The organism is Cyclobacterium sp. 1_MG-2023 (assembly GCF_030546805.1).
Taxonomy (GTDB): Bacteria; Bacteroidota; Bacteroidia; order Cytophagales; family Cyclobacteriaceae; genus Cyclobacterium.
Window position 1 is genome coordinate 57,672 of record NZ_JAUOPC010000012.1, and the last position, 184,595, is coordinate 242,266.

Annotated in this window: 149 protein-coding genes and 1 tRNA gene (1 of these 150 only partly in view); 62 read left to right on the forward strand and 88 right to left on the reverse strand. The window is 38.2% G+C overall.

The window, feature by feature from the left end; genetic code table 11:
* The 6 genes in view from Q4534_RS17985 to Q4534_RS18010 are tightly spaced (at most 18 nt apart) and all read left to right on the forward strand, a layout consistent with a single transcriptional unit that may run on beyond the window.
* Nucleotides 1–559 carry the 3' portion of a TolC family protein gene (locus Q4534_RS17985; RefSeq protein WP_303614541.1) on the forward strand. The gene continues 200 nt to the left of window position 1, outside the view, so 559 of the gene's 759 nt are visible here — the last part of the coding sequence; its start codon lies beyond the left edge, outside the window; it ends in the stop codon at nucleotides 557–559.
* Nucleotide 560: 1 nt separating this feature from the next.
* Complete coding sequence (locus tag Q4534_RS17990) at nucleotides 561–2,702, forward strand: Wzz/FepE/Etk N-terminal domain-containing protein (protein ID WP_303614542.1); 2,142 nt, start codon at nucleotides 561–563, stop codon at nucleotides 2,700–2,702.
* An 18-nt stretch (nucleotides 2,703–2,720) separates the two neighbouring features.
* The gene (locus tag Q4534_RS17995; protein ID WP_303614543.1) at nucleotides 2,721–4,148 is read left to right on the forward strand and encodes an O-antigen ligase; all 1,428 of its coding nucleotides are present in this window, start codon (nucleotides 2,721–2,723) and stop codon (nucleotides 4,146–4,148) included.
* Nucleotides 4,141–5,043 (forward strand): glycosyltransferase family 2 protein, encoded by a 903-nt coding sequence (locus tag Q4534_RS18000; RefSeq protein WP_303614544.1) that lies wholly within the window; start codon nucleotides 4,141–4,143, stop codon nucleotides 5,041–5,043. Before Q4534_RS17995 ends, Q4534_RS18000 begins: the two co-directional genes overlap by 8 nt.
* A gap of 18 nt (nucleotides 5,044–5,061) precedes the next feature.
* A complete protein-coding gene (locus tag Q4534_RS18005; RefSeq protein WP_303614545.1) occupies nucleotides 5,062–6,195 on the forward strand; it encodes a glycosyltransferase family 1 protein in 1,134 nt (377 codons plus the stop codon).
* Nucleotides 6,192–7,520: an oligosaccharide flippase family protein gene (locus tag Q4534_RS18010; RefSeq protein ID WP_303614546.1), complete on the forward strand. Its 1,329-nt coding sequence runs from the start codon at nucleotides 6,192–6,194 to the stop codon at nucleotides 7,518–7,520. The genes Q4534_RS18005 and Q4534_RS18010 overlap by 4 nt, the downstream gene beginning before the upstream one ends.
* A 26-nt stretch (nucleotides 7,521–7,546) precedes the next feature.
* Here the strand turns inward: Q4534_RS18010 and Q4534_RS18015 are convergent, their stop codons facing one another.
* Nucleotides 7,547–8,728: a glycosyltransferase gene (locus Q4534_RS18015; protein ID WP_303614547.1), complete on the reverse strand. Its 1,182-nt coding sequence runs from the start codon at nucleotides 8,726–8,728 to the stop codon at nucleotides 7,547–7,549.
* A gap of 134 nt (nucleotides 8,729–8,862) precedes the next feature.
* Here Q4534_RS18015 and Q4534_RS18020 point away from each other — a divergent pair, with 134 nt between their 5' ends.
* Complete coding sequence (locus Q4534_RS18020; RefSeq protein WP_303614548.1) at nucleotides 8,863–10,089, forward strand: glycosyltransferase; 1,227 nt, start codon at nucleotides 8,863–8,865, stop codon at nucleotides 10,087–10,089.
* A gap of 128 nt (nucleotides 10,090–10,217) precedes the next feature.
* Here the strand turns inward: Q4534_RS18020 and Q4534_RS18025 are convergent, their stop codons facing one another.
* From Q4534_RS18025 to Q4534_RS18035, 3 genes are all read right to left on the reverse strand, one after another.
* Nucleotides 10,218–11,423, reverse strand: coding sequence for a sugar transferase (locus tag Q4534_RS18025; RefSeq protein WP_303614549.1), 1,206 nt, complete (start codon nucleotides 11,421–11,423; stop codon nucleotides 10,218–10,220).
* A complete protein-coding gene (locus Q4534_RS18030) occupies nucleotides 11,416–11,823 on the reverse strand; it encodes a response regulator transcription factor (RefSeq protein WP_014023023.1) in 408 nt (135 codons plus the stop codon). Before Q4534_RS18030 ends, Q4534_RS18025 begins: the two co-directional genes overlap by 8 nt.
* A gap of 268 nt (nucleotides 11,824–12,091) precedes the next feature.
* Entirely contained in the window at nucleotides 12,092–13,039 is a 948-nt protein-coding gene (locus Q4534_RS18035) for a UDP-glucuronic acid decarboxylase family protein (protein WP_303614550.1), read from the reverse strand.
* 176 nt (nucleotides 13,040–13,215) lie between these two features.
* On the opposite strand from Q4534_RS18035, the gene Q4534_RS18040 reads away from it, so the two are divergent.
* Nucleotides 13,216–14,007: an NIPSNAP family protein gene (locus tag Q4534_RS18040; protein WP_303614551.1), complete on the forward strand. Its 792-nt coding sequence runs from the start codon at nucleotides 13,216–13,218 to the stop codon at nucleotides 14,005–14,007.
* Between the two features lie 125 nt (nucleotides 14,008–14,132).
* Here Q4534_RS18040 and Q4534_RS18045 read toward each other — a convergent pair whose 3' ends face one another.
* Nucleotides 14,133–14,990, reverse strand: coding sequence for an ABC transporter substrate-binding protein (locus tag Q4534_RS18045; RefSeq protein WP_303614552.1), 858 nt, complete (start codon nucleotides 14,988–14,990; stop codon nucleotides 14,133–14,135).
* Nucleotides 14,991–15,189: 199 nt separating this feature from the next.
* Here Q4534_RS18045 and fbaA point away from each other — a divergent pair, with 199 nt between their 5' ends.
* Nucleotides 15,190–16,251: a class II fructose-bisphosphate aldolase gene (gene fbaA, locus Q4534_RS18050; protein WP_303614553.1), complete on the forward strand. Its 1,062-nt coding sequence runs from the start codon at nucleotides 15,190–15,192 to the stop codon at nucleotides 16,249–16,251.
* 394 nt (nucleotides 16,252–16,645) lie between these two features.
* Here fbaA and Q4534_RS18055 read toward each other — a convergent pair whose 3' ends face one another.
* The 5 genes from Q4534_RS18055 to Q4534_RS18075 form a co-directional block, all read right to left on the reverse strand.
* Nucleotides 16,646–18,742 carry a S9 family peptidase gene (locus Q4534_RS18055; protein ID WP_303614554.1) on the reverse strand — a complete coding sequence of 699 codons (2,097 nt, stop codon included), beginning with the start codon at nucleotides 18,740–18,742 and terminating at the stop codon, nucleotides 16,646–16,648.
* A gap of 196 nt (nucleotides 18,743–18,938) precedes the next feature.
* Complete coding sequence (locus Q4534_RS18060) at nucleotides 18,939–19,826, reverse strand: sugar phosphate isomerase/epimerase (RefSeq protein ID WP_303614555.1); 888 nt, start codon at nucleotides 19,824–19,826, stop codon at nucleotides 18,939–18,941.
* A gap of 10 nt (nucleotides 19,827–19,836) precedes the next feature.
* Complete coding sequence (locus tag Q4534_RS18065; RefSeq protein WP_303614556.1) at nucleotides 19,837–21,015, reverse strand: S9 family peptidase; 1,179 nt, start codon at nucleotides 21,013–21,015, stop codon at nucleotides 19,837–19,839.
* Nucleotides 21,016–21,042: 27 nt separating this feature from the next.
* Nucleotides 21,043–22,311 (reverse strand): alpha/beta hydrolase family protein, encoded by a 1,269-nt coding sequence (locus tag Q4534_RS18070; protein WP_303614557.1) that lies wholly within the window; start codon nucleotides 22,309–22,311, stop codon nucleotides 21,043–21,045.
* Nucleotides 22,312–22,340: 29 nt separating this feature from the next.
* Nucleotides 22,341–23,747 carry a putative oxidoreductase C-terminal domain-containing protein gene (locus Q4534_RS18075; RefSeq protein WP_303614558.1) on the reverse strand — a complete coding sequence of 469 codons (1,407 nt, stop codon included), beginning with the start codon at nucleotides 23,745–23,747 and terminating at the stop codon, nucleotides 22,341–22,343.
* 711 nt (nucleotides 23,748–24,458) lie between these two features.
* On the opposite strand from Q4534_RS18075, the gene Q4534_RS18080 reads away from it, so the two are divergent.
* Nucleotides 24,459–25,874 (forward strand): tagaturonate reductase, encoded by a 1,416-nt coding sequence (locus Q4534_RS18080; protein ID WP_303614559.1) that lies wholly within the window; start codon nucleotides 24,459–24,461, stop codon nucleotides 25,872–25,874.
* Nucleotides 25,875–25,950: 76 nt separating this feature from the next.
* Here the strand turns inward: Q4534_RS18080 and xylA are convergent, their stop codons facing one another.
* The 3 genes from xylA to Q4534_RS18095 are packed head-to-tail and all read right to left on the reverse strand — an operon-like array spanning nucleotide 25,951 to nucleotide 30,458.
* Nucleotides 25,951–27,264 carry a xylose isomerase gene (gene xylA, locus Q4534_RS18085; RefSeq protein ID WP_303614560.1) on the reverse strand — a complete coding sequence of 438 codons (1,314 nt, stop codon included), beginning with the start codon at nucleotides 27,262–27,264 and terminating at the stop codon, nucleotides 25,951–25,953.
* 38 nt (nucleotides 27,265–27,302) lie between these two features.
* Nucleotides 27,303–28,793, reverse strand: coding sequence for a xylulokinase (locus Q4534_RS18090; protein ID WP_303614561.1), 1,491 nt, complete (start codon nucleotides 28,791–28,793; stop codon nucleotides 27,303–27,305).
* A 21-nt stretch (nucleotides 28,794–28,814) separates the two neighbouring features.
* Nucleotides 28,815–30,458: a sodium/sugar symporter gene (locus Q4534_RS18095; RefSeq protein ID WP_303614562.1), complete on the reverse strand. Its 1,644-nt coding sequence runs from the start codon at nucleotides 30,456–30,458 to the stop codon at nucleotides 28,815–28,817.
* A 370-nt stretch (nucleotides 30,459–30,828) separates the two neighbouring features.
* Between Q4534_RS18095 and Q4534_RS18100 the strand changes: the two genes are divergently transcribed.
* Nucleotides 30,829–32,196: a transglutaminase-like domain-containing protein gene (locus tag Q4534_RS18100; protein ID WP_303614563.1), complete on the forward strand. Its 1,368-nt coding sequence runs from the start codon at nucleotides 30,829–30,831 to the stop codon at nucleotides 32,194–32,196.
* Nucleotides 32,197–32,231: 35 nt separating this feature from the next.
* Here the strand turns inward: Q4534_RS18100 and Q4534_RS18105 are convergent, their stop codons facing one another.
* On the reverse strand, nucleotides 32,232–32,432 hold the full coding sequence (locus Q4534_RS18105; protein ID WP_303614564.1) for a hypothetical protein: 201 nt from the start codon (nucleotides 32,430–32,432) through the stop codon (nucleotides 32,232–32,234).
* Between the two features lie 182 nt (nucleotides 32,433–32,614).
* On the opposite strand from Q4534_RS18105, the gene Q4534_RS18110 reads away from it, so the two are divergent.
* Nucleotides 32,615–33,076 (forward strand): hypothetical protein, encoded by a 462-nt coding sequence (locus tag Q4534_RS18110; RefSeq protein WP_303614565.1) that lies wholly within the window; start codon nucleotides 32,615–32,617, stop codon nucleotides 33,074–33,076.
* Nucleotides 33,077–33,259: 183 nt separating this feature from the next.
* Here Q4534_RS18110 and Q4534_RS18115 read toward each other — a convergent pair whose 3' ends face one another.
* The 3 genes from Q4534_RS18115 to Q4534_RS18125 form a co-directional block, all read right to left on the reverse strand.
* Nucleotides 33,260–33,943 (reverse strand): DUF2490 domain-containing protein, encoded by a 684-nt coding sequence (locus tag Q4534_RS18115; RefSeq protein WP_303614566.1) that lies wholly within the window; start codon nucleotides 33,941–33,943, stop codon nucleotides 33,260–33,262.
* Nucleotides 33,943–34,518 carry a hypothetical protein gene (locus tag Q4534_RS18120; RefSeq protein WP_303614567.1) on the reverse strand — a complete coding sequence of 192 codons (576 nt, stop codon included), beginning with the start codon at nucleotides 34,516–34,518 and terminating at the stop codon, nucleotides 33,943–33,945. The genes Q4534_RS18115 and Q4534_RS18120 overlap by 1 nt, the downstream gene beginning before the upstream one ends.
* 344 nt (nucleotides 34,519–34,862) lie before the next feature.
* Nucleotides 34,863–36,452 carry a M81 family metallopeptidase gene (locus Q4534_RS18125; RefSeq protein WP_303614568.1) on the reverse strand — a complete coding sequence of 530 codons (1,590 nt, stop codon included), beginning with the start codon at nucleotides 36,450–36,452 and terminating at the stop codon, nucleotides 34,863–34,865.
* Between the two features lie 317 nt (nucleotides 36,453–36,769).
* Between Q4534_RS18125 and Q4534_RS18130 the strand changes: the two genes are divergently transcribed.
* Complete coding sequence (locus Q4534_RS18130) at nucleotides 36,770–37,840, forward strand: serine hydrolase (protein ID WP_303614569.1); 1,071 nt, start codon at nucleotides 36,770–36,772, stop codon at nucleotides 37,838–37,840.
* Between the two features lie 4 nt (nucleotides 37,841–37,844).
* On the opposite strand, the gene Q4534_RS18135 is transcribed toward Q4534_RS18130, so the two are convergent.
* Together Q4534_RS18135 and Q4534_RS18140 are read right to left on the reverse strand one after the other, a co-directional pair.
* On the reverse strand, nucleotides 37,845–39,167 hold the full coding sequence (locus Q4534_RS18135) for an AarF/ABC1/UbiB kinase family protein (RefSeq protein WP_303614570.1): 1,323 nt from the start codon (nucleotides 39,165–39,167) through the stop codon (nucleotides 37,845–37,847).
* A gap of 2 nt (nucleotides 39,168–39,169) precedes the next feature.
* Nucleotides 39,170–39,826 carry a TetR family transcriptional regulator C-terminal domain-containing protein gene (locus tag Q4534_RS18140; RefSeq protein ID WP_303614571.1) on the reverse strand — a complete coding sequence of 219 codons (657 nt, stop codon included), beginning with the start codon at nucleotides 39,824–39,826 and terminating at the stop codon, nucleotides 39,170–39,172.
* A gap of 166 nt (nucleotides 39,827–39,992) precedes the next feature.
* Between Q4534_RS18140 and Q4534_RS18145 the strand changes: the two genes are divergently transcribed.
* Complete coding sequence (locus Q4534_RS18145) at nucleotides 39,993–41,345, forward strand: S41 family peptidase (RefSeq protein ID WP_303614572.1); 1,353 nt, start codon at nucleotides 39,993–39,995, stop codon at nucleotides 41,343–41,345.
* A 154-nt stretch (nucleotides 41,346–41,499) separates the two neighbouring features.
* Here Q4534_RS18145 and Q4534_RS18150 read toward each other — a convergent pair whose 3' ends face one another.
* From Q4534_RS18150 to Q4534_RS18165, 4 genes are all read right to left on the reverse strand, one after another.
* Nucleotides 41,500–43,014, reverse strand: a complete 1,515-nt coding sequence (locus tag Q4534_RS18150) for a RagB/SusD family nutrient uptake outer membrane protein (protein ID WP_303614573.1) — start codon at nucleotides 43,012–43,014, stop codon at nucleotides 41,500–41,502.
* A 21-nt stretch (nucleotides 43,015–43,035) separates the two neighbouring features.
* Nucleotides 43,036–46,347 carry a TonB-dependent receptor gene (locus Q4534_RS18155; RefSeq protein WP_303614574.1) on the reverse strand — a complete coding sequence of 1,104 codons (3,312 nt, stop codon included), beginning with the start codon at nucleotides 46,345–46,347 and terminating at the stop codon, nucleotides 43,036–43,038.
* Nucleotides 46,348–46,454: 107 nt separating this feature from the next.
* Nucleotides 46,455–47,504 (reverse strand): FecR family protein, encoded by a 1,050-nt coding sequence (locus Q4534_RS18160; protein WP_303614575.1) that lies wholly within the window; start codon nucleotides 47,502–47,504, stop codon nucleotides 46,455–46,457.
* Nucleotides 47,505–47,634: 130 nt separating this feature from the next.
* The gene (locus Q4534_RS18165) at nucleotides 47,635–48,246 is read right to left on the reverse strand and encodes an RNA polymerase sigma factor (RefSeq protein WP_303614576.1); all 612 of its coding nucleotides are present in this window, start codon (nucleotides 48,244–48,246) and stop codon (nucleotides 47,635–47,637) included.
* Between the two features lie 182 nt (nucleotides 48,247–48,428).
* On the opposite strand from Q4534_RS18165, the gene Q4534_RS18170 reads away from it, so the two are divergent.
* Together Q4534_RS18170 and Q4534_RS18175 are read left to right on the forward strand one after the other, a co-directional pair.
* Nucleotides 48,429–49,181, forward strand: coding sequence for an acyl-CoA desaturase (locus tag Q4534_RS18170; protein WP_303614577.1), 753 nt, complete (start codon nucleotides 48,429–48,431; stop codon nucleotides 49,179–49,181).
* A gap of 309 nt (nucleotides 49,182–49,490) precedes the next feature.
* Nucleotides 49,491–49,856 carry a BlaI/MecI/CopY family transcriptional regulator gene (locus Q4534_RS18175; protein ID WP_014023052.1) on the forward strand — a complete coding sequence of 122 codons (366 nt, stop codon included), beginning with the start codon at nucleotides 49,491–49,493 and terminating at the stop codon, nucleotides 49,854–49,856.
* A gap of 327 nt (nucleotides 49,857–50,183) precedes the next feature.
* Here Q4534_RS18175 and Q4534_RS18180 read toward each other — a convergent pair whose 3' ends face one another.
* The 6 genes from Q4534_RS18180 to Q4534_RS18205 all read right to left on the reverse strand — a co-directional run bounded on the left by Q4534_RS18180 (nucleotide 50,184) and on the right by Q4534_RS18205 (nucleotide 58,121).
* Complete coding sequence (locus Q4534_RS18180; RefSeq protein ID WP_303614578.1) at nucleotides 50,184–51,587, reverse strand: UDP-glucose 6-dehydrogenase; 1,404 nt, start codon at nucleotides 51,585–51,587, stop codon at nucleotides 50,184–50,186.
* Between the two features lie 924 nt (nucleotides 51,588–52,511).
* A complete protein-coding gene (cysQ, locus tag Q4534_RS18185; RefSeq protein ID WP_303614579.1) occupies nucleotides 52,512–53,267 on the reverse strand; it encodes a 3'(2'),5'-bisphosphate nucleotidase CysQ in 756 nt (251 codons plus the stop codon).
* Nucleotides 53,268–53,416: 149 nt separating this feature from the next.
* Nucleotides 53,417–54,676 (reverse strand): sulfate adenylyltransferase subunit 1, encoded by a 1,260-nt coding sequence (locus Q4534_RS18190; RefSeq protein ID WP_303614580.1) that lies wholly within the window; start codon nucleotides 54,674–54,676, stop codon nucleotides 53,417–53,419.
* 150 nt (nucleotides 54,677–54,826) lie between these two features.
* Nucleotides 54,827–55,732 carry a sulfate adenylyltransferase subunit CysD gene (cysD, locus tag Q4534_RS18195; protein WP_303614581.1) on the reverse strand — a complete coding sequence of 302 codons (906 nt, stop codon included), beginning with the start codon at nucleotides 55,730–55,732 and terminating at the stop codon, nucleotides 54,827–54,829.
* A 1-nt stretch (nucleotide 55,733) separates the two neighbouring features.
* The gene (gene cysC, locus Q4534_RS18200; RefSeq protein WP_303614582.1) at nucleotides 55,734–56,327 is read right to left on the reverse strand and encodes an adenylyl-sulfate kinase; all 594 of its coding nucleotides are present in this window, start codon (nucleotides 56,325–56,327) and stop codon (nucleotides 55,734–55,736) included.
* Nucleotides 56,328–56,363: 36 nt separating this feature from the next.
* Nucleotides 56,364–58,121 (reverse strand): SLC13 family permease, encoded by a 1,758-nt coding sequence (locus tag Q4534_RS18205; protein ID WP_303614583.1) that lies wholly within the window; start codon nucleotides 58,119–58,121, stop codon nucleotides 56,364–56,366.
* A 482-nt stretch (nucleotides 58,122–58,603) separates the two neighbouring features.
* Between Q4534_RS18205 and Q4534_RS18210 the strand changes: the two genes are divergently transcribed.
* Nucleotides 58,604–59,551, forward strand: a complete 948-nt coding sequence (locus Q4534_RS18210; protein ID WP_303614584.1) for a metallophosphoesterase — start codon at nucleotides 58,604–58,606, stop codon at nucleotides 59,549–59,551.
* A gap of 138 nt (nucleotides 59,552–59,689) precedes the next feature.
* A complete protein-coding gene (locus Q4534_RS18215) occupies nucleotides 59,690–61,591 on the forward strand; it encodes a beta-N-acetylhexosaminidase (RefSeq protein WP_303614585.1) in 1,902 nt (633 codons plus the stop codon).
* 144 nt (nucleotides 61,592–61,735) lie between these two features.
* Here Q4534_RS18215 and Q4534_RS18220 read toward each other — a convergent pair whose 3' ends face one another.
* The 3 genes from Q4534_RS18220 to Q4534_RS18230 all read right to left on the reverse strand — a co-directional run bounded on the left by Q4534_RS18220 (nucleotide 61,736) and on the right by Q4534_RS18230 (nucleotide 64,991).
* Nucleotides 61,736–62,296 carry a CPBP family intramembrane glutamic endopeptidase gene (locus Q4534_RS18220; RefSeq protein WP_303614586.1) on the reverse strand — a complete coding sequence of 187 codons (561 nt, stop codon included), beginning with the start codon at nucleotides 62,294–62,296 and terminating at the stop codon, nucleotides 61,736–61,738.
* A 159-nt stretch (nucleotides 62,297–62,455) separates the two neighbouring features.
* Nucleotides 62,456–62,893 carry an OsmC family protein gene (locus Q4534_RS18225; RefSeq protein ID WP_303614587.1) on the reverse strand — a complete coding sequence of 146 codons (438 nt, stop codon included), beginning with the start codon at nucleotides 62,891–62,893 and terminating at the stop codon, nucleotides 62,456–62,458.
* Between the two features lie 223 nt (nucleotides 62,894–63,116).
* Nucleotides 63,117–64,991 (reverse strand): DUF389 domain-containing protein, encoded by a 1,875-nt coding sequence (locus tag Q4534_RS18230; RefSeq protein WP_303614588.1) that lies wholly within the window; start codon nucleotides 64,989–64,991, stop codon nucleotides 63,117–63,119.
* A gap of 474 nt (nucleotides 64,992–65,465) precedes the next feature.
* On the opposite strand from Q4534_RS18230, the gene dnaA reads away from it, so the two are divergent.
* Nucleotides 65,466–66,890, forward strand: a complete 1,425-nt coding sequence (gene dnaA, locus Q4534_RS18235; RefSeq protein ID WP_303614589.1) for a chromosomal replication initiator protein DnaA — start codon at nucleotides 65,466–65,468, stop codon at nucleotides 66,888–66,890.
* A 42-nt stretch (nucleotides 66,891–66,932) separates the two neighbouring features.
* Here dnaA and Q4534_RS18240 read toward each other — a convergent pair whose 3' ends face one another.
* Entirely contained in the window at nucleotides 66,933–67,343 is a 411-nt protein-coding gene (locus Q4534_RS18240; protein WP_303614590.1) for a hypothetical protein, read from the reverse strand.
* 49 nt (nucleotides 67,344–67,392) lie between these two features.
* Here Q4534_RS18240 and Q4534_RS18245 point away from each other — a divergent pair, with 49 nt between their 5' ends.
* Genes Q4534_RS18245 through Q4534_RS18255 form a run of 3 tightly spaced genes read left to right on the forward strand, consistent with a single transcriptional unit; the run spans nucleotide 67,393 to nucleotide 69,048 of the window.
* Nucleotides 67,393–67,929, forward strand: coding sequence for a CopD family protein (locus tag Q4534_RS18245; protein WP_303614591.1), 537 nt, complete (start codon nucleotides 67,393–67,395; stop codon nucleotides 67,927–67,929).
* A 32-nt stretch (nucleotides 67,930–67,961) separates the two neighbouring features.
* A complete protein-coding gene (locus tag Q4534_RS18250; RefSeq protein WP_303614592.1) occupies nucleotides 67,962–68,627 on the forward strand; it encodes an SCO family protein in 666 nt (221 codons plus the stop codon).
* Nucleotides 68,608–69,048 carry a cytochrome c gene (locus Q4534_RS18255; protein WP_303614593.1) on the forward strand — a complete coding sequence of 147 codons (441 nt, stop codon included), beginning with the start codon at nucleotides 68,608–68,610 and terminating at the stop codon, nucleotides 69,046–69,048. The genes Q4534_RS18250 and Q4534_RS18255 overlap by 20 nt, the downstream gene beginning before the upstream one ends.
* Here the strand turns inward: Q4534_RS18255 and Q4534_RS18260 are convergent, their stop codons facing one another.
* The 7 genes from Q4534_RS18260 to Q4534_RS18290 all read right to left on the reverse strand — a co-directional run bounded on the left by Q4534_RS18260 (nucleotide 69,049) and on the right by Q4534_RS18290 (nucleotide 74,903).
* A complete protein-coding gene (locus Q4534_RS18260; RefSeq protein WP_303614594.1) occupies nucleotides 69,049–69,465 on the reverse strand; it encodes a hypothetical protein in 417 nt (138 codons plus the stop codon). It lies immediately after the preceding gene.
* Nucleotides 69,466–69,615: 150 nt separating this feature from the next.
* A complete protein-coding gene (locus tag Q4534_RS18265) occupies nucleotides 69,616–70,044 on the reverse strand; it encodes a hypothetical protein (RefSeq protein WP_303614595.1) in 429 nt (142 codons plus the stop codon).
* Nucleotides 70,045–70,054: 10 nt separating this feature from the next.
* The gene (locus Q4534_RS18270; RefSeq protein ID WP_303614596.1) at nucleotides 70,055–71,275 is read right to left on the reverse strand and encodes an ABC transporter permease; all 1,221 of its coding nucleotides are present in this window, start codon (nucleotides 71,273–71,275) and stop codon (nucleotides 70,055–70,057) included.
* On the reverse strand, nucleotides 71,272–71,910 hold the full coding sequence (locus tag Q4534_RS18275) for an ABC transporter ATP-binding protein (protein ID WP_303614597.1): 639 nt from the start codon (nucleotides 71,908–71,910) through the stop codon (nucleotides 71,272–71,274). The genes Q4534_RS18270 and Q4534_RS18275 overlap by 4 nt, the downstream gene beginning before the upstream one ends.
* Before the next feature lie 6 nt (nucleotides 71,911–71,916).
* Nucleotides 71,917–73,095: an ATP-binding protein gene (locus tag Q4534_RS18280; RefSeq protein ID WP_303614598.1), complete on the reverse strand. Its 1,179-nt coding sequence runs from the start codon at nucleotides 73,093–73,095 to the stop codon at nucleotides 71,917–71,919.
* Between the two features lie 42 nt (nucleotides 73,096–73,137).
* A complete protein-coding gene (locus tag Q4534_RS18285; protein WP_303614599.1) occupies nucleotides 73,138–74,511 on the reverse strand; it encodes a PAS domain-containing sensor histidine kinase in 1,374 nt (457 codons plus the stop codon).
* A complete protein-coding gene (locus Q4534_RS18290; RefSeq protein WP_303614600.1) occupies nucleotides 74,508–74,903 on the reverse strand; it encodes a hypothetical protein in 396 nt (131 codons plus the stop codon). Before Q4534_RS18290 ends, Q4534_RS18285 begins: the two co-directional genes overlap by 4 nt.
* 131 nt (nucleotides 74,904–75,034) lie before the next feature.
* On the opposite strand from Q4534_RS18290, the gene sucD reads away from it, so the two are divergent.
* From sucD to Q4534_RS18315, 5 genes are all read left to right on the forward strand, one after another.
* Entirely contained in the window at nucleotides 75,035–75,916 is an 882-nt protein-coding gene (gene sucD / locus Q4534_RS18295; protein ID WP_014018097.1) for a succinate--CoA ligase subunit alpha, read from the forward strand.
* 369 nt (nucleotides 75,917–76,285) lie between these two features.
* The gene (locus Q4534_RS18300) at nucleotides 76,286–78,244 is read left to right on the forward strand and encodes a DUF1592 domain-containing protein (protein ID WP_303614601.1); all 1,959 of its coding nucleotides are present in this window, start codon (nucleotides 76,286–76,288) and stop codon (nucleotides 78,242–78,244) included.
* A 166-nt stretch (nucleotides 78,245–78,410) separates the two neighbouring features.
* Nucleotides 78,411–79,796 carry a DUF1552 domain-containing protein gene (locus Q4534_RS18305; protein WP_303614602.1) on the forward strand — a complete coding sequence of 462 codons (1,386 nt, stop codon included), beginning with the start codon at nucleotides 78,411–78,413 and terminating at the stop codon, nucleotides 79,794–79,796.
* Nucleotides 79,797–79,859: 63 nt separating this feature from the next.
* Nucleotides 79,860–81,359: a c-type cytochrome domain-containing protein gene (locus tag Q4534_RS18310; RefSeq protein ID WP_303614603.1), complete on the forward strand. Its 1,500-nt coding sequence runs from the start codon at nucleotides 79,860–79,862 to the stop codon at nucleotides 81,357–81,359.
* 65 nt (nucleotides 81,360–81,424) lie between these two features.
* The gene (locus Q4534_RS18315; protein WP_303614604.1) at nucleotides 81,425–82,885 is read left to right on the forward strand and encodes a PhoPQ-activated protein PqaA family protein; all 1,461 of its coding nucleotides are present in this window, start codon (nucleotides 81,425–81,427) and stop codon (nucleotides 82,883–82,885) included.
* A 4-nt stretch (nucleotides 82,886–82,889) separates the two neighbouring features.
* Here the strand turns inward: Q4534_RS18315 and Q4534_RS18320 are convergent, their stop codons facing one another.
* Entirely contained in the window at nucleotides 82,890–85,022 is a 2,133-nt protein-coding gene (locus tag Q4534_RS18320) for a PQQ-binding-like beta-propeller repeat protein (protein ID WP_303614605.1), read from the reverse strand.
* 185 nt (nucleotides 85,023–85,207) lie between these two features.
* Between Q4534_RS18320 and Q4534_RS18325 the strand changes: the two genes are divergently transcribed.
* Nucleotides 85,208–85,711: a histidine phosphatase family protein gene (locus Q4534_RS18325; RefSeq protein ID WP_303614606.1), complete on the forward strand. Its 504-nt coding sequence runs from the start codon at nucleotides 85,208–85,210 to the stop codon at nucleotides 85,709–85,711.
* Here Q4534_RS18325 and Q4534_RS18330 read toward each other — a convergent pair.
* From Q4534_RS18330 to Q4534_RS18355, 6 genes are all read right to left on the reverse strand, one after another.
* On the reverse strand, nucleotides 85,698–86,420 hold the full coding sequence (locus tag Q4534_RS18330; protein WP_303614607.1) for an SDR family NAD(P)-dependent oxidoreductase: 723 nt from the start codon (nucleotides 86,418–86,420) through the stop codon (nucleotides 85,698–85,700). The two genes, Q4534_RS18325 and Q4534_RS18330, sit on opposite strands and share 14 nt — an antisense overlap.
* Before the next feature lie 169 nt (nucleotides 86,421–86,589).
* Complete coding sequence (locus Q4534_RS18335; protein ID WP_303614608.1) at nucleotides 86,590–87,960, reverse strand: MATE family efflux transporter; 1,371 nt, start codon at nucleotides 87,958–87,960, stop codon at nucleotides 86,590–86,592.
* A 13-nt stretch (nucleotides 87,961–87,973) separates the two neighbouring features.
* Nucleotides 87,974–88,513 carry an NUDIX hydrolase gene (locus Q4534_RS18340; protein ID WP_303614609.1) on the reverse strand — a complete coding sequence of 180 codons (540 nt, stop codon included), beginning with the start codon at nucleotides 88,511–88,513 and terminating at the stop codon, nucleotides 87,974–87,976.
* 55 nt (nucleotides 88,514–88,568) lie between these two features.
* Complete coding sequence (locus Q4534_RS18345) at nucleotides 88,569–89,051, reverse strand: Lrp/AsnC family transcriptional regulator (protein WP_014018107.1); 483 nt, start codon at nucleotides 89,049–89,051, stop codon at nucleotides 88,569–88,571.
* A gap of 210 nt (nucleotides 89,052–89,261) precedes the next feature.
* Entirely contained in the window at nucleotides 89,262–90,464 is a 1,203-nt protein-coding gene (locus Q4534_RS18350; protein ID WP_303614610.1) for a lipopolysaccharide assembly protein LapB, read from the reverse strand.
* A gap of 239 nt (nucleotides 90,465–90,703) precedes the next feature.
* The gene (locus tag Q4534_RS18355; protein ID WP_303614611.1) at nucleotides 90,704–91,894 is read right to left on the reverse strand and encodes an NAD(P)-dependent oxidoreductase; all 1,191 of its coding nucleotides are present in this window, start codon (nucleotides 91,892–91,894) and stop codon (nucleotides 90,704–90,706) included.
* 413 nt (nucleotides 91,895–92,307) lie between these two features.
* Between Q4534_RS18355 and Q4534_RS18360 the strand changes: the two genes are divergently transcribed.
* Complete coding sequence (locus tag Q4534_RS18360; RefSeq protein ID WP_303614612.1) at nucleotides 92,308–95,283, forward strand: DUF2723 domain-containing protein; 2,976 nt, start codon at nucleotides 92,308–92,310, stop codon at nucleotides 95,281–95,283.
* 72 nt (nucleotides 95,284–95,355) lie between these two features.
* Here the strand turns inward: Q4534_RS18360 and Q4534_RS18365 are convergent, their stop codons facing one another.
* Complete coding sequence (locus tag Q4534_RS18365) at nucleotides 95,356–96,132, reverse strand: bifunctional 2-polyprenyl-6-hydroxyphenol methylase/3-demethylubiquinol 3-O-methyltransferase UbiG (protein ID WP_303614613.1); 777 nt, start codon at nucleotides 96,130–96,132, stop codon at nucleotides 95,356–95,358.
* Between the two features lie 75 nt (nucleotides 96,133–96,207).
* On the opposite strand from Q4534_RS18365, the gene Q4534_RS18370 reads away from it, so the two are divergent.
* The 3 genes from Q4534_RS18370 to rmuC are packed head-to-tail and all read left to right on the forward strand — an operon-like array spanning nucleotide 96,208 to nucleotide 99,547.
* On the forward strand, nucleotides 96,208–97,431 hold the full coding sequence (locus tag Q4534_RS18370) for a GWxTD domain-containing protein (RefSeq protein WP_303614614.1): 1,224 nt from the start codon (nucleotides 96,208–96,210) through the stop codon (nucleotides 97,429–97,431).
* Nucleotides 97,404–98,180, forward strand: a complete 777-nt coding sequence (gene rlmB, locus Q4534_RS18375) for a 23S rRNA (guanosine(2251)-2'-O)-methyltransferase RlmB (RefSeq protein WP_014018113.1) — start codon at nucleotides 97,404–97,406, stop codon at nucleotides 98,178–98,180. Before Q4534_RS18370 ends, rlmB begins: the two co-directional genes overlap by 28 nt.
* Before the next feature lie 20 nt (nucleotides 98,181–98,200).
* On the forward strand, nucleotides 98,201–99,547 hold the full coding sequence (gene rmuC / locus Q4534_RS18380) for a DNA recombination protein RmuC (RefSeq protein WP_303614615.1): 1,347 nt from the start codon (nucleotides 98,201–98,203) through the stop codon (nucleotides 99,545–99,547).
* An 84-nt stretch (nucleotides 99,548–99,631) separates the two neighbouring features.
* On the opposite strand, the gene Q4534_RS18385 is transcribed toward rmuC, so the two are convergent.
* From Q4534_RS18385 to Q4534_RS18455, 15 genes are all read right to left on the reverse strand, one after another.
* Nucleotides 99,632–100,285 carry a transcription elongation protein SprT gene (locus Q4534_RS18385; RefSeq protein ID WP_303614616.1) on the reverse strand — a complete coding sequence of 218 codons (654 nt, stop codon included), beginning with the start codon at nucleotides 100,283–100,285 and terminating at the stop codon, nucleotides 99,632–99,634.
* Nucleotides 100,286–100,310: 25 nt separating this feature from the next.
* Nucleotides 100,311–101,675: a hypothetical protein gene (locus Q4534_RS18390; protein ID WP_303614617.1), complete on the reverse strand. Its 1,365-nt coding sequence runs from the start codon at nucleotides 101,673–101,675 to the stop codon at nucleotides 100,311–100,313.
* A 29-nt stretch (nucleotides 101,676–101,704) separates the two neighbouring features.
* Nucleotides 101,705–102,793: a dipeptidase gene (locus tag Q4534_RS18395; protein ID WP_303614618.1), complete on the reverse strand. Its 1,089-nt coding sequence runs from the start codon at nucleotides 102,791–102,793 to the stop codon at nucleotides 101,705–101,707.
* Nucleotides 102,790–103,179: a RidA family protein gene (locus tag Q4534_RS18400; RefSeq protein ID WP_014018118.1), complete on the reverse strand. Its 390-nt coding sequence runs from the start codon at nucleotides 103,177–103,179 to the stop codon at nucleotides 102,790–102,792. The genes Q4534_RS18395 and Q4534_RS18400 overlap by 4 nt, the downstream gene beginning before the upstream one ends.
* 33 nt (nucleotides 103,180–103,212) lie before the next feature.
* Entirely contained in the window at nucleotides 103,213–104,019 is an 807-nt protein-coding gene (locus Q4534_RS18405) for an SDR family oxidoreductase (protein WP_303614619.1), read from the reverse strand.
* A complete protein-coding gene (locus Q4534_RS18410) occupies nucleotides 104,012–104,788 on the reverse strand; it encodes an SDR family oxidoreductase (protein WP_303614620.1) in 777 nt (258 codons plus the stop codon). The genes Q4534_RS18405 and Q4534_RS18410 overlap by 8 nt, the downstream gene beginning before the upstream one ends.
* Nucleotides 104,778–105,710 carry a Gfo/Idh/MocA family protein gene (locus Q4534_RS18415; RefSeq protein WP_303614621.1) on the reverse strand — a complete coding sequence of 311 codons (933 nt, stop codon included), beginning with the start codon at nucleotides 105,708–105,710 and terminating at the stop codon, nucleotides 104,778–104,780. Before Q4534_RS18415 ends, Q4534_RS18410 begins: the two co-directional genes overlap by 11 nt.
* Before the next feature lie 58 nt (nucleotides 105,711–105,768).
* A complete protein-coding gene (locus Q4534_RS18420) occupies nucleotides 105,769–106,716 on the reverse strand; it encodes an aldo/keto reductase (RefSeq protein ID WP_303614622.1) in 948 nt (315 codons plus the stop codon).
* A complete protein-coding gene (locus Q4534_RS18425; RefSeq protein ID WP_303614623.1) occupies nucleotides 106,713–107,522 on the reverse strand; it encodes an HpcH/HpaI aldolase/citrate lyase family protein in 810 nt (269 codons plus the stop codon). Before Q4534_RS18425 ends, Q4534_RS18420 begins: the two co-directional genes overlap by 4 nt.
* A gap of 251 nt (nucleotides 107,523–107,773) precedes the next feature.
* Entirely contained in the window at nucleotides 107,774–108,502 is a 729-nt protein-coding gene (locus Q4534_RS18430) for an SIP domain-containing protein (RefSeq protein ID WP_303614624.1), read from the reverse strand.
* A gap of 96 nt (nucleotides 108,503–108,598) precedes the next feature.
* Nucleotides 108,599–109,462: an SDR family oxidoreductase gene (locus Q4534_RS18435; RefSeq protein WP_303614625.1), complete on the reverse strand. Its 864-nt coding sequence runs from the start codon at nucleotides 109,460–109,462 to the stop codon at nucleotides 108,599–108,601.
* A gap of 208 nt (nucleotides 109,463–109,670) precedes the next feature.
* Entirely contained in the window at nucleotides 109,671–110,867 is a 1,197-nt protein-coding gene (locus tag Q4534_RS18440; protein WP_303614626.1) for a TIGR03862 family flavoprotein, read from the reverse strand.
* A 267-nt stretch (nucleotides 110,868–111,134) separates the two neighbouring features.
* Nucleotides 111,135–112,076: a dihydrodipicolinate synthase family protein gene (locus Q4534_RS18445; RefSeq protein WP_303614627.1), complete on the reverse strand. Its 942-nt coding sequence runs from the start codon at nucleotides 112,074–112,076 to the stop codon at nucleotides 111,135–111,137.
* Nucleotides 112,077–112,078: 2 nt separating this feature from the next.
* Nucleotides 112,079–114,418 carry a hypothetical protein gene (locus tag Q4534_RS18450; protein WP_303614628.1) on the reverse strand — a complete coding sequence of 780 codons (2,340 nt, stop codon included), beginning with the start codon at nucleotides 114,416–114,418 and terminating at the stop codon, nucleotides 112,079–112,081.
* Nucleotides 114,419–114,628: 210 nt separating this feature from the next.
* The gene (locus Q4534_RS18455; RefSeq protein WP_303614629.1) at nucleotides 114,629–115,621 is read right to left on the reverse strand and encodes a beta-galactosidase; all 993 of its coding nucleotides are present in this window, start codon (nucleotides 115,619–115,621) and stop codon (nucleotides 114,629–114,631) included.
* Nucleotides 115,622–116,125: 504 nt separating this feature from the next.
* Here Q4534_RS18455 and Q4534_RS18460 point away from each other — a divergent pair.
* Nucleotides 116,126–116,248: a hypothetical protein gene (locus tag Q4534_RS18460; RefSeq protein WP_303614630.1), complete on the forward strand. Its 123-nt coding sequence runs from the start codon at nucleotides 116,126–116,128 to the stop codon at nucleotides 116,246–116,248.
* A 55-nt stretch (nucleotides 116,249–116,303) separates the two neighbouring features.
* On the opposite strand, the gene Q4534_RS18465 is transcribed toward Q4534_RS18460, so the two are convergent.
* Both Q4534_RS18465 and Q4534_RS18470 read right to left on the reverse strand, forming a co-directional pair.
* A complete protein-coding gene (locus Q4534_RS18465) occupies nucleotides 116,304–117,263 on the reverse strand; it encodes a hypothetical protein (RefSeq protein WP_303614631.1) in 960 nt (319 codons plus the stop codon).
* 13 nt (nucleotides 117,264–117,276) lie between these two features.
* Nucleotides 117,277–118,725: an MBOAT family protein gene (locus Q4534_RS18470; RefSeq protein ID WP_303614632.1), complete on the reverse strand. Its 1,449-nt coding sequence runs from the start codon at nucleotides 118,723–118,725 to the stop codon at nucleotides 117,277–117,279.
* A gap of 517 nt (nucleotides 118,726–119,242) precedes the next feature.
* Here Q4534_RS18470 and Q4534_RS18475 point away from each other — a divergent pair.
* Together Q4534_RS18475 and Q4534_RS18480 are read left to right on the forward strand one after the other, a co-directional pair.
* On the forward strand, nucleotides 119,243–120,418 hold the full coding sequence (locus Q4534_RS18475; protein WP_303614633.1) for a dicarboxylate/amino acid:cation symporter: 1,176 nt from the start codon (nucleotides 119,243–119,245) through the stop codon (nucleotides 120,416–120,418).
* 720 nt (nucleotides 120,419–121,138) lie between these two features.
* The gene (locus Q4534_RS18480; RefSeq protein ID WP_303614634.1) at nucleotides 121,139–122,305 is read left to right on the forward strand and encodes a DUF4221 family protein; all 1,167 of its coding nucleotides are present in this window, start codon (nucleotides 121,139–121,141) and stop codon (nucleotides 122,303–122,305) included.
* Between the two features lie 383 nt (nucleotides 122,306–122,688).
* Here the strand turns inward: Q4534_RS18480 and katG are convergent, their stop codons facing one another.
* The 11 genes from katG to Q4534_RS18535 all read right to left on the reverse strand — a co-directional run bounded on the left by katG (nucleotide 122,689) and on the right by Q4534_RS18535 (nucleotide 139,212).
* Nucleotides 122,689–124,962: a catalase/peroxidase HPI gene (gene katG / locus Q4534_RS18485; protein ID WP_303614635.1), complete on the reverse strand. Its 2,274-nt coding sequence runs from the start codon at nucleotides 124,960–124,962 to the stop codon at nucleotides 122,689–122,691.
* A gap of 420 nt (nucleotides 124,963–125,382) precedes the next feature.
* A complete protein-coding gene (locus tag Q4534_RS18490; protein ID WP_303614636.1) occupies nucleotides 125,383–126,804 on the reverse strand; it encodes a POTRA domain-containing protein in 1,422 nt (473 codons plus the stop codon).
* Nucleotides 126,797–127,171 carry a BlaI/MecI/CopY family transcriptional regulator gene (locus Q4534_RS18495; RefSeq protein ID WP_303614637.1) on the reverse strand — a complete coding sequence of 125 codons (375 nt, stop codon included), beginning with the start codon at nucleotides 127,169–127,171 and terminating at the stop codon, nucleotides 126,797–126,799. The genes Q4534_RS18490 and Q4534_RS18495 overlap by 8 nt, the downstream gene beginning before the upstream one ends.
* A gap of 269 nt (nucleotides 127,172–127,440) precedes the next feature.
* Nucleotides 127,441–129,237, reverse strand: coding sequence for a hypothetical protein (locus Q4534_RS18500; RefSeq protein ID WP_303614638.1), 1,797 nt, complete (start codon nucleotides 129,235–129,237; stop codon nucleotides 127,441–127,443).
* 176 nt (nucleotides 129,238–129,413) lie between these two features.
* Nucleotides 129,414–131,054 carry a hypothetical protein gene (locus Q4534_RS18505; RefSeq protein ID WP_303614639.1) on the reverse strand — a complete coding sequence of 547 codons (1,641 nt, stop codon included), beginning with the start codon at nucleotides 131,052–131,054 and terminating at the stop codon, nucleotides 129,414–129,416.
* A 369-nt stretch (nucleotides 131,055–131,423) separates the two neighbouring features.
* Nucleotides 131,424–131,828, reverse strand: a complete 405-nt coding sequence (locus Q4534_RS18510) for a DUF1761 domain-containing protein (protein WP_303614640.1) — start codon at nucleotides 131,826–131,828, stop codon at nucleotides 131,424–131,426.
* A 69-nt stretch (nucleotides 131,829–131,897) separates the two neighbouring features.
* On the reverse strand, nucleotides 131,898–132,725 hold the full coding sequence (locus Q4534_RS18515; protein WP_303614641.1) for a helix-turn-helix domain-containing protein: 828 nt from the start codon (nucleotides 132,723–132,725) through the stop codon (nucleotides 131,898–131,900).
* 60 nt (nucleotides 132,726–132,785) lie between these two features.
* Complete coding sequence (locus Q4534_RS18520; RefSeq protein ID WP_303614642.1) at nucleotides 132,786–134,354, reverse strand: hypothetical protein; 1,569 nt, start codon at nucleotides 134,352–134,354, stop codon at nucleotides 132,786–132,788.
* A gap of 62 nt (nucleotides 134,355–134,416) precedes the next feature.
* Entirely contained in the window at nucleotides 134,417–135,991 is a 1,575-nt protein-coding gene (locus Q4534_RS18525) for a hypothetical protein (RefSeq protein ID WP_303614643.1), read from the reverse strand.
* Between the two features lie 953 nt (nucleotides 135,992–136,944).
* Nucleotides 136,945–137,625 carry an SAM-dependent methyltransferase gene (locus Q4534_RS18530; RefSeq protein ID WP_303614644.1) on the reverse strand — a complete coding sequence of 227 codons (681 nt, stop codon included), beginning with the start codon at nucleotides 137,623–137,625 and terminating at the stop codon, nucleotides 136,945–136,947.
* Between the two features lie 273 nt (nucleotides 137,626–137,898).
* Nucleotides 137,899–139,212: a hypothetical protein gene (locus Q4534_RS18535; protein WP_303614645.1), complete on the reverse strand. Its 1,314-nt coding sequence runs from the start codon at nucleotides 139,210–139,212 to the stop codon at nucleotides 137,899–137,901.
* Nucleotides 139,213–139,647: 435 nt separating this feature from the next.
* Here Q4534_RS18535 and Q4534_RS18540 point away from each other — a divergent pair, with 435 nt between their 5' ends.
* The 4 genes from Q4534_RS18540 to Q4534_RS18555 all read left to right on the forward strand — a co-directional run bounded on the left by Q4534_RS18540 (nucleotide 139,648) and on the right by Q4534_RS18555 (nucleotide 145,249).
* On the forward strand, nucleotides 139,648–140,916 hold the full coding sequence (locus Q4534_RS18540; protein ID WP_303614646.1) for a hypothetical protein: 1,269 nt from the start codon (nucleotides 139,648–139,650) through the stop codon (nucleotides 140,914–140,916).
* A gap of 107 nt (nucleotides 140,917–141,023) precedes the next feature.
* Complete coding sequence (locus Q4534_RS18545) at nucleotides 141,024–142,340, forward strand: hypothetical protein (RefSeq protein WP_303614647.1); 1,317 nt, start codon at nucleotides 141,024–141,026, stop codon at nucleotides 142,338–142,340.
* Nucleotides 142,341–142,473: 133 nt separating this feature from the next.
* Nucleotides 142,474–144,234: a TIM-barrel domain-containing protein gene (locus Q4534_RS18550; RefSeq protein ID WP_303614648.1), complete on the forward strand. Its 1,761-nt coding sequence runs from the start codon at nucleotides 142,474–142,476 to the stop codon at nucleotides 144,232–144,234.
* 49 nt (nucleotides 144,235–144,283) lie between these two features.
* Entirely contained in the window at nucleotides 144,284–145,249 is a 966-nt protein-coding gene (locus tag Q4534_RS18555; protein ID WP_303614649.1) for an alpha/beta hydrolase, read from the forward strand.
* A 61-nt stretch (nucleotides 145,250–145,310) separates the two neighbouring features.
* Here the strand turns inward: Q4534_RS18555 and Q4534_RS18560 are convergent, their stop codons facing one another.
* The 3 genes from Q4534_RS18560 to Q4534_RS18570 all read right to left on the reverse strand — a co-directional run bounded on the left by Q4534_RS18560 (nucleotide 145,311) and on the right by Q4534_RS18570 (nucleotide 149,959).
* The gene (locus Q4534_RS18560) at nucleotides 145,311–147,419 is read right to left on the reverse strand and encodes a VCBS repeat-containing protein (protein ID WP_303614650.1); all 2,109 of its coding nucleotides are present in this window, start codon (nucleotides 147,417–147,419) and stop codon (nucleotides 145,311–145,313) included.
* A 19-nt stretch (nucleotides 147,420–147,438) separates the two neighbouring features.
* Nucleotides 147,439–148,542, reverse strand: coding sequence for an acyltransferase family protein (locus tag Q4534_RS18565; protein ID WP_303614651.1), 1,104 nt, complete (start codon nucleotides 148,540–148,542; stop codon nucleotides 147,439–147,441).
* A gap of 181 nt (nucleotides 148,543–148,723) precedes the next feature.
* A complete protein-coding gene (locus Q4534_RS18570) occupies nucleotides 148,724–149,959 on the reverse strand; it encodes a sialidase family protein (protein ID WP_303614652.1) in 1,236 nt (411 codons plus the stop codon).
* Nucleotides 149,960–150,242: 283 nt separating this feature from the next.
* Here Q4534_RS18570 and Q4534_RS18575 point away from each other — a divergent pair, with 283 nt between their 5' ends.
* Together Q4534_RS18575 and Q4534_RS18580 are read left to right on the forward strand one after the other, a co-directional pair.
* Nucleotides 150,243–150,836, forward strand: coding sequence for a Crp/Fnr family transcriptional regulator (locus Q4534_RS18575; protein ID WP_303614653.1), 594 nt, complete (start codon nucleotides 150,243–150,245; stop codon nucleotides 150,834–150,836).
* A 69-nt stretch (nucleotides 150,837–150,905) separates the two neighbouring features.
* Nucleotides 150,906–151,784 (forward strand): pirin family protein, encoded by an 879-nt coding sequence (locus Q4534_RS18580; RefSeq protein ID WP_303614654.1) that lies wholly within the window; start codon nucleotides 150,906–150,908, stop codon nucleotides 151,782–151,784.
* 509 nt (nucleotides 151,785–152,293) lie between these two features.
* Here the strand turns inward: Q4534_RS18580 and Q4534_RS18585 are convergent.
* A complete protein-coding gene (locus Q4534_RS18585) occupies nucleotides 152,294–152,602 on the reverse strand; it encodes an endonuclease domain-containing protein (RefSeq protein WP_303614655.1) in 309 nt (102 codons plus the stop codon).
* A 583-nt stretch (nucleotides 152,603–153,185) separates the two neighbouring features.
* On the opposite strand from Q4534_RS18585, the gene Q4534_RS18590 reads away from it, so the two are divergent.
* From Q4534_RS18590 to Q4534_RS18620, 7 genes are all read left to right on the forward strand, one after another.
* On the forward strand, nucleotides 153,186–154,967 hold the full coding sequence (locus Q4534_RS18590; protein WP_303614656.1) for an FAD-dependent oxidoreductase: 1,782 nt from the start codon (nucleotides 153,186–153,188) through the stop codon (nucleotides 154,965–154,967).
* Complete coding sequence (locus Q4534_RS18595; RefSeq protein ID WP_303614657.1) at nucleotides 154,964–156,829, forward strand: 2-oxoacid:acceptor oxidoreductase subunit alpha; 1,866 nt, start codon at nucleotides 154,964–154,966, stop codon at nucleotides 156,827–156,829. The genes Q4534_RS18590 and Q4534_RS18595 overlap by 4 nt, the downstream gene beginning before the upstream one ends.
* Nucleotides 156,804–157,856 carry a 2-oxoacid:ferredoxin oxidoreductase subunit beta gene (locus Q4534_RS18600; protein ID WP_303614658.1) on the forward strand — a complete coding sequence of 351 codons (1,053 nt, stop codon included), beginning with the start codon at nucleotides 156,804–156,806 and terminating at the stop codon, nucleotides 157,854–157,856. The genes Q4534_RS18595 and Q4534_RS18600 overlap by 26 nt, the downstream gene beginning before the upstream one ends.
* Before the next feature lie 1,210 nt (nucleotides 157,857–159,066).
* A complete protein-coding gene (locus Q4534_RS18605; protein WP_303614659.1) occupies nucleotides 159,067–159,792 on the forward strand; it encodes a hypothetical protein in 726 nt (241 codons plus the stop codon).
* The gene (locus Q4534_RS18610) at nucleotides 159,789–160,172 is read left to right on the forward strand and encodes a hypothetical protein (protein ID WP_303614660.1); all 384 of its coding nucleotides are present in this window, start codon (nucleotides 159,789–159,791) and stop codon (nucleotides 160,170–160,172) included. Before Q4534_RS18605 ends, Q4534_RS18610 begins: the two co-directional genes overlap by 4 nt.
* Nucleotides 160,169–161,272, forward strand: coding sequence for a hypothetical protein (locus Q4534_RS18615; protein WP_303614661.1), 1,104 nt, complete (start codon nucleotides 160,169–160,171; stop codon nucleotides 161,270–161,272). Before Q4534_RS18610 ends, Q4534_RS18615 begins: the two co-directional genes overlap by 4 nt.
* Before the next feature lie 83 nt (nucleotides 161,273–161,355).
* Entirely contained in the window at nucleotides 161,356–161,487 is a 132-nt protein-coding gene (locus Q4534_RS18620) for a hypothetical protein (protein WP_303614662.1), read from the forward strand.
* 215 nt (nucleotides 161,488–161,702) lie between these two features.
* On the opposite strand, the gene dinB is transcribed toward Q4534_RS18620, so the two are convergent.
* Nucleotides 161,703–162,893: a DNA polymerase IV gene (gene dinB / locus Q4534_RS18625; RefSeq protein ID WP_303614663.1), complete on the reverse strand. Its 1,191-nt coding sequence runs from the start codon at nucleotides 162,891–162,893 to the stop codon at nucleotides 161,703–161,705.
* A 119-nt stretch (nucleotides 162,894–163,012) separates the two neighbouring features.
* Here dinB and Q4534_RS18630 point away from each other — a divergent pair, with 119 nt between their 5' ends.
* The 7 genes from Q4534_RS18630 (at nucleotide 163,013) to Q4534_RS18660 (ending at nucleotide 169,720) form a co-directional block, all read left to right on the forward strand.
* Nucleotides 163,013–163,708 (forward strand): XRE family transcriptional regulator, encoded by a 696-nt coding sequence (locus Q4534_RS18630; RefSeq protein WP_303614683.1) that lies wholly within the window; start codon nucleotides 163,013–163,015, stop codon nucleotides 163,706–163,708.
* A 414-nt stretch (nucleotides 163,709–164,122) separates the two neighbouring features.
* Nucleotides 164,123–164,608 carry a methylated-DNA--[protein]-cysteine S-methyltransferase gene (locus Q4534_RS18635; protein WP_303614664.1) on the forward strand — a complete coding sequence of 162 codons (486 nt, stop codon included), beginning with the start codon at nucleotides 164,123–164,125 and terminating at the stop codon, nucleotides 164,606–164,608.
* Nucleotides 164,609–164,658: 50 nt separating this feature from the next.
* The gene (locus tag Q4534_RS18640) at nucleotides 164,659–165,120 is read left to right on the forward strand and encodes a GNAT family N-acetyltransferase (RefSeq protein WP_303614665.1); all 462 of its coding nucleotides are present in this window, start codon (nucleotides 164,659–164,661) and stop codon (nucleotides 165,118–165,120) included.
* A gap of 159 nt (nucleotides 165,121–165,279) precedes the next feature.
* Nucleotides 165,280–165,361: transfer RNA gene (locus tag Q4534_RS18645), tRNA-Leu, on the forward strand.
* A 90-nt stretch (nucleotides 165,362–165,451) separates the two neighbouring features.
* A complete protein-coding gene (locus Q4534_RS18650; protein WP_303614666.1) occupies nucleotides 165,452–166,345 on the forward strand; it encodes an aldose 1-epimerase family protein in 894 nt (297 codons plus the stop codon).
* Nucleotides 166,346–166,424: 79 nt separating this feature from the next.
* A complete protein-coding gene (locus Q4534_RS18655; RefSeq protein WP_303614667.1) occupies nucleotides 166,425–168,344 on the forward strand; it encodes an ABC-F family ATP-binding cassette domain-containing protein in 1,920 nt (639 codons plus the stop codon).
* Between the two features lie 101 nt (nucleotides 168,345–168,445).
* Nucleotides 168,446–169,720, forward strand: coding sequence for a DUF5103 domain-containing protein (locus Q4534_RS18660; protein WP_303614668.1), 1,275 nt, complete (start codon nucleotides 168,446–168,448; stop codon nucleotides 169,718–169,720).
* Nucleotides 169,721–170,003: 283 nt separating this feature from the next.
* On the opposite strand, the gene cas6 is transcribed toward Q4534_RS18660, so the two are convergent.
* The 5 genes from cas6 to Q4534_RS18685 all read right to left on the reverse strand — a co-directional run bounded on the left by cas6 (nucleotide 170,004) and on the right by Q4534_RS18685 (nucleotide 174,215).
* Nucleotides 170,004–170,897 carry a CRISPR-associated endoribonuclease Cas6 gene (gene cas6, locus Q4534_RS18665; protein ID WP_303614669.1) on the reverse strand — a complete coding sequence of 298 codons (894 nt, stop codon included), beginning with the start codon at nucleotides 170,895–170,897 and terminating at the stop codon, nucleotides 170,004–170,006.
* A 111-nt stretch (nucleotides 170,898–171,008) separates the two neighbouring features.
* Nucleotides 171,009–172,106 (reverse strand): redox-regulated ATPase YchF, encoded by a 1,098-nt coding sequence (ychF, locus tag Q4534_RS18670; protein WP_303614670.1) that lies wholly within the window; start codon nucleotides 172,104–172,106, stop codon nucleotides 171,009–171,011.
* Between the two features lie 5 nt (nucleotides 172,107–172,111).
* On the reverse strand, nucleotides 172,112–173,203 hold the full coding sequence (locus Q4534_RS18675) for an AI-2E family transporter (RefSeq protein WP_303614671.1): 1,092 nt from the start codon (nucleotides 173,201–173,203) through the stop codon (nucleotides 172,112–172,114).
* A 133-nt stretch (nucleotides 173,204–173,336) separates the two neighbouring features.
* Nucleotides 173,337–173,690, reverse strand: coding sequence for a DUF3276 family protein (locus Q4534_RS18680; protein WP_303614672.1), 354 nt, complete (start codon nucleotides 173,688–173,690; stop codon nucleotides 173,337–173,339).
* A 177-nt stretch (nucleotides 173,691–173,867) separates the two neighbouring features.
* Entirely contained in the window at nucleotides 173,868–174,215 is a 348-nt protein-coding gene (locus Q4534_RS18685; protein WP_014018211.1) for a 4Fe-4S dicluster domain-containing protein, read from the reverse strand.
* A 215-nt stretch (nucleotides 174,216–174,430) separates the two neighbouring features.
* On the opposite strand from Q4534_RS18685, the gene Q4534_RS18690 reads away from it, so the two are divergent.
* On the forward strand, nucleotides 174,431–175,447 hold the full coding sequence (locus tag Q4534_RS18690) for an acyl-CoA reductase (protein WP_303614673.1): 1,017 nt from the start codon (nucleotides 174,431–174,433) through the stop codon (nucleotides 175,445–175,447).
* A 319-nt stretch (nucleotides 175,448–175,766) separates the two neighbouring features.
* On the opposite strand, the gene Q4534_RS18695 is transcribed toward Q4534_RS18690, so the two are convergent.
* Complete coding sequence (locus tag Q4534_RS18695; RefSeq protein ID WP_303614674.1) at nucleotides 175,767–176,711, reverse strand: tetratricopeptide repeat protein; 945 nt, start codon at nucleotides 176,709–176,711, stop codon at nucleotides 175,767–175,769.
* Nucleotides 176,712–177,067: 356 nt separating this feature from the next.
* Between Q4534_RS18695 and Q4534_RS18700 the strand changes: the two genes are divergently transcribed.
* The 6 genes from Q4534_RS18700 (at nucleotide 177,068) to Q4534_RS18725 (ending at nucleotide 184,201) form a co-directional block, all read left to right on the forward strand.
* A complete protein-coding gene (locus tag Q4534_RS18700) occupies nucleotides 177,068–177,256 on the forward strand; it encodes a CsbD family protein (protein ID WP_303614675.1) in 189 nt (62 codons plus the stop codon).
* Between the two features lie 490 nt (nucleotides 177,257–177,746).
* Entirely contained in the window at nucleotides 177,747–178,712 is a 966-nt protein-coding gene (locus Q4534_RS18705; protein WP_303614676.1) for a 3-hydroxyacyl-CoA dehydrogenase family protein, read from the forward strand.
* A 4-nt stretch (nucleotides 178,713–178,716) separates the two neighbouring features.
* On the forward strand, nucleotides 178,717–180,030 hold the full coding sequence (locus Q4534_RS18710; RefSeq protein WP_303614677.1) for an aspartate aminotransferase family protein: 1,314 nt from the start codon (nucleotides 178,717–178,719) through the stop codon (nucleotides 180,028–180,030).
* On the forward strand, nucleotides 180,020–180,937 hold the full coding sequence (locus tag Q4534_RS18715; RefSeq protein WP_303614678.1) for a 3-hydroxyacyl-CoA dehydrogenase family protein: 918 nt from the start codon (nucleotides 180,020–180,022) through the stop codon (nucleotides 180,935–180,937). Before Q4534_RS18710 ends, Q4534_RS18715 begins: the two co-directional genes overlap by 11 nt.
* A gap of 25 nt (nucleotides 180,938–180,962) precedes the next feature.
* Nucleotides 180,963–181,697 (forward strand): phytanoyl-CoA dioxygenase family protein, encoded by a 735-nt coding sequence (locus Q4534_RS18720; protein ID WP_303614679.1) that lies wholly within the window; start codon nucleotides 180,963–180,965, stop codon nucleotides 181,695–181,697.
* The gene (locus Q4534_RS18725) at nucleotides 181,697–184,201 is read left to right on the forward strand and encodes a sodium:solute symporter (protein ID WP_303614680.1); all 2,505 of its coding nucleotides are present in this window, start codon (nucleotides 181,697–181,699) and stop codon (nucleotides 184,199–184,201) included. Before Q4534_RS18720 ends, Q4534_RS18725 begins: the two co-directional genes overlap by 1 nt.
* Nucleotides 184,202–184,392: 191 nt before the next feature.
* On the opposite strand, the gene Q4534_RS18730 is transcribed toward Q4534_RS18725, so the two are convergent.
* Nucleotides 184,393–184,595: hypothetical protein (locus Q4534_RS18730; RefSeq protein ID WP_303614681.1), on the reverse strand; the 203-nt coding region annotated here is incomplete at its 5' end.

A 184,595-nucleotide genomic window follows, 5' to 3' on the forward strand; every position in this document is an offset into this window, starting at 1 on the left:
TGTAAAAGTTAACAAGGCATTAATCGGTTCAGCTGAAGCCAGAATAAAATTGGCGAAAAAATCTTGGTCCAACTTAATCCGTGTATATTCAGATTACTCCTATGGTAATCAAGCTATTTTATACACTTCCGGGACAGACCTGTCCAATGTGGCCAATGGTTACAGGGTAGGTGCCAACCTTAGCATACCCCTTTCTGAGGTCTTTCTGAAAAAAGACAGGGTAAAGCTTCAGAAACAAGAATTAGAGGCTACTTACTTTAAGACAAAAGAAATGGAATTATCGATTTCCAACCAAGTAATTGAAGAATACAATAGTGCACTATTGGGACAAAAACTTATGCTCATCAGGCTAGAAATGCAGGAGAAAGCAAGAACCAATTTACAGCAAATGGAAATGGAATTTAACTTAGGTAACCTCGAAGCAACTTCATTTTTGAGAAACCAAGAAATATATACCATTGCAAGGTCAGAATATGAAAATGCAAGAAAAAACTTTTTTGTAGCCATTCAAAAATTAGAAATTCTATTGGGAGAATCGCTTGCCAACTTTATCAATTAAAATGACAATAAAACAAATTATAAGGCTTCTTTGGAAAAACAAATTTTGGATTTTTTTAACACCAATATTTGTAGCAGTTGGGGTATTCTTCCTAACCACTAACCTTCCACGAGAATACGAAAGTTCTACCTTAATCTTTACAAACCCGACTTCCGACAGGGGAGCCACTGATGGCGGTGTGGTAAGGATGGATTTTTACACCTCTAATAATCTTTTTGATAATTTAACCTTAATAGTTAAATCCAGAACCACTATACAAGAAGCTTCTTTAAAACTATTGGCCAAGCATATGGCTCTCCCGGAACAAGACGATGAAGTGCTGTGTCAGGAGGCCTACCTTGACTTAAAATCACATATCCCACCACCTTTATGGGAGGAACTTTCTGTAGTAAATGATGAAGAAGAAACACTGAAAAATATCCTTGAAAACTTACAGACCGATGAAAACTCTCCAATTGAATATTTACTTAGAGAACATGAGTATTATTCTATCAATAAAATAATAAGTCGGCTATCAGTATCCAGAAAATTTTCCAGTGATATGATGGAGGTAAAATACAGCACCAATGATGCTGGAATATGCTACCACACGCTAAATTTTATCGCTGAATCCTTTATGAACGGCTACTCAAAAATGAAGGAGCTGGAAAACATCAATACGATTGCCTATTTCCAAAACCAACTATCCATCGCACAGGCCAAATTAAGAGATGCGGAAGAGAACCTGAAAGGTTTTATGGCTGATAATCGAATATTAAACTATTATGAACAAGGAAAATACTTGGACATTGCAAAATTGGAGCATGATCAAGATGAAGAACGTTCCAGAAGACTACTTTCCGGTACCGGATTTAATCTAGAACAAATCGAGGAGATGTTTGAAAATTTTGACCAGCGTCAAGTCATCATTGAAAATATTTCTTTGTTGCAGGATGAAATAGTCACCAGAAATTTAAAAATTCAAGGTCTATCCGTATTGGAAAATCAAGAACCACAGATAAAAAACCTTGAAAATGAAATTGAAAGTTTAGAAAAAGAAATAAAATTACTTTCAGATGATTTGTTTAAAAATAGCAATTCTATTCAGGGAGTACAAAGGGAAACTATCTTGGACCAATGGCTGTCTTTAAAAATTTCTTACGAAGAACAAAAGCAGGCCTTGGAGGTAATGAAAACAAGGAAATCATACCTACTAGAAAAAATTGACGAATTTGCACCATTAGGAGCTGAATTAAAAAAACTAGAACGTGAAGTAAGTGTAAATGAAGACCAATATCTTTCTATTTTACACGGCCTCAATATGGCATATCTCCAGAAATATGATCTGGAAATGGCCTCAACACAAAAGTTAATTGATGAACCTTACTACCCCAAAACCGCATTGGCTTCTAAAAGAATGTTAATGGTCATTGGAGGCATGTTGGGTACCGGAGGCTTGGTCCTTACGGTAGTACTTCTTTCTTTTTTCCTAGACTCTTCAATTAAGTCAGGAAAGAATGCCACAAAATTGACCTCTCTCCCTGTAGCGGGAGGATGGTTAAATGAAGAAGCTGTATCCAAAAGCGTTTATTTGGATGAACTGCATAATAATCAGATCAAATTATTTTATAATAACCTGAGCATGCATTTCCCTGAAGATGGTCAAAAAATCATTCTCTTTTATAGCCATCAAAAGGGTGAAGGAAAATCATTTTTAATCGATCATTTGGCCCAAGAGCTTAAAAGGCAAAATAGAACCACCATATTTTGTGGCAATGCAGCAGACGCGAAAAATGTTGCTTGTGAAAGCTTGGTAATAGATAAGGATACCATTTCCAACCCTAAAAAAGAACTGCATTTCTGGGAAGAAACACTTAGCAAACTACCTCACGAATTTATTTTATGGGAGCTACCAAACTTTAAGGAGAAACCTTTCAACTATTCCTTGATAAATAAATCAAATGCGCTAGTCTTGGTGACAGATGCCGGTAGGTCTTGGACCTCATCAGATGCATTTATCAATAATGGGATTACCGAAATGGTAAAAACCTCTCACTTGGTATGGCTAAACAAAATGCGAGGAGATGAACTAGAAGATATTAATGGAGAAATACCAAAGAAAAGATCTCCAATAAGAACAAAATTCAAGCAATTACTGTCTTAATGGACGCTTCTGAATAATATGCAAATCACCAAATCAAATATCTCAAATAAAGTATTTGCCCTGCTCGTTGCCGGGTTATTGAGTTTATTTGTGGTCAAAACAGGGGTAATGGGCATTGGGTTAATGCTTGTACTACCTTTTTTATTGGCAGGTGGGATTTTTATGATGAGTCACCCAAACAAGTCGCTTGCTGCAGGTTTGATTTTTGCTTTTGTATCCATAGGTGCCATCAGGTATGTGCCCAATTTACCTTTGGGACTTACCGTAGATTTTGCATTGGCCATGTTAATTGTTAGCGCCCTGTTTCACAATAAAGTGGAAACTGATTTTTCAAAACTACACAACAGCCTTATTTTAGTAACGTTAATTTGGATGGGATACAATGTCGCAGAAATCTTTAATCCGGAAGCTAGAAGTGTTACGGCCTGGTTTTATGCAGTAAGAGGAACAGCCTTGTACATGTTCCTTACAGTTCCACTTACACTCTTGTATGCCAACAAACCCTCTGATTTAAATCGGCTATTTTTTATTGTCTTTGCTTTGAGCGTTGTAGCCTCCTTTTGGGGTTTGAGACAGTATTATATTGGGCTCGATTATGCAGAAAACAGATGGCTTGATGCAGGGTCTCGCTCTACTCACGTCCTATTTGGAAATCTGAGGGTATTTAGTTTTTTCTCAGATGCCGGACAATTTGGGGCCGGAATAGCCCATTCAGGTGTGATGGCCATGGTATTAGCCCTTGGTCCCTTTACTTTAAAAAAACGAATAATATTTGCTGTGATGGCACTCTTATTCTTTTATTTAATGATCATGAGTGGCACCAGAGGGGCTTTGATGGTTCCTGTTGCAGGCTCTTTAGCTTATTTATTTGCTTCTAAAAATTTTAAACTTATGGCTGCAGGCTTGATTGCCCTCGGTCTAGCTTTTTCGTTTTTAAAATTCACCACCATAGCCAATAACAATTATCAGGTCCGTAGAATGAGGTCTGCATTGGATCCTGATGACCCATCACTAAATGTCAGGTACCTAAACCAACGGAAATTTGCTGAATACTTAAAAACCAGACCATTTGGAGGAGGGATTGGCACTTCTGGCTCTTGGGGCCAAAGATTTAGCCCAGGAACCTTTTTGGCTGAAACGCCCAATGACAGTTGGTTTGTGAAAATTTGGGCAGAAATGGGTATTGTAGGCCTATACCTGCATATAGGTATTTTAGCTTTTATCGCTGGTATGGGGCTGCTAAAAATATGGAAAGTTAAAGACCCTAGGTTACGGCAAAAACTATTGGCTTTATTCGGAGGCTATGTCGGTATTGCTGCTGCCTCCTATGGTAATCCACTCTTGGGACAGATGCCTACAGGTATCATTCTCTATATGTCATGGGCCTATTTTTTCCTAGCTGAAGACATGGACAAAAGTTTAAACAAACCACCTGAAAATGAATAAACCACTAATTTCCGTCATCACCATCAACTACAATGGCTTGGTTCATACCATGGGCTTCTTAGCGTCTTTTCAAAAAATAAGCTATCCAAATGTAGAAATTATAGTGGTAGATAATGCGTCCAAAGAATCTCCGGATAGTATTCTTGAAAAATACCCCGACACTGTCCTAATTAAAAGCCCGGTAAATGAAGGGTTTGCAGGGGGAAATAATAGAGGTATGGAAGTTGCAAAAGGTGATTTTTTCTTTCTAATTAACAATGATACGGAAGTTGCGCCTGATCTACTCGAAAGCCTTTTGGAAAGAACTGAAAAATCTGAAAAGGTAGGTTTAGTTTGTCCGAAAATACTCTACCATGAAGAACCGGACATTATACAATACGCAGGGTTTTCAGCAATTAATCCCATAACCGGGAGAGGAAGAGGCAAAGGTTATCTGGAAAAAGACGAAGGCCAATACCAAGTGGCCGAAATCACTCAATTGGCACATGGTGCAGCCATGTTTATTCCCCGAAAGGTGGTCAAGGAAATAGGACTTATGGCAGAATTGTACTTCCTATATTATGAAGAAATGGATTACTGTGAACGTATCAAGCAAGCAGGGTACGATATATGGTACGAGCCAAAAAGTTATATTCTTCACAAAGAATCTATGAGTGTGGGCAAAAACTCTCTGCTTAAAACCTATTACATGAGCAGAAACCGGTGGTTATACTTAAGAAGAAATGTAGATTACCCTTTATTTTTCTTTACTGCAGGGTATTATATGCTTATTGCACTTCCAAAAAACCTATTGGTTCATGCCATTAAGTTTGAATGGGGTCACTTTAGAAAGTATTTTAAAGGCTTTGTAGATGGGCTTTTTCTGAAAGACATCAAAGAGAACCCCACTTTATAAAACTAAACGAAACAGACAATGAGGATAGGTATAGAAGCACAACGCATTTTTAGAACAAAGAAACATGGCATGGACATGGTTGCCCTTTCCCTAATCAAAAACCTGCAACAGCTAGATACTGAAAATGAATATTTTATTTTTGTCAATGATACGGAGGACCCTTCAGCAATAAACGAAACTAAAAACTTTAAAATTGTTCCCCTCACTCCCGCACCCTACCCAATATGGGAACAGAAACATTTAGCTAAAGCAGTTAAAACATATCAGTTAGATATGCTTCACTGTACCAGTAATACGGCCCCCGTTTCATGCCCTGTCCCGCTTTTAATTACCCTTCACGACATTATCTACTTAGAAAAAATCAATCTTAAAGAAGGAACTTGGTATCAAAGACTTGGAAATATCTACAGAAGATGGAATGTGCCAAAAGTGGTGAAAAAAGCGGCCATGATATTTACAGTCTCTCATTATGAACAAAAAAGGATTGTTCAGCATTTCAATATGAAAGATGATGCCGTTCAAGTGGTTTATAATGGAGTAGCCAATCATTTTAAAGTAGAGGATCCTGAAAAACAGGAAGTGATTCGAAAAAAATACAATTTACCGAAGTCATTCATCCTTTTCTTAGGAAATACAGACCCAAAGAAAAACCTCAAAGGGGTGTTAAAAAGTTTAGCCATTCTTGAAGAAAAAAAGATCGACTATCCTGACATTGTAATGCCTGACTTTGGAAAAGAGGTGTTGATGAATATGTTAAATGAGATGAAAGCCCCACTATTGCTTTCAAAAATTCACCTTACAGGTTATATTCCAAATGAAGACCTGCCTGCCATATACAGCCAAGCAAAAGTATTTTTATACCCTTCACTAAGAGAGAGTTTTGGTCTCCCAATCTTGGAAGGGATGGCATGTGGTTGCCCTGTCCTCACCGCAGATACTTCCTCCATGCCTGAAGTTGCAGGTGATGCCGCCATAATCGTTGATCCTTTTGACCCTTCAGCTATTAGTGCGGGCATAGAGAAAATATTGGCAGATAATGCGTTAAGAGAAGAACTTATCAGCAAAGGCTTTAAAAGGCCTCCATTATTTGATTATAAAAAAGGAGCCTTGGATACACTCACTGCCTACAAAAAAATTCATGCGAAACAATGACAGATAAGAAATATTGGCTGACCGGTGGTTTTTTTACAATGATGCACCGAGGAGTAGATTTTTTACTTGGTTTTATCGGTTTTATGCTACTTGTGAGGGTTTTTAGTCCAGAAGAATTTGGGATCTGGGTTTTACTTATCACCATTGTTTCTATTATCGATATGGCTAGGAATGGATTTATCCAAAATGGGATGATAAAGTTTCTGGTAGGAAAGGAAAAGGCAATTCAAACAAAAATTCAAACCGCTTCACTTTGGTTAAATACTGCCTTGACCTTAATTATGGTCCTCTTACTATGGACTTTCTCTGTACCGTTGGAAAAATTATTGAATGCCAAAGGCTTGGCTGACCTGATTAAAATTCATTCTTTGGTGCTCCCTGTACTGATTTTTCATACCCACAATATGGTTTTAATGCAGGCAAAATACGATTTTAAAGCTTATTTTTTGGCAGGAATCAGTAAAAGCCTCCCCTTCTTTTTGGTGATTTTGTCCGGTTACTTACTGGATATTAAGTTAAGCCTGATTGAATTGGCATGGTACCAAAACCTTGCTTTCTTGTTAGCCACAATTATGTCTGTTTATCAAGTTAAAAATTATTTCAATGTTCGACTAAAGGCACAAAAATATTGGTTGAAAAGAATTTTTAATTTTGGTAAATATGTATTTGGAACCAATCTAGTTTCCATGTTAACCAATAGCTTAGACAAATTTTTATTGGGTGCTTTATTGTCTCCGGTTCAAGTGGCAATGGCCAATACTGCAGGAAGAGTTATGAATATGGTTGAAATCCCTGTTAACTCTATTGCCTCTATTAGTTACCCAAAAGCTGCTGAAGCTCATGATAAAAAGCAAAGTAAATTGGTAGGTGAGATCTATGAAAAAACGTTGGGAATGATGCTAAGTCTTACCACTCCTTTTTGGTTTTTTTGTATGATTTTCGCGCATTATATAGTCTTGCTAATAGCTGGAGATGCCTACTTGGATGCAGTTCCTTTTTTAAGAATTATGGCATTTTTGGCGCTAATCAAGCCTTTTGATAGGCAATCCGGAGTTTTTCTGGATGCCATTGGTAAACCATTTTTTAATATGCTTATGGTTTTTGGCACTTTCCTTTATGGCGCTTTATTCACATATGTTTTCATTCAATGGTTCGGGCTAATGGGAGCTGCCTATGGCTTGGTCCTTGCACTTTTCACCACCTCGATCATTAAATACATAATCTTAAATAAATTCATTGACATAAGTATGGGTCAATGTTGGATAAAAGCTTTTCTAAATTACCCAATTATGATTAAAACCCTGATAGATAAAGTTAAAAAATAATCTTTTTGAAAAATACCATTAACGAATTATTTCCAATCTTCTTCAAGGTGTTTAAATTCATGTTTGCGTTGCTTCCATAAAACATCAATCTCGGTAATTTCATTATGGCTTGTGGCCATAAAATCCTTACTCGCTTTTCTAATATTAAGCATTCCGGAAATTTGTCCCAACACAAATAGGGGGATTTTCGGAATGGCCTGTAATACTTTCTGAGGTGTTTTATTTAAAAGCAATAACAATAAAAACCCTAGTGTAAACAACATCAAACTCCCAGCCAATAGGAAGAAATAAATCCAGTTGATCAACAAGGCAACAATAGCCAAAAGACCACTTAGTCCTACCAATACAACCATTGGAGGCATGGCAGTCATTATCGCAAAATAAACACGGTTCCAATCCATTTTCATTAGCCCTTTACCTATTAATCTTAGGTTCTCAGGAAGTTGCCCAAAATAACTATTGAGCCACCTCCCCCTTTGCCTCCCTATTTGTTCGGCGCCTGTGATTTTTTCATCAAAAATTATGGCAGCACCCGCATAGGCTATAATATGTCCTTGGTCTACCAGTTCAGATTGTAAAGACTTATCCTCTGCCACAACCACTCCCTGTTTTTCCAATATCAATAACTCTTTGGCAATATTTTCACCATACAAGTGCTTTTCGATTGACATACCGGAACCTGCTATTGTGGAAGATGAGCCCAATTGAAAAGGAAGGTTCCTGACAGCAAAGTCATAATAATACTCTCCCAGTGCATCTAGAGCTGCATAGGTACCCTCTATATTTTTAGCAATTCTCTTACCTTGAACGGCCTTAAAACCATTCGCATGAAACTTACTGATTACACGTAAAAAATGGGAAGGCACAAGATTATCAGGATCAAAAACAACGACATGGCTATGTCTCTCTTTCATTTCTTTTAACACTAACCCTAAGGAGGCAACTTTACTATTTAAAAATGGTTTGGGTTGATAAATGGTGAGTTTGTCATGTTCCATCTGATCCATCTTTTCGTCAATTCCATCCGCCACCAAGTAAATATGGTAATTGGGATAATCCTGAGCAAGTAGAGCCCTCACCAATGGCCATGCGATATCCTTTTCTTTGTATACAGTAATGACACAAGCAAAGTCTGCGCTTAACTCCGTTTCCTTTAATTTAAATTTACCCCTTAAAAATGATATAAAAGTACTTAATAAAGGAAACAAAAGATAAAAGCTGCAAATACAGGAAATAATAATAAATAAAATCAAAGCTTCAAAAATTAAGGATTGTTATAAACCTAAATTTAAGCTTTCCAATGCGGAAAACATTGATTATTTTAGAAAAAAAACAGCTTTTTATGGAGGATTTTTCAAATCTTACGCTTGATAAGGTTACCATAGTTATGACCAGCATGTCCAGATGGGATGGGGAGTTTTCATCTGCTTCTTGGTCACTTGCCAAAACTTTTGCTCATAGCCAAAAGGTTATTTATGTTGACTATCCTTTTACGTTATTAGATTACTTTAAAGAAAGAAAAAAACCGTCTGTAGCTGCTAGAAAAACCGCATTGATTTGGGGGAAAGGAAGCCTAAAAACACTGACCCAGTACAGCCCTTTACTTTATGCATTGACACCTCCTTTAATGCTTCCTATAAACTGGTTACCTCCCGGAGCAATGTATGACTTCTTTTCAAATTGGAATGACAAAAGGCTAGCTAATTCAATCAATAGAGCGGTAAAAGAACTGAAAGAAGAAAACTTCATTTTCTTTAATTCTTTTAATCCACTCTATTTAACAAAATTACCGAATGGATTTAAACCCCGTGCATTTGTATACCAATCGCGGGATAATATCCGGGCTTTGGAACCTTACTTAAGGAAACATGGAGCAGGAAAGGAAATAGAAGCTGTAAAAAATGCAGACCTTAGTTTGGTGACTTCCCGTATGCTTCAAAAGGATTTGGAAAGCCTTTCAGGAAAAAATGTTGCCTACTTCCCCAACGCCGCAGACTTTGATTTGTTTAGAACAGCTTATGATAGCCAGGTGGAAATACCTGAAGACATCAAAACTATCCCCAAACCAATCATTGGTTACACTGGAAATATTTGTCATCGCTTGGACTATGATTTGATAGAAAGTATTTGTAAGGCCAACCCAGATAAAAGCATAGTTATGGTGGGGCCTAGAAACCATCAAGGACATACCAGCATTGATTTGGACAAAATCCCCAACTTGTTCTTCACTGGACCTAAAAAAATAGAGGAACTGCCCCATTACCTTGCCCACTTCCAAATATTAATATTACCCTTCCTTTGCAATGAAGTGACCAAAAGTATTTACCCCCTCAAAATTAATGAATACCTCGCTTCAGGAAAACCTATAGTTGCCACCCCTTTTTCAGAAGATATACAATCATTTCATCCACTAATTAGCCTTGAAAAAACGCCAGCGAATTTTAATGAAGCCATAGAAATAGAATTGAATTCTGACTCTGTTCAAAAAGCCAAATCAAGGTATGTCGAAGCTTCAAAAAACACTTGGAAGGGAAGAGTAAAGTTATTTTGGGAATTACTCGTCGGTTAAAAGGTAGCTTCACCAAGAAACATTCAAATCCAAAACCCAATCTTCCCGAAATAACTATTAAGTTAAGTCAAAAGCCTGTAAGAAGAAAAATAAATCAAGGTTTGAATGCTATTATGGTATATAAAATATCAAACGTTTTCGCTTTGGAACAATGCCGGAATAGTTCGCAATAATATTTTTATATCAAACCAAATACTGAAATTTTTAACATAGTCATTATCAAGACTTAACCGCTCTTCTTCAGACATGGCCCCTCTGCCTCTTTTCTCTACCTGCCAAAGGCCAGTGATACCTGCAGGACCAAGAAATCTCAGCGCATACTTATCCGTAGTGATTTTTTCAGCTTCATATAAGGGAAGTGGTCTGTTTCCCACAAGGGACATATCTCCTCTCAATACATTCCACAATTGAGGTAGCTCATCAATACTTGTATTTCTAATAAATTTGCCAATTTTTGTTACGCGTGGATCATCTTTAATTTTAATAAATGCTGCATCCTTATTGCTATCCTTTTTGGCCATAAGAATTTTTTCACATACCATTTTATTGTCATCATACATTGGCTGAAGACATCCCCCTCCTGCTTGTTCACAAAACTCGCAAAGCTCCTTTACCTCATTTACAAGTTCTTTAGGCTTTACTTCCTCTTCTTCAATGACCTCTTCTTCATTGTTATATTGATTCAGGTGCTTTAGCTGTTGCAGTTTTGCATCAGCATCAGGATCCATGGATCTAAATTTATAAAATTTAAAAATATTATACCCTGTACCAACTCTATATGAATAATAAAATACCGGACCTCTTGATTCCAACTTAATTAAAATGGCTACGATCAAAAACAAAGGAAGCAAAGCCAAAATAATTAATCCGGAAACAACAATATCAAAAACTCTTTTGACAAAAGGTGTCTTAGACCCTTTGAGGGTAGTATATTCCTGGGCTTTCTTCTTGAGTGTAGGATGTTTCATCTGGAACTCAAGTCTGGACCTCAATTGTTTTGCCCGGATCGGTTTTAAAATAAAGTCTGTTACCCCTGATGAGATCGCATAAATAATATCCTCAGGAGTAGCCTTATCGACGATCATAAAAAAGGGCAAGTCCCCAAAGCCCAATTTCTCAATTGTATTTTTCAATGTTATCCCATGAACGCCCATTAATGAGGAATCACTAAGTATCATGCAATACCCTTCCGGTGAACTAGAAAGTTGATTGTAAAAAATAATCCCATTAGAAAAAACATTGATGTCAAAAATTTCTCCTACAGCCTTTTTTATCGATTCAATTACTTCTGGATCTTCCGAAATTAAGGCAATTTTGTTGTTTTCTTTATTCATTTATTGAATCGATTGCAAATTTCCCAGTCCTTCTTAATATTGAATTTATTCGGGCTTCAAGCTCTTTTGGGTTAAATGGTTTAACCATAAAATCATCTGCCCCCATATTCAATATGTCTATTTTCTTTTCAGAAGAATCTGTAGCAGAAAGAACGATAAGAGGAATCGAAGAGAAAAAACCACTTGAACGAACCATTTCAACAAATTCAGCCCCACTAATTTCCGGCATGTTCAAGTCACAAATAATTATATCTGGAAGATCTCCCTCTTGCATACTTGCTATGGCATCTGCAGGTTTGTTAAAGACCTTTACATCAAATTTACTTTTAAAATAATGCTGTATGATTAGAAGAACAGAAGGTTCGTCATCTATACCAAAAATTTTATACTTATTTTTCATAGTTGCAAAAATTCGTAATACCAATTTAAATACTAATAAAGGTAAAAACGAACAAGCAAATAAAAAAAGGATTTAATATTTAATTTCCCTATTAAATCAAATGATATTAAATAAATTTAACTTTTAATTTTACAATTATTATAAATTACAAAATATAGTATTCAAATAACTTATTTATGTATTTTAAAAAATTCCTTCAGAAACAAAAAAGCATTGCTCATTTTTAAAGAGCAATGCTTTATGGGATCACTTTGTAGTGCTACAATCCTTATACGTTATCTTCCTTAAGAATAAGGTCAAAATATTTTATGGTTTCTACCAAGCCTTCTTTTAGTTGAACTTTGGGTTCCCAACCCAATTCTTTTCTTGCCAAATCAATAATTGGTTTTCTCTGCATAGGATCATCCTGTGGAAGAGGCAAGAATTTAAGTTTGCTTTTTGAGCCGGTAAGTTCCAATACATTTTCAGCCAATTCAAGCATGGTAAATTCTACCGGATTTCCAATATTAATTGGTCCGATTACATCATCAGAGCTATTCATCAATTTATACATACCTGAGATCAGGTCGCTTACATACCCAAAACTCCTGGTCTGCATTCCATCTCCAAAAATTGTTATGTCCTCCCCTTTTAATGCTTGAACAATAAAATTACTCACCACACGGCCGTCTGATGGATGCATTCTTGGTCCATAGGTATTAAATATACGCATGACCTTGATGTTTAAATCGTGCTGCCTATGGTAATCAAAAAACAAAGTTTCCGCACATCTCTTCCCTTCATCATAGCAGGCCCTTGGTCCGGTCACACTGACACTTCCCTTATAGCTTTCGGGTTGTGGATGTATTTCCGGATCACCATAAACTTCACTCGTGCTGGCCTGTAAAATTTTAATCTTCAGTCTTTTTGCCAGGCCCAACATATTAATGGCACCTATCACACTTGTTTTGGTGGTTTGAACAGGGTCGAATTGATAATGAACCGGACTAGCAGGACAAGCAAGATTATAAATCTCATCTACCTCTACATACAAAGGAAGTGTTACATCATGCCTCAAAAATTCAAAATTCTTATTCTCCAATAAATGGTGAATGTTTCTTCTTCTACCTGTAAAAAGATTATCGGCACAAATCACTTCATTGCCCTCTTCTAAAAGTTTGTCACAAAGGTGACTGCCCAAAAACCCAGCTCCACCTGTTACTAAAATCCTTTTCATCTTATCAAAATAATTAGTTAAAAACCTAAAGTCTAAAATTCCTATTGTCTAAAATTCAAAAATAATAATATATTTCCCATTCAAATAACTTTTTTTTAATGTTATCCATAATTTACTTAATTTTAAGTACCAATACCATAATCTAAACAATAAAACCATCAAAAACCTAAAATAAAATGAAATGTAACCTCCGTATTTTTAAGTTATTGCCATTATTTTTGCTCTCCATAATTTCCTTCGCACAACTAAAAGCACAAGATGGGAAAAAAGATCTGTATGAATTGAGAGTGTATCACCTCGACAATTTAAAACAAATTGAAGTAATTGAAGACTATTTAGAAAATGCCTTTATCCCGGCTGCCCATCGTGCAGGAGTAGAGAATGTTGGTGTTTTTAAGCCACTTCCAACAGAGCCTGATGCAGGAAAAAAAATCTATGTTTTCCTTCCATTTACTAAATCAAAGGATTATTTCAGGTTTCAAAGAAAATTGAAAACTGATGCCAAACATCAGGAAGATGGCAAAGATTATATTCAAGCAGCATTTGACAATCCTTCTTTCAGTAGGGTCGAGACATCTTTAATGCAAGCTTTTGAAACACGAACTAGAATGGCGCTACCTAAATTAAGCTCTCCTAAAAGTGAAAGAGTGTATGAATTGAGAAGTTATGAGTCAGCCACAGAAAGACTTTACCACCAGAAAGTAAAAATGTTTAATGAAGGTGAAATTGATATTTTTGATGAACTGAATTTCAATGGAGTATTTTATGGTGAACCTCTAGCAGGAGCTAATATGCCTAACCTGGTTTATATGACTGCATTTGAAAATATGGAAGACAGAGATGCACATTGGGCCGCATTTAGTGATTACCCTGCTTGGTTGGCCCTAAAAGCCAATAGTGAATATGACAATACAGTGTCAAAAAATGACAAGCGACTATTAAGACCTACCCCTTATTCAGATTTCTAAAAATCTGGCTTGATTAAAAAAACCGATCATAAGAAACTATGATCGGTTTTTTTATGCATAAGCATTAATTGACAGCTTATATAAATTCGGTAATTCGAGTTACCTCGGATAATATAGGATTTTACCTACAATTTCTCATAAATTTCACTTGGTTCAAGCTTTTTATCAATAAGCCCTAAACTTATCAAAGCATCCAAAGTATTGTCAATATCCTGCACCGGCACCTCTGCATTTACTGCCCAATCTGTTTGTTGTATCCATTCTTGAACATCTCTCGGATCAAGCGAGTATGCTTTACTTATTGGTAAAACAAACCTTTGCTTGTCTTCCATAAGCGCCTTATTAATGCGATACAACTCTTTTTTAATATTGATGAGAACGTCCGGCTTATTTTTTAGCATTGGCTCAGAAGCAACGATTACAAAGCAAGGCCAAGGTGTAGGAATTTCTCCCACTCTTCCAAAAAGCCCTTTATCTACCAAGGGTTTTGTTGTATATTTTTCCCACAGAAAGGCTTTGACTTCCTTTTCTTTAAAAGAATTAATGGCACCATCCAAATTATTTATTATCTGAAAATTAAGATCCTGAGGGTCCCACCCTTCTCTTTTTGCAAGAAGATAAGCCATTAAATGTGAGCCTGAACCTTTTCTGCTGATTAGAAAAGGGTTTTTTCTCAATTCATCAAGTTTTTGAACCTGGCAAGCACCGGGTACATGAATTCCCCAAACCAAGGGAGACTTTACGTGGTACCCAATGATTTTCCCAGGATTACCATCCACTTTGTCTTTCAAAAAACTTTCGGTAAGAACAATGGCCAAATCTGTTGCTCCTGTTCTAATGGCGCTATTCATAGCACCGGACCCCTTGGGTTCATTCTCCCAAACAAGTTGAACCTGATCCGCCAAAAAAGGTTGTTCTTTTACCAATTGCTGCCATGGAAAATTGAAATGTTCCGGCACCCCTGTTATCCTTATTGTTTCCATAAAACAAATATATAAAGGAAATTTTATAGTTTACAACCGATTAAATTGGATAAAAAAATTATGAAATATTCCGTAAAAATGAATTTTTCAATCAAAACATAAGGCAATTGTTCTGCACTATTTATATCTTTGAGTTCTTAATCAATTACTTTGGTGGATTGATGCGGATCAAATTTAATACAACCATAAATTATTTAATATGAAATTCAAACCTGGAGTAAAGTACGGCGAAGAGCTTAAAGACCTATTGGCCTATGCCAAAGAAAGTGAATTTGCAATGCCAGCAGTAAACTGTATCAACAGTAATACTGTGAACGCTGTTTTAGAAACCGCAAAAAGGGTCAACTCCCCGGTGATGATTCAGTTTTCAAATGGTGGTGCTCAGTTTTATGCTGGTAAAGGCCTTCCTAATGATAAGCAACAAGCATCTATAGCAGGTGGTGTTTCCGGTGCCCTGCATGTTCATAAAATGGCTGAAATATATGGAGTCCCTGTAGTTTTACACACGGACCATGCAGCTAAGAAACTGCTTCCTTGGATAGACGGTTTACTCGCCGAAGGAAAAGCCTATTTTGAAGCTTATAAAAAACCTCTTTTTAGCTCTCACATGCTAGATTTATCTGAAGAGTCTATAGAGGAAAACATAGAAACATCTGTCAAATATTTCAAAGAGTTTGCCAAAATCAAAATGGCAATAGAAATTGAACTAGGTGTGACTGGTGGAGAAGAAGACGGTGTAGACAATACAGAAATCGATAGCTCCAAACTATATACTCAGCCTGAAGAAGTAGCTTATGCTTATGAGGAGTTGAAAAAAGTAGACGACTTGTTCACTGTTGCTGCCGCATTTGGAAATGTTCATGGGGTTTATAAGCCGGGAAATGTATCATTGAAACCAATAATTTTGAAAAACTCTCAGGATTATATCAATGAGAAATTCGGAACTACCGGTAAACCTGTGAATTTCGTATTCCATGGTGGATCAGGGTCTACTGTAGAAGAAATTAGAGAAGCCAATAGCTATGGATCTGTTAAAATGAATATTGACACAGATCTTCAGTGGGCGTTCTGGGAAGGTGTATTGAAATACTACCACAGCAAAGAAGGATATCTTCAGACTCAATTGGGAAATCCTGAAGGCGCAGACAATCCTAACAAAAAGTCTTATGACCCTAGGGTATGGCTTAGGAAAGGTGAAGAGAACTTCGGCAAAAGATTAGAACTTGCCTTCGATATGCTAAATGCATTGGATAGAAATTAAGTTTAAAAAATGCGATTTAATTGTTAAAGCTGCCCTATTTGGGCAGCTTTTTTTGTTATAGGTTTATTGAAATCCCCTCTAAAGCTGTCCCCCAATGATTTATTAGTTTGACATTTAACACTATTTAAAATGGGACCTCAACTTACATATCTTCTTAATTCGCCCTCCAATAATTTTGGGACCATTTTTTCTGATCCCGATCATAAAACTAAACTGGTACTGTCCCAATTTGCGTGTCTGTTTGGTAGGTTCTCCACAGCTCACTTTAGTATCTATTCGGGTTAAAAGCACTCCCCTATTAAACAAAAAAAGCACCGAGTAAAAACTCGATGCTTTTAATCTGCATTCATGTTTCAGGTCAAATCTGTTCCTGAAATTATAACAATACCTTTGCTCAAGGGTTAAGCCATTTTGTCAAATAGGCTTTTCTATCGTTGCCATTTTTCACAGAAAGGGCTTTGATTTTTTCTTCTCCACCACGTTCAGGTAATAGGGAGTATTCTTTTTTCAATTCGGTATTTTCATGAAGTACCAAGGGATTGGTAATGCTCAAATTCTCCAATAAATCCGGCAGGTCATAATGCTTCAATGCTCCGGCTACTGAGTAATTAATTTCACTAGTATTATACCTGAAGGACTCAACTATTCCTCGATAAGAACTCATTGGATCTATTAATGCTATTGAAGATATCGCAGGGTTGAAATTTGCTGCATGAAGCAGTACAGAAGACATTTCTCCCTTAGCAAGGCCTTTGACCTCTCTCGCACCTTCTTTTTCCTGTAAAACAGCTACCAAACGATTGGCATCGCCTGCATGCAATCCTACAATACTTCTTCCAATAAGGATACTCTCAAACCAGAGGTTGTAAGAATTTCCGTCAAAATTGGCATCACCTCCAAAATCACCATTTCCCATCTCTCCGGTATTTAAAAGGTCCGGAGCAAGAACCATGGCTCCTGCTTTGACTAAAGCCTCCATGTCTCCACCAACACCGGCATCAATAGCTTTACCTGATGGATCTAAATACAGTACCGCTTTATCTGTAGCATGATCAGGTTTCATCAATAGATAAGGCAACCAGTAGTCTCCCTCACCCTTCATCAGGTGTTGTTCTATGGTATACCCGTCACGTTGAAATCTTCCCACCATCATGGTTTCTGACAATGTTTCCGGTTTTTGATAACCTGAAAGTTTCTTTGCCCAGGCTACTTTCTCTCCCAAAGTACCATTCAATTCTTGCAGTCCAGCCTTGTTAAGGTCATAGGTTGTTTTTCCATTATAGCTCGTCACAAGCTGCCCTGTAGGAGAAACCTGCAATACTTCCATAGAGAGGGTATCGATATCTTCATCTTCTACTCCACCCGGTAAACTAAGGTGCTTCCTAAAGAAAGCATACATGCGCTCTCTGTTTTTCTTTGTCGAAGCATGGCCATCATCATCTTCAATTTTTTGAAAATTCTCAGAAACGCCATAGGCATCATATATTCTTTGAACTTGCTTACTGGTTTCTCTAACCCCTTCTATATTGAACATGTCCCGGGTAGTAGAGATAAGCAAGTTGGGTTTAGGAGCTCTGACGATCATTAGATCAGGATGGTCCAATCCCTCTGCAATGGCATGGTAAAAATTTTGCTCTGCATCCTGAGGACCATGGGTAAGCATCAGTCGCTTGAAATTGGTAATGTAATTTTCAGGGGCAGACGCATTAATTCTTTCATCAAAGGCAGCAATATAGGAAGATTGCGTACCGCCTCCTGACCTACCTGTAATTCCGATTCTGTCCGGATCCACTTCTTTTCTGGTCATCAGGTAATCTACCACCCTGATACCATCCCAAATCATATGTCTGGCCTCGGAGGAACCGGCAATAAATGCTTGCGCACCCGGATAAGAATGTTGTTTAGTGGGGCCTCCCACTTGAACTTCATTGGTCTTATGGTCAAAATATTCCAATCTTTCTCCTTGACCCAAGGGATCAAAGCCGAAAACTATAAAGCCCTTCTTGACAAGGTTTAAAATTACATGCTGATAAGTAGGAGCTCTATAAGCAAGGGGTGTATGTCCCGAACAATAAATAATAGCAGGCGTTTTTCCCTTAGCGCCATCAGGTATAAAAAGGGTACCGCTTACATATAAGCCCGGTTGAGATTCAAAGACAATGTTTTCAAATCTATATCCATTTCCTTTATGCTTTGCCGTAACTTTTGGATTCAAAGGAGTTTTCTCAGGAAAAGGCCCAACCACTTTCATCAATTTTTCTTTTGCTTTGGCCTGCCAGTCTTTCCATTCAGCCAATGAAGAGATGGATGCAATGGCTTTTTCTCTCTTCTCCAACAATTGAAGTGCCTGATCGCTCTGATATTTGTAGAGCGCATTGGGACCATCGGTGAAATTTACCCAATGGGACTTGATAACTGTTAGGTCTTCCTGGGCAAAACCAATAGAAGACAAGCAAATTAAAAGAAGTAGTGTCAGTGGTATTTTTTTCATTTAAAGAATATTTGTGATTATAGGCAACACAGGTCATTAAAACCTGCAATTGGTTAATTTTAAAAGTTTTTTATTGAAATCACCTGAGCATGAAATTATTTTTCGGATAATATTCGGAGTCAAAAAGAAAAAAAAATTCTTTAATTCTTCTATTTCAGAAATTTAATATTCCTCGCACTTCTCAGGTCACTTGGGGCTATAGATTTTTGAGATACTTGTCAAAGGTCTTTTTCTGGGCGATCATTGAAGCCAATTTATCTGCAGGGTCACTATGGGATTCTATTAAAATCCAACCATTATATTCAGCTTGATGCAATAATTGAAGCAATGCCTGAAAAGGGTAATCGTTTTCATCGAAAGCCCTTATATGGGTGGTATCCCCTATCCATTTTTTCACCATATTAAAGTTCCCCACCAAACCCGGCTCCATAAGGTCAGTATTGTTGCTATTCCAGCAAATTTTCACATTGGATGAAGTTACTTGATCGAATATTGCTTTCATGATCGGAAGTTGTTGGGTAACTTTCCCATGCACCTCCACACGTACCAATTGACCGTAATCTTTGGCGTATTCTCCAACCTCACTAAAGGATCGGGCTATTTGAGCAATGGTTTTTTCCCTTGGCACTTCTTCCGGAAGTCGATTGGGTTTTACTTTAATTCCGGAAGCCCCAATATCATGGCACAATTTGATATATTCTTTGGTATCTCTAATATTGGCGGCTAATTCTGAAGGGTCAGGACTATGGTATTCATAATTGCTTCCATACCCTACACAGGTCACCGGACTATCTTTAAACCTCTTTCTGACCTCTTTACGTTCTTTTTCGCTAAGGTTGGTTTCCACCCCATGAGCATGCTGTGTGCGAAGTTCTAAACCTTCATAACCGGCATTTTCACAATTGCTAATAAGTTCCGGCAAAGTCCAATCCTTACCCCATAAGTAAGTTACCAGACCAAGCTTCATGGGTGCTGCTCTTGTTATTTGCGGGCTAGCCCAAGCAGTTCCCATGCTGCTCAAGGCAATACTGCTTAAAAGACTTTTTTTAAGGAATTCTCTTCTGTTATTTTGGTCGTTTTTCATTTTTTTGGGTTTACCATTTGATTTTATCTATAGAAGTAATTCCATAAGCTGGAAATGGATTGGCATCAGTGAAAGGATACAAAGCTTTTTGATCTTCCACAACCACTGCTTCTTCCTTCAATCTTCCATCCTCATACATCGCCTTAGATAGATCTAAATCTAAATGCTTTGCTAAAAATGGATAGACCGCCTGCCTTTTTTTATCGTCATAGCCGTGGTTATCTTCAGCAATGTGTCTATTTTCAACCATTTCCGGATGACCTTTCAAACCGTAAATGTATTGAATATGAGGAAATTCAACATTGGGGGTGTTTTTTGTCCAATCCCCTCCTACGGAGGTCAGCAAAAGTGGTTTGGGTGCAATTACAGCTGCGATTTCCACATTGTTGGTTTGATAGTTTTTTGCTTTATGAATAGGCATTCCACTTTCGCAAGTACAGCCACCAAAAAAATGTGCTGACACCATTACAACAGGAGCAGCCACATCTATACGGTCATCCACAGCGGCCAAAAGAAAAGATTGAGTTCCTCCTCCTGAAGCTCCTGTAACAGCCAATTTATCAGGGTCAGCCCCAAGAGAAAGCATAAAATCTACGCTTCTAATACTGTTCCATAGTTGTAATTTAAGCACTTCACCATCTCTATGTCCCCAACCAATCTCTTCCATTTGACCATAGCCAACAGCGTCGTATGCCCATACTATGGCTCCCATTCTGGCCATAGAGGCAAATCTTTTTTGTGCATCAGGTCTGTACCTTCCAACATCTCCCGGCTTTGTCCAATGTCCATGAGGGCTTAAAATCCCCGGTATTTTGCCCGGGTTTTCATTGGGCATATATAAACTTCCGGTAACATATACCCCAGGCAAGCTTTCAAAAGCTACATTTTGAACCACATAACCATCATACTGCCTGATTTCTCCCATTATTGGTTTTAAAGGAGACTTTTTTGGCATTTTATTTAAGCCTGTTCCTTTTAAAATTTGTTTTCTAATAGCTACGGCTCTTTTGTCCCACTCCTTTTCAGTACTGTATTTTTCTTTTTCCATTTGAAGAAAGGTAGCCCCTTCTTCTTCTGTCCAATGATCACCAACACAGAGCATGTCTGTATCTATACTTTGAGCACTCACTACTACTGGGTAGGAGAAAAACAGGGTGAGAACCGCTACTAAATAACAATTTGATTTCATAAGAAAGGCGTTTATTTTAAGAATTAGTTATTTTTTCAACCACTTATCCCACCAGTCAAAAGCCTCTTTTTGCATGGCTTTGTCAAACTTATGAGGTCCTGGGTAATAAGATGCTTTGTATTTATCCTTGGCTCCGGCTTTATCAAAAACTGAAGCTAAAATTTTGTCTGCTTTCTGCATTTCCGGTAGGGTGTACAATTGATCTTCACTATCATTGAGCACCAAAGTTGGCAGCGGTACACGAAGTCCTAAAATTTCAGGAAAATCCAATTCATTGGGTAGTCTTGGTATATAAGCCATCCAAGTATGGGTATAAGCACGGTTTAACAAAAAATCTGTCCAAGTGCTCATGAACCCCACACAAACGGCACATTTCACCCTGTGGTCTAGTCCTCCCATCATAACAGTCCTCAAACCTCCCCCGGACAAACCTCCACAACCTACATTGTCTGAATCAACATCCTTTCTTGCCAGCAAGATTTCCAAAGCTACTTGATCTTCAGCAAAGAATACTGCCGGCCAGCTGGTACCACCACAAAATAAGGATTTAGACATCACGTGCTCATGCTCACCTGCCCATTTATTGTAGGCTACAATATTTTCATTTTGCTCAGGGTTTTTATCAGTTAATCCTCCTCTCCGATTCTCAGGCACTTCTTTTAACAATACCCTTCTACTTGCAAAGGTGAAGGAATCAGGCACCATAACCACATATCCCCTTTTGGCAATTTCATTGGCCCAAGCTTTTCCTTCATAATAATGGTCTTGGTGTTCCTCCATTAATGGGTGCTGTGCTTTGCCTGTTCGCGTAATTTTCCTTAACCCGAAATATTTGTTTCCACCATGGTCATGAAAAGCCAGAATTGCAGGTAGCGTACCCTTAACTCCTTCTGGCTTGATTACCAAAGCTTTTGTTGGATTGCCGTAGGGCAGTTGCCAACTAATCTCTTCAAAAACCAACCCATCGTTTATATAGCTATCATGTACAGTCACTTGAGGGATTGGGCCCAAATCCGGTATCCCCATTCGCTCTTTGACGGTAGTCATGGCCTCTTTTTTCCAAGAATCAAGGTCATTGTACCGATCATTCCTAAATGAAATGGAAGGTAATTTTTTACTGATCAACCCATTGGCCCAAGGGCCGTAAGGACCGATGATGCTCAGGTCACTTTTGGTCATGGCAAGGTCATTAGAAGCAGAAGAAAAAACAAAATCATGAGGAGGCAAAACACCTCCTGCTAAACCAAAGCCTGCCAATCCTGCAGTTTTGATAAAGTCTCTTCTTTGCTTTTTCATCTGCCTGTCTTTTATTTTAATAGATTAACTTATTTGGCCAATTCTAAAGCCTGAGTAGTAACATAGTATTTGGCCAACATATTTGGCACTTCCCACTCAGGTAGTTTACCCTGTTCCAAGTAGTCAATATATGTTTCGGTAACCTCCCTGAAATGATCTTCATGCCCATGACGGTAAGCTTCCGGAATCTTAACCCTCCAAGAGTTTTTTCCCTCTACTTTTATTACATCCAAATCTTTAAAGGTGCCGGCAAGTTCTTTTACGTGCTTGGTTACATTGGCCTCAAATTCAGCCAGATCCTGTCCTTCAACAGGTTCTATGTACAATTCAGGCTTATAATTTTCCTCAGCATCTTGTCTGATAACCAAATTGGCTTTGCTTCCTCTCATGATAGAATAATGCGTATCAGCAGACCCCTCAGGTGCCTTATAATTCCATATCACTGAAACTTTTGCATGAATTCCATTGATTTTATAGTTGATCTCACCGTTACCATATACCTTCAATAGTCCGTCAGAAACTACAGAATGAAGGTAATCAGGAAATTCTTCAATACCGGTAGATAGGGTAAATTCTTCTAATGTAAGGTCGGTGGTCCATCTTTTGGCATTGATCATTTCAATGTCAGTCTTGTAATCAATAATCTTGTCAGGAAAACTCTCCCACTGTACCAAGTCTACCAAGTGTGTGGTAACATCCACGATACCGTTACCCTGTTGATTAACGTCATAGAACCATCCCGGTCTGATCAAGGTTTTTCCTGATACTTGCTTATAAAAATGGTGAATACTTTCCTTTGTTATGGCTGGATTTTCAAGTGTTCCTTTCTCCATCTCTCCAAAAACCTCAGGGATCAATGAAAACTCTCGTTGAAGCATGGTAGTTATTTCAAACCTTTCTGTCATGATATCAAACAATAACACATCGTTTTTCTCAGCAAGCTCAAAGGCCTCTTTTAAGGTTTCAAATCCTTGAGCATCTATGGCCATGGGTTTGTCTGCCAAAACATTAATTCCTGCTTCAATGGTAGCTTTAATATTCGCTGTTTTTTTCTTATTGTTACCTGCTGTAAGCATTACATTTCCCTTCTTCTCACTGAGCATCTTCTGAAGGTAATCATCTCCTTTATACACTTCTAATTCCCAACTTGTAGGGTCTTCTTCTCGGGTATTGTAGCTTTCAATTGAGTTTAAATAGGAAGTTAATTCCGGTCCATCGGGTGCATATACGTAAACTTTCGGATCCACTTCCTCATACATGGATTTTTTCACAAGGTGTGCATGAAAGTGGCCGGGATCAAGCGTAAGTAATTTTATTTCGTTTTTTTCTCCGGTAAAGGTATTCTTCACTTCTTCTTCCACATTTTTTTCATTGGAACATGATAAAAGCAAAATTGAGGCAGCAATAGGTGACCAAAATTTACTATTAAATTTCATAAGATTTGATTTTGGTAATTGGTTTAAATTAAGTAATAATTACTTTGGGATAACCCTGTGGCTTAATGCATGAAAATTAGATCTTTGCTTTAAACTAAAGGAAAGCATCATCTTGCATCAAGGGAATAAATATAAACAATAAAAAAGGAGAATAAAACATATATTAACGTTACCGATTACAATTGATGCATATTTTCAAAAATTACTGTTTCAATGATCATAGGGTCAACGTCTTTATGGCTTCATCTTAGGCAAGGAGTTAAATTTAAATAAAACTCAGTTCATTTTTTACCGTAAAATTAATTCTCTTGCTCTTTTGGTTGGTATGAATTTTGACCTTTACTTAGTATAATCACTCTTTAATTAAAACTTTAGATTTCAGAAAAAAATATAACCCTTTACGACTATTAAACATATCTTAATGAATGTAAAAAAAGGTGAATCAAAACATCTAAAACCAACTCCATTTCATACAAGACCTAACTTTTACACCAAATTATTAAATTCATGAATTCATTTGGTCTGAATAAAAAAATGAAGGGAAAGTTTAGGATTCAATTCCTGCAATTTTTAAAAAAAATAAATACATTAATTCAATATTTAATCAGTAATTAAGACATTGTAAGATCTTAATAAATAATAAGCTCAAAAAGTAAAAAATTCTTTCAATTAGGATAAAGAATACAACCTAAAATTTTAATAAATAAAAACATGAAACTATTAAATAGACAAAATATCCCTTCACCTTCTACTCGCCCTGTCAGCATACTTCAATTTGGGACAGGGAATTTTTTGAGAGGGTTTGCAGATTGGATGATTGATATCTTAAATGAGAAGACATCATTTAATGGAGATATTCAAATGGTTCAAGTGCATAGTAAAAAGCCGGCCCAAGGCATTAATTCTCAAGAAGGTCTATATCATGTACTAACCAAAGGAATTAGTAAAGGTCAAACCATAGAAGAAAGCCGGTTAATTCAATCAGTAAGAGGGGCAATTAACCCATTTCTTGATTATAAGGCTTACTTAGATTTAGCAAAAATACCGGAATTAAGGTTTGTTATTTCAAACACCACAGAGGCAGGCATTTATTTTGATGATGCCGATAAGGATTGGGCGACTACTCCTGAGTCTTTTCCGGGGAAATTAACTGCTTTGCTTTATCAACGTTTCCAACATTTTGATGGGGATTCTGAAAAAGGTTTGGTGATCATCCCTTGTGAATTGGTAGAAGACAATGGTAAAAAGCTTAAAGAAAATATCAAAAGGTACATCGATTTATGGAACCTTTCAGGCGATTTTGAGGACTGGGTGGTTAAGCATAACTTTTTCTGCAACACATTGGTAGACCGAATTGTGCCGGGATATCCATTGGGAAGCGGCAATGAAATTCAAGCCCAATTAGGCTTTAAAGATGAGCAAATGGTAATGACAGAGCCATTTTATTTCTGGGCCATAGATGGGCCGGAATGGCTAAAAAAAGAATTACCTTTAGATAAAGCCGGATTTGATGTGCTTTTTGTAAAAGACATCAGTCCTTACAGAACCAGAAAGGTACGAATCCTTAATGGAGCCCACACTTGTCTGGTACCTGTTGCCTATCTCAAAGGAATCAGATTGGTAAAAGATGCCATGGAAAATGAAGCCACAAGTTCTTATCTCCAAAAAGTAATCTTTGATGAGATAATTCCTGCCATGGATCAACCAGAGGAAAACCTAATTCCCTTTGCAGAAGATGTACTGGATCGGTTTAGAAACCCTTTTATTAAGCACAAACTAAGTGATATCGCATTAAATTCCATTTCAAAATGGAAAGTTAGGGTTTTACCAACATTGTTAGACTATATCAATAAAAAGGATCAAATACCTACCGGAATGGTAGAGGCTTTTGCGGCCATGATTGTGTATTATAGAGGCCATTATAATGGGGAAGCTACTCCCATCAAAGACAAGCCTGAAGTGGTTAAGTATTTTGACCAGATTTGGAAAATTAAAACACCCGAGGCCGTTGTTGAAAGTGTGTTAGCTAAAGTGGACTATTGGGATCAGGACCTTAACTTGATTTATGGTCTGAGTGAAGCCTTAATTAAAGAAGTAAAATCCCTGCTGGCTCAAGAAAAGGGATAATTCTATATATATGTATTAAATTAAAAAGCGGCTTAAATATTTAAGCCGCTTTTTTAATGCTAAATTTTATAGGAATTTAAATAAATTGATTCAGTATATTTTCATACATTTCTTGCTTACCACTTGTCATCTTCGGCTCACCGATTTCCTGCGCATGACTTCTCAAGGCTTCCAAATCAAGTTTTCCGGTTTCAAACTCTTTTCCTTTTCCTCCATCAAACGAGGCATATCGATTCTTTCTCAAAGTTTGGTAATCTGAATGCTCCATGATATCATTGGCAATTACTAAACTCCTTGCAAAAGCGTCCATGCTTCCTACATGAGCATGAAAAAGATCATCCAGGTCTGTAGAGTTTCTTCTTATTTTAGCGTCAAAATTCACTCCGCCTGTGGTAAACCCCGGTCCTTGTAAGAGTACCAGCATGGCCTCCGTTAATTCTTGAAGGTTGATTGCAAATTGGTCTGTATCCCATCCATTTTGATAGTCTCCCCTATTGGCATCAATACTACCTAAAAGACCGGCATCCATGGCAACTTGCAATTCATGCTGGAAAGTATGTCCTGCAAGTGTAGCATGATTTACTTCCAAATTTAGCTTAAAGTCTTTGTCTAAGCCAAAATACCTAAGAAACCCTATAACCGTAGCCGCATCATAATCATATTGATGTTTGGTTGGCTCCATCGGTTTTGGCTCAATAAGGAAAGTACCTTCGAAGCCTTGTTTTCTTCCATAATCTCTAGCCATGGTTAAAAATTGGGCCAAGTGCTCAGTTTCACGTTTCATGTCGGTATTCAACAATGACATATAACCTTCTCTGCCACCCCAAAACACATAATTTTCACCTCCCAGTTCGATGGTTGCATCAATTGCATTTTTCACCTGAGTAGCAGCTCTACTTACTACATCAAAATCCGGGTTGGTGGCTGCTCCATTCATATACCTTGGATGGCTAAAAACATTAGCTGTCCCCCAAAGTAATTTTATACCTGTTTCTTTTTGCTTTTGCTTGGCGTAATCTACTATTGCTCCCATATGTTTTTCATAGGTCGCAATGCTATCCCCCTCATCAATCAAGTCAATGTCATGAAAACAATAATAAGGGGCTCCAATTTTTCCGATAAATTCAAAAGCCGCATCCATTTTGTCTTTTGCTCTTTGAATCGGATCATTGGATTGGTCCCATTTATGAACCATAGTCCCCGGACCGAAGGGATCATTTCCTGTGGCACAGAAAGAATGCCAATAGGCTATTGCAAAACGAAAATGCTCTTTCATCGTCTTCCCGGCAATTACTCGGCTCTCATCATAATATTTGAAAGCCAATGGATTTTTTGAATCCTTTCCTTCAAACTTAATCTTATCAATCTCAGGAAAAAACATATCTGACATAATTCAATTCTATTTAGGTATTAGATAAGTATATTAATTTATTTCACTTGGTTTAAGCAGTTCTCCCACTGCTGATAAACTGCTCCATAGGCTTCAATCTTTTGCGCATCAGGTTCAAAGTCCTGGATTTTCACCAAACCTTGAAAGGCTTCTTCAGGACCTGAATAGATCCCTGCACCAATTCCGGCTCCTCGGGCAGCTCCCTGTGCGCCATCCGTATCATACAATTCGAGGGATACATTATTCATGTTAACAAAAGCTTCCCTGAAAAGGGGACTTAGGAACATGTTTGCTTTTCCTGCTTTCACGGTTTTCAGGTTTAGCCCCATGTTTTTCATGATGTTAAAACCATAAGTCAATGCAGACACAATACCTTCTTGGCCGGCACGAAACACATGCCTCTTGTCATGTTTCAAAAGATTTAATTGGGATAAGTGTGCACCAACATGCTTATTTTCCATAATTCGTTCCACACCATTCCCAAAAGGTAAAAAACTCAAACCGTCAGCACCAATAGGCACTTCAGCAGCCATTTCATTCATCACTTCATAATCCAATGCATGATCTCCAAAAGAGCGCTTCAACCAACTGTTTAGAATCCCTGTTCCATTGATACAAAGCAACACTCCATATCTGGGATTATTTTTACTGTGGTTGACATGGACAAAGGTATTTACCCTAGACAAAGGGTCATAAACAGGTTTGGTGCTAACTCCAAAGACAGTACCTGAAGTACCTGCCGTAGTCGCCAACTCCCCTTCTTCCAATACATTCAATGAAAAAGCATTGTTAGGTTGATCTCCGGCCCGATAAGTTACAGGAATACCGGCATCTAAGCCCAGTTCTTGCGCTACCTGAGGAATCACCCTACCTTGATCACCAAATGAAGCAACAGCTTTAGGAAGTAATTTAGCGTCTATTCCATAGTGGTTCAGCAAATTGTCAGCAATATTATTTTCAAGGAAATCCCAAAATACACCTTCAGACAATCCTGTCTCTGAGGTAAGGATTTCACCCGTAAGCTTCATGGCTATATAATCACCGGGAAGCATGATTTTATGGATCCTCTCATATTTTTCAGGCTCATTTTCTTTTACCCATTTAAGTTTTGAAGCTGTAAAGTTACCCGGGGAATTAAGGAGGTGCCCCAGGCAATATTCGCTACCTAAACCGGCAAAAGCTTGGTTACCGATGGCTACAGCTCTGCTATCGCACCATATGATGGCGGGCCTTATCACTGACATATCCTTGTCAACCATTACCAAGCCATGCATTTGATAGGAAATACCTATTCCTTTAATTTCACCGGGTTTAACCTGACTTTTAGCAATTATTTCTTGGGTTGTTGCTTTGATGTATTTCCACCACAATTCAGGATCTTGTTCTGCCCAATCTTTTTGTGGGGAATCAATGCTCATTTCCACCTCTGGAAGTCCCTTTGCTGCCACAACTTTACCTGAATCTGCATCCAGAAGCGTAGCTTTTACTGAAGAACTACCTATATCATATCCTATTAGGAGCTGTCTCATTTTAAAATCAAAAATTTTATTTTACCAAAATACGATGTATAAGGCTGCGATTATTCCGGAAATCAAAATTGCACCAATTTTAAACTGAGTGCTGGTTTTGAAAAGGTCTTTGCTGATTTCTATCCCTTTAGGATGGTCCTTGCCTTTGCCTTCAAACAAACTTATGGCAATAATTAACCCTGAAATGATCAAAAACACCAACCCCATTCTATCTATAAAAGGTAAGTTTGGAGTCAGGAATTTAAATGCTGCCGATAAAGGTATGGTCAGCGCTGCTGCAGTTAGGGCCGCATTTGAAGTTGTTTTTTTCCAAAAGAAACCAAATACAAAAATAGCAAACACACCAGGTGACACGAAACCGGTATATTCTTGAATGTATTGAAAAGCCTGATCCAATTCCCGCAAAGCAGGCGCAACTATGGCAGCCACAATAAAGGCTACGATTGCTGTAATTCTACCAACTCTTACTTGTTTTTTCTCCGAAGCATTTTCATCAAAAAAGTTCTTATATACATCCAAAGTGAAAATCGTTGAAGTACTGTTTGCCATCGAAGCCAAAGAAGAAACAATGGCGGCTGTTAATGCAGCAAAGGCCAATCCTTTCAAGCCAGAAGGAAGCAATTGTAATAGTGTAGGATAAGCCCTGTCTGACTTAATAATTCCAGTTACCGGATCAGTCATAGAATCAGCAAAGGAAGGATCTATTCCTTGATTTACAATCACATAAGCAGCAATACCAGGGATAACCACAATCAGTGGCATAAGAAGTTTTAGAAAACCTGCGAAAACCATTCCTTTTTGGGCCTCATTCAATGATTTTGCCGCCAAGGCTCTTTGTGTTATATACTGATTAAAGCCCCAATAGCTTAAATTAACCACCCACATACCACCTATCAAGACAGATAGGCCGGGTAAATCCATATAGGCATCTCTTTCTCCTCCAGCACCATCAGGAATCATCATTTCTCCCTTTTCAATAATCATATTGAAATGACTTGACGCTTCTGTCAAAAGGGTGGAGAAGCCAAGGAATACATTACCGGAACCAACAATAGACAAAGCAAGGTAGGTGGTAGCAAGTCCACCTAAAACTAAAAAGAACACTTGGACTACATCTGTCCACGCAACCGCTTTTAACCCACCATAAATGGAATACAACATCGCAAATACAGCTAGTCCGGCAATCCCATACATCATGGGTACGCCCAATATTGTTTCAAGGCTTAATGCTCCTAAATAAAGTACAGAAGTAAGGTTGACAAATACGTAAACCAATAACCAAAACACAGCCATAACTGTCCTAACGCGACTATCATAACGCTTTAGCAAAAATTGAGGCATGGTACTAATGCCTTCTTTTAGGTACACCGGTAAAAAGAAAATGGCCACTATTAATAATGTAGCCGCCGCCATCCACTCGTAAGTAGATATTGCCAGCCCAAGGGCAAAGCCTGAACCTGACATACCGATAAATTGTTCTGCAGAAATATTGGATGCAATCAATGAAGCTCCTACGGCCCACCAAGGTAAGGCTTTGCTTGCCAAGAAGTAATCATTGGAATCTTTAACGTGTCCCTCTTTCTCTCTTGATACAAAGTACCCCATTAAAATGATAAGGATACAATAACCAATAAAAATGGCGAGGTCTAAAGTAGTAAAATTCATGAACTTTGGATTAATGGGTTTGAGGTTTTGTCAATTCTATTGAGTATTTGGTGTCAAAAATTAATGTGCAATATAATCAATTAAGGTTTTGATAAAATAAAATACCTTAGAAAGTCAACCACTCTTTTTAAATGACCGCAAAGGGTTTCAATTCGTTACACTCCAAGAAATTTTACTATATGAGCTGTTCTTAATCCATTCCGTCAGCCAATTTCAACTAAAAAAAAAGCCGTAAGTCATAGAAAACCAGTATGAAATAATCGAAATGGTAAAAGAGTTTAAACTTGCTGCTTAAATAAGAAATACTTACTTTGATAGGCTAATTCTACTTTTTTTATTATTTACCGGAATCTCAACCCAAAGGCTCAATATGAAAAATCTATTATACAATTCTTCACTCATTGGCCTTGGTATTTGTTGGCTGATTTTAGGCAGCTGTCAATCAAAACCCAACGAAGTTTCGACGGCTGAGGCAAAAGCCAATACAGTCCCTAAAGTGGACATTGCAGACATTGAAAAGGGGATTAAAGCCTATATCTCCAATAAAGCAGCTGCAAACGATGGCTTTTTTTTGGTAAGGGATGAGGAGAAATTATTACGACTACAATTGGTAAGGGTACATACTGAATACCTCTCTAATTTAGGGCCAAATAGGCATTTCGCTTGTGTAGACCTTGCTGATACGTCCGGGGATGTTTACGACGTCGATTTTTTTATGGAAGGGGAGCCGGGTGAAATGGAAGTAACCGAAACCAGCGTACACAAATTGAATGGTAAACCTTTTTATTCGTGGAAACAACAGCCGGACAAAACTTGGGCCCGACTTCCTGTAGCTGAATCAAGCAATAAACTTCTAGGGGTTATTGAAGGGGAAGATCAATTCCTATTCAACTACAATATCACTTTGCCGGTGATTACTGATTCTGCCAAAATGTGGATTCCCCTTGCAGTATCTGACGACTACCAGGAAATAGCGCTGGTGAAAAAGGAGGTTCCGGGCAAACATCAAATAATAAAAGATAAAAACAATGAAAATACTGCCATATTCGTAGCCCTTTCTCCGAATGAAAGCGAAAAACCTATTACAATCGTCTATAAGGTAAAAAGAATAGAAAAAGGCCCTTATCAAGACAGCCTTAAAATAGACCCTCGATACCTGCAATCAAGTGCATTGATGCCTGTCGGGAGAAGATTTCGGGAATTGGCACAAGAGGCCATTGGAGAAAAAAAAGGGGAAAGCCAACTAATGCAAGCCAGGGCTATTTATGACTATATTATTGATCAAATGAAATACATGAAGTATGGCGATTATGGAAAAGGGGATGCAATTTATGCCTGTGATACCAAAACGGGAAATTGTACGGAATTTCATTCGCTATTCATCTCTATGGCCAGATCTGTGGGCATTCCCGCTAGGTTTTCAATAGGAGCAGCAATTCCTTCAGACAGGGATGATGGAGGAATCGATGGCTACCACTGTTGGGCAGAGTTTTATGCCGAAGGTAAGTGGTGGCCCGTAGATATTAGTGAAGGCAATAAATACACCGCGCTGTCTACCTATTATTTTGGAAGACACCCTGCCAATCGAATTGAGTTAAGCAGTGGTAGAGACCTAGAATTTAATCCCGGCCCGACATCAGGACCTATCAACTTTATGGCCTATCCGGTTTTAGAAATTAAAGGTAAATCCGCTCTTGCTAAAACAACATTTACATTTATTAGAAGCAATACTCATTAATAAAATATCATAATGAATAACTAATCAGCAAAGTACTATTCCTTTGTTGGGTGCTCATCCTTATCTGATGGGTGCTCATCACCACCTGATGGATGCTCTTCTTCTGCAGCCGGGTGCTCTTCTGTCTGTTCTACTTTGTCGGTTTTTTTATTCCCACAAGAAGAAATGGTGAATGAAAACAGCAAGCCCATCAAAAGCAGCATTGCAAGTGGTTTTATACTTTTTAAAATTTTCATAGTCTTTAATTTTCTACACCTATCAAAGTACCTTTTTTTTTTGTGATTTCAAAATAAACAAAAGATTATACTTTTGACAATCAACTCCATAGGTCAATACATAGGTAGCCAAAAATTAAATCTTGAAATGAAAACTCTGGCAACCTTTTTGCCTCCTTACTTAAAAACATTTTTAAAACATTATGGAAAAATTAAACTTTAAAAAAAGAGTAATGGAAGAAGCCGTCAGGCGCCAAGAAAGCATAGTGTCGGACTTTAGGCAAAGAATAAAGGAGATTAGAGAAGGAGAGCAACAGCCCCAGGATGAACCCGTTGAGTATGATCAACAAGGCCAAGAAGATGAAAGCGCACTCGTGATCAACAAAATTGGTCGGGAGCTTGACTTTGTCATCGATGAATTGGATTTCTTAAAACAAATGAGAACTGCAGATAATATTTTGGAAGAAGCCACGCTCGGAGCAATTGTAAAAACGGACAGCATGACCTTTTTCCCAAGTGTAAGTTTAGAGGAATTTGAAGTGGATGGTCAGAAATTATTTGGGATTTCAAAAAACGCTCCCATTTACAAGGAAATGAAGGGAAAGAAAAAAGGAGATACTTTTGGGTTAAATGGAAAATCCTATAAAATCATAGACTTGTATTGACACCTAATCTGGCTGAATAAAAAATTAAGCATTTTGTTTGCCTTACCAAATAGCTCAACCAAAAAAACTTCAATTCAGTATGAAAAGGAACTACGAATTAACTTTCTGGTTCCTTTTTTTCTAGCTCATTTTGAGACGTTCATCTCAGAGTATCGCCAATAAAAAAATTAATGATTAAGTGATTTAAAAATTCAAGTACCAGCCAAATTTAAACCAAGTTCTGTGTCTCAGGTCAGGATCAAAAAAACGATCGGTTCTGTAGTCTATCCCTGCTTGAAATTTTTGCCTTCCTTTTGAAAGGTGGCCCAATGATGCTACTGCTCGATTTTCAAGTCCGCTTACCCTTGCTTGGTAACTATAAAGGATTTCATCACTAAAAACCAAATAAAACTCTCCCGGATCTAAACTTTTCCCTTCTATTGGAAATTCGAAAGAAACTCTATACCTAACCCGATAATCATTTTTTTCAAAAGGGGAATAAGTCTGGTCGAAACGAATTCTATGCCCAATTTTATAATTTCTAGGCAACTGGAGTATTGAGATTTGCTGTATTGTCCGATGGCTATTGTCACCTCTACTATTCACACGGTATTGATAGCCTCCTGCTATATCAATAAATGGATTAACTTTTGTTCCTAAGAACCCTTGAAAATCAGTGAGATTATGGAAATAGCCGACATCAAGATCCTCTCCCTCGAACTTTTCGGCCAGGCCGTGTTGACTCTCTATTTTACCAATAACTTTTAATTTTTCTGTGGCTTTAAAACCTACCTGAAATTCAGGGAAAAACCCAAATAAGCGAACAGTTCCTTGAGCCATTATTTGAATTGGAAGTAATAAAAATAAAATAAGTAATAGTTTACGCATTAAAAGAATAGATTATTAGAAGGTTCCAGAATGATTTCTCTTTTCATTAGAAGTTCACCCTCCTTATCAAACAATCCTTCCCATAATTTTTTTGTACTAGATGTCTTACCATAAAATTCCACTTCATATTTAACTATAATTTCATTGGATTTTTTAGAAACTATCCAATTTTTAAGGTTTTCGTCTCTCCCGGTATACTGAATTTGAATCTTACGTATTTTAGTTTTCAAAAAGTGTTCCGAAAAATATTTAGATATATTTTGTTTTACCTCAATTGGCAATCTCCTCCAATGTATTAATACTTCAATATCTTCTAAGGTACCATCTTTACTAAACTCTACACTGTACTTTTTTCTCTTTTGGTAAAATTTAGCTTCATAGCTTTGGCTTTCCCCTGAGGTTTCAAAATACCAATTCATTCTTTTTTTCTGATCAAATACTTCCTCCACCCAAGCAACCGCATTGGAAGGAACATCACTACTCATCACCTTGCTTTCTTTTTCAATTTTCACCTGCCCATTGGCAACCAATGAAAACAGACACACCAACCAAACAACACAAATTATTTTAACCATTTTTCCGGGATTTTCTTAATTCAGACTTTTTTATAGTTTTTACTTAAAGTAAAAACCCGACTTTTCTGATAGAGGCCAGTTTCTCAAATCATTAAACTGTTAAATAATTATTAAGCCCTGTTTAATAAAACTTGTATCCTAAATAAGAATATTATGGTATTTCCGGAAAGGCAGCGCAAATATAATGAGTAGAAGAAGACTTAACTTGATTATAACCAAATAAAATGGCCTGATTCTAGTTTTACACAATAGAATCAGGCCATTTATTCCAACACCGAACCAATTCAGAATAAATTTAACAAGATTTTAGCCCAAAAAATTTGATCAAAAACCCTGCAGTGTTATTAAAATTCATGAGACAAGGGGACTAATCTTGCACTTAGATCCGGCATTTCCATATCCTTATCAAATGGAAATATTGGTCGGTTGATGCGTTTAAACTCCAAACGCTCCAGATCCTGATCAACCCCCCCCGGGGTAAGTGCCATGATCCAATCTGCCCTCATGTCGTACAGTTCAGGTACCAGGTAACCAATTTTCACTACTACAATATCCGTTTCTTTTGGATTAAGACCAAGGTTAGTAAAATCCCTTTCCCTATGGTAGGGCTTTCTTTTTTTGGTAACAATTACGTGAACACTGCCAACTTTTACAACCACCTCTACTTCTGCATTTTTATCCCCCTTTTCTATGGCTGTCACCTCACCGGTAAGTAGTAAAGGTGGAGCAAATCGATCATCCACTGCAGCTCCGGCCTTGGCAGACACTTCCCCTCCTACACCTACCTCCAACGCAGCTTTTACCAAATCAGGACCTGGAATAGAAGCATAAATTAGGGAAGGTCCTGAGGCTGATTTAAATTCAGGTCTATCAAGTATTTCTTTGAGTGTCCAAGTTACATCTCCAGCGCCTCCGGCGGTCGGATTGTCTCCCATATCACTGATCATAAATGGCACTTTATCACTGGCAATGGCCATATCCAAACTCTCCTTAAGACTGGCGGTAGGTGCAATAAATTCAAATTTGTTGCGTCTTTCCCAAAAACTTGAGGCAAGTTCTTCTGCCGTTTGCGTGACTTTCTCCTTATCATCCCCGGTAACCATTACCACAGCGTGGTTTCTCGGCTCATCTGCCCAAGCATAGCCTACCCAAATTGCGGCATCTACTATCCCCTCCTGTTGGGTAGCCGGATTTACAGCCGCGTATAAACTTTTTCCCGGTTCAACACGGGTACTGGTTTTTTCTCCTGGAAGTAAAATGGGTACTGGAATCCATGCTTTAAAAGCAGGCTTTCCTTTTCCCGATTCCAAACGATCCAATAAATTATCAACAGCGCGTTTTTTGGATTCCAATGCATCTTCATGAGGAGCCATTCGATAGCAGGTAATTAAGTCAGAATTGCCCGCCAGTCTCCACGAAACATTTCCGTGTAAATCCATAGAAGTAGAAATGATGGTCTCTTTTCCTATAACCTCCCTTATTCTTTCTATAAAGTCTCCTTCAGGGTCATCAAGACCTACCACACTCATGGCCCCGTGAATATCAAAAAACAAGCCGTCATAAGGTAGGTTTTCCTTTAGCCTCTCCAAAGTCTCACCCACTAGCGATTCGTAGGCTTCTCTAGAAACAATTCCTCCGGGAATGGCATGCCCCCTTAAAGTAGGAAACCACTCGGCTCTAGATCTATTGATTGAGTCAGGCTTCATAAATGGGTAATAATTAAATATTTCTTCTCCTCTTCGTGCAAGAAAGGCTTCTTCCTCCGATACTGCCGGTGAAAAAGTACTAGACTCTATAGCCAAACCCGCAATTGCCACCCGAGGAAGGTCAGCATTATGTTCAGCGCTCTCCGATGTTTTGCCCCCGCAATAACTAAACAACAGCAATGTACTGAGTAAGCACAAATAAGAATAGGTAGATTTTTCTTTTAACATAGTAGCAATATTAAATGATAATAAAGACTTAGATTCGATAAAATATCATTGAATAATCTAAAATAAGTTAATTTTTAACACATATTCTACACAAGTAGATAAATTAATTGAATAAAACCCTTCTAAAGAATCAAATTTTCTCCAAACTAATATAAAATTGTGCTCATAAAGTTTTGGGGGCACCCCATAAACGCATTCAAAAAAATAATATCATTGAGCTGTTATTTTACTTTTAATTGTTTGCTAACCTTCACAATCTATTTGCCATTATATGGTTTATTTTAGTATCTTTCCCTTTTAATCCTAAATATCATTTTATGTTTTCTACCGACAGGAAATCCACCATTTTTACTGCCTGGCATAAAGCGTTTGATCAGTTTTCTACCAAGAAAAAGTTAACAGGGCTTGTTCTTAGTATTTTTAAGGAAAACACAGAACCCATTTTATGGTCTGATTCCACTAAGGACATTTCTTTAGATCAACCTTATTTCATCACAGAGCTAGGTAATATTCACCTGTTGGCTATATTTATCAAACTAAAGATAAGAGGATTACTATCTCTTGATCAATCCATTACAGACATTCTTGAAAAAAAAGATTACGAAGGATTAATCAACCTAAGAGGTAAGGATTATACAGAAGAAGTTACCATTTCTCATTTATTGTCACATAGGTCAGGAATTCCCGATTTTCTGAATCATTCTTCAAAAGATGAACAGTCCATAAAGTCCCACATTTATAGCGGAGAGGATTTATCTTGGGAGTTAAAAGATTTTGTGAGCAAATGCAAAGGTCAGAAACCAATTTTTAAACCCGGTAAATCTTCAAAAAGTATTTACTCTGCCACCAATGATCTTTTGCTAGGTAAGATCATTGAAAAGATCACCGGTGATTCATTAGAAAAAGCCCTGAATGATTTTCACTTTTCCAGACTATCTATGAACCAAACTTATGTATATAAAGACCCGAACGATAGAACCCCTGCACTATTTTCTTATAAAAATCAACCTTTGAATTTACCTCATGCGATGAGTTCACTAGGAGGTGCCGGAGGTATTGTAAGTACAGCCAGGGACAGCCTCACCTTCTTGAAGGCATTTTTTCACGGACACCTTTTTCCACTGTCCGAATTGGACAATATCATGAACTGGTTACCGGTAAAACAAGGCCTTAGCCAAGGGATAGGGATTTCTCGCTACCAAAGAACTCGAATTTTACCTTTGGCGTCAAAGGATCCTGAGTTCATTGGGTGTACAGGGCATACCTCCGGAGCTTTCAGTTTATATGCTCCGGAATTTCAAATATTCTTGACAGGGACCACCAATCAATCTGACGATCCATTGCTTCCCTATAAACTAGCTTCTGCTATGTTAAAAGAACTGAATTAAAATTTCAGTTCTTTATCCAGTCCGGCTTTGTTGTTTTAATATTGGCTTGTAATTGGTTAAGTAAATTATACAATCCAAAATAAGTCCTATTGATGTACAAACCATGTCTGGAACCACGGGCTTGTTTCGATTTCCTAAACATCTTGTCATTTGAGATTTTATCTCCCAAAGCAAAGATCATTTGGAAGTAGTTATCATCTGCGAAATCAAAGGTATCCACATGAAACGGCTTACCTAGCAGAGAAATCATCTCTTTAAACGTATTTTTAAAATAATTTTTTTCCTCGGCAGAATCCCTATCAGAAATAAACTCAAGGTCATAGAAAATTTGATCCAATTCATCCTCTTTGATCAATAGGTCTTTCTTTATTAGAGAAAAATAACCGGAATAAAATTCCTCAGGAATCACTTTAACACAACCAAAATCGATAACAGCCAATTCATCCCCCTCTTGTATTATGAAATTCCCGGGATGCGGATCTGCATGAACTTGTTTTAGCTGATGCACTTGATGATCATAAAAATCCCACATGATTTGACCTACCTTGTCTCTAGCCTCTTGACTTGGATTCGTTTGAAGCCATTCCTTAAGGTGTTTGCCTTCCATCCAGTCCATGGTGATCACACGGGCGCTGCTCATTTCTTCATAGTATTTCGGGAAATTCAGGCCTTTAATGTGACTACAAGCTTGCGATATCTCCTTACTCCTTATGACTTCCAGTTTGTAATCGGTCTCTTCGAGTAATTTTTCTTCCACCTCTTCCATATAATTATCCAACTCCCTTTCATTCATGTTCAATAAACGAAGTGCAAATGGTTTAACCAGTTTCAGGTCTGATTTCACACTTGAACCTACACCCGGATACTGAATTTTCACTGCGAACACCTTATCTCCCTTGGTTGCTTTGTGCACCTGACCTATGGAAGCAGCATTCGCTGCGGAAGTGGTGAAGGTATCAAAAAGGTTTTCAGGCCCTTTCTTAAAATATTGATTAAAGGTCTTTACTACCAGTGGATAAGATAAAGGCGGCGCGCTGTACTGTGCCATTGTAAATTTATCTTGATAAGCGCCAGGCAGCATATTTTTATCCATTGCCATCATTTGAGCCACTTTTAAGGCACTCCCTTTCAGTTCACTGAGAGAATCATAAATATCTGTGGCATTGTTTCTATGCAATTCATCTTTGGTCATTGCGGGGTTGACTACTTTTTTAGCGTAGTGCTTCATATAATTCCCACCTACCTTAGCGCCTGTACTAATAAACTTTGCTGCTCTTTGCACTTTGGAGACAGGTATGCTTTGTTGCTCATTTATTTTATTTGTCATGGCTATTTGGATTGAAAAAGGAATTTTGCAAAATCTACGAAACTATCAATGGCAGACCTACCCATCAAGTCAAAGGCTAAATTGACCGACTTTTCTATGGCTGCATCTGTTTTTTCAAAAGCCGGCGAATCATCTTTTAACCAAAATCTAAAAACAAACATTACCTGAAGCCACATGGCCTCTTGGTATTTATCTGTTAAATATGGCCGCTCTGCAATTTCCTCTGATTCTTTCCCTTCATTGACTATACCGCTGGCAAAATCTTTAAACTTTGCTTTAAAGCCTTTTAATTCTGAAGGGTAACTTTGATTTTTTAATGATACATTACCATATACTGCTAACAAGTAGGATCTTTTATTTTTCAACTCTTCAATCCAAGTAAATAAAAAGCCCAAAAGCTTTTCTCGAGATGTGTAAGATTGATAAATTTCCTGACTTTCCAAAGCTTGAATAGTATTGTCAAAAATCAATTCCCAAACCGCTTTTTTTACTGCCCCAAAAGAAGAAAAATACTCATAAAAAACGGCCTCCTTCATTTTCATGTCCTTTGTGAACTTGAAAACAGAAACCGGTTCACTCCCGGTTTCCAAAATATAGGAGATGTATCCATCAATTATTTTATTTTTGTCCGTATGGCTATTTTTTGTTTTCTCTGTCATTTTACCCATTTATTATTCTTAATTGTTTAACTAAATAAAGGGCAATGTGGTTTGTTAATTCTTACTAAATTTTCTGAGAAAAAAATTAAATCCATTTGAGAATGAGTAAATTCACAGCTGACAGAATACTATTTGCACATCTATTTTTTACTTGTTTTCGTTAATTATGATACAGTCTAACGATAATTTAACAATGCTTAACGCCAAGTCCATTCTTTATATCGCCATCTTGACGGCTTCAATTTTCATTTCATCCTGCGATAAAAATATTGACGAAGCACCTCAAGACCCGAATCTTGTGAAAAATGCAATTTTTGAAACGATGCAGGAATGGTATTACTGGAATGATCAATTGCCTTCGGTTGTAAATATTGACAGTTACGGTAGCAATGAGGAGTTACTCTACAACCTTATGTACCTACAATACGACAGATGGTCCTACCTCACCACAAAAGAAGAGTTTGAAAAAGCATTTACAGGCCAAAATGCCGGACATGGTTTTGGATTTGGCTTAAATGCCGCAAACGAAATATTCATTTCCTTTGTCTATGAGGAATCACCAGCAGGGCAAGATGGCTGGCAGAGGGGTTGGCAGCTCTTAGAAATCAATGACAAACCAATTTCAGCTTATGAAACTGATGGCGGTTACAATTTTGATTTAGGCGAAAGTACGCCCGGCATATCCAACACCTTCACCTTCAAACTACCCGATGGAAGTACCACTACAAGGACCAGTGTTAAAGACAATTACCAAGCAAACTCAGTCCTTCATAAAGAAATTATCGAACAAGGCGGTAAAAAAATAGGGTACTGGGTTTACAACAGTTTCAAAGCAACTGCAAACATAAGTCCTACTAAAAGTGTGGAAGTTGAGGAAACTTTACAATACTTTGAAGAAGGGAATATTGATGAATTAATTGTTGACTTAAGGTACAATGGAGGAGGCTCCGTAGATGTGGCAGAACAGATAATGAATGCATTGGTTCCTGCTGCAGCTGATGGCAAATTAATGTATACCAATGATTTTAATCCTGACAAAGCAAGCCTCAACGATTCATATAATTTTGAAAGAACCAATAACCTGTCATTGGATAAATTGGTTGTCATTTCTTCAAGGGGATCTGCCTCTTCCAGTGAATTGTTAATAAATTGTTTGAAACCTTATATGGAGGTTACGCTAGTGGGCGAACAAACCTATGGGAAACCTGTAGGATCATTTCCCTTATCATCATTTAACAGTGTATTGGATCAAAACAATGTGGAGTTAGTGCCTATTACTTTTGCGATTGCGAATGCTGCTGGAGAAGCAGCATATTATGACGGGTTTCCTGCAGACATCTTGGCTGCTGATGATCCTGCCATCAATTGGGGAAACCTAGAGGATGAAAGACTATCCGCAGCTATTTCTTACCTACTGTATGGCAACCTAAGTCCAAGCAGCAGAATGACACCTTTGGAGTCTAATTGGCAAATGATTGATGGTTTCACCGGTTTGCAAAAAGAATTTCCGGTTTATTAACTTTTGTGATTACCCACCAAATTAGTACCCTATCATCAGAAGTAGATCAATTTTTGATTCAGGGGTTGGTAAAAAATAAAAACTGATTGGACTTAGTAAATAAAAAAGGCGGTAGGGAAATCCTACCACCTTTTTTATTGTATATAATTATAAATTAGTAACCTGGGTTTTGAGGGGCCAGGTTTGGATTTACATCCAGCTCAATTCTCGGTAGAGGCATCAAATAATCCTTTGCAGCATCAAAGTTATCGTGAGGTTCCAGGCTATTTACGCCTTTAAATACCTCATCACCCAATTGCCTTCTCTTGATGTCATACCATCTTTTATATTCGAAAGAAAGTTCAATTCTTCTTTCTTCAAGGACTAGGTCAATGAATGCATCTTTATCCATTCCTGACTGTACATCTTCAGGGAAACTATTCATTTGTCCGGCAGCATTTCTCGCCCGCTCTCTAATCTCATTTACTAGAGATACAGCTTCTTCAGTAGGTCCATTATTAACTTCAGCTGCAGCTTCAGCAGCGATCAACAAAACCTCTGCATAACGTATGGCTGAGTAATTATTGTCTGAAAATCTACCATCAGAATTACTGTTACCGGGAAACCTTCTGTATTTGGCAATATGAGGTCTTTGGGTATTTTGAAATTCAGTATATGGAACCATCACTCCTCCAACTAAGGCTTCATCCTCAAAACTTACTGACTTTCGGTAATCTCTATCATCCCAAGTATTGAAAACAGCCATGGAAGGAACACAAACACTCCATCCTAAATTATCTGCTCCTCTAATACCGGTCATGGGAGGCATAATGTCATCATTTGCTCCTCCAGATCCAGCTTGTTGTCCTAAGAAATCAATTGAAAATATATGTTCCTTAAGATTATCAGCCATGTCAGCTCTGAAAAGATTTTGATAATCTGCCTCTAAATCATACCCAAACCTATCTTTATTGTCAATCACCCATTTGGCCTCCTCATAGGCCTTTTGGTAATCCGCTAAGGTTAGGTTAACTGATGCCAAGTAAGCTGCTGCTGTACCTTTGGTAGGTCTTGACCTCACATTATTTGGTTGATTATCCGGCAGGTTTTCTTTGGCAAATGTCAAATCTGCCAAGATTCCTTGGTATACCTCTTCTTCAGAAGTTTTGGAAATATCTTTAACTGCTTCCGGATCGGTTATGAAGTAATCGATATAAGGAATATCTCCAAACACACGCACCAAATGGTAATAACTGAAGGCCCTAACAAATCTTGCTTCAGCTATTAATTGGTTACTTACCGTTTCATCCAGTTCAAGACTTTCTGCTCCTGCGATGGCAGCATTGGCTGCACTTACAACCTGATACCAATATGGCCAATAAGCACTAACCATCCCATTGTTATCATCCATATTAAAGTCGTTGACCTGTTGCCTTTCAGCAGGAGTTCCTCTATCGCCAATATCCACCATATCTCCCCTTAACATAATGGAAGTAACAAATTGCCTTCCATATAGTCTTTCACTTGCTATCCACCCATAAGCACCGAAAATCGCTGTTTCCACATCTTTCTCAGAGTTAAACAAACTCTCAGGTGCCAATAAGCCCACAGGCTTTTCTTCTAAGTCTGCGCAGCCTGCGAACAAGCAGGTAGCGGCCAATACCAAAGATTTATATATATTCGTTTTCATGGTTATTTCTTTTTTGGTTGCTTAAAATCCTACATTTAGACCTATGGTGTAACTCTTTGCATTCGGATAACTTCCGTAATCAAGCCCTAGGTTTCTATTTCCATCTGTAGCTCCTTCAGACCGATAATTAACCTCTGGGTCATATCCTTCATAAGAAGTGAAGGTTAATATATTCTGCGCACTTACATAAAGCCTAAGTTTGGAAAGCCCCAGACGGTCCACAACAGTTGAAGGAAAATTATATCCTAGAGAAAGGTTCTTTAACCTTGTGTAAGTCCCATCAAAAATCCACCTAGTGGACACCCTTCTGGTTCTACCGTTAAATGCCTTAGGCACATCAGTCTGTGTATTCGTAGGCGTCCACCTGTCCAATGCTTCTGTAGTAGCATTGTTAATTCCGGACATTAAATTAAGTTCCATTAAGGTATAACTAAGGATATCATTCCCAACAGAGCCCTGAAAAAACACATTCAGGTCAAAGTTTTTGTATCTGAAATCATGATTCCACCCCCAAAAGAAGTCAGGATGAGGATTACCAATTATTTGTCTGTCATCACTATTAAGTACACCATCGTCATTTAAATCTTTGAATTTCTCTCCTCCGGCTTCTTGCTCAAATCCACCTCCGGAAAGGAACTCATCACCTTCTTGGTAAACCCCATCATATACCCAACCATAAAAGCTACCTACAGAGCTGCCTTCTTGTAATAATTGAGTAGTACCTAAGCCCACCATATGTCCTGGGCCTGATCCGTACTGAATATCAGTTCCTTCGGGTAAAGAAAGTATGGTATTTCGGTTTCTAGAAAAGTTAATGTCCATGTCCCATTGAAAAGCTCCCACAAGGTTTCTAGAGCCTAATGTAAGTTCTACTCCTTTATTTTCAACTTCTCCAATATTTCTCAATTGGGTAGTATACCCTGAATATTGAGGCAACTGAACAGCAAATAGTAGGTCAGAAGTTACCATTCGGTAATACTCAGCTGACAAGGTTACCCTATCGTCCCAAAAACCAATGTCTGTACCAATATTTAATTGGGCAGTAGTTTCCCAAGTCAAGTTATCGTTGGCCACAGTGGTGGGTCTAACAGCATTTACAGGTACCCCATCAATAATAGAAAATACTGGTGAAAATCTAGCCAAAGTTTGGTAAGGTGAGATGGCCTGGTTTCCTGTGATTCCATAACTACCTCTCCATTTCCAAAAACTAATCAAATCAGAAGTTTCAAGGAATTTTTCATTTTTCATGTTCCAAGCAATTGCTCCTGAAGGAAAAAATGCCCATTTATTATTTTTGGAAAATGTGGAAGAACCATCATACCTTGCATTGAATGTAAACAAGTACTTGTCTCCCAAGGAATAATTTAATCGTCCATAATAAGAAGAAATTTGCCAATCAGTCAAAGCTGAATTAGGCGCCTGCCAAACAGCTGATGATCCTAGGTTCCAAAATGAAAAGGCATCAGTAATAAAGGAAGTTCCTCTAGCGCCATAGCTTTCACTCTCTGAAGATTGGAAAGAGTATCCCCCCATCGCTGAAAAAGTATGGTCATTTGCAAAAGTTTTGGAATAGGTAAGGTAATTCTCATTCAAAACCAAAGTATTCCTGTATGCATTGATAGAGGCATCACCACCTACATTTCTACCTTCTGTAACCGTGGTTGGAGCATAGGTTCCTGTTCTTGAAGAATTTGCAGTAGCGCCAAAGGTGGTTTTAAATTTAAGCCCTTCAATTATATCGTATTCAGCAAAGAAATTTCCCTGAAACCGGTCATTAACATTTTCATTTTGCAATTGGGTGGCCACTGCATAAGGATTGTCATGAGGATCATTAAGTCTGGCCACGGTAAAGGATCCATCTTCATTATAAATAGGTTGGTCAGGCTCGAATTTAAAAGCGGAAGCAACAACTCCAGGAGTTAACCCTCCAGAACTTTCTTGGGTTCTAACACCATCACTACTACTTCTCCTAGCGAATAGATTTAATCCGATTTTGAGTTTTTCAGTAGCTTGAATATCTAAATTACTGGTAATACTAAACCTATTAAAGTCAGAATTAATGATTACCCCTTTTTGGTCAAAATAAGACCCTGAAACATAATAATTAACATTGTCTGTTCCTCCGGATATAGAAAGTTGGTAATTTTGAATACCACCGGTTCTAAAAATCTGATCTTGCCAATCGGTGTCTCCACCGGCTGGCTGAATATTAGGTCTTGCATCAGATATATAGTCATTAAATTGAGAAGCGTTCAATAAATCAAGTCGATTAATTTCATTTTGCATACTGTAAGAGGTATTGAAATCAATCTTTGCTGCTCCTGACTTTCCTCTTTTGGTAGTTACCATAATAACACCATTGGCTCCTCTTGAACCATAAATTGCAGTAGCAGATGCATCCTTCAGCACCTCCATAGAGGCTATATCTTCAGGTGGTGGCATTGCTGCTCCAATAAATCCATCCACAACGAAAATAGGATCACTACTCGCGTTAATTGAAGTTCCGCCTCTTACCCTTACTTTCATGCTTGCTCCTGGCGCACCATTATTGGATTGAATCTGCACACCGGCAGCCCTTCCTTGGAGAGCCTGCACAGCATCAATAGCCGGATAAGCAGTCAATTCTTCCGCTTTTACGGAAGAAACTGCTCCCGTAAGGTCACTCCTCTTTTGTGTACCATAGCCCACAACGATTACTTCTTCCAAAGAGGATGCATCCATTTCCATGGTCACATCTATTACAGATTGATTGCCGATGGAAATTGTTTGTGCCTCATATCCTATATATGAAAAGACCAAAACAGCTCCATCCGGTACTGTTAAAGAATAGCTACCATCCAAGTCAGAAATAGTGCCTGTAGTGGTTCCTTGAACAGAAATTGTAGCTCCGGGCAAAGGCTGTCCTTCATCATCTTTTATTACACCTTTAATAGTTCTGTCCACTTCGGCGGTTATAGGCGTCTTCTCAGTTTGTGTAAGTCTAATATCAATTTGATCATTGACTTGGCGAAAACCCAAAGTAGTCTGAGAGGCAACTTCTTTTAATATTGACTCTACACTAGCATTGCCTTTGGAAAGTACCAGAGAGATATTTTCATTTACATCCTTTTTATCGAATGAAAAGGTAAAAGCGGTTTGCTTTTCAACTTTCTGAAGAAAACGGCCCAACGTCATTTCCTTTTCATTTATATTCACCTTTACCTCATCTATTGATTGGTATTGATCCTTTAGGTTAAGGGCCAAAACAAAATTAAAGAGAAAAAGCTGTAAAGTGAATCCATACAAGAAGTAGCGGGACAATAGGTAAATTGTCTTTTGTAATTTAAATTTCATAGTTTTTAGGTTTATTTTTTCAATTATTGACTATTGGACAATAAAAAGAAATTATCCAATTAATAGGTTTTACACCTTTGTATTCATCTTATTTACCATGCATCATATTATTTAAATTTTAAGTATATTTTTTTTCCATTTATCTCGTATTTAAAATACTCTATGAAGGACATTCTGTCCAACACCAAATCGAGGGTTTGATTGAAGTACTTTCCGCTCAAAGCCCAAGACATTCTGGGTTTTCCGATGACCTGTATTTCTACCCCATACCATCTTTCGAGTACAGCAACCACCTCATCAAAAGCTGCATTTTCGAAAACAAGTAACCCTTCTCTCCAGCCAATTGCCTCGGCATCAGAAAACTCAGTAATGTTAAATTGATTAGTGACTTGTTTGTATTGCAGTTGTTCTCCGGGATCTAGTAAATAGGTTTTATTAGCAGAATCAGAATGAATTTCGACCTTCCCCGTTAGCAGGGATACAAAAACTTCATTGGTGTCAAAAAAATTGATATTAAAAGAAGTTCCCAAAGCTGCAGTTTCAATGTTACCTGATACGACTTTAAAAACTCTAGAAGAATCTTTTTTCACCTCAAAATATCCCTCTCCCAATAAAGTAACTTTCCTTTCCAGAGAATCAAATCTCTCAGGGAAGGTCAGTTGACTACCTGAATTCAGCCAAACACTAGATCCATCAGGGAGTTTAAAATTTAACTTCTCTCCAAAGTGCGTTGATTTGGTAAGCATGACAGGTTTTGAAACCTGTGCCTCACTTTTTGTTGGCTCAGCTGTCACAAATTGACTGAGTAAATAGCCCATAAAACTTGTTAAAACTAAAATTACAGCCACTTTATACCATTGCTTAATGGTCAGCCAGGAATGGGAGCTTTGATGAACTTGAAAATCAATTTCGTAGGCCTGCTCATGAGCTAAAATATTTTGAAGAACTCTAGATTTAACATCATCAGAAACCTTATAAGGCTGATCTTTAAGCCCCAACAGGATTTCTCTAGCCTTTTTCACCTCCATCACCTTTTCTGAATGGGCCTGCATCCAATTCATCCAATAGATATCCAACTCCTCATTGGGCTCCTTAACCCACTTTACAAATTCGGGGTTGGTAAGTAAGAGTATTGGTATGTCTTCCTTTCTGTCCATTTTTTGTCCTTCAATCCCATAAGGGCTGAAAAGTCAGAATGACATCAGATTTTTAACAAAAAATTAAAATAAATTTCTCTAAAGGTTAAAATTGGAAATTACCAAAGCTAAAATATTGAAGCGAAAAGAATTACTTCATAGCAGATTTCATGGCTGAAAGGGCCTTATAAACCAAATTACGGGCCGACTTCACATGATCAAAGCCCAACAATTCACTAATCTGAGAATAATTTAAATTCTGAAAATAAAAATAATAAATAGCTTCTCTTTGTTTTCGAGGAAGAATACTTAATGCTTTATTTAATTTTTCTGACTTTTCTTGTTGAATTTGTTGATCAATAAGAATATCTTCATGAGAAAATGTTATCTGAAATCCATCCTGATGGTTAACAGACAAAGGCTTTTTGGAACTTTTGATTTCATCAATAAGTTTTCGTTTCATACATTTCATAAGATAGAAACGAATGCAATCTGTAGGACCCAAAGATTTTCTTTTTTGCCTTAGATATATAAAGACATCCTGAATACAATCCTCAATAAGTTCTTGATTTCTTGAAAGTTGAAAACCATAATTTAGCAAAATATCAAAATTATCATTGTAAATCTTGATAAATGCAGTTTCACTTCCACCTCTAAATTGTTGCCAAAGCTTGGCATCATCAATTTCCGGCAAGTCATTTGGATATGACTGCAAATCCGTTTTTGCGGAATAGCGCTTGTTATTTTGGGTGGGTCTATTCATTGAATCCTTAAATGTATAATAATCTTCTCATTATTTAAAAAGAATACCTTTTGGACCAAAAAAAAGGTGAATTCCAAGCAGAAAATATGAATAAAATCACCTTTTATAAAAAATAAGTCACGGATTGCTTATTTACCAAAGAAAGGATTTAATTTTGTAGAGTATATCAAATTTTATCAAAAGTGATTCTAATTATTTTCTTTCTATTACACTGGTATTTCTCTCTATTTTGCCAAAGCTTTTTCCTTCACAGGTATGCGGCTCATCAAATGTTTGTCATGAACAAATATTGGGAGAAATTTTTTTACATTTTCACCTGGGTTTGTCAAGGCAGTTCTTACCTATCTCCCAGAGCTTATGCTATTCTTCACAGGATGCACCATGCTTATAGTGATACGCCTTTAGATCCTCATAGCCCACACCATACCGAAAACCTTTTTACCATGATGTGGAAAACAAAAAAGATTTACAATGAACATTTCACTTTTAGGGCAAAACCTGAGGAAAGGTTTATAAAAGATGTTCCTGATTGGAATCAATTTGACAAGTTTGCAGATACGATGGGAATACGAATTGGCTGGCTTTTAGTCTATGTATTGATTTATGTGTTAAGCATTAGTGTTTTTGAACTAGCAGGAACACATTGGTGGATGTATTTCCTTTTACCTATTCATTTTATGATGGGACCAGTTCATGGTGCAATAGTCAATTGGAGTGGTCACAAATACGGCTATGCCAATTTTGATAACAATGACAAATCAAAAAATTCGCTGATTTTAGACTTTTTAATGTTAGGTGAGCTATTCCAGAACAACCATCATCGACTTCCTAAAAGGGTAAATTTTGCAGTCAAGTGGTACGAATTTGACCCGACCTATCCAATTGTTAAACTATTGCATGCTACAGGAATTATAAAATTAAAACCTACCAATTGACCCCTTAAAGAAATAGGTGTAAAAAAATATTATCCCTTCAAATTGAATCATTACGGTTTCAGTTTGAAGGGATTTTTTTTGACTAAACAAGCACAATAAGTATAAAAAAATAGGTGAAAAAAAATGTGTTACTCATGAAAAATGTATCAAAATCAGGTCAATTAAATAGTTGAATTTTTGGCTTTAGAATAGGTTTTGACTTTAATTTCTAACCATATAGCATAAAAAATGTTATATTTTTATAAAAAAAATTGCATTTACAAAACTAAATGGTTAAGTTGATCCAAAATCACCTACTTTAAAACAAATATGAGAGAACTAACAAGAGCAGAAGAGCAAATAATGCAGATTCTATGGGACATTGAGAAAGGCTTTGTCAAAGATGTCCTAGAAAAAATGACAGCTCCAAAACCGGCGTATAACACTGTTTCAACAATCATACGTATTTTGGAAAGAAAAGGCTTTGTCAAGCATAAGGCTTATGGCAAGTCTCATGAATATTATCCTATTGTTTCAAAGGATGAATACCGAAGCTTTACAATTAAGAATTTATTGACTGGTTATTTTAGCGGATCATTTGCCAATTTAGCTTCATTTTTTGCCAAAGATGAAAAACTAGACGTTAAAGCTTTGGAAAAAATAATGGATGAAGTAAAAGACGATGTCAAGGATTAATAGACTTTAATGAATATTCAATAGTTGCCCTTGAATCTAGTAAAATTTTCTTAATGGATTTACCACAATATTAAGCTAGGGACATCTTCTGATGCTTCAAGTAGTTCTTAAGTGGCAGTCATCTATAAAGAATTAATCTTTTAGGAGATATGGTAAAGACTTGATAAAGTCAAAAAACTATTGGGTTGAATTGAAAATCAAATGCTATTAAGCAGAAAAAAGGTGAACGAATTAACGTTCACCTTTTTTTATTATTTTAACATGTTTTTCTTTGGTTTTAGACTTACCTATAGAAGGATCAAAAGCTAAAGAAGAACAAGTAATCAATTAATTGTCATCAGCCGTACCAATCGCGTGTACCTTGAAACCTATATCTCTCAAGGCTTTTTTATCCATGATGTTACGTCCATCAAAAACATGAGCAGGCTTCAACATGTTATCATAAATTTTCTGCCAATCATAGGTTTTGAATTCATCCCATTCTGTAAGGACAGCCACAGCATGCGCCCCTTTACAAACTTCGTATGGATCATCAACTACCAATAAGGAATCCTTATTTTCTTCAGGAGCTCTACTACCCAAATAATCCAAGTCAGAATAAATTTGTTGCTCGGTTACTTTAGGATCATAAACCGAAACTTTAGATTGTTCATTTAATAAATGGTCAGCAACATAAATGGCCGCGGATTCACGGGTATCATTTGTATCTTTCTTAAATGCCCAGCCTAAAAATGCTATTTTTTTACCACTTACAGTATTGTATAAGTTTTTAATGATCTTATTTGAAAAGCGTTTTTTCTGATAATCATTCATAATGATCACTTGTTCCCAGTAATCCGCAACTTCATTAAGCCCATAAGATCGTGAAATATAAACAAGGTTTAGTATATCTTTTTGGAAACAAGAACCTCCAAAACCTACAGATGCTTTAAGAAATTTTGGTCCTATTCTGGAATCAGTTCCTATAGCTCTTGAAACCTCATTTACATCCGCTTCAGTATGTTCACAAAGTTCTGAAAGTGAATTGATAGAAGAGACACGTTGCGCCAAAAATGCATTTGCAGTTAATTTTGATAACTCAGAAGACCAAACATTGGTAGTGAGTATACGCTCCTTAGGCACCCACCTGGCATAAACATTTACTAATGCATCAATTGCCTTTAATCCTTCTTCAGTTTGATCCCCACCTATCAATACCCTATCTGGTGCCATTAGATCTTCTACTGCAGTTCCTTCTGCCAAAAACTCAGGGTTAGAAAGGATCTGGAAATTCATTCCATTCCCTGTATTTTCAAGAATATCCTTAAGTGTACTTGCAGTTCTTACAGGAAGTGTAGATTTTTCAACTACAATTTTATCACCTTTTGCAACCCTGGCAATTTGTCTTGCACAAAGTTCTATCCATTTTAAATCTGCAGCCTGTCCTTTTCCTTCTCCATAGGTCTTAGTAGGCGTATTAACAGAAATAAAAATCATTTCAGCTTCGTCAATTGCCTTGTCTACATCAGTTGAGAAAAATAAATTCCTTCCTCTAGCTTCTGCCACCACGTCTGAAAGCCCGGGCTCATAAACAGGGATTTTGGAAACATCCTCGTCATTCCAAGCTGCAATTCGAGCCTCATTGAGATCTACAACGGTAACTTTAATATCAGGACATTTTTTTGCTATTACAGCCATAGTTGGACCACCAACATAACCAGCACCAATACAACAAATACTTTGGATCTTCATTTCTTATAGTTTAAAACATTTTATAAATAAGGGCAATCTCATCCATACCCTAATACTCCAATAATTAAAAATAAAACAAAAATACTAAAATCAAACCATTAAACCCTTAATCTTCACTGTCGCTATTCGCGTTTTTTTGTATAATCCAATTCGACATTTAATGGGAGGATTATAATGCATTTCTCCCCTTATCTATCTTTATTTTCTTTATCCCTTTGGTTTAATTCACTGTTTAATTTAAGTATAAATTTGTAGGCTTTTATGGGTATTCAAAATACAAACTTTTATCGTCAAATATTCAACTATTATTGGCAGATTCTTAAAAATTTAGCAACCTGCTTATAATAAATCGGTTTCGGGCATCAACTCATTAATTGTATGTACCATCAATGAAAAGATCCTTAATTTACCAACATCGGTCTCGATCAATTTCTCCTCCAATTTTAACATCATTGGGATCAACAAACTAACATCGAAGTCGACAAGCGTTCATTTTTCACCAATGCCAAGTACAAATTACTTAATGATTGACAAATATATTATTAATTATAGTAATTTTTCTAATATAAAATAAAAAAATGACAATCACATATTTACATAGAGTAAAAAGTATTTTACATAAACAAAACCGCACTTAACAAATAAGATTTCAAAAGCCACTTTTATCAAAAATGATCAATTTTGATAAATCCCCCTTTAAAGACCATGAATTTACCAACATAATCTTTATTACACCTTAAAATTCAGTCATTTGAAGGACTAAAAAGACCAATAATATTCCAATTATTTAAATTCAGGTTTATGAATAGAAATATTTAAAACTTCAGGTTTATGCTATAGCGATTTTAAGATAGATTTTGACAAAAGATATCTCTTTAAAATCAATATAAATGACCTACCCTAGTCCCAGCTGGATGAAGTCATTTAAGAAGCAATAAACCAAGGGTTCAATAGATTTTCCTTATTATAATCCAGTCGTTCGTCAATATCTACTTTTTTTATTTCGTAACCTAAGGCCTTTAACACCCCGTGTGCAGCAGCTGTATCCCATTCCATTGTAGGAGCAAACCTAGGGTAAAGCTGCGCCTTACCTTCTGCTAAAAGCATAAATTTTAAGGATGACCCCATACTGACCACATCAGCCTCTGGGTACTGATCTATAATTTCTTGGGTTTCAGGACTCAAATGAGATCTTGAGGCTACAATAGTTTTTACAGGACCCTCAATTTTCTTTTGAAGAGCTACCGCTGGATCCGTCCCTTCAATTTTCCATGCACCTTGACTGTTACCCCAAAACAACCAATCCAAAACTGGAGCATAAACAACCCCCATAATAGGTATTCCTTTGTGAATAAGAGCTATATTGACTGTAAACTCACCATTTCTTTTTACAAATTCCTTGGTGCCATCCAAGGGATCTACCATCCAAAAATATTCCCACATTTTTCTCTCACTATAGGCTATACTTTTCCCCTCTTCAGAAAGGATTGGTAAATTAGTCTTGGTTAGAAAATCGCATATTAATTTATGGGCCGCCAAATCAGCTTTGGTAAGTGGTGAATCATCAGCCTTGTATTCAACACCCAAATCTGCGCTATTATATATTTTTAGAATCTCTTGCCCTGCAGCTTTAGCTGCTTCTATAGCAATATCAGTAAACAATTTCTCATCAATTTCCATAATGTCTTTATTATAAGTTAAAAGATTATAAACCTATTGATTAAACTTTAGAATAAGTAGGAAGGCATTCAAAAAGAAATAGTCAAACCTATTTAGCTTGACTATTCTTCTATTATAAGATTATTATATAAACCCATTTCATGAAAGACTCATATCACCATTCCTGCAGCAACGGTCTCATTTGTATTGGGATCAATTAAAATAATTGATCCTGTCTGCCTATTTCTTCTATAAGCATCAAAAAACAAAGGTTTGGCAGACCTAATACTAATTCTTGCTATATCATTCATACCTATTTGTTCCACCCCTTCTTCTCTATGTAGCGTATTGACATTTACTTTGTAAAGGATCTCTCGCACCATTACTTGACATTCTTGGGTTGTATGTTTAAGGATAAGTTTTGTTCTTCCCCTCAAGGAATTTGTACTCATCCAACACACCATAACATCAAGGTCTTGCCCCACATTAGGTACATTGTTTGGTCTTACTAGCATATCCCCTCTACTGATATCTAATTCATCTTCTAGGGTCATGGTTACAGACATTGGTGAAAAGGCTTCTTCAATTGCCTCTCCATCTAACTCTATACTTTTGATTTTTGAGGTAAAGCCTGTAGGTAAAACTTTAACATCATCCCCAGGTTTGAAAATACCACCTTCAATTCTTCCCGCATAGCCTCTAAAATCTTGATGCTCATGAGTATGAGGTCTAATAACCATTTGAACAGGAAACCTGCAATCGATATGATTAAAGTCTGAAGCAATGTGGACATTTTCTAACAAATAAAGTAAAGTCGGTCCTTCATACCATTTCATATTGTTAGACCTATCCACCACATTATCTCCATTGAGTGCAGAAATGGGAACAAAATGAACATCCTTGATTTCCATTTTGCTAGCAAAGTCCTTATAACTTTTTACTATTTTTTGGTAAACTTCTTCATCATAATCTACCAAATCCATTTTATTGACACATACAATTACATGAGGGATTTTCAGCAAAGAAGCTATAAAACTGTGCCTAAAAGTTTGCTCCAACAAACCTTTCCTAGCATCAATAAGAATGATAGCAAGGTTGGCTGTAGATGCACCGGTAACCATATTTCTGGTATACTGAATATGTCCGGGAGTATCTGCAATTATAAACTTCCGCTTTGGGGTAGCGAAATACCTGTACGCCACATCAATAGTAATCCCTTGTTCTCTTTCAGACTTAAGGCCATCTGTAAGCAAAGAAAGGTCTACATAGTCAAACCCTTTCTTTTCACTGGAAGTTTTTACTGCCTCAATCTGATCTTCAAAAATAGATTTTGAATCATATAGCAATCTACCTATCAAGGTACTTTTTCCATCATCAACAGATCCCGCAGTGGTAAATCTTAACAATTGATTGGTTTCCTGTATGCTCATATTGTATGTATACTATTCTCTAGAATTTTTTATAAATCATCTTTTTGCCGCATCCTTTGACACCAGTTCTGCTCAATTATAAATTGATTGGTATAATCATCGAAAGCTTATCCCATCCTCGGCAAGGATACATGTTGAAATTTTTCCGGCCTAAAAGTAACCACTTTTTTTCCTGTCTTCCATGGCCGTCTCTCCCCTTTTATCATCAGCCCTAGTACCTCTTTCAGTAGTTCTGGTGGTGGCCACTTCAGCAATGATTTTATCTAAATCATCGGCATCAGATTCAACCGCTCCGGTGATAGGCATGTCTCCACAGGTTCTGTATCTTACAGTTAAGTTTTTAATTTCTTCATCTGGTTTCAACTGAATGAAATCAGATTTGGCCAAAATAACCCCGTCTCTAACCACACAATCTCTTTGATGTGAAAAATACAGTGAAGGCAAGGCTATATTTTGGTGTTGGATATACTGCCAAACATCCATTTCTGTCCAGTTGGAAATTGGGAAAACCCTGAAATGCTCACCCATATGTTTTTTTCCATTGAACAGGTTCCACAATTCCGGCCTCTGGTTTTTAGGATCCCACTGCCCAAATTCATCCCTATGAGAAAAAAACCGCTCTTTTGCCCGCGCTTTTTCTTCATCTCTTCTGGCACCACCCATGGCAGCATCAATCTTATTTTCCTCCAGCGTATCTAATAAGGTAACCGTTTGCAAAGCGTTCCTGCTTGCATTTGCTCCTGTTTCTTCTCTGACCTTTCCATCATCTATACTTTTCTGAACCGAACCAACGATGAGTTGTACTCCTAGTTCTTTCACAAGTTCGTCCCTAAAAGCAATTGTTTCCGGGAAATTATGCCCCGTATCAATATGAATTAAAGGAAACGGAATTCTGGATGGATAAAAAGCTTTTTTGGATAAATGAGCCAAAACGATGCTATCCTTTCCTCCTGAAAATAACAAGGCTGGTTTTTCAAATTGAGAAACAACTTCCCTAATTACAAAAATTGCCTCTGCCTCTAACTCTTCCAGATGGGATAAATAGTATTGTGCCATATTATATTTTTATTTTTTTATTTATTTTCTCTACCAATCTTGCTACTGCATCTTCCATTTTTTCTTCGGCAGTATGCACCACCTCAAAAGGAGTTAATGGAGGCTCATAAGGAGAGCCAATTCCAGTAAGGTCTTTAATCAAACCTTGTCTGGCTTTTTTATACAATCCTTTGACATCTCGTTCCTCACATATTTCCAAAGGACAATCTAAATAAATTTCCAAGAAATTGTCTTCACCTACCAAATCCCTAATTAATTCCCTATCAGAAATAAAAGGGGAAATGAAGGCAGAAATCACTATTAAACCGGCATCAAGCATTAAATTGGCTACCTCTCCAATCCTTCGAATATTTTCCACCCTATCTTTGTCTGAAAAGGTTAGATCTTTATTCAAACCCGTTCGAACATTGTCTCCATCCAAAAGATACGTGTGGTATCCCATTCCATAAAGTGCATCTTCAGTAGCATTAGCCAAAGTAGATTTGCCCGATCCAGAAAGCCCGGTAAACCAAATTAATCTTGGTCTTTGCCCTAGAGCTTTGACCCGGTGTTCGCTTTTCACTTTAAATACAGATGGATGAATATTCTTAGGCATTTGGAAGTAAAATTAATGTAACACTTTTAATTTCAATTATAGGTAATACCAATTTATAAATAATAATACTACGACAGCATAAATTAAAGTTAATGGAAACCCAATAACAAAATAATCTTTAAACTTATAATTTCCAGGTCCCATCACCATCAAATTGGTTTGATAGCCAATTGGGGTCATAAAGTCCCCTGATGCTGCAAAGGCTATTGCAACGAAAAAGGGGGTTAAAGGCTGCTCTAATTGATTACCTAGCTCCAATGCAATCGGAAACATAATCGAAACCGCTGCCGCATTGGTAATTAAACTAGTTAAGACCAAGGTAATAATAAACAATATTACCAAGCCAACCATAGGAACTGCCCCTTCTGTAAATTGAATCAGGAGATTAACTAATACACCTGCCGCACCTGAATTATTTAATGCCAATCCTAAAGAAAGTGAACAAACCAGAATCAATAAAAGATCCAAATCAACCGCCTTCTTTAAAGTCTGCAAATTTAACACTTTAAATAGATACAAAATAAGGATTCCAGCAAAAGCTGCTATAAAAAGATCTATCCACCCGATAATCCCTATAAACAATACCGACAAAGCCAATAATGAGGGGAGTCTTTTTAAATTCCCTCTGTCTGCACTTATCTCACCTCTGAGGGTAACAATTATTAAATCCTTATAATAATCATTTCTATCGTGGTCTTTACCGGTTAACATTAAGAATAAGTCTCCGGCATGCACCCTTGTTTCCCCTATATTCCCTTTCAATTGGGTGCCATTTCTGTGAATAGAAATGATAGAACCTTGATATTTGTTCCTGAAATCGCTGTCTTTTACCTTAAGGCCGATCAATGATGAGGAGGCTGGAACCACCGCTTCTGTTAGTTGAAAAAAGCCATAATTGGATACATGCCCATCCTCAGGTAAACTTAAACCTTGCTCTCCTTGAATCAGTTTTAAAATGGCTTCTGAATTACCGGCAAAAAACAATTTGTCCCCTTCTTGCAAAACTTCATTGGGACCAACAGGGGAAATTTCTTTTTTTCCCCTTCTAATTTCAGCAAGAAAAATTTCTTTCAGTTGCCTTAACCCTGCTTCTTTGACTGTTTTGTCATGCATGGATGAACCTATAGGTATATAAGTTTCAACCAAATATTCGTTTAGGTGCTCAATAACTTCACTTTTGTTTTCTTCTCTAGAGGGCAATAAGTAATTGGATGCGATACTTAAATATAACATCCCGATGGAAGCAACCAAGACTCCTAAATACAAGAAATCCTCAAACCCCAGTAATGGATAACCGAATTGACTGATTAACCCATTTAAAACCAAGTTAGTAGATGTTCCAACTACCGTAATCATCCCCCCCAAAATGGTGGAATAAGAAAGTGGAATAAGAAATTTTGAAGCTGGGAAATTATTAGTTTTGGTCCATTTCTTTACGTAGGGTATCATAAAGGCAACTACCGGAGTATTGTTCAAAATTGCGGAAAGGCTACTTACCAGCAACATGAGCCTAAGTCTAAATGTACCCGGTTTTAATTTTTGACTGAAAATTTTAAAAAAAAACCCTGTACCAATATTCTGTTGTATTCCTGAAGTCAAACCTATCAATAGAAATATGACTATGATCTGCTTATTTGCCAACCCCATTAAAAAATCCTCCGGAGTAATGATTTGTAAAACCAACAGCAAAAACACTGCCCCCAAAAATGCAAAAGAAGGCCTTAACAGATCCCTGTACAACACAAATACCAGGACAATGACTATGGATATGGTTATCAGGCCTGGAAAAGACATAAGCATGTAAATTTATTGGTCATAATTTTGCCTGTAAGGCTGAGCATAAGGTCATATAAAGTGGTCAAGAGTATACTTTAACAGTGGTGTTTATTATTTCAATTTGGTAGAATACTAAAAGTAAGGTTTTTAACTTGCCAAAGTTAATGAATTTGAGATTTTTAAAACAATAGCTTTAAAATCACCTTATTTTTTCACCCACAATTATGAAAATTCCAAGCAAATATAAAAGTAGTAGGGCAAAATTCTAATTCAAAGTTTTAACCTCATAATTAAGTTTAAAATCACAATACGATACCTTTGAATAGGAAAGTAACCTTTTGACCAAGTAGACTTTTTGATTGAAACACAGTATTCAATCATAATGCTTTAAGATAAACTTTCAACCGGCTAAAGAGGCACTAGCAGTATTTCCATAAATTTAACATAACCTTCAAATACAGAATTATCAAAATATACCATTTAATAATTATCTTTCCACAATGAAAACACACGGCTTTTTCCTCTTTTTATTAATATCCTGTTCATTTTTATACTCCTGTAAAAATGAGAAAAGTGATTCCTTCCGTTTTATGGCTATTGGAGATGTCCCTTATCATCTTCCGGAGGATTTTGGAAGGTTTGAACGCCTGATCAAACAAATAAATGATGCAGATCCTGCTTTCACTTTGCATGTAGGAGACATAAAGTCCGGAAGCGTTCCTTGTTCAGATGAATATTATGGGAAAATAAAAAACTATTTTGACACTTTTGAGGATGCCTTAATTTACACTCCAGGAGATAACGAATGGACGGATTGCGATAGAGAATCTTGCGGAAGTTATTCCCCTGAAGAAAGATTAGACAAATTGAGACAACTGTTTTTTTCAGACAGTATTAGTCAAGGAAAGCGGCCAATTGTACTTACCAGACAAAATAAAACTGTAGGCTTTGAAAAATTTCCTGAAAACTCAACTTGGGAAAAATCCGGTGTAACCTTCGGTACATTACATGTAATTGGATCTAATAATAATTTCGATACCGGAGCTGAAGCCCTTAATGATGAATTTTATGAAAGAGAATTGGCGAATAATTTTTGGCTAATCTCACTATTCGAAGCGGCTAAAGAAAACAATAGCAAAGGTTTGGTGCTTGTATTACACGCAGGATTAAATTACAACAACAAAGACGAAAACAATGGACATGCTAGCTTTGTTACCTTACTAAGGCAACAAGTCAAGGCCTTTGACAAACCGGTTTTATTACTATATGGCGACCACCACCGCTTTTTGGTATCCAAACCACTAAGAGACAATAAAGGAAAAACCATGACTAATTTCACGGCAGTTCAGGTATTTGGAGACCATGACATTCATTCCGTTGAGATCAAAGTGGTTCCTGAAAACCCTAACCTTTTTGAAATAAATCCTTTCTATATTAAAGGCAATTAAAACGACTGGTACGCAACCCATCCCAAGGATAATACAGCCGGTAACGTAATATTTTATAAAATCAAATCGTTGTTAAGTAATTTTTTTGACAAACTTCATTATATTTATCTAAAATAAAAGTTTATCAAAAAAATCATCATGAATAAAGTCCTAACCTTAGCCTGCCTTTTATTCTTTTTGAATGCAGCTAATCTTAAAGCCCAAAACCTTAATATCATCCCATTACCTGAGTCCATTGAAATGGGTGATGGCCACTTGGTGTTAAAAAACGGAAGTGTAATTGCAGCCAAAACAGAAAACAGTCGAAAATCTGCTGCGATTTTTAATGAAATATTAAAAGCCAAAACAGGCTTTATTCTCCCCATACAAATTGCTCCTCAAAAAAGTGATGCATCAATCGTTCTAGAAGAAATAGAAGACGCTCAAAATGAGGAAGGATACTCATTAAATATTGACGAAAATAAAATACATATCAAAGGATCTTCAAAGGGTATTTTCTATGGATTACAATCCTTGTACCAATTGGTTGAAATTAATGGAGGCCAACTTGTAGTTCCTCAATTAAAAATCAAAGACGCTCCAGCCTTTGGATACAGGGGGATTATGCTTGATGTATCACGCCACTTTATAGGTACAGATCAGGTTAAAAAAATACTTGACCTAATGGCCCAATTAAAATTAAACACTTTACACTGGCACTTAACAGATGATCAGGGTTGGCGATTAGAAATAAAAAAATACCCAAAACTTACCCAGGTAAGTGCTTGGAGAGATTCAACTATCATAGGCCAATATTATGATTTCAAGCCATTTGTATATGACGGAAAGCCTCATGGTGGTTATTACACCCAAGAAGAAGCCAAGGATATAGTCAAGTATGCCGCCGATAGGAAAATTACGGTAATTCCGGAAATAGAGCTTCCCGGTCACAGCTCGGCAGTATTAGCAGCCTACCCGGAACTTGGTAGTTTTGATTCTTTTCAAGGAATCGGAACGGGTTCCATTGCTGCTGTAAATGAAAATGGAAAGGAATATGATAACGACATCAGTCAAGAAGTCCCCGGCTATTGGGGAGTACATTATAACATCTATGGTCCAACTCCACAAGCTTTTACCTTCTTAGAGGATGTACTTACAGAAGTCATAGAAATATTCCCAAGTGAGTACATTCATATTGGTGGAGATGAAGTCCCTAAAGATCATTGGAAAACCTCAGAGATTGCACAAAAAGTCATCAAAAAAGAAAAATTAGCAGATGAACATGAATTACAAAGTCATTTTATCCAGCAAATTGAAAAGTTTCTAAACAAAAACAACAGAAAACTTATTGGATGGGATGAGATACTCGAAGGTGGACTAGCGCCAAATGCTACTGTTATGAGTTGGCGAGGAGAAAAAGGAGGAATTCAAGCAGCTAAAATGGGGCATGATGTAATCATGACACCCAATAGTCATATGTACTTTGACCATTACCAAGGAGAAGACAAAACCACAGAACCTTTGGCTATTGGAGGTTTTCTTCCCCTAGAAAAGGTTTACAGTTACTCTCCTATTCCTAGCGAATTAAATGAAGAGGAGTCTCAACATGTATTGGGAGTTCAAGCTAATTTATGGACAGAATATATTCCTACTTATAACAAGCTGGAATATTTCCTATTCCCAAGAGCTTTTGCCTTGGCTGAAGTGGCTTGGAAAAAGAAGGAAGACAAAGATTATCAATCGTTTAGTCTTGAGAGATTACCTGAAAGGTTACGTCAATTGGAAGAAGACAATGTGTTTTTCAGAATTCCAGAGGCCAATGTAGCCTATAGTAAGGATGAAAAAAGTGGAAGATATTTGGTTGAAATTCATCCATTAGTGGCTAATGCTAATGTCTATTATACCTTTGATGGACATAAAGCTGACCAAACAGCTTTACTGTACACAGGTCCGGTATTGGCTCCAATAGTGGATGAAGGGCAAGACCCCATAACAATCCGTTATGTTACTATCAGCCCGGCCGGTAGAAGTAGTAATGAATTCAGCGTGACGCTCGAATAAATCGAATCCGTTGAGTGGGTAAATAGGCGTTCTACAAGCCATTGTTTTTAGAATGAATAAGCGTGTACAATTCCGGTTGTGCACGCTTTTTTTATTGGATACCCAGTAATTAAAAAAAGGGAATCACGCTTCATGAATTTTCGGCTAGGCACTTTTTAACGATTTTTTTTCAATTAACTGAAATAGCAATATAGCATCAAAAACAGTATGCGCCATGATTGCAGCTAGGATCCCCGCTGTTTTGTATAAATAACCTAAGCTTGCAATAAAGCCAATCATTACAATTCCATAGACGCTAATCTTCCAATTCAAGGGATTTAAATAACCATGAATGGCCACAAAGAGTACAGAAGTGATCCACAATCCCAAAAAAGGTTGCAGTCCTGCCCTAAACAACAATTCCTCACCAACACCTGCGCATATGGAAATAAAAACAATCCCTAGCTCGTTCCATGAAAAATTATTAATGATGCTATGGTATTTTTGCCTTTCATCCGTGAAAAACGGGGCATTGATAAAAATTAAGGCGACACCTGCTCCAAGCATACCCGTTAGGGTTCCTGCCAAAAGCTGTTTACCAAGAGGCCATTGTCCTATCACTAGTTCAAGTAGAGTAGTTGGTTGAAAAAAATAAACCAATGAAAGTCCTACGAACCCAAAACCTAAGAGAGTTACCCAGCCCAGAATTAGCATTTTTTTACTCATAATTTAATAGTTCTATTTTTCCCTAAACCAAACAAAAAAGCAAACATTACACCTAAAAGTAAAAAGTACCAAAATGGCCATTTTGGTACTTTTATCAATAAAGGCAAATCGCTCACCTATTTAAACTATTTGCCCAAAAATTTTAATTAAAGTGGAAACCTATTCATTAAAGGTAATATTCAATGTAATAGGAACTGAGCTCAATGCTTTGCTAATTGGGCAGCCTTCCTTTGCCGCATTGGCCAATTCAACAAATTGTTCCTCCTTCATTCCGGGAACTTTCCCCGTCAGATTTAATACTATACCGGTGATGGCAAACCCGGCATCCCCCTTTTCAATACTTACTGTTGCAGTGGTGTCTAGCTCTTCCGCTTCTAAATCTTTCCCGGCGATCTGAAAACTAAGGGCCATATTAAAACATCCTGCATGAGCGGCAGCAATCATTTCTTCAGGGTTGGTGCCTTTGGAGCCATCTTCATTTTCAAATCTGGTTTTAAAACTATAAGGAGACTTATCAAAAAAACCGCTTGGGGAAGACAGGGTTCCACTTCCTTCCATTCCGGTACCTTTCCATATTGCTGTTGCTTTTCTTTTCATTTTCTCAATGTTTTTTATGGTTTAAAGATTGCTAATTGAATACTCAATGTATCAAATATCTGTCATAAATACTAAAATATTTAGCTTTAGAACCCAGCATCAGAAATACACTGACTCTTGGCCCAAATTATAAATAAACTACTTGAGTAGGCCTCCTGCTTTCAAGAAAAACATATTGAAACACTTAATTCTTTTTATCCTTACCTATATAACACCTTCCCAATCAGTAAACTTTCATGGCTACTGTCACTTCAAGCTCTACTTCTTCCCCTATCAGTGTTTCAATTTCTGATTTTATAAATTCAAGTGTCTCTTTATCCGGAGGAGCCTCTCCCACAATTTTCACAGTTAAACTAAGCGGTTTGAAACTTCGGACAGAAATATCCCTTAAAACCATATTATCGACTTCATAACCGTTCAATTTCGCTATTACATTGTTTTCCTTTACCATATCCATAAAACCAAAAAATAATGGAAAACTTACCAGTCCAACAACAACAAGAGAATAAACGATTCCTCTTCTCGCCAATCGAAAAGGACTAAAGCCCAAAAGTAAAAAAGTCATGGCAGCTGCCAGCACCATCCCTGATAAGTTGGTTAGAAATAGGAGAAAAGCACCTTGAAATATATCCCAATTTGCCCAACCAAAACCAATTCCGGACACAGCCAAAGGCGGCACCAATGCAACGGCTATGGCAACACCCGCTAGGGTCTTCGCTATTTCGGATTTAGCACTGGCATAAGCCCCGGCAATTCCTGACCCCACTGCCACGCCTAAATCCAATAAATTAGGCCTTATTCTTGCCAAAATCTCATCATTGGCAATATTTAAGGGAGTAAGCCAAGTAATAATAATAGCACAAAGATAACCTATTAGCACACCCCATCCGATGGTTTTTAAGCTATTGACCATCAGTAAGCGTTCTTGCCTCAACACTCCCATAGAAAGAGATATAATGGGTGCCATAAGCGGAGCTAATATCATGGCACCAATAATTACAGGAGAAGAGTTTCCAAAAAGCCCTAATGTAGCGATGAATGTTGCCAAAAACATCAATACAAGGTAGACACTTGAAGTCATTGCACTTGACCTTAGATTAGAAAACAGATCTTTAAACTCCTCTGTGGTTGCATGATTAATTAAGGGAAGTTTCCTTTGCAACAATTCATTTTTAGCATCTCCTCTGGGCAAAGCTTTAATTTTATAAACATCCTCTCCTCCACCATTGGACTCCAAATTAAGATTTTGTCCAGGGACCATGTTAAATGCCCCTTTGCGAATAGAAACCTGTAAAGTGTCAGAAGAAAGCAACATGCCATCTTGGGAATAATTAATAGGTTTGTCACCTTTTATAGTTAGGGTGGATGTTTTAATATGCGCAGCAAATGGAGGTAAGTTATAGTTTCGTTTGGTCCTGAACAAGCTACTTAAACCAAACCACAACAGCCCGCTAATACTTTTTGGAGCCAATATTAGCGCATGCAACTTCCCATCATTAACGAATGAGTTTTCCAATATTCTTTTACTTAGAATACTGCTCTGCGCATGGTGAACAATGATTAACCCAATGGCTGCGGTATTGATTTCATCTTGATTATCCGCTTTAATGGTAAAGCTATTCAGTCTGGTATTCCAAAAAAGTTTCAAAAAATACCTTAACTTATTCCAAAATCTTTGCCATGCATATTGTGCTACGGAGCCACTCATTAAACTTAGTGACTCTCCAATAATTATCGTATTAAAAACAGGGATTCCATTGGCTTCTAAAACATCCACTTTAATCACCTTTTCTTCCTTAAAAATATGCTCAATATTTTCTTCAAGGTCCGATTTTATCCCATAGCTTTTTTTACCATGAATCATTTCCGGATGAGGCAATAAGGCTAGTTCAAGGTACTGACCGGCGGCTATGTCAAGGAAAGCTATTAATTGCTCATCTGAAAGAAAGGCAATAATTTGAATGCCCTCTTTTAATTCAAGTTTAACATCCTTACTAAAAGGAATATTAGAAGTCAGCCTCTTGTCAATCTTTGGTAGAACCTGTTGTTGTACAAAATCTTCCTGGTTGGGATCATATAGTAGTATCCTCTTTTTCATCTATTCCTACTTTTAAAGTAAAATCATTCAACATCAATCAATTTTGTAAATCATAGATTAAACAAACCCTGACCCCCTTCTAAAACATCTCTATTGGAACTTTCAATGTACTGAATATGATGAATTATTCAACACCATTCCAATTCCAATGTAAAAACATAGTCCAAATTAGAAGAAGTTAAAAGTTAGATATGGACTCTACAAATACTACTCCAATTCGATCCGACTGGCTAAGAGTGGAATGCCCTACTTATCATTTACCTTAGAAAGGAGTTTTAGCTATTATAAAACAAGGAAAAGATTTCAATTTTCAAATAAATAAAAAATCAAAAGATGCCAGATAAGACGTTTTACCCATAAAGTAAAAAAATCAAGTAAAACCCCATTTTTTATTTAAGATATTTTTCCACAATTTTGTTACCCCCTAAAAAAGGAGTATTCACAATTTTTCAACTTTCGGTTAAAATAAATTCAATGAATTCAGAGGCTAATGCTATATGGACTGAATGTTTGCGGGTAGTCGAAAAGCACGTCAATGAACAAAGTTTTTCTACTTGGTTTAAACCAATTATTCCTGCGAGAATCGATGGTTCTGTGCTCACTATACAAGTACCCAGTCAATTTTTCTATGAATGGCTGGAAGACAACTATGTGGAAGTATTGAAATTAGCCATTAAAACCATTTTAGGGGCCAATGGAAAATTAGAATACGCTGTAGTAGTAGACAAGGGCAATTCACAAAACCAGCCTTATATGGTAAGTTACCCCCAAGGGGTGAATAGTCCTGCTGCTGCCAAGAAAAAAGAGAATCTTGCTTCTGCGCACAGTCCTTTTGACTTGTCAAGTTTGGATGAACAAACCACGCTTCAATCCAATCTTAGCGCCAATTATACTTTCACCTCTTTTATTGAAGGGGATTGTAATCGTTTGGCAAGATCAGCAGGGTTTGCTGTGGCCAACAAACCGGGAATTACCTCCTTTAATCCTTTGATGGTGTATGGTGGTGTGGGATTAGGAAAAACCCATTTGGTGCAAGCCATAGGCAATGAAATAAAAAATGGTCCGGAAGACAAATTTGTATTGTACGTTTCCTCTGAGAAATTTGTCAATCAATTTATGGATGGCATTAAGGACGGTAATATAAAGTCCTTCACTAATTTTTACATGCAAGTGGATGTATTAATCATTGATGATATTCAATTTTTGGCCGGTAAAGGGAGAACACAAGAAATGTTTTTCCATATTTTTAATCACCTTCACCAAAATAAAAAACAAATCATCATGACCTCGGATTGTGCACCGAAGGATTTGATGGGTTTGGAAGATCGATTGTTGTCCCGTTTTAAATGGGGGCTGACAGCTGATCTGCAAATGCCGGACTTTGAAACCAGAATTGCAATCATAAAGAAAAAAATGCAATCTGAAGGGATTAACATACCCGACAATGTCATTGAATACCTCGCTTATACGGTTGATACAAATGTAAGGGAATTGGAAGGGGTGATGATTTCTTTGATAGCACATGCCTCCCTAAGCAGAGTAGAAATTAGCCTTGAACTGGCCAAGACGATAATGAAAAATATCGTTAAGGACATTGAAACTGAAGTAAGCATAGAGTTTATCCAACAATCCTGTGCGGAATATTACGGCATAAAAGTGGAAGACTTAAAAGCAAAGACCAGAAAAAAGGAAATTGTTATTGCGAGACAAGTGGCCATGTATTTTAGCAAAGAATTCACCAATCACTCATTAAAATCCATTGGATACCATTTTGGAGGAAGAGATCATAGTACAGTGATTCATGCAGTGCAGGCCATCAATGACCTGATGGAAACGGATCCTTCCTTTAGAAATGCTATCCAAGAGCAAAAGAAGCAGTTTAAGATTAGGTCCTACTAAGAAGCTTAATGCTGCAACCTGTAATAGAAACCAATTTTAACTTTACTTATTACCTTGAAAAGGGTATTCTTTAAAACTGGTTCCACCCATTGCTGATTTTTCATAGACAGCCAAACAAGCTTCATTAAAACGCTCTGGAAAATAAGGTGCCTGAGGAGAAAGTTGCAAGCCTTCAATGGCCTTTTCAAAAAAGAATACTTTTGTATTCCCGTATTTTGTATGGGGCATAAAATCTCCATAAGCTCGCATGTCATCCCATAACTCATCCTTTGTATAAACGGCAAAAATTCGAACTACCGGACCTGTATTGTTTTCATTTCTATATACTGCTATTTCAGTATACTCGCCTTCAAGGTCATTTATCCCCGGTTGGCTCAAGCTCTGGTATACAATCACCATAAGGAGAACACCGACCAAGGTGGCAAGTAAATAAATAATATTTTTTGTTTTCATTTGTCCCAATAACGAGCTGAATCCATTAATTTAGCCAAAAATAGGAAGAATGGCGTTCGAATACATCAAAGCTTTACATATTATTTTCATCGTAACTTGGTTTGCAGGCTTATTTTATATCGTAAGGTTATTTATTTATCAAACAGAGGCTTTGGATCGACCTGAGGCTGAAAAAAATATCTTGAAACCTCAATTGGATTTGATGGCCAGCCGTTTGTGGTACATTATCACTTGGCCGTCTGCTGTGCTAACCCTTATTTTTGGAACTTGGGTATTGCTTCACCGCCCCGCTTATCTATCCATGCCATTTATGCATGCCAAACTTACCTTTGTGGTTTTGTTATACCTCTACCATTTTCGATGCCATTATATTTTTAAATCTCTTCAAAATGGAAAGCGAATTTGGAACAGCTCAAAACTTCGACTGTGGAATGAAATAGCCACAATATTGCTTTTTGCCATTGTCTTTTTAATTGTACTTAAAAGCCTAATTAACATGATCTGGGGTATTGCAGGACTGTTCTTATTGGGGTTAAGTCTGATGCTGGCCACTAAATGGTACAAAAGATTCCGAGAGCGGAACTAATCAATTCTTAACTGTGTCATATAAAATAAAAAATGATTCGATCCAATTATTTGAGTCTTATAATTTTAGGAGTTTTGGCCTTGAATGCTTGCCAGACGAACACTAAAACCAACACCTTACCTATTCTGGGCAATCGACATATAGAAGAAGTAATTGTCGAAGGAAAAACCACCACAGATACTGTTTACCACCAAATCGCAGATTTCAGTTTTACCAATCAAGATGGGAAACAAATTACCAATGAAGATGTAAAAGGAAAAGTGTATGTGGCAGATTTCTTTTTCACCAGCTGTCCAACCATTTGTCCCATTATGAAAAAGCAAATGTTGCGGGTTTACGAAGCTTATAAAGACAATCCCGACTTTATGATATTAAGCCATACAATCGACCCTGAATACGATACAGTAGCCCTCTTGAAAGACTACTCACTTCGGCTAGGTATAGAAGATGCAAGTACATGGAATTTTCTAACCGGGGAACAAGAAAAGATATTTGAAATTGGACAGACGAGCTACCTTACCACGGCCATGGACGATAAAAATGAACCAGGGGGATTTTTACATTCAGGTGCATTTGTCTTGATTGATAGAGAAGGGAGAATCAGAGGTATTTATGATGGCACCAAAGAAACGCAAGTCAATGTACTCATCAAGGATTTACCCAAACTTCTCAACAACAATGAAATCAGCAGTAGGTAGTTTACTATTTTTATTCATGCTTTCTTGCAATGGAGGAGATGACAATAAAAATGAAGGCATAAGTAATATCAAAGATCTCAAGACAAGACAATATGCCATTCAGGGACAACAACTTTATTTGCAATATTGCAGCAACTGTCACCAAGAAGATGGAACCGGATTAAATAGGCTTATCCCCCCCCTTAAAAATGCAGATTATATGCTTGTTGACGTAAATCGAAGCCTATATATCATCAAAAACGGATTGAATGGAAGCATATTGGTTAACAATGTAGAATACAATCAACCCATGCCTGAAAACAGTAAACTCAGCCCAATAGAGATCGCACAAATTGCCACCTATATCTACAATGTTTGGGGAAATGAATATGGATTAATTACTCCCGAAAAAGTAAAAGAAGCACTCAGTACTGCACCATAATTACAATAGTGCTTCACTTTTTTCCAAAGCTTCAAGGATGTCTTTTTTTACTTTATCAACTTTTTCTAATTGCTCTTCAAGGTATGATTTGGCCTGTTCCTCAGACATTTCTTCCAAATCAACATCAAATTGACGCATCCAAACAAACATTTCATCATAGGCATGCTCACAATCTGCTGCTACCGCCTTTAATTCAGCTGCTTTTTCCGTATCCTTTGCATCTTCAGATTGCTCAAGGTTTCCAGCCATTTCATTTAATTTCTTTTGAGAAGCCTTCAATTCTCCAATCTTAGGCATTACCTCATCATGAACCTGAATTACTTTTTCTTTCAATAGTTCATTTTGACTTTCCTTAGGACTACAAGAAAAAACAGAAACACAAAGTAAAATCAACAATGCAAGAGGTGCTTTTATCATGGCTTGGTAGAAATAAAATTAATCAATCAAATAGTAAATGTCTTCAAAGATTATTAAAATAATGATACAATAAAAGTGTGTCTTATAATTTCTGATTAGAACCTTGCTAGTTACAGGAGCCGGATTATTCTTTTATAGCCGAAGAAATTTCTATAAACCAATAACTTTCGCATTTTCCAGAATATACATTAGTTTTTCGGGATCATTGGCATTCAAGACCAACTCCCCTACCACTTTCACTTTATTAGAAGTATACTTCACAGGTTCTTCTAGCATTACTTCCATAACGGTCTCAGGACCTCCGGTTCCACAAAAAAAGCATTCCGCCAAAGGAAGAGCTGACAGGATAATATGTTTTGGTTTAAACATGCCTTCAAATGGGATAATATAACCGTCAGCGGTAATCTCTTTACCTTCTAATTCCTTGGTCTTTTCCCCAAAAACCGGCACAAATAATTCTCCGAATTCATCCTCTTCCACTTCATAACTTACTTTTGACAAGTATTTCCAAACATTTTGTTGTTGCCCAAAAGCAGAAAAGGAAAACAACATACCAATAATTAAAACTAAGTACTTCATTTTGTTAAATTTACTTGCTTAATTGACCTGCAATATCGCCTTTGTAAGCATTCCATGCAGGAATAATTGAAGCCACAATTCCGACAATCAAGGCATATACTATAATCCACCATTCCTTACCGATAAAGGTAACGGCATTTAAGCCTGATACCAGCCCTTGTTCATTTGTTATAACTATAAAAAACAGAAAAAAGTGTCCAAGCATTAATCCTCCAATTGCTCCCAGGAAAGTTAGGATCAAACCTTCCAAAAGAATAAGAAGGAAAAGTTGACTTTTGCCTGCACCTATGGCACGCATAACGGCCAAATCATATTTTCTTTCCTTCAGTGAATTGTACAATGCAATAAATATTCCTAAACCTGCAATAAAAATAATTAGTAGTGCCAATCCTTTGATTACCGTTACTCCGATTCCCAGCAATTCAAAAAGCCGGGTGATTTCAAAAGTAGGAGATGCTGCTTGTAAGGAAGTCCTACTATTAATCATTCTGGGAAGTTGAATAGCAGCCATGGGATTTCTATAAGCGATCAATACGGTTGTCAACTCCCTGTCTTGGTCGGCTTCAGGAAAACCGATCTTATTTACTTCCTGGTCTAATTTTTCCGGACCAATTTCATCATCATGAGCATACCATACAGACTCAACACTTGTAACAATAAGTTGATCCAGCACATTATTGGCAGGAGCTAAAATCCCTACTACCTGAAAAGGCTGCTGGTCATGATGATGGCTGGCGGCCGCTATGCCATGGGCGCCTATAAATGTATCCCCCACCTGAAAACCCTTTGCTTTCGCCACCTTACTGCCCAAAACCACCTCAAAAGGTTTGTCCCAAGCGCTTCCGGCCGATAGCTCTGCTTGGTACAAACTCAGGTAATCGTGGTTTGACCCTACAATTCTATACCCTTCATAATTGTCTCCGAGGGCCATGGGTATGGCATTTTTTATCAGTCTATTTCTGGAAACTTTTTGGGCTTCTTTTAAAGGAATATTTCCGGTTGGAAAATCTACATGGTATACGGAGGACAGCACCAGTTGTAATGGACTACCTTTAGCTCCGATAACCATATCAATTCCGGTGGCATCTCTATTCATTTTGCTTTCAAACTGTTCTTCAACCAATAACAGAACAGTTATTATAGATAACCCTAAGGCTAATAACAATACATTTAAACCTGTATTTAATGGCTTATCTATCAAGTATTTCCAACTTAATTTAAAAATACTCATAGACCGCCGGAATTTAAAGTGATACGGTTAGCAATCCGGTCTTTAATACGGTGATCATGCGTAACAATTATCAGAGCAGCCCCAAGTTTCTTGGCCTGACTTTTAAGCAATTCAACCACCAATCCGGCATTTTCATCATCTAAGCTGGCAGTCGGCTCATCTGCCAAAATGACTTTGGGCCCATTTATTAATGCCCTAGCAATCGAAACCCTTTGGGCCTCCCCCTCACTTAACGTAGTTATGCGTGCATGTTGCTTGTTTTGAATACCAAGTTGACCTAGGTAGTACTGAACCTTATCCGCAGAAAGATTTTTAGAAAAAAAATAAGGTAGGGCAACATTCTCTGCAACTGTCAGAGGCTTTAAGAGGTGAGGTTTCTGAAAAACAATGCCAATATTTCTTCCCCTGTATTTATCTAATTCATTCCCTTTTAAATGGTACAGGGAGGTCCCATCAATGATTACCTCACCTTTTTTTGGAGCCAATAGCCCACCTAAAATACTTAATAATGTTGTCTTCCCTGAGCCGGATTTACCTAAAATCAATAACTCCTCACCCAATTTTAATTGAATGTCAGGAATTTCAATTTCCAGGGAATTTTCATAGGAAAATTGTAGATCTTTGACAACAATCATTAATGACTATTTTTTGGCAGGAATCTCTAAAAAGAACTCAGTCCCTTTATTTACTTTACTCTTAAAATCAATTTTGCCTCCGATAACCTCAATACATTTTTTAACGATGGAAAGACCAAGTCCAGAACCCTCCCTTAAGCCTACATTTTTTGCTCTAAAGAACCGATCAAAAAGTTGAGATTGCTCGGCTTCATTTATTCCTATTCCCTCATCTTTTATTTGTAAGAAAAGGGTATCGTTTTCATGTTTCACCTTGAAATACACATTGCCTCCATCTTTGGAATACTTCACAGCATTTGACAATAGGTTTTCTAAAATCTGATACAGCAAATCCATATCAGAGGTAATCATCTTAGGCAGTTTTTCGAAGGCTAAGTTAATTTTTACATTATTATCTATTCCGGCCTTGACCATATCCACGACTTCATTGAGAAATGCGGAGGTATAAATCCTTACAGGCTTGTAGTTCATCTTGTCTGCATCTGCTTTTCCAAAAAACAGAACACTTGTCAATAAGCTATTTAGATTTCTAACAGAGTTTTCGATTTTATTGGCGTGCTTAACCAACTTTGCTTTGAAAGGATGCTCCTTTTCCGCATAAAGTTTTAGCAATTGGGCTGAACTTAGAATGGATGTCAATGGAGTCTTAAAACCATGGGAAACATTTTGAACAATTCTAGATTTTAATTCACTAAGCTCCCTTTCTTTTTCTAAAGCTTTTTGCAATTCTTTATTAGCTTCATTAAGGTCTGCAGTACGTTTTTTAACCTTTTCTTCTAATTCATTATTTAAACTTTGGAGCTCCTTCTCTTTCTTATCTTTAAAAATGGCCAACTCAATCACCATATTTAACTCTCTTATGTTGAAAGGCTTGATCACATAAGCACTGGGATTGGTAACAGCCACCTTCTGAAGGGTTTCACTGTCAGAACTCGCAGTGAGGTAAACTACAGGGATATTATACTTCTCATTGATAATTTCTGTGGTTTTTATACCATCCAGTTTTCCTGACAGATTGATATCCATCATGACAATGTCTGCATGATGCTTTTCTAGAATTTCCAAGGCTATCTCACCTGAATCAGCCATTCCAATTATTTGGTGGTGATTCTTTTCAAGTGCTTTTTTTAGTAAAAGTGCCGAAACTGTGTCGTCTTCGGTTATTAAAATCTTAAGAGAAAACATACTACAAAATTAATTAAAAATGTGCCCCAATATGGTTAATATTTAAACCGGTATTAAAATTCTTACTAAAGTCCCATTACCTTTTTCACTCTCCACTTCAATGTTTCCATTGAGTTTTTCTACTAAATGCTTTGTAATGGCCAATCCCAACCCTGAACCTTCAAATTTACGGTTTAAACCTTTACTTTCTTGTTCAAATGGGTAAAACAATTTATTCAAATAATCTTTACTAATACCAATGCCTTGATCATGAACTTTGATAACCATGTCATTTTCAACTTTTTCCACAACGACCAGGATTAAGCCTTTTTCTGAATACTTAATGGCATTACCTACAATATTATTAATAATAATTTGAAGGTATTTACGCTCTAAATTGGCATAAAATGGTTTAGTTAGAAATTTTGAAGTGACTAAGATACCTTTTTTTATTCCTATGGATTTATGATTAATCAATATTTTTGAAATAAAATCATTAACATTGGTTTTTTCCATCACCGCACTCAACTCATCCGACTCAAGTGAGGACAAGTCTAAGAAGTTGGTTATGGTATGCAACAATCGGTCACCACTTTCTTTAATGATATTCAAATGCTCTATTAATTCCTTATCATTGGATCTGGTCTGTATAATGTATTCAGTACTGCCAAGTATACCATTCAAGGGAGTTCTGATTTCATGGCTCATATTGGAAATAATATTGCTTTTGAGATGGCTTATTTCCTCGGCCTTTCCCTTAGCTATTTCCAACCCTCTTTCATAGGCCTTTTTTTTGGAGACATCGCGAAAAACATTTAAAAACATCAATCTTCCATCAAATTCCTCTTTCATCTTTGAAATAGAAACTTCAATTTCTTTATCCCCTGCTTTTAATGGCAACACAAATTCCTTTGTAATCTTTTCGCTTACTTTCAGCTCACTTACAATTTCATCTCTCAACTTTTCAAAGGCTTGATTGTCTTTAAATAAATATTGCAAACCATTTTCCTGAAGCTGTGCCTCACTTACTTCAGCAAGCGAACAAAAAGAAGGGTTTGCTGCTAAAACTAACCCTCCCTGAACTGAAAGTAACAGGCCATCCTGAGAATTGTCCCATACAACCTTAAACCGATCTTCCCTTTCTGCAATTTCTAAGTTTTTTTTGTGCAATTTATTTTTTAAAGCCCCTTTATCTTTCGTCTGCTGAACAAAAAAACAAACACCGTAGATGATTGCTATCAAAATAGTAAATACTATAAAAAGGAACCAAAAATTACTATAAAAGGGAATTTCAACAATCAACTGACCATCCTCGAGTAGGGGTTTGTCTGTAGGCAAAGCCATCAACCCCAAACACAAATTACTATTGTAAGGTCTTTTCATTAAAATTTTCCAAGCATACTGAGAGCTTTCTATCGCTTTTGAAGATCGATTCATTTCAAATTCACGAAAGTTTGACGATTAAAAAATATTCCATCAATACCATACAACCTACCATATCTCATTTTAGAGTCCCATCTAGGTAATTCAAAATGAATCCAACCCTTTTCAATTTCATTCAACTTCCCCATGGTTTCCACCAAAGATAAATAGGTCATTCTAATATTTAAACAAAAAATCAGAGGCTTTTTCAGCACATTAACAATTTCAAGCAAGAATGATAAAACCTTTCGGTAATAAACCAACACCAAATAATCTCTTAGATTTTCCCCTGGAAATTGAGACAAATCAATTATCAACAGGCTTAAGACATTATTTTTACCACCGCCTTTCCAAAAATAAAGAGACATTAAAAGTAAAAAGAGGTAATTTGGCAATATTAAATTCATAGGGTCAATTATCTTCCCTAAAAATATAAAAAGTTATCCATAGTTTAAATTAAATTGATATTGTTTGCAATTTCTTTTTGTGATCACCCTTTATCTCCTATTTTTGTAGCAAAATAATTAAAAGTAGACTTATGAGCGTATTGGTAAATAAAAATTCCAAAGTAATTGTACAGGGGTTCACAGGAACTGAAGGTTCTTTTCACGCCCAACAGATGATAGAATATGGTACCAACGTTGTAGGAGGTGTAACTCCTGGAAAAGGTGGCAGTACCCATTTAGGCAAACCGGTATTCAATACGGTGGAAGATGCTGTAAAAACAAAAGGAGCAGATACGACTATAATTTTTGTACCTCCTGCTTTTGCTGCAGATGCAATCATGGAGGCGGCAGATGCTGGAATTAAAGTGATCATCGCCATTACTGAAGGAATTCCTGTTAAGGACATGATGAAAGCCAAGCCGTATGTTAAGAAAAAAGGAGCTATTTTGATAGGCCCTAACTGTCCGGGTGTAATCACTCCGGGTGAGGCAAAAGTAGGGATTATGCCGGGCTTCGTATTCAAACAAGGAAGAGTAGGTGTAGTATCCAAATCAGGAACCCTTACTTATGAAGCAGCTGATCAAATTACAAAAGCCGGATTAGGTGTTTCTACTGCCATTGGTATTGGTGGAGACCCAATAATTGGTACATCTACTAAAGAAGCGGTACAATTGCTAATGGAAGACCCTGAAACTGATGCAATCGTTATGATTGGTGAGATTGGCGGGAATTACGAAGCAGAAGCTGCCCAATGGATCAAAGAAAATGGAAACAAAAAACCTGTAGTAGGCTTTATTGCCGGCCAAACTGCACCTCCAGGTAGAAGAATGGGACATGCCGGAGCCATTATTGGTGGAAAAGACGATACGGCCATTGCTAAAATGAGAATCATGAAAGAAAATGGTATTTTCGTAGCAGAATCACCTGCTGAAATTGGTGAAGTAATGGCAAAAGCATTAGGTGTTGACGCCTAATTTTATATTGATTTTACAATAATATTATATCCTAACAATAAAAAAGGAGATCAATTGATCTCCTTTTTTATTTTCACTTTTATTAAGATTGCTGAGAATGTTCAACCAATAGATAAGGCCAATTTTCAACTAAACTAAAAAAGCCTTAATTTTTATGGTTCAGATACATTGAGAAAAAAGTACTAAGCCAAAATTATAAAAGCAACTGATTTTTAGGCATTTCATTTCTCACTAAGAAATTTACAGGTCTAATTCATTTTTACAGGCCTACGTCCACCATCTATCAAAATTGTATTGGAAATATTCAATTATTTACATTAAATTTAATGCATAACCTTAAAACGAATCCAAATAAAACCTATGCCATTGATGAAATCTTGTATTTTGATGGTTTTTGCTTCACTTTATATTTTTGTGGCTGAAGCACAGGAAACTTTAGATTATAAATCTGATATCATACCGGTATTGGACAAGCACTGCTACTCCTGCCATAATACAGGCAACCCAAAAGGCGGTGTAAATCTAAAGAGATATGAAGAAGAAGGGCGGATAATAAAAGATGGGCAATTTTGGCTTAAAGTGGTTGACCAGATCAAGTCTAAAGAAATGCCCCCATCAAATAAGCCTGAATTAAATGAGAAAGATTATCATGTACTTCTCGACGGTATTAATGGCATCCTAATAAAATCTCTGGAGAAAAGGACGCCAGGAAAAGTCATCATAAGAAGATTAAGTCATCGAGAATACCATTATACCATCTTGGATTTGACCGGGGTGAATTTTGATGCAGTCAATAGGTTCCCTGCAGATGGTTCGGGCGGCGGCGGATTTGACAATCAGGGAGGCTCCTTGTTTTTCACCCCTTTGAAAATGGAACGGTACTACGATGCTGCTGAAGAAATTGTAACTAGGCTTCATGAAGACCCTAATAAGTGGTCTGAACTGGTTCCGGAAACCTATAGGCAAAATATTCTTCAACGTTTTTTAAACTGGCTTTTGCCTAAGTTCATCAGTGATTTTGAACCCATAAACTCAGCAGAAAAAGCAGCTAAAAAGGTACTGTTTCCTTTTGCGAGTAAGGCCTATAGAAGATTAATAAAAACAGAAGAAAAGGAGCTGTTCATCAAGCTTTTTTCATCAGTGTATTATGCAAATTCCGAGGAACCTGATCCGCAAAGATTCAACAGGTCTATTGCTGAAGTTTTTAAAGCCATATTAATTTCCCCTTCCTTTCTTTATAAGATGGAAGAAGAGCCTCTAGGCCCTGAACCTATCGCTTTGGGAGACTTTGAATTGGCCACTAGGCTATCTTATTTTTTATGGTCTAGTATGCCGGATGATGAGCTTTTCAAATTGGCCATAGAGGGTAAATTACAAGCCCCGGGAGAAATAGAAAATCAGGTTAAGAGAATGCTTAATGATCCCAAATCAAAAAGGTTTTCTGAATCTTTTGTAAGCCAATGGCTAGGCATAAACAAATTAAAAGATCCCAATGCACCTTTGGCAGATTTAGTACGATTCCCGGAATTTACCTCTTCCATTAGAGAAGCCATGTTTGAAGAAACCATTTCTTTTTTTCACCATGTGATGACAGAAAGCAAAAACTTCTTGGATTTAATTAATAGTGATTATTCCTTCCTGAATGAGGAATTAGCAAATTACTATGGGATTGAAGGAGTCAAAGGAGATAATTTCAAGAAAGTCGCATTAACAAATAATTCCAGAGGTGGATTTTTAGGTTTGGGCAGTGTACAGGCAGTTACTTCATTGCCCACGCGCACCAGCCCCGTACTAAGAGGAAAATGGGTCTTGGAAGAAATTTTAGGCACTTCGCCCCCGCCCCCTCCACCGGATGTAGCAGAATTGCCCGATGATGAAGCTTTACACGAAGAACTTGGTTTGAAAGCCCTTTTAGAAAGACATAGGGAAGATCCGGCATGCCAGTCCTGCCATGAAAAAATGGACCCTTTGGGTCTTGGTTTGGAGAATTTTGGGGCAGATGGGAAATGGAGAGAAAGTTATGGAAGTACTCCCATTGACCCGAAAGGGGTACTCGCTTCGGGAGAAACCTTTGAAGGACCTGGAGAGCTGAAGCGATTGCTAATGAAAGAAAAGGAAAAGTTTGCCCGTAATCTTTCCAAAAAATCTTTGTCTTTTGCCATTGGGAGAGGTACAACTTTCACTGATGAAACTGCCATCCGGGAATTGTCCGCTGCATTGATAGAAAATGATTTCAATCCGGATGTATTTATTGCAGCTTTGGTTCAAAGCTATCCTTTTAGAATGAAAATTAAAGATTTTCAGAAAAAGGTGAACGAAATTGATTGATGATACTAAAATAAAATTTACTAAAAGTTTTAATCAACTTGCTTAGTTAGGTTATTTTATATATAATATACTGAATAACAATATTTTCACAGTAAGGCCTGCTTTAAATTAGCTCGGTGTTAAATATTATTTTCAAGCATTATTTTGCTATAAATATTACGATGATATGAATAAGAAGTGGCAAATATCTAGAAGGAAATTATTGAAAGGTGTGGGAGCAGCTATAGCCTTACCCTTTATGGAAGCCATGGCTTCTCCTTTGGGTTTAAGGAGTTATAGCAATGATGGTTTTCCGGTACGGTCCACATTTATGTTTATGCCCAATGGGGTACATCCGGGTAGATGGACGCCTGAAGGTTCCGGAAAAGATTATATCCTTTCTCCTACTTTAGCTCCATTGTCCCATTTGAAAGATGATATTTTGGTACTAGGGCAATTGATGAACAAACATTCTATTTTTCAAGGTGCCGATGGACACTATGCCAAAACGGCTAACCTCCTCACTTGCCTCCCCATACAAAAGACTGCCGGAGACAATATCAATAGTGGTGGGATTTCGATCGATCAATTAATAGCCAACCACCATAAAAATGAAACCCTTTTCCCATCTCTGGAATATGGCTTGGATAGAATACAAACAGGAGTAGACATTAATGTAGGCTTTACCAGACTTTATGCAAGTAGCATCTCTTGGAAAAATGCCATGACCCCGCTTTCCAAGGAAATTGATCCAAGAATGGCTTTTGACAGGTTGTTTAGAACTTTTATACCGGGAAATAACAAACATGAAAATCCATATAAAAGCAGTATTCTTGATGCCGTTTTAGCGGATGCCAAATCACTTAAAAATAATTTGGGAAGGTCTGATCAAGATAAATTGGAAGAATATTTGGAATCTATCCGGTCTATAGAAAAGAGAATCAATAACCAAGACAGTTTAAAGGATTTTGCCAGCAATATCACTCCTGATATTAAACGTGAATTAATCAGGGTTAACCAAGATATTGAAGAGTATGCAGAAGTACACAGCGGTGTAAATGTAACCGAGAAAACCAGGCTAATGTTCGATATTATAGCATTGGCCATGTGGAGTGATGCCAGCAGAGTAGCTACTTTTATGTTTGGAAACTCTGTAAGCAATAGAAATTTTTCATTCTTGGAAGGAGTGAATGGAGCCCATCACTCGATCTCCCACCACATGAATCATCCTGGAAAAATGGAACAGTATGACCGCATTACCAAATGGCATCTTGAACAATACGCCTACTTTTTAGACAAATTAAAGTCAATCAAGGAAGGGAATGGTACCCTACTAGATAATTCCCTGGTCATGTTTGCTTCCGGCCTAAGGGATGGCAACAGACATTCCCCTAGAGACCTTCCAATTATTGTTGGAGGACATGGGGGAAATAAAATAAAATCCGGACAAAACCTTATTTATCAGGAAAACACTCCATTAGCTAACCTCTATACCTCATGGATGCAAGCTGTAGGTATGAATGAAACAAAATTTGCAGACAGCACAGGCAACTTAGAAGGCATCTTGGCCTAAACTCTTAACCTATTAAAAACACGCATCATAACAGGCACTAGAAGTCTGCTATACAGGAATCATATGGACAACAAAGAATTGCCCTCATCCACTAAAATGTGGACACAATTAGCTGGTAAACGAATAATAATACCATCAATTTTAATCTTATCTTACCTATTTATGCTGTTGGAACCTTTTAATTTTGACCAGCAAAACGACTGGTTTGTTTTATTAGGTAGGTTTCATCCACTTGTACTCCACTTTCCTATCGTATTGATCCTTGTTACCACAGGCTTTTTATTGATGGGATTCTTTAACCCTAATTTTAATAAGCCAATAATCATTCGTTCCCTGCTATGGACTTCCGTGTTTTTCTCATTTGTTTCCATTCTCGCCGGCTATTTGCTTTATATTTCGGAGTCCTATTCAGGCAATTTAGTGAGCAATCATCTCAATGGAGCTTTGTCCACAGGGATTTCTATCACACTGTGCCTAATCATCTACGAATTGAATTTTCAAAAGAAAATGAAAACAGGTTTTGTTTTTTATTTCTTTTTGATATTTGCAAATTTTTCCTTGGCCTATACGAGTCATATGGGAGGTTCATTGACCCATGGGGAAGATTTTTTAACCGCTCCAATCGATGCCCTTTTGCCTGCAAAAAAGGTTGATAAGGCTCCTGAGGACATGCTCCTATACGAAGACATGGTCGCAACCATTTTCGAAACAAAATGCGTTTCCTGCCATAATGAAAACAAATCAAAGGGAGACCTGCTTCTCAATAGTTATGATGAAGTTTTTGCAAATGGTAAAAGCAAAAAGCAAGCAGTAATCCCCGGGGACACTTCAAACAGTGAATTGATGGTGAGGGTTTTGCTTGCGGAAGACCACGATGAAAGGATGCCACCCGAGGGTAAACCGGGCTTAACTGACAATGAAATCAGCCTACTTTCCTATTGGATAAGCAGTGGGGCCTCAGATACTTTAACCTATGGTGACATTGATAATGAAAAGGTTTTGACAGAAATAGAAGCCTTAATGCCTGATATCCAGCAAGCACAATATAAGATAATAAAGGAAAAAGAGGCATTTGAAGCCGCTCTACAAGAACTTAGACTAATAGGAGATTCAATGGGAGTTGATATTTCAGCGGATGAACGCTCAAATGGAAAGTTTTTCGGGTTAAAAATGAGGTTCCCTCCGGCCCACGTCGGTAATGAAGAAATCAAAGCCTTTTCACCTTACTTCCCCTACTTTTCTCGGATTTCTTTAGCTTCTTCCAATATTGATGATGATGCATTGTTTCTTATAGGGAAAATGCCTCAACTCCGCAGGTTAATCTTACAAAAAACAAACATTAAGGGGGAAGGGCTTCCTTATTTAAAGAACCTTGAAAACCTTGAAGAACTGAATTTATCATTTACCCCTTTGGACGAAGGCAATTTGCTTCACCTTATAGGTTTTAAAAACCTACGAAAAGTTTACCTCTTTGGAACACCGGTAAAACCGGAAGTAATTTCAGCCCTACAAAAGCATAAACCTGAATTAGAAATAATTTTGGAAGAAGGACCATTTTATTAATGGTCTTTTTTTATATAATTAGGTATTATTGTCATTAAATACTTTTAAAATTTAAGTTTCATACAATGAAGATCCACAAAGCATTACACCTGGTATTCTTAATTGGCATTAGCCTTTTTAGTTTCACCCATTGCCAATCCCAAGTAAGCTCTGAAAACCAAGTCGAAGTAGAAGATAAAGTTAAAGGTATAGACCTTTTAAAGGCCTATATCGAGGAAGATTTGGATGTATATAACTATGAGTTGGCTTTTGAGTCCAAAGGAGAAGATTATTCTTATTATGTTCTCAAAGTCATCTCTCAAAATTGGTTAACTGAAAATGAAGTTAATGAAACCAAATGGTGGCATTGGGTTTCATTTGTTGTTCCCAATGAGCTTAAACACAACACCTCTCTATTAATCATTTCAGGAGGCAGCAAAAATACAACCTTACCGGAAAAACCTGATGACATGATTCTCCAAGCAGCGCTAGCAACAGGGTCTACTGCAATAAAAGTTCATAACATTCCTTTTCAGCCTGTAGAATTTGTGGGGGATACCCTCGGGCTAAGGACAGAAGACGCCATCATAGCTTATGGCTGGAGAGAGTTTATGGAACGAGGCGCTAAGGATGAAGATGCCATTTGGTTGGCTAGATTCCCTATGACCAAAGCTGTTGTTTCAGCCATGGATGCAGTGGTGGATTATTCTAAAACCAATTTGGATTTGACCCTAGATAAATATGTGGTAGCCGGGGCCTCAAAAAGAGGCTGGACTACTTGGACTACTGCAGCCGTAGATGATCGGGTAATTGGAATGGTCCCTATTGTAATTGACATGCTCAATTTAACACCTTCTTTCAAGCACCATTGGCAAACCTATGGTTTCTGGGCACCGGCGGTGAATGACTATAAACATGAGAAAATATTTGATTGGATGGACAGTAAAGAATTTGAACGTCTAATTGAAATCGTAGAACCGTACCAGTTTTTGGAAGAATACAAAGACATTCCAAAATTACTTATCAATGGTTCAGGTGATCAATTTTTTCTACCGGACAGCTGGAGGTATTATTGGAATGATCTTCCCGGAGAAAGCCATGTTGCTTATATTCCCAATGCTGGTCATGGACTTAAAAATTCCGATGCTCCACAGATTCTTTTAAGTTTTTATTCGCAAATTATAAATAATGTAAAGCGACCTTCCTATAGCTGGGAGGTAAAAGAAGATGCCATAAAAATCAAAACAGACATCAACAATCCTCCTGTTGCAATAAAATTGTGGACTGCTACAAATGAATCCACCAGAGATTTTAGGATTGATGCGTTAGGCCCAAAATGGAATGCTACGAATATCCCTTTTGAAGCGGATGGTGAATACTCTATTCCAATCGAGGCTCCTTCCAAAGGCTGGACCGGTCATTTTGTTGAACTTACCTATGCAGGTCAGGCTCCTCTAAAATTCACGACAGGGATAAAAGTCCTTCCTGAAACATATGATCACGATTTATATGTACCAAAAGAAAGAAAAGGTACTCCATTAAATTAATTCACTAATTTAGAGCAAAAGCTATGTAGTAATCCCCGGAAGGAGTGCCCATTTTCCCTCCTCCTGCGGCGATTACTACATATTGTTTCCCTGCAACAGAATAAACCGAAGGAGTGGCGTAACCCCCTACCGGCAATTTATATTTCCAGAGTTCTTTCCCAGAATCTTTATCAAATGCCCTAAAGTATTCATCCTTTGAAGCAGCAATAAATACCAAACCACCTGCTGTTACAACCGGACCTCCATAATTCTCCGTTCCTGTTTGCGGAATTCCCCTTTCCGTAAGTTCAATAAACTCTCCCAATGGAACTGACCATTCAATTTCACCTTTATTTAAATTGATAGCATTGAGCGTACCCCAAGGTGGTTTTATTGCCGGGTACCCTTCTTGATCAAAAAACCTATTGTAGCCTGTAGTCGTGTAAGGAAATACATTAACATCTGCTGTTTCCGCGGAATTTTGAAAATCTTCCGGGTGCTCGGTACTGAACAAATAGTCAATTATTTGCTCCCTTACTTCTTGGGATAATTGCTTAAATGCAGGCATTCTTCCTTTTCCATTTTTTATCATTTCCCCAACATCTGCTCTATCCAACCTCTTATCCAGTTCTAAAAGTGAAGGATAAGCCCCGGTTCCATCTCCTTCTTTATCCGGGCCATGACACATTGCACAATTGGTAAGGTAAGCTACATTTCCCAATGAGCGTTTCCCAGCAGCCGTGGGAACCATGGTTAAAATCCAAGGCATCTCGTTGGCATTTACATACAATAAGCCTGATTCTTCATCATAAGCAGCTCCTCCCCATTCTGCACCTCCGTCAAATCCCGGCAGTATTACAGTTCCTTCTATGCTTGGAGGCATAAAGTAGGCCCCATAATTTAAATGCTTAATTTTCTCTTGGACAAAAGTTCTGGCTTCAGGAGAAATATTGGTGATTTCTTCTTCGGTAAATAGTTGTCTGGAAAAGGGCGGCGGAGAGGTAGGTAGAGGCTGACTTGGCCAAGCTTCTTCACCCATTAAGTTTGATGCAGGGGCTTCTATTTCCTCGATAGGGAAAAGTGGAGTACCATCTGATCGATCAAAAACAAAAACCCTTCCTGACTTGGTAATTTGCGCAACTGCAGCAATACTACTGTCTCCCCTTTTGATTTGAACCAGATTGGGAGGAGCAGGCAAATCCCTATCCCAAAGGTCATGTCTGATGGTTTGATAATGCCAAATACGTTTTCCTGTAGATGCATTCAATGCCAGTAAAGAATTTGCAAACAGGTTTTCTCCCAAACGGTGGCCACCCCAAAAATCAAAAGCTGCTGAACCTGTCGGAATGTATACAATTCCCGTATTTTCATCCAAGGTCATTCCTGCCCAGCTATTGGCTCCACCTCTATTTTTGTAGGCATCTTTAGGCCAGGTGTCGTAACCATATTCTCCCGGCTTTGGGATAGTATGAAAAATCCATTCCACTTTACCGGACAACACATTATAGGCGCGAATATAACCAGGGGCAGCACCTGTACTCTCAGAAACTCTGGTGCCTACGATCAACTTGTCCTCATAAATAACTCCGGGGGTAGAAGAACCAACGTAATAGTCCTGTGCCCAGTCCCCCAATCCTTCCTTTAATGAAACCTTACCCTTCTGACCGAATCCATCAACAAGCTTACCCGTTTTGGCATCCAATGCCAAAAGAAAGGAACCTGCAGAATAAAACAATCTTGATTCAGTGTCTGATTCCCAATAAACTAAGCCTCTATTTACACTAACACCAATTTTAAAATCTTTATGAGGGTCATATTCCCATATTTTTTTACCGGTAGCAGCATCTAAGGCGAAGGCTTTTAAATCCGGACCGGTTCCATAGAGCACTCCATCAATAATCAGGGGGTTACATTGGATTTGACTTTTACCTTTATCTGAATGCCCTCCTGTTCGAAATTGCCAAGCAGGAATTAAGCGGTTGACATTGCGTTTATTAATTTGTTCCAAAGAAGAATATTGCGAACTACCCTTACTCCCAAGATAGGCCGGCCAATTTTCATCGACTTCCGGATCAGAAGCTCTTTCAGTGTTACAAGCAAATAAAATGGCTAAAACCATTAAAGAGCAAATATATTTACGCATTCTTACCTTAAGCATCCATTTATAGTTATGATTCTCAACAAATATATCATTTTTGTTGGAAGCAAAAAGATTATATTTGCCATGAGCTCTATGTAAGGGGTTGGCAAGATAATTGACAAGAAAGCTTAAGCAGGCATATAATTATAGCTTACTTACCAATCTCTACCTAATAAATGGTTACAATTTAATAAGTCATCTTTATGAAAAAATTACTGATTTGCAGACATGGAAAATCTTTTTGGGGTGATGCTAGCTTAACGGATCATGAAAGGCCATTGGCTAAAAGGGGCCTACATGATGCCCCAATGATGGCTAAAAGAGCACATTCAAACCATATTATTCCCGAAAAGATTCTGACATCAGACGCATTGAGGGCAAAAATGACAGCTGCATTCTACCTGAAATCTTTTGAAAAATTAGATATTTCCTACGAGATAAGCCCAAATCTTTATATGACCTCTGTAAAAGAGCACCTGAATGAGGTTAAAAAAACAAGTGATAAAATTGATACACTATTTATATTTGGCCATAACCCTACCTTGACACTGCTTATCAATTCATTTGGAGAAAAGCTAGACAACCTTCCTACTGCAGCAGTTTTTGGTTTTAAGTTTGACGTGGACCACTGGAAAGATATCACCCAAGAGAATGCAGCATTCTGGATGTATGATTACCCTAAAAACTTAAGCACTAAAACTTCCTGACATCTTGTAACACCTCTTCAAATTCATTTGGATGAGCTATCAAATAAAGCACTTTTTGGGCAATGACCTCAGATTCCCCATCCTCTTTTAAGGATTTGAATTTAGCCAGGCTGCTGAATTCGTTTGGCCTTGCAGACCTGATGGAAGCTTGCATCGGGGTATCAATCACTCCAGGAGATAAGGCAAATAATTTAAAACCCAAGTGCTTGATCTCAGACTCTTTTTGAGCAATCAGTGTCATTTGGTTCAACGCGGCTTTTGAAGCACTGTAACCTGACCAGCCGTCTACTACCTTTGCTGCCGCACCGGAGGTTATATTGACTATTATTTTAGACCCTTTGTGATGTTTGTATGTCTTCATAAAGGCATTCATTAATAAGGCCGGAGCAATCACGTTCACAGCATGAATGGACACAATAGCTTCGGAAGATAAATTTCCGTTATAGGCAATCTCTCCTATCCAGCCTGCATTGTTAATCAAAACTATTTCTTCATATTCTCCCTTAGGAAAAATTTCAGTGATCTTATTTATTAAGCTTTCAGAATCCTCTAGGTCTAATTGTATGGGGGTAAAATTATTTTCTGCTTGAATTGGACTTCTAGAGACACCTATTACACTCGTGTGAGGCAACTTTATTAAGGTGTTTTTAAGGGCCAAGCCCAAACCCTTGCTAGCCCCTGTTATGATATAAAGCGATTTTTTCTCCATAATAAATATCTTTAAATTGAAGCACAAATTTTTCAATCCTATTGCAAAAACCAAAAAAAATTGGGAAAAAGTATCCTATCAATCTCCGAAGGAAATACTTAATCCATAGAACTAAATCTTTTCCCACAATTGAATCCATTCCAGATTTTACCCTTCCTTGGAGGCGGTGCTAATGTAAACTTACTGTTTCAGGTTTAGAAATTTCCTTCTGTAATTTCAAACTCAAAGAATGAAATCTATAAAACAACATAATGGCAGTAAGGGTAAGCCCTATCAATAAGCCAAACCATATACCCAACTCATTGTATTGAAATTTAAAAGCCAAAAGATAGCCTAGGGGAAGCCCTACCACCCAATAGGCGAGTAAGGTTACCAGCGTAGGCACTTTCACATCAGAAAGCCCCCTTAAGGCTCCCAAGGCAACTACCTGAAGACCATCCGAGAGCTGGAAAACAGCCGCAATTACCAATAGGTTAGCTGCCATCTCCACAACTTGGTAATCTTCAATGTACAACAGTGGTAAATAGTTTTTAAAAATTAAAAACATTACTGCAAAGAAGGACATGAAAATCAATACGTTGCCAAAAATAGAAAAACCGACTTCTCGTAATTTTGGAATATCCCGTCTACCCAATTGGTTGCCAATCCTTACCATGGCAGCCGCTGATAGGCCTGACGCCATCATATAGCTTATGGAAGCAAGGTTGATGGCTATTTGATGGGCAGCCAGTGCATTCACTCCTATCCAACCCATCATGATGGCTGCGGAGCTAAATGCCCCAACTTCAAACACAAACTGCAAACCGGTTGGAATCCCTATGCCCAGCATTTTTTTAATGATGGAAAACCTGATTTGCTTTAATTTTATACTGCGCACGTACTTTTCATAGCGCTTTGATCTGGTCACATAGAGGTATAAAACCCAAGCCATAAGCACCCTGGAAATCAATGTGGCCCATCCGGCTCCATTTAATCCCAATTCAGGAAAGCCCCAATTTCCATAAATCAATAAATAATTCAGTCCGATATTCAATAGGTTAAACAAAACCGTTATAAACATGGCTTGCTTGGTTTGGGACAAACCTTCAATAAACTGTTTATAGGTTTGAAAGAACATGAATGGTATAAGAGAAAAAGTTATGATTAACAAATAGGGAATGGCAAGCACCACAACTTCTTGTGGCTGGTTAATCAATCTTAATCCCGGGGAAATTGCCAAAATCAACAAGAACAAAACAATAGAAGCCACCGAATTGATCACAAAACCATGGTTCAGAAACCTGCCAATTTTACCTTTCTTCCCCTCTCCATCCGCTGCCGCAACCATCGGTGTCACGGCCATAGAAATACCAATTCCAAACATTAATATCATAAAAAAAATACTATTGGCAAGTGAAGCAGCAGCAAGCGGAACTGCTCCTAACCTACCCACCATGATATTGTCTGCCACGCCAACCATCACTTGACCTAGCTGACTTAGCATCACTGGATATGCCAATGTAAATGTCTTATTAAAATTATTTTTGAACCCGGTAAACATCAAAAATTTTGATTTATTTATTTAACAATACGGAAGCCTTGAAAATTGCAGCCATACTAATCGCGTCTGTAATTTGACCATCTAAAACCATTTCATAGGCTTCCTGAAATGGTAAATGCCATACTTTAATATCTTCTGTATCATCAAAGGCTGTTTCTCCTTGAATCAAATCTTTGGCCATGAAGACATAACCTACTTCATCTGTAACGGAATTGGAGGTATGAATTTTTAGAATTTCAGTCCAATCATTCGCTAGTAAACCGGTTTCTTCTTTAAGCTCCCTCTTTGCACTTTCCAAGGCAGTTTGCCCGATGGCACCTCCTCCCATAGGAATTTCCCAAGTATACTCATCTAATGTATACCTGTATTGTCCTACCAACCAAGTATAACCGTTTTCATCCAATGGTAGGATTCCTACTGCCAGGTTTTTAAAACTTACTTTTCCATAAATCCCCTTCTTTTGCGTAGGTGTGATTACTTGGTGTTCTTCAACCTTTATCCAAGGGTTGTCATACACCTCTTTTTTTGAAATTGTTGTCCACGGATTTTTCATAATAAAAAAAGGGTGACTATTAGCCACCCTTCAAATGCTTTAAATAAATGTTAATTTAAGCCGGGATAGGCAATACTTTACTGTCTTTAAAAGTAGAAAGGATAACCATAGATTGCATAGAATCTACCTCCTTAATTTCACTTACTTGCTCCAACATTAATTTCTGATAAGAATTAATGTCCTTAGAAATGATTTTCAAAATGAAATCTCCTGTCCCGGTGATATGGTGACATTCGATTACTTCAGGTATCTGATTGATTTCCTTCATGAAGGCATCAATATTAGATTTATTGTGACCAATCAACCCTACCAAGACAAAAGTACTCACGCCAAGACCGATTTTTTCCGGATCTAATTTGGCATGATAACTTTTAATTATTCCTGACTGCTCCAATTTTTTCACCCTTTCCAAGGTAGGTGCCGGAGATAATCCTATATCTTTTGAAAGCTGTGCATTTGTTATTTTTGCATTGCCTTGTAGAATTTCTAAAATTTTACGGTCGATTTTGTCAAATTTCACTTTTATGCTATTATCCATATTGTAAAGAATTTACCGAATTATATGTGGTACAAAGGTAATCTAATTTATATTTATTTTAAAGTCATTTACGAAAAAAACGCAAGGGCGGACGAAATATTGTTGTTTAATTGCTAAAAAAATTAAAATTATTGCGCTTTCTCTTTTGTAAATTCTGAAAAAACCTGTATTTCAACTCGATTAGACTAATAATGAACAAATTAGTACTCATCAAAGTTTATTCTTTTTAAGAAATTCTCCGGCTTCTTTATTTGCCGGGTGCCGTCTCTTTGAATTCTCTTTTACTAAATCAAAATACCGTTTGGCTTTATTATTATCCCCTTGCCGATAGTAGTTTTTTCCCAATTGCAGCGCTGAAAACAAATAATAACCACTTTCCTGCGCCCCTAATTCGTCCCCAAAAGCAAGGGTCCTTAAGTAATAATGTATGGAGTTTTCATAGTTCCTCATCCGATCATAATTCTGGGCAATAAAAAAAGCGGCATACCTTCCACTGGTGGCCTCATACCCTGTCCAATTTTCATCAATCCGCTTTAATATCTCTAATGAAACTTCCTTTGCCTCTCGACTTCTACCTACAGCATACAATTGCCTTGCAAAATGACGATGAAAATAGGGGTTGTTTGGATATTTACCATGTAAGTACTTTGTGATCTCCAAGGCCTTGAAAGGTTTTTTCTCCTCCGTTGCGTAAAGCCTAAACAAAAAATACTGTGCCTCTATTCTTGCATAAAAGGCGCTTTTGGCCACCTCTTCTAATTGTCTTAGCCCTAACTGTTGATCCCCTTTGGGGAAAAGGAGCATGATAGGCTTTAACAAGGGATAGTTATCCCTGATCCAGACAGAAAAATAATTATACAAGGCATCTCCCAGCAACAATTCCGGACTGAGCTCTTCTTCCCCCCTACTAAGCTCCAGGAATTTCAAGGCATTTCTGCTTGCAAAAGTTGCGCCTGTCCAATTTTTCCTTTCGCTGTATAACCTCCCTTGAAAACCATAAGCACCTGCAAGAAAAAAAGCCGCTTCCTTATTGTCAGGGTCAGCATCTATCAATACTTCCGCTTTCTCAATGGCTTTATCCATATAGCCCAACATAGAGGCATCATGACTTTCATTATCTATGGCAATAACAATTTTCCACCATTGGCTCAACCCCATTAGAAAATAAGGAAGTGGATGTTCAGGGTAAGTATAACGCAAAACTTTAAAACCTCTTTCTGCCTTCTCAAAATCAAAATTATACATGCTATTTATCGCATCTGTAATTCTAAACTGAAGGCCCTTATCAAGCAACAGATACCCTTCTTCCTTCTTATTTATATCCGTCACAGGCTCCATCTGGGCATGCACTTCCATTGAAACAAGTCCACAAAGGAATAGCAATAGGGAAAATACAATTGGTGTATACTTCATTAAGATATTTTTCAATCAAATTGATTTTTGTATACCTTAAACGCTATTTGACAATAATTAATTTCGAAAAACTAAAAAAATATTCGCTTCGATTCAAAAAACAGAGCCCTATGGATTTAAACCAAAAAAATTGAGTAAAATAAATTAAAAAAGGGCATAAAAAAACAGACCCACAAACCAAAATCACTTTAGAAGCGACTTCAATTAATGGATCTGTAAACAGCAATAAGATAAAAAAATTAACAGCTTACCTTTATACCTAAACGATTTTTTGTTACTACCTCAGAAAGCGTACTTTTCCAAGCTTTCAATGCCAAAGAATCAGGTATATCTATATCATCAAATGAAATTATTTCTCCTTCTTCAATATTTCTTTTCAATTGAACCTTGCTCATTAAGCCGATAGGCACATGATTGGGACAGTCAGCGATTTTAATCGCTTCACCTCTCACTTCCATACCACCTATGCCTTTATCAATTACAGAGCCTGATGTCAATTTTTTCTTTGCAATAGTCCCCACACTAATAGAAGGCACATCACCATTATCTAATAAAATCTCATTGTGATTCACTAAGTTTAAAATACTATTGGGTATCTCAAAAAAGCATAAGTGCATCGGCTTATATAGTAAATAGAATGGTCCCTTACCCATTTTATAGGTGGTCAATTCCTCCGCCAGATCCTCTTGATGAGTAGCAGTAATGAATACACCCGGAGGAGATTCTTTGGAGATAATATAATCACTAATGATAGCATTTTCTTTTTGAGCGATTTCTCCCAAAGCAAAAGCTCCGGCTTCAAAATCACTAGTTTCATAGCCGACTAAACCCGGTTTAACGATATCTAAACCTAAGCCATTGGCGATAAAAGCTTGTTCAATTTGAAGTTTTGTTCCATCTGTAAAAGAGGTAACGGAACTTAGGCTATAACCTTGCTTCTGCGCCCAAAATAACATATCTTCTAGACTAGGCTTCTTATTTAAAAACCCTTTGATATTTCCATAAACCAATGGCTTGAAGCCCATTTGCATCACTTCTTTATTAAGTGCTGCTAGGCAGCCGGGTTGGTCACCATTGGCTTCTGTAATCACACCTCTCTTGGACAGCCATGAACCTGTAAGCACTTGAGTATCTGCATCCATGGTTACCACCGGAAGCCCATAAACAAATGCTTTGTCTATTATTTCTGTTGAGTAAATTGGATCTCCGGTACTGACTACTACTAGGTCTGAGCAGTCAAATACTTTTTCGGGTGAACTAGTTAAAAGATGCTGACTCACACCCAAATCACTTATTTCTCCGGCTCTTCTGGTCAGTATTTTGGATATCACCATATCCTCTCGTCTGGCAATAAGTTTTGCCAACCCTCTACCAATCCCTCCGGTTCCTACTATTCCAATTCTTAACTTTTTACCGATCCTGCTTTTCATATTCTTAAAAATTTTATTTGCTGTTTTTTCTGCTGTCTGTCTGCTGTTTAAACTTGACGATGTAAATGTAAGTGAAAAAAATTTAAAAACCATTTTATTGTATTTAAAATACATTAAAAATATTTCAAAACACTTGGGTCAATACTTTAATTGGATTAGGATAAGCATCAAAAAAACATCGTTTTATTACACAAAAATGTTTATTACCAATTTTTATATTATTTTTTTTTGATTATAACAATTGTTTATTTTGAATAAATAAAATTTATTTTTTTTATAATATTTTAAAAATTAATTAAATTTTGACTCCTATTTATAGTTAACAAGCCTGCTTAACAATTTTTAAATGGAGCAATTCAACTGTAATTCATGATATTTTTTTTATTTTCGCCATTCATAAATATTCAGGTAACATGCTAAAATATGCCAGGGTTAACAATCTTGCAGGTTGGACCGCCTTCTTTATTGCATTTATAACATATCTGCTCACCATCGAAGAGACTGCCAGTTTCTGGGATCCGGGAGAATTTATAGCGGTAGCCTATAAATTACAAGTGCCCCATCCTCCGGGAGCACCTTTCTTTCTACTGATTTACCGTATGTTTAGCTTTTTAGCTCTCGGTGATGGGCTTGAAATCGCCTATTGGATGAACGTAGGAAGTGCGCTACTTTCAGCTTTCACTATTTTATTCCTTTTTTGGACCATCACCTTATTAGGAAGAAAGTTATTACTTAAGAATAGTGAAGAGCCCAATCAAGAGCAAATCTATACTTTAATAGGTGCCGGATTTATTGGCGCATTGGCTTATACCTTTACAGATAGTTTTTGGTTTTCTGCTGTTGAAGCTGAAGTTTATGCCATGTCTTCCTTTTTTACTGCCATCGTAATTTGGGCATTCTTAAAATGGGACATCATCAAAGATCCCGAGGAAGAAAATAAATACATGATCTTCATCGCTTACCTGGTAGGGTTGTCAATAGGAGTTCACCTTTTAAACCTTGTAACCCTTCCTGCGCTAGCACTTGTTGTCTATTTTAAAAAATATAAAAATCATAACCTTAAAGGAGGAATCATTGCCTTTTTATTAGGAGGTGTAGCCTTGGTTGTTATCAATAATTTTATTATCCCGGGCTTACCTAGCATTGCCGGTTCCCTTGAAATCTTTTTTGTCAATAGTTTAGGAATGCCTTTTGGCTCAGGCATTATATTCTTCTCTATTGTATTCCTAGGAGGGCTAATTTTTGCTGTGATACATTCTCACAAAAAAGAAAAAGTAATTTTAAATACCATTTTAATTTGCTTTTCTTTCATTCTTATCGGGTACAGTTCATATGCACTGATCGTAATCCGCGCCAATGCTGAGCCTGTAATCAACGAAAATGATCCAAAAGACATTATCAGTTTTGTTAGCTATCTAAAAAGAGAGCAATATGGCTACCGACCTCTGATGCAAGGACAGTATTTTACCGCAGATATTATTGATCAGGTAGAAGGCGACCCTGTATATGCCAAGGGAGAAGACAAGTATGAAGTGGTGGATTATCAATTGGAAAACATTTATGATCCTGAAAAAACAACTTTACTTCCTAGAATATACTCTACTCAAGAAAGGCATAAACAGATTTACAGATCCAAGCTGGGATTAAGGGAAGGCCAAGACCCTACTTTCTTTGACAATATCTATTTTATGTTTGACCACCAACTGGGGCATATGTATTGGAGGTATTTTATGTGGAACTTCAGTGGAAGGGAGAGTGACTTTAGTAATGCTCCATATTTAAGTATATGGAATACCATTACCACAGATTTCCCTAACTATATAAAAGAAAATAAAGGGCATAACAATTATTTTATGCTTCCCTTAATTCTAGGGCTTATAGGCATGTTTTTCCAAGCCAAGCACGATCCTGAATCCTTCTGGCTTACCTTGATGTTATTTCTAATGATGGGAGTAGTACTGGTGCTTTACCTTAATTCACCCCCGGTAGAGCCAAGGGAAAGAGATTATATCTATGTGGGTTCCTTTTATGCCTTTGCCATTTGGATTGGTTTTAGTGTAATGGCCATCAGTCATCAACTTAGAAAATTGAAAAAAGGCATGGTCATGGCAGGGGTATATGCTGCATTGATTGCATTGCCGGTTCCTATTTTAATGGCCTCAGAAAACTGGAATGACCATGACCGATCCGACAGGTACTTCTCTGTGGATTCAGCTAGAAACTTCCTCGCTTCTTGTGCCCCAAATGCCATATTATTCACCGGAGGCGACAATGACACCTTCCCGCTTTGGTATGTGCAGGAAGTGGAAGGCTTTAGAACTGACGTGCGGGTTATTGTATTAAGTTATTTTGACACCGATTGGTATGTCAAGCAAATGGCCAGGCCTGTCAATGAATCTGCTGCTTTGGATTTCACTTTGGATTTTGACAACTTTAAAAAAGGCACCAATGATGTGCTCTACGTAACGGATAGAATTGAAAGCTTACCATTGGTAGACTACCTCAAACTATTAAAAGACAACAGTGATTTACTAAAATTAACCAGTAGCAGGTCAAGCAGCAATATAAACACTGTCCCTTCCAGAATTTTAACCTTGCCTGTAAATACTGAAAATGTTGAGAAATTCGGAATTGTTCCCCCTCAATTTAAGGACCTACAAATTCCAAACATCAACATTAGGATCAAAGGAAATTATGTTACCAAGGGTAACTTGATGTTATTGGATCTGATCGCTACTAACAATTGGGAAAGACCCATTTATTTTAACAATACTTCTTTGGCAACCATAGGCTTTGACATGAGTGACCATGTAGTCATGGAAGGATTGACCTACAGGTTGCTCCCCATCCAAAAGCCGGACAACCAGGATGAGTTAATTAATACCGATCTGGCCTATAAAAATGTCACTGAAAAATTCGCCTTTAGAGGAATGGACAATCCGGACAATTACTTTGATGACGAATTCAGGAGATTCACCTCCAATCATAGAAGTGTACTTAATAGTATTGCCATAGCCTTATTGGATGAACAAGATAAGGAGAGAGCAGAGGACATTTTGAGGTTGAGCCTGGAAAAACTTCCTGGAAAGGCCATACCTTATGACATGGCTAGCGGACAAGCTGTGCCCATTTTATTTGAGTTGGATATGGATGAGGAAGCCTTAGATATTATCGACCAAATATCTAAACGTTCTATAGAGCTCCTTGACTTCTATCAAGAGACCGGTAGATCTATGGACAGGGAGGCTCAAATCTCTATGCAGATGTTGCGCTACTTTGTCCCGCAATTACAGGATGAAGGGTATGAAGAAAAAGCCAATCAAATTCAGCAGGATTACGAGCGAATATTTGGAGCTGCAGCAGGATCCCCACAACTCCAAAGAAGATAAATTAGCAATTGGCTTTTAAAAATAAAACGCTATAATTATTCCAATCGGCTGCTTAAATTGATAAGCAGCCGATTATTTTTTGTGGAGAATATAGTAAAGATCTAAGGCCTCCTCAGGGTTTTCAACCAATAAGTAATCTTCATGATGCAGTTGTTCTACTGCCGCTCCCTGGTGTTTATGCAACTTATTCCTATTGATTCTATTTAGAATCTCATAGGGGATTTTCAGCAATCCGGCAGGTAACCTGTATTGTAGGTTTAAAATATCCCACCGCGTAATTTTATTTACCGAAATCTTATTCGCTTCGTAATAATCCCAAACTTTGGCATTCCCACCAATCCCTTTTGTTTCCACCCTATCAAAAATCGATTCACATAGTTTTTGAAGTTGGGAAGGTGTGTATTCTCTAATATGCCAAGGATTTCTGGACAATGAAAACCTAATATTTGGGGTGGAGATCAAAGCCATTCCTCCCGGTTTTAGTACACGATAAATCTCTTCCAAGTATTGCCTGTCATCCTCAATATGTTCAATTACCTGAAAACTCACGACTGAATCAAAGGAATTGTCCTTAAGGCCGGCCAATGGAGGAATAATTGCTTGCTCGAAGGTAAATTCGGGGTATTTATCCTTTAGTCTGTCCAAGATTTCTCCTATCTTGTCCATGCCGTGGTAATGATTTACCAATGGGCCAAGGGCCTGTACCCCTCTGCCTTCGCCACAGCCAATCTCCAACAAATTGCCGGAAACGAAACCTTTGGCAACAATGTATGCTTTAAATAGACGTTGATGAATAGGATTGTCACTGATCAACTTATCGGAAGTAATTTCCGTTGTATAGGTAGCCATCTAAAATTTTATTATTTTCAACAAAATTAAGGTTAATTTTTAAAACCAACTATGGAAAAAATAAAGTCATTGTATATGAAACGAAATATTGGGGTATTATTTATTTTAACCCTCCTTTCTTTTCCTTCTTTTGCACAAAATAATTTGCAAAGTATTAACCAGAGTTTAAGGTATTCCAGGTATTCAAGAATTTCTTTGAAAGTAATTCCAATTAAAACCGCAGAAAGAACCTTTAAATTACAAATGCTGGTTGAGAAAATCGAAGAGGATCCGAATTTTGACGATTACTTATTCTCTTACACCATTGTCCATAGCTTTGACCAGAGAATTAATGATGATCAGGTCATTGCCTTGGATCAAGACATGCTAAAAATGAATACCACCGGTCATTTTTATTTTGAAGAAACTGTAGAAGTTCCAAGTACCAGAGACCAGGCCTATGTTATTTTTCGAGCCATAGACACCAGACAAGAGGATGAATATGTTTACCATGCTGATTTAATAAGTCCTTTTGTGGTAGACCAACCTTCTTTCTGCGCCTACTTTGGCAATGACATACCCTTCGACCAGAATTTTTTAAATGCAGAGGAATCCTTACTTTTCAAAAGTAACCAAGGAGTAAGCTTATACAGGTACTTTTATCCACAAGATTTCCCTATTCCTCTTCCTCCCATGGAAACCAAGGTTCCTGAAATAGCCAAGGAAACCAAAGTAATCAATGAAGGAGATTTCTTATTGAATGTACCTGTATCCTTTGACAAATCAGGTTATTATTTTATTCAAAAAGACACAACTACCGCTAGTGGCTTACTGATAAAAACAGCCGGCACAGCTTTCCCAAAAGTCTCTACTTGGGAAGAAATGATCCAAATGGTTGCTTATATTTCTACCCGAAAGGAGCATGAGGCCCTGTTGGCTGCAGAAAACAAAAAAATTGCCCTAGATGAATATTGGATCAGGATGACCCGAGATGAAGAGGCTGCAAAAAAATTAATAAAAGAATATTTCCGGCAAGTGGAATTTGCCAATATTTTGTTCACTGATTTTAAAGAAGGTTGGGCAACTGACCGTGGCATGGTCTATATAATAATGGGGCCTCCACAAGAAGTTTACTTTAATTTAGACAAAGAAACTTGGGTTTACTTGTCTGAGGATTCAAATTCAAAAATAACCTTTACCTTTGCACGTGTAAAGAATATTTTAACCCCACAATATTATACATTGAACCGATCCAGAGCCTACCAGCCTGTATGGTTCAAAACTATCACAGCATGGAGAAACGGAAGGATGGTTTTTTAATCAACAAAAGCGAAGACCAAAAGGATTTTATCTTTGGCATCAGGTCCATCATGGAGGCTTTGAATGCAGACAGAGAAATAGACAAAATACTGGTAAACAAAGAACTTAAAGGAGATCTTTTAAAAGAATTACTTGCACTAACCAAGGAGAAAAAGCTACCGGTAACCAAGGTTCCCGAAAGTAAACTCAATCGGATAACCAGAAAAAACCACCAAGGTGTCATCGCTTATATATCATCCATAGCATATGCTTCATGGGAAAATGTAGTGGACAGCACTTATACCAAAGGTGAAGCACCACTTATTTTGATGCTTGATAGGGTCACGGATGTACGTAATTTTGGAGCCATCGCTAGGACAGCAGAAGTTGCGGGTGTTCATGGAATAATAATTCCGGAAAAAGGAAGTGCGCAAATCAATTCGGATGCGGTTAAAACATCTGCCGGAGCATTAAATTTTCTACCGGTAAGTAGGGTAAGAAACCTCTATTATACCCTTAAGGATCTTAAGAAATCAGGTCTAAAAGTGGTGGGTGTGACCGAAAAAACAGACCGAATGATGTACCAGGCAGACCTTACCACCCCTACAGTATTGGTTATGGGATCGGAAGAAGACGGGGTTTCAGATGAACTCATGGGCTTATGTGATGAATTCGTTAAAGTTCCTGTTCATGGCCAAATAGAAAGTTTAAATGTTTCTGTTGCCACAGGAATAGTGATTTACGAAGCTATCCGACAAAGAAAACAATAAACTCCCTAATTTCGGATCAAATGGCAATAGAATTGGTTGTGCTTTTGGTATTGATGTCCGGCATAATAGCTTTGCTGGCTACTTTGCTGATTAAAGCCTACAAAAAACGTGACCAATTGAAAGAAAGTCTGGGAGAACTTAATCTGGAAAAGGAAAGGCTTAGCGAAAAGCACCAATACCTATCAAGCAAATACGGAGCATTTCAAAAAGAAAATGAGCAACTTTCCATGCTTTCTAATTCCTTGGAAAAAGAGAATTACCAACTTGCTTTAGATAAAGGTAAACTGGATAGTGAGCTTCAGTATATGCGTGAGAAATTAATTTTTCAAAAGCAGGAAATAGAAAAAATGCGTGGTCAATTTCAACAAGAATTTGAATTACTGGCCAACAAAATTTTAGAGGAAAAATCCAAGAAATTCACTAGTCAAAATCAGGAAAATATAGAAAACTTTCTCCAGCCCTTAGGGAAAGAATTGAATGCCTTTAAAAAGCAAGTGCAGGAGGCTTATGCCATGGAGTCCAGAGAAAGGTTTTCTTTGGAAAGAAAAGTCAAAGAACTTGCTGAACTAAACCAGCAAATCAGTCAGGAAGCCAAAAACTTAACCAATGCCTTAAAAGGCAATGCCAAGATTCGGGGAAATTGGGGAGAAGCAATTCTGGAAACCATATTACAAAATTCCGGTTTAGAAAAAGACAGGCATTACAGTATTCAGGGCTTTCTGAAAGACGAAAATGGTCAAGCCCTTCTTGGCCCTGATGGTAAAAAAATGCAACCGGATGTAATCATTCATTATCCGGACGACAAAAAGGTGATCATTGACAGTAAGGTCTCGTTAATTGCCTACGAAAAATACAGCAATGCCCTAGGAGATACAGACCAAAAATCTGCGCTGGAACTTCATGTTAAAGCGATAAAAACCCATATTGACCAATTGTCTGCCAAGCAGTACGAGGCCTATGCTAAAGCCTTGGATTTTGTAATCATGTTTATTCCGCTTGAAGCGGCCTATATCGTTGCCCTTCAGGCTGATCCTAAACTATGGGAATATGCCTATAAAAAACGAGTGCTACTGATTAGCAGTAGCAATTTAATTGCTGCGCTAAAAATGATCAAAGACCTATGGATAAGGGATGATCAATCCAAAAATGCCATTGAAATTGCAGACAGAGGGGGCAAAGTTTATGACAAACTGGCCAATTTTCTACACAGCCTGGAAGACATTGGAAAGCATCTGGACAGGTCTCAAGAGAGTTATGCCACCGCTATCAAACAACTCAAAACCGGTAAAGGCAATTTAATTTCACAGGCAGAAAAGCTTAGAGCATTGGGTGTCAATGCTCGAAATAAAATTTCCGGAAACCAATAATTTGGTCAAGCATTGCTGCACCTGACCCTTCTTTGGATTAATAAGTAAATTCGGATTGCCAAATTTAGTTGATAGGTCTGCCTATCAGAAAGGTAGGTCTTCAGGATTGTCTATTTCCTTGACTACGGCATGTCCGGATATGAGGTAATTCCGACCTGTAGCCAATTCTTGGCACAAAACCCTGGTTCTTTGTGTACGCAACTTCTTAAATTGCCTTTCTCTTAATAAAAAGTGAGTATTTATGGCAAGGTCTCCTAATAGCGGTTCTTCTTTGATAATGGTGTTTTTATCGTATTTTCTTAATTCCTTCATCAAAAATAAATCCGCACCGGTGGAAGCTTTAGGGTTATTCATGTACAGCCTTAGGGGAATCAATATATCATTAGGAAACACCCCCTCATGTAACATGGGTGCCATCAACCACTTAAAACTTTGCTTCCATTCAATCCCATGTGGCAATATCCCTTTCCCAATTCTTTCTTTGTATTGGCTAAAAACACGGTGGTGGGCTACTTCATGGATGAAAGTAATCAAAAATTGATATTGATTCAGGTCATTATTAATGGTAATTTTCTGAATACTTTTATCTTTTCTATAGCGAAAATCGCCCAGTTTTGACCTTCTTGATTTGGTAATTTCAAAGATAAAGGGTTCCTCCTCCCATAGGGAAAAGCAATAAGACAAGGCCTTTTCAGGTACCTTGCCTTTTAAATTTTCCAACCACTTTTCTTTTTCCACTTTTGCTTATTAACTGAAATCAAAATTAAGTATTTTTATCCTCGTGAATAAGCTCAAGTAGTTTTTTTCTAAACAATTCCTCAGAACCAGTAGAGAGGTTACTGATCCTACATCTCCAGGTTTCATAGCCCCCTTTCTCTATCTCATGTTCGGGTGGAACATAGCCAACATTGTCATTGGCCAAGCTAATTGTGAAATAGGGAAAATCAAGCCCTTCTTTAATTTTAAGCCCTGTTTCTGCAAAAAACTCTCCGGGTAAAGCACCAATTTTTCCTTCCCCTATATGTAAAACCTGTACCGGACAAGTTGCTTTTTCAGGAAATTCATTGAGCAACATTTGCTCTCTAGCATACAGTTTTTCCCAACCTTCAGTATCAGGCTTCAATTCTTCCAAGCCTCCGGAAGCCAAGATGGTCTTTGATTTTTCCAATTCTTCTGAACTAGGCATCCTTCTCTCAGCCTTTAACAAGCTAAAACTGCTTTTGAGTTGGGGAGATTTATCCCACTTAAGACCTTGAACCCATTCCAAAACCTTATCGGCCAACTCGCCTCCTATTTTTCTACTTTTGGCCAACTCTCCTTCAGGAAATTTAACTCGTCCACTGAAATCCCAGATATTTATATCTCCACTCGTACCATTGCTCATCATTCCCACGAAAGCTTCCCCTGCCCCTAATTTTTCTTTCAATGCATTGGAAAACATACCAAAATAATCCGCTGAAATGGTTCCGTTTTGCCAATCCCCAACATAATGAAGGGAGTAATTGCCCAAAATGGAGATCCATTCCCCGTCTAGGCCTTTGATAGCTAAAAAACTCAATTCTGGATCCGGATTATTGAGTGGTTTTATGATTTGGTCTTCCACTCCAAATGGATTGGTTTTGATTGTATCGGCTTTTCCTGTTACCGGGTTAATCTGGGAATAACTATCTTCCATCCAGTACCTGCGACACATCACATATTCCGGGACATCAATAGAGCCAAAGGCCAACTGAGCAGGTTTTATCTGGCCCAAAGCTTTTCCTACAGCCTTTGTTATCAAACCAGGTAGTCGTTTCCTATAGGCCATGTCTGCTGGCACCATGTGCACATCTTCCACAGCACCGGAAGCATGAGTATGCGTGGCCGAAATCAAAACCTGCCCGGGAGGTATTCCAAATTTTTCCTCAATGATGGCTTTGGTTTCATCCAAAAGCTCCCTTCCCATAACACATATGTCAACAATCACTACTGCCAAGCAGCTGTCGTCATTTTTAAATACCAGTGCTTTGGCATGTAGAGGGTCATGTATCTTTTGGGTATAATGGGTAACAAAATCACCGTTTATAATGGTACCTAAGGAAGGTGTGGTTTCGACACTGGCCGCACCAGCTTGAAAAACATTTGACATGGATAAGAAGAATTTATTATTGAGAAATTTTAACCGGAGGGCAGTGCTTTTCTTAGGAACCGAAGAAAATTACCATGGAAAATATTATCAATATCCTTGTCAGAATACCCCCTCCTATCTAGGATCTCCTCATATTTTTGAAGATCTGCTATAGAATTAAGGTCCCAAGGAGATTGTTCCGTACCAAAGATGCCATCCAAATCACTACCAATTCCAATATGTTCGCTGTCTCCGACCAATTGACAAATATGATCCCAATGATCTACCAAATGTTCCAATTTGATATCCAATTGCCAAGGGTCTGAAATGGTATCGATAAAACGAATATCCATGGCCCAGCAGTCCAACATACCACCAATAATTGCTCCTCGCTTTACCAATTTTTTTATTTGCTCATCAGTTAACTGTCTCTGATTGGGCACAATTTTCCGGACATTATGGTGACTGGACCAAATGGGACCTCCATATAAATCCAAAGCTTGATCAAAACCTTGATCCGTAAGGTGGGTAAAGTCTAAGATCATTTGGTATTGCTCCATTTTCCTGAGCAGCTCCTTACCTAATTCAGTGATGGGGCCTTCTGATTTGGTCCCCGGCGCATATCGTCCCGGACCGAAATGAGACAATCCCAATGCCCGAAGTCCATAATCGTAAGCCCTGTCTAAATAGGAAGGATTTACCAACGAGTCGCCACCTTCAAGGTTTAGAATATAACCAATTGCTTTTTCCTCATCAGGTATATTGCTATCTTCCCAAAGGGCAAGCATCTGATCCAGATCCTCTTTTGTCAAGATCTGGATCATTTCACCTAGGGCTTCCATTTCCCTATACCAAGCCAATTGGGCTTGAGTCATGGCCCAAGCTTGTTGAGGTGAATTCCATCCTGCAAGTGCAGAATCAAGAGGGGAATACCTTGCCAATTGGGTTGCCACCACAATGCCGATTTTTCCTTTCCTTAGCTCGGGCAAACAAACCGTTCCTCTACCTCTGTCAGGCTTGTCCGGCATATGCATTTCAGCCTTTCGAATGTCTGAAAGCGGTTTACTTAAGTCCCTGTTCCATTCAATGGCATTCATGGACAAATCCAAATGCGCATCTAGAATCAGCCTTTTACTCATTTTGAATCAGGTATTTTAGCAGTACAATCGATTTCTACTTTAAGATTTTCAGCCAAAACAGATTGAACGGTAATACGCGCAGGTTTGGTGTTTTTGAAAAAGCTGGCATAAACCTTATTGTACCGGTCAAACTCTGAGATATCGGACAAATGTACTGTACATTTCACCACATTGTCCATGGTTCCTCCGGCAGCTTCAATAATTGCCTTTATATTTTCTAAGGTTCTTTGGGTCTCCTCTTCGATGGTTCCCAGCTTAAATTCAGAAGTTTCAAAATCCACTGATGCCTGTCCGGATACAAACAAAAACCCATCTACCAAAATGGCATCAGAGTAAGCGCCGGTATCAAAACTTAAATCTCTTTTAGGGTGTACTATCTTTTTCATTATCTATATTTTTTAATTGATTAAAATTTAATATTACCATGCAGTCCATCCACCGTCTACCACCAAGTTATGCCCCGTAATATAAGTTGAAGCATTGGAGAGTAAAAACCCTACAGATCCGGCCACTTCATTGGCCACACCTACTCTGCCTAAAAAGGTCTTTTTTTCTAAGCATTTAATAAAATCCGGATGCTCTTTTTGTACTTTACCATTCGGGAATGGGCCCGGTGAAATACTGTTACACCGTATATTCTTGGGCCCAAAATGCATACCTAGGTACCGCGCCATTTGAATAATCCCCGCTTTACCTACCCCGTATTCAATAGGATTGGTCATGAGGGGAGGTTCATATATATTTTGGTCAGGTGAACCCATTCCGTACATGCTTCCAAACAATACTATGCTGCCCGATTCCTTGGTCTCCATTAATTGCCCTACGGCTCTTGCCAAAATAAAAGTGGCGGTAAGCTCACTGTGGATTACTTGGTCAAAATCCTGCGGCTCTATCTTCTCTAAGGACTTCCCACTGGCCGCATAGGCAAGGTTCACCAAACCATCAGGACATCCGTATTTCTCATTATTTTCATCTACAAAGTCGGGAATGGCATTTGTATCCGAAAGATCAAATTGAGATGGAATCAAAAGACTACCCAATTTGGTTTTTTTCGCAAAAACAAAAGACCTGTCCTCACGGTCAATGCACAAAACCTTGGCCCCTTGCTTACAAAGTAATTGTGTTACTGCTTGACCCAAATATCCTGCTCCGCCAACTACCCAAATCGTTTTCCCATCCAGAGAAAACGGAGAAGCAGCAAAATTTGCAGATTTTGAATCAGGCATTAAGTCCTCCATCCATTAAAATATTCTCACCATTGATATAAGCTCCTGCTTCAGAAGCCAAAAGTACTGCCAAACCTTTGATATCATCTGTGTTGGCCATTCTTCCCATAGGGACCTTTTTATTGTAATTGGCTACAAATTGCTCTGGTTGATTATTGAACAATCCGCCGGGAGAAATACAATTGAATCGGATATTTTTACCAGCATTCATTTTAGCCATAAAGCGACTAAGGTTAATCAACCCTGCGTTGTGGAAAAAATAATCGGGAGGCAAATCTCCCATGCTGGTACCTTCATAATTGGAGAGATCCGGACCTTTCATACCCATCATCGAACTAATATTAATCACAGACCCACCTCCACTAGCGATAATCAAGTCTGTCATGGCCTTTAGCAAATCCCACATTCCGGTTGCATTTACACGCATTGATTCATCAAATTCTTCAAGAGGGCGATTGTAACCCTTCATAGGCCTTGACACAGCATTGTTTACAAACACATGAAGTTCGCCAAATTTTTCCTTCAGTTGCTGTTTAAACTTTACTACTGAGGTGCTATCCCCTTGGTCCACTTCCATCGCAAAAACATCCAGCCCTTTGGCTTTAAAAGTAGCAGCTGTTTTTTCCGCTGAAGCAATATCTCTAGAAGTAGTTATCACAGTTCCCCCAGCTTCAGCCAAACCTTCTACCAGGCATTTACCATATTGGCCAGAACCACCGGTGACTACAATGACTTTTCCTTTTAAGCTCAATAATTCCTTAACGTTCATTTTCTGCTATGTTAACTACTACACCCCCATTTTCAAAACTTTCCTTGGCACCAATGACCACTTCCATAATCGCAGCGGTTTTAGAAAACTCTAAATAGGGTTTCTCCCCTTTTAATGCTTCAATAAATACAATTAGATTGTCCCTAAACATAGAGTAAGAATTCTGTATATCAGCCATCTTCCAGCCATTTTCCCCAAAAAAGCTAAGTTGAAATGTCCCACAAATATCCTTGAACAAATGTACCGTTGCTTTGATACCATTCTCGAAGGTAACCATTACGATGTCTTCATCTTCTTCTCCTATATGCTGGACCTTTAGCGGTTTTGGATCACCTAAAGTACTAAAAAGTGCCTCCAGAAGGTGTACCCCATATTTTTTCCAATCCTTTTTACCTACTGCAGTTACCAAACGAATGTCTCCAAGTGATTTTATTCCCGTTTTGACTGTTCTACATTCTTGCGAATAGCGCATGGAAGAACAGGACATAAACACTTTTCCTAATTTATGCTGTTCGGAAAAATAGGTTAGGTCTTTTCTAGAATATACCAAAGGCTTGTCTATAAAAAGAGGCACATTTGCCTCTAAAAAAGGCTTGGCCATCTCCACATGGCTCTCAGGATCATCTCTTCCGAGAATAACGGCATCCACCGCTCCAATCATGTCTTCCAAATTTTCCACTACATGGGAAATCCCCGCATTTTTAGCAATGCTTTTGCTAATCTCAAGATCTTGACTCCACACATGACTTACCCTGGCACCGGGAATGCCAAGGGTATCCTCATTGGCTTGTAAATAATCTGATACTGCAGGGTAACCAATCTCATTGATTATATCGCCATCAAAGGATCCATTAATAATTGAAGACCAGGAATAAGGGTGGGCATTTCCCGGACTCATTCCTATCATTCCTATTTTTAGCATTTTCTTTTGGTTAGTAGTTAAAGCAAATTCATAATCTTATCATCCCTTATACTTGAAATTAAAGCCAACCCATCCTGTCCCAATAGGGAATATTGATAAATTCCGGTTCCGGAAAAGGTATGGCACCGGCGAGTAGCTTTTGATTTAAGGTGGGTAGGTCGGCAGTTTCGAGGGCCTTTTCCAAATAAACAGGTTTATCAATCCCCACCAATACCGATGAAACTTTATCTTGGTCTAATACATAGCGGGTAGCATATTCCGGCAATGTCATGCCCTCTTCCGCTGCCAAGCTTGCATATTGCGAAATATGATGTTCTATTGCAGCCAAAGGTGGTTTAAGGTTTTTACCACGTTCACTTAGCATTCCTCTCATCAAAACAGAACGAACCACCATACCGACGCCTTTTTCAGCTCCCAAATCAAAAATCTCTGCCTGCCTTTGGTCAAGTAAATTGAATGGCAATTGAATGACTTCCCATAAGCCTGAATTAATAGCTGTTTCTGATTCCTCCACAGAATAAGTAGAGGCACCTATGGATTTGGTTAGCCCTTCCTTTTTCAAATCCTCAAAGGTTCGGCAGACTGCCTCATTCTTCAAAATGCTTAAATCCGCTTGGTGTAACATCAGTACATCCACATAATCCATCCTCAAGGCTACTAAACTCTCTTCAAGTGAGCTTCTAATTATTTGAACCAGGGTTTTGTCATCAGGTAAATCTCCGGAAGTATTTTTCAAATGTTGGCATTTTGTACAGATAACAACTTCCTCCCGCCTTTGCCGAAAAGCTTTTCCTATCAATTCCTCACTTTTACCATACATTCTGGCGGTATCGAAAAAGTTGACCCCTTTATCTAAAGCCTGAAGCAAAAGAGCTATTGCCTCATTTTCTTGCAACATGTCCTTCTCAGAATGAACCCCGGGGCCATAAGGCAGACCGATTTCCACACCCCCGAAAGCGATTTGGGAGACTTCTATTCCGGTATTTCCTAATACATTACGCTTCATTTTTTGGCGCCGTAATACCCCTTTTCATTGTCCATCTTCTCAGCTGCATTTCCAAAACCTGCTACTAGGTCAGCACAATACTTCGTGAGAGTCAAAACATCTGCGCCTATGCTTATAAACTGATATCCCATGTCCTGGTATTCAGCTACCTTGGTTATAGGGCCTGTGGTACCGGCAAACTTGCCATATTTCCTTGCCACTTCTACCACCTTTTGTCTGGCTTCTTGAATTTTTGGGTGATCCATATCGCCGGGAGCTCCAATGGCCTGGCTAAAATCTCCGGGACCAAAAAACAACATATCAAAACCATCCAATTTGGCGATTTCCTCCAAATCTTCTAATGGTTCAGGATCTTCTATTTGAAAAATAACGAAACGCTGTTGGTTAGCATCTCTTAGGTAGGCTTTAAAATCTCCGGCGGCGTAGGCACCATCCGCATTTCCTCCATCAATGGCTCGCTTTCCTATGGGATGGAAACGTGTCATCTCTATTACCTTCTTGGCATCTGCCAAACTCATGATATGAGGTACCATGATTCCACTGGCATCGAGTTCCAAGGGTTTTACATAATCACTGTAACTTCCTCTAGGCACTCTTACTAAAGTATCTTTGCCCTGAGATTTGGCCGCCCAAATTTGTGAAGCCAAAATGGACCAATCCTGTCCAATGTGCTCTTGATCCAGCCACAAACAGTCAAACCCTGCCTGTGCGGCAATTTCAACAACGCGGGCATCTGCCAAGTTTACTTTAAAAGAACAGACATTTTCTCCGCCCCTTAATTTCTTAAGCACTAGGCTTTCTCTCATTTTTATAGTCATATCAATATTTGCTTGATCAAATATACCAAAGGACTATTAGAGACACTATTACTTTTATTTTAAATAATGATACTATTTTTCGAAATCATAGACGATACTATTTAAAGGAAAATTTGAAGAATACCGTGTAGGGAAAATTGGCTCATAAAACACCAAGATAAAGGCAGAACCTAAAAACTTCAACAATCCTTCCTTTTTAACATAAAGACAACCCTCACCAAAATCGATAAAAAACCCTTTTACTCAAGTCCTTTTTTCTCAGGGTTCCAAAATGGCTTGGTCTTTACTTGATTACTGTTCCAACCTAACTCTTTTTTAAAAAATTTATTTAACTGAATACAAATCCTACTGTCTCCGGCGATATAAACCATCTTCTTCCCTTGCATCTTTTCCACCTTTCCTTTTACCAAATCCAAAACTTCTTCTTGAGGATTTAAAGGCATTTCATAGAAACCAAATGGATTGGTTTGGTCGGTATCTGAAAACATTTCCCTTTTGTCAGGACTGTAAATGATACCTTCTATTTGCTTCCCCTTTTCAAGGTTTCTCTGAATGACATACAAATGCGACAAGGCAGATAAATCTCCTATCATAAGGTAACTGTCAGCTGATTGGTCAACTAGAAATTTTCCCTTTTTCCATTTAAAATAGACTTGATCACCCGGTTGGCTTTTTTCTACCCACTGGGCTCCTATACCCTTGCTGTGGGTAGCTATGGCCAAATCCAAAAAACCTTCCTGTTTGTTAAGATCCCATACACTATAACTTCTAATTTTGTCTTTCATGGAAAGGTCTTCTTTGCCAATTCCAATCCCCAAACGTAAAAAATACCCAGGAACAAAATCTGCTTTAGTGAAGGTGTCTGATTTCAAGCGAATCTTATAGACTGCTTCCGACAATTTGGTTTTCTCCACTATTAATGCTTCCTGGAGCACCACTTTTTTTATTATATTTTCAATTATACCCATTGTTTCACTATATATCCTAATGCTTTATCATAATATCAACCAATAATTTATCACCCTCTTAACAAAGCAAAAAACAGCAATAAAGATTGGGGAAACCTATTCTCCTTTTGTCATCTCGGCCTTTACTGCTTTCACCATTTCCAATGGTGCTTGGTGGGGCCTACCAGTTGCCTTCTCGAAATCAGAAGGCACATCATTGACTCCTCGCTTTATGCCTTCATAAATACCGGCAATTACAGTTCCTATAAAATCTCCTAGGGCTGCTGTTCTTTCTTTCCGATAATCCTCTACAGACACCTGATGATAGGATAGTTGAGTCCCATACACCTCATTGATAATAGCTGCTAATTCTTGTTGCGTGATGGGTTTTCCTCCAAGATTATAAATATGCCCATTGTGTTCATCCTTCAATAACATTTGGGTATAGGCCATAGCTAATTCATCCCTGCTTGTATAAGTACACTTCCCCTCTCCTGCACAATTTCTGATTTCACCATCTTCAATATAGTGGTCTATGTATTCAATATCCGGTTCAATGTAAATCCCATTTCTTCCGATCGCCCAAAGCAGACCTGAGCCTTGTACATCTTTCTCCGTCTGTCTGTTGCTCTTAACAATAGGACTAAATGCCGTGTTTTCTTCGTCCCCTATGATACTGGTATAAACAATTTTTTTAACTCCATTTTGCTTTGCTGCTTCAATCACATTTCTATGTTGCTGGATTCTCTTTTCAGGATGATCCATACCTGAAACCAATAACAAGGTATCAATTTCTTTCAAGGCTTCATTGAATTGATCTCGGCTATTATAATCTCCTTTCCGGATCTCAACACCTAGGTGACTTGCATTTCCCGGAGTACGCGCAATACCAATGACTTGGTTTTCACCTACTTCTTTTGTCAACTGGTTGATTATGGAAGCTCCTAACTTCCCACTGGCTGAGGTAACTGCTATTTTCATGATATTTTTTTTATTTTCATCCTGAAATGGTGCAAACAAACACCTGTTTTACTTTCTTATTCAAAGATCGCTACAAGCCTAGACACTAAAAAGGTTAATCCTTTGCTATAAATGGTAAATATGGGAATTGGAAACTTAGGACTACCAAATACAGAAAATTAATTCATCCTACCCGGAAAAATGATTCGATTTAGCAATTACATCGGTTTTATTCCTCCACATTCAAGCCATTTAAGAAATTCGCCAGAGCAAAACCCATACTGAAGCAGCCCTGAAGTAAATATCCTCCGGTGGGTGCATACCAGTCCAGCATCTCTCCAATTGCGTATGAATTGGCCATTTTTTTAATTTGAAAATTCGGATCAACCTCATCCAAAGCAATACCGCCCATGGTTGAAATTGCTTCATCCAATGGTCCTGGGGATTTGAGCTTTATGGGCACTGCTTTGACCGTATGAAGAAGTAAATCGGGATTTGAAAATGTGTTTTTGTCACAAAACTGTTTTAACAAACCAATGGAAGTACGATCTAAATTAAGTTCTTTACTTAAAACACTTGTTACTTTAGTTTGTCTGGACCCATTGTATTTCGCTTTCAACTGGGCAATTGTTAAGCCGGGCTTTAAATCCAAATGTACAATAGCCTCCTTTCTTAACAATAAGGTCATTTGAATTTCACGACTTAAGGCATAAATAGCATTGCCCTCCAAACCAAATTTTGAAATACTCAATTCCCCCTTAACCTTTTGATTTCCAAAGGTCAAGGCAATGTTTTTTAGGGGTTTTCCTTCATGTGCCCCAATAAACTCCTCGCCCCAAGCTACTTCAAAGGCACAATTGGCAGCTCTCAGTGGCTGAACATTTATTCCTTTTTCTTCAAATTTTTCTTTCCATGCACCATCAGAACCTGTCACTTTCCAGCTTGCCCCTCCCAATGCGAAAACTACAATATCGGAATCAATTTTTAGGCCCTTATCAAATCGTAAATATCCCTCTTTATCCCAACCCAACCATTGGGTGTTCAACCTGATTTGAACGTCTTTCCCAGCAATATAAGATGTGATTTTATTAAGCACCTCAATGGGTTTTATTCCCCTTTCAGGAAAAACCCTGTTGCTTGACCCTACAAAGGTAGGTACGTCAAGATTTTCCAGCCATCTAATCAGGTCCTTATTGGTAAACTGGCTCACAATAGGCGCCATAAATTCATTTGGGACATAAGGTTTAATGAGGGATGCCAAATTGGTCTCGTAAGTCAAATTCAATCCTCCTTCACCGGCCACCAAAAACTTCCTACCCAAGGTCTTTTTTTGCTCACACAAGGTTACCTTATATTTTGTTGTGTCAATATGCGCAGCAAATAGTAATGCTGCAGCACCTCCACCTACAATGGTTATCTTTTTCATCTACAAAATCCGGGATTAGTAAGTTTGTAAAAGAAAGTTTCAGTTCTAAAGTAAATGGTCCACTTAGGCCTACAAATTTGCATCTTTCGTTTTTCTATGGTGGCACGATTATTTGGCATTAAAGAAGCAGCCAAAAATGTAAAAACAAATTTACCCTGATATTTTTACCTAATAATACCCAAACTCAATTTTTACAGCTTTTAGATAAAAAGAGACGCTCCATCCAAGCCTGCGACATTATAGTTCAAAACTATTACCGATCTCAACCTAGCCTTTCCCATATTTCAATTTTTTCTCAATCCGCATGATATGATCAATTAGGAGGTCTGCCTGCTTTTGTTGTTCTCCATCAAATGGTGCAATTGGAAACCGTACCGTAGGCTGTGTATAGATGCCTTGCCGGTACAATAAGCGCTTGAAAAAATGGATTGAAAGGTCTAAACTTTGATTAGAGAAATTCAATACAGGCAATATTGTTTTGAATAAGGCTTCCGCCTTTTCGATTTCCCCACACGAAAAATTCCGGAATATACCCGTATAAATCCAATGCATTCCGGTAGGCATAAATGCATGAACACCCCGGTGAAGCCCATCCATCATTTGAGATACAGCCCAGCCTCCACTCACATTTAATTTTCCTTGAGTCTGCTTCAGAATACGTGAGTATTTGGGCCCGGCAGGCACCGTTTCTATTTTTAAACAACGAAAAGAAGGCACCACTTCAAATAACTCACAAATCAATTCGTCCGGCAAGCCAGTACCGGTAGCATCCCAATCTTGTAACATAATCATTTCCGGAGATAAATCGGCCAACTCCATAAAGTGCTTTCGAAACTGCTGTTCGTCAACAAAAGGAATCTGGAACAGAACATTTTTACAACCTAAGGCTAAATATGATTTCAGAAGTGTTTTGCTTTTGCTCAAATCCTGTTCTCCTGCCCCGCCAATCACAGGTACCCTATCCTCCACTGTTTCTAACACCAAAGCCAACATCTTTTGTCGCTCAGTGGCTGTTAATTTATATACTTCTGCTGCCATCGCAGGTACCAAAAAGCCGGCGACACCAGCCTTTAGCGCCTCGTTAACATTTCTTTTTAATGATTCAAAATCAATGTTATCATGTTTAGTAAATGGGGTATTGAGCACCGTGACAATCCCTTTTAAAGGATAAAGCTCTTTTTCGGGGTGGAGATGTCCTTCTCTACTCATACTTATTGTTTGATCAGCCAAACATCCGTTACCCTGGATTGCTTCCTCCAGTTTAGGTGCTCTTCATCCGGCTTGTCAAAACTTAATTTTAATGTCCCATCATTGATTAAATCCTTTGGGAGTGGAAACTCTTTAAATTCCTCAAATCCCTTTTCATATTTAGTCGGCACCAAACGTTGACCATTTGCTCTTAACAATGCTTCACCAAATCCGGAAACTCTGATCAGGTAACTGGCATTGGGATCTAAGTCTTGGTACTCCAAGGTTGGGGTAAATTGAAACAACTGAGTAGAAAGGCGCTTTCTGCTTAACCCCTCATTTTCCCATAAGAAGTCTATGGCATCATCGGTTTTGGAAGTGACATGCTCGGCATCAGCACTTGAAATATTGTCATAAAAACTACCCTCTCCCGGAGAGGCATAGGTTCTAATAAAATCCAGTCTTGCCAACTTTTCTTTTTCAGTGCCCAATTCTCTTATTTTTTCAAATTCATCTTCCAACCACCACCTATTGTTCAAAGGGTAATCTATAAAGTCAAGAATCGCTCCTCTTTCAGCGCTTCGCGCCTGGTACTTTTCTACGCTTAGCTGTGCACCTATGGATTGAAAAAGTTTATCGCCATATACAAATACTTTTTCCTTTAGGTCTTGTGAAACCATATCGGTTGTTGCTTTATTTAAATGCTGAAGGGCATCATTCATGGCCTCTTCAGCTCCTATGGTTTTTGCTTGAGCCAGGATTTCATTCGCTTCGGTTTCCAGTCCTTTTTCAAAAGCCAGCCTATCTTGAATATAAGCATCATAATAAGCCCGCATTACCAATTGCTGCCATCTCCAATTTCCGGCCAGTTGCGGGTTGTTCTCTTCCAACCTTTTCCATAATGCCAAGGTTTTTTTAATCGAATCATTGATCATTATTGGACCTTCCCAATTTTTTTCTAAAGCAAATATCCCATCAGTAGCTTCCTCCGCGACTTCCGGCCCAAAGAAAAACCGGCTGTACTCCATGATTATTTCCTTGGAATCCTTTTGTGGATTAACCCCCAGCTGGCTCCAAAGCACTTTATTGACATCATCATGGGTACCATCAGAATAAGTGATAAAACCATCAGTAAATTGGCTATCCCTATGGAACAAGTCAGTATACATTAAAGGCTGGGGATTGCATGGTTCTCTTCCCAATGTCAAGGCAAAAGCCTGGTCCCAATTGTCTACCGGATATTGACACCTTACCGTGTGGGTAATGTCCGGATAAAAACGGTGTAGGTATTTTTTTGGCAATAATTTTCTCTCCAAATCAATTGGAGGGCTACTAGGCCCATAAACCAATCCTTTGAGCCAATCAGGATTATTCTGTTCCAGGTAATCGAAAAAATACTCGACTTTCTCTTTATTGAAGCCCTGTAAAGAAACCCAAATCCCAGCCTCCGGATGATACTCCTTCAAAATAGCTGACAAATCATTTAAATAGGGAATCAATTGAGCAGGGTGATTTTCTCCAGGGTCCCCTCCAGGAACAAAGACACCATCTAACCTTGGACATTTGGCATAAAATGCTTCCTGTTCAACAAGCCCTTCCTGGTGTGCATTTTCGATGGTCAAGTCATGCGGAGCAGGAGTCCAAACCCAATAGTCTGCATCATATTTTTCACATATTTTGCTGATTTCAACCTCCATAAGCTGAGGATTGACCTTAAAGTGCAGACTAGAGTTGACCTTCTGAAATGGTATATTCTCAAAACTATTGGCGCCGAATAGGACCTGCTCCCTAAAATGTTGATCAAATTGCTCCACCGTCCAGGCGTCCCAAGAATTGGCAGTATTTCGATAACCAAACTGATGGCCACGTAGAGGATATTCCGGGGCTTCTGAAAAATCTATGGCAGAATTAATGGTGATTTGACCCTCCTTCATATTCGCCATCCTCAGCAACTTACCTACACCAAATAAGATACCTCTAGTATCAGCCCCTATAATCCAGATGATATTCTGTTTACCTTCCCTCTTATGAAAAATACGGTAACCTTCTTCCTTCAGGTCTTCGGGAACACGCTTACTTTTCGAAGGAAGCTTCTTGCCAAATAACTCATTGTCATTTTCCAAAGCTATGGCAATGGTCGTATTGCCATCCCACTTATCCGCTACCTGCAGGTGAAGTGCAGTACGTTTTTCAATTTCCTCGACCAAGATCTCTTCGGCTGTTCCCTGAATAGGTGATTTGATCTGCGGAGATATTAAGATATTGGCTTGGGCCAAATCCAGCTTTTCCAGTTCTTCGTTGGCACAGGAAAATAAGGCATTGAATGCTATAATTATTGCCCAAAACTTTGTAATTGTCCTCATTTTATACAGCTTTTTACTTTAACGAAAGAAAGGCTCCATTTCATTCTGTATAAATGACGTAAAGATTACCTTTCCAACCTTAACATTAACTACTGCAAATTAGACAAAACCTACCACGATTAGGGGAAGCCAAGATTAGCCAATTGCTCGAAAAAAGTAGTAAAACTGCATCATAAGAAGAGGGAATTAAAGTTTTAGCCCCTGCCATTCTTATTCATAGGTATCATTGGCATAAGCATTAAAGTCAGCAAATTCTTGTGGAAAAGTATTGTTTACAAATTCATATTCCCAAAGTTCAATATACCTTACCCCCATTGTTTTTGCCTGGGCAAACATTGTACTGTAATCATCATCTTTAAACCTTTCGGTTTGGTCAGACCTGCCAATGGCCTGGGCATAAATATCACCCGGGAAAGCGGTTAATGCGTCCAACAAATTGGGTTGGTATGTAGTCTTACCGGAAATCCACCAAATCGCAGCCCCAACTCGTTGGTTCAAAGTACTATCATTCCACAAGTCCGTAATGATTCGGTTTGGAATAGAGGTATCATTTATCACATCATGTACTTCGACTGCAAGGGCTTTATCAGGAAAGGCCATTGCAAAATTTTCAGCTGTTTCTTTAACGGAATTCACCCACCTGTCAGCAGTGAATCCAGCATCAGTAAGCAAGGAAACAGGGACCCCATTAAAATGCCCTTCAATGCCATTCGCTGTCATTTGAGGAACATATACCAAGGCTAAGTCTTCATCATTTCCATACTCCTTTGCCAATGCTTGGGCCAACTGCGCTAATTTTTGATTGACTATAGGATCCCAAATCTTAGGGATTTTCTTTACATTATTGTAGTAATCTATAATTTCAAACGAGTCTACATTAAGCGAATGAAATAACCAATCTGGACTACTACCCCCAGCAATAATCCCCAAACTCCATTTTAGGTTTTTTGATTTAATTGAGACAAGAAATTGCTCTATTTTCGAAAAATCATAATCACCTTCACTTGGTTCCAGATCATTCCAGGTAACACGAATTAAAGTGCCCTGAACCTCCCCATTGTCCAATGCTGAAACATTGCCAAAAGAACTGGAATACAAACCTTTGGGTTTGTAAACATTGCTATTGTTCTCAATTCTATCGTCTTCAATAGTATTACAGGAAAAAAGCACTAATAATAAAATAGAAAATAAAAATTTATCCATAGTTATAAATGATTTAGCTTACTGGATTGTTTGACAATAATTTAATGAAAAGGTTTATTTGGATTTTATAATAATTTTAAAAGAGAAGTAGCAGTATTCACCATTAAAGCCACAATTTTCCTTCCCTAAAAAACTGTCTAAGGGAATCGAAACCAAGTCTATTTTCAATTTAGTGTTATTGGCAATTTAAGCTTAATGATCATCTTTTTCGTACCATTTATCCCTTTATAAAAAACATCAAAATTAAGGGCCAACAGAGTGCTTTAATATGAATTATTAATTACCGGCATTTAATGTGACTTCAATATTAAATGATTTAAAGGAGATCATTCCGCAACATTTATAGATTACTCTGGGAGCTTGTAGTCGGGATAACTTTTAGTCATTTCTGATCAAAATTGCAATTAGTTAAAATTTTGGAGAAATACCTTACCATTTCATTATCCATCATTCTGCGTCATTTTTTTAATTTTCAAGGAAATTCTGGGTGAAAAACGAACACCCATGTACAAAGAATCCCTTGAAGAACCTTTAACAAAAGGTGCTATGGGTATGTCATTGACTACCAATATGCGTACTAATTTCAACGATCCTTTTGAAAGAAAAATAGGTTACTTTTTGTTGTGAAGAAGAATAATTTGCATTCACTCGATTCGTTTACAAAGCGCTTGTTTTACACCCATTACTTACTCAAATTGTTCTCCAATAAATTTTTAATATCTACACTTAGTTCTTTGGTGAACAATTCAGCACCCTTCCTATTTAAATGCTGCGAGTTATAAAAATATTCCGTTGAATAGGATAGAACATTATCGGAATAATTAAGAAAAGGCACTTGGTATTTATCAGCTATATATTTATAATAAGCAACAATCTCATCCTCATTTTTTATATATTTCTTTGACTCCATAAAAGTTGGCGGATAAACAAGAATAACATTAATATTATTGTTTTTACATTCAGCGATATAGTTTTCAAATAATTTAATTGAATGCTCTTCTATCCTTATTAAAACTCCATCAGGGTTGTTATTTTTAAAATCATTAAAGGAATTATCCCATTTCTTATCTTGTGCCAGAAACCCTTTATATTTATTATCTTTCCTTAAATCAATACCAATAGTATTTAATAATCCATTTATAACAATACTTGGATTTCCGGAATACCTGATAAATGGGATATAATAATCATAGGTAGAAAACCCCTTATATTTTTTGGAAACCTTCTTTATTTCTTCATTATCAAAATAAGGAGCAAACTTAATGTACTTATACAATTCTACATTTTTGTATAATGTCCCGTGACTAACAATTTGAACCACTATTTCTGGTTTCTTATTGTATTTTAAATAAAGATCATACTGCATCTTTTGAGGAATAAATCCAGTGCCATCCATTCCTAAATTGTAAGAATTTAAATTTAAAACAGAATCAATTATCTTTGGTGATATTTGAACCAAGGCTTTTGAGCTTCCATTGATTATCAAATCTGCATTCATCTCACTATTAAAAATCTTATTCAAATTATTAAATAGGGAAGAATTTGATTTTCTCAAACCACTTGTTACTGCAAAATCCAAAAAAAACATAATAGACACTACAAGTAATAGTAATATCACAGTATTTTTTATAAAAATCTTCATTTAATCTTTTGATTTAAAATTGGAAATAAATAAAAGTTTGGTTACTTCCTGAAAATATAATTATTGAAAACACAATAATTATATAGATAATCCATCGACCATATTTATATTTAATTTTGTCTAAATAAAACAAGGCATATTGACCTTCTCTACCTATCCATTCAACAATTATAAATATCAATAGAAGAAACAATGAAATAAAAGTTTCTTGAGAGAAGACCTTAGGTGGAAATGAAAAGAAAGGAGCAGTAAATATTCCCATTAAATAACTTATTGCATGCTCAATATTATTTGCTCTAAAAAACACCCATGCTAAAACAGTTAGACTAAAAGTCAACAGCATATAAAAAAATTCCTTGATATTGGGCAGGCTTCTTCCTTGAGCTACAATGTCTAAATTTTTACGATTATTTTTAGTAAGCAAAAGTGGTAAAAAATAAATTGCGTTTAATGCACCCCAAACCACAAAGGTCCAATTTGCTCCATGCCAAAATCCACTGACGATGAAAATGATAAAGGTATTTCGAATTTGCATCCAAATGCCACCTCTACTTCCACCTAACGGAATATAGAGGTAATCCCTAAACCATGTTGAAAGAGATATGTGCCAACGTCTCCAAAACTCAGCTATGTCTCTCGAGAAATAAGGGAAATTAAAGTTTCGCATTAAATCAAAACCAAACAATCGTGAAGTACCAATTGCAATGTCTGAATAGCCAGAAAAGTCCCCGTATATCTGAAATGTAAAAAACACAGCTCCTAAAATCAGGGTACTTCCTGAATATTCTGCTGAATTATTAAAAATCAAATTGGCATATTCCGCACAATTGTCTGCAATTACTATTTTTTTAAACAAGCCCCATAGTATCTGTCGCATACCGTCAACTGCTTTTCTGTAATCAAATTCCCTTTTGATATAGAATTGCGGAAGTAAATGAGTAGCTCTTTCAATTGGTCCAGCTACTAATTGTGGGAAAAAACTTACAAAAGCCGTAAACGCAATAAAGTCTTTCGTCGGTTCAAGCTTTCTCTTATAAACATCTATTGTATAACTCAAGGTTTGGAAGGTGTAAAAGCTAATTCCTACAGGAAGAATGATATTCAATGAGTTGGCTAGAATTTCTGCCCCAAAAAATGAAAAAGCGGTTATAAAGTTGTCAAGAAAAAAGTTGTAATATTTGAAAAACCCAAGGAAACCAAGGTTAATCAAAATACTTGTCCATAGCAAAGCTTTACGCTTGGTTTGATTTTTCTCCGTTCCAAGTCTCCGACCAACAGAATAGTCAACTATTGTACTAAAAAGAATCAATGATAGAAATTTCCAATCCCACCAACCATAAAACAAGTAACTTGCCGCTACCAATAATACATTTTGCAGTTTTAAGTTTTTGTTTGCAACGAACCAATAAAGTAAAAACACTATCGGTAAAAAAATCGCAAAGTCAATTGAATTAAAAAGCATAAAATCTTATCTTTTTTAAACTTATAATTAGCCTGATATTTTTTTTTAGTTGAAGTAGCAGGCCCTGATATTTATCCGCTAAAAGTAGTAATAATAAGTATCAAAAATGATTGTGCTCAACGAATTATTGATGAAATCTCCTTCTTTTAACTATCTGAAATTTTTCTTTGAGTTGCTCTTCGATGAAGATAATCCTAACGTTTATAACAAATTAGCATCATAGATCACTTCGATTTTAGCTTCATTTTTGAAAAAAAATACTGGAAGAATTTCTACCTAAAAATTGTCAAAGATGTTTGGAGGTTCTAGTCTGTAATATTGAATTAATTCATTTAACTGACATGGAATAAAAACACACTTCATTGAAAAATTGGCACTTAATACAATAAGCGATTATACACATTCCATACAAAATAAGGGATCCTTTAAATGCTCCTTCCGGACAATGGCTGTATATTAGCCATCCTAAAGTTTATTTTAAGGCAGACATTTCCTATTGGGATAATTAGCGTAGATCATGAAACAACTATTTTCGAACTTATTGTTTAAAGTTTTCCTAGCCATATTATTGGGCATTCTTTTCGGACAGTATTTACCAGAATCCATCAATCGGATCTTCACCACATTCAATGCTTTTTTTGGACAATTCCTAAATTTCACCATTCCACTGATCATTATGGGCTTAATTATGCCGGCCATTTCTGATTTAGGAAAAGGGGCAGGGAAATTATTGTTAATGACTGCTGCCATTGCATATGGCTCCACCTTGTTCTCAGGTTTTATGACCTATCTTACTACTTCCGGAATATTTCCCATGCTCTTGGAATCGCATGTCAATGGAGCTGCTCCAATTGCCGAAAAAGGTCCTGAATTAACACCTTACTTTAGTATTAGCATCCCTCCTATACTCGACGTTATGTCAGCCCTTGTTTTTGCTTTTGTGGTTGGAATAGGTCTATCCACCCAGGAAGAATCAAATCTAAAATTGATGGTGAGAGACTTTCAAAAAATCATCATGCAATTGATTGAAAATGTAATCATCCCTCTATTGCCGCTTTTCATTTTGGGTATTTTTGCCAAAATGTCCTTTAGCGGACAAGTCTTTTCAATTCTATCCGTATTCATAAGCATTATTGGGGTGATTTTTGCCTTACACGTTTTACTTTTATTGCTTCAGTACACCATTGCAGGTTTGGTTTCAAAGAAAAACCCTTTTAAGTTATTGATCACAATGATGCCTGCCTACTTCACGGCATTAGGAACCCAATCTTCTGCAGCCACCATTCCTGTGACCTTAGAACAAGCGCTGAAAAATGGGGTCTCTGAGAAAATTGCGGGCTTTGTTATTCCTCTATGTGCCACCATTCACCTTTCCGGCAGTATCATGAAAATTACTGCTTGTGCCATGGCCTTAATGATTCTGTACGGAATGCCCTTTGGTTTCACACTCTTTGCCGGATTTATTTTTGTTTTGGGAATTGCGATGATAGCTGCACCCGGGGTTCCTGGGGGAGCCATTATGGCCGCTGTCGGCATTCTTCAATCCATGTTAGGTTTCAACGAAGAGATGATTGGCTTAATGATCGCTTTATACATTGCCATGGATAGTTTTGGAACCGCCTGCAATGTGACCGGTGACGGGGCAATAGCTATTGTTATGGATAAGGTAACGAAAGAAAAGTTGGCCGCTTAAAACTGAACCAGCAAATAAGTGACCGAATCCCTTACTGAAAAATGGGAGAGGAGCTACAAACCCTATCACCTAATTCAACCTATAGCTTAAAATCACTCCCTATAGAGATTTTAACTGTTAAATTCAACGAAACCTAAAAACCCCAATAGGGGTGAAATGATTTTAGCCAAGGGCATCAGCCCCTGGTAAAAACCATGAGCACAACATGATTTTGGCGGTATTGTTGCTTTTTTTTTTCTGCAACAATGCTGACAAAATATCGATCGGGCTTATCTAATCTCATGTACCTCTTTTCTAAAAGTCTTAAGTGATAATTATTCTGAATCAAAGGGTCATGCTAGGTACTCACACTTCAATCTCTTATTTAAGCACTCATTTAAACCATACTCCTCATTGCTTTCTTTAAAACTTCTCAACTCCATAGACAACCGATCACCTATGCACCTGCTAGATTTATTGGGATTATAAACCTACATAAAACACGAAATAAAGTGCTGATTATCAAAAAATAGGAGAAACATTATGAAGACTAATAAACTATTAGTTAATTGTACAAAACAATGGAGTAGAGGCAAGACAATATGCTCAACTTACCCATGATTTTTAATCTCACTTTTATTGCTAATAGTTTCAATCGTCTTACCCTAATCGATAAGTTTATAGGGAAATAAAGATGTTTTGTTTAATGAAAAAGAAAGTCTAAAAATTAAATAAACGGACATGATAATTACACGAAATTGCACACCCTTACTAGCTTCAAATGGACGCCTGAGGTGGGATTGGATATTCTATTTTTTGATTGCCTGTTTATCCATTTCTTGTAATAAGGGCAATATAGATCAGAACAATCAAATCACCGGGTATATCGTAGATACAGTCATCATAAACTCAAAAGAACGGATCTTGGATGTAGCTGGGTATATTAATGCTGCAGACTTGGATGATGACGAAAAATCCTTTTTCCTGTACAATCAACATGATCATTCCATTGATGAAATCGACCTTAATCGGAAAGTATTTGTGAAAACTTTCCCTTTAGATGCCGAAGGTCCCAATGGGGTAGGACAGTATATTTTTGGCCTGCAGGTTTTGGACGACAAGCTATTGTTTGCCAAATCAATACCTTTCTCCACGGTTATCGATAAAAATGGTCAGGTAATTCAAAAAATCAATTGGCTTTCAGCAAAGGATTCCGTAGGAAACCCATTTGGTGCTGTACCACCGAGAATGGAATTGGTAGTGAATACTAAGGATTGGAAGGTGGTTGGAACAAACCTCGATTTTATGAAAAAGTCGGCTTTTTTGGGAATCTTATCAGTCCTGGACAATAGGGTTAAAAATATCGATATAAATCTAATGAATTCCTTTACTGATTATTTTTTTAAAGCTGACGGTATTCCCCGTCCACCATGGGTATATCTCAATGCTGACGAGAATCATATTTATGTAAGCCATGAATATTCCAATGAAATAATCCTCTTTAACCCAAGTGGTGCGTTTGAAAAAGTAGTTAACTACGAGCCAAAACTGACGCCTAAAAGGGCTAAATTACCGGAAATTTTAAATGGAACCCGGGAGCAAATTAGAAAAGAGCAACAAAAGCTTGGGGAACAAGTCAATTTTCAATCCCCGGTATGGGACAAAGTAAATAAGCGCTATTTTCGATTGTCCACACAGTGGATCCACGGAGATGATTCTGATGGAACCGCAGGCAACATCAGGGCTAGGGTGTTTTTGTCAATCCTGGATGCCGAATTTAATCTTATATCTGAGGCAGAACTTGAAGAGGTGCCTAGTGTGTACTACAAATACTTTGCTAAGGACGGAAAGCTTTGGGTATGTCAAAATTTTTCGGATGAACTTGGATTTTTGGTGTTTGATTTCTAAAATACTTTCCTCCACATATCCCTAAACTTAGGCCTACAACAGTACATTCTTTTTGAATTGTTTTTGACAGATACTATCTAACCCTTAAAAGCTAACACATTAATTCTTTTACTAATGTTAACTATGGAGTTCAACGAATCATAAAAAACCCCAACAGGGGTGAAATGATTATAGCCAGGGGCATCAGCCCCTGGTAAAAATCATGAGCACAACATGATTTTGGCGGTATTGTTGCTTTTTTTTCTGCAACAATGCTGACAAAATCCCTACTTTATTTGAACTTTGAAAATCCCATAACTCTTTGCATAGTTTCTTTCAAAAATTAAAAATCGGCTTCGATAGCATATCAAAGCCGATTTTTCTTATAAATTGAAGCTACTTGATTATTTCAAATCAAACCGATCCGCATCCATCACTTTTGTCCAGGCCTTTACAAAATCATTTACAAATTTTTCTTTGCTATCATCTTGGGCGTATACTTCGGCATACGAACGCAAAATTGAATTGGAACCAAACACCAGATCCATGCGGGTAGCGGTCCATTTCACTTCTCCAGTCTTACGGTCGCAAATGTCATACAGTCCTTCACTTTTTGGTTTCCATTCATTGTCCATATCCGTTAGATTAACGAAGAAATCGTTGGTCAAGGTACCTTCATTGTCGGTAAATACACCATGTTTGGTATTGCCATAATTGGTACCCAACATACGCATACCACCAACAAGCACCGTCATTTCCGGTGCAGTTAGCCCCATTAGCTGTGTTCGATCGAGCATCAATTCTTCAGAACTTACGACATAGTCTTTTTTACTGTAATTGCGATACCCATCAGCCAGTGGTTCTAGTGGAGCAAATGAATCTGCGTCTGTCATTTCATCTGTAGCATCTCCTCTACCGGGTGAAAATGGCACCGCAATATCCAAACCAGCCGCTTTGATGGCTTGCTCAATCCCAAGGTTACCTGCAAGTACGATGGTATCAGCTATACTGATCCCAAATTCAGCAGCTATAGGCTCAAGTACAGACAATACATGGGCCAATCGCTCAGGTTCATTGCCCTCCCAATCTTTTTGAGGAGCTAAACGAATTCTGGCTCCATTGGCTCCTCCACGCATATCCGAGCCTCGGAAGGTTCGTGCACTGTCCCATGCGGTTGATACCATCTCTGCAATAGATAAACCGGAATCGGCAATTTTTTCTTTTACAGCGAGCACATCATAATCCGTTTTTCCGGCCGGAACAGGATCTTGCCAAATCAAATCTACATCAGGCACATCCGGACCAAAGTATCTAACTTTTGGCCCCATATCCCTGTGGGTTAATTTGAACCAGGCACGTGCAAAGGTCTCTGAAAAATATTCAGGATCATTCATGAATTTTAAGCAGATCTCTCTATATATAGGGTCCACCTTCATGGCCATATCAGCATCCGTCATCATTGGGTTATGACGGATACTTGGATCTTCAACATCCACCGGTTTGTCTTCTTCTTTAATGCTTACAGGTTCCCACTGCCAAGCTCCTGCAGGACTTTGACGAGGCTCCCATTCATGATTGAACAGCATTTCAAAAAAACCATTGTCCCATTTGGTAGGATGTGTAGTCCATGCACCTTCCAGCCCACTTGTTACTGCATAGCGGCCTTTACCGGACTTGGTAGGATTACTCCAACCCATACCCTGATCCTCTATAGGTGCTTCCTCAGGGGCACCCCCTAAAATACTTGCATCCCCATTACCATGCGTTTTACCTACCGTATGTCCTCCAGCAGTTAAGGCAGCCGTTTCTTCGTCATTCATGGCCATCCTGGCAAAGGTTTCACGTATTTGAGCTCCTGTTTTTAAAGGGTCTTGTTTTCCATTGACACCTTCCGGATTTACATAAATTAGCCCCATTTGCACTGCAGCCAATGGATTTTCCATGGTTTTTGGATCCTCTACATTGTCATATCGTTCATCACTTGGTGCCAACCATTCTTTTTCAGCTCCCCAATAGGTATCTTTTTCGGGATGCCAAATATCTTTCCGACCAAATGCAAAACCAAAGGTCTTTAACCCCATACTTTCGTAGGCAATTGTACCTGCCAATATGATTAAATCTGCCCAACTGACTTTATTGCCATATTTTTTCTTAATGGGCCACAACAACCTTCTGGCCTTGTCTAAACTTACATTGTCCGGCCAAGAATTTAATGGTGCAAAGCGTTGATTTCCTGAACCTCCACCACCACGACCATCAGAAATCCTATAGGATCCAGCGGAATGCCAAGCCATTCGAATGAATAAACCACCGTAATGGCCCCAATCTGCCGGCCACCACTCTTGACTATCAGTCATGAGCGCATGCATATCTTTTTTTAATGCCTCAATATCTAGTTTTTTAAGTTCCTCCTCATAATCAAAATCCTGACCCAAAGGGTTTGTTTTACTGTCATGTTGATGTAAAATATCTAGATTAAGTGCATTGGGCCACCAACTCATTACAGATGCATTGGTAGAAGTATTTCCGCCATGCATCACGGGACATTTACCGGCTGAACTTCCATTGGAAGATGAATTGTCATTGCCTTCAGCAATGGTTACACCTTCGTCCTGCTTTTCGTGATGCGGGCATTTGCTTTCCTCTTGTGATGATTTCGGGTTTTTGTTATTGTCCATAGTTGAAAAGATTTATTGTTTTAAAATTTTTACTAATCAAATTTAAACAAATGCTTATTTATTGATTCAAGATTAGAATGACCCTATTTTATGCAAAAAGCCAATTATAAAATTTTGAACTAACCAAAGCATCATAGTAGACAATCAACAAATGCCCCTATTCAGAAAAGAATCTTAAACAGATTAATTACAACTACTTACAGTAACCTATCTTAAAAAACATTCCCCTGAGAATAATCGGTTTATATGCTTATTGCCGTTTTACAAAATAGTAATTTCTTAAAGAATTTCAGCAATAGTGCGAAGAAAAAATCATTTTAGATTTTAGAGATCTTTAGTCATGGTCAATGAAATAACAGCCATTCCCTGATCCCTAAATTAACTTCAAAGAAAACTTGGAGGAATAGCTGTTAAAACTCCTTAAAGTTCTACCACATTAAATTCAATATCAACCGTCCCCTCACTTGGATGAGGAATAATATTAGGAGTTAGTTTTTCTGAATCAAATAGACCTGATTCAATGATCTTCTTTTGAGAAGACATCAATTTACTTCTGCTGAACAATTCACCTTTCACAGTATCAACCATTTTCAGGATTTGTGCAGTTGACACTTTATTGTTTCCAGTAATTAAAACCTTGTCAATTACTGAAACCTCTCCCTCAAAAATTTTGAATGTTATGTCAACGTTGTTTTCCACTATCTTTTTATCCATTTCTAAAGTGAAGTACAAGTAACCTTTGTCCATAAATAAAGAACTAAGATCACGTCCTTCCGGTTGATAGGAAAGCTTTTCATTAATTCTTTCTTCATTAAACTGATCCCCTTTTATAAGCCCTAAATATCCAGACAAATAATCGTCGGAGTAGAGTGAATTTCCTTCCCAAGAAATATTTCCGATGACATAGGGTGTATCGATGATGGCAAGATTATCTTGAGAATTGGAATTCTTAGGGACAAAGGAGAATGCAACCAATAATAGCAGTATACATGGCGCTACCAGAATGTACCGTAGCGCGATACGCTTTTTGTTTTTTGTTTCATTTAGCATAATGATTCGTTTTTTAAAAGTGTTCATTGAAAATTGATGTGTTAATAAACTACTCCCTTTGTTAGATGCAAGTTTTAATAGGAGCTTTGAATAGCTTTCATTATTTCCTTTGAATGCTGAAGCTTTTGCATCGGCATAATATTCATGGACTGTGTTGAGCTCCTTTTTCATAAGCCTTAAAACTGGGTTAAACCAACATATGAGGATAGACACTTCCATTAGGAGGTTATCAAGGGTATGTCGCTGAGCAATATGTGTTTTTTCGTGTTCAATTACCTGAGAAAATTCCTCCTCTGAAATAGCTAAATGGCTCTTGTTAATGAATATATAATTCAAAAATGAAAAAAATGAAGGGCCACTGTTTATGTAAATGATTTTAACGCCATCTTCTTCGAAGAATTTATTGTTTCGAGTAAGTTTTAGAACCGAGATAATTCCGCTGAAGAGTTTCCAGAAGCGCAAAGTGAATCCAGTTAAATAAACCAAACCTAAAATGGTTATCAACCAGTTAACATCAAGCACATTAACATGCGTTGGCATGGTCTTATCTGGGTCAAATGCCAATTCTACATGCTGAAGTCTCTGAAAAATGGATAGTGATGCATCACTCACAGGTGCATTCCAAAAAGGGATGCTTAAAAGTGGAATAATAAAACTTAATATGGTAACTGTTAACAAGAAAACCCTATTGGTCTGGAAAAAAGAAAGATTTCGAAAAACAGTACAATAGAGAAGACCAAATAGGACCTGACAAACAGAAACTTCAAGCAAATAAACTAGCCAGTTATTCATTGCCCTTGTTTTTATAATGTTCAATAAGGGTAGAAATCTCTGTAATCTCTTTTTCTGTTAGTTCGTTTTCCTTGGCCATAAATGAAACCACATTATCAAAAGAACCCTCAAAAAAATGAGAGACCATATTTTTCAATAACCCCTTTTTGTACTTAACCTTAGAAATGCAAGGTGCATATTCATGGGTTTTTCCAAAGGCCTTATGTTTAACGTAACCCTTGGTTTCTAAAATTCTAATTATCGAAGATACCGTCGTATACGGTGGCTTTGGGTCTGGAAATTTGTCAAGGACATCATTGACGAAACCTTTTTCAATCTTCCAAAGAATCTCCAATACAGCCAATTCTCTCTGTGTTAATTCTTTCATAAAACGAATATATAACGCATACATGGGTTATACAACTCATGTATGCGTTTCACAACGTTAATATGCGTTAAAATATTTCCAAAATAGAATAAATGTCTTGGATTGACTATTATAGTCTAATAATGATTTGATTTGTGAATATCAAAAGCGCTAGGCCCTAGAAACAAAAAGCCACAATAAACATCAACATTGAATATTAAGCTATAAGCTTCGATAAGCCTCTACTTTAAGCAATCAATATTTATTCACTATATCAACCTATGCTAGCACTACTGAAACAACACCTTCAATTCCAGATTTTTATCCGCCATAATAGTAATATTTGGATTCTTATTGTCCCCATAAAGGATTTCTTTAGGAACCTTAAATCCCCTGTCAAAAATAAAAACAGGGTATTTCCCATCAATTGCATCTGCAGGAATGGCAGCTACCTCCATTTCCCCTTCATTTTTGGTAAAATATCCTGTAGCAATTTCTTTCCATTTTACCTCAGACCTTCCACACCTGTTGATCTCTGTACCCTTGTCATCAAAAAATAGGATGCTGTAGTAATCCTTTTCACCTATTCGTGAGATCGGTCGATCGTAAATAGCTACAAATTCTTGCCCAGGCAAATCCAAGCTAAACTCCCCTACCTCGGTAGCAATTGGAGCTCCCACCCGGAAATCTGTCAGTTGGTTTTCAGTACTGCCCACTTTCGGGTTAAGCTTGAAATTTTTATCTTGGTTTTGCGAGAAACTCGGCCCCTCCCTTTGAGAAAACACAGTAATCAATTTCTCTTCCTTTTTAATACTTCCATTCAGGTCATCTTGAAACCTGAACCAGTCCGAATACTGGGCATAATCCTCGGTGACATACCAGAGTTTCACTTCATCATCTTTTTGATAATTGATCGTAATATTTTCTAGCTTAAAGAATACACATTGCAAAACAATTTCTTCTTTGACATTGCTGAAAACATTTCGACTTATGGTGTTTCCTTCGGTGTTAATTTTTATTCCGATGGTTGAATTTTCAATAGTATTGTCCGCTATAAGGTTATAAAAAGCATAGTCACGCCCTTCGTCCGTAATGTCATTTCTTGTGTCCCTACCCATGCGTGAGCCTATATGAATGGCTACCGAATAACCATCAAAATGGTTGCCACGAATAATATTATTGTGGGGCATCTGTTCCCTCAAATTATTGCTTTCCCCCATGTTTCTGAACATGGAAATCCCTATTCTCCTTTGTTCCGTTTGTATATGGGATTTTGCAAAGGTATTGCTGCTTATTTCACTGTCAAAAAAAGTATCACCTATAAAATCCCCATAGGAATGTTGATTTTGGCTCAAAGTATTGTCTCGAAATTCATTGCCAAGAAATTGATTGCGCCGACTGCGACTACCTGAATAAATGGCACCATAGCCATTCTCAAAGAGGTCACAATTCCTTAAAAGTGTATTGTAACCATTCGTATAAAATCCTACCCTGTTTCTGGCAAACACACAGTTTTCAACAATCAAACGATGTTGCCTTTGATCGCCTGTACCATTGATTTTAACACCACGCTTCCATCCCATAAAAGTGAAATTCTTAATTTGCGTAGGCTGGATTCCTTCTATTTGGGGAAGATTATAAAATATTCCCCGAAGTTCGTTTCCATCTGTCCATGGCTCCTTTTTTAAAGCATACAATTCATCAAGCGGAAGCTTTTGCCTATCGGTTCTCACATCCATGATCAGTCCATTGCCATCCATTACTATGCCTTGTTTTGCGATAGTAAACAAGGATTTATTGGTAAACGCCTCACTAATCTTCACTAACCAAGGCTCATTTCTTGATTTGAATTTAACAGAAGTATCCACATCAAACTGACGGATCAATTCTCCTTTATCATTGTACCAGTTAGCCCAACGTTGGGTATTCCAAGGATCAAAATCTCCCTTTCCATCTTGTAGAACCTCTTTTATATAAAAAACACTTTGGTTTGATTCAGACGCTTCCTTAGTGGTTTCATCTTGGGCAACACTGAAATTATAGCTAAAAATCAAGGCTATAATTAATAAGAATGATTTTGGTATCATGTAGGTTTTGGGCTAATTATTAACTGTATATGGTAATCCTAAGCTAGGGTAAAATCTAACTTAAATTAAACCAATTAATTATTAATTAAACCAATAAAACCTTGAAAATTTTAAACTTGAAATTAAATCATTCTCTTCTCAACAAACGCTAAATTAATATTTCTAACAAAACCCACTTATTGAAAAACAACTATTTCCCCACTGCAATTGGGCGTTTGAATATTACAGGTTTTGATTCCATCTCCTGAATAAGCGTAGGTATAACTTCCCTGAAAACCATTGTCCTCATCTACTTCTACCTGAATTGTTAATTGTTCTATCACATCAACAAAATCCGGGGACCCAGGAGGGGCAGCACACAAGTCATAGTCTCTTAGATAGTTTATCTCTAAGACACCCTCATTTAAAGTATAAGAACTTGTTACTTCTCCCTCATTAAACCCTTCTATGCTTAGTGGGTTTTCAATTATAAGTGAACCATCTTCCTCAAAGGTAATGGTCCCTGCTGCAACACATTGACTATTGATAAATTCGAAATTCCACTCTCCGGACATCTTATCACTGCATTCTATGACTTCTTCGGCTGTTTTTTCAAAACAAAAATCAATTTGAGAATCATACTGTGCGATATCCACAATGTTAAAAAAAAGAAGGGCACCATTCTCAAGATTCCCTATCAATGACAATGCTTTTATAGCCTGGTTAAAGGCTTGTGAACCAAAAGAATAATTCCCCGGACAAGAATTAATTATCCCATGTAAACTATTACTTGTATTTCCTATGGAAGCAATCAATTGCCCCATTCCCTGAGAAATTGTCAATTCATTGTTTGTCATTTGCTGAATAACAGTACTTGTGTTGCCATAAAAAAAAGAGCCAATGCTAAAGGCACAGCTTGAATTTTTCATTACAGTACTCAAAGTTGTGGACACTATTCCCACGATAGATGCACTTATGGTAGCTCCATTTCTCCAAGAAGCATCTCCAGCCCAGGAGTCAGCTTTAAGGGTATAAACCTGATTTTCAGACGGTGTTGAAAACACCTTTTGCTGAGGCTGAAATAAATCGAAGTTCCCAGTAACCACACCACCTATAGTAGACCATGATAAAATTTCTTTGTTTACCCCTTCTACAAGGTATTCCTCTCCAACCGGCTCATTGTTAACATCATATAACTGAAGAGTATAAGCCATGGAACTCAATTTATTCGTTAAGCTGACATTCTCTTCTCCGGCTTCTAATAATAAAGGATTCTTGCTTAATTCTACCCTACTTAACATTGTATGTTGGAAATTACCAATGGCTTCAATAACTGGATTACTGGCGAGTGGGTCTATTTCTCCTGAATTAATTCCCTGTAGGATTAAATCATGATATGCTGTGAATTCAGGCATAAGTGCTATGGCATCGTATGCTTCTTTTCTTGCCTCCACAGATAGGTTCATGACCCAGGGATGGAGCATTACCAGACTTTGTGCAGTTGTTTTTGAATCCAGTATTACTTCGGAGGTTAAAGCCGGATTAATTAGATTCATGAAAACAATGTTTTCCTCAGCATTGGTCGCATAAACCAACTCTATGGCATTGTCATCAAATAAATCAACACTTGCTATCCCATTTATAAAATCTTCCTTATTCGTAAATAGAGAAGAAACCGTTAGTTCAGACAGGTTTAAAGTAGAATTATCAGGTAAAATCAATGACACTTCTACATTCTTTGTATCAATAAATTGCTGTTCAGGATCAGAGGGATCCTCCTCATTTTGGCACGCAGCAAATAATATTACAGAAATAAGGAAAAAACTTATTCTTTTCATTTTTTAAAAACTTAGGTTAGCTTTTGATTAAAAATTATAGTAAAAAAACCGATGAGGTAAAGGTGATATTTTGGGAGGGTCAATTCAGGTAAAAATGAGCTGAATACCCCTAAAAATAAATTGTTTATTTCTATTAACAAACAATTCAACTTGGAAATAACAAAATCCCCCTACTTCCACAGCATTAAATTTGCTGAAAGCCACATTTATCAACATTGTATTTTATTGACTTTCTGTGAGATACACAAGTCATTTATTGGTTTAAAAAAATACTTAACCACAATCTTTCGTAAAAAAACAATAGATGCTATTCTCTATTTAAAAAATAATAAAACCCTAACCAACGGGTTATAATGCGGAATTTAAATTTTACCAGGCACCCAAAATTCCTCCCATCAAGGTAAGGGCTACAATGCAGTAGCCTGCATTGATTAAAAATCCTTTGAATGATCTGTTTTCAAATAAATACAAAATTCCCAAAAGTGTGGCTACCCAACCAAAACCTGCCAAAAATCCTGCAACTAGGCCATAGGACATATTTGCATCTACACCAATAAACAATTCTAGGTTCAAGGCAGCAACAAAAGCCAAAAGCAGTGACAAACCAAAAACCTTAGACATACTTCGTTTTCGCAAAAAAGTTTCAGTAAAACCAAAAGCTACCATCCATGCTTTACCAAATAATGGACCATACCAAATCCCTCCTACCAAGAAGGAGGATATTGAGGCGACTATAACCGATAACCAATTGATGTTTGCAAAAGCTGATCCCATATCCATAGTGTATTGTGATTTTGTTCTTTACAATACTACTAGAAATTGAAACCTTGAAATAGTAAAAAATTAACCTTTCTTGTCCAAAGGGAAAAAATTGGTGGCATCATGAAATCCTTGTTGAATAAATTTCTGTGGATTGATTCCTGAAAAATGCTTGAATTCCTTAATAAAATGCGATTGATCTGTGTATTCAAATTGGTAGGCAACCTGTGCCCATTCAATCTTTTTTGACTGATATATTTGCTGTAAAATCACATTGAAACGAAGCATGCGTTGATAATACTTGGGCGTCAATCCCACATACTTTTTAAACTGATCTATCAGGTGTTTTTGCGTTTTTGCATAGCCCTCAATTACTTCGGGAAAATTGACCACAGGTTCATGCTGTAATCTTTCCAAAACCTTTAATAATTCTGCAGGAGGGGTTTTATCCTTTCGGAATCTTTCAAGCAACCATATTTCTGCGCTTTGAAACTTTTCTTCAGTCGATTTTTTTTCTAATATTTCCTTTCTTAAAGCAAGTATATCCTCTCCAAACACTTCCTTACCGGAAATAACTTTATCATTCAAGTTTTGCATGGGAAAATGAAAAAACGGATAGGCACCAAATGCTTTGAATTGAATCACAAACAACTCGGAATGTTGGTGTGCTGAAATGGAAATATGATTTTTTTGCATACCTGAAACCCAAACATCCTTATATGTTGCGATGGGTGCTAAAGTGTCATTGTCATAGGTATTTCTTTGAAAGCCATCTAACTCAAAAATTATAAATACATGTCCTGTGGGAACCACCCGTTCTATCGAATGGTCAGGTATAAAATCTTTCAGGTGAAAGATGGCCTCAATGTATTGGTTCAATACCCCTTTCAGTAAGTGTCTTTCAATTGCCACTGCTGCTAATGGTTTATTATCCTTATCAATATAGCCAATTCAAAGGTTTTACCCGAATAATCACTCAATTTCAATTTTCACCAAGCTTTGGCCAAAAGCTCTAAGTGCCACACCCATGTATTGATTGTCACTTATTTTCGAAATGTTAGATGGGAATATCACAAAGTTTTCCAAATCACCCATTTTTTTTGAGGTTAAAACAACTTCTGAACTTGATTCACCATTACCATTAATTTGGCCAGCCAATAAATCCCGATTTAAAAGGTCATTGTAAACAAAATAGATTACATCATCTTCAAACATCTCATAGACACTACCACTTAACGTTCTTCTATCAATTTGCTTTTTAGTATATTTCTCAATCCAGTTAATTTCTCCGCTTTCTGATATATTTATGAATTGCATACTATAAAAACCAAAATAGGTTACCCCTTTGCTTTGAAAGGAATTTAAATACTCCGAACATAAGGTTACGCTGTTATTTTCGAGAGTATAGATTGAATTTATCGTTAAATAGGAGGGTAAATCAAAACCTTTACCTTTTTCAATTTTATTCAAAACTTTTTTACTTGCTTTTTCTCTGCCCCCAAAATAAAAATTCAACTTGTCTTCCTCAGAAAACGGGATGTATTCTTCAGCCTTAACCGCTAGGCTTAGAGGTGCTAAATTTTGTACAAACAAACCATCTATTGGGTCTAATCCTTTTTCATTGGAATAAAACCCCACAATCTTTATTGATCCATTCTTATGATGAGCCAAGGAGAGATCAACAAAATACTTATCTGAATTTTTCAAGTAACGTATAACCGGCTCTGAAATCCCTTTTTGAAAGGAATAGAGAATATGTTCATATTCATCCCAACTTTTTTCCACATAAACCTGATTCAAAATATTCAATCTACCATCATTGGATAATAGAATATCTTCCTTATGGTGTCCGGCAACTTTAAGATTTGTGAATTTGCTTTCAAATCCACTCTTGTTAAATTCAGGAATGGTAGCATTTATTACCCATTCAGAATTCATGCTATTGTCAAATACTTCAACGTATGCATGAGATTCTCTGCTGCGAGTATTGCCTGAAAAAGAATAAATAGCGAATTTTTTCTTGTCTTTAGATTGAATAATGCTGTAGTTTGACCTCCTATCTAAACCCTTTTTCATAATAAGGTGGTTGGCCACCAATATTGGTTCTTCAAAGTCTAAAGTTTCCTGATTGAGACGTTTTCTAAAAAGCCTGTTTTCACCCTTCAACTCATCAGAATAAAACAACCAAATGTCTTCCTTTTCATCCTGATAAAAGAATTCATAACTTTTATCTTTCGCTTTACTTACTATAGTAATCGGAATATCCTTTATTTCTTTACTCTTTATCAGATTAGATTCGTGGTCGTATTTATCTAGAAACAATTCCCCTTTTTTACCTAATCCCCCACCAGAAATGCTGTAGCCTTTAGATTTGAGCCGCAATATATAAATCCCCTCATCTGTGGTGCCAACTATTCCAATGAATCTCGTTGATAACTTTCTTGATGCTGACCCGGTTAATTCAACATTTACTGTTTTATCCTGCGCTTGCAAATCAATTTGAAGGGGAAAAAAAAACAGTACAAATAAGTATAATTTCATTTTGGTTATAAATTAAATATTAGAAAAACAGACGCGATCTTAAGATCTGATAAAATTCAGACCTAATTGATCTCAATTTTCACCAGTCTTTCCTTAAATAATTTGGCAGCTACTCCTAAATAGGTATTGTCTCCTACTTTGGATATGGTTCCGGGAACCAACCAAAACTTTTTTAATTCACCACCTTTGCTGGATTTCAAAATCGTTTTAGCGCTTACTTCTCCATTGGGATTTATTTGCCCAACACGGATTTCTCTTTCAAGGGGTTCATTGTAAATAAAATATATGGTACCACTCTCATACATTTGATAGATGCCATTGGTGTTAAGAGTAATATCTTTTTGTTGTTTATTAAAATTTTGAATCCAATTGATTTCACCATTTTGAGAAATATTGGTGAATTGAAAATCATTGTTTACATGGTAAATTTTACCATTGTACGTATAGGACTCATAGTACTCTGAGGCCAATGTAATGCTATTGTCTTCGTTAACAAATATGGATTTGATATAAGTATTGGACGGAACTTCTATCTCTTTACCTTTTTCTATTTTTCGTTTTTCTTTCCCTGATAAATAGCTTTCGCTTTGGTACAAGAAATCCATTTTATTTTCATTGGAAAAGGGAATGAATTTTTGCTTGTCAATTGCCAAAGTAAAAGGGTTTAAACTCTGAACAAATAGACCATCAATTTGCTTAAGCTTCTTATCATTGGAATAATAACCAGCCAACCTCACATCTTTGTTTTTATCCTGAATAAGGGACATCCTTAACAAATACTTGTCCGTATTTTTAAGATATGTAATCACAGGGTCATCAATGCCCCTATAGAATGAATACATAAAGTGCATAAATTCATTGCCTCCTTTTACTATGTCCACCTTACTCAACATATTAAACACCCCTTCATTAGAAAGGCGAATATTTCCATTGCTATTTAAAGATTTTATCATGCCATATAACTTGGTATCCGGGCCACTCTTGTCGTATTCAGGAATACTGGTATTCATTTGCCATTCTGAGTTCATCGAAGCATCAAACACCTCAACATATGCTTCAGACCCTTCATTGCTCTTACTGCCCACAAAGGAGAAAACGGCGAATTTGCTATTATCTTCCGAACGAACAATACTGTAATTTGACCTTCTGTCTAGTCTTTTATTAACAATAGGCAGTTCTGAAACCAATATTGGCGCTTCAAAAGCCAAGGTTTCTTGGTCTAGCTTTTTCCTGAACAAACGATTTTTATTGTTAAACGCATCTGAATAAAACAACCATATGTCTTTATCCTTGTCCTGGTAGAAGAATTCGAAGCTTTTGTCTTTTGCTTTATTCATGACAGTCATCGGAATATCTTCTATTTTTCGGCTTTTCTCAAGTCCATACTTTTGGTTAAGCTTTTCCACGACCAACACACCTTTTGTACCCACTCCTTTTCCATACAATGAGAAACCTTTGGAAATGGCTCGTAGTAAAAAGTGTCCATCATCTACCGTTCCAATAACGCCAATTGTACCCGTTAATAGTCCTTTTGAAGTTGGATCGGTAATTTCCACATTTATTGTCTTCTCTTGAGCAAACAATTCAAGGTGAAGGGACAGAAAAATCAATGCTGCTAAATAAAATTTCACTTTCATTCTCTTAAAATTTTTGTTAAAAATTATTTTATTAAAAACGTTTATAAAAATTAAGGCTCCATGTTCAGAGAAGCTAGGTGCCACAATTGCTTAAATGCTACTCATTCCTTTCCTCACTTATTCACAACTGTAAAGATGTACCTACCCAATAAAATACCTTCGGGCTATATCGTTTGGTATCTTTTCAAATTGAAAGAAAATATTGGTTTTTATCTGGTGATAATTTATCTCAATAACTGCTAAGCAAAAACAGTTTTTTTCCTCCCAAAAATATTTCTACCCCACTACCTGATTTATTTTGCCTTTTCAGTTGAAATTGTTTCAGGTAGCAAATCTAGGAAATAAATTATTTTTAAACCAACTTTTTTGTATTTTAAATATAAATAAATGTTTTACAATATTTATATTTTTTAAAATGAACAGGATGCTAGTTAGAAAAATTGGGCTTAGATGCACCTGCCTGGTCTAAGTTTAGCGAAGCGTAAATAGACCTATAATGACGAAAGTTTTCGACTTTCATCAGAGAAGCACATTTCGTTACCATCAGATAAAACAATTGGATTGCTCCTTAGGTTTATGATTTGGCTAAAGCCCCAAAAAAAGCAATTACATATCATCCCCCAGCTAAAGCTGGAAGCTATTGAAAAAAAATCATATCGTTATTTGGCATCTTTGCCTGGCTCCTTCTGTACTCCCGGCGGCTGAGCGGAGCCGGAGCCAAAGGGTGATGAATACCAAATTCCTCACCCTCGGAATGTGGATGGGTTCCGTTAAGCCAATGGCCCAGCAAAAAATCAATAAGAATAGGCTTTAGTCAAAGTTTAAATAGACGCTCCGCTTCAGGCATGCAGCAAAAAAGTGACAAGTGTGATGATAAAAAACTATTATTTCGAAAAGGGTTTAATAAATATTATAGACTTGCTAATGCACTTGCCTATGGTATAGAATCTATATTACCTCCTCTGTATCCTCAACATCTTATTCCCATCTTTTTGAAATTCGTAATTAACCGGTTCGATATTTAATTCAAAGTCTTTTTTAAATACCTTTTCAATCTTTGGCAACAATTCTGATGGCTCAGCATTTAGATTTAGTATCGGGAATATTCTGATTTCTTTGCATACCCTCAACATTTCAGAAATAGATTTAATATGAAAATCAAGTCCAAGCTTTGAGTAAAGCAACAGGAAATGAGAACTTAAACCCAAGTCAAAATTTTGCGCTTTAAAATTTGTTGATTCAGGCAATTCATGCATTAAATACCTATTTTCATTTAACCCTATTTCATAATCAGCAAGAAAATTGGACATGGCCCCCATCCTTAATTGCTCCAATTCAGATAAACCTTTAATAGTAGTCCAAATGAAGTTGTCTTTATTTTCTGTCATCTGATCCATTACAATGTCTTTTGTTTCATCGATTCGCTGTCTTAGTTCTTCTTTTGAAAATTGATAAATAGGATCCAATGAAGTAACCTTCTTACCCAACATATTCATTTCACTATTAAAACTAGCAGGGCCATCGCCAAAACTAATAATCCGTTTGGATAAATCGCATTCACCAAGGTTAAACATGCTTTTATACTCTGCTAAAGTCCGCCCCCATGGGACTGTATTTTCTAATTCAAAACTCATTTTTAATAGGCTGTTTTACGTTATAACCTTATCTCGAATGCCATTTATTTAGGTAAAGATTTCAGCTACCGGTTTATCGCTGCTGCCTCAACGGATTCATTTAAGTTCCCTTCAATTGGATTTCGGATCGAAACACATTCTATATCCGGTTTATGTAAAGGGTCGTTCAGAAAATCTTTTACAATTAAAGAAAAACAGGGCTGTAAAACGGATGAATCTCATATAATGACATATATTAGAGGCCAAAAGGTGACTTTTACTCTTTCATACACCTTATTCCCACATACGAGAACAATCAGTGCAATAGGCAATCTCGCTTTTGGTAGCATTGTTTCCATCTAAAATAAACTCAAGTTTCTTTTTGCCTTCGCCCGTATTTTCTACTTCAAGTTTAAACTCAAGGTACCCATCTGTATCTCGTTTTGGCAAACTCCTGTTTTCTTGATGCACTTCTAACCATTTCTCTCCATCAAAACTGTTATAAGTAGTCAGCTTTAAATTATGAGCTGCTTTTGAGAGGTTTTGAATGCGCACAATTGCATATATTTTATCATCTGATGTAAATGGTCCATCGGAAGATATACATCGATAGCTTTCTCCACTTTCATCCACACTCCTACACAATTCTATACTTGAAAAAGGACTGCTCAAATTTGGGGAACCGAAAGGAGTTACCATTACGACATAATCTTCCCTTATAACTATCTCCCCTTTTCGGGCTTCTAAAGTATATTTCATTGTTCTAATTGGGCGTACTATTTTATCTCCAAAAGCGGTTACAGACTCACCATTTAAGCTGATCTCTTCTGCTTCATAAACCTCCCATGACAATTTACTGCTTTGCCCTCTACGAATCGCACTTCGATTTCCAGTGAACCTACCAATCACTGGATCGATAGGGACATTTACGGTAAGGGCTTTTGTCTCTACCTTCACCGGCTCCCCTTTTTCAGCCATAGGCGAAACCATTAATGTATAGTTCGTGGTCTTATTTACCATAACAGTTAGACTTCCCGATTTTCTGACCTGCTGGAATTTTTCTGATCCATGCACACCAAACATAACCTTAGAGGCATTTTCTGTTTGCCAGGATATTGTAACAGAATCGCCCTTGCTGACTTTGCTTTCACTTGAAGAAAATGAGAGAATCTTAACCGCTAGGTCAAAATTTGGCCATGATTTTTCAAATGAGGATTCTACACACAATATCAAACTCCTAGATTCCATCATGCACACTTTGATGCTTTCACTTGTAAACACCTCGGTTTTTGGGCGTTTAGTAATGAGGAGACTCACCTGATTAATTCCGGATTCCAGTGGTATTTTTTCAATATATACTTCTTTAAAATTCGACTTACCATCAGATGTCACAGGAAATGCATGAATGAATGTATCATTTGAACCAGTTTTGCCGGTATATTTGTACTCCACTTTCACCTGAAGTTGTTTATCAGAAATATCCACTACCTCAAGAATTTTGAGCTCCGATGCATTACTGGCTTTTTTTGATTGCGCTATAACATTTTGGATGGATAAGTTTACAATGATGACAAGGGCCATGCATTTAATTGCAATAAATAAATTCATTGGAATTTTAATTTTTAATAAAAACTTTGTTATATAACTATCTAAAAATATTAATCGTGACAACGATAATTGCCGCGGTTAAACCAATTGCTAGCATTGCCCAGAACCATAGATATGCTTTGTGCTTTATTTTTCAAAAACACCTTACTCCTAATATAGACAATATGTCACAAGCACCAATAGCACTGACAGTAAATCTGTTAGATGTTAGTACAAATACCCTTTCCCTTTAAAAATTACATCCAATTTGGTTATCCACAAGCTTTAAATTAAGAATGCCCTAGGCTGTTATCTTGACACAAAACTGGGAAACAATAAATACTGAAGTGAATAAACAATTCAGTTACCCCCACATCCTAGGCAAACCGAGTAGTACTAAACCTATAATTTCACGTAATCTAAGTGAACCTTTGAGGTTTAACGTTATCAAAACCCATGAAAAAACTAGTTTACCTACTCGCACTTATACTTTTTTGTTCCACTCCCCTATATTCCCAAGAATTGAAAGTGGGAGCTGCCCTGCGGGTAATTACGCCTGATCCCCTGATTCCCGTTTCCGGCGGTGTGGGAACGCCGAGTCCGGCAACGGAGAAAAAGGGAGATCTTTATGTTCGCGCCATGGTGATGGAACAAAACGGCGTCAAGGTGGCCATTGTTGGTATAGACAACCTGGGATGGCCTGCAGTCCTTGGCGACCAATCACGCGCCCTAATCAAAGGCATCCCACCTGAAAATATCCTCATCGGAGCTACCCATACCCACAGTGCACCCGATGCTTATGGTTTTCCCAATGAAAAAGGAGAAGTACTGGCAGATTTTGACTACCTGAAATGGTGTGTTGCGCAAGTGGCTGAGGCCGTAAATGAAGCCTTAGAAAACATGGAGCCTGCTGCATTAAAAATTGCGGTAGGAGAAGCCCAAGGAAAAATCGCTTACAATTATTATGCTCAGGATCTTTATGATCCTCGTTGCGGCGTTATACAGGCCTTTGGTACTTCGGGGAAAAACAAAGACAAGGCCATCGCCACCTTGGTCAATTACGCCATCCACCCGGAAGTCATTGGCAATAAAAAAGGCATTTTATCTCCCGATCTTTGCGGTCCTTTGTACGATCGCATTGAAGCCAAAGCTGGAGGTTTGGCGATTTTCATAAACGGTGCCCAAGGAGGCATGGTAACTGCGGATAACAGAAGACCCGAAGGCAAAGAAGCCGGTGATTGGGAAGAGTGTATCCGCATTGGAGAATTATTGGCAGACCAGGCCCTGGCAATTGTGGACAAAGCGCCTCTGCAAACAGCACCCTTATTGTCTAGCCACTCAAAGGAAATCAAATTACCAGTGACCTCTCCACTGATGAAAATGCTGATAGACCACTCCGAATTAGGATTAAAAGTTTCCGAAGACTATATGCTTAAAACAAGGGTAAATCTATTAAACATTGGCTCTGCCCAAATCCTTACCATCCCCGGAGAGGCACTACCAAATATTGGTTATTACTTGAAAAGAAAGATGAAAACAGACCAACCATTTTTGTTTGGTCTGACCAATGATGCCTTTGGATATATGCTTACCAAAGTGGATTATAATAGTTTCGAACGCTATGAATACATCAGTAAAACAAGTCTAGGAGAGGAAACGGCTGAGGTCTATATAGAAGAAGCGCTTCAATTGATTGAAGCGAGTCCGGGTGCTGAAAACCAATAATAATAACAAGGGGGCAAATTTAACATCAATCAGAAGTGCTAATTCTGAGCTTTAAGTAGATAAGCGCGGAAATTCGAGTAGCTTTCTTCAAAACTTAAATTAGCAACATGAGTGCTACAGCCAAAATAATAAAATGGTTTAAGTATCTGTTCTTAGGGACAATGGTGCTTCTTATATTGCTGGTCTTGATAAAAATCAGCCCGGCCCTTTGGAACCGTTGGGTAACTTACCCGGGCTTGGAACAAGCCAGAAATGAGCTATGGCAAAAATACCGAAAACCACTAGAGGTTATTCCAATGTCATTGTATAAAGGGGCAGTTCATTCCCATACTTTCTGGTCTCACGACAGTCGGGGTTTGCTTCCTGAAATAATGGATGGAGCAAAAAAAGCCGAACTGCAGTTTATTTTCAATTCAGACCACAAACGCAATCAGCTCGACACCTTTCCAAGAGGCTACCAAGGAGTTTATGAAGGCATCATCATAGAGTCGGGCACAGAACATAGGTCCGGCCTGATGATCAGCCCATTTGACAGTACAGTTATTGACTGGAATAGACCTGAAACTGAAATTATCCGAGAGGTAGTAGAAAATGATGGTTTGGCCATTTATGTGCATTCGGAAGATGAACATGACTGGGACAACACGGATTATCAGGCCATGGAAATTTACAATATCCATACAGACATGAAGGATGAAGAAGAGGTTTTCCCCATTCTTCTCAATAGATTTTTGAATCCAAAAAAATATACCCATTGGATGTTCAGGGATCTTTATGATGAACAAACGGAAATATTGGCCAACTGGGACCAGTTAAACCAAAACCGGAAAATTGTAGGCGTAGCTGGTGTAGATGCACACAACAATCAAAGTTTCAGGGCCAGACATCTTGAGGACGAAAAAATAGAATGGGTTGGCCCCAATGCTGACACCTTGGTGATAAGGGAACCCAATTGGTTTGACAAATTGCTTATGGGAGAAGCCGACAAATACGGTTGGGCATTTAAATGGGAGTTGGACCCCTATTTCAACTCTTTTAACCATGCTACCAACTATGTCTATTGCGACACCTTTACCAATGTTAATATTCGGGATCATATTAAATTGGGCCATGTCTTTGTATCCTTTGAAAGTTTGGCCAAAGGGGAAGGTTTTCAATATTTTGCGGTAAATGAAACAGATAGCTTAACCGCTATTTTAGGTGATTCAGTAAGTCTGCCTGCGGCCAATAAATTAAAGGTACTTTCCCCATTTCCTGTAAAATTTCAGCTTTATAAGAATAGTGAGCTAATAGAAGAGACTGAGGAAAATTACAATTATGAATATAGGATTCAAGACAAAGGCAATTACCGGGTAGTGGCAAGGCTTGACCTTAAAGAAGAATGGATTCCCTGGATTTATACCAATCCTATTTATGTGTATTGAAACAGGTCGCAGAGTTTTAAACAAATAAGGATTTGGTAATTAACCTAAACCTGAACTTGGGCAACATGAATGCTAACAAAAACACTAATCAATTAAGGTTAAAACATTTCAAGTCTAGAAAAAGGATGTAACCATGAAGAAGTTTTTGAAGATTACATTGGCGTTACTTTTTTCACTATTTGTAATAGCTTACTTTTATATTCTATTCCCACTTTGGGGATATCCTTTCAATGCGCAAAGGCATGGTCAATTGCCTTTAACTCCTGCTTGGGCCTTGGAATGCTGGTTGTGGGAAGACGATGTAAATACTGCGGCTTATGTTGATGAACTATTAGAAGGTTACAAAGAACACGACATTCCCGTTAGGACCATTCTTATTGACAGTCCCTGGGCCTACCGGTACAATGATTTTGATGTGGACACCACACTTTATCCGGATTATAAAAACTGGTTTTTTAAGCTTCAAGACGAAGGGTATCGTGTAGTGTTGTGGATGACAACTATGGTCAATAGTTATAACAACGACCTTCAACTGAAAGAAGATCCTACCTGGTTTGAAGAAGCAAAATCCAAAGGATACCTTGTCTCTGATGGGATAGAGAACAAATGGTGGAAAGGAAGAGGCGGGTTTATTGATTACACCAATCCTGAGGCCATGAAATGGTGGCGTGGCATGCAGCAGGAGGTATTTGAATTGGGAATAGATGGCTGGAAGCTGGATGGTACCGCCACTTTATTTTGGAAAAACATTGCAGGCATTCCTTTCTTCTACAAAAAAACTGCTTCAGGTCTTATGACCACGCGAACCTATATGGACCATTATTACCGAGATGAATACCGGCATGGTCTAAGGCAGAACCCGGAATTTGTCACTTTGTCAAGATCCATGGACCGTAGTTTTCATCCGGAAGGCTTTGCTCCCTTTGATGCTTCACCGGTAAACTGGGTAGGTGATCAAAAGCACGAATGGGTGACCAGTGAAATGCTGGAAGAAGCCAAAGAAGACAAGGTAGACATTGCACTGGAAGGTATTCAGGGTTTTGAATCCGCGATTACAAGCATCCTAAAAAGTGCTGATATGGGCTACAATATAATAGGATCTGATATTGCGGGATTTTCGGGAAACAAAATCCCAGCGAGATTATACATTAGGTGGGCGCAATTTTCCGCATTCAATGGCTTGTTTTTAAACGGCGGACATGGGGAACGAAGGCTTTGGAAACGCAATGAGGAAGAATTAAATATCATTCGAGAATACTCTTGGTTGCACACCGAGTTGGTTCCCTACATGTATCATTATGTGGTTACAGCCCATAAAGGTGGAAGGGTACTCATGCAACCCCTAGAAGGGAAATATCATTATATGTTTGGGGAAAGTCTTTTGGTTGCACCCATTTATCAGGACAGATTGGTAAATGAAGTAAAGCTCCCGAAAGGGAAGTGGCGCTATTGGTTTGATGACACAAAACTAATCGATGGGCCCACCACTTTTGAACAGGAATTTCCATTGGAAGAATACCCGGTTTTTATCAAAGAAGGAGCCATCGTACCAATGAACATCAAGCGTGCTTACACAGGGATAGGAAAACCTGAGGATAAAGGTTATTTAACTTTCCTAATTTATCCTGATCTGGAAGAATCCAATTTTGAGGTGTTTAGGGAAAAGGATAAAAGCACGGTCTTGACTTATAAAAACTCAGCAAAAAACTTACAGGTTGAAATTTCCGGAAAACAAATTCCACATATCCTCCATATCTCCTCCCAAGACAAACCTTCAAGTATAACTTTGGATGGAAAACTACTTTTAGAAGAAGTTGATTATAATCCGAAAACAAAAAAGTTACAAATTAAAACCTCAACTTACAGCAAAGGCCAATACCTTATCCAATATTAACCCAAATCCTATGGACAAACATTGCATAATTAAGATCAAACATCGCATTATGAAAAATACACTCCTTGTACTATTTACCTTATTCTGTTTATTGGGATGCAAAACTGCTGCTACAGACCCGGACCGCCCACTCAAAGCACCCAAGGGATACATGAATGAAACGCTCCTCAAAATGGCTTATGGTCTGGGAATGTTGGACCTAATCGACTCAAAGCCCCCTATTCCGGATGATTTAGAGGCGATAAAAGATGTAACTTATAAAACCATTGGAGATGTTGACTTACAATTGGATATCTACAAACAGAAAGGCTTGAAAGCTCCTGCCCCTACGATGGTATTTATCCATGGTGGAGCTTGGAAAAAAGGTAAAAGACAGGATTATTTGCCCTATATGATCGATTACGCCCAAAAAGGTTATGTTACGGTAACCCTCTCCTACAGGCTCTCAGGTGTCGCGAAATTTCCGGCAGCTGCCCAGGATGTCAACTGTGGAATCAAATGGGTCAAACAACATGCAGCTGATTATGGCATTGACCCGGATCGCATGGTGTTGATCGGAGGCTCTGCGGGTGGACACCTTTCGCTATTGCTCGGTTATGGAGGGGATGAAGCACTATTCAACCAAGATTGTAAGGAGCTTGGCACAGATAGTAAGGTAAAGGCGATTGTAGATTTTTATGGCCCTGTGGACATCACTACTCCCTATGCCATTACCACAGAGCAGGTACTTAGTTTTATGGGTGCTACTTATGAAGAAATCCCTGAGATGTACAAACTTGCCTCACCAAGTACCTTTATCAGCCCCGATGATCCTCCAACTTTAATCTTCCAGGGAACCATCGACTCCTTGGTCCCTGTCAGCCAATCCGACTCCCTCTCCAGCTGGTTAAATCAGGCCGGTGTTGAACATGATTACCACCGACTCAAAGGCTGGCCACATACCATGGATGCTGCCAAAAAAGTGAATGAATATGCTCAATTTTATATTGATGCTTTTCTGGAGAAACACCTTTAATTCACAATCTTTCCTAACATTACGTTTAAGATTGCTTCGCTTTGGCTCGCAACGATAGGTATTACCGCTTAAAATAAGGGTAATTGGCAGGTCCTTGCTTCCCCTCCGTAGTCATCGTAGATGTAATATCAAAACTTGATCTTTGCCAATAATAAAACTGTCCTGTTTCTGTACCGACCACAAGATCCGGCACACCATCTTTATTGAAATCAGACACCACAGGGCCATCGGTATGCCCCATCAAGGTTTTGGACAACACCCTACCCATGTATTCCAAAACCAATTTACCATCCTTCATGCCTTTATTCTTCATCCAGTCTACTGCCGGCTTGGAGGATACGATCAAATCTTCAAGGCCATCACCATCCCAGTCATGGAAGGTTATTTTTAACCGCCCACTGCTCGACCCTGTACGCTGATTGAGCAAAATGGGTTGACCATCAGGAAAGACAAAATTCCGCTGCGGATGCGTCAATACTAGTTTATCATTAACCTTTTTACGGGGATACACTGCCAAATAACCTTCATGGTCCAGCATCACCAAATCATTTAACCCATCTTCATTAAAATCCATAATCAATGGAGATGTTCTCCAAGGAGCCAATAATTCATTGTCTGCTTGCGCTATGCCCGGCCCCCAGGCTGGCCGAAGTGGTTCGCCTTCCCATTCCACGTACAATGGCTGTGGGGCTGCCAGTTTAGGGGCTTTCTTGCTACCAGTATTTTTAAAAAACACAATATTTCCATTGTGTTCATTGGCCAGAATATCCGGCAAATCATCTTCATCCCAATAACCCACATCAATGGTGCTATAGCCCCAAAAAGGTCGCTCAGTATTGGGAAGTGCTTCATCTTGGATCAATCTAATCGGTTCTCCATCAACTTCAAGTAATTTGGGAGCATCCCAGACAGGATCTTTTCCACCCAAATTTTTAATAAAGCCTATATTTCCAACTGCATTTCCACTAATAATATCATCCAATCCATCATCATCCCAATCGAAAATCCTAGGAGCTACCAAAGCCCCAAAATCAACGTATTTTGCTTCCTGTTGGATAAACACGGGAGCGGCAAATTGTGGCAATCCATCAACCATTTCACCGGTGTTCCTTAGGTAGGAGATTTTCCCGTCTTCATCTCCGGCTAAAATGTCCATAAAACCATCTCTGTTCCAATCAATTGCAGTCTGGTGCATGGTGGCCCTGGACTCGTATTGTATGGGCAGACCATCCATTTTCAAAGCCCTACCTTGGCCGAACTCATATTCTGTAGCAGAACCGGTATTTTCGAAGTAAATGATAAAATCATCGTTCCAGTCGATGTCAAAATTTTCATGATTTTTACCAATACTCAAAAAATCATAGTCTCCATCATTGTCAAAATCTGCAAACATGGGTTTCATCGATAAGCCTTCAGATAAAGGAGATTCATCTGATTTCAAAAGTCTTTGGGGATTTTCATACACAGGATCCTCATTGGTACCGCTGTTTTTCAGTAACAACACATGGTTTTTTCCATCTGTTACAAAATCTAGCTTTTCTGCCGCTTTGCCCAACTTCCCTCGATAAGTTCTGGGTTTGTCCCGTGTGGCTACCGCCATCAAATCATACACACCATCCCCATCAAAATCGATAATTTTCCATTCTGTTTTGCAGTTGTGCAGGTAATCATAGCCTTCGTCAGGTAAATGCACTTCATTTTCATCCCAAAAGACATTTTGAGGCACATTTTTATAAATCAAAAGCTTTTCTCTAACCCGATCAGGGGTAAGCACGTGCACTCCTTCCCCCACATAGGAGGTTTGAAATCTTGAACCATCGTCTCCAAGTCTCCTTCGCTCAAAGGAAACTTTCATCCTTCTTCTAAATACAGGCATTTCTGTATTGCCTGTAATATTCTCAAAGTAGAAAATTCCGGATTCCGTATAGCTTCCGGATTCTGAAATCAACAAATCCAGATCTCCATCCCCATCAAAGTCCATGGGCATGGGTACGGCTTTAAAACCAGCATCCAGGTCTACCAGCAGGCCGGGATTATTGTAGGCAAGCTTGTGGAGCATATCGTCCCTATAGGTACTTGATTCTATTGCCTGCTGATCTGCTTCACAGGAAAATAGGAAAAGGCTACCTATTGCTAAAATAGGCAGCCAGGTTTTAATGGGTTCAATCATTATTGTAAAATGTTTATTGCTATATTTTAATATAAGTATTGTTTTTATACATGTACCAAAGGATCAGGTAGAGCAAACCAAAACCACCAAGGGTAGTCAAAGCCCCATAATAGGCACCTGTATATTGTTCTAGTCCGAACATTAGGAAATCTGCAATATCAGGGAAGCTTATCACATGGGAAAGTACATAAGCAGTAATCGCGTTCATTCCAATCACCTTGAACATAAAGGCCCATTTATACTTGCCTTTGACATCTATGATCCAGTAAAAAATGGCTAATAAAATAAAACATACCCCTGAGGAGGCCAAGACAAATGAACTGGTCCATATTTTTTTGACGATCGGATGCCAGATACCCCAAATCATGCCTAAGGCAAGCCCTGCTATTCCGACCAACAAAAGATAAAGAGCTACTTTTTTTCGTGGCAAGTTGGATTTTATCAGTTCTCCTGCAAATAAACCGGAAAGCGTTGTGGCAATAAAGCCAAAACCTGTCAATACCCAAGTATATTGATAGCCATCGTCAAACCGCCCCAATACTAGATGGTCAAAATACAAAGCATAATTTTTATCAGGAAGAATCACACTTTGACCAGCTCCCGGAACATTGGGAACTGTGAGTATCAAGGCATAAATGATCAAACAGGCAGCAAACATAATATAGCGCCCTTTCCTGCTCAAATAAATAAAAGCCAGACAAGAAAAGAAATAGCCTACAGCAATCGCTTGAAGGGTATTGCTAAAGATTTTAAAGGTATTGATATCCAAAGCCAATAAATTCCCTTGCACAATCCAACCCAGAAAAAACAGGATCAAAACCCGCTTGAAGAGCTTTTTATAAATTTGGGCTTTGCCCGTATTTTCCTGCATTCTTTTGGACAAAGAAAAAGGGATAACGGCCCCCACCATAAATAAGAATAGTGGCATGATAATATCATAAAAGGTGGATCCAAACCAATCGGGATGACTGAATTGATTGGCCAAAAAACCTGTAAAAGGGGTTTGCCCTCCTTTGTGTAGCAAGGCAAAGAAACGGTCAGCAAAAATAATAAACAACATATCAAATCCCCTAAGAGCATCTATGGAGAGGATTCTGTTTGGCTTAATGGCTTGTTCAATCATAAAAACTTGGCTTTGGTGGTTAATGGTATCAATAAATCGTTTTCATTCATTTAAAGTGTCCAAACACTTTAGGTAAATACCCTTACCCTCCGTGTTTGGTCTATGTGAAATTCAGGAACTAAAACCTAAATAAGTAATTAATTATCTATCAGCAATACAATCGTAGCATCCGAGAAAAAGGCTATTTCCCAAAAAGTTTGTTCCGCTTTTTCCATTTAATCTTGGCTACATAAACACTGCCGTCACTACCGTATTGCTCTACTCCTTCCGGCTGCATCCATTCGGAAACAGTCACCCATGTTTCTTTGGGACTAATCTCAGTAACACCAAAATTACCCAGCCTGGCTCCTCTTTCCGGCACCAATATCACTTCAGTATCACGTATTACTGCCAGCTTTTCCGTATCTACTTGGGCCATAAATAAGGGTGCCCGATGCCTAAACACATGGTCATTGTCCGCTCCTTTTCTGGTATAAACCAAATACAAAGCGTCGGAATGCCTGACCCAATGCTGTTGGGTATTGTAATTACCTAAAAGAGAACCATCGTCGAAAGTCCATGGTTTGATCTCATCGTAATGTAAACCATCCGCACTGGTTGTGATATAACCTTGCAGGTCATTTCTAATGGTAAGAAAATATTTACCCCCAAATTCCATCAAAGAAGGTTCGTGCAAACCTCTTGTATCATTGTCCACCTTTAAGGAATTGCCTTTTTTCAAAAATCGCAACTCCTTACCGTCAAAACTGCAATGACAGACCACCACTCTTGAATTTTTTCCCGGAGGTTTATAGTAAATAGGCAATAAGATAGAACCATCAGGTAAATCCAATCGCTGCACACAGCCGGCGCCTGCACTGAAAAACGTTTCACCTTCCGGCATTTCGAGCTTTTTCCAAGACAACCAGTCTTCTGCTTGTGGATCATATACTGAGTAGGCGGTATGCCTGGGGCGGGGATTGGCCACTTTCCATTCCGGGGTGTACACGATGGTATGCCCTATTCCCAGCAATACACCGGTTTTACTGTGCCACTTGGGCCAAAAATCCGCTGCTGCCACAGGCCGTTCCTGCCCATTTATATCTTCAATTCTAGGTGCCAAAGGTTCCGATTTCCGGGGTTTGGTCCAGGTTTTTCCGCCATCTTTGCTTAGGATTTGGTACATGCCTTTAAAGACATCGCTCCCCTCCAGATCCAGGGTACTCATGGTCATGACTATTTCCTTTGACCCATCCACTGTGCCCGCTCTGGGATGTACCCAGCATTGTTTGCCATCAAACAACTTGGCTACTACATCGAGACTATGGCTAAATTTAGGAGCAAATGGGGCTTTGGAAAAAGAAAAACCTACCTGTGGTAGACCTATTGCTAAAACGGACACACTGCTTTTTAAAAGAAATCCTCTTCGGGTAGCCATGTTAAAGATTTTTGGGAAATGGAGAATAATGAACCAATATTAAGGAAACATACGGAAAAACACCCTTACAAACCACCGTTTTTTCACAAATTAACAATACTATTATCTGATTGGTAATTACCAAACTCCTTTTAATGGTGCTTCTAAAGTAAAACCGACTGTATGAAGATAATCATAAAGCAGATTTTCACCGTATGATTTTCAGATGGCCGGTATATTTCTGTAAATTCAGGCCTTGGCAAGGAGTCTATCTTTAGCAACAAACCTCAGGTTACCGAAAACAATGAAACACACCACGTTTAAAACTTTCTTGACTTCAAACCTTATGATTGAAGAAAAGGAAATAATATCAATCCTTGAAAATTGTAAGGTAAAACAGGTGAAAAAAGATGAATTTTTACTGAGAAAGAACGAACATTGCAGCCATACTTTTTTCGTAGAAAAAGGACTTTTAAGACAATATTCTATTGACAATAAAGGCAAAGAGCATGTCTTGTCCTTTGCACCTGAAAACTGGTTTGTAACCGATCGTGAAAGCAGTTATTTTAACCAGCCTTCTGTTTATTTCATCCAAGCATTGGAGGACAGTCAAGTGGTGTTTTTAGACGAAAGCTTTATTCAAATGCTTTCAAATAAGGTCCCAAATTTCACGGATTTCAACAATCGACTGCTACACAATCATATCCGCCATTTGCAAAACAGAATCAATCATTTGTTGAGTACCAATGCAGAAGACAGGTATTTACAGTTTGTTAAAATGTACCCGGATATACTTTTGAGGGTTCCTCAAACAATGGTGGCCTCTTATCTAGGCATTACACCGGAAAGCCTAAGCCGGGTCCGAAAAGAACTGGCGAAAAAAAATTTCAAGGGATAGCTTCTTATCATAGATCAATGCACAGAGGTTCTCTACTTGGTAAATTTGTAGTATTAAACAATAAGAGCTATGAAAACAAGAACAGTAGAATTGATAGCAAGTCCCAAAGAGCCTCACTTTGTAGGTGATGGTTTTCGTGTGCATAATTTTATCCCCAGTGGTTACAGGCTAGATATGCAAAGGGTAAACCCTTTTATTTTGTTGGATTATAATTCACCTTATAAATTCCCTCCTTCAAGTCAACCAAAAGGGGTGGGCGTACACCCACACAGAGGATTTGAAACCGTCACTATTGCTTACAAAGGCAAAGTTGAACACCACGACAGCAGTGGTGGTGGCGGAGTGATCGGCGAAGGCGATGTGCAATGGATGACTGCAGCAAGTGGTGTATTGCACAAAGAATACCATGAAAGAGAATGGAGCAAGTCCGGTGGAGAATTTCAGATGGTACAACTATGGGTTAACCTGCCCGCAAAGTACAAAATGAGTCCCCCTAAGTACCAGGCCATAAAAAATAAGACAATCCCCCGCCATGTGTTGGAAGACAATGCAGGGCAGATTGAAGTGATAGCAGGTGCCTACAAAGATGTCAAAGGCGTTGCCTCCACTTTTACCCCCTTGCATATGATGAATGCAAAACTAAACAAGGGTGGAAAAGCAGATTTTGAATTTCCCGCTCATTACAATACGGTATTGCTTGTATTGGAAGGGAGTATTGTGATCAACGGAAGCGAAAAAATGCCAACCAATCATTTGGCATTGATGGCAAATGATGGAGAAAACTTCACAATCGAAGCCGGCGAAGATGCTGTGGTATTGGTTCTCAGTGGAGCACCAATTGATGAACCCATTGCTGCGCATGGTCCTTTTGTTATGAACAGCAAGGAGGAGTTAATGGAAGCCTTCAATGATTTCAACAATGGTAAATTTGGCTATTTAGAAGATTAATAGTCTATGAAAAAACAAATCCGGAAGTGTGGGGTTACCGCTTCCTGAGCGGAGCCGAAGGTGTAGGTGTTTCCGATACGCCACCCTATGGCTTCGACTCCGCTCAGCCACCGGGTATTGAGTTCACTCAGCCGTTAGGTATCGGCTCCGCTCAGCCGCCGGGTTTGATGTGAAGCAGCTTGATCTAAATATATGCTTAGAGGTGATTGATTAAGTACCGCTTTTGATGTATGACCCGTCCTGAAAAAAGTTTACAGTTTTAAAATTTATTGTTTGTTAGTACTACCCCAAATTTACATGCGATCTACCTGCTAGTTTCATCAGCCCAATGAATTTCAGAAAATCAGCTATAAATACCTTTTTCTGCAATTCCCCCTTGGCAAGGGGGCGCAGGGGGATTTTTAAGGCACATTATCTCAAGTTTAGAATGAAGTTTTCGTGACTTCATTCTTCAATTCCCAATCATCAATATAATTTCCTATCTCCATTAAAACATAGGGCATAGATTTCTAGACATCCCTGTCCAAAAACCTTAGAAGAAAGAGATCCATTTTCTCCAAAATCAATTGCCGTTTTTGGTCTTGAACCACCGATTCAGGGTAAAAATGGCTATCTCCATCAATTTCGATTACCAATTGTAGTTTCTTAGAGTAAAAATCAACCATAAAATGCCCTAATGGTTTTTGCCTATTGAAAGCATAGCCTCGAAATTGACTACCTTTTAGCTTTTGCCATAGTAAAACTTCGGATAGGGTTGAATGAGTTCTTAATTCTCTTGAAAAATCTTTTAAATTTTTATCATAAGGAAGAAAATGCATGGTAAAATATAGAAATTTTTATACTTATTTTCTAGATTTCCACTTTAATTAACAGGGTTTAGCGTTTTAAATTTTATTTTTTTATTTAAAAATACGTAACAAAATCCCCCTTGCTCTCCGCCGCGGCGGAGGGATTCTGATGCGTTTGATATCATACTGGACCCTGGGCGGAAGGGGTAGGTATTACGCGTACGTAACCCTAAGGCTTCGGCTCCGCTCAGCCGCCGGGTTTGGTATTACCATGATAGCACCCGGTTGAGCTGCTACATTGAATACTGTCATTTTGATTTTAAAAAAGTTAATTCTGAGCATATTGATTTTATTAAGAACGCCCTCACTGCAAACACATATTTGAAAGGGGCAATCGCGCTGGATAAAGCTGAGCCAATTTTACCTAAGTGAATTAGGAGAAAACGAATACAAAACAGGCTGAAAAATCACAAATACAGGAAGGAAAATGGGCTAAGTGTTAAAAATGTTCTCCAATAATTTGGTTTGCAGGGTTAAGTTTTCTAAAATTAATCTGAATTAGCAACAACGACCTTTCCTCCCACAAGGTAAAGGTCAAAACCCAAAATATACAATGAAGCCTACCGATACGAGTAATCCGGAATATTACCATAAGGTAGTGGACTGTCAGTACGCCTGTCCAGCCCACACCCCGGTCCCTGAGTATATCCGAAAAATTGCAGAGGAAAAATACACTGAAGCCTACATGATCAATTGGGAGTCCAATGTATTCCCTGGGGTTTTAGGCCGAACCTGTGACCGCCCCTGCGAACCTGCCTGCAGAAGGGGAAGAGTAGAAGAAGAACCTGTAGCGATCTGTAGGTTAAAAAGAGTGGCCGCAGACAACAAAGGAGATGTCAAAGCCCTAATGCCTCATGCACCATTCCCTTCCAATGGCAAGAAAATCGCCCTTATAGGAGGAGGTCCTGCTTCACTGACGGTGGCCAGAGATCTTGCACCTTTGGGCTATGAGATCCACCTTTTTGATGAGCAGATTGCCGGAGGAGGTATGATGCGAAGCCAGATTCCTGCATTTCGACTGCCTGAAGAAGTGCTCAATGAAGAAGTTAATTACATTCTGGATCTAGGCATTCACACCCAATTCATGCATTATGTAGATAGCCTGAAAGGTGTTCTGGAGCAAGATTACGATGCGGTATTTGTAGGCACCGGAGCTCCCAGAGGTCGTGACTTACCCAAACTTCCAGGAAGACAGGAAGCAGATGCGAATATCCATATCGGTATCGAATGGTTGGCAAGCGTGGCTTTTGAGCATACCAAAAAAATTGGCAAAAAAGTAATTGTTTTAGGTGGTGGCAACACCGCCATGGACTGCTGTCGTACTTCTCGCCGAATGGGTGGAGAAAGTGTAAAAGTAGTGGTTAGAAGTCCATTCAAGGACATGAAAGCCTCTCCCTGGGAAAAAGAAGATGCCCAGCATGAAGACATTGATATCTTCGATAATCATGTGCCACTTAGTTTCGAAGTAGAAAATGGCAAGCTGATCGGTATGAAATTCCAAAAAGTGGATGCCGTCTATGACGACAAGGGCAAAAGAAAACTGATCCCAACCGGTGAGCCAGACGTTTTTATAGAAGCAGACGAAGTTTTGATTGCCATAGGTCAGGAAAACAGCTTCCCCTGGATCGAAAGAGACATAGGACTAGAGTTTAACGAATGGGAAATGCCCACGGTAGACGAGGTAACCTTCCAGTCTACAAACCCTAAAGTCTTTTTTGGTGGAGATGCTGCATTCGGACCCGAAAACGTGATCACTGCGGTCGCTCATGGTCATCAGGCAGCAGTATCCATGCACCTGTTTTGTGAAGAAAAAGATCTAAAGAAACGGCCTGCCCCATTCACCAAGCTGTTCAGCACCAAAATGGGTATCCATGAATGGGCCTATGATAGCCCTGTAACCATCGATCAAAGATTCCTGGTCCCACAGGCAGAGAAATCTCTGACATTGGTAGACCGAAAGAAAGAGGTGGAACTGGGATTTAACCTGCCCACAGGTTTCAAAGAAGCCCAACGTTGTCTAAACTGCGATGTACAAACGGAATTCTCCACTGATCTCTGTATAGAATGCGATGCGTGTATGGACGTCTGTCCCACCTCCTGCATTACATTTACCGGAAACGAGCCGGAAGAAGATGAATTAAGACAAAAACTACTGGTACCCGCGACTAACAAGTCTCAGGACATATTGGTGTCAGACACCCTCAAAACCGGCAGGGTAATGGTGAAAGATGAAGATGTATGTCTTCACTGCGGACTATGTGCCGAAAGATGCCCCACCTCCGCCTGGGACATGAAACAATATTTTTACAGTGTAACAAAAGCAGGAAGTATATGAAGGAGCAAGAAGCCATTGCCCACCCTCAAGCAAGAGTAAATGATTTTGTAGCGCGATTTGCCAATGTCAACGGAACCGGATCCGCCAGTGCCAATTTTCTATTTGCCAAAGCCATATTCAGGATGGGTATTCCCGTCACCCCTAAAAACATTTTCCCTTCCAACATCCAGGGTTTACCTACCTGGTATGAAGTGAGGGTAAGTGAAAAGGGCTACCTGGGCCGCAGAGAAGGCATAGACCTCCTTGTGGCAGTCAATGCGCAAAGCATGAAGCAGGACATAGAAAGCGTACATCCCGGAGGCTACCTCATGTATGACAACACCAAAAAACTGCATACGGATATGATCAGGGGAGACATTCATTATCTGGGAATTCCCATGATGGAGATGGCCAACGAAAACTATAGCAACCCCCGACAAAGGCAACTGTTTAAAAACATTATTTATGTCGGTGCACTTTCCGTATTGCTAAACATAGAGTTTGAAGTATTGGAAACATTGCTCAAAGAACAGTTTGCAGGCAAAGAAAAACTGATCGCTCCAAATGTAAAAGCGCTGCAACTGGGAATGAATTATGCCCGCGAGCATTTCGATTACCCACTTGATTTTCACCTGGAAAGAAGGAATCTTATCAAGGACAAAATCTTGGTAGACGGCAATACGGCCTGTGGACTAGGCGCTGTATATGGAGGAGCAACGGTAATGGCATGGTACCCAATCACCCCTTCTACTTCTGTTGCAGAGGCATTTGAGAAATTTGCAAGCAAATACCGCATAGATCCCGAAACGGGAAAGAAAAATTACGCAGTGGTACAAGCCGAAGATGAGCTGGCAGCCATGGGAATGGTCATCGGCGCCAACTGGAACGGTGCCAGGTCACTGACAGCCACCAGTGGTCCGGGTGTTTCCTTAATGAATGAATTTATAGGCTTGGCTTATTTTGCAGAAGTACCTGCCGTATTGGTAGATGTGCAAAGGGCCGGCCCCAGTACCGGCATGCCCACAAGAACGCAACAGTCGGACATTACCATCGCCGCCTATGCCTCCCATGGGGATAGCAAGCACCCTTTGTTATTCCCCTCTACTCCCAAAGAGTGTTTTGAAATGACAGCTACCTCCTTTGATCTGGCAGATCGCCTTCAGACCCCCATCATACTGATGACAGATCTGGATCTGGGCATGAACGATCATATGAGCGAGCCATTTACATGGGATGCTGAAAAGAAATATGACAGAGGAAAAGTATTGAACAGGGAAGAACTAGAAGCCATGGGCAGGTTTGGCAGGTACCTGGACAATGAAGGAGACGGTATTCCTTACAGGACCTATCCCGGCACCCATCCATCCAAAGGCGCCTTCACCACCAGAGGAACTTCCAGAGATGAGTATGCCGTGTACACTGAAAACAGTGAAGCCTATGTGCGCAATATGAAACGCCTGCAAACCAAGTGGGAAACGGCAAAAAAAATAATGCCCGAACCTCACTTGTATCAAGAAGAAAACCGGCAGGAAATAGGCATGTTGTTCTTCGGAACCTCCACCTATTCTTCAGAAGAAGCCAAAGATTTGCTGGCAGAAAAAGGCATTCACCTGGATGCCATTCGCATCAAAGCCTTCCCCTTTGGAGAAGCTACTGAGACATTTATCCAATCTCACAAGCTTGTGTTTGTCATCGAGCAAAACAGAGATGGGCAGCTTCGCAGCCTGATCATTAATGAAATGCAAACCAATCCTGCGAAACTAGCCCCTGTACTGAATTATGATGGCATGCCCATCACTGCAGACGACATCGCTTCCCAAATCACCAATTATTTAAAGCAAAAAACCGCCGTAGCTCATGACTTATCTGAAACCTTTATTTAGACACCCAAAATTGCCCAAAAACAAGCTTGGGTATACACTTAAGGAGTATGAAGGAAGTATTTCCACGCTCTGTGCAGGTTGTGGACATGACAGTATCAGTGCCACGATTGTGCAGGCTTGTTATGAACTGGACATTGAGCCCCATCTGGTAGCCAAAATTTCCGGAATAGGTTGCTCTTCCAAAACCCCGGCCTACTTTCTAGGCAATTCCCATGGTTTTAACTCTGTGCACGGCAGAATGCCTTCCGTAGCTACAGGAGCCAATATGGCCAATAAAAACCTGGTATATTTTGGTGTTTCAGGAGATGGTGACACAGCCTCCATCGGTATGGGACAGTTTGTGCATGCCATCCGCAGAAACCTCAACATGGTCTACATTGTGATGAACAATGGCTGCTATGGCCTTACCAAAGGGCAAGATTCAGCTACTGCCGATGTAGGGTCTAAAAGTAAAGCAGGGTCTATCAATCCATTTCAACCTGTGGACCTTGCCAGTCTGGCAGTAGAATTAGGAGCCACCTTTGTTGCCCAGAGTTTCAGTGGTGACAAACAGCAGTTGGTTCCACTTATCAAGGCTGGTATACAACACAAAGGCCTGGCCTTTATTAATGTAATGTCCCCGTGTGTCACTTTCAACAACAATCCCGGATCCACCAAATCCTATGATTATGTACGTGAACACATGCAAGCCACGGGCACTTTGGATTTTGTTCCCGAAGAAAAACCCATTCATGCCGAGTATGAGGAAGGTACGGGCACGGCTGTATCGCTACATGATGGCTCTGAGATGAAATTACACAAATTGGCACCGGACTGGGACCCCGAAGACAGGGTATCCGCAGCCAATGCTATTCAGCAAGCACGATTAAAGGATGAAATACTCACCGGCTTACTGTACATCAATACGGAATACGGTGACTTGCATGACATTATCGACACTTCCGATACACCTTTAAATACCATGAAGGAAAATACGTTGTGTCCGGGAACGGAAAAACTGGACACCATCAATGCGGGATTCAGGTAAAAAAATCCTGACACCATCACATTCGAAACAAACAAAACCCCATCGCTTTTACTAGAGATGGGGTTTTGTTTTTTATTCCTTCTAATTCTAAAATAAGGTGATAACCAATGGGATGGTTAACAACATTTGAAATTTCATGAATCTGTTCGTATGACCTCAAAATTGATTCGAATTCCATTTTCGCTATTTGGGTCATTGGCATCCCAGCATCAAATTTCTCCTTGACTAGTAATGCCTTTGCGAAATCCTCGGGAGGCAGTCCGCTAGGACGAGTCACTCTTTGGCCGAACCGATGGAAAGGCAATGTGCTGTAGGCGTGGGAAAACGGCTTAGGGATAGGAACGGAAATCCTTTCGGCAAGGCAGAGCGTAGGGAAAGATTGGAGGGATAGCCCGCTGAAGGAAAGCCCCAAGTCCAGCAAAAGAAATTACTATCAAAAATTCCCTTCCGGAAGATCTCCATAAAACAACTTTACTATCAAAAACCAGACACTGATAATTCTGCAGCATACATAAAGACTATCATACTTAAAAAAGATCCTGGCTTTCCTGGAATCATTCTGCTTTCAAAAAATCAATAAACCGTAAAAATTGATCTGAAAGAATAGTTTGAATGAGAGTTCAATACTTAAGATAAACAACGTTAGCATCCTGAAATAAACGCTTAGAAAAATATAAAAGCTTCAACTCACTATGATGCAAAGAGCGAAACTGAACCAAAACCTGCAATTCCAGTTTTATAAATCATCATGTGAAATTCATTCTGTTCGTCAATCATAAGAAAAAGAATGCTTTTCAAAGGTTCCTCCCATTTAGAGGGAAGGTTTTTTTGCCCACAACTCACTTGTGAATAGACTTCCCAGTAATACCAAGTTTATCTTCTAATGAGGAAATACGAATTAGATACTTATTGGAGACTAAAAATTGCCTGTAGATAGAGTCAACGATCATAATTGAAAAGATAGATAGAAAAAATCATAACTGTATTTTGGCACATTCCCAGAAAGGAATGCCTTAATTAATTATGGGGAAAATATACAAGTTCAAAAACCTATCTCCAAAAGAGACCCATGAAACAAATTGCAACGCATTGAAAATCTCAATCGTATTTTTCCAAAAAAATTTTCTAAAAATGAAAACTAATTCCCTAATAACACGTAATTTAAGAAATAATAGTTAATGATTATTTAATACTCTATAACCCAAAAACCATGAAAAAAATCATATTTTTAGCTTTTATAGCTATTTTTTTGTCCTTTACCCCACTTTTCTCTCAAGAAACGAGTTGGGATTATCCTATTCGACCTGGAAGTAGGGAATGGGCTACACTACCCACTACCGCAGATAGGGTAAAAGCCATTCAAGTACCTGAGGACGTACTGCCCAAGCTATCGGATCAACAATTGCTGGATCTTATTTTAAATTACCCTTTCTTTAATAGTTATATCTTATCGGATAACCCGTTTGATGGATACCAAAGAACAATGGTGACACTGAATGCTTATGGAGAACTAAAGTCTAGACCGGAAAGCCTTAATATTATTTTCGATCATTACAACAGGATGGATTTTTCTCAAATAAATAAATTGGGGGAAAGTGCTGAGATTGGAAGGTTTGCGTTACGAGTTTCAGCAATAGAGTTGATGCTAACTGATTTTAGTTTGGACAAAACCTTATCTCTGGAAGAATCTGAGAAAATATTGGAAGGCGTATCAAGAAAATACACAGAAAAATCCGTTAACGAGGAAGAGCTACTGGGCTTGGGAAAGCTAACTACCGCTTTTCTGGCCGCCAATGTGTTTAATGGACAACCTACTTTAAAAAACAAAATCTATAAAAAAAACGAGCTAGAAAATTTTGTAGCAAACATACGTGTTATAAGCAATGATTTTGTAGATAATATTATCAATCAAATTAATTATCCCCAAAACCGATGAAAACAAGAATATATATTCTAGCGATCGCCTTATTGGCCTTCTGTTCACAATCCTGCAATAGCGTGGATCAAGATGATCCGGAGTTAAACGAGCTGTTGCTTTCCTGCAATGCCACTGATCCCATCAACGATCTGCAATGGCTGGGTGACCTCGATGCCGAGTATGAGCAATTGTGGCAAACGTACCGTATTATGGTAGTTGAATTCGAAAGGAAAGGTTATATCGTTTTGGATGGTACTCTGAGTTCTTCCCCTGCGTCTACCATATTTAATTGTAATGGAGATGTAGCCCTAAATAGTACATTAAAGGGAATCTCTTACAATGATTTTATTGACAACATGAGAATAGTAAAAGTTTTAAAAACCAAAAACTGGCCATGAAAAAGCTCTACGCATTTATAATTTTTAGCACACTAATCACATCGACTTTATTAGCGCAAAATGTATATACTCCAAAAGGCACTTTGGTTCCAACTAATTCATATTTCACATATAACACTCCCCAAAGTACAATAAACGCATTTTATGACGATTTAAACAATGGCCTTTATGGACACACCCCTGTAGTTGTTGCAAGCGTAAATGATAATTATAATTGTCACGGATATGCCTGGAACATGTATCCTTCAAATGGAAGACAAGTAGCATTAGATGATCCCACATATAATGCAGTTAGTACTTATATCAATGATCAAAGTTTCAAAACTACAACCAACACTACATTGCCAGGTGTACTTGTCCGTTACAGTGGAGACCATTCTGCTGTAGTTATAAACGTAACAAATCGGCTAATGTCCAAATGGGGATGGGCAACGCTCACTAGACATGCTCCGGGTGACGTTCCTCCAGGATATGGTCTCCCGGCTAGTTACTATCGGTGTAACTTCCCTTCGAAGTTAACCCACGCACAAATAGACAACGGGACAATATCATATGGAACCTACCCTTCATTCGAAGCAAATACTGGTTCACACCGAATTGATGTTTATGGAACCCCACATACTACTTATTCATTTGCAACCCAGCCAAGTGTTCCAGGAATATCCATTTATGGTCAGTATTCAAACACAGTGCTTTTTGATAAACCGGCATATAATCAGCAAGGCCGATATATATTTGTAACTATGAGCAACGGATGTACAGTACCTTCAGCTCAAACAAGTATCTATGTTTATGATCCACCGGGAGCATCTATGATGATTTACCCTGTTCCGACAGATGATGAAGTAACGATCCAATTTGCTGATTTAGAAGAAAAGCTTGTGATGGAAGATATGACTTACGATGGGGAAGGTCCATCTTTACCAGTTTCCATAGAAGTATTCAATGGAAACAACATAAAAGTTGCCGATTTATCTGAAGAGGTAATAGTTAGAAAAAGCAATAAGGTGAGTCTTGCTCACTTAGGGAAAGGAACTTACTATATCAAAGCAATTTTTAAAGACGGTTTTGTAGAAACAAAAAGGGTAATTGTAAAATAAATTATCATAAGAAAATCCAATACCAGAATATTTCGGAAGCCCGGGCAAAAAGTTCGGGCTTTTTTGAAAAAAAAGGAATAGATATGAAAAAAACTAAGCATATTATTAGGGTTGGTTTTGTTCCCGCTTTTGGTTCACTCCCAAGACTTGGAAAAAGTAAAAACATGGTTTTAGGAGAATTACCGAGAAACACAAAGAAAATGTATTTCGCATGATTGAGGGGATGTATTGGGAAATAGCCAATAGCAGTACTAAGGACAGAGTAACGGAAGTGATTTTAAAGGAAATGAATAGAGCGAAGGAAAGGGCAAAATCTTGTAGCCACGTGTGAAACCCGTGGTAAATACAGTGTATACGCCAAAATCCTGATGTCAGCTAGCTAAGTAACGTTACATTTCTCTATGCTTTAGAATTTCGGGATAGCCCTGACTCAGTTTTCCTTCCCATTAAACGGGTTAAATTTCCGACTCCCTACATGCATGCCCACAGCCCTGCAGACCGTTTTGTCTCCATACTTGCCATTGAGTCGATCCAAGGCCTGGTACAAAGAAATACGTTCTTCTGTATCTTCAAATAAGTTGATCTGATAATGCCCATGCACCAGCCCGCTAAAGCGAACACCTATCAAACGAATCAGTAAACGCCGTTGGTACAGTTGCTGAAAAAGCGCCTTTACCAGGGGAAGGAGGACATGGTCTGCTGAAGTATAAAATACCCGGCGCTGTACCGTATGGGTATCAAAATCAGAATACCGGATCTTAACGGATACAGTAGAAGTCAGTTTTTGCTGCTGCCTCAGCTTACTTGCCAGCTGTTCTGTCATGGCCGTAAGTGTGGCCTCCAGCAGGCCTACATCAATGGTGTCTTGCTCGAAGGTGTTTTCTGTGGAAATGGATTTGGCTTCCGAATAAGGGGTAATGGGAGAGCGATCGATACCATTGGCCTTCTCCCAAATCATCAGCCCATTTTTGCCAAAGGCAGATTCCAACAACTCCGCAGGCATGGCTTGCAGGGTGTGGATTTTCTTTACGCCCATATTGTATAGGGTATGGGAAGTTTTCTTCCCTATCATGGGGATTTTTCTCACAGACAATGGTGCCAAAAAAGGCTTCTCCTCTCCATAAGGCACTTGTTTCTCATTATTGGGCTTGGCTTCTCCCGTGGCCACTTTGGACACCGTTTTATTTTGTGAGAGTCCTAAAGAAATGGGTAAACCACTTTCTTTGATGATTTTTTGTCGCAGCTCCTGCGCCATCTTATAACAGCCAAAAAACCGGTCCATGCCCGTATAGTCCACATAAAATTCATCTATAGAAGATTTTTCAAAAAGCGGCACACTCTCACGGACAATTTCAGTGATCTCACTGGACTTCTGGCTGTATTTCGCAAAATCACCTCTAATCTGCAAAGCCTCCGGACAAAGCTGCCTGGCCGTACGCATGGGCATGGCAGAATGAATGCCAAACTTCCGGGCCTCATAGCTGCAAGAAGCCACCACTCCCCTGTCTCCGGATCCTCCGATCAGAATAGGCTTGCCCATAAGCCGACTGTCATACAAACGCTCTACCGACACAAAAAAACTGTCTAAATCCATGTGTACAATGTTTCGTCTTTCTGCCATTACCTTCCTCTCCTAGTATGATTTACAATCTATTTTGTTAATTTTATTGACATTTTATTGTTTATAATTTAAACAATTGTTTTATATTTAAACCATTGATTTCATTAAAAAATTTGACCATGTACCTCCACAGCAATATCAAATTACTGCGCAAAAGAAAAGGGATCACACAATCCCTAATGGCCGAATCACTGGGCATCAGCAGGTCCAAGCTTGCCGGCTATGAACTAAGTATCAGCCCTCCGCTGGATACATTGGTGAAGATTTGTGAATACCTGGAGGTATCGGTAGATCTGATCTTGAAGGAAAACCTAGAAAAATATCCTGCTCACAAACTCAGGGAGGTGTTGGAAACCAGTCGCTACCTCAAAGGCCGCGACCTGCGCATCCTCACTACTACGGTGGATGCGCAAGGTCGTGAATTAATAGAAGTGGTTTCTCAGAAAGCAAAAGCCAGTTACCTGGCAGGATTTTCAGACCCTGACTTTATTGGGGATTTGCCTCGGTTTCACCTCCCCTTTCTCCCACAGGACAAAAAATACAGGGTTTTTCAGGTAGATGGAGACTCTATGGAACCCATCCCTGACGGGGCATGGATCATTTGTGAATACATAGACGATTGGACAGCCATACGTGACGGTGAGAAATACGTTATTGTCACCGAGCAGGATGGGGTTACTTTCAAACTGACTTACAACCAATTAAGCAAAAAAAAGCAGCTCTTACTCTGTTCAAGTAATCCTTTGTATCCCCCTTTTGAAGTAAAAGCGGAGACGGTTCGGGAAGTATGGAAATACCGCATGATGATGGTATAAGTATCTCAAATAAATTGGTAAAAGCAGAAATTAAAGTTACCTTTAGTCCAGTAGACAATCACCATCCGTATAATTTACAGCAACATTTTACGCTGTTATCTGTTAATAACATACAACCTTCTAAATCCCCATGAATAGGGCACTCAGAAGGTCGCTTGCAATTATTTTTATTTTGAAATGCAACAATGCCACAGGGCTTTCATTACCCCTTTTAGTAGACCTCGGCAATGCTCAGGAGAAGCTGATCGGATGAGGGAGAACTAAAAAGTCAGAGGCGGAGCATAGAGTAGCAAATTGACAAATGCCTATTCCAGGCTAAAAGAATTGAATAATAGTATATTTCATTGAAGCGTCAGCAGTAATACTGAATTAGTAGCGTTTAAACCTTTTGTTGGTTTTAAAATTGTAGAGGATATGAAAGAAACAGTAGTCATTACGTCGCCCTTAGGAAATATCAGACTTGTCGCTGCAGATGGTTTTTTGCTGTCCTGTAGTTTTACAGAAGACCCTGTAACAGAGAGAATAAACAACTTGTTTTTCCTAGACATCATCAGTCAATTGAATCGTTATTTCGATGGAGACCTCCGGATTTTTGATATTCCGGTAGCCATTGGAGGCAGCACATTCCAAAAAAAGGTTTGGATGGAAGTAAATAAGATTCCTTTTGGACAAACGGCTTCTTACCAGGACATTGCCAATGCCCTTTCTAAGCCTACCGCTGCCCGTGCTGTAGGTGCAGCCAATGGCACCAACCCACTATTGATTGTTATTCCGTGTCACAGGATCATTGCCAGTACGGGAGAGTTGACCGGCTATGCCGGAGGGCTGTGGAGAAAGCTTAAGCTGCTACAAATGGAAGCCATGGATCAGCCGGGTCAACAATATAATTTGGGTTTTTAATTTTCCAGTCAAACGCTTTTTTCTTTTTACCAACATCCCTATTTTTAAAGATGGAAAAGGTAAAAATTCATCTTTACACACCTCAATTGGCCTCTTATTTTCTCTCCATCAATCAGGAATGGATAGAAAAGTATTTTACCATGGAAGCTTTTGACATTGCCCAACTGCAAAAACCGCAGGAAACCATCCGGGATCATGGCGGTGAAGTTTTATTTGCCGAATGGGACAAGGAAATTGTAGGCACAGTGGCTTTGAAAAAAATAAATGAAGCTCAGTACGAATTAATTAAAATGGGCGTATCACCCAAAGCCCAAGGCAAAAACATTGGTTTTCACCTAGGAAAAGCCGCCCTGGAATGGGCCAAAGCACAGGGTGCCGCTAAGGTGATTTTGTACAGCAACAGCCTATTGGCTCCTGCAATAGCTCTGTACCGAAAAATGGGGTTTAAGGAAATTCCCATGGAATGCGGAACTTACGACCGCTGTGACATTAAGATGGAGTATATTTTTTGATTTTTTGTCACCTACGCTTACTCAACCACTAATTGCTGCAGATTAATAGGTCCTGATTTTTATTTCAATTATTTTCTCCACTCTTTACCTTCTCAAATAATTTGTAATCATTTTTGTTTGCACTGCTGAAATTATCTTCTACTTTTGCACTTCCCATCTGCGCACGTGGTGGAATTGGTAGACACGCCATCTTGAGGGGGTGGTGCCTTCGGGTGTGGAAGTTCGAATCTTCTCGTGCGCACTAAACCTTTCCTGAAATTTGGAAAGGTTTTTTTTTTGATGTCGTTTTATTATAAATTTCATTTTTATTCACCTTTTTCAACCCTTAATCATGTCTTCCCCTAGTATTCATCGTTTATCTCTTGGTCAGTTAGAAGCCCAAATTTCTACCATGGGCGCAGAATGTATTTCGCTCAAAAAAAATGGACTGGAATTCCTATGGCAAGCTAATCCAAAGGTATGGGGCCGCCATGCCCCCGTATTGTTTCCAATAGTGGGCAAATTAAAAGACAACCAATACTCCCATAATGGCGAAACCTATACCATGGGCCAACATGGTTTTGCCCGGGATCGAAATTTTGAATTGATTGAAAAAACCGAACAGAAACTTACCATGGTACTAAAGGCTGACGAGCTCAGCAAAAAAGTTTACCCTTTTGATTTTGAACTTTCCATCAAATATCGTCTTACTGACAATGGTTTGTATGTAACCTATAATGTTCGCAACCCTTCGGACAATGAAACCCTACTTTTTAGCATTGGTGCGCATCCCGGTTTTGCCTGTCCGCTGGAACCTGAGAAGGAATCTTTTTCAGATTACCTGATAGATTTTGGTCAAAAGGAGATTAACAAGCTTCCTTTGTACACTTTAGAAGATGGGCTGATCTCTTCGCATAAAACGACTTTAGCCTTAGATGCCGGGAAAATCGCCTTGGATTATAAGCTGTTTGAAAATGATGCCTTGATTTTAGACGTAGACCCGATTACCTCTATAAGCGTTTGCAGTCAAAAAACAGGCAAAGGTTTTGCCATGGAGTTTTCAGACTTTAAATGGCTGGGTATATGGACCAAAGAAAAAGACGCAAAATTCGTTTGTCTAGAACCTTGGAATGGGATTGCCGCCACCACAGATCATGATGGGAGCCTGGAAAATAAATTGGGGATCGAAAAGTTGATGCCACAAGGCCTTCACAAAGCTGAGTTTAAGGTGGACCTATTGGGGTAAAAAGAGGAAAAATCGCTACTTTATTGAATTCCTTTTTCTAATGCTGCCATATACCGCATAGTTTTCTTAATTTTGCGGCATGTTATCCATCAACAATCTCTCTTACTATATTGGGGGCCGTCCCCTTTATGAAAATGCCTCCCTACACATCAAACCAAAGGATAAAATTGGCTTGGTAGGGCTCAATGGTACAGGCAAGTCTACGCTTTTAAAGATCATCTACGGCGACCTTCAACCCAGCTCAGGAGAAATCCAAAAGTCCAAAGACTGTAGCATAGGCTTTCTTAACCAAGATTTATTGTCCTATCAATCTGAGGACAGCATACTGGATGTGGCCTTGGAAGCATTTAAAGAGACCTTGTCACTTCAAGACGAGATTGACAAGGTACTTAAAGCGATGGAAACAGACTATTCTGATGAAATCATTCAGAAGCTGGCCAATCTTCAGGAAAGGTTTGAAGCCTTGGAAGGATATACCATCAAAGCCAAAGCAGAAGAAGTGCTGGAAGGTATTGGTTTTAAAACTGCTGACCTAAGTCGACCACTGAAAACCTTCTCCGGAGGCTGGAGAATGCGGGTGATGTTGGCCAAGTTGCTTTTAGAAAAGCCTTCTCTATTGATGCTTGATGAACCCACCAACCACTTGGATTTACCTTCCATTCAGTGGGTGGAAAACTACCTTAAATCTTACGAGGGAGCGGTTATTGTGGTATCTCATGATCAGACTTTTTTGAACAATGGCACAGAAACCACTGTAGAAGTTTCTCGGGGTAACCTCACCAGCTATGCCGGCAATTATGCTTTCTATAAAAAGGAAAAAGTGGAAAGGGAGGAAATCCAGCAGAATGCTTATGAGAACCAACAGCAAATGATCAAGCAAACGGAGCGTTTCATCGAGCGTTTCCGAGCCAAAGCTACCAAATCAAATCAGGTACAATCTAGGGTCAAGGCCTTGGACAGAATGGAAAAAATTTCTCAGGTAGAGAAAGATGAAGTAGCTGTTAATTTTAAATTTACTTTTTCTCAAAAGTCCGGACGTGATGTGATCACTCTGGAAAATGTTTCTAAATCTTTTGGAGACCTGCAAATTCTTAAAAACACCACTGCCCGTATTGAAAGGGGTGATAAGATTGCCCTTATTGGTGCCAATGGTAAAGGGAAATCCACTGTTTTAAGAATTATTGATGGATCAGAGCCCATACAAGGGAAAAGAGAAGAAGGATATAACCTTATTAAATCCTTCTTTGCCCAGCACCAGTTAGAGGCCTTGGGCATCAACAATGAAATCCTGCAAGAAATGATGCAGGCAGGAAGCAGGAAATCTGAAACAGAGCTACGGAATGTATTGGGTTGTTTCTTGTTTACAAATGATGATGTTTTTAAGAAAATAAAAGTACTTTCCGGTGGGGAAAAATCCAGGGTAGCCTTGGCCAAAACCCTGATTTCTGAAGCCAACTTTCTGTTGCTGGATGAACCTACCAACCACCTTGACATTCAATCAGTAAACATTTTGATACAAGCCTTACAGCAATATGAAGGAACTTTTGTCACCGTTTCTCACGACCGTTTGTTTATCAAAGGTGTAGCCAATAAGATTTGGTACATTGAGGATGAGCAAATAAAGGAATACCCCGGAACCTACGATGAATACGTTTACTGGAGAGAAAATCAAGTAGAAAAGGTAGCCAAACCGCAAAACATTGTAAAAAAAGCGCCCAAGCCTGCACCAAAAAGTTCAGCAAGCAAACAGGAGGATCATGCCCATAAAAAGGCTATAAAAGAAAAAGAAAAGAATTTAGAAAGTATTGAGCAACAAATCACTGCGCTGGAAAAGAAAAAAACGGATCTGGAGCATCAATTGGCTCAACCTTCCGTTTACGAAGATGAGGCAAAGATGCAGCAGCTCAATGAAGCTTATCATAAAATCCAAGAAGACGAAGCTGCGCTCAACCAAAAGTGGGAAGATCTGGCTGAGCAACTGGAAAGTTTGCAAAATTAAGGTTAAATTCCCTGAGCTTGAGAGGTAGCAGCCCTTGGATTTTAACCGGGCTTGCTTTTGCTTCAAACGGATATCAATGTCAATTAACCTAATCGAGACCAATGAAACATCCATTGATTAAACTTGTAATAGTATTTATTCTGTTTGCAATGGAGCCTCTATCGGCTCAAGAAATCCATGAAGACCGAGTGTATGATGAAAACATAAGGACGGTACAGCTCTACCCGGCAAGCACAGCCTTTTCGGCCCAAATGACAGCTCCTGTCATTCCTCTTGGTGGGGCTACCCCTTTGGAATTGCACTTTGATGATATTGCATTTGAAACGGATCGCTATCTAGCCAAAATTATTCACTGCAATGCCGACTGGACCACTTCAGGTCTTAAGGATCCGGATTTTCTAAGCCAATTCAATGAATTCAACATCAACACCTATGATTATGGGATCAATACAAGGATTCCCTATATCCATTATACCTTCGAAGTACCAAGTGTTAAAAGATCCGGAAATTACCTTTTAAAAGTTTACAGAGGAAGAAATGAGGAAGACGTAATCTTCACCAAAAGATTTATGGTTTACCAAAATCAAGTAGGCATAGGTGCTGAGGTCGTTCCTCCCAGCCTGAATGAAGACCGCAGAACAAGTCAACAAATCAATATCAATGTTGGTTACGGTCAACGTGAATTAATTGACCCATTGAACAATACCCTGGTAGTCATTCGTCAGAATCAGCGATGGGACAATGCCATTTATGGCCTGAAGTTTACCAATATTAGGGATGACATCAAACAATTGCAATACCAACTATTTGATGGTTCCAACACCTTTCCGGCAGGCAATGAGTTTCGCTTTGTTGATTTGCGCTTTGTACGTACCAGAGGGCGTAACATCTCAAGTGTAAGCATGGAGGAAGACGTCGTTTTTGCAGAAGCTGCCATTGACAAAGAAAGAAATGCTCTTGCCTACCTTGAATACCTGGATTTGAATGGACAATTTGGAATTTTCAATATGGAGCGTCAAAATCACCTATTGGAGAGTGAATATGTACTTTTGAACCTAAACTTTGAATCGCCTGAATTGCCTTCTCCACCTTATGTGTTGGGGGCATTAACCAACTGGGGAAAAGATCCTGAAGCAAAGATGGTCTACAACAAGAAAAGAGGACTGTACCAAGCCAGTTTATTTTTAAAGCAGGGATGGTATGACTATCAATACGGCCTTAAGAGTCCGGATGGCTGGAAAATGGCAGCATTTGAAGACAATCATTTCCAGACGGAAAATGAATATGAAATATTTTTCTATTACCGAGCCATGGGATCCAGGTATGACGAATTGATCGGCTATACAGTAATCAACCCAAATAAGAGGAGGTTTTAAAGCTATTTACCGGAGAGCCCTCATAGAAGGTAGGCCTTAGAGCATAATTATTTAGGCAAACCTTGCCATACTTTCGGCTAGTGTATTTTGATCGATAAGTGTTTCAGCCTATTTTAAAAAGAACTTGATGTTAAATACCCTATTAAACCAAAATGACTACAGCTCATGCTCTACTATTCGACACTTCTTTCAGTTGAATAATTGATTGACAGGTTCAACAGAATGCTAAAACTTCCGGACTTAGGCAAAAAAATACCCGGTGATTTCTCCCGGGTATTTTCTATTAATTGTTTTCTTCTTCAGATTTGCTATCTCCACCTTCCGCCCTTTCGTCGTTTTTACGTGGTTCATGCCCTTGGGCTCTGTAAGGTACAAATCCTTCTCTTTTAAATTTGTATGGTTCGGTTCGTTGGCTTGGCATATTATTCGCTAAATCCAGCATTCCAAACCCTTTGTGGGTAAAAGCCCCCAGTCCGCACTTGAATACAAACTCCTGCACTTCACTTGCAGCATACAAAGTAAAAGGCAAGGTATAGCCTCTAACTTCATATTTCACATCCATATCATATACGGAGTAGATTCTAGCAAACTTCTTTTGTTGTTCCCGAAGTTTGTTAACGTAAACCATATCAGGAACGACTTGAAATTTATAGAAGGACTCCATTTGTTCTTGGTTGTACCAACCCGATTTCTCCATCCTTGTGAGTGTAGACTCATACAAGAGATCAGAAAATTCATCCGTATCAGGATTTATAAATCTTTTACCAGACTCATCATCAAATGTGGGAGTAAGTAAAACCAAAGGGGAGATACATACAAACTTGTTGGATGTTTCTAATGGTGGCTCAATTTCTTTCTCAGTATACTCTGGCGACAATATTAAATTCCCCAATTCAATTTTGGGGGTTTTAAAAACCTGCTTTAATAGATAATCTATAAAAGGTTCATCAGGCGCTGAAACCACTAAAGTAACCAAACTGGAATAATAATGCAACCCACTTCTACTAACTTTTGTTTGGCCTTTTAGCCCGGAAAAGTTAAAGTAATTGTAGTTAAAAAATTCTTCCTGGCCTCCTTTTACGATCAGGCCTTTTAGAAACTGAGCTAAGATGTACTGATGGTGAAAGGGTAAGTAAGCACCTTTGTTCTTTAAGGAAAATATTAATCTAATTCTCACGACTTTAAAAATGAAAAGTTAAACAAAAATTTTATTTCATCACACTACCTGAACTAACTGAGAGTTGAGTAAATAAGTTGCAACAAACTTAATAATAATATTTTAATTTATTTACACATTGAACCTAAAATGCATGATATCTCCGTCACAAACTACATATTCTTTACCTTCAACTGCAATTTTCCCGTTTTCACGGCAAATTGCCTCCGTTTTGTACGTTTCAAAATCATTAAGTTTGATCACCTCTGCTTTGATAAACCCTTTCTCAAAATCAGTATGAATTACACCTGCTGCTGCGGGAGCCTTCCAGCCATTGGTAATTGTCCAAGCTCTTACCTCCTGAACGCCGGCAGTAAAATAGGTAATAAGGTTTAGTAGTTTGTACCCTGCTGCTATCAATCGATTCAATCCACTTTCCTCAAGGCCGTATTCTCCCAAGAACATTTCCTTTTCTTCAGGGTCTTCAAATTCAGCTATCTGCTCCTCCAAGGCGGCACATAAAACGACTACTTCTGCATTTTCTTGGCTTACTTCTGCTTTCAGCTTCTCCACATACTCATTTCCCTCCTTGATGCTATCTTCATCTACATTGGCCACATACAATACCGGCTTGATCGTCAATAAATGGATATCAGCAATAGCTTCCAAATCATCCTCATCAGCATCTACTACACGGGCATTCTTCCCTTCTTTTAATGCTTCTTTGAATTTATTCAAACTTTCAATGGCCTTTTTAGCCTTGGCATCACCACTTTTTGCCACCTTCTCTATCCTCAGCAATTTTTTATCTACTGATTCGATATCTTTCAATTGTAGTTCGGTATCGATTACCTCCTTATCAAAAATAGGGTCTACCCCTCCGGCTACGTGTACTACATTGGGATCATCAAAGCACCTGATGACATGTATCACAGCATCAACCTCCCTGATATTTCCTAAAAATTTATTTCCTAAGCCTTCTCCTTTACTTGCTCCTTTTACTAATCCAGCTATATCTACAAACTCGATCACTGTAGGAACCACTTTCTGTGGATTTACCAGACCTTCTAAAATTTGTAATCGCTTATCCGGCACCGTCACTACCCCTACATTGGGCTCGATGGTACAAAAAGGAAAATTTGCTGCTTCTGCCTTGGCACTTGACAAGGCATTAAATAAAGTTGACTTACCTACATTAGGTAAGCCAACAATTCCGCATTTGAGTCCCATTAATATTAAATCTTATCTATTCTAAATATTCTGTATTCTCTATACCCTTTGTAAAATTCCTTTATAGAAACCCTAAATATAGTATAAACCGGTATGGCGAAAATCATACCCAATACACCGGCAATTTTTGCCCCCACAAAGATAATAACAAATATTTCAAGAGGATGTGCTTTTACCGATTTCGAAAAAATAAATGGCTGTAAAACCACATTATCACAAATCTGTACCACAGAAAAAACAGTCAATATCTTGAATAAAAAGAAATACACTTCATTGGCAGTATTAAAGTCTCCCGTAGACAAGCCTACTAAAACACCAAAAGTAGCACCTAATAATGGGCCTGCATAGGGAATTAAATTGGCCACCGCAGCAAATACCGCAATGGTCATTGCATATTGAATATTACCTATGGTCAAACCCACTGAGGCAATGGTGAAAATCACCGACATTTGAATTAACAAGCCAATCAAATAATTGGATAGCAACCTTTCCACCTTGTGAAAAGTAGCCACAGACAGTTCAAAGTATTTATTCGGGATGAAATTCAATAGATTTCTTCGCAATAGGCCATTTTCCAGAAGCAAAAAAAAGGTGATAAAACCTATAGCCAAAATACTTATAAAAAAGCTGCTTGTAGTAGAGATTACCCCATTGATAAAGCCCTGAAAATTCATCTCATTGATTCTATCAATCAAGCTGTCCTTAACTTGCTGTATCAAATACCCCGGTTCATTATCAATTAGGTTTAATTGGATCAAGATAGCTTCCAGGTTTTCTATCGGTCTTTGAATTTGATCATAAAGATAATTGACATCCAAATCCTTCAACAATTCTACCTGAGAGCGAAACAAAGGGATAAATAGCAATACTAGGAAAAACACCACAGAAATAATGGCGATAAAAGAAATCAAAATAGCCATGGCACGGGGAATATGTTGCCCCATGATAAAAAGGTTATTGATCTTATTGGTTAAGGGCCTGAGCGCCGCGGCAATGACCAACGAAAATATAAAATACAGGCTTATATTGGAAAAATACCATCCTAATACAAAGACTAGAAGGGTGGCAACAATAGCTGTTAAAATTACCTTTAGCATGGCTCAAAAATAACAAAAAAATCGAACCCTGTATCATGCATTCTTCTAATTGAAGAAAAACATTTCCAAGGTTCGATTGGTATATTTTGTTGGTCTAAATGTCCTAAGCCGTTCTAGGTAGAACAGAGAGGGATTAATCCCATTTTAAATCTTCACCAAACTTATTGTTATTTTCACTATTTGTTTCGGTAGTTTGCGGTTCAGAATCAAACTGAGAAAAGTCAAAATCAGACATCAGGTCATTCTTAACATGATCAACAGCCTCCTGTAGGGCATCTACGAACTTACCAAAATCTTCCTTATACAAGAAAATCTTGTGTTTCTCATAATAGAAATTGTCATCCTTGATTTTCCTTTTGCTCTCAGTAATGGTCAAATAGTAATCATTGGAACGGGTGGCTTTAACATCAAAAAAATAGGTTCTCTTACCTGCCTTTACCCTTTTGGTGAAAATCTCATCTCTTTCGTAATCTTTATTATCTTCCACAATCCAAATATTTAATTATTTATTTAAAAATTAATTTAATGCCAAGTTAAATCAATTCAAATATTAAATTCAAGTTATTCCTAATTTTTTTCTTAAAATTATGGGATATTCTTCAAAATACCTATTGGAAAAGACAATTTTTTGACTACAAAATTTTGATTTTGGTCGTATTTAAGATTATTCTCCGTGAAGGAATTTCTTTTTGGCAATTAGCTCCTCTTCAGTCTCTCTGTTGTCCGGATCATCTACACAGCAATCTACCGGGCAAACTGCCGCACATTGAGGTTCCTCATGAAAACCAGTACATTCTGTACATTTCTGAGTAACAATATAATAAAACTCATCAGAGACAGGCTCTTGACTTTCATCACCATCTACTACTGTGCCATCCTCAAGTTTTACCTGGTCTAACTCAGTACCACCACTCCATGTCCATTCTATTCCCCCTTCATAAATGGCGGTATTAGGGCATTCAGGTTCACATGCACCACAATTGATGCATTCGTCTGTTATCATTATTGCCATTGTGCTTCATTTTTGATTGAACGCAAAACTACTAACCAATTCACAATCTCACAAGCAAAATGATTCTCCTTTCGAAAAATATCTCATAGACATTATTTGTTATACTAACTATTTGAATTCATTTATTCATTTCCTTTCCTTCTTTATAATTATATTTGGAAGAAATTTAAGCAACCGCTACGGTATAAAATAAAACATGTACCCACTATTTAATTATGGATGTAAATCAAAGAGTAACTATTCTAGCTTCATTAGGTAAGCACTTGCAAAATTTAAGCGAGGAGTCAAAAGCTGAATTGTATGCTAAAATGCAAAATTACAACAATTGGTTTACTCCCAGTCAATCAGAAAAAGCCCTAGAAGGAATCTGCCGATACCTCGATCAACAACAACTGACCAATTGGGTTCAATCCTATTCCTTCGATAATAGCACTCTTCCCAAAGACATTGGCATCATCATGGCCGGCAATATTCCCGGTGTTGGGTTCCATGACTTGCTCTGCACCTTGGTAGCCGGGCACAAGGCAAGGATAAAATTGGGATCCTCAGACAATATCCTAATCCCTTGGCTGGTGGATCAGTTAAAGTCCATATCCATTGAACTGGCAGAAAATATTTCTTTTGAGGAAAGACTTAGTGGCATGGATGCCTATATCGCCACAGGAAGTGACAATTCTGCCAGGTACTTTGACTACTATTTCGGAAAATACCCCCATATTATTAGAAAAAACAGAACTTCTGTCGCCATTCTCAACGGGGAAGAGTCTGAAGCTGATTTAGAATTGTTAGCCAAAGACATCTTTACTTATTATGGTCTTGGCTGTAGAAATGTCTCCAAGGTTTTTTTTAGCAATGCTTCTCAAATTCAAACATTTATGAAAGCCATGGAGAAAGAAAATAAAGTCTCGGAACACCACAAATACTTCAACAATTACGAATACAACAAATCCAAGTACCTCATCAATAGTGTACCTCACTATGATAATGGGCACCTACTTTTGGTAGAATCAAAAGAGCTGGTATCCCCAATTTCTGTTATTTATTATGAAATCTATGCATCTCTTCCTGACCTTAAAAAAGCTTTAGCGGGATTGGAGGATAAAATCCAGTGCTTGGTCTCTAAAGATGGCTGGTTTGATGGCAGTATTGCGCTTGGTTCTGCTCAAGACCCTGAGGTCAATGACTATGCTGACAAAGTCGACACATTAAAGTTTCTTTTGGAACTAAATTGAGAACAAAATTTAGTTCCAATTCACGTATAGTAAAGGGCAAAGAATTTATTTTAAACGAAGCTTTAAGCCTTGATACAAAAGTTTTGATTGAATAAATTTGCATGTATTTCTGCAGAGAGAAAGCCCTTATAAAAAACACTTTTTCTGGCCATTATGTGCCAGCTCATGTTCATAATAATCGGAAGGCTACAATGGAAATTGTGGCCTTCCCTTCTCCCTGACAAATACATGCTACTAGCTGACAACCTTACTATTTTTGCAACAGCCCAAACCTAGGAAAAAACACCTATTCTACGATTTTTTGGCTTTCTTTACCGGATCAATCTGTATCGAAATTACCTTTTAATTGGGGCAAATATTCAGAGAGAAGTGGCATTTCAGGGTCCGCTTGATAAGCCTCATTTAAAAACTTGCTGGCTAAAGCCATCTCCCCTTTTTTAAAATAATAAATTCCTTTGTTTCTTATAGCGTAATAATTCTTATTATTTTGTTTCAAGCTTAGGTTAATGTCTTCCAATGCTTCTTCTGGTCGGCCAAGGTACAATTTGTAAAGACCTCTATTGTTGTAATAATAAGACTGGTCTTTGTCTAGAAGGATGGCTTTTTCCACTGATTCAAGTGCTTTACTGTAAGCCTCATTTTCAAAGTGAATCAAAGACCAAAGGTTGTGTAATTTACTCTCAGCCGGATCCAGATTTTTAGCCTTTTCAAGATCTAAAATTGCAGCATCAAGTTGGCCCATATAGTAATAGACCGTAGCACTATTGATGTATAATTCCGCATTTTCAGGATTAATTGCAATAGCTTCCTTAAAGGCTTTTAGTGCTTCTTCGTAAGACTTCATGGCAGCATGAACCAATCCTTTAATGAAGTAGGCTTGTCCATCTCCATTATTAATTTTAAGCAAGGATTCAGTATCTTCTAAAGCTTTATAGTTTTCTCCAAAATCAAGATGGGCAATAGCTCTTTGTTGCAATGCCGGTACATAACCGTTGTCAATATTGATCGCTTGAGAATAATCATCAATGGCCTCCACATATTTTGCTTGTTGATGCTTGGCCATGCCACGGTTGTAAAATGCGTCTTTGAATCCGGGATCTATCGCCAGCGCTTCATCATAATAAGTAATTGCCCCTTTATAATTCCCTTCCTTCAATTCATTGTTTCCTTTCAACAAAAACCTTCCCTTTTTGTCTTCATTTGATGTACAGGATAAGGCCATAAGGCATACCAAACCAATCAAAAATATCTTTTCCTTTATCATCTACTACTAAATTAATTTTACTCAACAATTGAAACAAAAACTAAAAGGGAATGGTGCGGTCATTTTAAATTTACTAACCACTATCTATCCCTCCCAAAAGACCCTGCCCCAATCTTTGCTATTGCATTAAATGAGGTTTTTATCCAGCTTATGCCTTCGATGCATTCTATTCAAATACATCTTTCCTATTTCGCTTACAAAGGTAACAACAAACTACTTGAGAGCATAGGTAAAAATAGTTTAGAATAGCGTTTAAAGAGAAATTGCAATCTCTTAGTGGCAACTTGGTATGGATATTGCACAAAATAGATCAATAACAATAAGTATTAATCTATAATAAATAAAATAAAAATATTATGGCATCTAATTTAGAATTAAAAGGAAATTGGAACGAAATGAAAGGTAAGCTTAAAGAAGAATACGGTGAACTTACCGATGATGATTTGGCTTATGCTGAGGGTCAGGAAGATCAACTTCTTGGTAAATTGCAGCAAAAAACAGGAGAAAGTAAAGAAAAACTTAAAAAGTTTTTATTCTCAGAGTAACAATCTTAGACTGCATCAAGCTCGGTAAATTTTTACCGGGCTTTTTTTTTGCCTTATCCTACAATTTATCACCACCCCTCGCTCTTTTACCAGAAATATCAGGCACCCTCATTTTCTTTAAGCCAATTTAAAAAAAAAAATTCTACAATTGGCATTTAATACAAGTAAAATCCCGAATTTCACATGTTCAATCAAAACCAAATTCAGGTTCTGTAAGGACTTCGGTTGAATATCAGGCTACAATTCTACCCAAGCTGAGATAAGTTTTGATTTATCTCCTGAAATGAAGTAAAAAACACACCCAAGATTTGATTGTTAAAAAAAGAACCATGAATAAATCAATGGAATAAAAAATAGTATCACTTTTCCACATAATATTAATAGCGAATTTAACAGATCAATAATAAATTTGACCAAAAGCACGTCTATTGAATCTCAGCCATCAAAACAGGTTTAAATAGGCAATTTTAAAACAACCCAACATATATCATTGAAAGAGAATAACAATTTTTCATCCTTAGAAATAGGTGTAGTAGGTTTAGGATTAATGGGCACAAGCATATTGGTCTCCCTCTTGGTAAGTGGACACAAAGTAATAGGCATTGCACCACTTCCGGCAGATATGGATGGTGCTATGGATCGTATAGAGAGCCAATTGAATCATGCAGCTGAAGCAGGCCTATTAAAAGAAGCTGTCAGCCATTATCTTGGACGGCTCCATCTTTCGGAAGATTATAATAAACTAAAACATTGCCGCTTGGTGCAGGAATGTGTGACGGAGGTCATTTCCATAAAGACTGAGGTTTATAAGAAAATCAATAAACATACAGCAGCCTCCACCATTATTGCTACCAACACTTCAGCCATTCCAATCAGTGAATTACAAGAAAATGTAAAATTCCCTTCTCAATTTATTGGGATTCACTGGGCAGAACCGGCTTATATGACACGTTTCTTGGAGGTTACCAAAGGAGCTTTGACCGATGAAAAAACTGCAGAATGGGTACTCTCCCTCTCCTATTCATGGAAAAAAGAACCCACCTACCTTAAAAAAGATATTCGAGGATTTGTTACCAATCGAATGCTTTATGCAGTATACCGTGAAATGTTTGCTATTTTAGAAAATGGGGAGGCCTCTATGGAGGATATCGACAAAGCATTCAGGTATGATGCAGGATCATGGATCACTTATATGGGGCTTTTTAAGAGAATGGACCAACTAGGCTTGTCTGATTTCAAAGAAATCTTTGACAATTTATTTAAAGAACTAGACAATTCTTCAACTGTTCCGCCAACCATGCAAGAAATTGTGATACAAAAAGGTAAAGGAATAAATAACGGTAAAGGATTTTACAACTATACAAAAAAAGAAGCTGCAGCATGGGAAGAAGCCTTTAAAAGCTTTAACCACGAAATTTTCCAATTGGCAGCGCAATATCCGGAATTAAATCAATAAAATAATGACTACAGAAAAGTACCAGAAATCCGCAGACCTTCTCGCCAGAGCAAAAAATGTATTGGCAGGAGGAGTTTCCTCAGAATTTAGAAAATACAATCACCCCCATGCTTTATTTTACAGCCATGGAAGTGGCACTCGCATTTATGATGTGGATGGAAATGAATACAGGGATTTCACATTAAGTCAAGGCCCTTTGATCTTGGGCCATTCCCATCCTGAAGTACTGAAAGCCGTTCATGATTATTCATCCAAAGGGCAATTGTTTGCAGGACAGCATATCATGGAGCTTGAATTGGCAGAGAAGCTTCAGGAACTTATCCCTTCTGCAGAAATGATGCGTTTTTGTTTGGATGGATCTGAAGCAGTTCAAACTGCATTTCGAGTAGCCCGATCGAAAACAGGTAAAAGCAAATTTTTAAGGTTTGAAGGACATTACCATGGTTGGTTAGACAATGTTTGTTTTGGCATTTCCACTCCGTCTCCTGAAGCTTTGGGACCAAGAAAAGCCCCCACCCCAAGCCCTTGGAGCCAAGGTTTGCCACCGGACGCTATCAATGAATTTCATTTACTCCCTTGGAATGACTTGGATTTAGTTAAGGCTAAATTGGAGGAGAGCCACCATGAAATTGCTGCGATTATTACGGAGCCTATCATGTGCAACAATGGCTGCATTGTACCCAAAGAAGGATTTCTACAGGGTTTGAGGGATTTGTGTGATGAGTATAACATCGCCCTAATTTTCGATGAGGTAATTACAGGCTTTAGGATAGGACTAAAGGGAGCCCAGACCTATTTCGGCATTACTCCGGACATGTCCATTTTTGCTAAAGCCATCGGTAGTGGTTATCCAATCAGTGCCATCGTGGGTAAAAAAGAATGGATGGAGGAAATTTCCTCCGCAAGGGTGATACATGCCGGTACCATGAATACGGCCAATCCAACTGTAGCCGCAGCCATGGCGACGGTTTCTGTTCTTGAAAGAGAAGATCCTTATGCCAAAATGTACGAATTAGGAGATCAGTTAAGAGCCGGATTGAAAGAACTTGCCAAAAAAACTGGCCACAATATGATTATTTCCGGAATTGGCCCAATTATTCATACTGGGTTCTCGGAAGGAGAAGCTCTCAGTGAATTTAGAGATGTATTGAAGTTAGACAAAGCCAAATTGGGACAATTCATTTCAGGTTTGCATGACGACGGCGTTCGTGTCATAGGAAGGGGACTTTGGTACCTTTCGGCGGTTCACACCGAAGAAGACATTCAATATGCTTTAAAAAGTGTTGAGCGGGTACTGTTAAAAATGAATGAAAAATAAAATGATCCCTTCAGAAATTAAAATCTTTTTGGTGGGTGAAGGAAAAAACCTATCCGGAATTGCCTTATGTTTGGGCAATTCCGGACATAAGGTTTCTCTTTCGGAAAATCCATTGCCTAACAACCACTTGTCAAAGGCCATGGAAGCACAAAAAAATATTTGCATAGACCCAAACTATTCCTCCTTACCAAATGCTGACCTGGTTATCATTCAATGCCCTGAAAATAAAACGCTAAAAAGGGCGCTTTTAGGTAAAATATCAGGTCTAGCCTCTGAAACAACACTTATAGGTATCAATTCTGAAAGCTATACTTTAACAGAATTACAAGCAGGTTTCCCAAACCCTGAGCGACTAATAGGCCTCAACTGGGTGTATCCCGCACACCAAACTTTATTTCTAGAAATTATTTCCAACGAAAAGACAAAGGCTGAACCGGTAGGTGAATTAATGCAATTGGCTAAGGCTTATTGGGACAAAGATCCCTATTTGCTAAGCAAAGGAAAAGGAATTAGAAGCAGACTGCTGGCAGCGATGGCCAGAGAATCATTTCATCTGATAGACAAGGGTTATGCTGAACCTATAGATATCGACAGGGCTTGCCGCAATGATCCCGGCTATTATTTGCCTTTTGCCGGAAACTTCCGGTATATGGATTTAATGGGGACATTTATTTATGGCTTGGTGATGAAAGACCTTAACCCGGAGCTTTCAAACGAAAAATCAAGCTCAGAATTAATAGATGACAAGATAAAAGCCGGCAAATTAGGCATGGACAAAGGTGAGGGATTTTATTCCTACCCAAAAAATGAAATGCTAAATAAGGAAGAAGATTTTTTAATTTTTAATAAGAAAATTAAAGCACTTATGGACAAATACCCTTTTCAGGAGCATAATGATGTAATCTAAACCAAACCATAAAAAAACTAATTTTATGAAGGGCACAACTAAAATGAAATTTGAAAAAGAAGGTTACCTGTATTTTCCGGAATTTCTAAGCATCTCTGAAATTGACACCATAAAGTCAAAATTAAATGAAATTGTGGATAACAAGTTGCATGAAATCCCTTCGGCGCATTACAAATTTGAAGATGCGGCAAATAAAAAGGGGATTAAAATGATCCAAGATCTACAATTATATGATCCATTTTTTGAAAAAATTCTCTTGGAAAGTAAATTCTCTGCTCTGGCAACAGCGCTGCTCGGAGAATCGGTAATCGGTAAAACAGTGGAATTCTTTAACAAACCAGCCAAAATTGGCAAGGGGACTCCACCCCATCAAGACGGTTATTATTTTATGTTGGACCCTATGTCTGCAGTAACTTTTTGGGTTGCTTTGGAAGAAGTAGATCAAAATAATGGTTGGGTGAGCTATGTTAAAGGCTCTCATTTAAATGGGGTAAGAACACATGGTAGGTCTGGAACCATAGGTTTTTCACAAGAAATCTTAGATTTCGGGACTCCTTCAGATCTGGAGAATGAAGAATTCATCGCAACAAAACCGGGAGATGTGCTGGTCCATCATGCCCTTACCATTCATAGAGCTGCTCCCAATACCAGTTTGGATAGAAGTCGAAAAGCCTTGGGTTTGATCTATTTTGGTGCCTCTGCCAAAGAAGACCTTGATGCAAAAAAAGCTTATTTAGCCTCATTAAATAAAATTGATTAATGAATTCCTCCCTCAAAAAATTCGCTTTATATAGTTTCCTTTTAATTGCTTCAATCGTCTTTTTTTCTTGTGGAGAAAAAAGTAATGTCCTCACAGAAGACGATAAGAACCTTTCTTATGAGGTGCTAGACAAGGTGATGCATGAGGAAGAACAATGGGTGAAAGTTCATGCTGCCGAATACAAATTACAAGTAGGGGATCCCGAGGGAGTATATGAAACATTTTTAGAGCAGCTTGATAAATTTGGGGAGCTTCCTCCATATAGGATAGGCATTTGGAGGGTGCTCGCTAAATCTGCCCTCACTAAGCAGGAAAGACAACAGTACATTGACAAAATCTTGGCGGTTTTTAATGATCCACAAGCTACAGATAGAATTCATGCAGCTGAAACCTTGGCTAAACTCGGAGTTCCCGTTAGCACATTAGCGAAAGCTACTACTGAGGAAATTCTCAATGGAGAAAAAGGAAGTTTATGGGTATATACCCTTTGGGCAAGCATGCAGGGAGAAGAAAATGACAACAACCCATTGTTAGAAGCCTTAATATCAGGCATTCCGGAAGAAATACCTAGACTACAGGCTGCTTATGCCTTGAAAATGGAAGGGGAAATCTCTGAAGAAAGCTGGAAAAAACTGGCATCATTAGCCCTTGATGAACCTGACAATTCTATCGCAAAGGTTCATTTATTGACAGCGGCATATTATTGGACAGGTACAGAAAATCAATATTCAGCTCCTTATAAAGCAATTGAAGCACAAATTTTAGCCTTGCAGCACAGTGAAAAAAAGGGGGATAGAATGGCCTTGGCCATGGCTATTTCTCACAAAGGGGACTGGAAGCACCAACCTCTATTGCTTGGCATGCTCCGCAATGACGCTCCAATAAAAAATGAGGTCAATGAACAGGACGCTGCAGCAAATGCAGATGTGATGGCAACCGCTGCCTTTGCCTTGCTTCATATGGAGCAAACTACCCACCAATTGTCCACTTTTGATTGGGTAATTGTACTGGTGTATATGCTGGGAATGATGCTTATTGGCTATATTTTCTCAAAAAAGAACAAGAACGAAAAAGATTTCTTATTGGGTGGTGGAAAAATGAACCCGGTGGCCGTGGGTTTATCCTTGTTTGCCACCCTGCTCAGCTCCTTGAGTTATCTCTCCTACCCCGGTGAGATGATTAAATACGGGCCGGTTATTTTTTCAGGAGTTTTGGCCTTTCCATTAATCTATTATATCGTAGGATGGTTCCTAATTCCACGTTTCATGAAATTAAAGGTGACTTCTGCCTACGAAATCCTAGAAATCAATTTGGGTGTCAGCATTCGATTACTGGCTACTTTTTTATTCTTATCCCTGCGTTTTCTTTGGATGGGTACCATAATTTTTATTACGGTGAACACAGCCATTATTTCTATTTTCGGATTTGAAGACAGTACCTCTAACATTCTTTGGATAAGTATAATATTAATTGGGGTAACCATTATTTACACCACCATGGGCGGCTTAAAAGCCGTGGTCTTCACAGATGTGATTCAATCCTGTGTACTGCTGGGAGGTGCCTTCCTTACCCTGGTCTTGATAAGCATTTATTTTGGATCCGCTACTTCATGGATACCCACACATTGGTTGGATCACTGGGGTGAATACAAATGGGGAATAGACGCTAGGGAGCGGCTGAGTATAGGCAATGCCTTACTGATGACCGTCATTTGGTATGTGGCTTCATCAGGTTCTGATCAAATGTCCATTCAGCGTTTTCTCGCTACGGAAAATATTCAAACCGCAAGAAAAACCTTTGCCGTCTCATTGATCACCTCTTTTGTAGCACAATTTCTTTTGGGGCTTGTTGGCCTTGCAGTGCTGGCCTATTTCCTGGACAATCCGCAATTTCTTAGTGCCGGAGAGTCAGTAGCTACCCATGCAGACATTTTGTTTCCAAAATTTATTTTGGTAGGGCTCCCCATTGGGATTTCCGGATTGGTCGCAGCAGGAATATTAGCTGCTGCTATGTCCAGTTTATCCTCCGGACTAAGTGCTACCTCCTCTGTGATTTCTGAAGACCTCTTCAAAAGATTTTCAAGGAAGGCAAAACCTAAAAAAGTTAATCAACTCAAAAGGATTAGAATTCTATCTCTTTTTGTTGGTATTTTCACCCTTGCCCTAAGTCTCTTGATTAGCCGGGTGGAAGGCAATTTGTATGATGTTGTTGTCAAGGTGGTAAATCTTTTTGTTTCCCCACTTTTTGTGTTGTTTTTTATGGCGCTTTTTATCCCTTTTGCAACAGCAAGAGGCGTATTGATTGGTGGATTGATAAGTATTGCAGTGGCCATTGCTGTGGCCTTCTTTAAATTTATGGGAATAGAAGTGCTCTTTATTACTCCTGCTTCACTGTTTTCCGGAATAGTAGCAGGTGTAGTGTTCAGTTATATTGACCATAAATTTTTAGGAAATCAGGAAACCATGCAAAAAAGAAGTGAGAAAATTATTGACCAAAGTAAATAACTAGCTTGCTGGTTTTGTAAGCAATAGTTCTATCGTACCTTTCACCCCATAGTGGATTTTCGCGATTATTGTAAGTCTTCTTTTTTTGGTATCCAATTAATTTTGTCTAATTCAGTTCAGGTACGGCTTCCAACTCCCACGCCACAGCGAGCAGGTGGATTATTACGTAACTGTAAACCTATAATATCTCTTTACCCCGGTGGCTGAGCAGAGCCGATACCTAACGGCCGCGTGAACTCAATACCCGGTGGCTGAGCAGAGCCGATACCTAACGGCTGCGTGAACTCAATACCCGGTGGCTGAACGGAGCCGATACCTAACGGCTGCGTGAACTCAATACCCGGTGGCTGAGCGGAGCCGATACCTAACGGCTGCGTGAACTCAATACCCGGTG

What these genes read in the sequence shown, in the direction of transcription:
- Q4534_RS17990 (WP_303614542.1), top strand. Translation starts at nt 561, where the DNA reads ATGACAATAAAACAAATTATAAGGCTTCTTTGGAAAAACAAATTTTGG.
- Q4534_RS17995 (WP_303614543.1), top strand. Translation starts at nt 2,721, where the DNA reads ATGCAAATCACCAAATCAAATATCTCAAATAAAGTATTTGCCCTGCTC.
- Q4534_RS18000 (WP_303614544.1), top strand. Translation starts at nt 4,141, where the DNA reads ATGAATAAACCACTAATTTCCGTCATCACCATCAACTACAATGGCTTG.
- Q4534_RS18005 (WP_303614545.1), top strand. Translation starts at nt 5,062, where the DNA reads ATGAGGATAGGTATAGAAGCACAACGCATTTTTAGAACAAAGAAACAT.
- Q4534_RS18010 (WP_303614546.1), top strand. Translation starts at nt 6,192, where the DNA reads ATGACAGATAAGAAATATTGGCTGACCGGTGGTTTTTTTACAATGATG.
- Q4534_RS18020 (WP_303614548.1), top strand. Translation starts at nt 8,863, where the DNA reads ATGGAGGATTTTTCAAATCTTACGCTTGATAAGGTTACCATAGTTATG.
- Q4534_RS18025 (WP_303614549.1), bottom strand. Translation starts at nt 11,423, where the DNA reads ATGAATAAAGAAAACAACAAAATTGCCTTAATTTCGGAAGATCCAGAA.
- Q4534_RS18030 (WP_014023023.1), bottom strand. Translation starts at nt 11,823, where the DNA reads ATGAAAAATAAGTATAAAATTTTTGGTATAGATGACGAACCTTCTGTT.
- Q4534_RS18035 (WP_303614550.1), bottom strand. Translation starts at nt 13,039, where the DNA reads ATGAAAAGGATTTTAGTAACAGGTGGAGCTGGGTTTTTGGGCAGTCAC.
- Q4534_RS18040 (WP_303614551.1), top strand. Translation starts at nt 13,216, where the DNA reads ATGAAATGTAACCTCCGTATTTTTAAGTTATTGCCATTATTTTTGCTC.
- Q4534_RS18045 (WP_303614552.1), bottom strand. Translation starts at nt 14,990, where the DNA reads ATGGAAACAATAAGGATAACAGGGGTGCCGGAACATTTCAATTTTCCA.
- fbaA (WP_303614553.1), top strand. Translation starts at nt 15,190, where the DNA reads ATGAAATTCAAACCTGGAGTAAAGTACGGCGAAGAGCTTAAAGACCTA.
- Q4534_RS18055 (WP_303614554.1), bottom strand. Translation starts at nt 18,742, where the DNA reads ATGAAAAAAATACCACTGACACTACTTCTTTTAATTTGCTTGTCTTCT.
- Q4534_RS18060 (WP_303614555.1), bottom strand. Translation starts at nt 19,826, where the DNA reads ATGAAAAACGACCAAAATAACAGAAGAGAATTCCTTAAAAAAAGTCTT.
- Q4534_RS18065 (WP_303614556.1), bottom strand. Translation starts at nt 21,015, where the DNA reads ATGAAATCAAATTGTTATTTAGTAGCGGTTCTCACCCTGTTTTTCTCC.
- Q4534_RS18070 (WP_303614557.1), bottom strand. Translation starts at nt 22,311, where the DNA reads ATGAAAAAGCAAAGAAGAGACTTTATCAAAACTGCAGGATTGGCAGGC.
- Q4534_RS18075 (WP_303614558.1), bottom strand. Translation starts at nt 23,747, where the DNA reads ATGAAATTTAATAGTAAATTTTGGTCACCTATTGCTGCCTCAATTTTG.
- Q4534_RS18080 (WP_303614559.1), top strand. Translation starts at nt 24,459, where the DNA reads ATGAAACTATTAAATAGACAAAATATCCCTTCACCTTCTACTCGCCCT.
- xylA (WP_303614560.1), bottom strand. Translation starts at nt 27,264, where the DNA reads ATGTCAGATATGTTTTTTCCTGAGATTGATAAGATTAAGTTTGAAGGA.
- Q4534_RS18090 (WP_303614561.1), bottom strand. Translation starts at nt 28,793, where the DNA reads ATGAGACAGCTCCTAATAGGATATGATATAGGTAGTTCTTCAGTAAAA.
- Q4534_RS18095 (WP_303614562.1), bottom strand. Translation starts at nt 30,458, where the DNA reads ATGAATTTTACTACTTTAGACCTCGCCATTTTTATTGGTTATTGTATC.
- Q4534_RS18100 (WP_303614563.1), top strand. Translation starts at nt 30,829, where the DNA reads ATGAAAAATCTATTATACAATTCTTCACTCATTGGCCTTGGTATTTGT.
- Q4534_RS18105 (WP_303614564.1), bottom strand. Translation starts at nt 32,432, where the DNA reads ATGAAAATTTTAAAAAGTATAAAACCACTTGCAATGCTGCTTTTGATG.
- Q4534_RS18110 (WP_303614565.1), top strand. Translation starts at nt 32,615, where the DNA reads ATGGAAAAATTAAACTTTAAAAAAAGAGTAATGGAAGAAGCCGTCAGG.
- Q4534_RS18115 (WP_303614566.1), bottom strand. Translation starts at nt 33,943, where the DNA reads ATGCGTAAACTATTACTTATTTTATTTTTATTACTTCCAATTCAAATA.
- Q4534_RS18120 (WP_303614567.1), bottom strand. Translation starts at nt 34,518, where the DNA reads ATGGTTAAAATAATTTGTGTTGTTTGGTTGGTGTGTCTGTTTTCATTG.
- Q4534_RS18125 (WP_303614568.1), bottom strand. Translation starts at nt 36,452, where the DNA reads ATGTTAAAAGAAAAATCTACCTATTCTTATTTGTGCTTACTCAGTACA.
- Q4534_RS18130 (WP_303614569.1), top strand. Translation starts at nt 36,770, where the DNA reads ATGTTTTCTACCGACAGGAAATCCACCATTTTTACTGCCTGGCATAAA.
- Q4534_RS18135 (WP_303614570.1), bottom strand. Translation starts at nt 39,167, where the DNA reads ATGACAAATAAAATAAATGAGCAACAAAGCATACCTGTCTCCAAAGTG.
- Q4534_RS18140 (WP_303614571.1), bottom strand. Translation starts at nt 39,826, where the DNA reads ATGACAGAGAAAACAAAAAATAGCCATACGGACAAAAATAAAATAATT.
- Q4534_RS18145 (WP_303614572.1), top strand. Translation starts at nt 39,993, where the DNA reads ATGATACAGTCTAACGATAATTTAACAATGCTTAACGCCAAGTCCATT.
- Q4534_RS18150 (WP_303614573.1), bottom strand. Translation starts at nt 43,014, where the DNA reads ATGAAAACGAATATATATAAATCTTTGGTATTGGCCGCTACCTGCTTG.
- Q4534_RS18155 (WP_303614574.1), bottom strand. Translation starts at nt 46,347, where the DNA reads ATGAAATTTAAATTACAAAAGACAATTTACCTATTGTCCCGCTACTTC.
- Q4534_RS18160 (WP_303614575.1), bottom strand. Translation starts at nt 47,504, where the DNA reads ATGGACAGAAAGGAAGACATACCAATACTCTTACTTACCAACCCCGAA.
- Q4534_RS18165 (WP_303614576.1), bottom strand. Translation starts at nt 48,246, where the DNA reads ATGAATAGACCCACCCAAAATAACAAGCGCTATTCCGCAAAAACGGAT.
- Q4534_RS18175 (WP_014023052.1), top strand. Translation starts at nt 49,491, where the DNA reads ATGAGAGAACTAACAAGAGCAGAAGAGCAAATAATGCAGATTCTATGG.
- Q4534_RS18180 (WP_303614578.1), bottom strand. Translation starts at nt 51,587, where the DNA reads ATGAAGATCCAAAGTATTTGTTGTATTGGTGCTGGTTATGTTGGTGGT.
- cysQ (WP_303614579.1), bottom strand. Translation starts at nt 53,267, where the DNA reads ATGGAAATTGATGAGAAATTGTTTACTGATATTGCTATAGAAGCAGCT.
- Q4534_RS18190 (WP_303614580.1), bottom strand. Translation starts at nt 54,676, where the DNA reads ATGAGCATACAGGAAACCAATCAATTGTTAAGATTTACCACTGCGGGA.
- cysD (WP_303614581.1), bottom strand. Translation starts at nt 55,732, where the DNA reads ATGGCACAATACTATTTATCCCATCTGGAAGAGTTAGAGGCAGAGGCA.
- cysC (WP_303614582.1), bottom strand. Translation starts at nt 56,327, where the DNA reads ATGCCTAAGAATATTCATCCATCTGTATTTAAAGTGAAAAGCGAACAC.
- Q4534_RS18205 (WP_303614583.1), bottom strand. Translation starts at nt 58,121, where the DNA reads ATGTCTTTTCCAGGCCTGATAACCATATCCATAGTCATTGTCCTGGTA.
- Q4534_RS18210 (WP_303614584.1), top strand. Translation starts at nt 58,604, where the DNA reads ATGAAAACACACGGCTTTTTCCTCTTTTTATTAATATCCTGTTCATTT.
- Q4534_RS18215 (WP_303614585.1), top strand. Translation starts at nt 59,690, where the DNA reads ATGAATAAAGTCCTAACCTTAGCCTGCCTTTTATTCTTTTTGAATGCA.
- Q4534_RS18220 (WP_303614586.1), bottom strand. Translation starts at nt 62,296, where the DNA reads ATGAGTAAAAAAATGCTAATTCTGGGCTGGGTAACTCTCTTAGGTTTT.
- Q4534_RS18225 (WP_303614587.1), bottom strand. Translation starts at nt 62,893, where the DNA reads ATGAAAAGAAAAGCAACAGCAATATGGAAAGGTACCGGAATGGAAGGA.
- Q4534_RS18230 (WP_303614588.1), bottom strand. Translation starts at nt 64,991, where the DNA reads ATGAAAAAGAGGATACTACTATATGATCCCAACCAGGAAGATTTTGTA.
- dnaA (WP_303614589.1), top strand. Translation starts at nt 65,466, where the DNA reads ATGAATTCAGAGGCTAATGCTATATGGACTGAATGTTTGCGGGTAGTC.
- Q4534_RS18240 (WP_303614590.1), bottom strand. Translation starts at nt 67,343, where the DNA reads ATGAAAACAAAAAATATTATTTATTTACTTGCCACCTTGGTCGGTGTT.
- Q4534_RS18245 (WP_303614591.1), top strand. Translation starts at nt 67,393, where the DNA reads ATGGCGTTCGAATACATCAAAGCTTTACATATTATTTTCATCGTAACT.
- Q4534_RS18250 (WP_303614592.1), top strand. Translation starts at nt 67,962, where the DNA reads ATGATTCGATCCAATTATTTGAGTCTTATAATTTTAGGAGTTTTGGCC.
- Q4534_RS18255 (WP_303614593.1), top strand. Translation starts at nt 68,608, where the DNA reads ATGAAATCAGCAGTAGGTAGTTTACTATTTTTATTCATGCTTTCTTGC.
- Q4534_RS18260 (WP_303614594.1), bottom strand. Translation starts at nt 69,465, where the DNA reads ATGATAAAAGCACCTCTTGCATTGTTGATTTTACTTTGTGTTTCTGTT.
- Q4534_RS18265 (WP_303614595.1), bottom strand. Translation starts at nt 70,044, where the DNA reads ATGAAGTACTTAGTTTTAATTATTGGTATGTTGTTTTCCTTTTCTGCT.
- Q4534_RS18270 (WP_303614596.1), bottom strand. Translation starts at nt 71,275, where the DNA reads ATGAGTATTTTTAAATTAAGTTGGAAATACTTGATAGATAAGCCATTA.
- Q4534_RS18275 (WP_303614597.1), bottom strand. Translation starts at nt 71,910, where the DNA reads ATGATTGTTGTCAAAGATCTACAATTTTCCTATGAAAATTCCCTGGAA.
- Q4534_RS18280 (WP_303614598.1), bottom strand. Translation starts at nt 73,095, where the DNA reads ATGTTTTCTCTTAAGATTTTAATAACCGAAGACGACACAGTTTCGGCA.
- Q4534_RS18285 (WP_303614599.1), bottom strand. Translation starts at nt 74,511, where the DNA reads ATGAATCGATCTTCAAAAGCGATAGAAAGCTCTCAGTATGCTTGGAAA.
- Q4534_RS18290 (WP_303614600.1), bottom strand. Translation starts at nt 74,903, where the DNA reads ATGAATTTAATATTGCCAAATTACCTCTTTTTACTTTTAATGTCTCTT.
- sucD (WP_014018097.1), top strand. Translation starts at nt 75,035, where the DNA reads ATGAGCGTATTGGTAAATAAAAATTCCAAAGTAATTGTACAGGGGTTC.
- Q4534_RS18300 (WP_303614601.1), top strand. Translation starts at nt 76,286, where the DNA reads ATGAAATCTTGTATTTTGATGGTTTTTGCTTCACTTTATATTTTTGTG.
- Q4534_RS18305 (WP_303614602.1), top strand. Translation starts at nt 78,411, where the DNA reads ATGAATAAGAAGTGGCAAATATCTAGAAGGAAATTATTGAAAGGTGTG.
- Q4534_RS18310 (WP_303614603.1), top strand. Translation starts at nt 79,860, where the DNA reads ATGGACAACAAAGAATTGCCCTCATCCACTAAAATGTGGACACAATTA.
- Q4534_RS18315 (WP_303614604.1), top strand. Translation starts at nt 81,425, where the DNA reads ATGAAGATCCACAAAGCATTACACCTGGTATTCTTAATTGGCATTAGC.
- Q4534_RS18320 (WP_303614605.1), bottom strand. Translation starts at nt 85,022, where the DNA reads ATGCTTAAGGTAAGAATGCGTAAATATATTTGCTCTTTAATGGTTTTA.
- Q4534_RS18325 (WP_303614606.1), top strand. Translation starts at nt 85,208, where the DNA reads ATGAAAAAATTACTGATTTGCAGACATGGAAAATCTTTTTGGGGTGAT.
- Q4534_RS18330 (WP_303614607.1), bottom strand. Translation starts at nt 86,420, where the DNA reads ATGGAGAAAAAATCGCTTTATATCATAACAGGGGCTAGCAAGGGTTTG.
- Q4534_RS18335 (WP_303614608.1), bottom strand. Translation starts at nt 87,960, where the DNA reads ATGTTTACCGGGTTCAAAAATAATTTTAATAAGACATTTACATTGGCA.
- Q4534_RS18340 (WP_303614609.1), bottom strand. Translation starts at nt 88,513, where the DNA reads ATGAAAAATCCGTGGACAACAATTTCAAAAAAAGAGGTGTATGACAAC.
- Q4534_RS18345 (WP_014018107.1), bottom strand. Translation starts at nt 89,051, where the DNA reads ATGGATAATAGCATAAAAGTGAAATTTGACAAAATCGACCGTAAAATT.
- Q4534_RS18350 (WP_303614610.1), bottom strand. Translation starts at nt 90,464, where the DNA reads ATGAAGTATACACCAATTGTATTTTCCCTATTGCTATTCCTTTGTGGA.
- Q4534_RS18355 (WP_303614611.1), bottom strand. Translation starts at nt 91,894, where the DNA reads ATGAAAAGCAGGATCGGTAAAAAGTTAAGAATTGGAATAGTAGGAACC.
- Q4534_RS18360 (WP_303614612.1), top strand. Translation starts at nt 92,308, where the DNA reads ATGCTAAAATATGCCAGGGTTAACAATCTTGCAGGTTGGACCGCCTTC.
- Q4534_RS18365 (WP_303614613.1), bottom strand. Translation starts at nt 96,132, where the DNA reads ATGGCTACCTATACAACGGAAATTACTTCCGATAAGTTGATCAGTGAC.
- Q4534_RS18370 (WP_303614614.1), top strand. Translation starts at nt 96,208, where the DNA reads ATGAAACGAAATATTGGGGTATTATTTATTTTAACCCTCCTTTCTTTT.
- rlmB (WP_014018113.1), top strand. Translation starts at nt 97,404, where the DNA reads ATGGAGAAACGGAAGGATGGTTTTTTAATCAACAAAAGCGAAGACCAA.
- rmuC (WP_303614615.1), top strand. Translation starts at nt 98,201, where the DNA reads ATGGCAATAGAATTGGTTGTGCTTTTGGTATTGATGTCCGGCATAATA.
- Q4534_RS18390 (WP_303614617.1), bottom strand. Translation starts at nt 101,675, where the DNA reads ATGTCAAATGTTTTTCAAGCTGGTGCGGCCAGTGTCGAAACCACACCT.
- Q4534_RS18395 (WP_303614618.1), bottom strand. Translation starts at nt 102,793, where the DNA reads ATGAGTAAAAGGCTGATTCTAGATGCGCATTTGGATTTGTCCATGAAT.
- Q4534_RS18400 (WP_014018118.1), bottom strand. Translation starts at nt 103,179, where the DNA reads ATGAAAAAGATAGTACACCCTAAAAGAGATTTAAGTTTTGATACCGGC.
- Q4534_RS18405 (WP_303614619.1), bottom strand. Translation starts at nt 104,019, where the DNA reads ATGCCTGATTCAAAATCTGCAAATTTTGCTGCTTCTCCGTTTTCTCTG.
- Q4534_RS18410 (WP_303614620.1), bottom strand. Translation starts at nt 104,788, where the DNA reads ATGAACGTTAAGGAATTATTGAGCTTAAAAGGAAAAGTCATTGTAGTC.
- Q4534_RS18415 (WP_303614621.1), bottom strand. Translation starts at nt 105,710, where the DNA reads ATGCTAAAAATAGGAATGATAGGAATGAGTCCGGGAAATGCCCACCCT.
- Q4534_RS18420 (WP_303614622.1), bottom strand. Translation starts at nt 106,716, where the DNA reads ATGAAGCGTAATGTATTAGGAAATACCGGAATAGAAGTCTCCCAAATC.
- Q4534_RS18425 (WP_303614623.1), bottom strand. Translation starts at nt 107,522, where the DNA reads ATGAGAGAAAGCCTAGTGCTTAAGAAATTAAGGGGCGGAGAAAATGTC.
- Q4534_RS18430 (WP_303614624.1), bottom strand. Translation starts at nt 108,502, where the DNA reads ATGGGTATAATTGAAAATATAATAAAAAAAGTGGTGCTCCAGGAAGCA.
- Q4534_RS18435 (WP_303614625.1), bottom strand. Translation starts at nt 109,462, where the DNA reads ATGAAAATAGCAGTTACCTCAGCCAGTGGGAAGTTAGGAGCTTCCATA.
- Q4534_RS18440 (WP_303614626.1), bottom strand. Translation starts at nt 110,867, where the DNA reads ATGAAAAAGATAACCATTGTAGGTGGAGGTGCTGCAGCATTACTATTT.
- Q4534_RS18445 (WP_303614627.1), bottom strand. Translation starts at nt 112,076, where the DNA reads ATGAGTAGAGAAGGACATCTCCACCCCGAAAAAGAGCTTTATCCTTTA.
- Q4534_RS18450 (WP_303614628.1), bottom strand. Translation starts at nt 114,418, where the DNA reads ATGAGGACAATTACAAAGTTTTGGGCAATAATTATAGCATTCAATGCC.
- Q4534_RS18455 (WP_303614629.1), bottom strand. Translation starts at nt 115,621, where the DNA reads ATGGATAAATTTTTATTTTCTATTTTATTATTAGTGCTTTTTTCCTGT.
- Q4534_RS18460 (WP_303614630.1), top strand. Translation starts at nt 116,126, where the DNA reads ATGTACAAAGAATCCCTTGAAGAACCTTTAACAAAAGGTGCTATGGGT.
- Q4534_RS18465 (WP_303614631.1), bottom strand. Translation starts at nt 117,263, where the DNA reads ATGAAGATTTTTATAAAAAATACTGTGATATTACTATTACTTGTAGTG.
- Q4534_RS18470 (WP_303614632.1), bottom strand. Translation starts at nt 118,725, where the DNA reads ATGCTTTTTAATTCAATTGACTTTGCGATTTTTTTACCGATAGTGTTT.
- Q4534_RS18475 (WP_303614633.1), top strand. Translation starts at nt 119,243, where the DNA reads ATGAAACAACTATTTTCGAACTTATTGTTTAAAGTTTTCCTAGCCATA.
- Q4534_RS18480 (WP_303614634.1), top strand. Translation starts at nt 121,139, where the DNA reads ATGATAATTACACGAAATTGCACACCCTTACTAGCTTCAAATGGACGC.
- katG (WP_303614635.1), bottom strand. Translation starts at nt 124,962, where the DNA reads ATGGACAATAACAAAAACCCGAAATCATCACAAGAGGAAAGCAAATGC.
- Q4534_RS18490 (WP_303614636.1), bottom strand. Translation starts at nt 126,804, where the DNA reads ATGAATAACTGGCTAGTTTATTTGCTTGAAGTTTCTGTTTGTCAGGTC.
- Q4534_RS18495 (WP_303614637.1), bottom strand. Translation starts at nt 127,171, where the DNA reads ATGAAAGAATTAACACAGAGAGAATTGGCTGTATTGGAGATTCTTTGG.
- Q4534_RS18500 (WP_303614638.1), bottom strand. Translation starts at nt 129,237, where the DNA reads ATGATACCAAAATCATTCTTATTAATTATAGCCTTGATTTTTAGCTAT.
- Q4534_RS18505 (WP_303614639.1), bottom strand. Translation starts at nt 131,054, where the DNA reads ATGAAAAGAATAAGTTTTTTCCTTATTTCTGTAATATTATTTGCTGCG.
- Q4534_RS18510 (WP_303614640.1), bottom strand. Translation starts at nt 131,828, where the DNA reads ATGGGATCAGCTTTTGCAAACATCAATTGGTTATCGGTTATAGTCGCC.
- Q4534_RS18520 (WP_303614642.1), bottom strand. Translation starts at nt 134,354, where the DNA reads ATGAAATTATACTTATTTGTACTGTTTTTTTTTCCCCTTCAAATTGAT.
- Q4534_RS18525 (WP_303614643.1), bottom strand. Translation starts at nt 135,991, where the DNA reads ATGAAAGTGAAATTTTATTTAGCAGCATTGATTTTTCTGTCCCTTCAC.
- Q4534_RS18530 (WP_303614644.1), bottom strand. Translation starts at nt 137,625, where the DNA reads ATGAGTTTTGAATTAGAAAATACAGTCCCATGGGGGCGGACTTTAGCA.
- Q4534_RS18535 (WP_303614645.1), bottom strand. Translation starts at nt 139,212, where the DNA reads ATGAATTTATTTATTGCAATTAAATGCATGGCCCTTGTCATCATTGTA.
- Q4534_RS18540 (WP_303614646.1), top strand. Translation starts at nt 139,648, where the DNA reads ATGAAAAAACTAGTTTACCTACTCGCACTTATACTTTTTTGTTCCACT.
- Q4534_RS18545 (WP_303614647.1), top strand. Translation starts at nt 141,024, where the DNA reads ATGAGTGCTACAGCCAAAATAATAAAATGGTTTAAGTATCTGTTCTTA.
- Q4534_RS18550 (WP_303614648.1), top strand. Translation starts at nt 142,474, where the DNA reads ATGAAGAAGTTTTTGAAGATTACATTGGCGTTACTTTTTTCACTATTT.
- Q4534_RS18555 (WP_303614649.1), top strand. Translation starts at nt 144,284, where the DNA reads ATGAAAAATACACTCCTTGTACTATTTACCTTATTCTGTTTATTGGGA.
- Q4534_RS18560 (WP_303614650.1), bottom strand. Translation starts at nt 147,419, where the DNA reads ATGATTGAACCCATTAAAACCTGGCTGCCTATTTTAGCAATAGGTAGC.
- Q4534_RS18565 (WP_303614651.1), bottom strand. Translation starts at nt 148,542, where the DNA reads ATGATTGAACAAGCCATTAAGCCAAACAGAATCCTCTCCATAGATGCT.
- Q4534_RS18570 (WP_303614652.1), bottom strand. Translation starts at nt 149,959, where the DNA reads ATGGCTACCCGAAGAGGATTTCTTTTAAAAAGCAGTGTGTCCGTTTTA.
- Q4534_RS18575 (WP_303614653.1), top strand. Translation starts at nt 150,243, where the DNA reads ATGAAACACACCACGTTTAAAACTTTCTTGACTTCAAACCTTATGATT.
- Q4534_RS18580 (WP_303614654.1), top strand. Translation starts at nt 150,906, where the DNA reads ATGAAAACAAGAACAGTAGAATTGATAGCAAGTCCCAAAGAGCCTCAC.
- Q4534_RS18585 (WP_303614655.1), bottom strand. Translation starts at nt 152,602, where the DNA reads ATGCATTTTCTTCCTTATGATAAAAATTTAAAAGATTTTTCAAGAGAA.
- Q4534_RS18590 (WP_303614656.1), top strand. Translation starts at nt 153,186, where the DNA reads ATGAAGCCTACCGATACGAGTAATCCGGAATATTACCATAAGGTAGTG.
- Q4534_RS18595 (WP_303614657.1), top strand. Translation starts at nt 154,964, where the DNA reads ATGAAGGAGCAAGAAGCCATTGCCCACCCTCAAGCAAGAGTAAATGAT.
- Q4534_RS18600 (WP_303614658.1), top strand. Translation starts at nt 156,804, where the DNA reads ATGACTTATCTGAAACCTTTATTTAGACACCCAAAATTGCCCAAAAAC.
- Q4534_RS18605 (WP_303614659.1), top strand. Translation starts at nt 159,067, where the DNA reads ATGAAAAAAATCATATTTTTAGCTTTTATAGCTATTTTTTTGTCCTTT.
- Q4534_RS18610 (WP_303614660.1), top strand. Translation starts at nt 159,789, where the DNA reads ATGAAAACAAGAATATATATTCTAGCGATCGCCTTATTGGCCTTCTGT.
- Q4534_RS18615 (WP_303614661.1), top strand. Translation starts at nt 160,169, where the DNA reads ATGAAAAAGCTCTACGCATTTATAATTTTTAGCACACTAATCACATCG.
- Q4534_RS18620 (WP_303614662.1), top strand. Translation starts at nt 161,356, where the DNA reads ATGAAAAAAACTAAGCATATTATTAGGGTTGGTTTTGTTCCCGCTTTT.
- dinB (WP_303614663.1), bottom strand. Translation starts at nt 162,893, where the DNA reads ATGGCAGAAAGACGAAACATTGTACACATGGATTTAGACAGTTTTTTT.
- Q4534_RS18630 (WP_303614683.1), top strand. Translation starts at nt 163,013, where the DNA reads ATGTACCTCCACAGCAATATCAAATTACTGCGCAAAAGAAAAGGGATC.
- Q4534_RS18635 (WP_303614664.1), top strand. Translation starts at nt 164,123, where the DNA reads ATGAAAGAAACAGTAGTCATTACGTCGCCCTTAGGAAATATCAGACTT.
- Q4534_RS18640 (WP_303614665.1), top strand. Translation starts at nt 164,659, where the DNA reads ATGGAAAAGGTAAAAATTCATCTTTACACACCTCAATTGGCCTCTTAT.
- Q4534_RS18650 (WP_303614666.1), top strand. Translation starts at nt 165,452, where the DNA reads ATGTCTTCCCCTAGTATTCATCGTTTATCTCTTGGTCAGTTAGAAGCC.
- Q4534_RS18655 (WP_303614667.1), top strand. Translation starts at nt 166,425, where the DNA reads ATGTTATCCATCAACAATCTCTCTTACTATATTGGGGGCCGTCCCCTT.
- Q4534_RS18660 (WP_303614668.1), top strand. Translation starts at nt 168,446, where the DNA reads ATGAAACATCCATTGATTAAACTTGTAATAGTATTTATTCTGTTTGCA.
- ychF (WP_303614670.1), bottom strand. Translation starts at nt 172,106, where the DNA reads ATGGGACTCAAATGCGGAATTGTTGGCTTACCTAATGTAGGTAAGTCA.
- Q4534_RS18675 (WP_303614671.1), bottom strand. Translation starts at nt 173,203, where the DNA reads ATGCTAAAGGTAATTTTAACAGCTATTGTTGCCACCCTTCTAGTCTTT.
- Q4534_RS18685 (WP_014018211.1), bottom strand. Translation starts at nt 174,215, where the DNA reads ATGGCAATAATGATAACAGACGAATGCATCAATTGTGGTGCATGTGAA.
- Q4534_RS18690 (WP_303614673.1), top strand. Translation starts at nt 174,431, where the DNA reads ATGGATGTAAATCAAAGAGTAACTATTCTAGCTTCATTAGGTAAGCAC.
- Q4534_RS18695 (WP_303614674.1), bottom strand. Translation starts at nt 176,711, where the DNA reads ATGATAAAGGAAAAGATATTTTTGATTGGTTTGGTATGCCTTATGGCC.
- Q4534_RS18700 (WP_303614675.1), top strand. Translation starts at nt 177,068, where the DNA reads ATGGCATCTAATTTAGAATTAAAAGGAAATTGGAACGAAATGAAAGGT.
- Q4534_RS18710 (WP_303614677.1), top strand. Translation starts at nt 178,717, where the DNA reads ATGACTACAGAAAAGTACCAGAAATCCGCAGACCTTCTCGCCAGAGCA.
- Q4534_RS18715 (WP_303614678.1), top strand. Translation starts at nt 180,020, where the DNA reads ATGAAAAATAAAATGATCCCTTCAGAAATTAAAATCTTTTTGGTGGGT.
- Q4534_RS18720 (WP_303614679.1), top strand. Translation starts at nt 180,963, where the DNA reads ATGAAGGGCACAACTAAAATGAAATTTGAAAAAGAAGGTTACCTGTAT.
- Q4534_RS18725 (WP_303614680.1), top strand. Translation starts at nt 181,697, where the DNA reads ATGAATTCCTCCCTCAAAAAATTCGCTTTATATAGTTTCCTTTTAATT.